Annotated in this window: 228 protein-coding genes and 4 pseudogenes (1 of these 232 cut by a window edge); 210 read left to right on the top strand and 22 right to left on the bottom strand. The window is 44.6% G+C overall.

Features of this window, described 5'->3' with window-relative positions; all coding sequences use genetic code 11:
* The 6 genes in view from AB1L08_RS01160 to pyrE are tightly spaced (at most 14 nt apart) and all read left to right on the top strand, a layout consistent with a single transcriptional unit that may run on beyond the window.
* Positions 1-743, top strand: the 3' portion of a protein-coding gene (locus AB1L08_RS01160; RefSeq protein WP_413062829.1) for an aspartate carbamoyltransferase catalytic subunit. 133 nt of this gene lie to the left of the window's left edge; only the last 743 of its 876 coding nucleotides appear in the window; its start codon lies off the left edge, out of view; its stop codon occupies positions 741-743.
* A gap of 14 nt (positions 744-757) precedes the next feature.
* Complete coding sequence (pyrC, locus tag AB1L08_RS01155; protein WP_413062828.1) at positions 758-2,044, top strand: dihydroorotase; 1,287 nt, start codon at positions 758-760, stop codon at positions 2,042-2,044.
* The gene (locus AB1L08_RS01150) at positions 2,041-3,147 is read left to right on the top strand and encodes a carbamoyl phosphate synthase small subunit (RefSeq protein ID WP_413062827.1); all 1,107 of its coding nucleotides are present in this window, start codon (positions 2,041-2,043) and stop codon (positions 3,145-3,147) included. Before pyrC ends, AB1L08_RS01150 begins: the two co-directional genes overlap by 4 nt.
* Positions 3,125-6,325 carry a carbamoyl-phosphate synthase large subunit gene (carB, locus tag AB1L08_RS01145; RefSeq protein WP_413062826.1) on the top strand — a complete coding sequence of 1,067 codons (3,201 nt, stop codon included), beginning with the start codon at positions 3,125-3,127 and terminating at the stop codon, positions 6,323-6,325. Before AB1L08_RS01150 ends, carB begins: the two co-directional genes overlap by 23 nt.
* Positions 6,325-7,053 carry an orotidine-5'-phosphate decarboxylase gene (gene pyrF / locus AB1L08_RS01140; RefSeq protein ID WP_413062825.1) on the top strand — a complete coding sequence of 243 codons (729 nt, stop codon included), beginning with the start codon at positions 6,325-6,327 and terminating at the stop codon, positions 7,051-7,053. The genes carB and pyrF overlap by 1 nt, the downstream gene beginning before the upstream one ends.
* On the top strand, positions 7,050-7,688 hold the full coding sequence (gene pyrE / locus AB1L08_RS01135; RefSeq protein WP_413062824.1) for an orotate phosphoribosyltransferase: 639 nt from the start codon (positions 7,050-7,052) through the stop codon (positions 7,686-7,688). The genes pyrF and pyrE overlap by 4 nt, the downstream gene beginning before the upstream one ends.
* A 45-nt stretch (positions 7,689-7,733) precedes the next feature.
* Here the strand turns inward: pyrE and AB1L08_RS01130 are convergent, their stop codons facing one another.
* Positions 7,734-9,446: an Rqc2 family fibronectin-binding protein gene (locus AB1L08_RS01130; protein ID WP_413062823.1), complete on the bottom strand. Its 1,713-nt coding sequence runs from the start codon at positions 9,444-9,446 to the stop codon at positions 7,734-7,736.
* A gap of 126 nt (positions 9,447-9,572) precedes the next feature.
* Here AB1L08_RS01130 and AB1L08_RS01125 point away from each other — a divergent pair, with 126 nt between their 5' ends.
* The 15 genes from AB1L08_RS01125 to spoVM all read left to right on the top strand — a co-directional run bounded on the left by AB1L08_RS01125 (position 9,573) and on the right by spoVM (position 25,648).
* Positions 9,573-12,260 (top strand): calcium-translocating P-type ATPase, SERCA-type, encoded by a 2,688-nt coding sequence (locus AB1L08_RS01125; protein WP_413062822.1) that lies wholly within the window; start codon positions 9,573-9,575, stop codon positions 12,258-12,260.
* A gap of 82 nt (positions 12,261-12,342) precedes the next feature.
* Positions 12,343-13,218 carry a YicC/YloC family endoribonuclease gene (locus tag AB1L08_RS01120; protein WP_413062821.1) on the top strand — a complete coding sequence of 292 codons (876 nt, stop codon included), beginning with the start codon at positions 12,343-12,345 and terminating at the stop codon, positions 13,216-13,218.
* Positions 13,219-13,264: 46 nt separating this feature from the next.
* A complete protein-coding gene (remA, locus tag AB1L08_RS01115) occupies positions 13,265-13,522 on the top strand; it encodes an extracellular matrix/biofilm regulator RemA (protein WP_413062820.1) in 258 nt (85 codons plus the stop codon).
* An 11-nt stretch (positions 13,523-13,533) separates the two neighbouring features.
* Complete coding sequence (gene gmk / locus AB1L08_RS01110) at positions 13,534-14,148, top strand: guanylate kinase (RefSeq protein ID WP_413062819.1); 615 nt, start codon at positions 13,534-13,536, stop codon at positions 14,146-14,148.
* A 1-nt stretch (position 14,149) separates the two neighbouring features.
* Positions 14,150-14,362: a DNA-directed RNA polymerase subunit omega gene (gene rpoZ, locus AB1L08_RS01105; protein ID WP_413062818.1), complete on the top strand. Its 213-nt coding sequence runs from the start codon at positions 14,150-14,152 to the stop codon at positions 14,360-14,362.
* A gap of 111 nt (positions 14,363-14,473) precedes the next feature.
* A complete protein-coding gene (coaBC, locus tag AB1L08_RS01100; RefSeq protein WP_413062817.1) occupies positions 14,474-15,679 on the top strand; it encodes a bifunctional phosphopantothenoylcysteine decarboxylase/phosphopantothenate--cysteine ligase CoaBC in 1,206 nt (401 codons plus the stop codon).
* A complete protein-coding gene (gene priA, locus AB1L08_RS01095; RefSeq protein WP_413062816.1) occupies positions 15,676-18,081 on the top strand; it encodes a primosomal protein N' in 2,406 nt (801 codons plus the stop codon). Before coaBC ends, priA begins: the two co-directional genes overlap by 4 nt.
* A 114-nt stretch (positions 18,082-18,195) precedes the next feature.
* Positions 18,196-19,140, top strand: a complete 945-nt coding sequence (fmt, locus tag AB1L08_RS01090; RefSeq protein ID WP_413062815.1) for a methionyl-tRNA formyltransferase — start codon at positions 18,196-18,198, stop codon at positions 19,138-19,140.
* 1 nt (position 19,141) lies between these two features.
* Entirely contained in the window at positions 19,142-20,473 is a 1,332-nt protein-coding gene (gene rsmB / locus AB1L08_RS01085) for a 16S rRNA (cytosine(967)-C(5))-methyltransferase RsmB (RefSeq protein WP_413062814.1), read from the top strand.
* Positions 20,474-20,518: 45 nt separating this feature from the next.
* Complete coding sequence (locus AB1L08_RS01080) at positions 20,519-21,280, top strand: Stp1/IreP family PP2C-type Ser/Thr phosphatase (protein ID WP_413062813.1); 762 nt, start codon at positions 20,519-20,521, stop codon at positions 21,278-21,280.
* Complete coding sequence (gene pknB, locus AB1L08_RS01075; RefSeq protein WP_413062812.1) at positions 21,274-23,229, top strand: Stk1 family PASTA domain-containing Ser/Thr kinase; 1,956 nt, start codon at positions 21,274-21,276, stop codon at positions 23,227-23,229. Before AB1L08_RS01080 ends, pknB begins: the two co-directional genes overlap by 7 nt.
* Before the next feature lie 21 nt (positions 23,230-23,250).
* A complete protein-coding gene (rsgA, locus tag AB1L08_RS01070) occupies positions 23,251-24,132 on the top strand; it encodes a ribosome small subunit-dependent GTPase A (protein ID WP_413062811.1) in 882 nt (293 codons plus the stop codon).
* 3 nt (positions 24,133-24,135) lie between these two features.
* The gene (gene rpe / locus AB1L08_RS01065; protein ID WP_413062810.1) at positions 24,136-24,786 is read left to right on the top strand and encodes a ribulose-phosphate 3-epimerase; all 651 of its coding nucleotides are present in this window, start codon (positions 24,136-24,138) and stop codon (positions 24,784-24,786) included.
* 19 nt (positions 24,787-24,805) lie between these two features.
* Positions 24,806-25,462, top strand: a complete 657-nt coding sequence (locus tag AB1L08_RS01060; protein ID WP_413062809.1) for a thiamine diphosphokinase — start codon at positions 24,806-24,808, stop codon at positions 25,460-25,462.
* Positions 25,463-25,567: 105 nt separating this feature from the next.
* Entirely contained in the window at positions 25,568-25,648 is an 81-nt protein-coding gene (gene spoVM, locus AB1L08_RS01055) for a stage V sporulation protein SpoVM (RefSeq protein ID WP_040341495.1), read from the top strand.
* A gap of 90 nt (positions 25,649-25,738) precedes the next feature.
* On the opposite strand, the gene rpmB is transcribed toward spoVM, so the two are convergent.
* A complete protein-coding gene (gene rpmB / locus AB1L08_RS01050) occupies positions 25,739-25,927 on the bottom strand; it encodes a 50S ribosomal protein L28 (protein WP_413062808.1) in 189 nt (62 codons plus the stop codon).
* A 266-nt stretch (positions 25,928-26,193) separates the two neighbouring features.
* Between rpmB and AB1L08_RS01045 the strand changes: the two genes are divergently transcribed.
* The 90 genes from AB1L08_RS01045 to dapA all read left to right on the top strand — a co-directional run bounded on the left by AB1L08_RS01045 (position 26,194) and on the right by dapA (position 113,983).
* Positions 26,194-26,556 (top strand): Asp23/Gls24 family envelope stress response protein, encoded by a 363-nt coding sequence (locus AB1L08_RS01045; protein ID WP_413062807.1) that lies wholly within the window; start codon positions 26,194-26,196, stop codon positions 26,554-26,556.
* A gap of 16 nt (positions 26,557-26,572) precedes the next feature.
* Positions 26,573-28,246, top strand: a complete 1,674-nt coding sequence (locus AB1L08_RS01040) for a DAK2 domain-containing protein (protein ID WP_413062806.1) — start codon at positions 26,573-26,575, stop codon at positions 28,244-28,246.
* Between the two features lie 43 nt (positions 28,247-28,289).
* Positions 28,290-30,338 (top strand): ATP-dependent DNA helicase RecG, encoded by a 2,049-nt coding sequence (gene recG / locus AB1L08_RS01035; RefSeq protein ID WP_413062874.1) that lies wholly within the window; start codon positions 28,290-28,292, stop codon positions 30,336-30,338.
* Between the two features lie 89 nt (positions 30,339-30,427).
* Positions 30,428-30,991, top strand: coding sequence for a transcription factor FapR (fapR, locus tag AB1L08_RS01030; protein ID WP_413062805.1), 564 nt, complete (start codon positions 30,428-30,430; stop codon positions 30,989-30,991).
* 16 nt (positions 30,992-31,007) lie between these two features.
* Positions 31,008-31,997: a phosphate acyltransferase PlsX gene (gene plsX, locus AB1L08_RS01025; RefSeq protein WP_413062804.1), complete on the top strand. Its 990-nt coding sequence runs from the start codon at positions 31,008-31,010 to the stop codon at positions 31,995-31,997.
* 19 nt (positions 31,998-32,016) lie between these two features.
* Positions 32,017-32,958: an ACP S-malonyltransferase gene (fabD, locus tag AB1L08_RS01020; RefSeq protein WP_413062803.1), complete on the top strand. Its 942-nt coding sequence runs from the start codon at positions 32,017-32,019 to the stop codon at positions 32,956-32,958.
* A 1-nt stretch (position 32,959) separates the two neighbouring features.
* The gene (gene fabG / locus AB1L08_RS01015) at positions 32,960-33,703 is read left to right on the top strand and encodes a 3-oxoacyl-[acyl-carrier-protein] reductase (RefSeq protein WP_413062802.1); all 744 of its coding nucleotides are present in this window, start codon (positions 32,960-32,962) and stop codon (positions 33,701-33,703) included.
* 160 nt (positions 33,704-33,863) lie between these two features.
* Positions 33,864-34,097, top strand: coding sequence for an acyl carrier protein (locus AB1L08_RS01010; RefSeq protein WP_413062801.1), 234 nt, complete (start codon positions 33,864-33,866; stop codon positions 34,095-34,097).
* 75 nt (positions 34,098-34,172) lie between these two features.
* Positions 34,173-34,904, top strand: a complete 732-nt coding sequence (gene rnc, locus AB1L08_RS01005; RefSeq protein WP_413062800.1) for a ribonuclease III — start codon at positions 34,173-34,175, stop codon at positions 34,902-34,904.
* 25 nt (positions 34,905-34,929) lie between these two features.
* Complete coding sequence (gene smc / locus AB1L08_RS01000) at positions 34,930-38,490, top strand: chromosome segregation protein SMC (protein WP_413062799.1); 3,561 nt, start codon at positions 34,930-34,932, stop codon at positions 38,488-38,490.
* 20 nt (positions 38,491-38,510) lie between these two features.
* Positions 38,511-39,500, top strand: a complete 990-nt coding sequence (gene ftsY, locus AB1L08_RS00995) for a signal recognition particle-docking protein FtsY (protein ID WP_413062798.1) — start codon at positions 38,511-38,513, stop codon at positions 39,498-39,500.
* A gap of 84 nt (positions 39,501-39,584) precedes the next feature.
* Positions 39,585-39,917, top strand: coding sequence for a putative DNA-binding protein (locus AB1L08_RS00990; protein WP_413062873.1), 333 nt, complete (start codon positions 39,585-39,587; stop codon positions 39,915-39,917).
* A 12-nt stretch (positions 39,918-39,929) separates the two neighbouring features.
* A complete protein-coding gene (ffh, locus tag AB1L08_RS00985) occupies positions 39,930-41,273 on the top strand; it encodes a signal recognition particle protein (protein WP_413062797.1) in 1,344 nt (447 codons plus the stop codon).
* A gap of 110 nt (positions 41,274-41,383) precedes the next feature.
* Positions 41,384-41,656 (top strand): 30S ribosomal protein S16, encoded by a 273-nt coding sequence (gene rpsP / locus AB1L08_RS00980; protein WP_413062796.1) that lies wholly within the window; start codon positions 41,384-41,386, stop codon positions 41,654-41,656.
* Positions 41,657-41,667: 11 nt separating this feature from the next.
* Positions 41,668-41,901, top strand: a complete 234-nt coding sequence (locus AB1L08_RS00975; RefSeq protein WP_413062795.1) for a KH domain-containing protein — start codon at positions 41,668-41,670, stop codon at positions 41,899-41,901.
* Between the two features lie 63 nt (positions 41,902-41,964).
* The gene (locus AB1L08_RS00970; RefSeq protein WP_413062794.1) at positions 41,965-42,357 is read left to right on the top strand and encodes a YlqD family protein; all 393 of its coding nucleotides are present in this window, start codon (positions 41,965-41,967) and stop codon (positions 42,355-42,357) included.
* A gap of 5 nt (positions 42,358-42,362) precedes the next feature.
* Positions 42,363-42,878, top strand: a complete 516-nt coding sequence (gene rimM / locus AB1L08_RS00965) for a ribosome maturation factor RimM (protein WP_413062793.1) — start codon at positions 42,363-42,365, stop codon at positions 42,876-42,878.
* Positions 42,875-43,600 carry a tRNA (guanosine(37)-N1)-methyltransferase TrmD gene (gene trmD / locus AB1L08_RS00960; RefSeq protein WP_413062792.1) on the top strand — a complete coding sequence of 242 codons (726 nt, stop codon included), beginning with the start codon at positions 42,875-42,877 and terminating at the stop codon, positions 43,598-43,600. The genes rimM and trmD overlap by 4 nt, the downstream gene beginning before the upstream one ends.
* Before the next feature lie 140 nt (positions 43,601-43,740).
* The gene (gene rplS, locus AB1L08_RS00955) at positions 43,741-44,085 is read left to right on the top strand and encodes a 50S ribosomal protein L19 (RefSeq protein ID WP_413062791.1); all 345 of its coding nucleotides are present in this window, start codon (positions 43,741-43,743) and stop codon (positions 44,083-44,085) included.
* A gap of 47 nt (positions 44,086-44,132) precedes the next feature.
* The gene (locus tag AB1L08_RS00950; RefSeq protein ID WP_413062790.1) at positions 44,133-44,405 is read left to right on the top strand and encodes a hypothetical protein; all 273 of its coding nucleotides are present in this window, start codon (positions 44,133-44,135) and stop codon (positions 44,403-44,405) included.
* A gap of 118 nt (positions 44,406-44,523) precedes the next feature.
* Entirely contained in the window at positions 44,524-45,063 is a 540-nt protein-coding gene (lepB, locus tag AB1L08_RS00945; RefSeq protein ID WP_413062789.1) for a signal peptidase I, read from the top strand.
* Between the two features lie 18 nt (positions 45,064-45,081).
* Positions 45,082-45,939 (top strand): ribosome biogenesis GTPase YlqF, encoded by an 858-nt coding sequence (gene ylqF / locus AB1L08_RS00940; RefSeq protein WP_413062788.1) that lies wholly within the window; start codon positions 45,082-45,084, stop codon positions 45,937-45,939.
* Positions 45,940-46,009: 70 nt separating this feature from the next.
* Positions 46,010-46,783, top strand: a complete 774-nt coding sequence (gene rnhB / locus AB1L08_RS00935) for a ribonuclease HII (protein WP_413062787.1) — start codon at positions 46,010-46,012, stop codon at positions 46,781-46,783.
* A 22-nt stretch (positions 46,784-46,805) separates the two neighbouring features.
* Positions 46,806-48,056: a hypothetical protein gene (locus AB1L08_RS00930; RefSeq protein WP_489686516.1), complete on the top strand. Its 1,251-nt coding sequence runs from the start codon at positions 46,806-46,808 to the stop codon at positions 48,054-48,056.
* Positions 48,053-48,337, top strand: coding sequence for an EscU/YscU/HrcU family type III secretion system export apparatus switch protein (locus AB1L08_RS00925; protein WP_413062785.1), 285 nt, complete (start codon positions 48,053-48,055; stop codon positions 48,335-48,337). Before AB1L08_RS00930 ends, AB1L08_RS00925 begins: the two co-directional genes overlap by 4 nt.
* 87 nt (positions 48,338-48,424) lie before the next feature.
* Positions 48,425-49,585 carry an ADP-forming succinate--CoA ligase subunit beta gene (gene sucC / locus AB1L08_RS00920; RefSeq protein WP_413062784.1) on the top strand — a complete coding sequence of 387 codons (1,161 nt, stop codon included), beginning with the start codon at positions 48,425-48,427 and terminating at the stop codon, positions 49,583-49,585.
* 359 nt (positions 49,586-49,944) lie between these two features.
* Complete coding sequence (gene sucD / locus AB1L08_RS00915) at positions 49,945-50,850, top strand: succinate--CoA ligase subunit alpha (RefSeq protein WP_413062783.1); 906 nt, start codon at positions 49,945-49,947, stop codon at positions 50,848-50,850.
* 29 nt (positions 50,851-50,879) lie between these two features.
* Positions 50,880-51,836, top strand: coding sequence for a DNA-processing protein DprA (gene dprA, locus AB1L08_RS00910; RefSeq protein WP_413062782.1), 957 nt, complete (start codon positions 50,880-50,882; stop codon positions 51,834-51,836).
* A 175-nt stretch (positions 51,837-52,011) separates the two neighbouring features.
* Positions 52,012-54,087, top strand: coding sequence for a type I DNA topoisomerase (gene topA / locus AB1L08_RS00905; RefSeq protein WP_413062781.1), 2,076 nt, complete (start codon positions 52,012-52,014; stop codon positions 54,085-54,087).
* 157 nt (positions 54,088-54,244) lie between these two features.
* The gene (trmFO, locus tag AB1L08_RS00900) at positions 54,245-55,558 is read left to right on the top strand and encodes an FADH(2)-oxidizing methylenetetrahydrofolate--tRNA-(uracil(54)-C(5))-methyltransferase TrmFO (RefSeq protein WP_413062780.1); all 1,314 of its coding nucleotides are present in this window, start codon (positions 54,245-54,247) and stop codon (positions 55,556-55,558) included.
* 46 nt (positions 55,559-55,604) lie between these two features.
* A complete protein-coding gene (gene xerC, locus AB1L08_RS00895) occupies positions 55,605-56,495 on the top strand; it encodes a tyrosine recombinase XerC (protein ID WP_413062872.1) in 891 nt (296 codons plus the stop codon).
* Positions 56,496-56,516: 21 nt separating this feature from the next.
* Positions 56,517-57,059, top strand: coding sequence for an ATP-dependent protease subunit HslV (gene hslV, locus AB1L08_RS00890; protein WP_413062779.1), 543 nt, complete (start codon positions 56,517-56,519; stop codon positions 57,057-57,059).
* Positions 57,060-57,106: 47 nt separating this feature from the next.
* The gene (gene hslU / locus AB1L08_RS00885; RefSeq protein WP_413062778.1) at positions 57,107-58,525 is read left to right on the top strand and encodes an ATP-dependent protease ATPase subunit HslU; all 1,419 of its coding nucleotides are present in this window, start codon (positions 57,107-57,109) and stop codon (positions 58,523-58,525) included.
* A gap of 44 nt (positions 58,526-58,569) precedes the next feature.
* Positions 58,570-59,349, top strand: a complete 780-nt coding sequence (gene codY / locus AB1L08_RS00880; protein ID WP_413062777.1) for a GTP-sensing pleiotropic transcriptional regulator CodY — start codon at positions 58,570-58,572, stop codon at positions 59,347-59,349.
* Between the two features lie 808 nt (positions 59,350-60,157).
* Positions 60,158-60,547 carry a flagellar basal body rod protein FlgB gene (gene flgB, locus AB1L08_RS00875; protein WP_413062776.1) on the top strand — a complete coding sequence of 130 codons (390 nt, stop codon included), beginning with the start codon at positions 60,158-60,160 and terminating at the stop codon, positions 60,545-60,547.
* A gap of 3 nt (positions 60,548-60,550) precedes the next feature.
* Entirely contained in the window at positions 60,551-61,003 is a 453-nt protein-coding gene (gene flgC, locus AB1L08_RS00870; RefSeq protein ID WP_413062775.1) for a flagellar basal body rod protein FlgC, read from the top strand.
* 23 nt (positions 61,004-61,026) lie between these two features.
* Complete coding sequence (gene fliE / locus AB1L08_RS00865) at positions 61,027-61,332, top strand: flagellar hook-basal body complex protein FliE (protein WP_413062774.1); 306 nt, start codon at positions 61,027-61,029, stop codon at positions 61,330-61,332.
* Positions 61,333-61,350: 18 nt separating this feature from the next.
* Complete coding sequence (gene fliF / locus AB1L08_RS00860) at positions 61,351-62,952, top strand: flagellar basal-body MS-ring/collar protein FliF (RefSeq protein ID WP_413062773.1); 1,602 nt, start codon at positions 61,351-61,353, stop codon at positions 62,950-62,952.
* Between the two features lie 5 nt (positions 62,953-62,957).
* A complete protein-coding gene (gene fliG, locus AB1L08_RS00855; RefSeq protein ID WP_413062772.1) occupies positions 62,958-63,968 on the top strand; it encodes a flagellar motor switch protein FliG in 1,011 nt (336 codons plus the stop codon).
* Positions 63,961-64,707 (top strand): flagellar assembly protein FliH, encoded by a 747-nt coding sequence (fliH, locus tag AB1L08_RS00850; RefSeq protein ID WP_413062771.1) that lies wholly within the window; start codon positions 63,961-63,963, stop codon positions 64,705-64,707. Before fliG ends, fliH begins: the two co-directional genes overlap by 8 nt.
* Positions 64,704-66,029: a flagellar protein export ATPase FliI gene (fliI, locus tag AB1L08_RS00845; RefSeq protein WP_413062770.1), complete on the top strand. Its 1,326-nt coding sequence runs from the start codon at positions 64,704-64,706 to the stop codon at positions 66,027-66,029. The genes fliH and fliI overlap by 4 nt, the downstream gene beginning before the upstream one ends.
* Positions 66,029-66,475 carry a flagellar export protein FliJ gene (gene fliJ / locus AB1L08_RS00840; RefSeq protein ID WP_413062769.1) on the top strand — a complete coding sequence of 149 codons (447 nt, stop codon included), beginning with the start codon at positions 66,029-66,031 and terminating at the stop codon, positions 66,473-66,475. The genes fliI and fliJ overlap by 1 nt, the downstream gene beginning before the upstream one ends.
* A gap of 8 nt (positions 66,476-66,483) precedes the next feature.
* On the top strand, positions 66,484-67,086 hold the full coding sequence (locus AB1L08_RS00835) for a MotE family protein (RefSeq protein WP_413062768.1): 603 nt from the start codon (positions 66,484-66,486) through the stop codon (positions 67,084-67,086).
* A gap of 5 nt (positions 67,087-67,091) precedes the next feature.
* Entirely contained in the window at positions 67,092-68,519 is a 1,428-nt protein-coding gene (locus AB1L08_RS00830) for a flagellar hook-length control protein FliK (protein ID WP_413062767.1), read from the top strand.
* 8 nt (positions 68,520-68,527) lie between these two features.
* Positions 68,528-69,163, top strand: coding sequence for a flagellar hook assembly protein FlgD (gene flgD, locus AB1L08_RS00825; RefSeq protein WP_413062766.1), 636 nt, complete (start codon positions 68,528-68,530; stop codon positions 69,161-69,163).
* A 16-nt stretch (positions 69,164-69,179) separates the two neighbouring features.
* Positions 69,180-69,572: a TIGR02530 family flagellar biosynthesis protein gene (locus AB1L08_RS00820; RefSeq protein WP_413062765.1), complete on the top strand. Its 393-nt coding sequence runs from the start codon at positions 69,180-69,182 to the stop codon at positions 69,570-69,572.
* 71 nt (positions 69,573-69,643) lie between these two features.
* Entirely contained in the window at positions 69,644-70,441 is a 798-nt protein-coding gene (gene flgG, locus AB1L08_RS00815) for a flagellar basal body rod protein FlgG (protein ID WP_413062764.1), read from the top strand.
* Between the two features lie 46 nt (positions 70,442-70,487).
* Positions 70,488-70,703, top strand: a complete 216-nt coding sequence (locus AB1L08_RS00810; protein ID WP_413062763.1) for a flagellar FlbD family protein — start codon at positions 70,488-70,490, stop codon at positions 70,701-70,703.
* A complete protein-coding gene (fliL, locus tag AB1L08_RS00805; RefSeq protein WP_413062762.1) occupies positions 70,696-71,121 on the top strand; it encodes a flagellar basal body-associated protein FliL in 426 nt (141 codons plus the stop codon). Before AB1L08_RS00810 ends, fliL begins: the two co-directional genes overlap by 8 nt.
* Before the next feature lie 36 nt (positions 71,122-71,157).
* Complete coding sequence (gene fliM, locus AB1L08_RS00800) at positions 71,158-72,156, top strand: flagellar motor switch protein FliM (RefSeq protein WP_413062761.1); 999 nt, start codon at positions 71,158-71,160, stop codon at positions 72,154-72,156.
* A complete protein-coding gene (gene fliY / locus AB1L08_RS00795; RefSeq protein WP_413062760.1) occupies positions 72,149-73,303 on the top strand; it encodes a flagellar motor switch phosphatase FliY in 1,155 nt (384 codons plus the stop codon). The genes fliM and fliY overlap by 8 nt, the downstream gene beginning before the upstream one ends.
* 46 nt (positions 73,304-73,349) lie before the next feature.
* Entirely contained in the window at positions 73,350-74,003 is a 654-nt protein-coding gene (locus AB1L08_RS00790) for a flagellar biosynthetic protein FliO (protein ID WP_413062759.1), read from the top strand.
* A complete protein-coding gene (gene fliP, locus AB1L08_RS00785; RefSeq protein WP_413062758.1) occupies positions 73,996-74,661 on the top strand; it encodes a flagellar type III secretion system pore protein FliP in 666 nt (221 codons plus the stop codon). The genes AB1L08_RS00790 and fliP overlap by 8 nt, the downstream gene beginning before the upstream one ends.
* A 31-nt stretch (positions 74,662-74,692) precedes the next feature.
* Complete coding sequence (fliQ, locus tag AB1L08_RS00780; RefSeq protein ID WP_413062757.1) at positions 74,693-74,962, top strand: flagellar biosynthesis protein FliQ; 270 nt, start codon at positions 74,693-74,695, stop codon at positions 74,960-74,962.
* Positions 74,963-74,966: 4 nt separating this feature from the next.
* Complete coding sequence (gene fliR / locus AB1L08_RS00775; RefSeq protein ID WP_413062756.1) at positions 74,967-75,746, top strand: flagellar biosynthetic protein FliR; 780 nt, start codon at positions 74,967-74,969, stop codon at positions 75,744-75,746.
* Positions 75,743-76,825 (top strand): flagellar biosynthesis protein FlhB, encoded by a 1,083-nt coding sequence (gene flhB / locus AB1L08_RS00770; protein WP_413062755.1) that lies wholly within the window; start codon positions 75,743-75,745, stop codon positions 76,823-76,825. Before fliR ends, flhB begins: the two co-directional genes overlap by 4 nt.
* A gap of 25 nt (positions 76,826-76,850) precedes the next feature.
* On the top strand, positions 76,851-78,881 hold the full coding sequence (gene flhA / locus AB1L08_RS00765; protein WP_413062871.1) for a flagellar biosynthesis protein FlhA: 2,031 nt from the start codon (positions 76,851-76,853) through the stop codon (positions 78,879-78,881).
* Positions 78,881-79,987 carry a flagellar biosynthesis protein FlhF gene (locus AB1L08_RS00760; RefSeq protein WP_413062870.1) on the top strand — a complete coding sequence of 369 codons (1,107 nt, stop codon included), beginning with the start codon at positions 78,881-78,883 and terminating at the stop codon, positions 79,985-79,987. The genes flhA and AB1L08_RS00760 overlap by 1 nt, the downstream gene beginning before the upstream one ends.
* Positions 79,984-80,847, top strand: a complete 864-nt coding sequence (locus AB1L08_RS00755) for a MinD/ParA family protein (RefSeq protein WP_413062754.1) — start codon at positions 79,984-79,986, stop codon at positions 80,845-80,847. Before AB1L08_RS00760 ends, AB1L08_RS00755 begins: the two co-directional genes overlap by 4 nt.
* A gap of 57 nt (positions 80,848-80,904) precedes the next feature.
* Entirely contained in the window at positions 80,905-81,669 is a 765-nt protein-coding gene (locus AB1L08_RS00750) for a FliA/WhiG family RNA polymerase sigma factor (RefSeq protein ID WP_413062753.1), read from the top strand.
* Between the two features lie 12 nt (positions 81,670-81,681).
* A complete protein-coding gene (locus AB1L08_RS00745; protein WP_413062752.1) occupies positions 81,682-82,134 on the top strand; it encodes a DUF6115 domain-containing protein in 453 nt (150 codons plus the stop codon).
* 161 nt (positions 82,135-82,295) lie between these two features.
* Positions 82,296-83,018, top strand: a complete 723-nt coding sequence (gene rpsB / locus AB1L08_RS00740) for a 30S ribosomal protein S2 (protein ID WP_413062751.1) — start codon at positions 82,296-82,298, stop codon at positions 83,016-83,018.
* A gap of 111 nt (positions 83,019-83,129) precedes the next feature.
* Entirely contained in the window at positions 83,130-84,011 is an 882-nt protein-coding gene (gene tsf / locus AB1L08_RS00735) for a translation elongation factor Ts (protein ID WP_413062750.1), read from the top strand.
* A 76-nt stretch (positions 84,012-84,087) separates the two neighbouring features.
* Entirely contained in the window at positions 84,088-84,813 is a 726-nt protein-coding gene (gene pyrH / locus AB1L08_RS00730; RefSeq protein WP_413062749.1) for a UMP kinase, read from the top strand.
* Complete coding sequence (gene frr, locus AB1L08_RS00725; protein ID WP_413062748.1) at positions 84,813-85,370, top strand: ribosome recycling factor; 558 nt, start codon at positions 84,813-84,815, stop codon at positions 85,368-85,370. The genes pyrH and frr overlap by 1 nt, the downstream gene beginning before the upstream one ends.
* Before the next feature lie 203 nt (positions 85,371-85,573).
* Complete coding sequence (uppS, locus tag AB1L08_RS00720) at positions 85,574-86,368, top strand: undecaprenyl pyrophosphate synthase (RefSeq protein ID WP_413062747.1); 795 nt, start codon at positions 85,574-85,576, stop codon at positions 86,366-86,368.
* On the top strand, positions 86,368-87,156 hold the full coding sequence (locus tag AB1L08_RS00715) for a phosphatidate cytidylyltransferase (protein WP_413062746.1): 789 nt from the start codon (positions 86,368-86,370) through the stop codon (positions 87,154-87,156). The genes uppS and AB1L08_RS00715 overlap by 1 nt, the downstream gene beginning before the upstream one ends.
* A 27-nt stretch (positions 87,157-87,183) precedes the next feature.
* A complete protein-coding gene (locus AB1L08_RS00710; RefSeq protein ID WP_413062745.1) occupies positions 87,184-88,326 on the top strand; it encodes a 1-deoxy-D-xylulose-5-phosphate reductoisomerase in 1,143 nt (380 codons plus the stop codon).
* 15 nt (positions 88,327-88,341) lie between these two features.
* Entirely contained in the window at positions 88,342-89,607 is a 1,266-nt protein-coding gene (rseP, locus tag AB1L08_RS00705; RefSeq protein ID WP_413062744.1) for an RIP metalloprotease RseP, read from the top strand.
* A gap of 21 nt (positions 89,608-89,628) precedes the next feature.
* A complete protein-coding gene (locus AB1L08_RS00700) occupies positions 89,629-91,344 on the top strand; it encodes a proline--tRNA ligase (RefSeq protein ID WP_413062743.1) in 1,716 nt (571 codons plus the stop codon).
* Between the two features lie 61 nt (positions 91,345-91,405).
* Positions 91,406-95,737, top strand: a complete 4,332-nt coding sequence (locus tag AB1L08_RS00695; RefSeq protein ID WP_413062742.1) for a PolC-type DNA polymerase III — start codon at positions 91,406-91,408, stop codon at positions 95,735-95,737.
* Between the two features lie 180 nt (positions 95,738-95,917).
* On the top strand, positions 95,918-96,385 hold the full coding sequence (rimP, locus tag AB1L08_RS00690; RefSeq protein ID WP_413062741.1) for a ribosome maturation factor RimP: 468 nt from the start codon (positions 95,918-95,920) through the stop codon (positions 96,383-96,385).
* A 38-nt stretch (positions 96,386-96,423) separates the two neighbouring features.
* Positions 96,424-97,536, top strand: a complete 1,113-nt coding sequence (nusA, locus tag AB1L08_RS00685; RefSeq protein ID WP_413062740.1) for a transcription termination factor NusA — start codon at positions 96,424-96,426, stop codon at positions 97,534-97,536.
* Positions 97,537-97,548: 12 nt separating this feature from the next.
* Positions 97,549-97,824, top strand: a complete 276-nt coding sequence (gene rnpM / locus AB1L08_RS00680; RefSeq protein ID WP_413062739.1) for an RNase P modulator RnpM — start codon at positions 97,549-97,551, stop codon at positions 97,822-97,824.
* The gene (locus AB1L08_RS00675) at positions 97,821-98,126 is read left to right on the top strand and encodes a YlxQ family RNA-binding protein (protein ID WP_413062738.1); all 306 of its coding nucleotides are present in this window, start codon (positions 97,821-97,823) and stop codon (positions 98,124-98,126) included. Before rnpM ends, AB1L08_RS00675 begins: the two co-directional genes overlap by 4 nt.
* A 14-nt stretch (positions 98,127-98,140) precedes the next feature.
* Positions 98,141-100,468 (top strand): translation initiation factor IF-2, encoded by a 2,328-nt coding sequence (gene infB / locus AB1L08_RS00670; RefSeq protein WP_413062737.1) that lies wholly within the window; start codon positions 98,141-98,143, stop codon positions 100,466-100,468.
* Complete coding sequence (locus AB1L08_RS00665; protein ID WP_413062736.1) at positions 100,465-100,743, top strand: DUF503 domain-containing protein; 279 nt, start codon at positions 100,465-100,467, stop codon at positions 100,741-100,743. Before infB ends, AB1L08_RS00665 begins: the two co-directional genes overlap by 4 nt.
* Before the next feature lie 15 nt (positions 100,744-100,758).
* Positions 100,759-101,100 carry a 30S ribosome-binding factor RbfA gene (gene rbfA / locus AB1L08_RS00660; protein ID WP_413062735.1) on the top strand — a complete coding sequence of 114 codons (342 nt, stop codon included), beginning with the start codon at positions 100,759-100,761 and terminating at the stop codon, positions 101,098-101,100.
* A 136-nt stretch (positions 101,101-101,236) separates the two neighbouring features.
* Positions 101,237-102,151, top strand: a complete 915-nt coding sequence (truB, locus tag AB1L08_RS00655) for a tRNA pseudouridine(55) synthase TruB (RefSeq protein ID WP_413062734.1) — start codon at positions 101,237-101,239, stop codon at positions 102,149-102,151.
* A 7-nt stretch (positions 102,152-102,158) separates the two neighbouring features.
* Positions 102,159-103,103, top strand: coding sequence for a bifunctional riboflavin kinase/FAD synthetase (gene ribF, locus AB1L08_RS00650; RefSeq protein ID WP_413062733.1), 945 nt, complete (start codon positions 102,159-102,161; stop codon positions 103,101-103,103).
* Between the two features lie 121 nt (positions 103,104-103,224).
* Complete coding sequence (gene rpsO, locus AB1L08_RS00645) at positions 103,225-103,494, top strand: 30S ribosomal protein S15 (RefSeq protein ID WP_413062732.1); 270 nt, start codon at positions 103,225-103,227, stop codon at positions 103,492-103,494.
* A gap of 271 nt (positions 103,495-103,765) precedes the next feature.
* Positions 103,766-105,883 (top strand): polyribonucleotide nucleotidyltransferase, encoded by a 2,118-nt coding sequence (gene pnp / locus AB1L08_RS00640; RefSeq protein WP_413062731.1) that lies wholly within the window; start codon positions 103,766-103,768, stop codon positions 105,881-105,883.
* Between the two features lie 445 nt (positions 105,884-106,328).
* Positions 106,329-107,294, top strand: coding sequence for a polysaccharide deacetylase family protein (locus AB1L08_RS00635; RefSeq protein ID WP_413062730.1), 966 nt, complete (start codon positions 106,329-106,331; stop codon positions 107,292-107,294).
* A 31-nt stretch (positions 107,295-107,325) separates the two neighbouring features.
* Positions 107,326-108,564: a M16 family metallopeptidase gene (locus AB1L08_RS00630; RefSeq protein ID WP_413062729.1), complete on the top strand. Its 1,239-nt coding sequence runs from the start codon at positions 107,326-107,328 to the stop codon at positions 108,562-108,564.
* A 96-nt stretch (positions 108,565-108,660) separates the two neighbouring features.
* Positions 108,661-108,894: a YlmC/YmxH family sporulation protein gene (locus tag AB1L08_RS00625; protein ID WP_413062728.1), complete on the top strand. Its 234-nt coding sequence runs from the start codon at positions 108,661-108,663 to the stop codon at positions 108,892-108,894.
* Positions 108,895-109,078: 184 nt separating this feature from the next.
* Positions 109,079-109,975 (top strand): dipicolinic acid synthetase subunit A, encoded by an 897-nt coding sequence (gene dpaA / locus AB1L08_RS00620; RefSeq protein ID WP_413062869.1) that lies wholly within the window; start codon positions 109,079-109,081, stop codon positions 109,973-109,975.
* Between the two features lie 2 nt (positions 109,976-109,977).
* On the top strand, positions 109,978-110,577 hold the full coding sequence (gene dpaB / locus AB1L08_RS00615; protein WP_413062727.1) for a dipicolinate synthase subunit B: 600 nt from the start codon (positions 109,978-109,980) through the stop codon (positions 110,575-110,577).
* 186 nt (positions 110,578-110,763) lie between these two features.
* Positions 110,764-111,831 (top strand): aspartate-semialdehyde dehydrogenase, encoded by a 1,068-nt coding sequence (gene asd / locus AB1L08_RS00610; protein ID WP_413062726.1) that lies wholly within the window; start codon positions 110,764-110,766, stop codon positions 111,829-111,831.
* A gap of 13 nt (positions 111,832-111,844) precedes the next feature.
* A complete protein-coding gene (gene dapG / locus AB1L08_RS00605; RefSeq protein ID WP_413062725.1) occupies positions 111,845-113,077 on the top strand; it encodes an aspartate kinase in 1,233 nt (410 codons plus the stop codon).
* 18 nt (positions 113,078-113,095) lie between these two features.
* Entirely contained in the window at positions 113,096-113,983 is an 888-nt protein-coding gene (dapA, locus tag AB1L08_RS00600; RefSeq protein ID WP_413062724.1) for a 4-hydroxy-tetrahydrodipicolinate synthase, read from the top strand.
* A gap of 89 nt (positions 113,984-114,072) precedes the next feature.
* Here dapA and AB1L08_RS00595 read toward each other — a convergent pair whose 3' ends face one another.
* A complete protein-coding gene (locus tag AB1L08_RS00595; RefSeq protein ID WP_413062723.1) occupies positions 114,073-115,539 on the bottom strand; it encodes a PAS domain S-box protein in 1,467 nt (488 codons plus the stop codon).
* Between the two features lie 184 nt (positions 115,540-115,723).
* Between AB1L08_RS00595 and AB1L08_RS00590 the strand changes: the two genes are divergently transcribed.
* The 30 genes from AB1L08_RS00590 (at position 115,724) to spoIIP (ending at position 151,882) form a co-directional block, all read left to right on the top strand.
* A complete protein-coding gene (locus tag AB1L08_RS00590; RefSeq protein WP_413062722.1) occupies positions 115,724-117,394 on the top strand; it encodes a ribonuclease J in 1,671 nt (556 codons plus the stop codon).
* Between the two features lie 198 nt (positions 117,395-117,592).
* Positions 117,593-118,351: a ClpP family protease gene (locus AB1L08_RS00585; RefSeq protein WP_413062721.1), complete on the top strand. Its 759-nt coding sequence runs from the start codon at positions 117,593-117,595 to the stop codon at positions 118,349-118,351.
* Positions 118,348-118,563 carry a YlzJ-like family protein gene (locus AB1L08_RS00580; protein ID WP_413062720.1) on the top strand — a complete coding sequence of 72 codons (216 nt, stop codon included), beginning with the start codon at positions 118,348-118,350 and terminating at the stop codon, positions 118,561-118,563. The genes AB1L08_RS00585 and AB1L08_RS00580 overlap by 4 nt, the downstream gene beginning before the upstream one ends.
* A 139-nt stretch (positions 118,564-118,702) precedes the next feature.
* A complete protein-coding gene (locus AB1L08_RS00575; RefSeq protein ID WP_413062719.1) occupies positions 118,703-121,024 on the top strand; it encodes a DNA translocase FtsK in 2,322 nt (773 codons plus the stop codon).
* 100 nt (positions 121,025-121,124) lie between these two features.
* Positions 121,125-122,405 carry an EF-P 5-aminopentanol modification-associated protein YfmF gene (gene yfmF, locus AB1L08_RS00570; protein ID WP_413062718.1) on the top strand — a complete coding sequence of 427 codons (1,281 nt, stop codon included), beginning with the start codon at positions 121,125-121,127 and terminating at the stop codon, positions 122,403-122,405.
* On the top strand, positions 122,402-123,691 hold the full coding sequence (yfmH, locus tag AB1L08_RS00565; RefSeq protein WP_413062717.1) for an EF-P 5-aminopentanol modification-associated protein YfmH: 1,290 nt from the start codon (positions 122,402-122,404) through the stop codon (positions 123,689-123,691). The genes yfmF and yfmH overlap by 4 nt, the downstream gene beginning before the upstream one ends.
* 49 nt (positions 123,692-123,740) lie before the next feature.
* A complete protein-coding gene (gene ymfI / locus AB1L08_RS00560; RefSeq protein WP_413062716.1) occupies positions 123,741-124,463 on the top strand; it encodes an elongation factor P 5-aminopentanone reductase in 723 nt (240 codons plus the stop codon).
* An 86-nt stretch (positions 124,464-124,549) separates the two neighbouring features.
* Positions 124,550-124,807, top strand: coding sequence for a DUF3243 domain-containing protein (locus tag AB1L08_RS00555; protein ID WP_413062715.1), 258 nt, complete (start codon positions 124,550-124,552; stop codon positions 124,805-124,807).
* 132 nt (positions 124,808-124,939) lie between these two features.
* Positions 124,940-125,740 carry a DUF3388 domain-containing protein gene (locus tag AB1L08_RS00550; RefSeq protein WP_413062714.1) on the top strand — a complete coding sequence of 267 codons (801 nt, stop codon included), beginning with the start codon at positions 124,940-124,942 and terminating at the stop codon, positions 125,738-125,740.
* A 17-nt stretch (positions 125,741-125,757) separates the two neighbouring features.
* Positions 125,758-126,654, top strand: a complete 897-nt coding sequence (locus AB1L08_RS00545; protein WP_413062713.1) for a helix-turn-helix domain-containing protein — start codon at positions 125,758-125,760, stop codon at positions 126,652-126,654.
* Positions 126,655-126,935: 281 nt separating this feature from the next.
* Positions 126,936-127,514 carry a CDP-diacylglycerol--glycerol-3-phosphate 3-phosphatidyltransferase gene (gene pgsA / locus AB1L08_RS00540; RefSeq protein ID WP_413062712.1) on the top strand — a complete coding sequence of 193 codons (579 nt, stop codon included), beginning with the start codon at positions 126,936-126,938 and terminating at the stop codon, positions 127,512-127,514.
* Between the two features lie 18 nt (positions 127,515-127,532).
* Entirely contained in the window at positions 127,533-128,774 is a 1,242-nt protein-coding gene (locus AB1L08_RS00535) for a competence/damage-inducible protein A (protein ID WP_413062711.1), read from the top strand.
* A gap of 241 nt (positions 128,775-129,015) precedes the next feature.
* Complete coding sequence (gene recA, locus AB1L08_RS00530) at positions 129,016-130,053, top strand: recombinase RecA (RefSeq protein WP_413062710.1); 1,038 nt, start codon at positions 129,016-129,018, stop codon at positions 130,051-130,053.
* Between the two features lie 270 nt (positions 130,054-130,323).
* The gene (gene rny / locus AB1L08_RS00525) at positions 130,324-131,886 is read left to right on the top strand and encodes a ribonuclease Y (protein WP_413062709.1); all 1,563 of its coding nucleotides are present in this window, start codon (positions 130,324-130,326) and stop codon (positions 131,884-131,886) included.
* 294 nt (positions 131,887-132,180) lie between these two features.
* Entirely contained in the window at positions 132,181-132,981 is an 801-nt protein-coding gene (locus tag AB1L08_RS00520; RefSeq protein WP_413062708.1) for a TIGR00282 family metallophosphoesterase, read from the top strand.
* A 133-nt stretch (positions 132,982-133,114) separates the two neighbouring features.
* On the top strand, positions 133,115-133,375 hold the full coding sequence (spoVS, locus tag AB1L08_RS00515; RefSeq protein ID WP_077111665.1) for a stage V sporulation protein SpoVS: 261 nt from the start codon (positions 133,115-133,117) through the stop codon (positions 133,373-133,375).
* A 267-nt stretch (positions 133,376-133,642) separates the two neighbouring features.
* A complete protein-coding gene (gene miaB, locus AB1L08_RS00510) occupies positions 133,643-135,184 on the top strand; it encodes a tRNA (N6-isopentenyl adenosine(37)-C2)-methylthiotransferase MiaB (protein ID WP_413062707.1) in 1,542 nt (513 codons plus the stop codon).
* 1 nt (position 135,185) lies between these two features.
* Positions 135,186-135,611 carry a YlbF/YmcA family competence regulator gene (locus tag AB1L08_RS00505; RefSeq protein ID WP_413062706.1) on the top strand — a complete coding sequence of 142 codons (426 nt, stop codon included), beginning with the start codon at positions 135,186-135,188 and terminating at the stop codon, positions 135,609-135,611.
* Positions 135,612-135,967: 356 nt separating this feature from the next.
* Positions 135,968-136,522 (top strand): outer spore coat protein CotE, encoded by a 555-nt coding sequence (cotE, locus tag AB1L08_RS00500; protein WP_413062705.1) that lies wholly within the window; start codon positions 135,968-135,970, stop codon positions 136,520-136,522.
* 109 nt (positions 136,523-136,631) lie between these two features.
* Positions 136,632-139,217, top strand: a complete 2,586-nt coding sequence (gene mutS, locus AB1L08_RS00495; protein ID WP_413062704.1) for a DNA mismatch repair protein MutS — start codon at positions 136,632-136,634, stop codon at positions 139,215-139,217.
* A 25-nt stretch (positions 139,218-139,242) separates the two neighbouring features.
* Positions 139,243-141,090 (top strand): DNA mismatch repair endonuclease MutL, encoded by a 1,848-nt coding sequence (gene mutL / locus AB1L08_RS00490; protein ID WP_413062703.1) that lies wholly within the window; start codon positions 139,243-139,245, stop codon positions 141,088-141,090.
* Between the two features lie 80 nt (positions 141,091-141,170).
* Complete coding sequence (locus AB1L08_RS00485) at positions 141,171-141,428, top strand: hypothetical protein (RefSeq protein ID WP_413062702.1); 258 nt, start codon at positions 141,171-141,173, stop codon at positions 141,426-141,428.
* A 239-nt stretch (positions 141,429-141,667) separates the two neighbouring features.
* Entirely contained in the window at positions 141,668-143,170 is a 1,503-nt protein-coding gene (glpK, locus tag AB1L08_RS00480) for a glycerol kinase GlpK (RefSeq protein ID WP_413062701.1), read from the top strand.
* 93 nt (positions 143,171-143,263) lie between these two features.
* Positions 143,264-144,214 carry a tRNA (adenosine(37)-N6)-dimethylallyltransferase MiaA gene (miaA, locus tag AB1L08_RS00475; RefSeq protein ID WP_413062700.1) on the top strand — a complete coding sequence of 317 codons (951 nt, stop codon included), beginning with the start codon at positions 143,264-143,266 and terminating at the stop codon, positions 144,212-144,214.
* 27 nt (positions 144,215-144,241) lie between these two features.
* The gene (gene hfq, locus AB1L08_RS00470; RefSeq protein ID WP_413062699.1) at positions 144,242-144,472 is read left to right on the top strand and encodes an RNA chaperone Hfq; all 231 of its coding nucleotides are present in this window, start codon (positions 144,242-144,244) and stop codon (positions 144,470-144,472) included.
* A 406-nt stretch (positions 144,473-144,878) separates the two neighbouring features.
* Positions 144,879-145,829, top strand: coding sequence for a stage V sporulation protein K (gene spoVK, locus AB1L08_RS00465; protein WP_413062698.1), 951 nt, complete (start codon positions 144,879-144,881; stop codon positions 145,827-145,829).
* Between the two features lie 97 nt (positions 145,830-145,926).
* Positions 145,927-147,174 carry a GTPase HflX gene (hflX, locus tag AB1L08_RS00460; protein WP_413062697.1) on the top strand — a complete coding sequence of 416 codons (1,248 nt, stop codon included), beginning with the start codon at positions 145,927-145,929 and terminating at the stop codon, positions 147,172-147,174.
* Positions 147,175-147,188: 14 nt separating this feature from the next.
* Positions 147,189-148,460, top strand: a complete 1,272-nt coding sequence (locus tag AB1L08_RS00455) for a methionine gamma-lyase family protein (RefSeq protein ID WP_413062696.1) — start codon at positions 147,189-147,191, stop codon at positions 148,458-148,460.
* A 160-nt stretch (positions 148,461-148,620) separates the two neighbouring features.
* On the top strand, positions 148,621-149,955 hold the full coding sequence (gene glnA, locus AB1L08_RS00450) for a type I glutamate--ammonia ligase (RefSeq protein ID WP_413062695.1): 1,335 nt from the start codon (positions 148,621-148,623) through the stop codon (positions 149,953-149,955).
* A gap of 829 nt (positions 149,956-150,784) precedes the next feature.
* On the top strand, positions 150,785-151,882 hold the full coding sequence (gene spoIIP, locus AB1L08_RS00445; RefSeq protein WP_413062694.1) for a stage II sporulation protein P: 1,098 nt from the start codon (positions 150,785-150,787) through the stop codon (positions 151,880-151,882).
* A 71-nt stretch (positions 151,883-151,953) separates the two neighbouring features.
* Here spoIIP and lexA read toward each other — a convergent pair whose 3' ends face one another.
* Positions 151,954-152,574: a transcriptional repressor LexA gene (gene lexA / locus AB1L08_RS00440; protein ID WP_413062693.1), complete on the bottom strand. Its 621-nt coding sequence runs from the start codon at positions 152,572-152,574 to the stop codon at positions 151,954-151,956.
* Between the two features lie 153 nt (positions 152,575-152,727).
* On the opposite strand from lexA, the gene AB1L08_RS00435 reads away from it, so the two are divergent.
* The 7 genes and pseudogenes from AB1L08_RS00435 to AB1L08_RS00405 all read left to right on the top strand — a co-directional run bounded on the left by AB1L08_RS00435 (position 152,728) and on the right by AB1L08_RS00405 (position 157,794).
* Positions 152,728-152,913, top strand: coding sequence for a hypothetical protein (locus AB1L08_RS00435; protein WP_413062692.1), 186 nt, complete (start codon positions 152,728-152,730; stop codon positions 152,911-152,913).
* A gap of 21 nt (positions 152,914-152,934) precedes the next feature.
* Positions 152,935-153,588 (top strand): YneB family resolvase-like protein, encoded by a 654-nt coding sequence (locus AB1L08_RS00430; protein WP_413062691.1) that lies wholly within the window; start codon positions 152,935-152,937, stop codon positions 153,586-153,588.
* A gap of 135 nt (positions 153,589-153,723) precedes the next feature.
* Positions 153,724-153,957, top strand: a complete 234-nt coding sequence (locus AB1L08_RS00425) for a DUF896 domain-containing protein (RefSeq protein WP_413062690.1) — start codon at positions 153,724-153,726, stop codon at positions 153,955-153,957.
* A 408-nt stretch (positions 153,958-154,365) separates the two neighbouring features.
* The gene (tkt, locus tag AB1L08_RS00420) at positions 154,366-156,384 is read left to right on the top strand and encodes a transketolase (RefSeq protein WP_413062689.1); all 2,019 of its coding nucleotides are present in this window, start codon (positions 154,366-154,368) and stop codon (positions 156,382-156,384) included.
* Positions 156,385-156,418: 34 nt separating this feature from the next.
* Positions 156,419-156,925 (top strand): annotated as a pseudogene (locus AB1L08_RS00415) (transposase); the annotation flags it as partial.
* A gap of 137 nt (positions 156,926-157,062) precedes the next feature.
* Positions 157,063-157,500 carry a sporulation inhibitor of replication protein SirA gene (gene sirA / locus AB1L08_RS00410; protein WP_413062688.1) on the top strand — a complete coding sequence of 146 codons (438 nt, stop codon included), beginning with the start codon at positions 157,063-157,065 and terminating at the stop codon, positions 157,498-157,500.
* 78 nt (positions 157,501-157,578) lie between these two features.
* Entirely contained in the window at positions 157,579-157,794 is a 216-nt protein-coding gene (locus AB1L08_RS00405) for a YneF family protein (RefSeq protein ID WP_413062687.1), read from the top strand.
* A 31-nt stretch (positions 157,795-157,825) separates the two neighbouring features.
* Here the strand turns inward: AB1L08_RS00405 and AB1L08_RS00400 are convergent.
* Positions 157,826-157,960, bottom strand: a pseudogene (locus AB1L08_RS00400) (hypothetical protein); the annotation flags it as partial.
* Positions 157,961-158,403: 443 nt separating this feature from the next.
* Here AB1L08_RS00400 and AB1L08_RS00395 point away from each other — a divergent pair.
* A complete protein-coding gene (locus AB1L08_RS00395) occupies positions 158,404-158,898 on the top strand; it encodes a CcdC family protein (RefSeq protein WP_413062685.1) in 495 nt (164 codons plus the stop codon).
* 394 nt (positions 158,899-159,292) lie between these two features.
* Here the strand turns inward: AB1L08_RS00395 and AB1L08_RS00390 are convergent, their stop codons facing one another.
* From AB1L08_RS00390 to AB1L08_RS00370, 5 genes are all read right to left on the bottom strand, one after another.
* Positions 159,293-159,451 (bottom strand): hypothetical protein, encoded by a 159-nt coding sequence (locus AB1L08_RS00390; RefSeq protein ID WP_413062684.1) that lies wholly within the window; start codon positions 159,449-159,451, stop codon positions 159,293-159,295.
* Positions 159,438-159,662, bottom strand: a complete 225-nt coding sequence (locus tag AB1L08_RS00385) for a YozQ family protein (RefSeq protein ID WP_413062683.1) — start codon at positions 159,660-159,662, stop codon at positions 159,438-159,440. The genes AB1L08_RS00390 and AB1L08_RS00385 overlap by 14 nt, the downstream gene beginning before the upstream one ends.
* Positions 159,663-159,778: 116 nt before the next feature.
* Positions 159,779-160,135 (bottom strand): fluoride efflux transporter CrcB, encoded by a 357-nt coding sequence (gene crcB / locus AB1L08_RS00380; RefSeq protein WP_413062682.1) that lies wholly within the window; start codon positions 160,133-160,135, stop codon positions 159,779-159,781.
* A complete protein-coding gene (crcB, locus tag AB1L08_RS00375) occupies positions 160,135-160,539 on the bottom strand; it encodes a fluoride efflux transporter CrcB (RefSeq protein ID WP_413062681.1) in 405 nt (134 codons plus the stop codon). Before crcB (AB1L08_RS00375) ends, crcB (AB1L08_RS00380) begins: the two co-directional genes overlap by 1 nt.
* A gap of 33 nt (positions 160,540-160,572) precedes the next feature.
* A complete protein-coding gene (locus AB1L08_RS00370) occupies positions 160,573-160,998 on the bottom strand; it encodes a DUF2621 domain-containing protein (protein WP_413062680.1) in 426 nt (141 codons plus the stop codon).
* Between the two features lie 191 nt (positions 160,999-161,189).
* On the opposite strand from AB1L08_RS00370, the gene AB1L08_RS00365 reads away from it, so the two are divergent.
* The 11 genes from AB1L08_RS00365 to AB1L08_RS00315 all read left to right on the top strand — a co-directional run bounded on the left by AB1L08_RS00365 (position 161,190) and on the right by AB1L08_RS00315 (position 171,398).
* Positions 161,190-161,408 (top strand): DUF1659 domain-containing protein, encoded by a 219-nt coding sequence (locus tag AB1L08_RS00365; RefSeq protein ID WP_413062679.1) that lies wholly within the window; start codon positions 161,190-161,192, stop codon positions 161,406-161,408.
* A 23-nt stretch (positions 161,409-161,431) separates the two neighbouring features.
* Positions 161,432-161,650: a DUF2922 domain-containing protein gene (locus tag AB1L08_RS00360; RefSeq protein ID WP_413062678.1), complete on the top strand. Its 219-nt coding sequence runs from the start codon at positions 161,432-161,434 to the stop codon at positions 161,648-161,650.
* A 62-nt stretch (positions 161,651-161,712) separates the two neighbouring features.
* Positions 161,713-161,838: a YvrJ family protein gene (locus AB1L08_RS00355; protein WP_413062868.1), complete on the top strand. Its 126-nt coding sequence runs from the start codon at positions 161,713-161,715 to the stop codon at positions 161,836-161,838.
* 114 nt (positions 161,839-161,952) lie between these two features.
* On the top strand, positions 161,953-163,098 hold the full coding sequence (locus AB1L08_RS00350) for an exonuclease SbcCD subunit D (RefSeq protein WP_413062677.1): 1,146 nt from the start codon (positions 161,953-161,955) through the stop codon (positions 163,096-163,098).
* The gene (locus AB1L08_RS00345; protein ID WP_413062676.1) at positions 163,095-166,226 is read left to right on the top strand and encodes an AAA family ATPase; all 3,132 of its coding nucleotides are present in this window, start codon (positions 163,095-163,097) and stop codon (positions 166,224-166,226) included. The genes AB1L08_RS00350 and AB1L08_RS00345 overlap by 4 nt, the downstream gene beginning before the upstream one ends.
* A 290-nt stretch (positions 166,227-166,516) precedes the next feature.
* The gene (locus AB1L08_RS00340) at positions 166,517-167,227 is read left to right on the top strand and encodes an EcsC family protein (RefSeq protein ID WP_413062675.1); all 711 of its coding nucleotides are present in this window, start codon (positions 166,517-166,519) and stop codon (positions 167,225-167,227) included.
* 293 nt (positions 167,228-167,520) lie between these two features.
* Positions 167,521-168,471 carry an ABC transporter permease gene (locus AB1L08_RS00335; RefSeq protein WP_413062674.1) on the top strand — a complete coding sequence of 317 codons (951 nt, stop codon included), beginning with the start codon at positions 167,521-167,523 and terminating at the stop codon, positions 168,469-168,471.
* On the top strand, positions 168,464-169,414 hold the full coding sequence (locus tag AB1L08_RS00330; RefSeq protein ID WP_413062673.1) for an iron chelate uptake ABC transporter family permease subunit: 951 nt from the start codon (positions 168,464-168,466) through the stop codon (positions 169,412-169,414). Before AB1L08_RS00335 ends, AB1L08_RS00330 begins: the two co-directional genes overlap by 8 nt.
* Entirely contained in the window at positions 169,411-170,172 is a 762-nt protein-coding gene (locus AB1L08_RS00325) for an iron ABC transporter ATP-binding protein (RefSeq protein WP_413062672.1), read from the top strand. Before AB1L08_RS00330 ends, AB1L08_RS00325 begins: the two co-directional genes overlap by 4 nt.
* Positions 170,173-170,191: 19 nt before the next feature.
* Positions 170,192-171,148: a siderophore ABC transporter substrate-binding protein gene (locus tag AB1L08_RS00320; RefSeq protein WP_413062671.1), complete on the top strand. Its 957-nt coding sequence runs from the start codon at positions 170,192-170,194 to the stop codon at positions 171,146-171,148.
* A 64-nt stretch (positions 171,149-171,212) separates the two neighbouring features.
* Positions 171,213-171,398 (top strand): small, acid-soluble spore protein, H family, encoded by a 186-nt coding sequence (locus tag AB1L08_RS00315; RefSeq protein ID WP_413062670.1) that lies wholly within the window; start codon positions 171,213-171,215, stop codon positions 171,396-171,398.
* Between the two features lie 138 nt (positions 171,399-171,536).
* Here the strand turns inward: AB1L08_RS00315 and AB1L08_RS00310 are convergent.
* A pseudogene (locus AB1L08_RS00310) lies at positions 171,537-171,721 on the bottom strand (transposase); the annotation flags it as partial.
* Between the two features lie 39 nt (positions 171,722-171,760).
* Here AB1L08_RS00310 and AB1L08_RS00305 point away from each other — a divergent pair.
* Both AB1L08_RS00305 and AB1L08_RS00300 read left to right on the top strand, forming a co-directional pair.
* The gene (locus AB1L08_RS00305) at positions 171,761-172,048 is read left to right on the top strand and encodes a hypothetical protein (protein ID WP_413062669.1); all 288 of its coding nucleotides are present in this window, start codon (positions 171,761-171,763) and stop codon (positions 172,046-172,048) included.
* 290 nt (positions 172,049-172,338) lie between these two features.
* The gene (locus AB1L08_RS00300; protein ID WP_413062668.1) at positions 172,339-172,698 is read left to right on the top strand and encodes a hypothetical protein; all 360 of its coding nucleotides are present in this window, start codon (positions 172,339-172,341) and stop codon (positions 172,696-172,698) included.
* 468 nt (positions 172,699-173,166) lie between these two features.
* On the opposite strand, the gene AB1L08_RS00295 is transcribed toward AB1L08_RS00300, so the two are convergent.
* Positions 173,167-173,640, bottom strand: a complete 474-nt coding sequence (locus AB1L08_RS00295; protein WP_413062667.1) for an Hsp20/alpha crystallin family protein — start codon at positions 173,638-173,640, stop codon at positions 173,167-173,169.
* Between the two features lie 335 nt (positions 173,641-173,975).
* On the opposite strand from AB1L08_RS00295, the gene AB1L08_RS00290 reads away from it, so the two are divergent.
* Both AB1L08_RS00290 and odhB read left to right on the top strand, forming a co-directional pair.
* The gene (locus AB1L08_RS00290; RefSeq protein ID WP_413062666.1) at positions 173,976-176,819 is read left to right on the top strand and encodes a 2-oxoglutarate dehydrogenase E1 component; all 2,844 of its coding nucleotides are present in this window, start codon (positions 173,976-173,978) and stop codon (positions 176,817-176,819) included.
* A gap of 39 nt (positions 176,820-176,858) precedes the next feature.
* Positions 176,859-178,121, top strand: a complete 1,263-nt coding sequence (gene odhB / locus AB1L08_RS00285) for a 2-oxoglutarate dehydrogenase complex dihydrolipoyllysine-residue succinyltransferase (protein ID WP_413062665.1) — start codon at positions 176,859-176,861, stop codon at positions 178,119-178,121.
* A gap of 235 nt (positions 178,122-178,356) precedes the next feature.
* Here odhB and sda read toward each other — a convergent pair whose 3' ends face one another.
* Together sda and AB1L08_RS00275 are read right to left on the bottom strand one after the other, a co-directional pair.
* A complete protein-coding gene (sda, locus tag AB1L08_RS00280; RefSeq protein WP_413062664.1) occupies positions 178,357-178,479 on the bottom strand; it encodes a sporulation histidine kinase inhibitor Sda in 123 nt (40 codons plus the stop codon).
* A gap of 324 nt (positions 178,480-178,803) precedes the next feature.
* Positions 178,804-180,288 carry an aldehyde dehydrogenase family protein gene (locus tag AB1L08_RS00275; RefSeq protein WP_413062663.1) on the bottom strand — a complete coding sequence of 495 codons (1,485 nt, stop codon included), beginning with the start codon at positions 180,286-180,288 and terminating at the stop codon, positions 178,804-178,806.
* A 246-nt stretch (positions 180,289-180,534) separates the two neighbouring features.
* On the opposite strand from AB1L08_RS00275, the gene AB1L08_RS00270 reads away from it, so the two are divergent.
* The 5 genes from AB1L08_RS00270 (at position 180,535) to yidC (ending at position 185,173) form a co-directional block, all read left to right on the top strand.
* Entirely contained in the window at positions 180,535-181,083 is a 549-nt protein-coding gene (locus AB1L08_RS00270; protein ID WP_413062662.1) for a Rok-like winged helix domain-containing protein, read from the top strand.
* Between the two features lie 103 nt (positions 181,084-181,186).
* A complete protein-coding gene (locus tag AB1L08_RS00265; RefSeq protein WP_413062661.1) occupies positions 181,187-182,056 on the top strand; it encodes an ATP-binding protein in 870 nt (289 codons plus the stop codon).
* Between the two features lie 14 nt (positions 182,057-182,070).
* Entirely contained in the window at positions 182,071-183,990 is a 1,920-nt protein-coding gene (locus AB1L08_RS00260) for a vWA domain-containing protein (protein WP_413062660.1), read from the top strand.
* Positions 183,991-184,112: 122 nt separating this feature from the next.
* A complete protein-coding gene (locus tag AB1L08_RS00255) occupies positions 184,113-184,385 on the top strand; it encodes a hypothetical protein (RefSeq protein ID WP_413062659.1) in 273 nt (90 codons plus the stop codon).
* A 26-nt stretch (positions 184,386-184,411) separates the two neighbouring features.
* The gene (yidC, locus tag AB1L08_RS00250; RefSeq protein WP_413062658.1) at positions 184,412-185,173 is read left to right on the top strand and encodes a membrane protein insertase YidC; all 762 of its coding nucleotides are present in this window, start codon (positions 184,412-184,414) and stop codon (positions 185,171-185,173) included.
* Between the two features lie 108 nt (positions 185,174-185,281).
* Here yidC and AB1L08_RS00245 read toward each other — a convergent pair whose 3' ends face one another.
* Positions 185,282-186,046, bottom strand: coding sequence for a TPM domain-containing protein (locus AB1L08_RS00245; RefSeq protein WP_413062657.1), 765 nt, complete (start codon positions 186,044-186,046; stop codon positions 185,282-185,284).
* Positions 186,043-186,624, bottom strand: a complete 582-nt coding sequence (locus AB1L08_RS00240) for a LemA family protein (RefSeq protein ID WP_413062656.1) — start codon at positions 186,622-186,624, stop codon at positions 186,043-186,045. Before AB1L08_RS00240 ends, AB1L08_RS00245 begins: the two co-directional genes overlap by 4 nt.
* A gap of 126 nt (positions 186,625-186,750) precedes the next feature.
* On the opposite strand from AB1L08_RS00240, the gene moaA reads away from it, so the two are divergent.
* The 3 genes from moaA to mobB are packed head-to-tail and all read left to right on the top strand — an operon-like array spanning position 186,751 to position 189,566.
* The gene (moaA, locus tag AB1L08_RS00235) at positions 186,751-187,767 is read left to right on the top strand and encodes a GTP 3',8-cyclase MoaA (protein WP_413062655.1); all 1,017 of its coding nucleotides are present in this window, start codon (positions 186,751-186,753) and stop codon (positions 187,765-187,767) included.
* Positions 187,768-187,782: 15 nt separating this feature from the next.
* Positions 187,783-189,069: a molybdopterin molybdotransferase MoeA gene (locus AB1L08_RS00230; protein ID WP_413062654.1), complete on the top strand. Its 1,287-nt coding sequence runs from the start codon at positions 187,783-187,785 to the stop codon at positions 189,067-189,069.
* Positions 189,042-189,566: a molybdopterin-guanine dinucleotide biosynthesis protein B gene (mobB, locus tag AB1L08_RS00225; protein ID WP_413062653.1), complete on the top strand. Its 525-nt coding sequence runs from the start codon at positions 189,042-189,044 to the stop codon at positions 189,564-189,566. Before AB1L08_RS00230 ends, mobB begins: the two co-directional genes overlap by 28 nt.
* 36 nt (positions 189,567-189,602) lie before the next feature.
* Here the strand turns inward: mobB and AB1L08_RS00220 are convergent, their stop codons facing one another.
* A complete protein-coding gene (locus AB1L08_RS00220; protein WP_413062652.1) occupies positions 189,603-189,845 on the bottom strand; it encodes a YkuS family protein in 243 nt (80 codons plus the stop codon).
* A gap of 69 nt (positions 189,846-189,914) precedes the next feature.
* Between AB1L08_RS00220 and AB1L08_RS00215 the strand changes: the two genes are divergently transcribed.
* The 8 genes from AB1L08_RS00215 (at position 189,915) to AB1L08_RS00180 (ending at position 197,278) form a co-directional block, all read left to right on the top strand.
* Entirely contained in the window at positions 189,915-190,355 is a 441-nt protein-coding gene (locus AB1L08_RS00215; protein ID WP_413062651.1) for a DUF1033 family protein, read from the top strand.
* Complete coding sequence (locus AB1L08_RS00210) at positions 190,352-191,575, top strand: MFS transporter (RefSeq protein WP_413062650.1); 1,224 nt, start codon at positions 190,352-190,354, stop codon at positions 191,573-191,575. The genes AB1L08_RS00215 and AB1L08_RS00210 overlap by 4 nt, the downstream gene beginning before the upstream one ends.
* A 472-nt stretch (positions 191,576-192,047) precedes the next feature.
* Positions 192,048-193,520, top strand: a complete 1,473-nt coding sequence (locus AB1L08_RS00205; RefSeq protein WP_413062649.1) for an amidase — start codon at positions 192,048-192,050, stop codon at positions 193,518-193,520.
* Between the two features lie 131 nt (positions 193,521-193,651).
* On the top strand, positions 193,652-194,617 hold the full coding sequence (trhO, locus tag AB1L08_RS00200; protein WP_413062648.1) for an oxygen-dependent tRNA uridine(34) hydroxylase TrhO: 966 nt from the start codon (positions 193,652-193,654) through the stop codon (positions 194,615-194,617).
* 132 nt (positions 194,618-194,749) lie between these two features.
* Positions 194,750-195,820, top strand: a complete 1,071-nt coding sequence (locus AB1L08_RS00195) for an AI-2E family transporter (protein WP_413062647.1) — start codon at positions 194,750-194,752, stop codon at positions 195,818-195,820.
* A gap of 108 nt (positions 195,821-195,928) precedes the next feature.
* The gene (locus AB1L08_RS00190) at positions 195,929-196,132 is read left to right on the top strand and encodes a DUF1657 domain-containing protein (protein ID WP_413062646.1); all 204 of its coding nucleotides are present in this window, start codon (positions 195,929-195,931) and stop codon (positions 196,130-196,132) included.
* A 60-nt stretch (positions 196,133-196,192) separates the two neighbouring features.
* Positions 196,193-196,399, top strand: coding sequence for a DUF1657 domain-containing protein (locus AB1L08_RS00185; protein ID WP_413062645.1), 207 nt, complete (start codon positions 196,193-196,195; stop codon positions 196,397-196,399).
* 15 nt (positions 196,400-196,414) lie between these two features.
* On the top strand, positions 196,415-197,278 hold the full coding sequence (locus tag AB1L08_RS00180; protein ID WP_413062644.1) for a DUF421 domain-containing protein: 864 nt from the start codon (positions 196,415-196,417) through the stop codon (positions 197,276-197,278).
* Positions 197,279-197,329: 51 nt separating this feature from the next.
* Here AB1L08_RS00180 and AB1L08_RS00175 read toward each other — a convergent pair whose 3' ends face one another.
* Complete coding sequence (locus tag AB1L08_RS00175) at positions 197,330-198,949, bottom strand: ABC-F family ATP-binding cassette domain-containing protein (protein ID WP_413062643.1); 1,620 nt, start codon at positions 198,947-198,949, stop codon at positions 197,330-197,332.
* A 184-nt stretch (positions 198,950-199,133) separates the two neighbouring features.
* On the opposite strand from AB1L08_RS00175, the gene AB1L08_RS00170 reads away from it, so the two are divergent.
* The 16 genes from AB1L08_RS00170 (at position 199,134) to AB1L08_RS00095 (ending at position 214,529) form a co-directional block, all read left to right on the top strand.
* Positions 199,134-199,832: a response regulator transcription factor gene (locus AB1L08_RS00170; RefSeq protein ID WP_413062642.1), complete on the top strand. Its 699-nt coding sequence runs from the start codon at positions 199,134-199,136 to the stop codon at positions 199,830-199,832.
* Complete coding sequence (locus AB1L08_RS00165) at positions 199,829-201,187, top strand: sensor histidine kinase (protein ID WP_413062641.1); 1,359 nt, start codon at positions 199,829-199,831, stop codon at positions 201,185-201,187. Before AB1L08_RS00170 ends, AB1L08_RS00165 begins: the two co-directional genes overlap by 4 nt.
* A 50-nt stretch (positions 201,188-201,237) precedes the next feature.
* Positions 201,238-201,915, top strand: a complete 678-nt coding sequence (locus AB1L08_RS00160; protein WP_413062640.1) for a PepSY domain-containing protein — start codon at positions 201,238-201,240, stop codon at positions 201,913-201,915.
* Positions 201,916-202,020: 105 nt separating this feature from the next.
* Complete coding sequence (locus AB1L08_RS00155; protein ID WP_413062639.1) at positions 202,021-202,551, top strand: PepSY domain-containing protein; 531 nt, start codon at positions 202,021-202,023, stop codon at positions 202,549-202,551.
* A 250-nt stretch (positions 202,552-202,801) separates the two neighbouring features.
* Entirely contained in the window at positions 202,802-203,014 is a 213-nt protein-coding gene (locus AB1L08_RS00150; RefSeq protein ID WP_413062638.1) for a cold-shock protein, read from the top strand.
* Between the two features lie 147 nt (positions 203,015-203,161).
* Positions 203,162-204,715: an FAD-dependent oxidoreductase gene (locus AB1L08_RS00145; RefSeq protein WP_413062637.1), complete on the top strand. Its 1,554-nt coding sequence runs from the start codon at positions 203,162-203,164 to the stop codon at positions 204,713-204,715.
* Between the two features lie 117 nt (positions 204,716-204,832).
* Positions 204,833-205,063 (top strand): hypothetical protein, encoded by a 231-nt coding sequence (locus AB1L08_RS00140; protein ID WP_413062636.1) that lies wholly within the window; start codon positions 204,833-204,835, stop codon positions 205,061-205,063.
* Positions 205,064-205,206: 143 nt separating this feature from the next.
* Positions 205,207-205,500 carry a DUF485 domain-containing protein gene (locus AB1L08_RS00135; RefSeq protein ID WP_413062635.1) on the top strand — a complete coding sequence of 98 codons (294 nt, stop codon included), beginning with the start codon at positions 205,207-205,209 and terminating at the stop codon, positions 205,498-205,500.
* Positions 205,497-207,047: a solute symporter family protein gene (locus AB1L08_RS00130; RefSeq protein ID WP_413062634.1), complete on the top strand. Its 1,551-nt coding sequence runs from the start codon at positions 205,497-205,499 to the stop codon at positions 207,045-207,047. The genes AB1L08_RS00135 and AB1L08_RS00130 overlap by 4 nt, the downstream gene beginning before the upstream one ends.
* Positions 207,035-208,795, top strand: a complete 1,761-nt coding sequence (locus AB1L08_RS00125; protein ID WP_413062633.1) for a LytS/YhcK type 5TM receptor domain-containing protein — start codon at positions 207,035-207,037, stop codon at positions 208,793-208,795. The genes AB1L08_RS00130 and AB1L08_RS00125 overlap by 13 nt, the downstream gene beginning before the upstream one ends.
* Positions 208,795-209,535, top strand: coding sequence for a LytR/AlgR family response regulator transcription factor (locus AB1L08_RS00120; RefSeq protein WP_413062632.1), 741 nt, complete (start codon positions 208,795-208,797; stop codon positions 209,533-209,535). The genes AB1L08_RS00125 and AB1L08_RS00120 overlap by 1 nt, the downstream gene beginning before the upstream one ends.
* Positions 209,536-209,671: 136 nt before the next feature.
* Positions 209,672-209,980, top strand: coding sequence for a DUF485 domain-containing protein (locus AB1L08_RS00115; RefSeq protein WP_413062631.1), 309 nt, complete (start codon positions 209,672-209,674; stop codon positions 209,978-209,980).
* 2 nt (positions 209,981-209,982) lie between these two features.
* A complete protein-coding gene (locus AB1L08_RS00110) occupies positions 209,983-211,515 on the top strand; it encodes a solute symporter family protein (protein ID WP_413062630.1) in 1,533 nt (510 codons plus the stop codon).
* 267 nt (positions 211,516-211,782) lie between these two features.
* Positions 211,783-212,721, top strand: coding sequence for a homoserine O-acetyltransferase MetA (gene metA / locus AB1L08_RS00105; protein WP_413062629.1), 939 nt, complete (start codon positions 211,783-211,785; stop codon positions 212,719-212,721).
* A 140-nt stretch (positions 212,722-212,861) separates the two neighbouring features.
* Positions 212,862-213,290, top strand: coding sequence for a cell wall hydrolase (locus AB1L08_RS00100; protein WP_413062628.1), 429 nt, complete (start codon positions 212,862-212,864; stop codon positions 213,288-213,290).
* A 216-nt stretch (positions 213,291-213,506) separates the two neighbouring features.
* Entirely contained in the window at positions 213,507-214,529 is a 1,023-nt protein-coding gene (locus AB1L08_RS00095) for a hypothetical protein (RefSeq protein ID WP_413062627.1), read from the top strand.
* 25 nt (positions 214,530-214,554) lie between these two features.
* Here AB1L08_RS00095 and AB1L08_RS00090 read toward each other — a convergent pair whose 3' ends face one another.
* A complete protein-coding gene (locus AB1L08_RS00090) occupies positions 214,555-215,670 on the bottom strand; it encodes an MGDG synthase family glycosyltransferase (protein WP_413062626.1) in 1,116 nt (371 codons plus the stop codon).
* Positions 215,671-215,944: 274 nt separating this feature from the next.
* On the opposite strand from AB1L08_RS00090, the gene AB1L08_RS00085 reads away from it, so the two are divergent.
* Complete coding sequence (locus AB1L08_RS00085; protein WP_413062625.1) at positions 215,945-216,799, top strand: metallophosphoesterase; 855 nt, start codon at positions 215,945-215,947, stop codon at positions 216,797-216,799.
* 492 nt (positions 216,800-217,291) lie between these two features.
* Here the strand turns inward: AB1L08_RS00085 and cydS are convergent, their stop codons facing one another.
* From cydS to AB1L08_RS00070, 3 genes are read right to left on the bottom strand one after another with little or no spacing between them, the layout of a single operon-like run.
* Positions 217,292-217,393, bottom strand: a complete 102-nt coding sequence (gene cydS / locus AB1L08_RS00080) for a cytochrome bd oxidase small subunit CydS family protein (protein ID WP_413062624.1) — start codon at positions 217,391-217,393, stop codon at positions 217,292-217,294.
* Positions 217,394-217,408: 15 nt separating this feature from the next.
* Entirely contained in the window at positions 217,409-218,434 is a 1,026-nt protein-coding gene (locus AB1L08_RS00075; protein WP_413062623.1) for a cytochrome d ubiquinol oxidase subunit II, read from the bottom strand.
* Positions 218,431-219,777 (bottom strand): cytochrome ubiquinol oxidase subunit I, encoded by a 1,347-nt coding sequence (locus AB1L08_RS00070; RefSeq protein ID WP_413062622.1) that lies wholly within the window; start codon positions 219,775-219,777, stop codon positions 218,431-218,433. The genes AB1L08_RS00075 and AB1L08_RS00070 overlap by 4 nt, the downstream gene beginning before the upstream one ends.
* Positions 219,778-220,348: 571 nt before the next feature.
* Here AB1L08_RS00070 and AB1L08_RS00065 point away from each other — a divergent pair.
* The 13 genes and pseudogenes from AB1L08_RS00065 to AB1L08_RS00005 all read left to right on the top strand — a co-directional run.
* Positions 220,349-221,542: an FAD/NAD(P)-binding oxidoreductase gene (locus tag AB1L08_RS00065; protein WP_413062621.1), complete on the top strand. Its 1,194-nt coding sequence runs from the start codon at positions 220,349-220,351 to the stop codon at positions 221,540-221,542.
* Positions 221,543-221,561: 19 nt separating this feature from the next.
* Complete coding sequence (locus AB1L08_RS00060) at positions 221,562-222,125, top strand: hypothetical protein (protein WP_413062620.1); 564 nt, start codon at positions 221,562-221,564, stop codon at positions 222,123-222,125.
* A 5-nt stretch (positions 222,126-222,130) separates the two neighbouring features.
* Entirely contained in the window at positions 222,131-223,537 is a 1,407-nt protein-coding gene (locus tag AB1L08_RS00055) for an MBL fold metallo-hydrolase (RefSeq protein WP_413062619.1), read from the top strand.
* A 164-nt stretch (positions 223,538-223,701) separates the two neighbouring features.
* Positions 223,702-224,352, top strand: coding sequence for an MOSC domain-containing protein (locus tag AB1L08_RS00050; protein WP_413062618.1), 651 nt, complete (start codon positions 223,702-223,704; stop codon positions 224,350-224,352).
* 249 nt (positions 224,353-224,601) lie between these two features.
* Positions 224,602-224,736, top strand: coding sequence for a hypothetical protein (locus AB1L08_RS00045; protein ID WP_413062617.1), 135 nt, complete (start codon positions 224,602-224,604; stop codon positions 224,734-224,736).
* Between the two features lie 93 nt (positions 224,737-224,829).
* Complete coding sequence (proB, locus tag AB1L08_RS00040; protein ID WP_413062616.1) at positions 224,830-225,930, top strand: glutamate 5-kinase; 1,101 nt, start codon at positions 224,830-224,832, stop codon at positions 225,928-225,930.
* Positions 225,931-225,953: 23 nt separating this feature from the next.
* Positions 225,954-227,225 (top strand): glutamate-5-semialdehyde dehydrogenase, encoded by a 1,272-nt coding sequence (locus AB1L08_RS00035; RefSeq protein ID WP_413062615.1) that lies wholly within the window; start codon positions 225,954-225,956, stop codon positions 227,223-227,225.
* 48 nt (positions 227,226-227,273) lie between these two features.
* Positions 227,274-228,347: a branched-chain amino acid aminotransferase gene (locus AB1L08_RS00030; RefSeq protein WP_413062614.1), complete on the top strand. Its 1,074-nt coding sequence runs from the start codon at positions 227,274-227,276 to the stop codon at positions 228,345-228,347.
* Between the two features lie 166 nt (positions 228,348-228,513).
* On the top strand, positions 228,514-229,029 hold the full coding sequence (gene mug / locus AB1L08_RS00025) for a G/U mismatch-specific DNA glycosylase (RefSeq protein ID WP_413062613.1): 516 nt from the start codon (positions 228,514-228,516) through the stop codon (positions 229,027-229,029).
* Between the two features lie 161 nt (positions 229,030-229,190).
* The gene (locus AB1L08_RS00020) at positions 229,191-229,541 is read left to right on the top strand and encodes an ASCH domain-containing protein (protein WP_413062612.1); all 351 of its coding nucleotides are present in this window, start codon (positions 229,191-229,193) and stop codon (positions 229,539-229,541) included.
* 18 nt (positions 229,542-229,559) lie between these two features.
* The gene (locus AB1L08_RS00015; RefSeq protein ID WP_413062611.1) at positions 229,560-229,991 is read left to right on the top strand and encodes a DUF2269 family protein; all 432 of its coding nucleotides are present in this window, start codon (positions 229,560-229,562) and stop codon (positions 229,989-229,991) included.
* Between the two features lie 260 nt (positions 229,992-230,251).
* Entirely contained in the window at positions 230,252-230,386 is a 135-nt protein-coding gene (locus tag AB1L08_RS00010; protein WP_413062610.1) for a hypothetical protein, read from the top strand.
* A 215-nt stretch (positions 230,387-230,601) separates the two neighbouring features.
* A pseudogene (locus tag AB1L08_RS00005) lies at positions 230,602-230,686 on the top strand (IS200/IS605 family transposase); the annotation flags it as partial.

Below are 230,686 nucleotides of genomic sequence, written 5' to 3'. Positions count from 1 at the left end.
AACCAAGCACCCGCACTAGAACGAGCTTTGAAGTGGCGGAAAGAAAACTTGGATTGGATGTCGTCCCGTTTGAAACGGCCCATTCAAGCATCTTAAAAGGGGAAACATTGGAGGATACGATCAAAACCCTTGAAGCGATCGGCGTGGATGTGGTGGTCATCCGCCACAAAGAAGAACGGTATTATGAAGCGCTGAAAGACAGGGTCAACGCAAAGCTGATCAATGCAGGAGACGGCTGCGGACAACATCCGACACAATCATTGCTTGACCTGTATACAATCCGCCAGGAATTTGGGGGTTTTTCGGGGTTAAACATTACAATCATCGGGGATTTAAGCCACTCCAGGGTGGCAAAATCAAACAGTGAAGCTTTATCGGCCCTCGGTGCAAATGTATTTTACTCGGGACCGCGGGAATGGTTTTTCGGAGATGCCGAAAATTACATTGATATAGACCATGCCATGGAAATATCCGATGTTGTCATGCTTCTGAGAATTCAGCATGAGCGGCATGAAAACACGTCCCGCTTGACAGCCGAAGAATATCATGAGCTGTATGGCCTGACGCTTAAAAGGGAAAAGCGGATGAAGAAAGGGAGCATTATTATGCACCCCGGTCCTGTAAACAGGGATGTAGAAATAGCCGGCAGGCTCGTGGAATGCAACAGGTCGAGAATTTTTAGACAGATGCAAAATGGTGTATATACAAGAATGGCCGTATTGCGGAAAATATTGGAAAAATAAAAGGAGGCAGGGACATGAACTGGCTGATTAAACAGGCAAAAAAGCTTGAAGATAACGGAACAATGAAGGATGTGGACATTCGCATTAAGGATGGGGTGATTGCCGAAATGGGACCTCATTTGCCGAGCGGCGGGGAAGAAACGTTTGATGCGAAAGGGCTGCTCGTATCGCCTGGATTTGTGGACCTCCACATCCACCTTCGGGAGCCCGGAGGCGAAGAAAAAGAAACAATCGAAACCGGAACGAAAGCAGCAGCAAAGGGCGGATTTACGACGGTGGCTGCGATGCCCAATACAAACCCTGTTCCTGACAATAAAGAACAAATGAAGCGGCTCATCAAACGCATTGAAGAAAAGGCCTATGTGAACGTTTTGCCGTATGGGGCCATCACGTCCGGCTTAAAGGGAGAGGAGCTGAATGATTTCGAGGCGTTGAAAAATGCAGGCGCTTTTGCCTTTACCGATGACGGCGTAGGGGTGCAATCGGCCGGAATGATGTATGAAGCCATGAAGAAAGCTGCCGCATTGGATATGCCGATTGTTGCCCACTGCGAAGATAATTCACTGATTTACGGAGGTGCTGTCCATGAAGGAACATTTTCAAAGCAGTCAGGCATTCCCGGGATTCCTTCGATCTGTGAATCGGTCCAGATCGCAAGGGATGTGTTGCTTGCTGAAGCGGCAAATTGCCATTACCACGTATGCCATATCAGCACGAAAGAATCCGTCCGTACCGTCCGCGACGCCAAACGGGCGGGCATTAAAGTAACGGCCGAAGTTTCTCCGCACCATTTGCTTTTATGCGATGAAGATATCCCGGATGATGATGCCCAGTTTAAAATGAATCCGCCGCTAAGAGGCAAAGCGGACAAGGAAGCTTTAATAGAAGGCCTGCTTGATGGGACAATCGATTTTATTGCAACGGACCACGCCCCCCATACCGAAACGGAGAAAGCGAAGGGAATGCAGGCTGCGCCATTTGGAATCGTTGGCCTGGAAACAGCGTTTCCACTGCTTTACTCGAACTTTGTCAAAAAAGGCATATTTACATTAAAGCAGCTGATCGATTGGATGACAATTGCCCCATCAAGAACTTTCAAATTGGAAAGCGGTACGCTGGAAACCGGCAAACCGGCCGACATTACGCTTATTGATTTGGAAAAAGAACAAAAAATTGATCCGGACGCATTTGCTTCAAAAGGAAAAAACACTCCTTTTGCAGGCTGGAGCTGCCAAGGGTGGCCTGCCGCAACATTAGTACACGGAAAGCCCGCATGGATGGAAGGACGTGATCGTAAATGAAACGGCAGCTTATTCTGGAAGATGGAACAACATTTATTGGCGAGGCGATCGGAAGCGAAAAAGAGACAACTGGCGAGGTCATATTTCATACGGGGATGACGGGATACCAAGAGATCATGACCGACCCGTCGAACTACGGGCAAATCGTTGCTTTCAGTTACCCTCTTATCGGAAATTATGGAATCAACCGTGACGACTTTGAAACGATACTGCCCGTCGTTAAAGCCGTCATCGTAAAGGAAGCTGCGGAGCAGCCGTCGAACTGGCGCAGTAATATGTCTATCCACGAATTTCTGAAATTGAAAAATATCCCGGGGATTGCCGGAATTGATACGAGAAAACTCATTCGGATCATCCGGGCAAACGGGCCAATGAAAGGCGTGATTTGCGGGTTCGGTGAAAAAGTCGAAACCCGCCTGTCCAGGCTGCAAGCCATGGAAACTTTGGCAGACCAAGTCAAGCAAGTGTCAACGGTTAAACCATATCCTGTCCCGGGACGGGGCTGCAATGTCGTTGTCATGGATCTTGGCCTCAAACACGGGATTCTCCGTGAACTGACAGAGAGGGGCTGCGATGTAACGGTCGTTCCCCATCATACTGAGGCAGATGAAATTCTTTCCATGCAGCCCGATGGGGTATTGCTCTCAAATGGTCCCGGCAATCCGCTTCATATCCAGGATTTAACAGAGACAGTCCGGGCCATCCAAGGAAAGATCCCGATATTTGGCATCGGTTTGGGCCATCAGCTGTTTGCCCTTGCAAACAATTGCCAAACGGAAAAAATGAAAGTCGGCCATCGCGGCTCAAGCTATCCGGTGAAAGAATTGCAAACAGGCAAAATCATCTTCACTTCGCAAAATCACGGGTATGAAGTTGTAAAAAAATCAATCGATGAGAATGTGCTTTCTGTTACCCATGAAGAAATTAACGGCGGGTCTGTAGAAGGATTGGCCCATAAATTGTTCCCGGCTTTTTCCGTTCAATTCGAACCGGAAGCATCACCGGGATCAGAAGATGCCAAATATGTTTTCGATCAATTTTTGGCCATTATGGAAACAAACAAAAGAGAGGTTGATGGGCATGCCAAAAAGAACCGATATTGAAAGCATCTTAGTGATTGGATCAGGCCCGATTGTTATTGGGCAAGCGGCTGAATTTGATTACGCGGGAACCCAGGCTTGTCTGGCTTTGAAGGAAGAGGGCTACAGAGTCATCCTCATTAACTCGAATCCCGCCACGATCATGACGGACACCGAAATTGCCGATGCTGTTTATATTGAGCCGCTGACGGTTGAATTTGTCAGCCGGATCATCAGAAAAGAAAGGCCTGACGCCATTTTGCCGACGCTCGGCGGCCAAACAGGATTAAATATCGCAAAGCAGCTTGCGGAAGCGGGCGTATTGGAAGAATGTGGCGTAGAAATTCTCGGAACAAAACTGTCTGCCATTGAACAGGCTGAAGACAGGGATCTTTTTAGACAATTGATGAATGGCTTAAATGAACCGGTCCCTGAAAGTGATATCGTACACTCTGTTGGGGAAGCGGCAGCATTTACAGAAAAAGTGGGCTTTCCGGTTATCGTCCGTCCGGCCTATACATTGGGAGGGACAGGCGGCGGCATTTGCCACAACGAGGAAGAACTCGTCTCCATCGTTTCCAGCGGCTTAAAAAACAGCCCCGTCCATCAATGTCTTTTGGAGAAGAGTATTGCTGGCTTTAAAGAAATAGAATTTGAAGTAATGCGCGATTCCAATGATAATGCCATTGTTGTTTGCCATATGGAAAATGTTGATCCCGTCGGCATTCATACCGGCGACTCGATTGTGGTTGCCCCTTGTCAGACACTGAGCGATCGAGAAGTCCAGCTTTTAAGAAACACCTCTTTGAAGCTGATCCGCGCATTGGAAATAGAAGGCGGCTGCAACGTCCAGCTTGCGCTCGATCCAAACAGTTACGAGTATTATATTATTGAAGTGAATCCACGAGTCAGCCGTTCCTCGGCGCTGGCCTCAAAAGCAACCGGCTTTCCGATCGCCAAACTTGCGGCTAAAATTGCGGCAGGCTATACGCTCGATGAGCTCATGAACCCGGTGACTGGAAAAACATACGCCTGCTTTGAGCCAGCCATTGATTACATCGTGACGAAAATACCTAGATGGCCGTTTGACAAATTCGAATCGGCAAACAGATTACTCGGTACCCAAATGAAGGCAACCGGTGAAGTCATGGCGATTGGCCGCACATTTGAGGAGTCGTTGCTAAAAGCCGTACGCTCGCTGGAAGTCGGCCTGTACCATCTGGAACACGAGGAGGCGGGCGGCTACAAAGAGGCTGATTTCAAATCAGAAATACAAAACGCCACGGATGAACGGCTGTTTATAATTGCCGAAGCTTTAAGAAGGGGCATTTCCATTGAATCCATCCATGAATGGAGCGGGATTGATTTCTTTTTCCTTCATAAACTGCACAAAATCGTCCAACTGGAAAAAGAATTGGAGAAGGAAGCATTTTCCGTTGAATGGGGAAGACGCGCCAAAGAAATGGGATTTGCGGATTCCACACTTGGAAAATTGTGGGGATGTGACGAAGAAGAAGTTTATAATTGGCGAAAAAACAACGGAATTGTTCCAGTCTATAAAAAAGTGGATACGTGTGCAGGGGAATTTGAATCAGAGACGCCCTATTTTTACGGAACATATGAGGAAGAAAATGAATCCGGCAAAACCGACAGGCAAAGTGTCATTGTCCTTGGATCCGGACCGATCCGCATCGGACAGGGAGTCGAATTTGACTATGCTACGGTACACAGCGTTTGGGCGATTCAGGAAGCCGGATACGAAGCGATTATTATCAACAACAACCCCGAAACAGTTTCAACCGATTTCAGCATTTCCGATAAACTGTATTTTGAACCGTTAACCATTGAAGATGTCATGCACATTATTGACCTGGAGCAGCCAATCGGCGTTGTTGTCCAGTTTGGCGGACAGACCGCCATCAACCTCGCCGCAAAACTGGCTGAGCGCGGTGTGAACATTCTCGGAACATCTCTTGAAAGCCTGGACCGCGCGGAAGACAGGGATAAATTTGAGCAGGCCTTGGCTGAACTCAACATTCCGCAGCCTAAAGGAAAAACGGCGTTTTCCGTTGAGGAAGCCGTCAACATTGCAGCGGAAATCGGCTATCCTGTCCTTGTCCGCCCTTCCTATGTCCTCGGCGGGCGGGCAATGGAAATCGTGTATGAAGAAAATGAACTGCTTCACTATATGGAAAACGCGGTGAAAATCAATCCGGAACATCCCGTGCTTGTTGACAGATATTTAACCGGGAAAGAAATTGAAGTGGATGCCATTTCCGATGGGGAGAATGTGTTTATCCCGGGAATCATGGAGCATATTGAGCGTGCCGGGGTGCACTCGGGGGACTCCATCGCTGTCTATCCGCCGCAAAATATCAGCCGGGAAATGATGGGGAAAATTGTCGATTATACAATTCGATTAGGTAAAGGGCTCGAAATTGTGGGGTTGTTTAACATCCAATATGTCATTTCCAATAACGAACTGTATGTAATCGAAGTAAATCCGCGCTCAAGCCGTACGGTGCCATTTTTGAGCAAAATCACAGGGGTGCCGATGGCGAACATTGCTACCAAAGTGATACTCGGCGAAAGCCTCGCCTCCCTTGGCTATGGAACAGGCCTGTACGGGGAAATGGACGGTGTTTATGTAAAAGTGCCAGTCTTTTCATTCGCCAAGCTGCGCAGGGTGGATATCAATCTTGGACCGGAAATGAAATCAACCGGTGAAGTCATGGGGAAAGATAGAACGATGGAAAAGGCGCTCTATAAAGGTCTCGTCGCTTCCGGCATCCAAATCAAAACCCATGGAACCGTGCTTATTACGGTTGCAGACAAAGATAAAGCGGAAGCGGCGGAGCTGGCAAAAAGATTTGCCTCGATCGGCTATCAAATCATGGCGACGAGCGGAACGGCACAGTTTTTAAACCATGCAGGGATCAAAGTGCAAACCATCAATAAAATCGGTTCCGAAGGGCCGAATTTGCTTGACATGATTCGCCAGGGCAATGCCCAGCTCGTGATCAATACAATGACAAGAGGAAAACAGCCGCGCCGCGACGGCTTCAGGATCCGCAGGGAATCTGTTGAAAACGGCATTCCATGCCTTACATCCCTGGATACGGCAAGAGCGATCCTCGGTGTATTGGAATCGATGGTTTTATCATCAGAGCCCATGTCCGGCGGGAAAAAGGCGGTCGGCTAATGGCAAACATGCTTGAAGAAAAAAGGCCGATCATCGCTCTTGATTTTCCCGGACAGGAAGAGGCGGCTGCATTTTTAAGGCATTTCCCGGAGGAAAAGCTTTTCGTCAAAGTGGGCATGGAACTTTTTTATCAAGCGGGGGCAGATTTTATCAGACAATTAAAAGATGCCGGCCATTCCGTTTTTCTCGATTTAAAGCTGCATGATATTCCCAATACGGTTTATCGTGCCATGAAAGTACTGGCCAAACTTGAAGTTGACATGGTCAATGTCCACGCTGCCGGCGGCAGCGAAATGATGGAGGCCGCTTTGCAGGGGCTTGAGGAAGGAAGGGGCGCCGGACGGATTCGTCCGGCCATCATTGCGGTTACCCAATTAACAAGCACGAGTGAAAAACAAATGAAAAGTGAGCAATTAATTGACCGGTCTTTAAATGAATCAGTATTGCATTATGCAATGCTTTCAAAAAAAGCGGGGCTTGACGGGGTTGTTTGTTCGGCCCGCGAAGCAGGCATGATTGCAAAAGAAGCGGGGGAACAATTTTTGCGGGTTACACCGGGGATCCGCTCCGCGGGAAATGCAGCGGACGATCAAACAAGGATTGTTGCCCCCGGAGAGGCCAAGAAGGCCGGTTCTTCCTTAATTGTGGTAGGCAGGCCGATTACCCGTGCAAAGGAGCCCGATCTGGTCTACCAAAAAATATTGAGAGAATGGGAGATGGGACGATGAGCAGTTCAATAGCCGAGCATTTGTTGAATATTGGAGCCGTTTTTTTACGCCCCAATGATCCGTTTACGTGGTCATCGGGTATGAAATCACCGATTTACTGCGATAACCGTCTGACAATGTCATATCCGGAGGTAAGAAAAGAAATAGCAAAAGGATTGGCAGAGCTGATCCGGACTCACTTCCCCGAAGCGGAGATGATTGCGGGAACAGCAACCGCAGGGATACCGCACGCTGCATGGGTGAGCGACCTCCTCGATCTGCCAATGTGCTACGTGCGCTCCAAAGCAAAGGCTCACGGAAAAGGCAATCAAATTGAAGGAAAAGCGGAAAAGGGACAAAAGGTTGTTGTAGTAGAGGATCTCATCTCAACAGGCGGAAGCGTCCTGACTGCTGTAGAGGCATTGCGCGAAGCAGGATGCCATGTTCTCGGGGCGGTAAGCATTTTTTCGTACGAACTGGATAAGGGAAAAAGGCAATTAGAAGAAGCGGATGTAAAAGTAGTGTCGCTTGCCGGTTATTCAGATTTGATTCAAACCGCATTTGAACGAAACAAAATTTCGGAAGAAGATTTGAATGCCTTGAAAAAATGGCGGGAAAATCCCGAGGAATGGGCAAACCGCTTTTTGCAGATCTAAAAGTAATCTGGAGAAGCTGGAATTGTCCAGCTTCATCCAGACAGTTCATTGCTTTCTCATCGCTTTGATCTTTTCTTCATCGGGAGTCACATATACGGTTTCCTGATGATCATAAATGACAAAACCGGGTTTTGCCCCCTTAGGCTTATGAACATGCCGGACTTTTGTATAGTCGACCGGTACGGAGGATGAGTTTTTTGCTTTGCTGAAATAGGCTGCCAGCATGGCCGCTTCAAGAAGCGTCTGGTCAGAAGGCTTGTTGTTTCTGATGACCACGTGTGAACCCGGAATGTCTTTCGTATGGAGCCATATGTCGTCCCGCCGGGCCAGTCTATTCGTTAAATAATCGTTTTGCCTGTTGTTCTTTCCAACAAGAATTTCGGTTTGATCGCCGGCTGCATATTTCTCAATGATTGGTTGATCATTGCCTTTTTTCTTGAAACCGCGTTTGATTCGGCGTCTGATATAACCGCCTTCAATGAGCTCTTCCCTTATTTCTTCGATATCTTTAACAGAAGCTGACTCCAATTGCTGAAGCAGGACATCAAAATACTGCACTTCTTCTTTTGCCTGCCGAATTTGTGATTTGACAATCTGTATGGAGTTTTTCGCTTTCTGATATTTTTTGAAATAGTCTTGGGCGTTTTCAGCAGGGCTTTTTCGGGGATCCAATGGAATGGTGATCTTTCCTCCGTTTTCATCGTAATAATTGACCACTTCAACCTCTCTCATCCCTTTTTTGGCCACGTGCATATTTGCCGTCAGCAATTCTCCCAACAGTTGAAGCTCAGCCGCTTTCTCCGCTTTTTCCAAAGTGGCCTCCAGCTTGCTTATTTTCTTCTCATTTTTTTCCCTCTCATTTTTCATCAACCGTTCCAGATCGAGTGTCTGCTGGCGGACGCGCTCCCGTTCCGCTTTCCCGAAGTAAAAGGTGTCAAGCATTTCGCTTAAGCTGGAAAAATGCTTGTATTCACCCCCCATATGTTTGAGGGGAAACAAATAAAATTCGCTTCTATTTTCGGTTGCGGTTAAGGTATATTCGTATTGATGATGGTTCAGTTTTTGCATGATGTCCATGAAGACAGGGGGAAGTGTTTTGGGGTTAACCAGTCCCGTCCGAAACACAATCTCCTTGGCAGCCGAAGGTGAAATGCCCTTAAACTGCTGTACGATTTGCTTGTCGATTTTGCCGGTGTTGAAGTCTATATTTTTCAATATATCCAATTTGTCTGCTTTCAAAGGATCTTCTTTTTGCTGCGGCGGCGGAAAAATGTATGTTCCGCCAGGCAATATTGTTCGATAGCTGTTCAACGATGAAGGGATATGTTTGATACTGTCAATGATTTTTTGATAATCTTTGTTTACAAGAATGATATTGCTGTGCCTGCCCATAATCTCGATGATTAGCTGCTTGATGGACTCGTCTCCCAGGTCATCTCTCCCTTTCAGCTCCATGACGATGATCCGCTCAAGCTTCGGCTGGTAAACGCTCTGGACAATTGCCCGTTCCAAATGCTTTCTGAGCATCATGCAAAACATAGGGGGGTCATCCGGATTGACCGTCGTTTCTTCCGTTAATTGTACCCGGGCATCATTCGGGTGTGCCGAAAGGAGCAACTTTACATTTTTCCCTTTATTTCTGACAGTCATAATGATTTCGTGTTTATGCGGTTGATAAATCTTATGGATTCTTCCGCCTGTAACCGCCTCATCCAGTTCCCTTGCCATCGCTCGTGTAAATAATCCGTCAAAAGCCATATAAAACATCCTTTGCTTAAAATGAAAAACCTGTAGGAAAAATTATATCATGAAAGCCCATATTTCTGAATAAGCATGGAGTGATAAGGACAACTACCTCTTGTGAAGGGAAGGCGGTGTTGCTTGTTGAAATTCCACCAAATGAATCAGGAAGAAGTGGAAAAAACACTTCATACGAATATAACCACTGGATTAACTCGCAAAGATGTTCATAAAAAAAGGGAGAAGTTCGGCTGGAATGAATTATCCGAAGGGGAGAGGCAGTCGGCCATCCTTCTCTTTTTTAGCCAATTCAAAGATTTTATGGTGCTCGTTCTCTTGGCAGCAACGCTTATTTCCGGACTGCTTGGCGAATACCTGGATGCCGTGGCCATTATGGTCATTGTATTGATTAACGGTTTTTTGGGATTTATCCAGGAAAACAAAGCAGAAAAGTCCCTGCAGGCGTTAAAAAACTTATCGGCGCCGCAAGTTACTGTATTGCGGGATGGGGATTGGCAAAAAATCAATTCGAAAGAGGTTGTTCCCGGCGATATTATCCGAATTACAAGCGGCGACCGGGTCGGCGCCGACATGCGCATTGTTGCCGCAAACAATTTGGAGATTGAGGAATCAGCTTTGACCGGGGAATCCATCCCTGCCCCCAAATTTACAGAGCCAATCACCGAAACCAATCCGCCGTTGGGGGATTTGGCGAATATGGCGTTTAAGGGAACACTGGTTACCCGCGGGAATGGAGTGGGGATTGTAACAGCCACGGGAATGGCGACCGTGATGGGCAGTATAGCCGGAATGATCCAGACAGCCGATTCGGTTATGACTCCGCTGCAAAGGCGGCTGGATCAGCTCGGAAAAATATTGATTACCGTAGCACTCGTATTAACGCTGCTTGTTGTCATGACGGGAATCATCCATGGCCACGATGTGTATACGATGTTTTTGGCGGGAGTATCGCTTGCTGTGGCGGCCATTCCCGAGGGTCTGCCGGCCATCGTGACAATCGCTTTATCTCTCGGCGTGCAGCGGATGATTCGAAAAAATGCCCTCGTTCGCAAGCTGCCTGCAGTCGAAACGCTCGGATGCGCCTCTGTCATTTGTTCGGACAAGACCGGAACGATGACTCAAAATAAAATGACCGTGACAAAGATTTGGAGCGGCGGAAAAAGCTGGGATGTCACAGGAACCGGATATGTTCTCAAAGGCGATTTTTTTGAACATGATCACAAAGTGGACGTTTTACAGGAAAAAACCCTTCAGCAGCTGCTCACATTCGGGGCATTATGCAATAACGCCGCCGTTTCTGTTACAGGGAATGAAGTCCAATTGGATGGGGATCCGACTGAAGGGGCGCTGTTAATTGCTGCTTTGAAAGCCGGTTATAAGAAGGATGCACTATTGAAGGAATTTTCGATTGAAAAAGAATATCCGTTTGATTCTGACCGAAAAATGATGAGCGTGCTTGTCAAGGATGGCTCCGGCCGCCGTTTTATTGTTTCCAAAGGGGCACCGGATGTATTGGTTAAGAAATGTCAAATGGCATTGTGGAATGGGGAGCAAAGGCCGATTAATGAAACGATGCAAAAAGAAGTGGATGAGGCTGTCGAGGGGCTTGCTGCCCAGGCATTGAGGACAATTGCCATCGGCTGCAAAGAGCTGCATGCTGCAAAAATGCCGGAAACGGCGCAAGAAGCCGAAAGCAGACTGACGTTTATCGGGCTGTTCGGAATGATCGATCCGCCGCGGCCGGAAGTAAAAACGGCCGTCGAAGAGTGCCGCCAGGCCGGGATTAAAACAATCATGATCACAGGCGATCACGTCATTACTGCCCGGGCCATTGCCAGGCAATTGGGGATACTGGAAACAGGCAAGGGAAGCGAAAAAGTGATGGACGGGCAAATGCTGAACGACATGTCGGTTCCGGAACTGGAAGCGGTCGTTGAAGATGTAGCCGTTTTTGCCCGAGTGTCTCCCGAACACAAATTGAAGATTGTAAAGGCGTTGCAAAACAGGGGGCATGTTGTCGCCATGACTGGGGACGGGGTAAACGATGCCCCTGCGATCAAAGCGGCCGATATCGGAATCGCCATGGGGATTACGGGAACGGATGTATCGAAAGAGGCATCCTCATTAATTTTACTTGATGATAATTTTGCCACCATCAAGGCCGCGATCAAAGAGGGGCGAAACATATATGAAAACATCCGTAAATTTATCCGCTATTTGCTTGCTTCAAATGTCGGGGAAATACTTGTCATGCTGTTCGCCATGCTTTTGTATTTGCCGCTGCCATTGGTGCCCATCCAAATTTTGTGGGTGAATCTTGTGACGGACGGATTGCCGGCCATGGCCCTTGGGTTGGACCAGCCTGAAGAAAATGTGATGCAAAGAAAACCGCGGCATCCAAAGGAAGGCGTATTTGCCCGCAAGTTGGGCTGGAAAATCATTTCCCGCGGATTTTTAATCGGAGTCGTGACATTAATGGCGTTCATCATCGTGTACAGGCGCGACCCTGCTGATCTTGCCTATGCCCAGACGATTGCCTTTACCACACTTGTACTGGCCCAGCTTATCCATGTTTTTGATTGCAGAAGTGAAATATCCGTTTTTTCAAGAAACCCGTTTGAAAACAAATACCTTGTATGGGCTGTTATTTCTTCGGCCCTGCTGACGGTTGCCGTTATTTATGTCCCGGTACTCCAGCCGATTTTTCATACAGTTCCCATTTTGCCTGCAGACTGGCTGCTCGTATTGGGCCTGAGCTGTATTCCGACTTTCTTATTGGGAGGATCATTTTTTTCGAGAAAAAACAAATAATGTTATGATATAATCGATGAAGGTAATAGGGTAAAGCTATTACCTTTCTTATTGTTAAGCAAGCGACCGGGAGTGACCGATAATGGCAGCAAGCATGACAGGATTTGGGCGAAGCATCAAACAAACCGAAAACGTGACGGTTCAAGTGGAAATAAAAACAGTCAACCACCGTTTTATTGAATATAACATGAAATTGCCCCAACCATTTTCGCACATCGATATTGAAATTAGAAAACGGCTGGGCAAATACATAAAGCGGGGCAGGGTAGAGGTCAACGCGACGCTTTCCGGCTCATGGCATGCGCCCAAGGAATTGCATATTGACTGGAACCTTTTAGACAGTTATTATCAGTTTATACAGCAGGCGGGTGAAAGGTATCAACTGTCTTCAGGCCTGTCGGTTTCGGATTTATTACATATAGATGAAGCAGTGGTTGTCATCGAAGGAAGCGAGGAAGTCGGCAATCTGGCGGGTGTACTGATGGAGGCCGTTGAAGATGCCGCAGCCAAACTTCTGGAAATGCGGTTAAGGGAAGGAGAAAATCTTCGCTCCGATCTGGAAAACCATATTGCTTCTTTACATCTCCTCGTAGAAAAGGCAAAGAAACAGGCTTCCAAAGCAGAAATCGTCTACAGGGAAAAACTTGAAAAGAAATTGAAAGAACTGGCTGGCGACATGATTGATGATACAAGAATTGCAATGGAGGCAGCCATTATTGCCGACAAAACGGACATCAGCGAAGAATTGGCCAGGCTGGCAAGCCATATTGGGCAATTTGCAGAAACATTGCGCTCCAATGGACCCGTCGGAAGAAAGCTCGATTTCATCATCCAGGAAATGAACAGGGAAGCGAATACGATCGGTTCCAAAGGAAGCGATTCAGACATATCGTCACTCGTAGTGGAAATGAAGGTGATGATCGAAAAGCTGCGGGAGCAGGTGCAAAATTTGGAGTAAATAACGGTTGCAAATGCAAACAACCGTCAATACTGGGAGGGGCAGCATGCCGGTACAGCTTTTAAACATAGGGTTTGGAAATATTGTATCCGCCAATCGAATTATTTCTATCGTCAGCCCTGAATCCGCCCCCATCAAAAGGATGATTCAGGATGCACGGGATCGTGCCGCGCTCATTGATGCCACTTATGGGAGAAGAACGCGGGCCGTCATTATTATGGACAGTGATCATATCATTCTTTCGGCGGTGCAGCCTGAAACGGTTGCCCAACGGTTAGTATCGAATGGCCAGGAAGAGGGGTAGTAAACGAACATATGAAAGAGAAAGGCATACTTATTGTATTATCGGGCCCGTCCGGCGTCGGAAAAGGAACGGTGAGAAAGGCCGTATTTTCCCGTCCGGATGCGAAATTTGAATATTCGATTTCCATGACGACACGCAAACCGCGTGAAGGGGAAGTTGACGGGGTGGATTATTTTTTTAAGACACGGGAAGAGTTTGAACAGTTGATAAGGGAAGGAAAGCTTCTTGAGTATGCCGAATACGTCGGCAATTATTACGGAACACCGATTGACTATGTGAAAGAAACGCTGGCATCCGGAAAAGACGTTTTTTTGGAAATTGAAGTCCAGGGGGCGAAACAGGTTCGGGAAAAATTCCCGGACGGCCTCTTCATTTTTCTGATGCCGCCAAGCCTTGGTGAACTGAAAAAAAGAATTATCAGCCGGGGAACCGAATCGGTAGAACTCATTCATAACCGGATGGAAGCAGCCAAAAGAGAGATTGAATTAACAAGCATGTACGATTATATTGTAGAAAATGACGATGTCGAGCGGGCCGTTGATAAAATCAATGCGATCGTGCAAGCGGAACATTGCCGGAGCGAACGTGTCATCGACAAATATATCCAAATGCTGGAGGTGGAGTAACATGCTATATCCCTCTATCGATAAATTAATGGAAGTGATTGACTCGAAATATTCACTTGTTTCCATTGCCGCAAAAAGGGCCCGTGATCTGAAGGATCACGACAAGCCGCTTCTGGAAAAATATACTTCCCATAAATATGTTGGCAAGGCATTGGAAGAAATATACGAAGGCGCCCTTAAAGTAAAGGGTGAAGACAAAGAACTTGCCGAATAGGCGATAAAGATCAACCTGTCTGCCAGATAGGTTGTTTTTTCTTTTCTATGACGCGATGTTCATTCATAATAGAGGTTAATAAAAAAGTGTAAAATAAAGGAGATATTCGCCGTGAATGAAAAAAACATCTTGCTCTGTGTTTCGGGGGGGATCGCAGTATATAAGGCAGCTGATTTAACGAGCAAACTCGTTCAATCAGGTTTTTCGGTAAAAGTGATCATGAGCAGCTCTGCCGTGAAATTTGTCGCACCGCTGACGTTTCAGGCGCTTTCGAGAAATGAAGTCCATACAGATACCTTTACCGAAAACGACCCGTCTGTCATTGCCCACATTGACCTGGCTGATTGGGCAGATCTTGTGTTGGTCGTTCCGGCTACGGCCAATATGATCGGGAAATTGGCAAACGGCATTGCGGATGACATGATCTCCACTACCCTGTTGGCAACGACTGCACCCGTATGGATTGCTCCCGCCATGAATGTCCATATGTACAACCATCCTGCCGTACAGAAAAATATCCAAACTCTTTTGGAATTTGGAGTCCGCATGATTGAACCGGGCTCCGGATATTTGGCGTGCGGCTACACGGGAAAGGGCAGGTTGGAAGAACCCGCTGTCATTTTGGAAAAAGTAAAGGCGTTTTTTTCACCCGGGAATTCTGTTCTAAAAAACCGGACAGTGCTCATCACAGCCGGTCCCACAAAAGAAAGGCTAGATCCAGTGCGCTATTTTACAAACAGGTCGAGCGGAAAAATGGGCTATGCGCTGGCGGAGCAGGCGGCCTTGATGGGGGCAAACGTGATCCTGATATCGGGTACAGACATTCTTCCCGACCCGAAAAACGTCACATGCATCCATGTTGAAAGTGCAGAGGACATGTATCAAGAAGTAATGAAGCATGCCGATGCAGCAGACATCATCATAAAGAGCGCCGCTGTTGCCGACTATCGCCCGAAACAGGTTCTTGATTCCAAAATGAAAAAATCAGCGGACCAGATCATTGTGGAATTGGAAAAAACAACGGATATCCTTTTTGAGTTGGGGAAAAGAAAGAAACATCAATTCATTATCGGATTTGCAGCCGAAACAAATCACGTGGACGAGTATGCCAAAGAAAAACTGAAAAGGAAAAACGCGGATATGATCGTTGCCAACAATGTCACCCTGAAAGGGGCGGGTTTTGAAGGAGATACAAACATCGTGACAATTTATCATAAAGATGGGACAGCGAAAGAACTGCCGCTTATGAGCAAAACGGATACTGCGAAAGAAATATTAAGGGAGGCAGCTTTAAAATTGGGAGAAAGGAAAACATGACGATTGCACGCGTGATCGTTGACGTTCCGTCGATCGGAACCGACAAAGAGTTTGATTATTTCATACCGGAAAAATGGCAGGATATGGTCCAGCCGGGAATGCGTGTTGCCGTCCCGTTTGGACCACGGACCATTCAGGGGTTTGTGATCGGACTGAAAGAAAAGACGGATGTACAACAATTGAAAACGATCAGCAGGCTGTTGGACATAACGCCTGTATTAAACAGCGAGCTTTTAAGATTGGGAGAATGGATTGCCGAACAAACGCTGTCTTTTAAGGTTTCCGTGTTTCACGCCATGCTTCCGGCTGCGATGAAAGCAAAATATGATAAAGTCATCAGGAAAACGAATCGATCGGCCCAGCTTTCTTTGGACGGCTTATTTAACGGAAAAGATGAAATTCATTGGAAGGATGCAGAAAAAAGCAATTTGCTTCCCGCTTTGCATAAAGAAATAAGCGAAGGAAATGTAGAAGTTGTTTATATCGTAAAAGACCGGGCCCAAACGAAAAAAATGAAAAAAGTGGAACCGGCTGTTTCCAAAGATGGGCTCCTATCGGCAGCAGAAGATCTTCCAAAAAATGCGGTCAATCAAAAAAGGCTTCTTCACTATATTCATGATGCCCAAGAGAAATCATTTGAATCCAAAGACTTGTCGCTGCGCGCAAAGGTGCCCCGGCAAACGATTTCGGCACTTGTGAAAAAGGGGATTTTATCCGAGAAAAATGAGGAGGTCTATCGGGATCCATATAAACACAAATCTTTTAAACGGACGAACCCGCTGCCGCTCACTGAGGAACAGCAAAGAGCAATGGATCCCATTCTCGAGTCCATCAAAACGAATTCCCATAAAACGTACATGTTATATGGCGTAACAGGCAGCGGCAAGACGGAAATCTATCTACAATCCATCCATGAAGTCATCAAAAAGGGAAAAGAAGCGATTGTGCTCGTACCGGAAATCGCACTCACTCCGCAAATGGTGGAAAGATTCAAAGGGAGATTTGGAAGCGATGTGGCCGTCTTGCACAGCCGGCTTTCCATTGGCGAACAGTACGATGAGTGGCGGAAAATACAAAAAAAAGAAGTCAAGGTCGTTGTCGGAGCGCGTTCAGCCGTGTTTGCCCCTTTTGAAAACCTGGGAATCATTATTATAGATGAAGAACACGAAACGAGTTATAAGCAGGAAGAAATACCGCGATATCATGCCCGGGATGTAGCCGTTGAACGGGCAAAATTCCATCAGTGTCCGGTCGTGCTTGGCAGTGCCACCCCCTCGCTCGAGTCATTCGCCAGGGCCCAAAAAGGAATTTACCAACTGTTGACCTTGTCCAAAAGAATGAATGAAAAAAGTTTGCCTGACGTTTCGATTGTGGATATGCGGGAAGAAATGAGAAGCGGCAACCGTTCGATGTTTTCAAAAGAGCTTTTTGAAAAGCTTAAGAACAGGCTTGCAAAACGGGAACAAACGGTTTTATTTTTAAATCGTCGCGGTCATTCGACTTTTTTAATGTGCCGGGACTGCGGGTTTGTCATGCAATGCCCGCATTGTGACATTACGCTGACATTCCACCGCTATTCAAATGAGATGAAGTGCCATTATTGCGGCTTTCATACGGAAGTCCCGCAAATCTGTCCGGAATGTGGCAGCTCACATATTCGTTATTTCGGAACCGGGACGCAAAAAGTGGAAGAAGAGCTTTCCAAACTTCTGCCCGAAGCAAGGGTTGTCAGAATGGACGTGGACACAACAGGACGAAAAGGTGCCCATGAACGGCTTCTTGACCACTTTCAATCGGGAAAAGCGGACATTTTGCTCGGCACACAAATGATTGCCAAAGGTTTGGATTTCCCCAATATTACACTTGTTGGCGTATTAAGCGCTGATACGATGCTTCATTTGCCGGATTTTCGGGCTGCCGAAAAAACGTTCCAGCTCCTGACCCAGGTTAGCGGGAGGGCAGGCAGGCATGAATTATCAGGGGAAGTTGTCATTCAAACGTATTCACCCGAGCACTACAGCATCCAGCTTGCCGGCAAGCAGGACTACGATCGTTTTTACAGGCGGGAAATGGCCATGAGAAAGCTCGGCTCCTATCCTCCTTTTTACTATTTGGCTTTAATCACAGTCCAACACGCAGATTTAATGAAAGTTGTTGCTGTCACAGAAAAGATATCTGCTTATATTCAATCAAAAATATCCGATGCGGCGATTTTATTGGGCCCGGTTGCTTCTCCCATACCCAGGATCAATGATAGATATCGCTATCAATGTTTGATAAAATACAAGCGGGAACCCAGCCTCTTCCCGGCATTAAATAAAGTGCTTGAACATTATCAAGGCAAACTTTCAAGAAACGGGTTATCCATCTCGATCGATGTGAATCCTTACATGATGATATAACTAACCGAAATGCATTTTATCGTATGCCGTCCAAGCGAGTCAGTTTGGACCGGGCAGTGACCGATATGTATAGAAATGAATCCCAATTGGCGAAATTGGAAGGGAGCGACCTGAATGACGAAAGTGATATTTATGGGAACGCCGGATTTTGCTGTCCCCATTTTAAAAAGGCTGATGAGGGACGGGTATGAAGTGGCTGCGGTTGTGACCCAGCCGGACCGGCCGGTCGGCAGAAAAAAAATATTGACGCCGCCGCCTGTTAAAAAAGAGGCGGAAAGATGGAATATACCTGTTTACCAGCCTGAAAAAATCAGCGAAGCCCGGGAAACCAACCAAATATTGGAGCTTTCTCCGGATTTGATCGTGACGGCCGCCTTTGGGCAGCTGCTGCCGAAAAAAATTCTTGATGCCCCGAAGTACGGATGCATCAATGTTCACGCCTCCCTTCTGCCCGAACTCAGAGGCGGAGCGCCGATCCATCATGCCATCTTGCGGGGATTTACGAAAACAGGCATTACGATTATGTACATGGTTGAAAAGCTGGATGCCGGAGACATCATCAGCCAGGTGGAAGTTCCCATTACCGAGCAGGATGACGTCGGTTCCTTGCATGAAAAGCTGAGTGCAGCAGGTGCAGACCTGTTATCGGCCACACTGCCGAAGCTGCTTGCCGGTGAAATAAAACCCCGCCAGCAAGAAGAAGAAAAAGCGACATATGCCTTAAACATTACCCGTAAAGAAGAGAAAATTGACTGGTCCGTGCCCGGGGAGGAAATCTACAATCAAATTCGCGGCTTGTGCCCGTGGCCTGTCGCCTATACAACATATGAAAGTGAAATTTTAAAAATTTGGAAAGCCGAAAAAAGGCATTTGGCCGAAAAACAGAAGCCGGGTATGATCGTAAAAGTTGAAAAAGACGGCTTTATAGTAGCAACCGGAAACGATACAGGAATAAAAATAATGGAACTTCAGCCCGCAGGGAAGAAAAAAATGTCATCTTTCCAATATTTAAAAGGAGCAGGGGCTTCCATAAAACCAGGCATTGCTTTAGGAGAATAAAATGAAAAATCCGCAGAAAAACGTTCGTGAAGCTGCCCTTGACATATTGGAAGCTGTTGATCAGCAAAGATCATACAGCAACCTTCTTCTGAACAGCTTCATTGAAAAAAATCATATAAAAGGGCCTGATACTGCCTTGCTGACCGAGATGGTTTACGGAACGATCCAAAGAAAAATGACCCTTGATTATTATTTGGCTCCGTTTATTAAAAAGAAATTGGACCACTGGGTTCGCAACTTGCTGAGGCTGTCGCTTTATCAATTGGTTTATTTGGACAGAATTCCGGATCGGGCGGTTATCCACGAAGCAGTTGAAATTGCCAAGAGACGGGGCCACCAGGGCATTGCCGGACTAGTCAACGGGGTGTTAAGATCCATTCAGAGAAAAGGCATCCCATCACTTGAATCCATCCCAGATCCTGCGGAACGGCTGGCGATTGAAACGAGCCACCCAATATGGCTTGTCAAGCGTTGGATCAGCCAATTCGGGTTTGAAAAAACAAAGGAAATGTGTAAGACGAACTTGCAGGCACCGGTCCAAACAGCGAGGGTAAACGAGTTGAAGATTTCAAGGGAACAATTGCTCGATTTGCTGGAAAAAGAAGGGCTCATTGCAAACCCGAGCCCGATCATTCCCATTTCGGTCCGGGCCGTGAAGGGCAACTTGGCTCGTTCGGAATATTATAAAAGAGGATATTTTACCATTCAGGACGAAAGCTCCATGCTGGCAGCCTATGCCCTGGATGTTTCTCCGCAGCAAAAGGTGCTCGATGCGTGTGCCGCTCCGGGAGGCAAAACGGCCCATATTGCCGAAAGACTTGAAAATACGGGGGAAGTCATTGCGCTTGATCTGCATGAACATAAAGTGAAATTGATTAAAGAACAGGCGAACCGGCTTGGGCTTCAAAATATAACGGTTCAAGTACTTGACAGCCGCCAGGCAAACAAGTTTTTTCCCGAGCAATCCTTTGACAGGGTGCTGGTGGATGCGCCTTGTTCGGGTCTGGGCGTTTTGCGCCGCAAACCCGACATAAAGTATGCAAAAACGGTGGAAGACATTTATTCCCTTAAAAAAGTCCAAATCAACATTTTGCATGCAACCGCAAAGCTCGTTAAAAAAGGCGGGGTGCTTGTTTACAGCACATGCACGGTTGATCGGGAAGAAAATGTGGATTCCGCTGAAAAATTTCTTGAAGATCATCCTGACTTTGAACCGTATCCTTTAAAATTGCCAAGGCCCATCTCCGCTTTGGCAAATGGATATTACGTGCAAATCATGCCCCAGGATTTTGGGAGTGACGGCTTTTTCATCTCCTCATTTAAAAAAAGATGAAATAAAAGTTGTGTCAAATTAGCTTACGGGATGAGGTGGATCGCATTGAAAGCAATATTTAAAACAGATACGGGAAAAGTCCGGAGCCATAATGAAGATAACGGCGGTGTCTTTGTAAATAACAGCGGCGAATTTCTTGCCATCGTTGCAGATGGAATGGGCGGCCATAAAGCAGGTGAAGTCGCAAGCCAATGTGCCGTAAGCCACCTGAAAGAACAGTGGCAGCAAGTGGAGCGCATGCTGACCCCTGCCCAGGCAGAAACATGGTTTCGTACGAATATATCGGCAGTCAACAAGCAAATTTTGAAATATTCCCGGGAAAACCAAGCGTTAGAGGGCATGGGGACGACGATTGTTGCAGTCATTGTCACGGATAAATTTGCAACGGTAGCCAATATCGGGGACAGCCGCTGCTATGTCATGAATGACCAAGGATACAAACAATTAACGGAAGACCATTCATTTGTCAACGAACTGGTGAAAACAGGGCAAATTACCCCTGAAGATGCTGCCCATCATCCGCGTAAAAACATCGTGTTAAAAGCAGTCGGAACAGAACCGGAAATTGAAATGGATACGAAAACGATCACATTTGAAAAAGGGGATAAAATATTGCTCTGTTCCGACGGTTTGTCGGACAAAGTAACGAAGGATGAGATGGAATCCATTCTAAAAGAACAGGGAAATGTAGAAGAAAAAGCCGGCAAATTGATACAAATGGCCAACCAATACGGCGGTGAGGACAATATTTCCCTTGCCATTATTGAATATGAAGCCCGCGGTGAAAGCAGGTGTACTGAATGCTGATCGGAAAAAGGATAAGCGGGCGCTATAAAATCTTGAAAGTAATTGGCGGAGGCGGAATGGCCAACGTTTACCTGGCCCACGACATGATTTTGGACCGGGATGTAGCCGTAAAAATATTAAGGCTCGATTTCGCCGATGAGGATGAATTTATCCGCCGTTTTCAAAGAGAAGCCCAGTCCGCCACAAGCCTGGCCCATCCCAACATCGTCAACATCTATGATGTGGGAGAGGAAGGAAATATATACTATATCGTGATGGAATATGTGGATGGTATGACGTTAAAGCAATACATACAGCAAAATCATCCCATATCGGTGGAAAAAACGCTTAATATTATGCAGCAGCTTACTTCGGCTCTTTCCCATGCGCATTACAATCATATTATCCACCGCGACATAAAGCCGCAAAATATACTGATTGACCATGAAGGAACCGTTAAAATAACGGATTTCGGCATCGCCATGGCTTTAAGCGCAACCTCGATTACCCAGACCAATGCCGTTTTAGGTTCCGTACATTATTTGTCTCCCGAACAGGCGCGCGGTGGCATGGCTACTAAAAAATCCGATATATATTCACTTGGAATTGTCATGTTTGAGCTGCTTACGGGACGGCTTCCGTTTTCGGGAGAATCGGCTGTATCCATTGCCATAAAACATTTGCAGTCGGAAACCCCTTCCCCAAAACGGTGGAATCCGGACATTCCCCAAAGCGTGGAAAATATCGTCTTGAAAGCAACGGCAAAAGATCCCTTTTTGCGCTACAATAACGTTGAAGAAATGGAAAAAGACCTGGAAACGGCCCTTGACCCGGAAAGGCTGCAAGAGCCGAAATTTGTCATTCCCGAAGATCAAGATGCGACCAAGGCGATTCCGGTTATTACGGATCATGACATCCAATCATCCGGGGACGAAACCGTTATTCATCATAACGGACATGATCATAAGCCGAAAAAAAAGAAGAAAAAGAAGAAAAATCCGGGCAAAAAGCGGTCTTGGATCATCGGTTCGATCATTGCCCTTGCCCTTTTGTTGGTTTTGCTGTTCACAGTCATTTTGTCCGGGGTTCTTGGTGCAAAAGTTGTACAAGTGCCTGATGTAAGCGGGGAAGCATATGATGATGCAGTTTCGGCACTCGTTGATAAAGGACTGAAAGTCGGAGAAAAAATAGAAACCCCGGACGAAGAGTTTCAAGAAGGCGAAGTCATCAAAACGAGCCCAAAAGCGGGAAGGGAAGTAAAAAAGGGCAGCGTTGTCGATATTTACTTAAGCACGGGAGAAGAACCATTTGTAATGTCCGATTACAGGGGACGGCCGTATGAGGATATCATTATAATGCTGGAAGATGAAGGATTTAAGAATATCAAAAAAGAAGAAAGAAATTCAGATGAGGAGCCAGGTATAATCATTGACCAGGATCCGGCCCCTGATTCGGAAGTCGTTCCCTCCAAAACGACGATTACCTTCATCGTCAGCCAGGGAGCGGAAACGGTCACGTTAAAAGATCTGACAGGATACAATCAAAAAGGTTTGGAAAGCTACAGGGAATCTTCCGGTTTAACGATTGATTCCACCGCGGAAGAATATTCGGATGAAGTAGATGAGGGTCTTGTCATATCTCAGGAACCTGCTGCAGGATCTGTTTTAAAAAAGGGCGATGCTGTCAAAGTGGTCATTTCCAAAGGGGCGAAAGAAATCCCCCCCAAAACCGTTACGAAAGAAATTACGATTCCATATGAACCCGAAGAAGAAGGGAAATCCCAGGAAGTGAGAATCTTTATAGAGGATTTAAATCACAGCATGACGGTTCCTGCAGAAATTTTTTCAATCAACTCAACCACTAAAAGGGAAATCCAATTCAAGATCGAAAAGGGCAAAAAAGCCGGTTATAAAGTGATTAGGGACAATTCGGTCTTACTGGAAGAAGAAGTGCCTTATCCGGATGAATAATAATATGAAAGGAAGGATGCCATGTCCAAAGGGAAAATTATTAAAGCGCTAAGCGGTTTTTACTATGTGTTGGCGGGAAATCAAATCATCCAATGCAGGGGAAGAGGCGTGTTCCGCAAAAAGAATATCAGTCCGCTCGTTGGCGATTATGTCACATTTCAGGCAGAGAATGAACAGGAAGGATACATTATGGCTATTGAGCCGAGAAAAAATGAATTGACCCGTCCGCCGATAGCAAATATTGACCAGGCTGTCTTAGTCTTTTCCGCCATCGAACCGGACTTCAGCACGCTTCTCCTGGATCGTTTTCTTTCCATCGTGGAACTAAACAGCATTCACCCAATTATTTGCATCACAAAGATTGATTTGCTTTCGCAGAAGGATAGAAAACAGCTCGACACTTATGCGAAAGACTATCGAACGGTTGGATATGAAGTTCTTTTAATGTCTTCTTTGACCGGGGAAGGGATGGAACAGCTTCTGCCGTATCTTCATTCAAAAGTGAGTGTCTTGGCCGGACAGTCCGGGGTCGGGAAATCCTCTCTTTTAAATGCGTTGAAACCGGATCTTGATATAAAAACTGGACATATCTCAGCGCATCTTGGCAGAGGAAAGCATACAACCCGCCATGTCGAATTGCTCCAAATTGGCGGCGGGCTTGTTGCCGATACGCCGGGGTTCAGTTCTCTGGAATTTCCCAATATGGAGGAGGCAGACTTGGGCCAAGCGTTTCCGGAAATTTCCGCAGCTGGTGCAGGCTGCAAGTTTCGCCGCTGCCTGCATGTGAATGAACCGGGCTGTGCCGTCATAAAAGCAGTGGAACAAGGCCAAATTTGTTCCTACAGGTACGAACATTACAAGCAGTTCTTGGAAGAAATCAAAGAAAGAAAGCCGAGGTATTAGCTCATGAAAATAGCGCCATCCATTTTGGCAGCCGATTTTACAAAACTGGGGGAGGAAATTAAAGAAGTGGAAGCGGCGGGAGCGGATCTTATCCATGTGGACGTCATGGACGGACACTTTGTCCCCAACATAACAATGGGGCCCGCTGTTGTAAAAGCGATCAGGTCCATTACAAAGCTTCCGCTTGATGTTCATTTAATGATTGAAAATCCCGACCAATATATAGAGGCATTCGCCGAAGCGGGAGCGGACTATATTACCGTTCATGCCGAAGCTTCGCCGCATCTTCACCGGACCTTGGATGAGATCAGAAAACAAGGGGTGAAATCAGGTGTGGTTCTGAACCCGGCTACGCCGGCAGATTCGATAAAATATGTGCTGGACAACATTGATATGGTCCTGTTGATGACGGTCAACCCCGGTTTTGGGGGACAATCCTTTATACACTCCGTCCTTCCCAAAATCACCGAGGTCAGAAATATGGGACTGGAAAATGGCGTTCAATTTGAAATTGAAGTGGATGGCGGGATCAATCCCGAAACAGCAAGGCTTTGCAAAGAAGCCGGTGCAACGGTTTTTGTGGCCGGTTCCTCCATTTTTAATCAAAAAGACAGGAAAAAAGCCCTGCTGGACATTCGTGAAGAAATCGTTTAGAAAGGAATAAACGATCGAAATGAAAAAACCAATCATCCACATTGTTGCCGGAGGCCCCGGGCATTTAATCCCCGATCTGTCTTTGTTTGCCGACCATCCCGCCCTGTGGGCAGGGGTGGATCTCGGGGTCCGCACGATCATCCTGGCAGGCATTGCCCCCCATATTGCAGTGGGAGATTTTGATTCTGTCAGTGAAGAGGAGTGGCAGCAAATTGAGAAGAAAGTACCTGCCATTCATAAATTCCGCCCGGAAAAAGATGAAACGGACATGGAACTTGCTCTCATGTGGGCAGCCAGCCAGGAACCGGATAAAATTGTTATATTTGGGGGGACCGGGGGCAGGCTGGACCATTTTTTGGCCAATGCTTTCATGATGGCGGGTTATAAACAGAAATACCCTGCTATCACGTTTGAATTAATCGATAAAAATAATGTACTATCTGTTGTGCTGCCCGGCAGCTACTCACTCGAACGGGATCCGCTGAAAAAATATGTATCTTTTATTCCGGTTTTCAATAAAGTTACCGGCCTTACATTAACTGGTTTTAAATATCCATTAAACGATCATACGGTTCCGCCCGGCTCTTCGCTATGTATCAGCAACGAACTTATTGAGAAAACCGGTCATTTTTCATTTGAAAAAGGCATATTAATGGTGATAAGGAGCATCGATTAAATTTTACTCCCATGTTTGTTTGCTTCGTGTACTTATGAATACATGTTGAATAAGATAAGAGTGGAAACGGCTATTTCTCTTTAGAGCGACGAGGAGGGGACCTGTATGAAGTTTTACACCATCAAGCTTCCAAGGTTTTTGGGCGGCATCGTAAGAGCGATGCTTGGTACATTTAAAAAAGGCTGAATGATCATGCAAAGAGGCACCTATATCAATAGGCGCCCCTTTTTTATAGGCAAGGTTTACTCCCGTGCGAAGAGCAAAACTTCCATCATATTATACTTTTTGAACTTTTCCGGATTTGAGTGCACGTGCGGATACCCACACCCGTTTTGGTTTCCCGTTCACTAAAATCCGCACTTTTTGCAAGTTGGCACCCCATGTGCGTCTGCTTGCATTCATCGCATGAGAACGTTTATTACCCGTAGCAGTTTTACGGCCGGTAATGACGCATTGCTTTGCCATAAAGATTCCCTCCAATCATGTAAATCCCCATAAATCAATTGCTGATGGTTTCCATCATTTTTTTTCGTAAAAGATACTATAATAATTTATCACAAAACGGACGGGATTGCAATCAATCCTTCTCTCTTCTGTTAAGGTTTTTTTCTTTACAGTGTAGTCGAATGAAAGTGATCCGGCTTTAAAAATAACCTTTGTTATAGTAAGATAAGCATAGCCATAAACGTGAAATCATCCAACCTTTTGGAAAAAGAATAGGAGGGAGCAACATGTCCATTGAAATGAAAACGAAGTACGGCCAAATCGACATCACTAACGATACAATCGCAACGATTGCCGGCGGTGCTGCGATTGATTGCTACGGCATAGTCGGTATGGCTTCCAAAAATCAAATCAGGGACGGGCTGACTGAAATATTGCGCAGGGATAATTTTGCGCGTGGAGTGGTCATCCGCCAGGAAGAAGGCGCTTTCCATATCGATATGTACATTATCGTCAGCTACGGGACGAAAATTTCGGAAGTGGCTTACAACGTACAATCAATGGTGAAATATACATTGAAAAAAACAATCGGGCTGTCAGCCGATACAGTCAATATATATGTTCATGGAGTTCGGGTTACGAACCCGTAATGAGGAGGAAAAGTTCGTGTCGATCACAACATTGGATGGAAATCGCTTCGCCGAGATGATCACTCACGGAGCCGATTACTTATCAGCCAATGCAGAATTGGTTGATGCCTTAAATGTTTTCCCCGTACCGGACGGCGATACGGGTACAAATATGAAATTATCAATGAATTCCGGATCAAAAGAGGTTCAAAAAAATGGGCAGGATCACATTGGCAAGGTAGGAGCAGCTTTTTCCAAAGGGTTGCTGATGGGGGCCCGGGGAAATTCCGGTGTCATTTTGTCCCAGCTTTTTCGCGGATTTTCCAAAGAAATCGAAGCCAAATCCGCTTTGTCCAGTACCGAGTTTGCCCGCGCATTGGAAGCGGGCGTTCAAACGGCTTATAAAGCGGTCATGAAACCTGTGGAAGGAACGATTTTGACTGTTGCCAAAGATGCCGCCAAACAGGCAATGGAAACTGCAAAAACGACGGCTGATATAACTGAAGTAATGGAGCGGACCCTGGCTGCGGCAAAAAAATCGCTTTCCAAGACTCCGGACTTGCTTCCTGTCTTAAAGGAAGTGGGTGTTGTGGACAGCGGCGGCCAGGGGCTCGTATTCGTATATGAGGCCTTTTTGGCAGTATTAAAAGGACAGGTGCTCCCGCGCGTTTCGCGAACTGACGTTCGTCCGATGGAAGAACTCGTCAATGCCCAGCATCACCAGAACATCCACGGTTTTATCGATACGGAAGAAATTGAATTCGGATATTGCACGGAATTCATGGTCCGCTTTGAAAAGGATCAAAAAACCTTTCATGAAGATATTTTCCGGAAGGACTTGAGTAAATACGGTGATTCCCTGCTTGTCATTGCCGATGAAGAAGTGGCAAAAGTCCATATTCATTCCGAGTTCCCCGGAGAGGTTTTATCATACGGACAGCAGTACGGTCCGCTCATTCATATAAAAATTGAAAATATGCGGGAGCAGCATCGTGCACTTGTAAACGACAGGCCGGCACCCGTTGCCGCCCGGACTGTCGGGAAGAATAAACCGGAGAAATATGCATTGATCGCCGTGGCCGCCGGGGAGGGCATGGCCAAATTGTTAAAAAGCATCGGGGCTTCGGCGATCATTCAAGGCGGACAAACGATGAACCCCAGCACGGAAGACCTCGTGAATGCCCTAAATGAAGTAAATGCCGAAAACACGATTATACTTCCGAATAATAAAAATATCATTATGGCTGCGGAACAGGCTGCCGAAGTAACCGAAGGAAATGTCCTTGTCGTTCCCTCCAGGACAATCCCCGAGGGAATCGCCGCCATCCTGGCCTTTCATCCGGACCGGGACCTTGAAAGCAATGGACAGGCCATGAAAGAAGCAATGAAGTGGGTAAAAACAGGCCAAATTACATACGCTGTCAGGGATACGATCATTGATGGACTTGAAATAAAAAAAGATGACTTTATGGGCATTGCCAACGGGAAAATCGTAACAGCAAACGAAAATTTATTGGATGCGGCCAAAAACTTATTAACAAACATGATTGACGACGATTCGGAAATTCTGACGATCATTTACGGGGAAGGGACCGAACCTTCGTTTTCGGAGCAACTGGCCCGGTTTGCCGAGGAGCGGTTTCCGGATATAGAGGTTGAAATCCATGAAGGAGGACAGCCTGTTTATCAGTTTATTTTTTCGGTTGAGTGAAAACGATTTTGTTGATATACAGAAGGAGGAAGGCTGGCAACTCATGATCCATTTACAAAATGCAGACGTCACAACAGTAAAAGGAATCGGGAAGGAAACGGCCGTCCAGCTTGCCGATATGGGGATCCGCTCCATTCAAGATTTGCTTTACTATCTGCCTTACCGTTACGATGACATGAGATTGCGTGATTTGGCCGAAGTTCACCACGACGAGCGGGTGACGATTGAAGGGAAGGTTCATAGTGAACCTTCTCTTGTATTTTATGGCAAGAACAAGAACCGGTTGACGATCCGTCTTTTGGTTGATCAATATTTAATTAGGGCGGTATTTTTCAATCGTTCGTATTTAAAGGGCAAATTGGCGCCGAATGATGTTATTACGGTTTCCGGAAAATGGGACAAGCATCGCCAAACCATTACATGCAGCGACATTATTTTGGGACCGCACAGACATGTCACGCAATTCCTTCCTGTCTATCCGGCTAAAGGGCAAATAACCGTTAAAGCGCTCCGGCGCTATATAAAAGAGGCCCTTGAAAAATATGGCAGCGGCGTTGAAGAAATTCTTCCAAAAGCGGTAAGGGACCGATACAAATTGGTTCCGATTCGGGATGCTTTGCAATTCATCCACTTTCCGGAATCGGAGGAGGAAATGAAGCAGGCCCGCAGACGGTTTGTCTACGAGGAATTTTTATTGTTTCAATTAAAAATGCAAGTATTGAGGAAATTAAGAAGGGAAAAGCTGCAGGGAATCGGCCAAAACTACAATCTTAAGCAATTGAAACAGTTTATTTCGACGCTTCCATTTTCTTTGACAAACGCACAAAAAAAAGCAGTCAATGAAATATGCGCAGATCTAAAATCACCGTACAGAATGAACAGATTGCTTCAGGGGGATGTCGGGTCGGGAAAGACGGTGGTAGCGGCAATAGCATTGTACGCCAGTTATACGGCAGGATTCCAGGGGGCATTAATGGTGCCAACGGAAATATTGGCTGAGCAGCACATGGAATCCTTACATCAATTGTTTGCGGGTGCGGATCTTTCTTTGGAATTGTTGACAAGTTCGGTGAAAGGGAAGGCCCGGCAGGAAATATTGGAAAGGCTGCAAAGCGGAGAAATTGATATTTTGGTTGGAACACATGCCTTGATTCAGGATGAGGTGAATTTTTCCAATCTGGGGCTTGTCATTACGGACGAGCAGCATCGATTCGGTGTGGAACAACGGAGAGTTTTAAAAGAAAAGGGGGAAAACCCGGACGTCTTATTCATGACGGCGACCCCGATTCCCCGCACTTTGGCCATTACAGTTTTTGGCGAGATGGATGTTTCTGTCATTGACGAGATGCCTGCAGGCAGAAAGCCTGTTGAAACGTATTGGGCAAAGCATGAAATGCTGGACCGGGTGCTTTCGCTGATGGAAAAAGAATTGAAAAAAGGCAGGCAGGCGTATGTCATTTGCCCCCTGATCGAAGAATCGGAAAAATTGGATGTCCAAAATGCGATAGATGTATACAACCTGCTTGCCAATCATTTTCAAGGACGATTCCGGACGGGATTGATGCATGGGCGCCTGCCGCCTTCGGAAAAAGAGGAAGTCATGAAAGCATTCAGCGAAAATAAAATTGAAGTGCTTGTATCTACTACCGTCGTCGAGGTGGGGGTGAATGTTCCGAATGCGACATTTATGCTCATATACGATGCAGAAAGGTTCGGGCTTTCCCAATTGCACCAGCTCCGCGGGCGGGTTGGGCGCGGATCCGGGCAATCGTATTGCATTTTGCTTGCGGATCCGAAAAATGAAGTCGGGAAAGAGCGGATGAAAATCATGACAGAGACGAACGACGGGTTCGTGTTGAGCGAACGTGATCTTGAACTGCGGGGCCCCGGGGATTTCTTCGGCAAGAAGCAGAGCGGCCTGCCCGAGTTTCGGGTTGCCGACATGGTTCATGATTACAAAGTTTTGGAAATTGCCCGGATGGATGCAATGCATTTCATTGAAATGGATGAATTTTGGCATGATGAGGAATATGCACCGCTCAGACGTTATCTTGAAGAGTCGGGAGCCATGTCCGGAGAGAAATTAGATTAAGATCTTCCATTACTGTTGCATGATCCTGCACCTTTTTATATACTACTATTAATACCAAGTCTTAATAACGAGAATGGTGTGATGCATGCATGAAGCCAGTGAAAAAAGACCGCCAGCAGCTTCTCGTTCAAACGATTGGCGCGAACCCGTTCGTCACGGATGAAGAATTGGCTGAACAGTTTTCGGTCAGTGTGCAAACCATCAGGCTTGACCGGATGGAACTCGGCATTCCGGAGTTGCGTGAACGCATTAAGCATGTGGCAGAACAACATGTCGACAATGAAGTAAAATCATTGCCGGTCGATGATGTGATCGGTGATATCATAGATATCCAGCTTGACAAAAGTGCGATATCCATTTTTGATGTAAAAAGTGAGCATACGTTTACAAGAAACTCCATAGTGCGCGGACACCATCTGTTTGCGCAGGCGAATTCATTGGCTGTTGCAGTCATTGATGATGAGGTTGCCCTGACGGTCAAAGCAGACATTCATTTTACAAGGCCGGTTAAAGCAGGCGAAAGAGTTGTCGCCAAAGCGAAAGTCCGCGAGCGTGCAAAAGGTGATAAAAGAACATTTGTTGAGGTTGAAAGTTTCGCAGCCGGCGAAATATGCTTTAGAGGAATTTTTGAAATGTATCGTTCCAGCCATTGAAAAAGGGAGACTGAAGATGAAAATTGCAATCGATGCGATGGGCGGCGATCATGCACCAAGGGAAATTGTCCGAGGCGTGGAAAAAGCAGCCCGGGATTTTACTGATGCAGCGTTTGTTTTATTTGGCAACGAAAAAGAAATTATGAAACATTTAAACAAGCAAGAACGGATTGAAATTGTCCATGCAACGGAAGTAATCGGCGCAGAAGATGAACCGGTCAAGGCAGTGCGCCGCAAAAAAGACGCTTCCATGGTGAAAATGGCCCGGGCTGTAGCCGATGGACAGGCTGATGCATGCATATCTGCCGGCAATACCGGGGCTTTAATGGCTTCGGGATTATTTATCGTCGGCAGAATAAAAGGAGTGGAAAGGCCCGCTCTGGCCCCGACACTTCCGACGATTGACGGAAAAGGGTTTGTCATGCTTGATTTGGGGGCCAACGCGGATGCCAAGCCCGAGCATTTGCTTCAATATGCCTGCATGGGAAAAATATACGCGGAAAATGTCAGAAAGATAGAAAACCCGAGAGTGGCATTATTGAATATTGGCGCTGAACAGAATAAAGGAAACGAACTGACCAAAAAAACGTACGGCTTACTGAAAAATGCCAACATGAATTTCACCGGAAACATCGAGGCCCGGGAATTGCTTGAAGGCCATGCGGATGTCGTTGTAACGGATGGATTTACGGGAAATGTGGTTTTAAAAGCGATTGAAGGTACAGCCGCATCGCTCTTTTCCATGCTGAAAACGGCGATGACCAAAAGCCTGAAAAATAAATTGGCGGCCGGGATGATCAAGGGGGATCTTCTCGAACTGAAAGAGCAAATGGATTATACGGAGTATGGCGGCGCCTGTCTTTTCGGATTGGAGTCACCGGTCATCAAGGCTCACGGCTCTTCCAATGCGAATGCCATCTACCATGCCATTCGCCAAGCGCTTGACATCATCCGAAATGATGTGACCGGAACCATTAAAGCCAATATTACCGAACAAAATGGTTAACATAAAGGGAGTGAAGCAAATGGAGAAAATTGCCTTCGTTTTTCCGGGCCAGGGCTCTCAAACCGTAGGCATGGGCCAGGCAATGGCCATGCAAAATGAACGGGCAAAGCGGATATTTGAAAAGGCGGATGAAACATTGGGATTTTCCCTGTCTCAGGTTATTTTTGAGGGACCGCAGGAAACGCTGACGCTTACAACTAACGCCCAGCCGGCCCTTTTGACAACGAGCATCGCTTTGCTGAAAGGGCTGGAAGAAGCCGGAATCCGCCCGGATTATACGGCCGGCCACAGTTTAGGAGAATACTCTGCATTGGTGGCAAGCGGCTCGCTCGATTTTCAGGATGCGGTATATGCAGTCAGGAAGCGGGGGGAATATATGGAAGAAGCTGTTCCAAGCGGGGAAGGGACAATGGCGGCCATATTGGGAATGGACCGGAATGCCCTTCATGTTATTTGTCAAAAAGTGACAGAGGCAGGAGATTCCGTTCAATTGGCCAACATGAATTGTCCGGGTCAGATCGTGATTTCCGGCACCGTTGCCGGCGTGCACAAGGCCGCCGATATGGCTAAAGAAGCCGGAGCCAAACGTGTCCTTCCATTGCAGGTGAGCGGCCCCTTTCATTCTGTCCTTATGAAGCCCGCCGCCGAAAAGTTTAAAACCGTATTGGATGGCATTCAAGTAAAAGATGCTGAAATCCCGGTCGTTGTCAATGTAACGGCAGCTCCTGCGGCCGATTCCGCCACGATCCGGGAAAAGTTGATTGAACAATTATATTCGCCGGTCCTTTGGGAAGATACCGTTGAAAAGCTCATCACACTTGGTGTGGGAACTTTCGTGGAAATCGGGCCGGGAAAAGTTTTATCCGGACTCATCAGAAAAGTGGACCGAAACGTCAAGACATTGCCGGTCCAAGATCCGGAGAGTTTACACGCTGCTGTAGCAGCCTTAAGGGGGAAGTGATGTGCGTTTGGAAGGAAAAACGGCAATCGTGACAGGAGCCTCGAGGGGAATAGGCCGGGAAATAGCACTGGTGCTCGCCAAAGAGGGAGCCAATGTCGTCGTCAATTATTCCGGCAGTAAAGAAAAAGCGGAAGAAGTCGCGCGCCAGATCACCGACATGGGCCGGGAAGCTGTTGCTTATCAATGCAACGTATCAAACGCCGATGCTGTACAACTTATGGTGAAAGATGCCATCGCTCGTTTTGGGCGCATTGATATTCTTGTGAACAATGCCGGCATTACGAGGGATAACCTGCTTATGAGAATGAAAGAAGATGAATGGGATGATGTCATCGATATAAACTTAAAAGGAGTATTCCTTTGCACGAAAGCTGTCACAAGGCAAATGATGAAGCAAAGATCAGGAAGAATTATTAATATTGCTTCCGTCGTCGGCGTAATTGGAAACCCCGGTCAGGCGAATTACGTTGCGGCAAAAGCCGGAGTCATCGGACTCACCAAATCTGCGGCAAGAGAGCTTGCCTCGCGCAACATTACCGTCAATGCCATTGCCCCGGGATTCATCACAACGGATATGACAGACGAATTGCCCGAGGATATGAAAGAAGCAATGTTAAAACAAATACCGCTTGCCAAATTCGGTGAAGCGAAGCATATAGCGAAAACGGCTCTGTTTTTGGCTTCCGATGACGCCGAATACATAACAGGGCAAACGATTCGTGTAGATGGCGGGATGGCGATGTAATGCGCCTCAGTGGCAGTGAACTCCCACCTCAAACGTATGGCAAATCGAAAAGATCAGGTGGGAACAATCAGTGGGCAGTGAAAAAGAATCCCTGCTGATTGAAGTTTCGCTTTATTTTTCATTGATATCCATTATAATGACTTGAGGGGAGGTGAATCGGATGGCAGATGTTGTAGAACGAGTGACGAAAATCATCGTTGACCGTCTTGGGGTAGAAGAGTCCAAAGTGACGCTTGAAGCTTCGTTCAGAGATGATCTTGGAGCGGATTCCCTTGATGTAGTTGAACTGGTCATGGAACTTGAAGATGAGTTTGATATGGAAATTTCCGATGAGGATGCAGAAAAAATCTCAACAGTCGGTGATGCGGTCAATTACATAAAAAGCAATAGTTAATCGTTGGAAAGAATGTCCCGTTGATTGCCGACGGGGCTTTTTCTACTGATAAATTCCGATAAGGTGGATGAAATGATGCGCAAACCAAGAAAAGGACAACAAGCGGCGGAATTGAAACATGCCAAATTCAGGCAGCTTCAGGAAAAGATCGGGATTCAATTTTCCGATGAAGCGCTTCTGATCAAAGCTTTTACACATTCATCCTATGTGAATGAGCATCGTAAAAAGCCCCATGAAGATAATGAGCGCCTCGAGTTTTTGGGGGATGCGGTACTGGAACTGACTGTTTCCCATTACCTTTATGAAAAATATCCGATGATGAGCGAAGGCGAACTGACCAAGCTCCGTGCCGCCATCGTGTGTGAACCGTCACTCGTTGTTTTTGCCAATGAATTGAATTTCGGTGAAGTTGTACTGCTTGGCAAAGGGGAAGAATTGACTGGCGGAAGAAGGCGGCCCGCATTGCTCGCGGATGCTTTTGAAGCATTTATCGGAGCTTTATATCTTGATCGGGGTATGGAAACAACGAAATCTTTTCTCGAACAGATCGTTTTTCCAAAGGTGGACAAAGGTGCTTTTTCTCATGTGATGGATTTTAAAAGCCAGCTCCAGGAATGCGTCCAAAGAGACGGTTCCGGATCGATTGAATATAGAATATTGAAAGAACACGGTCCTGCCCATAATCGGTCGTTTGAAGCGCAAGTAGTCCTCAATGGCCAAGTGCTCGGAGAAGGCGTTGGCCGTTCCAAAAAGGAAGCGGAGCAGCATGCCGCTCAAATGGCTTTAGGGAAACTGAACGAGCTGTAACTCAAAATTGAAGGGAAGAAAAATATTGTTCTTGAAACAATTAACCATATTCGGTTTTAAATCTTTCGCCGAGAAGGTATCGATTGACTTTGTACCCGGAGTAACAGCGGTTGTCGGGCCGAATGGAAGCGGCAAGAGCAATATTACGGACGCTCTTCGCTGGGTGCTTGGTGAACAATCCGCCAAGAGCTTGCGAGGAGGAACGATGGAAGATGTCATTTTTGCCGGGAGCGACTCGAGAAAGCCGCTTAATATAGCGGAAGTGTCCATCCTCCTCGATAATGAATCGGGGCTGCTTCCCATTCATTATAATGAGGTAAGCGTGAAAAGATGCGTATACCGGACGGGAGAAAGCGAATTTTTTATCAATGGCACTCGGTGCAGACTGAGGGACATTGTCGATCTGTTTACCGATTCGGGTCTTGGAAGAGAGGCCTTTTCCATTATCAGCCAGGGGAAAGTGGATCAAATCTTAAACAGTAAACCGGAAGAAAGGCGGACCATTTTTGAGGAGGCAGCCGGTGTCCTGAAATATAAGCAGCGCAAATTGAAAGCGGAAGGAAAACTGGCAGAAACGGAGGACAATTTAAACCGTGTGAATGACATTCTCCATGAATTGGATGGGCAATTGGAGACATTAAAAGCACAGGCTGAAAAGGCCCAAATGTATCTCGATAAAAAGAGATTGAAAGAAAAGAGTGAAATAGCTTTAACGGTTTGCCAAATTGAAACTCTTTATCAAGAATGGGAGCTGGCCAACAGCGAGTGGGAAGAGCGCACCGAAAGTGAAAAGTCAGCGGCAAATGCCGTTCAACAAGCGGAAGCAGCGCTTGCTGCCCAGCGGGAAAACCAGGATGGCCTTGACGAAGCAATCAGCTCGCTCCAAAATGTTCTTCTTGAAGTATCCGGACAGCTTGAAAAACTCGAGGGAACGAGCCAGGTTCTGCAGGAAAGAAAGAAAAATACGAACGAACAGATCGGCCAGCTTCAAGTTTCGATTCAAGAGGCGGGCAGTAAAATGCAATCGTTGAAGGAAGAACTCGAGACTACGAAAAAAGTCATCCAGAAAAAGGATCAGGAAATGAAGCATATCCAGGATGAACTTCTAAAAAAGAAAGAAGAGCTGGACTGTTTTGATGACCAAATAGAGGCAACGATTGATTCGTTAAAAAGTGATTACGTCGAGATTTTAAACGAGCGGGCGTCTGAGAAAAACAGGCTCCAATATTTGGAAAACCAACTAAGCCAGCAGGAAATAAAGCTTAAAAAGGCAAATGAAAATTACGACAAATATACGGAAGGTTACCAAGAAATAAAAACCAGCCTTTCAGGGAAAAAGGCAAAGCTCGCTCACTTGCTTCAGGCCTTGGAAGACATCACACAGCAAGAAAAAGATCTCGTTGAACAAATGGATGGTCTGAAAATGAAAATGGATCAACAGCAATCCATCCTGATGGAATCATACAGAATAGCCGATAAACTGAAAGCCCAAAAAGAAAGCCTTGAATCATTGGCCGAAGATTATGCCGGCTATTTTCAAGGTGTCCGTGAAGTGCTGAGAGCCAAAAAATCCGTCTTGCCTGGTATTGAAGGAGCCGTTGCCGAATTGGTTGATGTTCCCAAAGAGCTCGAAACCGCCATTGAAATTGCGCTTGGCAGTGCCGTTCAACACGTCATTGTCCAATCAGAGGAAGATGCCAGGAAAGCGATCGAATTTTTAAAGATAAACAAATTGGGGCGGGCGACCTTTTTACCGCTTAATATTGTCAAGCCGAAAAAGCTGCAAACCGAGCAAATATTATTCCTTCAGCGACACAGCCCCTTTGTCGGCCTTGCTTCGCAGCTCATCCGTTTTGACAAAAAATACGAACCCGCAATCGAAAACTTGCTGGGAAATGTCATCATAGCCAAGGATCTGCAAGGAGCAACACAATTGGCAAAACTTCTTCAATACCGTTTTCGCATCGTAACCATTGACGGGGAAGTCATCAATCCCGGCGGTTCCATGACGGGTGGAAAATCAAAACAGAAACGAAATTCTCTTGTTGGGCGCAAAAATGAGATTGCCCGGTATAAAAAAGAGCTTCGCGCTGTTGAGACAACCATTTCAAATCAAAAGCTTGAAACAGACAGATTGAAGGAGCAGCTCGAAAAACACCATCGCCTGCTGGGTGAAGCAGGCAAAATAAAGAAAAAGCGGCTGCAAGAACGCCAGGAACTGGAAAAACAAATCTCCCAACTTGAAATCAACCAAAAAAATGCGCAAGATTATATGGCTCTTTTTGCGATGGAAAAAAAGGAAATGACGGGCGAATGCAGCGCGATCCAAGAGCAAATGAAACAAGTCGCATCAGCATTGGAAAACAGCCAACGGAACATTGCCAGGCTTGACAAGAAGATTGAAGAGCTGACAAAAAAGCGCAATGAACAACGCCAAAATAAAGAATTGCTTGCCGGGGACATCAGCGAATTAAATACCCGTTACGCGGCTTTACATGAACAGAAACTTGCAGAAGAGACAAACCGCGCCAGGCTTATTCAAACGTTGAAAGAATTGAAAAATCAACTGGAGGATGCAAAAAAAAGATTGTCCAGCCTTCAGGAGGAAAGTGAAAAACTCGAGCAAAACATCGTTGATAACGACCAACAAATCAACGTCATGCAGCGGAAAAAGGAAGAAACCATCCGGGAGGCGGCCCACAGGCGTGAGGAAAGGAACGCGATACAGCAATCGATCTTATCCATAGAAAAAGAGATGCGGGAAATAAAAAGAAAACACCGGCAAATGATGAATCTGGCAAAAGAAAGTGAATTAAAGAAAAACCGGCTCGAAATGGAATTGGAAAACTATGCCCACATTTTAAAAAATGAATATGCGCTGTCCTATGAGCAGGCAAAAGCGGAATATCCGCTCGAGGAAACTCCTGAAGAAGCAAAGGGCAGGCTGGAACGGTTAAAGAGTGAAATCCGGGAAATGGGTTCCGTTAACATCGGGGCGATTGATGAATATGAACGGGTAAACAGCCGGTATGAATTTTTAACAGAACAGCAGCGTGACTTGTTGAAAGCAAAGGGTACGCTCGAGCAAATTATGGACGAAATGGACGGAGAAATGGTAAAAAGATTTGGCCAGACATTTGCCTCCATCCAACAATCGTTTGAAGATGTCTTTCGCTCCCTGTTTGGCGGGGGACGGGCGAAGCTGGAATTGACAGCGCCAGATGATTTATTAAACACCGGGGTCGAAATTGTCGCCCAGCCGCCCGGGAAAAAACTGCAAAATTTAAGCCTTTTATCGGGCGGAGAACGATCGATGACGGCCATCGCCCTATTATTTTCCATCTTGAAAGTAAGGCCTGTCCCATTTTGTGTCCTGGACGAAGTCGAAGCGGCGCTGGATGAAGCGAACGTCCATCGTTTCAGCAATTATTTAAAAGAATTCAGCCAAAATACCCAATTCATCGTGATTACACACAGACAGGGAACGATGGCCGGGGCAGACGTATTGTACGGCGTAACGATGCAGGAGTCGGGCGTGTCCAAGCTTGTCTCCGTAAAATTGGAAGAGGCCAAAGTGCTGGCCTAATAACATGGAGGTGAAGCATGATGAGTTTTTTTAAAAAATTAAAGGAAAAATTGACAACGTCAACTGATTCCATCCCTGTAAAATTTAAGGACGGCCTTGTCAAAACGCGTGAGCAATTTTCCAGCAAAATCAATGACCTCGTTGCCCGTTACCGGACCGTGGACGAAGACTTTTTTGAAGAGCTTGAAAACATATTGATTCAGGCCGATGTCGGATTTGAAACGGTCATGGAACTTGTCGATGAATTAAAAACGGAAGTAAAAAGAAGGAACATGAAAGATCCTGCGGACATTCAACCCGTTATATCAGAAAAGCTGATCGAGATTTACGAGTCCGGGGAAGAAAACCTAAGTTCCCTGAACATCCAGGAGGATGGCCTGACAGTTATTTTGTTCGTCGGGGTAAACGGAGTGGGAAAAACGACGACCATTGGAAAATTGGCCCATCAATTTAGGGAAGAAGGGAAAAAAATCCTTCTTGCTGCCGGAGATACATTTCGGGCCGGGGCTATAGAACAACTTGAAGCGTGGGGTGAGCGCGTCGGTGTGGATGTCATAAAACAAGCAGCAGGATCGGATCCGGCTGCTGTCATGTATGATGCCCTGCAGGCCGCAAAGGCGAGAAAAGCGGATATTTTGTTATGTGATACTGCCGGGCGCCTTCAGAACAAAGTAAATTTGATGAAAGAGCTCGGCAAGATCAAGCGTGTCATTGAACGGGAAATCCCCGGGGCACCGCACGAAGTATTGCTCGTTCTCGACGCAACGACGGGACAAAATGCCCTTATCCAGGCAAAGACTTTTAAAGAAGCCACTGATGTGAGCGGCATCGTTTTGTCCAAACTGGACGGGACAGCCAAAGGAGGGATCGTTTTGGCGATTCGCAAAGAACTGAATATCCCGGTGAAATTCGTCGGGCTGGGTGAAAAAATCGATGATTTGCAGCCGTTTGACCCTGAAAAATATATTTATGGCTTATTTTCTGACGCAATTGAAAAAGCGCAAGAATAGCGGACGGCTTGACGCATCTACGGGAATGGTGTAAGATTTATGGTGTGTAAAGGCTTTTGACTTAACAAGGTGGAGATTCGGATGATGCTTGAGAAGACAACGCGCATGAATAATTTGTATGATTTTTATCAATCGTTGTTGACTCCAAAGCAGCGCAATTATATGTCCCTTTACTACCGGGATGATCTTTCACTTGGAGAAATTGCCGAAAACCATGGAGTTAGCCGGCAGGCTGTATACGATAATTTGAAGCGGACCGAAGCATTGCTGGAGGAATATGAAAGCAGGCTATTGCTGCTGGAAAAATTCCAAAAGCGAAAACAACTGATCCGTATGATGAGGGAGCGGTTTAGCGACTTCCCAGACTTGAAAGCTAACATATCCAAATATCTGGATAAATTAGAGGAATTGGATTAGGGGGCGGCAATAATGGCATTTGAAGGATTGGCCGACCGGCTGCAATCGACAATTCAAAAAATCCGCGGCAAGGGAAAAGTAACGGAAGCTGACGTAAAAGAGATGATGCGTGAAGTCCGTATTGCCTTGCTGGAGGCGGACGTCAACTTTCGGGTTGTCAAGCAGTTTATTCAAAAAGTGAGCGAAAGAGCGGTTGGCCAGGAAGTGATGAAAAGCCTCACTCCGGGACAGCAGGTCATTAAAGTGGTGAAAGAAGAGCTTGCCGATCTGATGGGCGGTGAGCAGAGCAAGATTGCAACTGCGAAACGGCCGCCGACCGTGATCATGATGTCCGGCCTGCAAGGGGCCGGTAAAACGACAACGACTGGCAAGCTTGCCAATTTGCTGCGGAAAAGCTACAACCGAAAGCCTTTGCTTATCGCTGCCGACATATACAGGCCGGCAGCCATTAAACAGCTCGAAACGATCGGAAAGCAGCTTGATATACCTGTATTTTCGCTGGGCGACCAAGTGAGCCCCGTGGAAATCGTCCGCAAGGGAATCGAGCAGGCAAAGGAAGAAAATTGTGATTACGTCTTGATCGATACGGCCGGAAGACTGCACATTGACGAAGAGTTAATGGAGGAATTAAGGCAAATTAAGGAAGCGGCCAGTCCGGATGAAATATTCCTTGTCGTGGACGCCATGACGGGACAGGATGCTGTCAATGTGGCGCAAAGCTTTAACGAACAGCTTGACATAACAGGCGTTATTTTAACAAAGCTGGATGGGGATACCCGCGGAGGTGCTGCATTATCGATTCGATCCGTTGCCCAAAAGCCGATTAAATTTGTCGGGATGGGAGAAAAAATGGATGCACTCGAACCATTTCACCCCGAGCGGATGGCTTCCAGGATCCTGGGCATGGGTGATGTACTTACCTTGATTGAGAAAGCCCAGGCATCTGTCGATGAAGAAAAAGCGAAGGAAATGGAACATAAATTCCGAACAGCCACCTTTACATTTGACGATTTTCTCGAACAGCTTGGTCAAGTCCGGAACATGGGACCGCTCGATGAATTGATCAAAATGATGCCAGGCGCCAACAAAATGAAAGGGCTCAACAATCTGCAGTTGGACGAAAAACAGATTGGACATGTGGAGGCCATCATCCGGTCGATGACAAAAGCCGAGAAAGAACGCCCTGAAATCTTGAATGCGAGCAGAAGAAAAAGAATCGCCAAAGGGAGCGGGCGATCCGTTCAAGAGGTGAACAGGCTTTTGAAACAGTTTGAGGAAATGAAAAAAATGATCAAGCAAATGTCGGGCATGCAGCAAAAAGGGAGAAAAAAAGGCATCAAATTCCCGTTTATGTAATAAGAAAAGCGCAAGCGCTGATTAGCATGTTAAGAAAAAACACTTTACAAACAAAACACACACTGATATGATACTATCTTGTGTAAAAATATTCGGAGGTGCTTTAAAGCATGGCAGTTAAAATTCGTTTGAAACGTATGGGAGCAAAGAAAACTCCTTTTTATCGGATCGTTGTTGCCGACTCGCGTTCACCGCGTGATGGCCGCATTATCGAGGAGGTTGGCACATATAACCCCGTTGCCGAGCCCGCACAAATTACCATTCATGAAGAAAGTGCATTAAAGTGGCTGCAGAATGGGGCAAAACCATCTGATACCGTTCGCAACCTGTTCTCTAAACAAGGGATTATGGAGAAATACCATAACGCGAAGAATAACAAATAAACGTGATAGCGATGCAGGAATTAATTTTGTCGATCGTAAAGCCGATTGTTGATCATCCTGACAATGTTCATGTGCGAGTGAACGAAGATGACAAACGAATCGTTTATCACCTTGCGGTTCACGAAAAGGATATCGGGAAAGTGATTGGAAAGCACGGCCGCGTGGCCAAAGCGATCAGAACGGTCGTGTATGCCGCAGCAGGATCCAAACAACATAAGAAGGTATACATGGAAATCGACGAATAGGGAGGCATAAACCTCCCTTTTTTTACGATGTAAACGAAATAATGAAAGACGGAGGATGATCGTGTGAAAATTATCCAAACTGTCACCGTCAAACAAATTTTAACCGAAAAAAGCCGTGAAAAGCTTTCCGCCAAATATAACAAGCAAAAACAGCAGCTTCAAAAAGAATGTGATCAATTATTATTTGAAATGAAAAAATTGGAAAGAACGAGAAAATTTTCAGCCGCCGGCCTAAAGGCCCAGTTTGATAAGGAAATTGAATTGAGAAGGGAAAAAATAAAATTAATTGACTTTCAGATTGAGCAGCTTGGAATGCTTCCGTACGGGAGCGAGCTGAAGGATCAAGATGTTCAGGCAGTTGTTGATATTGAAATTGGCGATAATTGGGAAGAAATAATGAAAGGAAAAACCGTCATTATTAAAGACGGGATCATTTCGGAAATTCGGGAGAGGTGACTGTCATGGGCCGTTGGTTTAATGTTGGAAAAATCGTCAATACCCATGGAATACGCGGAGAAGTCCGAGTGATTTCTGTAACCGATTTTCCGGAAGAACGCTACGCCCCGGGCAATACTCTGCATCTTTTCCTCAAACAAGGAGCCCCTGTTCCACTTGTAGTCAAAACGCATCGCAAACATAAACAATTTGATTTGCTTACATTTGAAGGATATGACAGCGTGAATGAAGTTGAACAATGGAAAAATGGGATGTTAAAAGTTTCTGAAGCAGAATTGGCGGAACTTCCGGAAGGGGAATATTATTTTCACCAAATCATTGGATGCAAAGTGGTTACTGTTGATGGGGAAGAGCTGGGCGTTGTAAAAGAAATTTTGACCCCCGGGGCCAACGATGTTTGGGTCGTACAAAGGGAGAACGGAAAAGATGTGCTCATTCCCTATATTGCCGAGGTAGTCCTAAAAGTTTCCGTTTATCAAAAAGAAATTGTCATTGATCCGCTGGAGGGGTTATTATCGTGAGGATTGACGTTTTGACTTTGTTTCCTGAAATGTTTACGGGGGTTCTCGGTTCCTCCATTTTAAAAAAAGCCGCCGAAAAAAATGCCGTAACGTACCATGTGGCAAATTTCCGCGATTTCTCCGATGACAAGCACCGGACGGTTGATGACTATCCTTATGGCGGCGGGGCGGGAATGGTATTAAAGCCGCAGCCGATTTTTGATGCGGTCGAACACGTAAAAAAGGAAAATGTATCGCCGCGCGTGGTGCTTTTATGCCCGCAGGGAGAGGCGTTTACCCAAAAGAAAGCAGAACAGCTGTCAAAAGAAGAGCAGCTTATTTTGATTTGCGGACATTATGAAGGATATGATGAGCGGATCAGAAATATCGCGACAGACGAAATTTCCATTGGGGATTACATTTTAACAGGCGGAGAACTGGCTGCCATGGTCGTGATTGATTCGGTTGTCCGCCTATTGCCGGGAGTTCTCGGCAATGAAGCATCACCTGTTTTTGATTCTTATTCAACCGGATTGCTGGAGCATCCTCATTATACAAGGCCGGCCGATTTTCGGGGAATGAAAGTGCCTGACGTACTCCTTTCCGGGAATCACAAAAAGATAGAAGAGTGGCGTCTAACGCAGGCTTTGAAAAGAACCAAAATTCGCCGTCCCGACCTTCTTGAAAACTATCCGTTAACGGAAGAGCAAAAAAGATGGCTCGAAGAGGAAAATCTGTCCTGATTCTAATTGTAAATGCCGGCCGTGTATGATAATATTACTTTTGTGGCTGGAGTGAGTTAAATCGTTTCCAGCCGGGACTACGGTGTTCCGCTGCAAGGTTGCATGTTTGCATGAGCATCGGTTGGAAGGAGATGAATATGATGCACAAATTGATAGAAGAAATTACGAAAGAACAGCTTCGTACTGACCTGCCGGCTTTCCGCCCCGGGGATACAGTCCGGGTTCATGTAAAAGTAGTGGAAGGAACACGTGAGCGGATCCAGGTGTTTGAAGGAGTCGTGATCCGCCGCCGGGGTGCCGGAATCAGCGAGACATTCACGGTCCGCAAAATTTCCTACGGTGTTGGCGTAGAAAGAACATTCCCGGTTCATACCCCGCGGATCGCGAAAATTGATGTCGTGCGCCGCGGCAAGGTTCGCCGTGCGAAACTTTACTATTTGCGCAAATTGCGCGGTAAAGCGGCCCGCATTAAAGAAATTCGCTAGGCGTGCTTGGTCCAAAGAAGGACATAAGAGAAACTTGGAAAAGGAGCTTGAATTCAAGCTCCTTTTACTTTGCGGTTTATCCCGGATTAACTGGCAGCAAGACTCCCACCTTAACCCCAGTGAATCGAAGAGATTGGGCGGGAGCTCAAGTGCCGGTAAACGGGTCGACAGGATGGCTGATCACAAAGGCGCTGCGGCGTTTGGGATGTACCAGTGCAAGCGAGCACAGGAAGCCGCTGCTTATCCTGCCAACAGGAAGCAGCGTTCTGGGCCTTTATTCCACGTCTTATCAGCGGGGGGATGGGAGCCTTGCTGATTGAAGTTTCGCTTTATCCTAAAACAGCAGTTTCCTTGAGTTTTAAACTCATGTAGAATGGTGTATACATATGAAAGAAAAAAATTGTGCAATCTTACCAGTAACGATTGGATGGTGACAAAATGGCGAAAGAAAAAAATGAGCTTTGGGAGTGGACAAAAGCTCTGCTTATTGCCGTAGGGCTGGCCGCTGTTATCCGCTATTTCCTTTTTGCTCCGATTGTGGTCGATGGTTTTTCGATGATGCCTACACTGCATAACGGGGACAGAATGATCGTAAACAAATTAAGCAAACCGGACCGTTTCGATATCATCGTCTTTCATGCACCCGAGCAGAAGGATTATATAAAACGCGTTATCGGATTGCCGGGCGATACCGTTGAGTATGTAAACGATACGCTTTATGTGAATGGAAAGGCCTATGAAGAACCGTATTTGGAAGCGTATAAAAAACAAAATCCCGAAGGACCTTTAACGGAGGACTTTACATTGGAGGAAATTACCGGCCAAAAAACCGTTCCGGAAGGTGAACTGTTTGTGATGGGGGACAACCGCCGCTCAAGCAAGGACAGCCGCCATATAGGAACGATACCGCTGGAAAAAGTGATTGGCGATACAAAATTTGTCTATTGGCCTTTAAACGATATTAGAATTGTAAAGTAATTGAATGGAGGAACATTGATGGCAATTCAATGGTTTCCCGGCCATATGGCAAAAGCTCGCCGGGAAGTGACAGAAAAATTGAAAGTCGTAGACATTGTGTTTGAACTTGTTGACGCCCGGATCCCCACCTCATCCGCAAACCCCATGCTTGATGAAATCATTCAGCAAAAAAAACGCCTCGTTCTTTTGAATAAGGCTGATATGGCAGATCCCGAATATACAAAGCAATGGATACAGTATTACACCGAAAAGGGCCATAGAGCCCTTGCAATCAACTCCCGGGAAGGGAAGGGCTTAAAAGAAATCATAAAAGCATCAGAGGAACTCCTCAAGGAGCAGCGCGAACGGCGTGAAAGAAAAGGGTTAAAACCAAGAGCCATACGGGCCATGATTATCGGCATACCGAATGTCGGGAAATCAACGCTGATCAATCGGCTTGCAAAACGCAATATCGCCAAAACCGCCAATACGCCGGGGGTTACGCGCGGACAAGCATGGATCAAGGTCGGCAAAGAACTGGAACTGCTCGATACACCGGGAATATTGTGGCCGAAGTTTGAAGACAAGGACATTGGATACAAGCTCGCATTGACGGGAGCCATTAAAGATTCCTTATTAAATATGCAAGATATCGCCGTCTATGCTCTCGGCTTCCTGAAAAGCCGTTATCCGGAACGTTTGCAGGAAAGGTATCAAATGGAGGATGTACCGAAAGAAATGGTTGATTTGTTCGATCATATCGGAAAACTTCGCGGATGTTTCATGTCAGGAGGGGAAATCGATTATGACAAAACGGCTGAAACGGTCGTCATCGATGTACGTACACAAAAACTCGGCACATTGACGTTCGATTTTCCGGATGACCAGCCCGATTAATTTTTTATGCCTCTACATAACTTCCAAATATGGCCGATAAAAATAACAGAGAGATAAAGAGGGACATTTGATGAATAAGTTGACGATCGAACAAGTGAAACATTTGCTTCCCAATATAAAGGACGAGCAGGATCCGCTTTTTCAGAAGCTGTCAGCCGACAGCCGGAAAGGCGTTCAAGCCCTTGTTGCCAATTGGAGGCGCAATAAACAAAAAGCACTGGATGAGTTAAAGAGATACAGGGAAATGACAATTTTTGAAAATGAAGCAAGGGCCATGGGCTATGAGCTCATCGCGGGCGTCGATGAAGCGGGCCGCGGGCCGTTGGCCGGGCCGGTTGTTTCAGCCGCTGTCATACTGCCTGCCGATTGTTTTATAGAAGGATTAAATGATTCAAAACAACTTTCCGAAAAAAAACGCCTTGCAATAAATGAACAAATTATGGAAAAGGCAATCGCTGTCGGGGTCGGCATTGTTTCGGCACAGGAAATAGATCTATTGAATATACATAATGCCGTCAAAAAATCGATGCTAACGGCCATTAACGAATTAAGCGCCCTGCCGGATTTTATATTGATCGATGCCCTGGAACTTGACGTTCCTTTCTCTAGCAAACCGATTGTAAAAGGCGACGCAGCAAGTGTTTCGATAGCGGCTGCATCGATCGTTGCCAAAGTGGCCCGCGACCGGCTTATGCATCAGTACGATGAGCAGTTTCCCCAATATGGTTTCCGAATCCATAAAGGCTATGGGACCGCAGGCCACCTGTCTGCATTGAAACTTTATGGGCCTTGCCCGATTCACCGAAAATCTTTTGGCCCGTTAAAAGAGCTTGCCGGCCAGTGAGAAGGACGTGGGTATATTGGATATGCATGCGATTTCAAGACAGATGCTTTTTGGCGAAAAAATGCAGGCTGACCAACCGCTCGTACTGCGTGACGGCCAGGTCGTCTTTGCAAGGGCGCTCCGCTTTTTCCCCAATGAGCTGGCGGAAATTCAAATTGGATCCAACCGGTTGATTGCCAAGCTGGACATTCCGTTGGAAAGCGGAAAGGGGTATTGGTTCCAGGCAGCATTTCAACATGGTGAACTTTTTCTAAAACTGCTTTCCAGGGAATCATTCGGCACTCCCCGCTCCATATCGATTGATCCTTCGCCTTTCCCAAATCAAAAGGGGCTGCAGGAGCTCTCAAGCCTTTTAATGAAGGATCCTGTCCCGCTGACGAAAGAGCAGTTGCTGATTGCCGGGAGATGGCTGAAAACAGTCAATGATCACGGCCTGGCCATGGATGTCATTCACTTCATGAGCAGACGGAATTTGCCATTTACTGACTCCGTGTTTCAATCTCTCTTTGCGACAGCGAACAAAACATCCTTCACCGTTTTAATGTCCTCATTATATGAATCACTCCGGCGGGAACAAAACAATGCCCCTCTCGTTCAACAAATTCTTCAGCACCTTGAGGAGCTGCTCCATCAACAAGGCAGTAATCAAGAAAAGCCCTACACACCAATCGGCAGGGACATCCTCCACCATTTAATGAGAACGGTGAAGCAAACAGGCATCTTTTATGAGTTTAATGGAAAGCAAGAGACAGAGTCGGCCTTAAAGCCCCTTCTTGCCCAATATGCCGGGCTTGCTGAAGCAGGAAACGCTTCACGCAAATACGCGGAACAAATTATTTTGAAGATGAACGGACAGCAGTTGCTTTCAGCCAATAACGCATCTGTTCAGCAAATCGTTTTCACTATCCCTTTAACGCTCTTTCAGCAATACACGGAATTAACGATGCAGTGGACGGCAAAACGGAAGCCGGACGGTAAAATAGATTCTGATTATTGCCGGATTTTATTTTACCTTGACCTGCAGCATTTAAAAGAAACGGTTGTGGACATGCAAATCCAAAACCGGATTGTCACGGTTACACTCTTTAATGGGTCAAAGCAAATAAAATCACTGGCACAAACACTCATGCCCTTCCTGAAAAAAGAATTAAGAAAGTTGGATTACACATTATCGTCGGTGCATGTTCAACAGCCGCCAAAAGAAGATCCTGAAGCCAAACCGTTGTCAAATTTTAGGGGACAGCATTACACAGGGGTTGATATTCGGATATGAATGAAAAAATGGACCCAAAGCGGAAGAAAGCCATTGCCTTGAAGCAAGCCGCAAATGACCGGCCGCCGATTGTATTGGCAAAAGGAACGGGGAAAGTGGCCGAGCAAATTTTGGAAAAGGCAGAAGAAAATACTATCCCCGTAGTAAGTGACCCAACCCTTGCGGAACTGCTGGGGCAGCTCAACTTAAACGACGCCATTCCCGAAGAATTATACGGCGCGGTTGCCGAGGTTTTGGCTTTCATTTATCAAATCGACAAGAAAGCCGGAGCATTTAAATGAAAAGACTTTAAAAGTGGACTTCCATTCGCCATTTTAATACAATAAACACGGTAATCTATTTTTTTACAGTCTGAGGGAGGACGGAAAATGAATATCCATGAGTATCAAGGTAAAGAGATCCTGAGAAAATACGGCGTATCTGTACCGAATGGCAAAGTGGCATTTACCGTTGATGAAGCGGTGGTGGCAGCAAAAGAACTGGGTACGGAAGTATGTGTCGTAAAAGCTCAAATCCATGCCGGAGGGCGCGGTAAAGCCGGTGGTGTTAAAGTTGCGAAAAATCTGGATGAAGTTCGTACATATGCTGACGAAATACTTGGAAAAACCCTCGTTACTCATCAAACCGGACCGGAAGGAAAAGAGGTAAAACGGTTATTGATTGAGGAAGGCTGCGATATTAAGAAGGAATATTATGTCGGCCTGGTTGTAGACCGTGCCACTGACCGTGTCGTGTTAATGGCATCCGAAGAAGGCGGAACGGAAATCGAGGAAGTGGCAGCCAAAACCCCGGAAAAAATATTCAAAGAGGTAGTCGATCCGGTTGTTGGGTTGACCGGCTACCAGGCAAGAAGAATTGCATTCAACATCAACATTCCAAAAGAACTTGTCGGAAAAGCCGCCAAGTTTATGATCAGCCTCTACAATGCATTTGTTGATAATGATTGCTCCGTTGCGGAAATCAACCCGCTGGTCGTGACAGGCGACGGCAATGTGCTTGCACTTGATGCCAAGCTGAATTTTGACGATAATGCCTTGTTTAGGCACAAAGATATTTTGGAGTACCGCGATTTGGATGAAGAGGATTCAAAAGAGATTGAAGCTTCCAAATATGATCTGAGCTATATTTCCCTAGACGGAAACATCGGCTGCATGGTCAACGGAGCAGGCCTGGCGATGGCCACAATGGACATTATCAAATATTATGGCGGAGATCCCGCGAACTTCCTGGATGTCGGGGGCGGCGCAACTGCAGAAAAAGTAACAGAGGCATTTAAAATTATTCTCTCCGATGAGCATGTAAAAGGCATTTTTGTCAACATTTTCGGAGGCATTATGAAATGCGACGTCATTGCAACCGGTGTCGTTGAAGCGGCAAAACAAGTCGGTTTAAGTGTCCCTCTCGTTGTAAGGCTTGAAGGTACAAATGTTGATTTGGGCAAAAAAATATTAAATGAATCGGGACTCAATATTATCGCTGCAGAATCGATGTCCGACGGGGCCCAAAAGATTGTAGAGCTTGTCAGCTAAGACAAAAGCGTAAGCGCCTGGTCATCGACGTACAGACTGGAGCGCCTTCGACGAGATAAAGGAAACACGGCGACGAAGGCAGGCTCAAGCAGCGACGTCCTGTCGCTTTGCCTGCACTAGCACATCCTGTGCGTCGGAGCCGATGTTGACTTATCGCAGGAAAGCAGCTTCTTTGAATTGGCATCCTGCAGCTTTGCGACGAGCTGAACAAAGCTTCATCGAATATGCTATGGCGCAGGAGCACCCTTTGAGGCGTGAAGTCAGCTAGTCGATAGGCGCTGAAGCTAGACGTGAAAAACAATGTAAATCACTAGTTTTTCTTTTCGGCTGTATAAATCTGAAAGGAAGGTTAAAAAATCATGAGTGTTTATATAAATAAAGATACAAAAGTGATCGTACAGGGAATTACAGGTTCAACTGCACTATTTCATACAAAACAAATGCTTGAATATGGAACAAAAATTGTCGGGGGAGTAACTCCCGGAAAAGGCGGTACCGAGGTCGAAGGCGTTCCGGTCTTCAACACGGTCGCAGAAGCCGTCAAAGCCACCGGCGCCAATGCGTCAGTGATCTATGTCCCGGCTCCATTTGCAGCGGATGCCATTTTGGAGGCCGTTGATGCAGAACTTGACTTGGTTATCTGCATTACAGAACATATACCGGTTCTTGACATGGTGAAAGTAAAAAGATACATGGAAGGCAAGGAAACACGCCTTGTTGGCCCGAACTGCCCGGGCGTCATTACGCCGGAAGAATGCAAAATCGGCATTATGCCCGGCTACATTCATAAAAAAGGCCATGTCGGCGTCGTCTCCCGCTCCGGGACGTTGACATATGAAGCTGTACATCAGCTCTCGCAAGCCGGAGTCGGCCAGTCCACCGCGGTGGGAATCGGGGGAGACCCGGTAAATGGCACCGATTTTATCGATGTTTTGAAAGCATTCAATGAAGATCCCGAAACGGAAGCGGTCATCATGATTGGAGAAATCGGCGGAACAGCTGAAGAAGACGCAGCCCGCTGGGTGAAAGAAAACATGACGAAGCCGGTTGTCGGATTCATTGGCGGCCGTACGGCACCTCCTGGAAAACGGATGGGACATGCAGGCGCCATCATTTCCGGAGGGAAAGGAACGGCTGATGAAAAAATCCGCGTCATGAATGAATGCGGCATCAAAGTGGCGGAAACACCTGCTGTCATTGGTGAGACATTGATCAGCGTCCTGAAGGAAAAAGGGTTATACGAAAAATGCAAAACACATGCCTGAGCAAATGTTTTGGATGACTTCCATGCTAAATGGGAACGCAGCCTGCGGGTGCAACTCATTTTAAAAAAATTCCCAGACAGGCCCCTCTTTTTGAGGGGCTGTTTATAAAAGGAGATGGTACTATTTTTAAAGAAAGGTTATTGCATTTGATCCATTGTCAATTGACGAACCATTCCATCAGACATTTGCTGGCCTCAGACCCTGATCTATCCCGGCTTTATTCCATTCCCTTCTCCGCACTGCAATCTTCTCTCCGTTTGAACCATTCTTCCATGAAGCAATTTTCCGAGCTATTTTACACAATCGATACGCAAAAACTTCTTTCTTTATACCATTCCGGAAACATTGCCGTGATAACTTACCGTGACCCGGAATATCCTGAACAGCTTAAGGAAATTTATGATCCGCCGCTCGTGCTGTTTGCCATGGGAGATATCACTCTTTTGAAAAGGCCTTCATTGGCTGTTGTGGGAGCCCGGAAGGCAGACGATTATGCCAGGCGCTCGATCCTTTTGCTGCTTCCTCCCCTCCTTGAAAAAGGAATTGCCATCATCAGCGGATTGGCAAAGGGAACAGACAGCATTGCCCATCGGCAGACGATCATGATGGGGGGGAAAACGATCGGGGTGTTGGGCGGCGGCTTTTATCATCTTTACCCGCCCGAAAACAAAGCTCTCGCAGAAGAAATGAAAAAAAATCATTTGCTTCTGTCCGAATATCCTCCCATCTGGAAGCCGAAAAAATGGTTTTTTCCGATGCGCAACAGAATCATCAGCGGTCTGGCCAAAGGAACGGTCATTATTCAAGCGAAAATAAAAAGCGGTTCCTTGATCACTGCCGATTTGGCTCTAGAGGAAGGCAGGGAAGTTTTTGCAGTTCCCGGGCCAATCGACAATCCCTTGTCAGAAGGGGCCAACAGACTGATTAAACAGGGGGCCAAACTTGTTTCATCCGGGGAGGATATTTTGGAGGAACTGCTCCTTTGACCATTGGCCAAAAGATAAAACTTGCATTTTTCCCAAAAGTGGGATAGATTCATCAACAGAAGCTTTGAACAGGCTGCACCTACCGCCTGTTCTATTTATTTCATTGACAAACCTATGATACATGTATAAGATTTATTCTGATTTAAGTTACTACACCTCCGGGGAGGATTTTTGTATGTCCGATTACTTGGTTATTGTGGAATCGCCTGCAAAGGCGAAAACCATTGAACGATATTTGGGAAAAAAATACAAAGTGAAAGCATCCATGGGGCATGTCCGTGATTTGCCAAAGAGCCAAATGGGTGTAGACGTTGACCATAATTACGAACCAAAGTATATTACGATCAGGGGAAAAGGCCCCGTTTTAAAAGAATTAAGAAATGCGGCGAAAAAGGCAAAAAAGGTTTACCTGGCGGCCGACCCCGACAGGGAGGGCGAAGCGATTGCCTGGCATCTCGCCCACAGCCTGGATGTCGACATTCATTCCAACTGCCGGGTTATTTTTAATGAAATTACAAAAGATGCCATTAAAGAGTCATTTAAACATCCGCGCCCCATCAACATGGATCTTGTGGACGCACAGCAGGCAAGACGGGTTTTGGACAGACTTGTCGGATATAATATCAGCCCCCTTCTTTGGAAAAAAGTAAAAAAGGGATTGAGCGCCGGAAGGGTGCAATCGGTGGCAGTCAGACTGATCATCGACAGGGAAAATGAAATTAAAAACTTCACACCGGAAGAATATTGGTCCATTGAGGGCAGCTTTAAAAAAGGCAAGGATCCATTTCAGGCGGCTTTTTACGGTGTAGGCGGAAAAAAAGTGAAATTGGAGTCCGAACAAGACGTAAAAGAAGTATTGGAAAAAATAAAGGGCAACCAGTTTGTCGTCGACACCGTCACCAAAAAAGAGAGAAGACGAAATCCGGCAAAACCTTTTACAACCTCCTCCCTCCAGCAGGAAGCTGCAAGAAAACTGAACTTCCGCGCCAAAAAGACGATGATGCTGGCCCAGCAGCTTTATGAAGGAATTGACTTGGGAAAGGAAGGCACAGTTGGGCTCATTACGTACATGAGAACCGATTCCACGAGAATTTCGGATATAGCCAAAAACGAAGCGGCGGAATATATTACGGCCAGCTTCGGGCAGGAATATACAGGAAGCGGCGGACGCAAGGAGAAAAAGGCGGGGAAGACCCAGGATGCCCATGAAGCGATCAGGCCAACGAGCACAATGAGGGAACCGAATTCGGTAAAGGCTTATTTGAGCCGGGACCAGCTCAGATTGTATAAACTGATTTGGGAAAGGTTTGTAGCGAGCCAAATGGCTCCCGCTGTCATGGACACGATGACAGTCGACTTAAAAAATGGAGAAGTCATATTTCGTGCAACCGGCTCCCAGATCAAATTTCCGGGTTTCATGAAGGTTTATGTGGAAGGCACTGATGACCAGCATGAGGAAAAAGAAAATGTTTTGCCGGCTTTTTCGGAAGGCGAGCACGTGAAAGCCGATAAACTCGACCCGAAACAGCACTTTACGCAGCCGCCTCCACGCTACACGGAAGCAAGGCTTGTCAAAGCACTTGAGGAGCTTGGCATCGGAAGGCCGTCCACGTACGCCCCGACATTGGACACGATCCAAAAACGCGGTTACGTCGCACTTGACAACCGCCGATTTGTACCGACAGAGCTTGGGGAGATTATTCACGAACTGATGATGGAGTTTTTCCCTGAAATTCTGGACGTCGAGTTTACGGCAAAAATGGAATCCAATCTGGATGAAATTGAAGAAGGGCAAATAGCCTGGGTAAAACTGATTGACGAGTTTTACAAAGGTTTTGAAATAAACCTGAAAAAAGCAGAAGAAGAAATGAAGGAAGTAGAAATCAAAGATGAATACGCAGGCGAGGATTGCGAGAAATGCGGCAATCCGATGGTGATTAAAATGGGCCGGTTTGGAAAGTTTATGGCCTGCAGCAATTTTCCGGATTGCAGAAACACCAAACCGATCGTAAAACATATCGGGGTCCAATGTCCGAAATGCGGCAAAGGCAGTGTTGTAGAACGAAAAAGCAAGAAAAAGAGAATATTTTATGGGTGTGACCGCTATCCTGAATGTGATTTCTTATCTTGGGACAAACCGCTTGAAAGACCTTGTCCTAAATGTGATGGTTTGCTCGTAGAGAAAAAAATGAAAAAAGGAAAGCAGGTGCAATGCTCCAATTGCACCTATAAGGAACAACCCCAGGAGTAAAAAAGGGAGGCGAGCGCATGCTCGCCTTTCTCCATGCATAAAAAATACCGGGAATAAGCTCATTATTTTTATTTCGCAACCGTTTAGGGTAAAATGCAATAGGGATATGGAAATAGCAGTATTTGTGAATGATTGATCATTTATGGGAGGTAAAAAAATGCCGCAATCGGTTAATATAATCGGGGCAGGGCTCGCCGGCAGCGAAGCAGCCTGGCAGGTTGCGAAAAGGGGCATCCGGGTTCATTTATATGAGATGCGGCCTGTAAAGCAAACGCCTGCGCACCATACGGATAAATTTGCCGAATTGGTCTGTTCCAATTCATTGAGGGCCAATTCCTTGACGAATGCAGTCGGCGTTCTGAAAGAAGAGATGAGGATCCTTGACTCGCTGATCATTGAAGCGGCGGATCAGGCTTCCGTACCGGCCGGAGGGGCTTTGGCCGTTGACCGCCATGATTTTGCCGGTTATGTGACAGAAAAAATTCGCAATCACCCGCTCATAACCGTTTACAACGAAGAAATAACAGAAATCCCATCAGGCATCACCATCATTGCAACCGGTCCATTAACGAGCCCGGGACTTTCCGAAAAGTTAAAACAACTGACCGGCGAGGATTATTTATATTTTTATGATGCCGCTGCGCCCATTGTGGAAAAAGACAGCATTGATATGGACAAAGTGTACTTAAAATCACGGTACGACAAGGGTGAAGCGGCATACTTGAATTGCCCGATGAACGAGGAGGAATTTGACCGGTTTTATGAAGCGCTGATAGAAGCGGAAACCGTTCCATTGAAAGAATTTGAAAAAGAAATTTTCTTCGAAGGCTGCATGCCCATTGAAGTCATGGCCAAAAGGGGCAAAAAGACCATGCTGTTCGGCCCTTTAAAGCCGGTGGGGCTGGAAGATCCCCGCACAGGCAAAACGCCATATGCCGTTGTCCAGCTAAGACAGGATGATGCGGCAGGAACACTTTACAATATGGTCGGATTTCAAACGCATATGAAATGGGGCCCCCAGAAGGAAGTGATACAACTTATTCCAGGATTGGAAAATGTTGAAATTATCCGCTACGGTGTAATGCATCGGAATACATTTATTAATTCGCCCAAGGTACTCAAAAACACCTATCAGTTTAAGAAGAGAGAAACATTATTATTTGCAGGGCAAATGACGGGAGTCGAGGGCTATGTTGAATCGGCCGCAAGCGGGCTCGTCGCGGGAATCAATGCGGCCATGATCTCCAAAGGAAAAGCCCCCCTTGTCTTTCCGAAGGAAACGGCCATCGGAAGTTTGGCCAACTATATTACAACGACAGGAGCGAAAAGCTTTCAGCCGATGAACATTAACTTTGGACTTTTTCCCGAACTTTCGCAAAAAGTAAAGAACAAAAAGCAGCGAATTGAGCAATATGCGAAAAGGGCGTTATCAACAATTCAAAACTTTGCAGAAAGTTGCAACGATAAATGAATTGTGATAATATTTAGAAGGCTCTGGCGAAAGAGGGATTTGTATGATGTTGGAAGCAGTTCAATCATTTTTGGAATATATGCAAATTGAAAAAAACTATTCCTCTTACACAATTCAATTTTATAAACAAGATATATATGATTTTATCCATTTTATGAATGAGCAGGGGATCGGATCGTTTAAGGATGTAGAGTATTTGGATACACGCCTGTATGTGACCTCTTTATATGAAAAAAAATATGCCAGAACGAGCGCAGCCAGGAAAATTTCGAGTTTGCGGAGTTTTTTTAAATATCTCATGAGGGAAAAACTGGTGGCTGAAAATCCCTTTCTTTTAGTGGTTCAACCAAAACTTGGGGTAAAACTTCCGAGCTTTCTCTATGAGGAAGAAATGGAACAGTTGTTTTACGCCTGTGATGTTTCCAGCCCATTGGGGAAGAGAAATCGCGCGTTGCTGGAACTATTGTATGCAACGGGCATCCGGGTAAGCGAATGTGCGGAAATTGAATGCAAAGACATTGATTTCGACTTTTCCACCGTGCTCGTCAGGGGAAAGGGAAACAAAGAGCGGTACATTCCTTTCGGAGATTTTGCCAGAGAAGCATTATTGACATACATCGATCATGCAAGAAGCAAACTGGTAAAGCCGTCTTCCAGCCACAATAAACTGTTTGTGAATGCAAAAGGCGGCCCCCTGACTCCAAGAGGGATCCGCTATATTTTGACGGAATTGATGCAAAAGGCAACCTTAAACGGAAAATTGCATCCGCATATGATCCGCCATAGCTTTGCGACACATTTGCTGAATAACGGTGCCGATATGCGGACGGTACAGGAGCTTTTGGGACACTCCCATTTATCGTCCACCCAAGTGTATACACATGTAACGAAAGAACATTTGCGAAAAACGTATATGAATTTTCATCCGAGAGCGTAGCGGGTTGAAGGAGGGATTCCAATGGATCAATTTCATGCAACGACTATTTTTGCCGTTCATCACAACGGAAAGTGTGCAATGGCGGGCGATGGGCAGGTAACTTTCGGGAACGCCGTCGTCATGAAGCATACTGCCCGAAAAGTGCGTAAATTATTTCATGGGAAAGTTCTTGCGGGATTTGCAGGATCAGTCGCAGATGCATTTACACTTTTTGAAAAATTTGAAGGAAAGCTGGAAGAATTCAATGGAAACCTGCAGCGGGCTGCAGTAGAGCTTGCCAAAGAATGGCGCAGTGATAAAATTTTGCGCAAGCTCGAAGCGATGTTAATTGTAATGGACCAGAAAAATTTGCTGCTTATATCCGGAACCGGGGAAGTCATTGAACCGGATGACGGAGTCCTTGCCATTGGTTCCGGAGGGAATTATGCACTTGCGGCAGGCAGGGCGCTTAAAAATTTTGCTGGTGAACATCTGGCAGCCAAAGAAATGGCCAAAGCCGCACTTGAAATAGCGGCAGATATTTGTGTTTACACTAATCGACAAATAATTGTCGAAGAATTGTAACACATGTAGGCTGATTAATGCGGTAGTGTATGTAAGGAGGGACAAATGTGCCAGTTTTAAATAAAGGGAATGACTTGACCCCGAGACAGATTGTTGAACGGCTGGATCAATATATTATTGGGCAAAAAGAAGCGAAGCGGGCGGTTGCCGTAGCACTAAGAAATCGTTATCGGCGCGGGCTATTGCATGAAGACATACGGGATGAAATTGTTCCGAAAAACATATTGATGATCGGCCCGACCGGGGTCGGTAAAACCGAGATTGCCCGAAGGTTGGCCAAAATGACAGGAGCGCCTTTTGTAAAAGTGGAAGCGACCAAATTTACAGAAGTAGGCTATGTCGGCAGGGATGTTGAATCGATGATCCGTGACCTCGTTGAAACATCCATTCGGTTAGTAAAAGAAGAAAAGATGCTGGATGTGAGGGAGCGTGCCGAAGAACAGGCAAACAAGCGGCTCGTAAAACTTCTCGTTCCCAGCAAGAAAAAAACGGAGAGCTTTAAAAATCCTTTCGAAATGATTTTTGGCGGAACACAGCAAGGAGAAACCTCCAACGCTGCTGATGACCAGGAAGAATTGAGCCTCCGGGAGAAACGGAGAATCATTGCCGAAAAACTGGCCAACGGAGAGCTTGAAAATGAAATTGTCCAAGTGGAAGTAGAGGAACAGCAGCCGTCCATGTTTGATCTATTCCAAGGCTCGGGCATGGAGCAAATGGGAATGAATATGCAGGACGCGTTAAGCAGCCTCATGCCCAAACGAATGAAAAAAAGAAAACTCCCCGTCAAAGATGCCCGAATTGTTTTAACAAACGATGAAGCCCAAAAATTGATTGATATGGATGAGGTAACGCAAACGGCCATTCAAAGAACAGAACAAACAGGCATCATCTTTATTGATGAAATTGACAAAATTGCCAGCAAAGGAAATCAATCCTCATCTGCAGACGTATCAAGGGAAGGGGTTCAGCGGGATATTTTGCCGATTGTGGAAGGCTCCACGGTCATGACAAAGTACGGGCCTGTTAAAACAGATTATATTCTGTTTATCGCCGCAGGGGCATTTCATATGGCGAAGCCGTCGGACTTGATTCCGGAACTTCAGGGGCGTTTTCCGATCAGGGTGGAACTTGAAAAATTGACTGTCGATGATTTCGTCAAAATTTTAACCGAGCCGGATAATGCACTCATTAAACAATATACAGCATTGTTGGAAACGGAAGGTATACAAATAGAATTTTCAGACGATGCTATTAACAGGCTTGCGGAAATTGCTTTTGAAGTGAATCAAAATACGGACAATATTGGTGCCAGACGCCTCCATACAATCATGGAAAAATTATTGGAAGACTTATCGTTTGAAGCACCGGATATTACGCTTGAAAAAGTGGAAATCACACCCCAATATGTTGACCAGAAACTGGCAGCAATCTCGAAAGACAAAGATTTGAGCCAATTTATTCTTTAAAAATATGCTGAAATGAGTTTAATGAATCGTTAGGAGGAGAAACAATGGAACTATTAACAAGAACAAGAACAATTAACGCAATGCTTCAAAAAGCAGCCGGCAAACCGGTCAATTTTCGGGAAATGGCGGAAACTTTATGTGATGTGATTGATGCAAATATTTACGTATTAAGCCGCCGGGGGAAATTGCTCGGTTATGCCATCCGCCAACAAATTGAAAATGACAGAATGAAAAAAATGCTCGAGGATCGCCAGTTCCCGGAAGATTACACGAAAAGCCTGTTTAACATTACTGAGACTTCTTCAAATCTTGACGTAAACAGCGAATACACGGCATTTCCTGTAGAAAGCAAAGATTTATTTGCCACCGGCTTAACAACAATTGTGCCAATCAATGGGGGCGGCGAGCGTTTAGGCACGCTCATATTGGCAAGATTGGAGCAGGAGTTTGACAACGATGATCTTATATTGGCGGAATACGGTGCAACGGTTGTCGGCATGGAGATTCTTCGTGAAAAATCGGAGGAAATCGAAGAAGAGGCCCGCAGCAAAGCGGTAGTCCAAATGGCCATCAGCTCCCTTTCCTACAGCGAATTGGAAGCCATTGAACACATTTTCGAGGAACTCAATGGTACGGAAGGATTGCTTGTAGCATCCAAAATCGCGGATCGTGTCGGAATTACCCGGTCTGTTATTGTAAATGCCCTGAGAAAACTGGAAAGTGCTGGAGTTATTGAGTCACGCTCGCTTGGAATGAAAGGAACATACATTAAAGTATTGAATCCGAAATTCCTCGTAGAATTGGAAAAATTAAAATCAAGCTAATGTCCATGATCGGCGCCGGGAAATCTCCCGGCGTTTATTTTTTGTTCAAGAAAAAATAAACTTCAATTTTCTGAACAAGTAAAGCATAACCTGGCAAGAAAATTTTTCATCAAAAAAAATCTTTCTGTGTTTAGCTCCGACGCACAGGATGTGCTAGTGCAGGCGAAGCGACAGGACAAGGAAAGCTGCGACAGCGTCGTCATCGCACGAAGAAAAAGCGTAAGCTTTTTCGAGGACGTCGCCGCCTGAGCCTGCCGACGCACAGGATGTGCTAGTGCAGGCGAAGCGACAGGACAAGAAAAGCTGCGACAGCGTCATCATCGCACGAAGAAAAAGCGTAAGCTTTTTTCGAGAACGTCGCCGCTTGAGCCTGCGTTTCCTTTATCTCGCCAGAGGCACTCCACGTCGATCGGCAAGACGCTTGCGCCTTATCATCATTGTAATATGTCCAGCTCCAGGCGCCATAGGCAGGAGGTCATGAGCCGAATTGCTGTGTTGGCTAAAAAAGCTGTCTCTTCGCATTTTGGCTGTAATTGCCGAGGAAAGACGGGCTTTTTGCGGCATTTCTTGCAAAAACGATTATCATCCCACCCGATTTTACGCGGGTGGTTTTGATGATATTTTTAATACATTTTTGTTACAAAATATCATCAAACAAGCTCATTTTCATAGAACTAAAGTACCATTTTTCATGTTTTTGCCACAAAAAACGGCAAAAAAGCCTCGACATCTATAGACGTAATATGACATTCAGATTACAATAGTAGTAAGTTTAGGGGATACATGAAAAAAATGGATGGTGTTTAGTATGAAATTGTTCTCCGGAATTTTTCCTACCCTTGAGGCTTCATTAAAATATTCTTCCATTAAACAAGAATTATCGGCACAGAATATTGCAAATGCAGATACACCGAACTATAAGGGAAAACGAGCAAGCTTTAAAAAGGTATTCGATCACACTGTATCGAACATGGAAACCCATGTAACAAACCCGCGCCATTTTAAAATAAAACCCGGGCTGTATCCGTCCACCGGCATTGAAAATGTGCGTGTGCAGTATCGCCATGACGGGAACGGCGTGGATATAGACAAAGAAATGTCAGACATGGCTGCAAACCAAATATATTTTCATGCCATTTCGGACAGATTGAACGGGAAATTTTCCACACTGAAAGATGTCATTAAGGGAGGAAAATAAAAAATGGCCATGTTTCATTCTTTGAACATTTCTTCCTCGGCACTTACTGCCCAGCGTCTAAGGATGGACGTCATTTCATCCAATATGGCGAATGTAGATACAACGCGCGGGAAATTGGTGAATGGCCAATGGGAGCCATATAAACGCAAAATGGTTGTAATGCAGCCGCAGGAGACATCATTTGCTTCAATTCTCGACAAAACCGTCAAATCCAACGGGAAGATGCCCGGCGGCGTGAAGGTGACGCGGATCATTGAAGATCAAACACCCTACCGTGCCATTTTCGATCCGGATCACCCGGATGCAGACGAAAATGGGTATGTATACTATCCAAACGTTGACCCCCTGCGGGAAATGGCGGATTTGATCAGTACTACCCGATCTTATGAAGCAAATGTGACGGTCCTTAACGCGACAAAAGGAATGTTAATGAAGGCCCTTGAGATTGGAAAATAGGATAAAAGGGGGAAATAGACAGGATGGAAGTTCATGTACCTAATTCCAAATTCATAGATTCATTCACAGCTGACAAAACAAACAAACCGCACCATGATGGCGACCGCCAAAACGGTTTTGGCACTTACCTGAAAGACGCTTTGAATGAAGTCAATAAACTTCAATTGGAATCGGATTTAGCGACTAAAAAGCTGGCTTTGGGAGAACAGATACAATTACATGAAGTCATGATTGCAGGACAGAAGGCATCCATTTCCATACAGGCTGCATTGGAGATACGTAACAAGGCAGTGGAAGCATACCAGGAAATCATGAGGATGCAAGTGTAATCTTTAAGGGGATTTTCGATGAGGGACAAACTGGAAAAGCAACTTAAATACATTAAAGATTTTTGGGTGGAACGGCCAAAAAAGCAGAAAATATTGCTCGTTTCACTCCTTATTATTGGCCTTTGTTTTTGCGTGGTCCTGGCTTATATCTTTAACCGGCCTGCGATGGTTCCCCTGTATACAAATTTAAAGCCGGCTGAAACGGGTTCGATCAAGGAAAATCTGGACTCAAGAGGAGTTAAATCAGAGATCACGGACAATGGAACAACAATAAAAGTGCCAAAAGAACAGGCGGAGACATTGCTGGTTGATTTGGCGGCCGAGGGGATCCCCAATTCGGGAAATATCGATTATTCGTTTTTTAGCAACAATGCAAGCTTCGGGATGACAGACAATGAATTTAATGTCATTAAACTGGATGCAATGCAAAACGAGCTGTCGGAAATGATCACAAGCATCGAGGGCGTTGAAGATGCAAAAGTAATGATCAATATTCCCGAAAAAAGCGTATTTGTAAAGGAAGAGGATGAAAAAGCATCTGCTTCCGTCATTCTTCAAACCAAACCGGGTTACGAGTTTAATGAAAAGCAAATACGCTCCTTATACCATCTTGTCTCAAAAAGTGTGCCCAATCTTCCGGCAGAGAATATCGTCATAAGAAACCAATATTTGGAGTATTTTGATTTGGAAGAAAGCGGGATTGCCGACAACAGATTAGATCAGCAAATGAAAATCAAAGAAAAAATCGAAAAGAATATTCAAAGACAAGTTCAACAAATGCTTGGCACATTAATGGGATTCGATAAAGTGATCACGCTTGTAACGGCAGATATTGATTTTTCCCAAGAAAACAGAGAGGAAAATTTGGTTACGCCTGTTGACGAGGAAAATATGCGGGGAATCGCCATAAGCGCCCAAAGGATTACCGAGACATTCTCGGGTGAAGGCGGCCAGGCGGGAGGAGTCCCCCAGGCAGGTGATCCGGCAGACAGCGGCGCCAATCAGTACGTTGAAGGTGCCGGGAATAATGGCGAGTCTGAAAAATCCGAAGAGACAATGAACTATGAAGTCAATAAAATCCGCAAGGAAATAGTCGAAAGTCCCTACAAAATCCGCGATTTAGGGATACAAGTGATGGTTGAACCCCCAAATCCGGAAGCAGCGGGATCTTTCCCGGAAGAACGGATCGATGATATTCGTGATATTCTATCCACTATTGTAAGGACTTCAATCGATAAAGAATCAGGTGCGGACATAACGGATGAAGATATTGAAGACAAGGTAGTCGTATCCGTTCAGCCGTTTAATGGAAAGACGGTTATGGATGAGAAAGAAGAAAGCGGCTTGTTGCCTTGGTGGGCATATGTCGTATTGGGAGTCCTCGTGGCCATCATAGCGGCGTTGATATTTTTATGGATCCGGTCTGCCAAATCAAGGGAACAAGAAGAGGAAATGGAATTTTTGGAGCATCTTTCGGAAGAGGCTGACACAGATATGAATTTAAAAGGCGAGCATGATCCGTTTGAGCACCGCAAACAACTGGAATTATTTGCAAAAGAAAAACCCGACAAATTTGCCGAGTTGCTTCGCACATGGCTGGCTGATAACGAGGAGGCATGACATATATGAGGAAAGGGCAAGAATTAACAGCCAGGCAAAAAGCTGCCGTGCTTCTTATTTCCCTGGGACCCGAAAGTGCCTCATCGGTTTACAAGCATTTGTCGGAAGAGGAAATTGAAGCATTAACGATGGAGATTACCAGTGTCAGGAATGTTGGCTCGGAGCAAATTGACAAAGTCATAGAAGAGTTTCACGAAATTGCAACTGAACAAAAATACATATCCCAAGGCGGTGCCGGCTTTGCGAAGGCGGTGTTGGAAAAAGCAGTCGGAGCGGAGGAGGCCAGTCAAATCATGGAGCGGTTGCAATCCACCATGCAAGTTCGTCCTTTTGATTTTGCAAGAAAAGCGGATCCCAGCCAAATTTTAAATTTTATTCAAAATGAGCACCCACAAACAATCGCCTTGGTCCTGTCCTATTTGGATCCGGAGAAGGCAGGCCAGATACTTTCGGAATTGCCCAATGATACGCAGGCCGATATCGCCAGAAGGATCGCGGTCATGGACAGGACATCTCCGGATGTCATCAAGGAAGTCGAAGCGATACTGGAAAGAAAGCTTTCTGCCACCGTAACGAATGATTATTCCCAAAGCGGCGGGATTAATACTGTGGTAGAGGTGCTTCAAGGCGTTGGACGGGCAGCAGAGAAAACCATTCTCGACGCGCTGGGAGTCCAGGATCCAAAATTGGCGGAAGAAATTAAAAAGCGAATGTTTGTGTTTGAAGATATCGTTACGCTCGACGACCGCTCCATTCAAAGGGTTATAAGAGAATGTGAAAATGAAGATTTGATGCTGGCGCTTAAGGCGGCAAGCGATGAAGTGAAAGAAATGGTCTATAAAAACATGTCAACGCGGATGGCCACGACGCTTCAGGAAGAGATGGAGCTGATGGGACCGGTCAGGTTAAGTGATGTTGAAGAAGCACAATCAACGATTGTTTCAATTATCCGCCGTCTGGAGGAAACCGGAGAAATCGTGCTTGCACGCGGAGGAGGAGACGATATTCTTGTCTAAAGTCATCAAATTAAATGCCGGGCACCTTTCATCAGCAACGAAAAATATCAAGCCCAGATTAATAGAAAAGGTACATCCTTACGACGCCGAAAACAAAACGGTTGAATTCATTGTCCAAGCCGAATCAAAAGCCAAAAAAATTGTGGCTGATGCTTATGAGTTTGCCGACGAGCTAAAAATGAACATTCAAGAAGAACGCCGATTGTGGAATGACGAAAAAAAGCAATTGCAGGAAGAAGCATGGAACGAAGCATATGAAAAAGGGCAGAAAGCGGGAAGAGAAGCAGGTAAAAACGAGTATAAACAATTGATACGGCAAGCCCGGGACGTCATTGAACTTTCAAAAAAACAATTTCGGGCATACGTGGAAAAGGCAGAATACACGATTCTTGAACTTGCCATCGAAAGTGCACAAGCCATTTTGCACTCGGAAGTTTCAAACAATCCGGAACAATATATGGAAATCGTAAAAAAAGTATTAAAAGAGTTCAGGAATGAACGGGAAATCTCTATATATGTTCATCCTTCCCAATATGAACTATTGGTCGAGGCGAATGGTGAGCTTGCAGCGGTGAATTCCGGCGAAACGAAGATTTTCATATACCCATCCGAGCAATTGAATGAATATGGATGCGTGATAGAATCGGAAAATATGAGAATTGAAGCAGGCATCGACAGCCAGCTTTCACAGTTAAAAGAAAAACTTGCGGAAATTCTTTCTGCTGATGGAAACAAATGAAGGCAAAAGACTTAATCCCCCATATCCGAAAGATTAATACGTTCAAGCGATATGGAAAAGTGACAAAAGTGGTCGGGTTAATGATCGAATCACAAGGGCCGGAAAGTTCAATTGGTGATGTTTGCCATATTCACGTAGCCGGCAAAAATGGCAAAATTCGCACTGTAATGGCAGAAGTCGTTGGTTTTCAAGGGCAAAAATTAATTTTAATGCCATATTCAAACTTAATGGAGGTAGCGCCGGGCAGTCTTGTTGAATCAACGAATAAGCCTCTCGAAATACAGGCGGGAAATGAATTGGTGGGAAAAGTTGTCGACTCCTTGGGGATTCCGATGGATGGCTCAATGGTACCCCAGGGAATGACTTCGGTCCCGATAGACAGGAATCCGCCCCCTCCATTGGCAAGGCCTTCCATATCCAGTCAATTGGAAACTGGTATCAGGGTGATTGACAGCCTGCTTACAGTTGGCCATGGTCAGCGTCTCGGCATTTTTGCGGGAAGCGGCGTTGGGAAGAGCACCCTTCTTGGCATGATTGCCCGAAATATGAATGCGGATGTAAACGTCATTGCGCTAATTGGTGAACGTGGAAGAGAAGTGAAAGAATTTATTGAACGGGATTTGGGCCCGGAGGGGTTAAAAAAATCGATCATTGTTGCCGCAACTTCCGATCAGCCTGCATTAATGAGGATTAGGGGAGCTTTTACGGCAACAGCCATTGCTGAATATTTTCGGGATCAAGGCTGCAATGTAACCTTATTAATGGATTCGGTGACAAGAGTGGCCATGAGCCAAAGAGAAATTGGGTTGGCAGTGGGTGAACCCCCCACAACAAAAGGTTACACACCTTCCGTTTTTGCATTGCTCCCCAGGCTCATGGAACGGGCAGGAACAAGCGAAAAAGGTTCCATAACCGCTTTTTATACAGTTCTTGTCGATGGAGACGATTTGAATGAACCGGTCGCTGATACGGTTAGGGGTATTTTGGATGGCCATATTGTGCTGGACAGGTCCATGGCCCAAAAAGGACATTACCCGGCCATCAATGTATTGAAAAGCATCAGCCGGCTCATGAATCACCTGGTAACACCCGAACACAAAAAAGCGGCAGAAAAAATCCGGAAAATATTGGGTACTTATATGAAAAACGAAGACCTAATCAACATAGGGGCATATAAACAAGGAAGCTCCGCAGAAATAGATGAAGCCATACAATATTATCCGTTTATCATGGAATTTTTTCAGCAGGAAACAAATGAGCGGATATCCAGTGAGGATTGTATCAGATCATTGATTCATTTAGCAGAAACAGGTGAATTTTAATGAAGTTTGCATATAGTTTTGAAAATCTGTTGGAGTTAAAAGAAAGAGAAAAAGATGAAGCATATGTGTCCTATCAAAATGCCGTCCATCAATTTGAAAAAGCCGCCACCAAATTATATGAATCCTTAAAGAAAAAAGAGCAGCTTGAAAAGCTCCAGTCCAATCAACTGAAAAAAGGATTTACAATCAATCACCTCAGACAGTACCAGCAATATTTGCAAAGTACGATTGAAACGATTGATTATTGGCAATTGGAGGTCATTCAAGCGAGAGAACAGATGGAATCTTTGAAAGAAACTCTTTTTGCAAGAAATATTGAATGCAAGAAATATGAACGTTTAAAGGAAAAGAATAAAGAAGCTTTTTTACAAGTCATTCAGCATCATGAAAACATCCAAATGGATGAATTGGCAGCCATCCAATACAGTCATCGAAAGGGAAATTAGGTGGTGAAGTGGATAAAGCCTTGAAAAATAAAGAACAAAACAAATCAAAGGGAGCAGTTCAGCGATTGGTATTATGGGTGGCAGTTCCGCTTTTGATCATGCTGCTCTTGATCCTTGTAATCGGATCAATCGCCGGCATAAACGTATTGGAAAAGACAAAACAAGCCATCGGGAATGTACCCATTTTTTCAGCTTTTTCAGATAATAGCAAATTAAGCATTGAAGAGTATCAAAAAAGAATTGTGGATCTGGAAGGAGAAATACAAGAGAAAAACACCCAGCTTGAACAGCTCCAAAAAAAATTGGAAGAAAAAGAAGCCGAAGCAGATCAGCTGCTTATGGAAAAGAAAAGACTTGAGAACTCAACGGAAGAGCAAATTGAAAACAAAAATGAAAACAAGCCCGATATGAAAGAGATAAAAGCAGTCTATGAAACAATGGCCCCCAAAAAGGCCGCACTGATTATCCTGGAAATGAAGGAAGAAGATGCGCTGAACATCCTTTCCGGTTTAACACCCGATTCATTGGCCAGAGTTTTGGAGAAAATGCCGCCGGATAAAGCGGCCGCTCTAACACAGAAACTGGCCAGAGCGGGCGATGAAAGGAGGTGAGTGCAGTGCGGATAAACCTGTTTGAGAGGATGCCCGATATGATAACAGCCGAAACGGGACAGACAAATGTTGACCCGGACAGTTTATTTAACAAGGTGTTTGAAGAGCGAATGGAAAATTGGAATGCGGATGATCCGCCATTGCTTTCGGAAGAAGATGGGTCGCTGGTTCAAGAGCTGGGCAAGGATGTTGAATCCCCGGATTCTTTGCTTTCGGAAGAGGATGGGCCGCTGGCGCAAAAGCTGGGCAAGGATATTGACCCACCGGATTCTTTGCTTTTGGAAGAAGATGGGTTGCTGGCCCAAAAGTTGGGCAAAAATGTTGAACCCCCGGCTTCTTTGTTTTTGGAAGATGACGATTCGGTGATCAAAAAATTGATAGAGGACATTCAACACTTAGTTTCCTTGCTTACGGCTGAAATAAAACAGGAGTTGGAACCTATAGATCCGCAACGATTGGAAAATATGAAACAATCTTTGTCGGAACTGGAAAGCACTGAAATGTCCGATCCGCTGCATTTTTTGCAAAAGCTGGATGAGTTCATTTCTTTTGTTGCTGAATCGCCAATGGATCATGGGCACAGCATTTCCATTCAACAGCTAAATCAGTTAGCCGAACGCTTAAAATCAATCGCGGACAACCCTGAAGGCCGAAAGTTTATACCATTTACCGGCTTTCTTCGGACTTTCCCCGAGTGGAATAACATTGTTGGGATGGTTCAAACGGAAAATGAAATGCCGGAATCGCTGACTTTACCAGACAAACAGAAAGATTCCCCTTTCGAACCATTTACAAGGCCGGTCGTGTTGCCTCCTGCAAACAATCAAAGCAGAGGGGAGCAGCAATTGAACTTTGGGTTTGTGTCCGGGCGCCAAGCTTATCAGGAACAAGCAGGATCAAGAATTTCTCTTGACCGCGACATTGCTTTAAACACGGGTTTGACTGAAATTCATACAAAACAATACTTGTCCCGCTTGCTTGACGACGGTGTCCGGGAACAAGAGGGAAGAGTGCTTGTAAGGAAATTGGTCTCCATTTTGCGGAACGCTCATTTTTCCAATGCCCATCAAACAAAACAGTTGACGATTCGTCTTTATCCTGAGAATCTCGGTTTTTTGAGAGTTGAGTTGTTCCAAAAAGAAGGGGAGATGGTTGCTCGTATTATAGCATCCACGCAAATGGCAAAAAAAATGCTCGATGCCAATTTGCAACACTTGAAGCAAGGCTTGGCAAACCAAAATCTTCAAATTGAAAAAGTGGATGTGACACATTATCAGCCGGCAGAAAGGCATCCGTTTTCTGACAACAGACAAGGGCACAATGATCCACAAGGCGAGCAAAATCGTGATCAGGCGCAAAAAGAAAATAAAGAAAACAATGAACAGCATTTTACAATTTTATTAAATGATGCATTATTTGAAACGAAAGTGTAGGTGAGATTGTGACAAACGCGGTCAACAACGATTATGGTGTGCCGGAAAATCCGAATCAAAAGAAGAATGAGGGTCAAAACACTTTGGGGCAGGATGCATTTTTAAAGATTTTACTAACACAGCTTCAAAATCAGGATCCTCTGAATCCGATGGAAGATAAAGATTTTATTGCCCAAATGGCTACTTTTTCATCACTGGAGCAGTTGACAAATATCAATAAGACCCTGGAAGTGTGGAAAGAGGGTTTTTCGCAGTCAAATCTGCTTGCCTTTACCGATTTTGTCGGGAAAGAGGTGACTTGGCATAAGATTGAAGGCGAAGAAAGTGAAACCGGCCAGCCTATCATCAAAGAAGGCAAGGGGGTTGTTGCGTCTGTCCAGTATCTCGGGGATACGGTACGCATCATTCTTGAAGACGGCACAGAACTGGCACCAGCGAACATTTCCGAACTGAAGGCAGCCTCCGGTGGAAATCCGTTGCTTGAGGCCAGCCATTTAATCGGAAGAACAGTCTCATGGATGGATAATGAACAAAATGAACGATCGGGAACTGTACATTCCGTAACCATGAAAAACGGAGTCCTTTCACTGCTGCTTGAAGATCAGACTGCCTTAAATATCGATCAGATCACGAAAATTTTATAAAAAGGATACACGATCCATGAATAATCATTATATTCATCCGTACAGCAAAAATGTGAATGTCATCCGCCAACCGGCAAGCGAACCGAAAGACGTATCCGCGCCAAATAAACACTCATTTGCCCAGCAGCTAAATGAAACGATCCAACGATCGAAAAAGTTGACATTAAGCAAGCATGCCAAATTGAGGATGGAACAAAGGAATATTCATATAAGTCCAAACAGATGGAGCCAAATTGAAGAAAAAATCAATGAGGCCAGAACAAAAGGCGTCAACGAACCGCTTGTGCTGCTAAAAGAGGCGGCCCTCCTCGTCAGTGCGAAAAATAATACCGTTATAACATTGATGGAGCGCAAGGAAGCGGGGAGCCACATTTTCACAAACATTGATGGAACCATTATTATGGAATGACGGCTGGACCTGTTATAGGAGGCCGTAACCGCCGAATGACTGAAGCGGTTGATTAAAGGAGGAAAAGGAATATGCTGCGTTCAATGTATTCAGGAATAAGCGGAATGAAAAACTTTCAAACAAAACTGGATGTAATCGGAAATAACATTGCGAATGTCAATACATTCGGATTTAAAAAAGGGCGTATCACCTTTCAGGACATGGTGAGCCAAACGATTTCCGGTGCAAGTGCCGGCGGAAATAACCGCGGGGGAGTCAATCCGAAGCAGGTCGGGCTTGGCTCACAGCTTTCCGCGATTGAAACGGTCGATACAACGGGAAGCATGCAAACGACCAACAGAGTGCTGGATGTTGCCATTCAGGGAGACGGATATTTTATTGTCCGCGATGGAAATGAGACTAAATATACGCGGGTAGGAAACCTCGGGTTTGATCACACCGGAACCCTTGTTACATCTACAGGCGCGCAAGTTTTACAAAATGATGGCCAAACCCCAATAAACATTCCAAATATTAACCAAGTGTCGAACATAAGCATCGCCGAAGATGGAACAATCACATTTTCGCGCAACGGCACACCGGGCACTGCCGGCATCATCGGGGTAGCCAGGTTCGCTAATAACGGAGGGCTTGAAAAATCAGGAGAAAACTATTACATTCCGACAGCCGCGTCCGGGCCACCCGCATATGGCCAGCCTTTGCAAAACGGTGCAGGAAAGCTTGTTTCCGGATCATTGGAAATGTCCAATGTTGACCTTTCCGAAGAATTTACAGAAATGATCGTCGCACAGCGCGGCTTCCAGGCCAACTCGAGAATCATTACGACATCTGATGAAATTCTTCAGGAGCTTGTAAACTTAAAAAGATAATTAAGGGAGGGACAGGACCGGCTGCGCTCCGGTCCTGGATGATTCATTGATCCAGGTCACAAAATTAAACGGAAAGTCTTTTTATTTGAACGCATTATACATAGAAACAATTGAATCTTTTCCTGATACGACGATTACCTTGACGAATGGCCATAAATATGTTGTATCCGAATCGGAAATATTGATTAGGGAGAGAATTCTTGATTTTTATCAATCAATTCAATTTTTTGGCCATAAACAGGAGGGCCATGGTGATGGGTAAACGTATCATCCGTATTCTGCTTATATTATTGATCGTATTGCTCCTTGGCGGAACAGCCTTTTTGCTGATAAATGACAAGATCAATGGAAAGTCGAAAGAAAAAGAACCATCAATTGATGAGATTCTGGAAGCATCGGTTCATGTCAATGACATTACGACCAACTTGCTGGATGACCGCTATATAAAGTTGTCTTTGACAATTGAAACGAACGGTGCAGAAGCAAAGGAAGAACTGGAAAAACGTGATTTTCAAATTCGGAACATCATTCTGTCTGAGCTTGCAGACATGGAGTCCGGGGATTTGCAGGGAAAAGAAGGAAAAAGGAAGTTGGAAGATATGATAAAAGGCAAAATGAATGAAATGTTACAAAATGGTGAAATAAAAAAAGTATATATCACCTCCTATATTGTTTCATAATGAAGTATCCAAATAGTACCTTTGGAGGTGGCTGTCATGTCTGATGAAATACTATCTCAGAGTGAGATTGATGATTTATTGTCAGGACTTTCCGAGGGAGAAATTACTTTTGAAGAAAAAGAATTACATAATAATAAAAAAAATGTAAAAGTCTATGATTTCAAAAGGGCATTGCGATTTTCCAAGGATCAGATCAGAAGCTTGACAAGAATTTATGACAATTTTTCGCGGCTATTGACAACTCTCTATTCTGCCCACTTAAGAACATATACAAATTTTTCGGTCGCTTCGGCCGATCAAATACCATATGACGAATACATACGTTCCATTCCAAGCATGACATTTTTGAATATCCTTGAAATACCGCCGCTCAAAGGCAGAATGATCATGGAAGTTCACCCCAATATCGCTTACGCAATGCTTGACCGGATATTGGGCGGCAAGGGTTCCGGGGTTAACAAAATCAACCATTTAACGGATATAGAAACGAAGCTGCTGAATAATCTCTTTCAGCGGACGTTGGAACCGTTGCAAGAAGCATGGACGAGTATCGTACAAATTGAACCCATTTTAACCGAAATTGAAGTCAATCCGCAGTTTTTGCAAATGGTTTCCCCAAATGAAACGGTCGTCGTGATTACAATGCAGGCAACTGTAGGGGAAACGAGCGGAATGATCAATATATGCATTCCCCATGTCGTATTGGAGCCCATCATTCCGAAGCTTTCGGCACAATACTGGATGGAATCGGGCGCCAAAGAGAGAAAGCCGGAAACAATTACAGCTTTGGACAGAAATATTCGGGAAACCGATATTGAAGTAACGGTTGAGCTGGGCTCGGCGGACCTGACGATAAAAGATTTCCTTTCGCTCAATGAGGGGGATATTTTCCAGCTCAATACAAGCATCGATGACCCCTTGACCGTCAAAATAGCCGGCATCCCCAAATATTTGGGCCAGCCGGGCAAAAGGCACAATTATCTTGCTGTACAAATTTTATCGATGATAAACGAGGGAGATGAAGACAATGAATAACGAGAAGCTCTCTCCGGAAGAGATTGAAATGCTGCTTTCTAAAGGATTCATTGAACAAGAGAACGGAAATAACAGTGACATTGATGACTTAAATGACATGGAACGTGACGCTTTGGGCGAGGTTGGCAACATTTCCGTCGGAAGGGCGGCAACTACCCTGTCTACACTGCTAAATCAAAAAGTGGAAATCACAACGCCAACGGTTTCTATGTTAGACCGGGATACCTCGGATGAGCCGCTTCCTTCAGGCGTCGCGGTCCGTGTCACTTATACAACGGGATTCTCGGGGATAAACGTATTAATTCTAAAAAAAAGCGATGTAGCTGCCATTGCAGATATGATGCTGGGCGGGGATGGAACTTCTCCGGCTGAAGAAATGGATGAAATCCATTTAAGTGCTGTCGAGGAAGCCATGAATCAAATGATTGGTTCAGCAGCCTCGTCGATGTCTACATTTTTTAATAAAAGGGTTGATATTTCCCCTCCCACCATCCATTGGCCTGAAGACTCCTTTGATGAAGTCCTGGAAGAGTTATCAAACCAAACCAAATTTGCCCGCGTTTCTTTCCAGTTAAAAGTCGGTGACATCATTGACTCAACGATGACACAGCTGATTCCAATCGATTTCGCAAAAGATTTGGTAAAGGAGCTTTTATCCAAGTTTGATGAAGGGGAGGACGATCAGCCGGAGTTGGAAGAAGCCGAAGAGCAACATGTTGAAAAAAAGAATGAGACGATTCACCCTAAGGTAACAGATGAACATCCATCCCGCCATACACAAGGAAATACGGGTCGATCCGATCCACATACGGAAGCGGAAAACATGCCAAACGTTCAAAGAGTCCATTTTTCCGATTTTGATGACGAAAGCGTTGATGGTTTTGAAGCAAACAACCTGGATGTTTTATTTGATATACCTTTGCAGGTGACTGTTGAGCTCGGAAGAACAAGCCGTTCGGTTAAGGAAATACTCGAACTTGGTGCCGGCTCCATTATCGAGCTTGATAAATTGGCCGGAGAACCGGTGGACATTTTGATTAACAACCGTCTCATTGCAAAAGGAGAAGTGGTTGTCATTGATGAAAACTTTGGTGTAAGGGTTACGAACATTTTAAACAAGCGGAATCGCCTGGAACGTTTAAGATAACATGGAGATGAAACCATCTATTTTAATAGAGTTAGGAAATCGAACAATGATTGACAAAAGTAAATTTTTATGGACCGTTCTCATTTTTTTCATCCTGATAAACCCGCCTTTTGTCCAGGCCGGCAAAACCGATTACTCTGTCGGCGAGTGTCTGGAAAATCCGGATAAATGCAAGGAGGATACAGGGCAGGCAGATGTTGCACCCAAGGAAAATCAATCCTTTTCAATCGGTGTGGCGGATGTTTTTAAAATGCTTTTTGCCCTCATTTTTGTCATTGCACTTTTATATTATTTGTTAAAGTTTATCAATAAGCGAAGCCAGTCATATCAACAAACAAGCCTGATCCAAAATCTCGGGGGGACGGCTTTGGGCGGCAACCGCTCGCTCCAAATGGTAAGGGTCGGCAAGCGCCTTTTTGTTTTGGGTGTTGGTGAAGATATTCGCTTGATTAAAGAGATATCGGATGAAAAAGAGATTGAGGAATATTTTCACCAGTATAACGAGCAGTTGGAAAAAAGCTTTCAGCCAACAAAATTGACCAAGTGGTTTAATAGCTTAAGAGAATCTGCCAGGCAGGGAAACGGAATGGAAAGCAACAAAGACTTTCAGCAGCAGCTGATGGAAGAAATGGATGGGATCAAAAAAGAAAGAACGAAGGCGCTGGACAGTTTGCGGAAGGGGAATGACACACATGAGTGAACTCACGGATTTTTTTAACAGTTCGCCGGAAACGGTGTCCACTTCCGTTAAATTGTTTCTCCTTTTAACAGTATTGTCGCTCGCTCCGGGCATTTTAATGGTCATGACATCATTTACGCGCATTGTGATCGTTCTTTCATTCGTCAGAACATCGCTGGCTACCCAGCAAATGCCTCCCAACCAGGTCATTATCGGATTATCGCTGTTTTTAACTTTTTTCATTATGGCGCCCACATTCAACGAGGTGAATAAAGAAGCACTGACGCCTTTGTTTCAGGATGAAATTTCGCTGGAAGAGGCATACAACAAAGCCGCTGTTCCTTTTAAAGAGTTTATGAGCAAACATACGAGACAAAAAGATTTGGAACTCTTTCTAACGTATTCCGGGGCTGAACGACCCGAAACAGTTCAGGACATTCCGTTGCAGGCACTTGTCCCGGCCTTTGCACTCAGCGAAATGAAGACCGCTTTTCAAATTGGCTTTATGATCTTTATCCCCTTTTTAGTAATTGACATGGTTGTGGCCAGTGTATTGATGTCCATGGGGATGATGATGCTGCCCCCGATGATGATTTCGCTCCCGTTTAAAATTTTGCTCTTTGTACTTGTTGACGGGTGGTACTTGGTGATCAAGTCATTGCTTGAAAGTTTTTCGTAAGAAGTTCTATACATTTAAAGAAGGTGATCATTTGAGCGCCGAAACAGTTATTGCGTTGGCGGGAAAGGGCGTCTATACGATATTGATTATTGCCGGCCCGCTTCTGCTGCTTGCCTTGATCATTGGCCTGGCCGTCAGCATTTTTCAGGCGACGACACAAATACAGGAACAGACACTCGCGTTTATTCCGAAAATTATCGCGGTGCTTTTGGGAATTGTTTTTTTCGGCCCGTGGATGTTAAGCCGGATGCTATCTTACACTTCGGATATTTTTCAAAATTTGACCCGGTTTGTAGGTTGATGGAATGGAAGAGTTTATCACGCGGTTTTCGGTTTTTTTGCTTGTGTTTGTCAGGGTATCGGCGTTTTTTGTTACGATGCCGCTTTTCTCATACCGAACGTTGCCGTCCGCATTTCGCATCGGTTTTGCCTTTTTTCTGTCGGTGCTGATGTATACAACGGTTTATCAGGGAACGATTGATATGGATGCGGAATATTTCATGCTGATTTTAAAGGAAGCGGCTGTGGGGCTTTTTATCGGGTTTATTGCTTATATGATATTATCCGCGATTCAAGCTGCCGGCAGTTTGATCGATTTTCAGATGGGATTTGCCATCGCCAATGTCATCGACCCGCAAACAGGCGTTCAAACTCCGTTGGTGGGCCAATATTTATATATGTTTTCTCTTTTATTGCTGCTGGCTGTAGACGGACATCATATGCTGCTGGACGGGATTTTCTACAGCTATCGGTTTATCCCCCTTGATCAGGCAAGTTTCGGATTTGCCGATCCCGATCTGGCCGAGTATGTGGTCAAATCATTTGCGATGCTGTTTCTCATTGCTTTTCAAATGGCAGTACCTGTAGTTGCCGTACTTTTTCTCGTAGACGTGGCACTTGGGATCGTGGCAAGAACCGTACCGCAAATGAACGTGTTTGTCGTTGGTTTTCCCATCAAAATTGCCGTCAGTTTTATTGTTATTTTCATCGTGATCGGCGTCATATTTGGTGTTATCCAACAATTATTTGAAACGATGGGTTACGTGATGAGAGATGTGATGGAAAAGCTGGGGAATCAATCATGAAGCAGCTTCGACTGGACCTTCAATTTTTTGCCGGGGAAAAAACGGAAAAAGCGACACCCAAGAAAAGACAGGATACGAGGAAAAAAGGGCAGGCGGCGAAAAGCCAGGATGTCAATACGGCTATCGGGCTGCTCGTTGTTTTCACTTTTTTGCTGTTTTTTTCACCGAAACTTGGACAAGCCATCTTTCACATTTTCCGACAGGCCTTTACGGAGTATATCCTGCTTGATTTAACGCCGGGAAATTTGCGGGAAATAACCTTTGAAATATTCAAGGGGATGGCAATTCTTCTCGGTCCCGTCATGCTTTTAGGCCTTATGGCAAGTGTAGGGGCGAACTTGCTTCAAGTGGGGTTTATGGCATCCGCCGAGCCGCTTAAGCCAAAGTTTGAGAAAATTGATCCGGTTAAAGGGATGAAAAGGATATTTTCCGTCCGGGCAATCGTTGAATTGCTGAAATCGATTTTGAAAATCGGGTTTGTGGGTTTCGTGGCTTTCTTTGTCCTTTGGCAAAGAATTGACGAAGTTCTTATACTGTCGCATAAAACCGTTCCTGCGGCATTAAAAACGATCGCAAGCCTGACGTTGCAAATGGGAATCAGCGCCTCCATTGCCCTGCTGCTGTTATCCCTCCTGGACTATTTATATCAGCGGTATGACTTTGAAAAAAACATCCGGATGTCCAAGCAGGATATAAAAGACGAGTTTAAAAATACGGAAGGGGATCCGCTGATTAAATCAAAAATAAAACAGCGGCAAAGGGAGATGGCCATGGCCCGCATGATGCAGGAAGTTCCCAATGCAGATGTTGTCATTACAAACCCGACACACTATGCCATCGCTCTAAAATACGATGAAAATCAATCGGATGCTCCGGTTGTCGTGGCAAAGGGACTCGATTTCATGGCGGAACGAATCAAAAAACTTGCCAGGGAACATGGCGTTGTGCTTGTCGAAAACCGCCCGCTGGCACAGGCATTATACAAACAAACCGATATCGGGGATAAAATACCCGAAGACTTTTTCAAGGCAGTTGCCGAAATATTGGCTTATGTGTATCGACTCAAACATAAGATTTGATTGGGCTATAGGGAGCGAACGTATGATGAAAGTAAAAGATATTGCTGTATTACTGTGTGTTATATTAATTATTGCCATGCTGGTTATTCCTTTTCCGCCATGGCTGTTGAGCTTCCTCATCATTACGAACATTTCCCTCGCGCTGCTTGTTTTACTTACATCCATGAACATGCATGAGCCGCTGCAGTTTTCCATTTTTCCATCTTTGTTATTGCTGCTCACTTTGTTCAGGCTGGGACTGAACGTTTCAACAACGAGATCGATTCTTGCCATTGGGGATGCCGGAAATGTGGTAGAAACATTCGGGACATTCGTTGTGGGCGGCAATGTCCTTGTCGGGCTGGTTGTTTTCTTTATACTGGTCATCATTCAATTTGTCGTCATTACAAAAGGAGCGGAACGCGTATCGGAAGTTGCTGCAAGGTTTACGCTTGATGCAATGCCAGGCAAGCAGATGAGCATTGATGCCGATTTAAATGCCGGTATTATTTCAGAGCACGAGGCGAAAGTGCGAAGGGAAAAAGTGGCCCGGGAGTCGGATTTTTACGGGGCGATGGATGGGGCAAGCAAGTTTGTAAAAGGTGATGCAATTGCCGGGATCATTATCGTCCTGATCAATTTATTGTTCGGAATTTTGATCGGGATGCTGCAGCAGGGTCTGCCGATCGGAGAGGCTGCCGTGAAATATTCCATGCTGACGGTGGGGGATGGGATTGTCAGCCAAATCCCCGCCCTTCTCATTTCAACGGCAACAGGCATAGTTGTTACGAGGGCCGCATCAGAGGGAAATCTCAGTTCGGATATCGTCGGACAACTGCTCAGTTACCCGAAATTGCTTTATATCGCGGCCGGCACCATTTTTCTGCTCGGCCTGACAACGCCCATCCATAATATGCTGACAGTGCCGATCGCAGCCGCGCTTGGAGCCGGCGGCTTCTTCCTTACCCGGATACCCGGCCAGGAAGAAGCCGCTGCAGAACAAGCTCCGGAAGATATGGAAGCGGAAGAAATGAAAAAACCGGAAAATATACTTGGATTATTGGATGTCGATCCGATCGAGTTTGAATTTGGATACGGGCTCATCCCGCTTGCCGATGTAAACCAGGGAGGAGATTTACTGGACAGAATCGTCATGATCAGAAGGCAATTGGCGTTGGAGTTGGGGATTGTGATTCCGGTTGTCCGGATTCGTGACAATATCCAGTTGGAGCCCAATGCCTATCAAATTAAAATTAAGGGCCATCATGTTGCTTCCGGCAGTTTATTATTGGATCACTACCTGGCAATGAGCCCGGGAGGAGAGGACGAGATAGAAGGAATCGATACGATCGAACCGTCATTCGGCCTTCCGGCCAAATGGATTACGGAAGAAGTGAAAGAAAAGGCTGAGATCGCCGGTTATACGGTGGTGGATCCTGCCTCCGTCGTATCAACCCATTTGACTGAAGTACTCCGGGCAAATGCCCATGAGCTGCTTGGCAGACAGGAAACGAAAGAATTGATAGACCATCTGAAGGAAACACATCCGATTTTGGTCGAAGAAGTAACGCCCAATCCGCTCACAATCGGAGAAATTCAAAAAGTCCTTGCAAAATTGTTAAAAGAGCATGTTTCCATCAGAAATTTACCCATTATATTCGAAACATTGGCCGACTATGCCAAAATGACCATTGATACCGATTTACTCACGGAATATGTCCGCCAGGCACTTGCACGGCAAATTACAAGGCAATATGCGGGAGATGAGCCGGTCTTAAAAGTCCTGACCATTTCAGGTAAAGTGGAAAAAGTGATCGCCGACAGCATACAGCAAACGGAGAATGGCAATTATCTTGCCATCGATCCAAACGATTCCAAAAAAATATTGGAATCTGCCGCGGCCCATATCGAAAAACTGTTGAAGGTACAGCAAACGCCAATATTACTTTGCTCTCCGGCTGTCAGAATGTATGTCCGCCAATTGACAGAGAGGTATTTTCCTCAAGTGCCGGTTCTTTCCTATAATGAATTGGAAGCGGACGTTGAAGTACAGAGCATCGGGATGGTGAATGTTTGATGAAGGTAGAGAAAATCGTTGCGGCTTCCATGCCGGAGGCCATGAACAGGGTGAAAAAAGAGCTTGGTGAAGATGCGGTCATTTTAAGTTCCAAAGTGTTATGGACAAAGGGCATCATGGGGTTTTTCAAAAAGAAACAATTTGAAGTGATCGCAGCTCTTGACCAAAAAAAGGAAAAATTCGCCGTTGATCCCCGGCATCATACACAAACGCACCTGCCTGCCCAATCTGATGCTGTTTTAAAAGAGCTGGAAACGTTAAAAAAAATCGTAGAAAAAGGGCATTATGGACCTGATCCCAAACTGGAAATTTATCCTCCCGTGATTCAAAAAAATTTATTCACATTGATGAATCAAGAGCTGGATAAAACATTGGTCCTCACCATGGGCGACCGGTTATTGAATATGTGGCGAAAAACGGAAAAGGAACCGGATGAAAAGGAAATGGCCCTTGCAGCCCAATCACTCCTTTGCAGCAAATTAAAAAATCTGGGCTTTTCCGGTTCAGCACTTCAAAAGAAATTCATTGCGTTTGTCGGGCCGACCGGTGTAGGCAAAACAACGACCTTGGCGAAACTTGCTGCCTGTGCGATGCTCGAACAAAAAAAGAAAATCGGCTTTATTACAATGGATACATACCGGATCGCCGCAATAGAACAGCTCAAAACATATGCAAAGCTGCTCGATGTGCCGGTAGAAGTCGTATATGATGCAAATGATTTCCGGGAAGCCGCCGAAAAATTTGATTCCCATGATCATGTATTTATTGATACAGCAGGCCGCAATTACCGTGATGCCAAGTTCGTTTCCGAATTGAACGGGATCCTGTCACAGGAAAGGGATTTGGACATTTTTCTCGTATTGGCCGCTTCCATGAAAGAGAGGGATGTTGACCTGATCATGAATCAATTCCAGCATCTTCGTGTCCAAAAATTTATTTTCACAAAAGTGGATGAAACGGATGTTTACGGTCCCATGATAAACATGATGCTCAAGTATAATTTGGCATCCGCCTATATTACGGACGGGCAGGAAGTGCCTGATGATCTTATTGTTGCTGCTCCGGAATTGTTTGGCAATTATATTTTTGGGGAGCAAAACATATGAAGGACCAAGCTGAAAGCCTGCGATTAAAAATGAGGCAAAAAGCAAAGAACGCGGCAAGAACGTTGGCCGTTGTCAGCGGAAAAGGCGGAGTGGGCAAGTCGAACATTTCCAGCAATATGGCTGTCATCCTTGCCAAAAAAGGCTATAAAGTGCTCGTTTTTGATCTCGATATCGGCATGGGCAACGTTCATTTGCTTTTAGGCGGCTCGGCGCCCAAGACGATGGGCGATTTTATATTTAACGGTGAACCGCTATCGCAAATTGTTCAGGAAGGGCCTTTTGGCGTTTCTTATGTAGCGGGCGGCAACGGACTTTATGATGCAGTTGAAATGGACGGCAATACGGTAAAAATGTTTCTCGCCGGATTTCAAATGTTTCAGGAGACATACGATTATCTTATTTTTGATATGGCTGCAGGAGCGGGTCAATCGCTGCTTTCCATTCTGCTGGCAGCCGATGATTTAATCGTAGTGACAACTCCGGAACCTACTGCGGTCATGGATGCTTACTCGATCATGAAACTGGCACATCTGCAAAATGAAAACACCCGGTTTCTCGTCATGTGCAACCGGACTGATAACGATAAGCAGGGACAGGAAACATTTCTTCGCCTCCAGCAGGCCATGCGCAGGTTTCTTCAGAAGGAAATTGACTTGTTGGGGATTTTGCCGGAAGACAGACATGTGAGAAAAGCCGTCTTGGATTACAGCCCTGTTTATTGTGTATATCCCCGCTCTCCCGTTTCTGTAAAATTGGAACATGCCGTTGACCGGTTGACGGGAAGGAACGGACTTAATGGTGAAATGAAGAGCGATTCATTTATTTCAAGATTGCGCAAGCTGTTTTACGGCAAGTCATGATGCGGATATTTTCACAACCTTTTGCCCCGTTTCCATTTCGATAAGGAGGAGATCCATATGTCACTTTCCCCGCCTCTTGAAGAACGGAGGCATTGGGATCGCTGGAAAAAAACAAGGGATGAACATTCCGGCAATCATTTGGTAAAAAAATATATGCCTCTTGTTTCATACCATGTACAGCGAATTTCCGTCAATTTGCCCAAAAATGTATGCCGGGAAGAGTTAAGAAGCTTTGGACTCATTGGTCTTTTGGATGCATTCGAAAAGTTTGACCATTCCCGGGATTTAAAATTTGAAACGTATGCATCGTTTCGGATCAGAGGCGCCATTTTGGACGGCCTGCGCAAGGAAGATTGGCTGCCGAGAAATACGCGCGACAAAGCAAAGGAAATCGAATCGGTGCAGCAGGAGCTTGAACAGCGATATATGCGCCGTGTAACGGCGGAAGAGATTGCGAATGAGCTTGGCCTTGATGAAGGCGATGTAACGAGAACGATCAATGAATATTATTTTTCCCAAATCATCTCCGTGGATGATTTTCTGACTGGTGATGAAGACCAGGAATATCAAGGGTATACAATTAAAGATGAACAAACTCCCGGTCCCGAGGAACAACTTGTCCATCATGAATGGCTGGAAGAAATGGCTGGGGCAATCGCCAGCCTGACGGAAAATGAACAACTCGTTTTAAGCCTGTTTTATAAAGAGGAATTGACCTTGACAGAAATTGGCCAGATCATGAGCCTGTCGACTTCAAGAATTTCACAAATTCATTCCAAAGCGTTATTCAAGCTAAGAAATGAGCTCATGCAATTAAGATAGTGAGGGATCCATTTGACAGCCATCATGATACTTATTTCATTTTTATTGAACGTCCTTTTAATTTTTGCCATGATCCTGCTTTTCATGCGGCAAAACCGTTTCGTGGAGATTGAAAAAAAGCAGCGCGCCCTGCTTTCCGAATCGGAAGAATTGGTAAATGGGCTGCTGGCGGAGATCCGGGAAGAAAATGACCGGTTTTTGCAGCAAATCATGCATGTCAGGGAAAAAAGGGAGAATCCGCCGCAAAATCTCCCGCTTAACCGGGGAGCCGATGAGCATGCCGATCTTTCCGAAGAAACGTTTGACGGGCCCGAAAAACAGGAAACGTCCCAAGAGGGACCATCTCTCCGCAAACAAGTGGAAGAGATGGCGGCACAGGGGATGACGTTGGCCGAAATTGCCAAAACCCTTGGGAAAGGAAAAACAGAAATTGAGCTTGCCATGAAATTTTATCGGGATGCTTAAAACTTTACTTGAATACCCGTTTTGATTGTGCTATATTATGGGATGGTATGAAAACACACGTTTCATAATTTTGTGGCATGGTGCTGTTTTGGGCTGCTTTCGAAAACAGTCTGCACAAAAAATGATTGAAACGGAGGAAAAAAACCAGGGAGGAAAAATTTATGTCTATCATTTCCATGAAGCAATTGCTTGAAGCCGGTGTACATTTCGGACACCAGACGCGCCGTTGGAATCCCAAAATGAAAAAATACATTTTTACGGAAAGAAACGGTATTTATATCATCGACTTGCAAAAAACGGTGAAAAAAGTTGAGGAAGCCTACAATTTTATGAGGGAGCTTGCCGAAAACGACGGTAAAGTCCTTTTTGTCGGAACGAAAAAGCAGGCCCAGGAATCCGTTAAAGATGAAGCGGAGAGAGCCGGACACTACTACGTGAACCACCGCTGGCTCGGCGGAACTTTAACGAACTTTGAAACAATCCAAAAAAGAATCGAACGCTTAAAAGCGATTGAAAAAATGGAAGAGGACGGAACATTTGACGTTCTTCCGAAAAAAGAAGTTGTCATGCTCAATCGTGAACGGGACCGTCTCGTCAAATTTTTGGGCGGAATCAAAGACATGAATACTCTTCCGGATGCAATGTTCATCATCGATCCAAGAAAAGAGCGCATTGCGGTGGCTGAAGCCCGGAAATTAAATATTCCGATTGTCGGCATCGTTGATACGAACTGTGATCCGGATGAAATTGACTACGTAATTCCTGCCAACGATGACGCAATCCGCGCAGTAAAATTGCTGACAGCTACAATGGCCGACGCCCTGTTGGAGGCAAAGTTCAGCGAAGAGCAGGAAGAAGAAGAGTCTGAAACTGCCAATGCATAACAGCTAAACATAACTGCCATATTTTGGCTGAGCGAAGGTGATAAGAGTGCATACACTTGTCACCTTTTTTCAAACAACTTCGTTCGCATCTCATTCAAGGAGGATAATACTATGGCAATTACTGCACAAATGGTAAAAGAACTGCGTGCCAAAACAGGTGCCGGCATGCTTGACTGCAAAAAAGCATTGACAGAAACAAACGGCAACATGGAAGAAGCCATCGACTTTCTCAGAAAGAAAGGAATGGCATCGGCGGCGAAAAAAGCCGACCGGATCGCAGCGGAAGGAACGACTTATATTGTAAGTGAAGGCAACGAAGCCGTCATCGTGGAAGTGAATGCCGAAACAGACTTCGTAGCAAAAAATGAAAACTTTCAGGAGCTCGTTAAAGAATTGGCTCGGCATTTGCTTGCCAACAAACCTGCATCCTTGGAAGAAGCGCTTGAACAAAAAATGAGCAGCGGTGAAACTGTAACCGAGTATATTAATGCAGCCATTGCCAAAATCGGTGAGAAAATTACGCTCCGCCGTTTTGCGGTCAAAACGAAAACGGATAACGGCGCATTTGGCGAATATCTGCATATGGGGGGGCGCATTGGCGTTTTGACTGTTCTTGAAGGAACGACGGACGCTGATGCGGCCAAGGATGTTGCCATGCATATTGCTGCCATTAAACCTAAATACATTTCCCGCGATCAAGTGTCTGAAGAAGAAATTGAGCGCGAGCGCCAAGTTTTAACGGAACAGGCTTTAAATGAAGGCAAACCGGAAAAGATTGTCCAAAAAATGGTGGAAGGCCGCCTTGGCAAATTTTTTGAGGAAATTTGTCTTCTTGACCAATCCTTCGTAAAAAATCCGGATGAAAAAGTCGGCAAATTTGTCAGCTCAAAAGGAGCGGAAGTCGCGGATTTTGTCCGTTATGAAGTAGGCGAAGGCATGGAAAAACGCCAGGATAACTTTGCTGAAGAAGTCATGAATCAAGCGAAGAAATAAAGATCATCCATCATGGGGAACACTTAGTGTTCCCTCTTTTACAAACATGGAATACATAATTGACTTGGAGGTTCAGATGAGCATCCCGAAATATAACCGAGTTGTACTTAAGTTGAGTGGGGAAGCATTGGCGGGTGACCAGGGCTTTGGCATAAATCCGGCCGTCATCAAATCCATTGCGGAGCAAATAAAGGAAGTCGCAGAACTTGATGTGGAAATTGCCGTAGTTGTTGGGGGAGGAAATATTTGGAGAGGAAAAGTAGGGAGCGAAATGGGAATGGACCGGGCGACGGCAGACTATATGGGCATGCTTGCCACAGTCATGAACTCGCTCGCCCTTCAAGACAGCCTTGAACAATTGGGAATCGAAACACGGGTTCAAACTTCAATAGACATGATTCAAGTAGCCGAGCCTTACATCAGGCGCCGGGCCATTCGCCATCTTGAGAAAAAGCGCGTTGTCATTTTTGCGGCCGGAACGGGAAATCCTTACTTTTCAACCGACACAACCGCTGCCTTAAGGGCTGCCGAAATTGAAGCCGACGTCATTTTAATGGCGAAAAACAATGTTGACGGAGTTTATAATACCGATCCGAAACTGGATAAAGATGCCGTCAAATACGAGCAGCTTTCATATCTTGACGTACTGAAAGAGGGCTTGGCCGTCATGGACTCAACGGCTTCATCACTATGCATGGACAATGATATTCCGCTGATCGTCTTTTCTTTTACCGAAAAAGGAAATATTAAACGTGCCGTTTTGGGAAAACCAATCGGAACGATAGTAAGGGGGAAAGCATAATGCCTAATCAAGTAATCTCGAATGTAAAAGAGAAAATGGAAAAAGCCGTTCAAGTCTACAGCCGGGAATTGGCGAGCATACGGGCCGGACGGGCAAACGCAGCACTTCTGGACAAAATTACCGTTGATTACTATGGTGTACCGACACCGATCAACCAATTGGCCACAATCTCCGTTCCCGAAGCTCGGCTCCTTGTCATTCAACCTTACGATAAAACAGTTTTGGGTGATATGGAAAAAGCGATATTGAAATCCGACCTCGGTTTAACGCCGGCAAACGATGGTTCACTCATCAGAATTTCGATTCCGCAGCTTACGGAAGAACGGCGCAAAGACCTTGTGAAACAAGTAAGAAGAGAAGCAGAAGATGCCAAAGTCGTGATCCGGAACATTCGCCGGGATGGAAACGACGAATTAAAAAAACTTGAGAAAAGCGGAGATATTTCTGAAGATGACTTGCGCTCATATGGAGAAGATATCCAAAAGCTGACGGATGAACATATCAGGCAGATTGATCGGATTACGAAGGAAAAAGAGCAGGAAGTTTTAGCAGTTTAGGCAAATATCAATCGATATTATCCCCTCCTTTCGGAGGGTTTTTTTATGGCGATATCATTCAGATGGAAGTTTTCTTTTTTCACAGTTTTCCGCGCCTCTCAAATTTGTAATAATAAATCGGGGGGAATCATATCGCTTATACCTTTCAATATGCTAAAATATGTTTGATGCCAGATGCCAGCACTTCTGACGGAGGACTAATTATGTTCAATAAAATGAAGTTATGGAAAACTTCAAAAGATAAAGAGCACAGTGAAGACCGAATAGGGCAAATACTCAACCAGCCGATACCGCGCCATATCGCGATTATCATGGACGGAAATGGCCGGTGGGCAAAGAAGAGGGCACTTCCAAGAATTGCGGGCCATCATGAAGGAATGAAGACGGTCAGAAAAATAACAAAAGCCGCAAACCGCCTTGGTGTACAAATATTAACATTGTATGCTTTTTCAACAGAAAATTGGAAAAGGCCAAAATCGGAAGTGGACTATTTAATGAAGCTTCCGGAAGAGTTTCTCGGGAACTTTCTTCCGGAGCTTGTTAAAGAAAATGTAAAAGTGAGTGTAATGGGTGACACAAGCCGCCTTCCCGGGTACACACGGAAGGCCGTCGACCGTGCCATCAACGATACAAGACATAATAACGGGCTTATTTTAAATTTTGCATTAAATTATGGGAGCCGGGCGGAAATCATTCATGCCATCAAACAGATTTCTGCCGATGTCAAGGATGGCCGGTTAAAAGAAAGTGATATTGATGATGAATGTTTTTCAAACTATTTGATGACGAAACAGTTAAATGATCCCGATCTATTAATCAGGACGAGCGGCGAGCTGAGGCTGAGCAATTTCATGCTTTGGCAGCTTGCATACACGGAACTGTTCTTTATTGATGTATTATGGCCGGATTTTTCGGAAAAACATTTACTGGATGCGATCGAATCTTTTCAAAGTCGATCCAGACGGTACGGCGGATTAATCAGCGAGGAGCTGCAGTAATGAAAGAAAGAATCGTAACAGCAATTGTTGCCATGGGAATTTTTTTGCCGCTTGCATGGATTGGCGGACTACCATTTGTGATTTTGACATATATTATGGCGACCATAGGTCTTTTTGAATTGTTAAGGATGAAAAAACAGCCGGCGATGTCCGGGCAAAGCTTGCTTGCTGGATTGATGCTTTGGGTGATACTGCTGCCAGGTGAATATTTTCAAATGCTTGCGGCCGGAAGGATTACAAAAATGGAAATGGTGTATTTGGCCGTTCTGCTCATTTTGTCATATACGGTCATTACAAAAAACCGCTTTACTTTTGACGAAGCAGGCTTTTCCATCCTTTCCGCGCTGTATGTCGGCACAGGTTTTTATTTTTTGATTGAGACCCGTGAAGCAGGGCTTGTATATCTTTTCTATGCGCTTTTCGTGATATGGGGAACGGATTCCGGAGCCTATTTTATTGGCAAGTCCATGGGAAAAAGAAAGCTGTGGCCCGTCATCAGCCCGAATAAAACGATCGGCGGATCCATCGGGGGCATAGCCGTTGCATTAGTCATCGCCCTATTGTTCGCAGTATTAGCGGATATGGGCATTCCAACAATGAAATTGTTGTTTGTAACGGTCTTATTGTCCGTTTTCGGCCAAATGGGGGATCTGGTCCAATCCGCCTTCAAGCGCCATTATGGTGTAAAAGATTCAGGGAATATCCTGCCGGGCCACGGGGGGATTCTCGATAGATGTGACAGCTGGCTATTCGTTTTGCCGCTCTTGCATATTTTGCAAATCATATGAGTGTAGACTATGTTTAGGAGTGAAATAATGAAGTATATTAGTTTGCTGGGCGCAACGGGATCGGTTGGAACGCAGGCGCTGCAAGTCATAAAGCAACATCCGGGACGGTTTCGGCTGTGCGCGATTTCGGCCGGAAGGAATATCGGTCTTGTCCGGAAAATTATTTCCGAGCATCAACCGAAGTTCGTGGCGGTGCTCGAAAAGGCAGACTGTGATCAATTAAAAACCGAATTCCCGTCCGGGACTAAATTTTCTTACGGTATGGAAGGTTTGATCGAGGCTGCCGTATACGCCCAAGCCGATATAGTACTAAATGCCGTCACCGGAAGCATCGGACTTGTCCCGACACTGCATGCGATTGAAGCGGGAAAAACAATTGGGCTCGCCAATAAGGAAACGCTTGTAACGGCCGGCCATATTGTGATGGATGCGGTGAAAAAATACGGGGTGGACATCATTCCGGTCGACAGCGAACATTCTGCCATTTTCCAATGCTTGCAAGGGGAAAACCGCGCAAACGTCTCTAAATTGATCATCACGGCGTCCGGAGGGAGCTTCCGGGATTTGAGCAGGGACCAACTGCAGCACGTTACGCTAAAACAAGCATTAAACCACCCGAATTGGTCAATGGGGTCCAAAATTACGATTGACTCTGCTACAATGATGAACAAAGGGTTGGAAGTCATTGAAGCGCATTGGCTGTTTCACATTCCTTATGAAAAAATTGAAGTTCTGCTCCACAGAGAGAGCATTGTCCATTCACTGGTGGAATATCACGACCGGAGTGTAATCGCCCAACTTGGAACTCCCGATATGCGCATTCCGATTCAATATGCATTTTCCTTTCCGGAAAGACTGAATCTGGAAACAGAGGGGCTCAGTCTCGCGGAGACAGGCATGCTTCATTTTGAAAAAATGGACATGGATCGGTACCGTTGCCTCAGGTTTGCTTATGATGCGGGCATGGCAGGGGGAACGATGCCCGCTGTATTGAATGCAGCGAATGAGGTCGCTGTCGAAGCATTTTTAGAGGAACGAATCCCCTTTTTAAAAATTGAGGAGTTGATTGAAAAAGCGTTGGAAAGGCATAATGTTATTGATCAGCCGGATTTGTCCGCAATTGAGGAAGTTGACCGTGAAACAAGGCAGCATGTTTATACACTCCTTTAAAAGGTGGTTATTTTTTTGAATACAGTCATTGCTTTTATGATCATTTTCGGGGCACTCGTGTTCTTCCATGAACTTGGGCATTTCATATTTGCCAAACGCGCTGGAATCCTCGTAAGGGAATTTGCCATCGGATTTGGGCCCAAAGTTTTTTCTCATACGAAAAATGAGACGACCTATACGATCCGGCTTTTGCCGATCGGCGGATTTGTCCGGATGGCAGGTGAAGATCCCGAAATGATTGAGATCAAACCCGGCCATCGGATCGCGCTTGTGTTCGACAACAACGAACTTGTGGAAAAAATCATTTTACAGGGGAGAGACCGGTTTCCGGATGCCAGGACCATTGAAGTTGAAATGGCCGATTTGGAACACGATCTGATCATTAAAGGGTATGAAGACGGAGAAGATGAGACTTTAAAAACTTTTCATCTTTCCCGAAAAACGGTTATTGTTGAGGACCAAACCGAAACGCTCATCGCACCTTGGGACCGGCAATTTGCCTCCAAAAAGCTCGGTGCCAGAGCAATGACAATTTTTGCCGGTCCGATGATGAATTTTGTACTGGCCATTGTGATCTTTACTTTGCTTGGCTTCATCCAGGGTGTTCAGGTAAATGAGCCGCTCATCGGGAAGCTGCTTCCCGACGGTACCGCCCAGGAAGCGGGGCTGCAGGAAGGTGATACCGTCCTCAGCATTGATGGCGCGGAAATTTCGGATTTCGACGACATTACGGAAATTGTCCGAAGCCATCCGGAAGAAGAGCTGATTTTTACGGTTGAACGAAATGACAAAACGCTGGACATTCCTGTGACACCAAAAAGGGAAATCGCCGATGATCAGGAGATTGGCATGATCGGCGTGCAGGCCCCGATCGACAAGTCCTTCCTGCGGCTGGCAACATTTGGATTTGTAGAGACTTACAATTGGACGGTCAAAATTATCCAATTGCTTGGGACGCTTGTGACGGGCCAATTTTCAATAGACATGCTCGCCGGTCCGGTAGGTATTTATAAAACAACGGAAACAGCAGCTCAGATAGGAGTATTGTTTTTAATGAAATGGGCGGGGCTTTTGAGCATTAACCTTGGCATCATGAACTTGCTGCCGATCCCTGCGCTTGATGGCGGCCGCCTCTTGTTCTTTGGCGTTGAGGCCTTGCGGGGGAAACCGATTGACCGCCAAAAAGAAGGAATGGTCCACTTTATCGGTTTTGCCCTCTTGATGGTCTTGATGATTGTCGTCACATGGAATGATATACAACGGTTTTTTATCATTAAATAATTATAAGCAGAGGTGCAATAGATGAAACAAAGCATGACTTTTATCCCTACCCTGAGGGATGTTCCGTCTGATGCAGAAATAAAGAGCCATCAGCTTCTTCTCAGGGCGGGATTTATCAAACAGGTTGCAAGCGGTGTATATTCCTATCTGCCGCTGGCGAAGAGAACACTGGACAATATCGAAAAAATCATCAGGGAAGAAATGGAAAAGGCGGGAGCTGCAGAACTGCTCCTGCCGGCACTCCAGCCTGCCGAACTATGGGTAGAATCAGGACGCTGGTATACATATGGCGATGAATTGATGCGCCTTCGTGATCGCCACGACAGAAATTTTGCCTTGGGGCCCACCCATGAGGAAGTCATCACAAGTCTTGTGAATGATGCAATCCAATCTTATAAGCGTCTGCCATTAACTTTATTCCAAATTCAAACGAAATATCGGGATGAAAAGCGGCCCCGCTTCGGGTTGCTCCGCGGACGCGAATTTATTATGAAAGACGCCTATTCTTTCCATACATCAGAAGAAAGCCTGGATGAAGTTTATCGGAAAATGCATCAGGCGTATACGAATATTTTCCGCAGATGCGGCCTGAACTTCCGATCCGTATTGGCAGATTCCGGCGCCATTGGCGGCAAAGATACGCAGGAATTCATGGTGCTGTCGGAAATCGGGGAAGATACGATTGCCTTTTCCGATCAATCCGACTATGCGGCGAATGTTGAAATGGCTGACGTTCGCCAAGTATATGAAAAGCCGGATATTGCGGAAAAAGAATTGAAAAAAGTTGCAACCCCAAACCAAAAAACAATAGTGGACGTTTCGGCATTTCTGAATGTAAAGCCTTCAGAAGTCATTAAGTCACTTGTCATGATCGCTGATGAAGAACCCGTCATGGTTCTCGTTCGTGGAAATCACGATGTCAACGATATAAAAGTAAAGAAAGCTTTGAACGCCAAAATCGTAGAGTTTGCCGAGGAAGAGAAAACAAAAGAGCTGTTAAATTGTTCCTTCGGATCGATTGGACCGATTAATATTCCTTCCGAAATGAAAATCATAGCAGACCATGCGGTCGGGGCCATGATCAATGCTGTCTGCGGTGCCAATGAAGATGGACATCATTATATCAATGTCGTACCGGAACGTGATTTTACCGTTTGGCAATACGCTGATCTCAGGTTTATCCAGGAGGGCGATCCTTCACCTGACGGTAAAGGGACAATCAGGTTTGCGCGCGGCATTGAAGTAGGACATATTTTTAAATTGGGAACAAAATACAGTGAGGCGATGTCCGCCGGATTCCTCGATGAAAACGGAAAATCCCATCCTTACATCATGGGATGTTACGGAATCGGTGTTTCAAGAACGCTCACTGCGGTTGCCGAACAGTTCAATGATGAACAAGGGTTGATCTGGCCAGTGAATATTGCGCCATATGATGTGCATCTTATTGCGGTTAACATGAAAGATTCCGAACAAGCCGGTTTTACGGAAGCATTATATAACGAATTAATGAATGAATATGATGTATTGTTTGATGACCGCAACGAACGGCCAGGCGTCAAGTTTAACGACTCGGATTTAATCGGCCTTCCGGTGCGTGTAACGGTCGGCAAGAAAGCTTCCGAAGGAATTGTAGAAGTGAAAATAAGAAAAACCGGTGAAATGATGGAAGTCCATCACCGTGATCTTTTGGCGACATTGAAAAATATTTTCAAAGAATTATCGGCACAAGTGTAAGGTACCTGTTTAGGTGCCTTCCTTTATTTACCGAATATTAATGGATGGGAGAGGATAAACGGTGCAAAAGACGCAAAATCCCGTCAAGAAGAAGGAACGCTTCCAATTGCTGCTCCAACAGATCGGCCTTACGGATGACCCGTACATGGAGCATTTGCAATCCGGTCAAATTGAGAAACTTGTTGTTGATCGAAACAACAGGAAATGGCACTTTTATTTTATTTTTGAGCGGATTTTGCCTTATCAAATATTTGAACATTTCGCCCGGAGGCTGGAGCAGTCATTTCAGCATATTGCCCACGTCCAATTCACGCTTTCGACTTCGCAAAAAACGATACCAGAGAAGCTTGTGGAAGATTATTGGCCGGGATGTTTAAAAGAAATGGACGGAATGTCCCCTTTGCTGCTCGGTCTTTTAAACGGTCAAACACCGAAAGTTGATGGAAATAAAATGATTGTCCAGGTCCGCAATGATATGGAGGCAAGAACACTACAAGAGAAATATGGAAAAATGATCACTGATGTTTACGAACAATTTGGCTTTCCTTCCCTTCTTTTTTCTGCGAAAATCCGCCCCGAAAATGAAGCAAACGAAGAATATGAGAGGTTTGTCGAAGCAAAACGCAAAGAGGATGAAGAGCGGGCAAGGCAGGCTATTTTGGAAATGCAGAAGCTCGAGGATGAAAAACGGACCAATCAGGGTGACCATCCGTCAGGGCCATTCATGCTTGGATATGCCATCAAAAATGATGAAGAGATGAAAAAGCTTGAGGAAATTGTTGACGAAGAACGCCGGGTAACGGTGGAAGGGTATGTTTTTCAGGCGGAGACAAGAGAGCTCAGAAGCGGAAGAACATTGCTTACGTTTAAAATGACGGATTATACCGACTCCATTTCTGTCAAAATGTTCTCAAAAGACAACGATGATGCTTCCCTTATGGGCAGTTTAAAAAAGGGCATGTGGGTAAAGGTCCGCGGAAGCGTTCAAACGGACACATTTGCCCGTGAACTGGTCATTATGGCGCAGGACATTAATGAAGTGAAACCGACATTGCGTGAAGACAAAGCGGAAGGCCAAAAGCGGGTTGAACTCCACCTGCATACCCCAATGAGCCAAATGGATGCTGTCACGTCAGCGGGCAATCTTATTGCCCAGGCGAAAAAATGGGGGCACCCGGCCGTGGCGATTACCGATCACGCCGTCGTTCAATCATTTCCCGAAGCGTTCGGTGCCGGCAGCAAACATGATATAAAGGTCATCTACGGTTTGGAAGCCAATTTGGTAAACGACGGAGTACCGATCGCGTACAACAGTGCCAACAGGCTGCTGGAAGAAGATACTTTTATCGTTTTTGACGTTGAAACAACCGGCCTGTCAGCAATATATGACAAAATTATCGAACTGGCGGCAGTCAAGATTCATCATGGTGAAATCGTTGACAAGTTTGAGAGATTTGCCAATCCCCATCACCCGCTGTCTGCAACAACAATTGAATTGACCGGCATCACGGACGATATGGTGGAAAATGCCCCTGAAATCGAAGAAGTCCTTGAGGATTTTAAAAACTGGACAGGGGACGGCATCCTTGTAGCCCATAACGCTTCGTTCGATATCGGATTTTTAAATGCGGGCTACCAAAAAATCGGATTCGAGAAGGTGGACAATCCGGTCATTGACACGCTTGAACTTGCCAGATTCCTGTATCCGGATTTTAAAAACCACCGTCTAAACACGCTGGCAAAAAGGTTTGACATAGAACTTGTGCAGCACCACAGGGCGATTTATGATGCAGAAACGACCGGCAATATTTTTTTGAAAATGCTTGCCGATGCCAAAGAGAAGGGGATCCTTTATCATGACCAGCTCAATGACAATATGGGCGAAGGGGACACTTATAAACAGGCCCGCCCGTACCATTGCACTTTGCTTGCCCAAAACGAAGCGGGCCTGAAAAATTTATATAAACTCGTCTCTTATTCGCATCTCGACTATTTTTATAGAGTTCCCCGCATTCCGCGTTCCCTGTTGGAAAAACATAGAACGGGAATACTCGTAGGATCCGGATGTGACAAAGGGGAAGTATTCGAGGCGATGATGCAAAAGGGGCGTGCCGAGGCCGAAAAAGCAGCAACCTTTTATGACTACCTGGAAATACATCCAAAACCGGTGTATGCCCCGCTGATCGAGATGGAGCTTGTCAGGGATGAAAAAGACTTGGAGGATATTATCCGGAACATCGTTGACATGGGAGAATCTTTAAACATCCCAGTCGCTGCCACCGGAAATGTCCATTATTTAAACAAAGAAGACAAAATATACCGCGAGATTCTCATCAACTCGCAAGGCGGGGCAAATCCGCTGAACAGGCACAAGCTTCCGGATGTCCATTTCCGGACGACAGATGAAATGCTTTCCGAGTTTTCTTTTCTTGGCAAAGAGAAAGCATATGAGGTTGTTGTGACAAACTCCAACCTCATTAATGACAAGATTGATAACATTAAACCGATCAAGGATGACTTATATACGCCGAAAATCGATGGCGCCGAGGATGAAATCCGGCAAATGAGCTATGAAATGGCAAAATCGATTTACGGCGATCCGCTCCCCGAAATTGTGGAAGCAAGGCTCGAAAAGGAACTGAAAAGCATTATTGGACACGGCTTTGCGGTCATTTATTTGATTTCTCATAAACTCGTAAAAAAATCTCTCGAGGACGGCTACCTGGTAGGATCAAGGGGATCTGTCGGATCTTCTTTTGTGGCTACGATGACGGAAATCACGGAAGTAAACCCGCTTCCTCCGCATTATGTATGCCCCCATTGCAAGCATTCCGAGTTTTTTGATGACGGTTCGGTCGGCTCCGGATTTGACCTGCCGGATAAAGACTGTGTGAAGTGCGGAACAACCTATAAAAAAGACGGCCACGATATTCCGTTTGAAACTTTCCTGGGCTTCAAGGGAGACAAAGTACCGGATATAGACTTGAATTTTTCGGGGGATTACCAGCCGAAAGCCCACCATTACACGAAAGTTTTGTTCGGGGAAGACTATGTTTATCGTGCGGGCACGATCGGAACCGTTGCGGAAAAAACAGCTTACGGGTATGTCAAAGCATATGAGCAGGATCACAATCTCATGCTGCGAAATGCGGAAGTCGAAAGGCTCGTCCAAGGATGTACAGGTGTAAAAAGAACAACCGGCCAGCATCCCGGAGGGATTATCGTTGTTCCGGACAATATGGAAATCTTCGATTTTTCCCCGATTCAGTATCCGGCCGATGCGGTCGGATCCGACTGGAGAACGACGCATTATGATTTCCATTCCATCGACAGCAATTTGCTCAAGCTGGACATCCTCGGCCATGATGACCCGACCGTGATCCGGATGCTTCAGGAGCTGAGCGGAATTGATCCCAAAACCATTCCGATTGATGACCCCGATGTGATGAAAATATTCAGCGGGACCGAATCGATCGGCGTAACAGAGGAACAGATTATGTGTAAAACGGGAACGCTTGGCATTCCCGAATTTGGAACGAAATTCGTCAGGCAAATGCTTGAAGATACAAAGCCGACAACGTTTTCCGAGCTTGTACAAATATCGGGCCTTTCACATGGAACGGATGTATGGCTCGGCAACGCTCAAGAATTGATCCGTTCCGGAATTTGTACGTTGCCGGACGTCATTGGCTGCCGGGACGACATTATGGTCTACCTCATTTATCAAGGCCTGGAACCGTCTCTTGCCTTTAAGATCATGGAATCGGTACGAAAGGGAAAAGGCCTGACTCCCGAATGGGAGGAAGAAATGAGAAAAAATAATGTACCGGATTGGTATATTGATTCATGCAAAAAAATAAAATACATGTTCCCGAAGGCGCATGCTACAGCTTACGTGCTGATGGCCGTAAGGATTGCCTACTTTAAAGTTCATTATCCGCTTTATTACTATGCTGCGTACTTTACAGTACGGGCGGAAGATTTTGATTTGGAAGTGATGATCAGGGGCTCCCAGGCCATCCGCTCCAAAATTGAAGAAATCAATGCCAAAGGCCTGGATGCCACAGCCAAAGAGAAAAACCTCCTTACCGTTTTGGAAATTGCGTTGGAAATGTGCGAGCGCAAATTTACATTCAAGCGCGTTGACTTGTATAAATCGAGCGCGACAGAGTTTATCATCGACGGGGATTCGCTCATTCCGCCTTTCAACGCCATCCCCGGTCTTGGCACGAATGCAGCGCTGAATATTGTAAAAGCGAGGGAAGAGCGGGAATTTCTTTCCAAAGAGGACATGCAAATCCGCGGAAAAGTTTCCAAAACCATTATGGAATACTTGGACAACCATGGCTGTTTGGCATCCCTGCCCGAACAAAATCAATTGTCCCTGTTTTAAAAAGAGGGCTGCTTTGTCCAAGCCAAAACGGCGAGGGTTTGCCTTGTTTGCAAATAAAAATGGGTTATGGTATATTTTTATTGGAAATACTATGAATACTCTCGTTGCAAAAGAGTGGGCGCCCCCCACTCTTTCGCATTGTTTTGGAATAAATGGATACCAGGAGCGTGGGAGGTTTATATGAGTAAAGTAATTGACACTGTAGAAAAACTTGCAGTTCCTATATTGGAAGAAATGAAGCTTGAACTGGTCGATATTGAATATGTGAAAGAAGGAAAAAACTGGTTTCTCCGTCTTTTCATCGATAAACCGAACGGTGTCGATATTGAAGAGTGCGGCATTGTCAGCGAGCGTCTGGGCGAGAAGCTTGATGAAGCGGACCCGATCCCCCACAATTACTTCCTGGAAGTATCCTCGCCCGGAGCAGAGCGTCCTTTAAAGAAAGCAGCCGATTTTGCCAATGCGGTGGGAAAGCAAGTCAATGTGAAAACATATGAGCCGATCGATGGGGAAAAAGAGTTTGAGGGAAAGTTGACCGCATTTAACGGTGAAAACCTGTTTATTGAAATAAAGATAAAAACCCGGACAAAGACGTTTGAAATTCCAGTGAATAAAGTGGCAAAAGCCCGCTTGGCAGTCGTCTTTTAACAGGTAAAGCGAAGAATATTAAAGGGGAGGACATGGTCATGAGCTCAGAATTAATGGATGCTCTAGTCATATTGGAAAAGGAAAAAGGGATTTCCCGGGATGTCTTGATCGAGGCGATCGAAGCTGCTTTAGTTTCGGCATACAAAAGGAATTTTAACCAAGCGCAAAATGTTCGTGTCGATTTAAACTTGGAAACAGGGACGATGAGGGTTTTTGCCAGAAAAGAGGTAGTGGATGAAGTTTTCGATTCCCGGCTTGAAATTTCTTTGGAAGAAGCTCATTCCATCAACCCGGCTTATGAAACGGGGGATATTGTGGAGCTGGAGGTAACGCCGAAGGAGTTTGGCAGAATAGCCGCGCAAACGGCCAAGCAAGTCGTCACCCAGCGGGTGCGGGAAGCGGAAAGAGGGATCATTTATTCCGAATTTGTTGACCGGGAAGATGACATCATGACAGGCATCGTTCAGAGACAGGACCCGCGTTTTATATACGTCAGTCTTGGAAAAATTGAAGCGCTGCTCCCGCAGAGTGAACAAATGCCCGGTGAAACATACAAACCGCATGACAGAATTAAAGTTTACATTACGAAAGTAGAAAAAACGACAAAAGGTCCGCAAATATTTGTATCGAGGACGCATCCCGGTCTATTGAAGCGATTATTTGAAATAGAGGTCCCTGAAATATATGATGGAACCGTTGAAATAAAATCCGTGGCGAGAGAAGCTGGCGACCGCTCCAAAATTTCCGTTGCGACTGACCAGGAAGACGTTGATCCGGTTGGCTCTTGCGTCGGACAGAAAGGATCAAGGGTTCAGGCAATCGTGGACGAATTAAAAGGAGAAAAGATCGATATCGTTGAATGGTCACAAGATCCGGTTGTTTTCGTCGCCAATGCTTTGAGTCCATCCAAAGTTCTCGATGTCATCGTCAATGAGGAAGAAAAAGCGACAACAGTCGTTGTTCCGGATTACCAATTATCGCTTGCCATCGGCAAGCGGGGGCAAAACGCACGGCTCGCGGCTAAATTAACCGGCTGGAAAATAGATATTAAAAGTGAGACAGATGCAAGGGAAGCAGGGATATATCCAAGATTCCCGGAGAAAGACGAGTCGGACGAATCATTCGATTTTATAAATGAAGAAATCGAATAGGGGTGAAGCAAGATGGTAAAAAAGAGAAAAATACCGCTCCGTAAATGTGTGGCAACAGGAGAGATGAAGCCAAAAAAAGACATGATTCGAATTGTCCGCTCCAAAGAAGGCGAGGTATCCGTTGATTTAACGGGTAAAAAATCCGGAAGGGGAGCTTACCTGTCGAAAGACCGGCAAGTCATTTTGGATGCACAAAAGAAAAACATTCTTGCAAATCATTTGGAAGCAGATGTTACTGACGAAATATACGAAGAACTTCTTTCGCTTGTTGAAGGAGATCACAAGTGACACAGGACAAATGGATGTCGTTGCTTGGTCTGGCACATCGGGCCGGAAAAGTGGTTTCGGGGGAAGAGCCGGTCCTTAGGGAAATCCGGAATGGCCAGGCAAAACTGGTCATTTTAGCCAAAGACGCCTCCCGCAATACGGCAAAGAAAATGATGGACAAATGCCAATATTACCGTGTACCTGTTCGGCATGCAGATACAAGAGAAACACTCGGCCATGCCATCGGCAAGGATGCAAGGGTCGTGGCAGCAATATTGGAAGCGGGTTTTGCCGAAAAAATTGCTGCTTTGCTTTATGAATAAACGGGGGTGAACATATGAGTAAAATGCGTATATACGAATATGCAAAAAAACAAGGTATTGCCAGTAAGGATGTCATCGAAAAGCTGAAAGGCATGAATATAGAAGTAGCCAACCATATGTCAACAATAGAGAGTGGAACGGTTACGAAGCTGGATTCCATTTTTAAAAAGAAAGAGCAGCCGCAGGATTCAAAACGAAAAGATAAGCCAAACCATCGGCGGCAGCGAAGTGCGGCGAATGTTAAGCCGCAAGGAAAGGACAACCGGAAAAGCGGATCCAATGTCCAGCAGGCTAGACATAGAAATAACAAAACCCAGCAGGGACACGCAAGCCAAGGAACCCAGGGAAACCAAGGAAGCCAGGGAAACCAAGGTACTCAGGGAAACCAAGGAAGCCAGCAAAATGCAAGGAACGGACGGAACCATAAACAGAATCAACCGAAGAATGAAAATGGCCAAACGAGGCAGAACGGAAAGAATCATTTTAAAGGCGGAAATAAAGGCCCCAACCGGAATAAAAAGCCCAATCAACAACGCCAGCGACAAAAACAGCACCAACGTCAGCCTGCTCCGCCAAAACAAAAAGAGCTTCCGGAAAAAATCACTTTTACGGAATCTCTTTCCGTGGCCGAACTTGCCAAAAAGCTTCATAGAGAACCGTCCGAGATTATTAAAAAGCTCTTTATGCTCGGTGTGATTGCAACGATTAATCAGGAGCTTGACAAAGATGCAATTGAATTGATTTGTGCTGAATATGGGGTGGAAGTGGAAGAAGAGGTTCAAATTGATAAAACGGACCTTGAAGTTTATTTCACTGAAGACAAAGAGGAAGATTTGATCGAAAGGCCGTCCGTCGTAACGATTATGGGACACGTTGACCATGGAAAAACAACATTGCTTGATTCATTGCGAAATACAAAAGTAACCGCTGGGGAAGCCGGCGGCATTACCCAGCACATCGGTGCCTATCAAATTGAAGCGAACGGCAAAAAAATTACGTTTCTTGATACACCCGGGCATGCCGCGTTTACAACCATGCGTGCAAGAGGTGCAAAGGTAACCGACATTACCATATTAGTCGTTGCCGCAGATGACGGTGTCATGCCGCAAACCGTTGAAGCTATTAATCACGCGAAAGCCGCAGAGGTGCCCATCATCGTAGCCGTCAATAAAATTGATAAACCGACTGCCAATCCGGATCGTGTCATGCAGGAATTGACCGAGCATGGGCTTGTTCCGGAAGATTGGGGCGGGGATACCATTTTTGTTCCGATTTCCGCTTTAAAAGGAGAAGGGATCCATACTTTACTTGAGATGATTCTGCTTGTCAGTGAAGTGGAAGAATTGAAAGCCAATCCGGACAGGCGGGCACTTGGCACCGTCATTGAAGCCCAATTGGATAAAGGGCGCGGCCCTGTCGCCACTTTACTCGTACAAAATGGTACATTAAAAGTGGGGGACCCCATCGTTGCCGGTAATACGTTTGGGCGTGTACGGGCCATGATGAACGATATAGGGCGGAGAGTGAAAGAGGCCGGACCTTCAACACCTGTTGAAATCACCGGCTTGAATGATGTACCGCTGGCGGGTGACCGGTTTGTTGTTTTCGAAGACGAAAAAACAGCCCGCCAAGTTGGAGAGGCCCGTTCCCAGCAGGCGCTGCAAGCTTTGAGAAACGAAAGCTCCCGCGTAAGCCTCGATACGCTGTTTGAGCAAATGAAGCAAGGTGAAATGAAAGACCTTCATGTCATCATTAAAGCTGATGTTCAAGGTTCTGCTGAAGCACTTGCCGCTTCATTACAAAAAATTGAAGTAGACGGCGTCAATATCAAAATCATTCATTCCGGCGTCGGGGCCATCAATGAATCCGACATTACCCTGGCCGCAGCTTCCAATGCCATCGTCATTGGCTTTAATGTCCGCCCGGATGTCAATGCCAAACGGGCGGCTGAATCCGAAAATGTCGACATACGCCTGCACCGGATTATCTATAAAGCAATTGAAGAAATAGAAGCGGCCATGAAAGGCATGCTTGATCCCGAATATGAGGAAAAGGTGATTGGCCAGGCAGAGGTAAGGCAAACGTTTAAAGTTTCAAAAATAGGGACGATTGCAGGCTCCTACGTAACGGAAGGAAAAATCACCCGTGACAGCGGAGTTCGCCTGATCCGGGATGGCATCGTTATTTTTGAAGGCGAAATTGACGACTTAAAACGATTTAAAGATAACGTGAAAGAAGTCGCCCAAGGCTATGAGTGCGGCATCACCATTAAGAACTTCAATGACATAAAAGAAGGGGATGTCATCGAGGCCTTTCTGATGGAAGAAGTTGAGCGCGCTTGATCGGCTTTGCCCTGATAGAATTTCGCATTTACAATACCCATTCATTAAAGGATAAAAGATCGGTCATCAAGCGCATACTAACAAGGACCAAACAAAGGTTTAATATTTCGATTGCCGAGGTGAAGCATCAGGATTTATGGCAGCGCACCGAAATTGCGATTGCCACTGTTGCTTCCACCAGGCATAAGGCTGAACATGAATTACAGCATGCCATTGAATTTCTTGATTCTTTCCCGGAATGGGAAAGAATCGGGATTGCGTATGAATGGCTGTAATGAGAGGTGTCGAAAATGAGTCTGCGCGCCCATCGTGTTGCAGAACAAATGAAGAAAGAACTGGGAGAAATTATTTCTCGCAAGATAAAGGATCCGCGGATAGGATTTGTAACCGTCACCGATGTACAGGTGACCGGTGATCTTCAGCAGGCAAAAGTGTTTATATCCGTCCTTGGAAATGACGAAGACAAGGAAAACACGTTAAAGGGACTGGCAAAAGCCACCGGTTTTATCAGATCTGAAATCGGGCAAAGAATCCGGCTGCGCAAGACCCCGGAAATCAGCTTTGAATTTGATGAATCCATTCAATATGGAAACAAAATAGAAAAGCTTTTGAAAGAATTGAATGGAGATTAGGATAGACGGCTCGTCTATCCTTTTTTCAAGAAAATGTGATATGCAGAAGCATCGGGGTTAGGCCCCCAGGGATTTGCGATCATGCCGGTGCATCAGCAGCGCTCCGGCGCATTCGTAAGCAAGGAGGTTGAAGCGGTTGGACGGGATTTTGCCGATCTGGAAGCCAAAGGGCATGACATCCCATGATTGCGTATATAAAATCCGGAAATTGCTGGGGATGAAAAAAGTCGGCCATACCGGCACTCTTGATCCGGACGTCACGGGGGTATTGCCCATTTGCCTTGGAAGGGCGACAAAAATTGCGGAATATATTACGAATGCAGGAAAAGAGTATGAAGCCGAAGTGACACTGGGGTTTTCGACGACAACAGAGGATGCATCCGGTGAAATTGTGGATAAAAGACAAGTAAAAGAGGTTTTTTCCCGGGAGAAAATCGAAGAAGTCCTGCAGTCGTTTAAAGGCAGAATCGAACAAGTTCCCCCGATGTACTCGGCTGTAAAAGTAAAAGGCAAGCGGCTATATGAATATGCCCGTGCAGGCATTGCCGTTGAGCGGCCGGCAAGGACTGTTTATATATACAGCTTGAAGCTCTTGGAGAACTCAATTACACTTCGTGACGGCCTGCTGTCTTTCCGTTTTTCCGTCCGCTGCAGCAAAGGGACCTACATCCGGACGCTTGCAGTCATGATCGGGGAGAAGCTTGGCTATCCGGCGCATATGTCGGACCTCATCAGAACAGCTTCCGCTTCGTTTCAGGCAGCCGATTGCGTTACTTTTGAAGACCTTGGAAGGCTGCTTGAACGCGGAGAAGCAGCCGAAGCGATTTTTCCTCTGGAAAGGGGGATTTCCCATTTGCCGCATCTTGAAATTAATGATACATTAGCGGTAAAAGTGCGAAACGGTGCAATCTTGCCTGCACCCGAACATTGGCTGGAAGAAGAAACCGTTTTTCTGCATCAATCCAAAGCAATCGCCATTTACAAAAATCATCCTGAAAAGCCCGGCCAAATTAAACCGGTCAAAGTTTTAGAAACCAATGAAATTAGGTGAACGCAGAGTGAAAGTGTTAATGGTCCAGCATCCTCATTCCTTTCAGCAGCATGATTTCCCGCCGCTTGTAATGGCCCTTGGATTTTTTGACGGCGTTCATTTGGGGCACAGGAAAGTCATCAAAACAGCCAAAGCAAAAGCTGTTCATAATGGCTGGAAGAGCGCTGTTATGACGTTTGATCCCCATCCGTCGGTCGTCCTGTCGCAGGAAAACCGGCCTGTAGAATATATTACACCTTTAAAGGAAAAAATTGACTTGATATCCAGGCTGGGAATAGATTATTTATTTATCGTCAGGTTCACATCCGCCTTTGCCAACCTTGACCCGGCCCGATTTGTACAGCAGTATTTGATCGACTTGAATGTGAGGCATGTCGTTGCCGGGTTTGATTTTACATATGGCAAATACGGAAAAGGAACAATGGATACGCTTCCCCGCCACGGAATGGGGATGCTGAAGGTAACGGCCGTAGCCAAAATGGAAGAAAACGATGAAAAAATCAGTTCCACATCCATCCGAAAAATGCTTCGGGAAGGGGAAACAGAATCAGTTGTAAGTTTTCTCGGTCGCCATTATGAGACAAAAGGGACCGTCATCCACGGCGAAAAACGCGGAAGACAGCTTGGATTTCCCACGGCAAATATCCAGTTAGATGGAGATTACATGATCCCGAAAGCAGGAGTTTATGCTGTACGCCTCTTTGTTAACGGTCGTTGGGAAAAGGGGGTATGCAACATCGGCTATAAACCGACATTTCATGACACTGGCAAGTCCCATTTATCAATCGAGGTACATCTTTTGAATTTTAATCGGTCCATTTATGGAGAGGAAGTCGTTGTAGAGTGGCGGCATAGAATCAGAGATGAAACAAAGTTTCATAGTCTGGAGGACTTAAAGACTCAAATTGCAAACGACATTGAAAAAGCATCCAATTTTTTGGACCCTATTTAAAACTTGATTTTTCCAAAAGAAAGTTGTATCCTAAAACAGTATCTTAGAACCGTTGCTTGGCAATGCGAGTCACCGACGCTTGCTCGGTAACAGGGGATGAAAAACAGGAGGTGAAGGGCAGATGTCCATTACGCAAGAACGGAAAAATGAAATCATCAGCCAATATCGAATTCATGAAACAGATACCGGTTCTCCGGAAGTCCAAATTGCGGTTTTGACGGAAGAGATCAATAATTTGAACCAGCATCTCCGCATCCACAAAAAAGACCATCATTCAAGACGGGGATTAATGAAAATGGTTGGACGCCGCCGGAATTTATTGACTTATCTGCGCAACAAAGATGTGCAGCGTTATCGGGAATTAATCGACAGACTGGGCCTGCGTCGATAAAATCGTACGGAGTCAGCTTAAAAAGCGGGATAATCTCCCGCTTTTTTGTTAGGATAAAAAAGAGAAGATGATTATACTTGGATGCTGCAAATAACAGATATGCCGTGTAAATCATGTACAGGTTCCGGCATATACAAACTGAACATTGGACATGGATATGACAATGGTCATATTTTTGTCGAATGTTCAGTTATATGCACACCAGGTACGTTCATTCTTTCTCTTCAACAAAAATTTTTACTTATTTTATGAAAGAGAGGCGTTTATAAGTATGGGCCATGAAAAGAAAGTATTTACGATAGATTGGGCCGGCCGAAAACTGACTGTTGAAGTCGGCCAATTGGCCAAACAAGCAAATGGTGCGGTTTTAGTCCGGTATGGGGACACAGCGGTTTTAAGCACCGCCACAGCTTCAAAGGAGGCAAAATCGGTTGATTTTTTTCCTTTGACAGTCAATTATGAAGAGCGGCTGTACGCTGTTGGAAAAATTCCGGGAGGATTCATTAAACGTGAAGGGCGCCCAAGCGAAAAAGCGATTTTGGCGAGCCGCTTGATCGACCGGCCAATACGGCCGCTCTTTCCGGAAGGTTTCCGGAATGAAGTCCAGGTTGTCAGCATCGTCATGAGTGTTGACCAAAACTGCTCATCCGAAATGGCAGCCATGTTTGGGTCATCCCTGGCACTTTCCATATCGGACATCCCGTTTGAAGGACCAATCGCGGGAGTCGTTGTTGGACGGGTCGACGGTAAGTTTGTCATTAATCCAACGGTGGATCAAATGGAGCAAAGTGATATTGACTTGGCCGTCGCCGGAACGAAAGACGCCGTCAATATGGTGGAAGCCAGTGCGGACGAGGTTCCCGAAGAAACGATGCTTGAAGCCATCATGTTTGGCCATGAAGAAATAAAACGCCTGATTGCCTTTCAGGAGAAAGTCGTTCAGGAGGTTGGGAAAGCAAAAAGGGAAATTGAACTTTTTGAAGTGGACCAGGCCTTGGATGCAGAAGTCCGTTCCATGTGCGAACAATCAATGATTGCCGCCATTCAGGTTGGAGAAAAACACGCGCGGGAAGATGCCATCCAGGCCGTAAAGGATGAAGTATTAGCTGATTTTACGCAGCGGGAAACGACTGACGAAGATACATTAAAGCAAGTAAATCAAATTTTGGATCATCTTGTAAAAGAAGAAGTGCGCCGGCTTATTACAGTTGAAAAACTTCGTCCCGACGGAAGAAAGCCGGATGAAATCAGGCCGCTTCAGTCCGAGGTTCGCATTTTGGCAAGAACCCACGGTTCCGGGCTGTTTACGAGGGGCCAAACGCAGGCTTTGAGCATATGTACCCTGGGAGCCCTGGGGGATGTTCAAATATTGGATGGACTTGGAATTGAAGAATCCAAGAGGTTTATGCATCACTACAATTTCCCTCACTTCAGCGTAGGTGAAACCGGGCCGATTCGCGGACCCGGAAGAAGGGAAATTGGCCACGGGGCGCTTGGAGAACGGGCATTGGAGCCAGTCATTCCGAGTGAAGATGAATTTCCATATACGATACGCCTTGTATCGGAGGTTCTCGAGTCCAATGGATCCACTTCCCAGGCTAGCATTTGCGCCAGCACGTTGGCGATGATGGATGCAGGTGTTCCCATCAAGGCGCCTGTTGCCGGTATTGCCATGGGGCTTGTCAAATCCGGAGATCATTATACAATTCTTACCGACATTCAAGGAATGGAAGACCACCTGGGCGATATGGACTTTAAAGTGGCCGGAACGAAAAACGGTGTAACGGCATTGCAAATGGATATTAAAATAGCAGGACTGTCCAGGGAGATTCTGGAAGAAGCCCTGCTGCAGGCGAAATCAGGACGCATGGTCATTCTCGAGTCAATGATGGCAGCGATCTCCGAGCCGCGCAAAGAGTTGTCGCCATATGCACCGAAAATCGCCACACTCCATATTAATCCCGATAAAATCAGGGATGTGATCGGTCCAAGCGGAAAACAAATTAACAAAATCATTGAAGAAACGGGAGTCAAAATTGATATAGAGCAAGACGGAACCGTGTTTATCGCTTCTGCCGACGAGGCCATGAACAAGAAGGCGAAAAAGATCATCGAAGATCTTGTCCGGGAGGTTGCAGTCGGACAAGTGTATTTGGGAAAAGTAAAACGGATTGAAAAATTTGGCGCATTTCTTGAGCTATTCCCGGGAAAAGACGGCCTTGTCCATATTTCCCAGCTCGCGGAAGAAAGGGTCAACAAAGTGGAGGATGTTGTATCCATTGGTGATGAACTGCTTGTAAAAGTGATTGAGATCGATCATCAAGGCCGGATTAATCTGTCACGCAAGGCGATTTTAAAAGAACAAAAAGAAAAACAGCCAAAAGAATAATGTTTTTTCAAGCCAGGTACTTTGCCTGGCTTTTTTTGAGGTTAAAGGTATAAAATTTGCCCAGGTTATCCCCTGGAAAGGACATATCTGTGTCCAGCTCCGACGCACAGGACGTGCTAGTGCAGGCGAAGCGACAGGACGTCGCAGCTTGAGCCTGCCGACGCACAGGACGTGCTAGTGCAGGCGAAGCGACAGGAGGTCACAGCCTGAGCCTGCGTTCCTCGCCGTGCTTCCTTTATCTCATTGCGGAGTGCTCCACTTCGGGCGCTTGCGCTTTTCTTATTTTGTTCCCAAAGGTCGTATGATTTTTCCGAGGTATATGAAAAATCCGTGGTTTCTGATCGTATTTTTACAGAACCAGTCCGTGTTGGTTCCATATCATCCCAACTGGTCTACCTTGTCTCACTTCTTCATAAAATTATGTTGAAGGAGGCAAAATGTCGAGATGAATACAAAAAACTTGCTTGGTTTCGGACTAGTTGCTATTCTAGCAATATTGACCGTATTTAATTCTTATACAACTGCCTATATACATCAATTAAAAAATGAAACGGCCGAAACATCATCCAAGGAAAACCACTTGCTGAAATCAATTGAAGCCGCCGCGAAAAAATATGACATGCCGCCGCAAGACGCACAAATTGACAGGGTGTGGAAGGCGATGCCAGGGTATAACGGAATACAAGTCGATATTGCAGCTTCCCATAAAAAGATGAAAGGGAGTTCTTACGATGAGCGAAAACTCGTTTTTAAACAAATTCCGCCCAAAGTTCATTTGGACGACCTGCCGCCTGCACCGATTTACCGCGGTCACCCCGACAAGCCGATGGTCGCATTTTTAATTAATGTAGCCTGGGGGAACGAATTTTTGCCTTCCATGCTGCAAACTTTGAAGAAGCACAATGTACAAGCAACATTCTTTTTGGAAGGCCGTTGGGTAAAAGAAAATCCCGATCTGGCAAAAATGATTGCTGCAGCCGGCCACGAAATTGGCAACCATTCGTACAGCCATCCCAGGATGGAATCGCTTGGAGTAGCGGAAGCGAGAGATGAAATCGTAAAAGCCAATGAAGTCATTGAAGCCACAACAGGAAAAAAACCGGTTTGGTTCGGTCCGCCAAGCGGAGGATTTCGGGAAGAAACTATTGAAATCGCCCACGGGCTGAACATGAAGACTGTGCTATGGACGGTAGACACCATTGATTGGCAAAAACCGCCCCCTGGTACGATTATGAAGCGGGTTATGTCGAAAATTCATCCTGGTGCAATGGTATTAATGCACCCGACCGATCCAACTGACCAAGCTCTCGAACCATTAATCATTCAAATCAAAAGCAAACATTTAAGGATCGGGACAGTGAGTAAATTAATGGATGAAGAGCATATTATAAAAATTCAAACTTCGCAATAGATTTTTCACACCACGAACAGGAGGAAGTGCAGTGATAACGAAATATACTTGCCAAAATGGAGTAAGGGTTGTACTAGAGAAAATGTCCACTGTTCGCTCCGTAGCTATCGGCATTTGGGTGGGAATCGGTTCCCGTGATGAACGGACGGATAACAATGGAATTTCCCATTTTTTGGAGCACATGTTTTTCAAAGGGACGACTACCCGAAACGCAAAAGAATTAGCCGAAGCATTTGATTCCATTGGCGGCCAGGTAAATGCCTTTACATCCAAAGAATATACTTGCTATTATGCGAAGGTGCTGGACAACCATGCAAAATATGCTTTGGAAACATTATCGGACATGTTTTTCAACTCAACCTTTGCTGAGGATGAACTGAATAAAGAAAAAAACGTTGTCCGGGAAGAAATAAAGATGTATGAAGATACACCTGATGATATCGTCCATGACTTATTGAGCAAAGCTGCTTATGATACACACCCGCTCGGGTTTCCGATTTTGGGAACGGAACAATCGCTCGCTACTTTTACAAGTAATTTGCTCAACTCATACGTCGAAGAGAAATATATTCCCGAAAATATCGTCGTATCCGTGGCGGGAAATGTGGATGAACCATTTATTTATGAAATCGAGCGCTTATTTGGAAACTTTGAAAGGAAAGGGAAAGCGGCCCGTGAAACGAAGCCTGTTTTTCAAACAAACAGAGCTGTCAAGCAAAAAGAAACGGAGCAGGCCCATCTTTGCATCGGGTTTGAAGGTTTGCCCATCGGACATCCGGATATTTACAAGCTGATCGTGATGAACAATATTTTCGGCGGAAGTATGTCTTCCAGGCTTTTTCAGGAAGTTCGGGAAGAAAGAGGGCTTGCCTATTCGGTATTTTCCTACCATTCTTCATTCAAGGACAGCGGACTCGTGACGATTTACGGTGGAACAGGGTCAAATCAGGCGGATGAATTGTTTGAAACCATTCAAAAAACACTCAGTACCATAAAGTCAACAGGCGTTTCGGAAAAAGAGCTGAACAATAGCAAAGAGCAGCTTAAGGGAAACTTAATGCTTGGATTGGAAAGCACGAACAGCCGGATGAGCCGCAACGGAAAAAATGAACTATTATTGAAAAAGCATCGCTCACTTGATGAAATTATTGATGAAATTGATCAAGTGACAGTAAGCTGTGTAAATGAGATGGCTGAAAAAATTTTTACCGACCAATACACTTTGGCGTTGATTAGCCCCGAAAAACAACTGACGCTTGCGGCTAACTAATATCCCCACATTCGTGTAGGAGCCACTTTATAATTCTAAATGAGTGGAACGGGCTATATATTGTAATAACGTTGAGCAATTGGGGGTGGTGGAAAGATGCGGTTAAGCGAACTGGGCGGGAAGGAAATTGTCGACTTTAAAAAAGCGGAACGATTGGGAGTGCTGGGCCAAACTGATCTGGAAATCAACAGCGGCACCGGTGAAATTAATAGCTTAATCATTCCGACGGGAAAATGGATGAGAAAATCGGGGGGCGAAATCAGGGTTCCCTGGAGAAACATACGGACAATCGGAACAGATATGATCATTTTGGAAGTTCCGGAACCTTAACGGATATATATATAGTGCCGGGTCTCTTTCTATTACAGAAGGAGTTCACCGGCATTTTTCTATTGAAGGACATCTTACCCAAATATATAAGCACAGGCGGGATGCCAGGCACTCATGCTCAGGTAAAACATACAATATGGAAGCGGAGGGATTCACCATGGACAGAGAAGATGATGGAAACTTAATGTTGACTGATATGCAAATCGTCATCATGGGGGGAGATGCGCGGCAGCTTGAAATTATCAAAAAACTTACCGAGCTGGACGCTAAAGTGTACCTGGTGGGATTTGAGCAATTGGATCAGCCCTTTACGGGTGCAGTAAAAGAAAAATTGCATGACATTCATTTTTCGGAAATGGATGCCATCGTATTGCCCGTCCCGGGAACAAACCTGGACGGTGAAATCGAAACGATTTTTTCAAACGAAAAAGTTGTCCTCACCGAGCAAGTATTGCGCCATACTCCTTCCCGCTGCACCGTTTATTCGGGGATCAGCAACAATTATTTAAACCAAATTACCAAAAATGCTGACAGAAAGCTTGTCAATTTATTTGAACGGGATGATGTGGCCATCTATAACTCCATTCCAACCGTAGAGGGAACGATTATGATGGCAATCCAAAACACGGAGATTACGATCCATGGCTCTTCGGTGGCCGTGTTGGGACTGGGGAGGGTCGGCATGAGTGTTGCCAGGGCGTTTTCTTTGCTCGGTGCAAAGGTCAAGGTAGGGGCCAGAAAAACAGCCGATCTCGCAAGGGCGACAGAAATGGGATTGGATTCATTCCATTTAAATGAATTAAGGAATGAAGTGAAGAATATTGACATTTGCATTAACACAATCCCCCACCTTGTCGTCAATGCTGCAGTTATTGCGCAAATGCCTTCACACACGCTCATTATTGATTTGGCATCAAAACCCGGAGGCACAGATTTCAGGTATGCGGAAAAACGGGGCATCAAAGCGTTGCTCGCACCCAGCCTCCCCGGGATTGTTGCGCCAAAAACTGCCGGCAATATATTGGCGAATGTTCTTTCGAAATTATTGGCCGAGGACTTAAAAAACCGAAAGGAGACGTGACAATGAGTTTGAAGGGAAAGCGCATTGGTTTTGGATTGACCGGCTCTCACTGTACGTATGATGCGGTACTGCCGCAAATAGAAAAGCTCGTTCAATTGGGCGCGGAAGTCATTCCGGTCATAACATACACGGTTAAAAACACCGATACGAAATTCGGAGAGGGGGAGGACTGGGTTGCCAAAATTGAAAGCCTGGCCGGCCGCAAAGTGATTAACACTATCGTTGATGCGGAACCGCTCGGTCCGAAAATGCCCCTTGACTGCATGGTAATTGCTCCACTGACAGGGAATTCACTGAGCAAATTTGCCAATGCTTTAACCGATTCCCCCGTACTCATGGCCGCCAAAGCAACCCTGCGAAACCGGCGACCGGTTGTATTGGGCATTTCGACCAATGATGCTTTGGGATTAAATGGTGTCAATTTAATGAGGCTGATGGCCGCCAAACACATTTATTTTATACCGTACGGACAAGATAATCCGGAAAAAAAGCCGACATCGATGGTAGCACGCATGGAGATGCTTCCGGAAACCGTGGAAGCGGCGATTGAAGGGCATCAGATTCAGCCGGTCATTATTGAACGTTTTCGTGACGGTGATTAAATGGATAGGGAAAAAGAGATGAAAAACGCCCACTCTCTTTCCCTTATTCGTTCAAGTTCCGTTGCAACTTTTCCATAAAACATTATTAAAAGCTTTTAAAAGTGTGGTAAAATGATAATTATTGAATAAATCCTTGTAAACAAAGTCTTTGAGAAAAGTTGTTGGGATTGGGAGGAGAGTTTTTACATGTCAAATTGTGCAGGCTATCATGTCGCTGTCATGGGTGCGACAGGAGCGGTTGGTCAACAAATTATCCAAACTCTTGAAAAAAGGAACTTTCCTATTCGCAAATTAACTTTGCTTTCCTCGGCGCGTTCGGCAGGCAAGCAAGTTTCATTTAAAGGGGAAACCATCACTGTGGCAGAAGCGGTTCCCGAATCATTTGAAGGGGTGGATATTGCTTTGTTCAGCGCAGGCGGCAGCGTCTCGCAAAAATTTGCCAAAGAAGCCGTAAAACGGGGAGCGGTCGTGATTGACAATACAAGCGCGTTCCGCATGGATCCGGAAGTGCCTCTCGTTGTACCGGAAGTAAACGAAGCAGCATTGAATAACCACCAGGGGATCATTGCAAACCCCAACTGCTCCACGATTCAAATGGTTGCAGCCCTTGAGCCGATCAGAAAAGCGTTTGGCTTAAAGAAAGTGATTGTATCTACGTACCAGGCTGTATCCGGAGCAGGAGCAGCCGCAATCAGGGAATTGAATCAACAATCCAAAGCGATTCTTGATGAAGAGAATTTCAAACCGCAAATTTTGCCGGTTGGGAACGAAGAAAAGCATTATCAAATCGCCTTTAACGTCATCCCGCAAATTGACAGGTTTACAGACAACGGCTATACGTTTGAAGAAATGAAAATGATCAATGAAACGAAAAAAATTATGGGCATGCCCGACTTGAAAGTGGCGGCTACATGTGTCCGTCTTCCTGTTGAAACCGGGCATTCCGAGTCTGTTTATATTGAAGTAGGACAAAATGGTGTAACTGACGATGATATAAAAGCGGTCCTTCAAGATGCTCCGGGGATCACTGTTCAAGATGACCCGAAAGAACAATTATATCCAATGCCGGCGACGGCAGCCGGCAAAGACGATGTCTTCGTCGGAAGAATTCGCCGGGATCTTGATGAAAAAAATGGTTTCCATATGTGGATCGTTTCTGATAATCTACTAAAAGGAGCTGCTCTAAACACGGTGCAGATTGCGGAAAGCCTGGTCAAATTGGGTTTAGTCAACGCTCCACAGCATAGTTTATAATCGGGGTGTTATCATGAAGGTAATTATCCAAAAGTTTGGCGGTACATCTGTCAGAAATAGTGAAACGCGTGAACATGCAAAAAAACATATCATAAACGCCATCAATAATGGATATAAGGTGGTTGTTGTCGTATCCGCAATGGGCCGCAAGGGAGATCCATATGCGACGGATACATTGCTCGACCTGATTGGAGGCAAGAAAACTATGCTGTCCAACAGAGAGCAAGATATGCTCATGTCATGCGGGGAAACCATTTCCAGCGTCGTTTTTACGCATATGCTGAAGAAAAACGGCGTTCGGGCTGCCGCTTTTTCCGGTGCGCAGGCCGGGTTTGTTACAAACCGTGACTATACAAATGCCAAAATAATAAAAATGAAGTGCGATCGCCTGATCGAGGAATTAAAAGCCAATGATGCGGTTGTCGTCGCCGGCTTCCAAGGCGCAGCCGAAAACGGGGATATCACCACGATTGGCCGCGGAGGCAGCGACACGTCTGCCGCAGCCCTTGGGGCAGCGCTTCATGCCGAATACATTGATATCTTTACAGATGTAGAGGGAATGATGACAGCAGATCCGAGGATCGTCAAAACAGCCCGTCCGCTTCCGGTTGTCACTTACAACGAAGTATGCAACATGGCCTACCAAGGGGCGAAAGTCATTCACCCGCGTGCTGTTGAAATTGCCATGCAGGCCAAAATACCTTTGCGGATCCGTTCAACCTATTCGGAGTCTCCAGGCACGCTTGTTACAACGCTAGACCGGAAAAACAACATGCCTGATGTCCGTGAACAGCTCGTGACCGGTATTGCCCATGTCGAAAATATATCCCAGATTAAGGTAATTGCCAAAAAAGGGCAATATCATTTTCAATCTGAAGTTTTCAAAGCAATGGCCAATGAAAATATCAGCGTCGATTTTATTAATATTTCACCGAACGATGTGGTTTACACCGTACCGGAGCATACAATTGACCGTGCCGTGAAAGTGCTGAATCAACATGGATACGAACCATTTGTTGAACGTCATTGTGCCAAAGTTTCGGTTGTTGGAGCAGGAATCACCGGCGTTCCGGGAGTTACGGCAAAAATTGTGACCGCATTGGCTGAGAGAGAAATTCGCATTCTTCAAACTGCTGATAGCCATACGACCATTTGGGTCCTTGTCGAGGGAAAAGATTTGGCGAATGCCGTCAATGCTTTACATGATGTGTTTGAACTGCAAAAAGAAAAAATAGAATATGTGTAAGGTTGAGGTGTAAAAACAATGGCTCGATTTGGCAGAGTTTCAACAGCGATGGTAACCCCATTTGACAACAAAGGCAATATAGATTTCAAGAAAACAATCAAGCTTGTCGACCACCTGATCAACAACGGAACGGACTCCCTGGTTGTAGCGGGGACGACAGGGGAATCCCCGACGCTGACAACGGAAGAAAAGCTCGCCCTTTTTGACCATACTGTACGTGCTGCTGATGGCCGGATCCCTGTCATTGCAGGTACGGGCGGAAATAATACGTATCAGTCAATCGAACTTACGAAGCGTGCGGAAGAAATGGGCGTCGATGCCATCATGCTGGTAGCCCCGTATTATAATAAGCCGAACCAGGCCGGATTATATGAGCATTTTGCCGCGATTGCGAAGGCGACGTCACTGCCTGTCATGTTATACAACATTCCGGGAAGATCAGCCGTCAATATTCATCCCGAAACAATCATTGAATTGTCAAAAATAGACAACATTGTGGCTGTTAAGGAAGCAAGCGGAGATCTGGATGCGATGACAAAAATTATTGCCGAAACGGATGACGACTTTTTACTGTACAGCGGGGACGACGCTTTTACACTGCCTGTGTTATCGATTGGCGGTATTGGCGTTGTATCGGTGGCTGCTCATGTCATCGGGAATGAAATACAGGAAATGGTCCGGTACTTTTTAAATGGGGACCATGCAAATGCCGCACTTCTTCACCAGCGGTTGCTGCCGCTAATGCGGGGCCTGTTTCATGCGCCCAGTCCAACCCCGGTTAAAACCGCTTTGCAGCTATCCGGATTTGATGCGGGGTCCGTCCGTCTTCCGCTCGTCCCGCTTACGGAGGAAGAACGATTGAATTTGCAGGCGCTGTTGAAAGCAGTAAAAGTAAACAAAAGTTAATCCCCCATAAAAGGGGGATTTTTATATAGTTGGGAAAGCCTGAATTGGATCTTTCGCAATTTAGGCCAATTCCGGCTTCCGGCTTCTGATTATTGTTCATCTTTATCCGGTTTAAGAGTCGGGTCCTCCTGATCCAGTTTCTTCTGCGTGATATCTGCTGTAGGAATGATGATGTTGATTGTTGTTCCTTTGTTCAGTTCGCTGTCAATTTTGATCGTTCCGCCATGATTTTTAATGATCCGGTTGCAAATCATCAGGCCAAGGCCTGTTCCTTTTTCCTTTGTACTGTAAAAAGGTTCTCCCAAATTGGGGATTCTTTCCTTCGGAATGCCCACTCCCGTATCTTTCACCCTTGTTAATATTTTATTGTAACTCAAATTTTGTGCCGTAACAAAAATTTTCCCGCCTGTCTTTGGCATTGCCTCGATCGCATTTTTGATAATATTGATATATACTTGCTTCAGTTTATCCGGTTCACCCTGTATCCATGGATTTGAAAGTTCAAAGCTCGGTATGATTTCCACGTTATGGAGGATGGCTTCCGATTTAAACAGATCAATCGTGCTTGAAAGCAGTTGGCTTATATCAAGGTTCTCCAATCGGGAAGGCTGGGGTTTGGCCAAGATGAGCAAATCACTGACGATATCTTCTATCCGCTCTAATTCATCCAAAACAACATCCAGGTAATCGTTATCTTCTTCTTGGCTCAATAATTGAGCAAATCCTTTTATGACGGTAAGCGGATTTCGGATTTCATGGGCTATTCCGGCTGCAAGCTGGCCTACAACCGAAAGTTTTTCAGTCCTCTGCATGATTTCTTCTGCCTTTTTTTGTTCCGTCATGTCACGTATTAAAATTTGATAGGAATGATGTTCCTTAAATTTTGTAGGAATTAATTTGACTTGGACATGTTTCAATTGCTGATCATGGCGGGAGATTTTTATCTCAAACGTATCCCCCGAATCCGTTTTCAGCAATTGTTTTTGAAAAATTGAATACGATTCTTTCGGGAGAAAGTCAAATACGGACTTTCCGATCAGCTCCTCTTTTCCGGTTACACCAAACAATTTTTTCCCTGTATCATTAATGTAAATGATTTGTCCGCGCTTTGTAATAATGCCAACTGTATCTTGAAAATTTTCTACGAGAAGGCGATAAGTTTCTTTATTTTCCTCCAATTGGTCCTTTGCGGCTATTTGACATGTGACATCCCTGGAAATACAAGATATCTGCTTTGGTTTATCCCCATCAAGAAAGGGAATGATCGCTGTTTCCAGCCATATATAATCCCCTTCTTTTTTCCGAAAGCGATAATAAATTTTTTTATGTATATTATTTGCAAAAGAGTTTTCCACTTTGTATTTGTCCGCAGGATGCGTCAATTCAAAAAGCGGAACATTGAATAACTCCTCCTGTTTATAGCCAAGCAGGGAAACGGAGGTCGGTGACACGTATGTAAAAGAGCCATCCAAAGAATGGCGGGAAAACAGGATATCCGAATATTGGATAAAAGAACGGTACATTTCAAGTTCATGGAAAAGAGTGTCCTTGTACATCATGACCCCCCTTAAAAACATTTTAATAAAATTGTATCATAGACTGTCCATATTTGCTTGTTGGAGGACACTGACAAAATGTTCCCCCTTTGATAACGGTTGAAGATGGAAATGCCATTCAAGTATAATAAAACATAACTGATTTTATTTGATCGGGAATTAACATATGGGAGGAAGAAATATATTGACTAAAATAAAAAACGAAAGTATTAAAATTATCCCGCTTGGAGGTGTAGGCGAGATCGGGAAAAACATGTATGTCGTCGAGGTGGATACGGAAATTTTCGTTATCGATGCCGGCCTCATGTTTCCGGAAAACGAAATGCTCGGCATCGATATTGTCATTCCAGAGACGACATGGCTGGAAGAACAAAAAGAGCGGATTAAAGGAATATTTTTAACGCACGGCCATGAAGACGCCATCGGGGCGCTTCCATATATAATCCAAAAAATCAATGTTCCCGTATTTGGAACGAAATTGACGATTGCGCTTGCGAAGGAAAAAATGAGGGAATTCGGCATTAAATCGGGCGCCAGGTTCCATACGATAAAGTCCGGCTCCAGGCTGAAATTTGACCGGGCGGTTATTACATTTTTTCACACGACACACAGCATTCCGGATTCTGTAGGCATTTGCATTCACACATCGGAAGGCAAAATTGTCCATACGGGTGACTTTAAATTTGACCAGGCAGCAACTGGCCTTTACAGATCGGAAATCGGAAAAATGGCCAGTATTGGGGAGTCCGGGGTGTTGTGTCTTTTATCAGACAGCACGGAAGCGGAAAACCCCGGCTTTACGACGTCAGAGGCAGTTACCGAAAGAGAGTTGTCGGCCATTTTCCATTCGGCTGCCGGAAGAATCATTGTCGCTTGTTTCGCATCGAATTTTATCCGGATCCAGCAGGCGCTTGATGCAGCTTTTGAAAATGGACGGAAAGTGGCAATTGTAGGCAAGAGCATTGAACGCAGTTTTGAAATAGCGCTCAAATTAAACTATTTATCCCTTGCCAGCGCTGATTTAATTATTCCGATCAACGATATTGGCAAACATGATGACAATGAAATCGTCATTATATCAACCGGAACGATGGGAGAACCGTTTGAAGCACTTCAAAAAATGGCAAGACAAAATCATAACCATGTAAACATTAAAAAGGGTGACACCGTATTAATTACGGCAACCCCATCGCCTGGACTGGAGACATTTATGTTCAGGACGATCGACCTTCTTTACCGTGCGGGTGCTGTCGTCAATGCGCCATATCGAAAAATACACGTCTCGGGCCATGGCAGCCAGGAAGATTTAAAATTGATGCTCAATTTGATGAAGCCCAAGTATTTTATCCCGATTCAAGGAGAATACCGCATGCTTTTTTCTCATGCGAAGCTCGCGGAAGAAACGGGCTTGCCCAGGGACCACATATTTATACCGGCCAACGGGGAAGTCATTGAATACAAAGACGGGATAATGGGGCCGGGTGGCAGAGTCGCTGCCGGAAATGTGCTCATTGACGGCATTGGCGTAGGGGATGTCGGAAACATTGTGCTTCGCGACCGGAAATTGTTATCCCAGGACGGGATTTTTACGGTCGTTGTCACTTTGGACAAGAAACATAAACGAATAGCATCGGGACCGGAAATTATTTCACGCGGATTCGTATATGTCAGGGAATCTGAAACATTAATCGAAGAATCGACAAAGATCGTGCGAAAAATCGTTGAACAGGCGGTCGCAGAAGGTTCTTTCGACTGGGCGGGCATCAAGCAGGAAATCCGGGACAGGTTAAATCAATATCTGTTTGATCAAACAAAAAGAAGGCCGATGATCCTGCCGATTATAATGGAAATATAGCCATCAAGAAAAAACGCTAAGGCGTTTTTTTGGGAAGTCAGGGGTCGGAAGCGGGATGGATTGTTCTAAATTTGCGAAAGAACAAATTTATGCTCCTTTAAAAGCGTGCAAGAATGTATTCTTGGCGCTTTTCTTTCTGAATGGAAAAGCGTAAGCGGGTAAATAATAACATGGAATTCTTTACTTCAGGAGGGCACCATGAATAATGTCAATCATCCCGATTACGGGTTTGAAGCACCGAATGAAACGCCCGAAAACAAGCCGGCAGGCATCGTAGAAAAAATACAGCAGCTCGGACAAACGAACATTCCGCAAATGCCCCAGGATACGAATATTCATTGCTTGACAATCATCGGCCAAATCGAGGGGCATATGCAGTTGCCTCCCCAAAACAAAACAACAAAATATGAACATATTATCCCCCAACTGGCAGCGATTGAACAAAATCCAAATATTAAAGGATTGCTTGTCGTATTAAATACGGTAGGCGGTGATGTGGAGGCGGGGCTGGCCATATCAGAAATGCTCTCAACATTAACAAAGCCGTCTGTTTCCATTGTGCTCGGAGGCGGACACTCGATTGGCGTGCCCATAGCCGTTTCCTGCTCCTATTCCTTCATTGCCGAGACAGCCACGATGACAATACACCCAATCAGGTTGACAGGGCTTGTCATTGGCGTTCCCCAGTCTTTTGAGTATATGGATAAAATGCAAGAGCGCGTCGTAAAATTTGTCACAAGACATTCCAATATTTCTGAAGAAACATTCAAGGACCTCATGTTTGCGAGAGGTAATTTAACGAGGGATATTGGAACGAATATTATCGGGAATGAAGCTGTCAAATACGGCTTAATTGATGAAGTGGGCGGCATCGGGAAAGCGATGAAAAAATTGAACGAGCTGATCGAATTAAATGAACAGGCCAAAAATGAAGAAGAAGGAGGGATGATCCAATGATCATCCATTCAATCGTTCCGCATGAACTCATTTTCCCCGTCAATGAAGAAGATTTCTCCAGCCAAAAACAGTGTTTGTGGAACGGAATCCCCCTAATTGTCCAACAGGAAGGGGATCAATACAAAGTGGTCCGGATCATGAGCAGCAATTTGGGTGACTTTTTACGTTCGGAAATCCAGCCCGGCTCCTACGTAACAATCGACCGGATGTAATGGAGTTCCGGGAATTTATTTATACCTGCTCAGGATCGGCTTCTTCAGTCATCCAAATCTATGATATAATGGAAAGAAAATGCAGCCTCTGTCCCCTGGCTGCTTTCTCTTTATTTAAAAAGATCGCAAGGTGAATATTATGGCAAAACGAAAAAGAAGAAGTAAAAAAGCGAATAAACTGAAACGAATCCTGCAATTTGAGCTGGCCGGCATCGCCCTGTTTGCGCTAAGCTTCATTTCCATCGTAAAATTGGGGGCGGTTGGGCGCGGAATACACAACTTTTTTTACTTTTTCCTTGGTGAATGGTATATGGCAGGACTGCTTGGCGTACTGTATATGGCCGCCTATTTTGTGGTTAAAAGGGAATGGCCGGTCTTTTTTAGGGGAAGGCTGGTTGGCTTATACTGTATATTGTCAAGCGTGCTTTTGTTTTCCCACATCAGGCTGTTCGGGTTTATGTCCGAAAAAGGGATGCTGGCCAACTCCAGCGTCATTAAAAATACATATTCACTGTTCATGCAAATCATCCAGCATGAAACATCGACAAATGATCTTGGCGGCGGCATGATCGGTGCCGTTTTGTTTTCGGGATGTTATTTGCTGTTTGATACAACCGGCACGAAAATCATCAGTTTCTTTCTTATCTTGGCCGGAATTTTGCTCCTTACGGGCAAATCGATGGGAGAAAGCATCGAAAAAGCGGGCCGGAAGGGAATATCCTTCTTAAAGAAACAATGGGCCGCTTTTAAGACAGACCTAAAAGAATGGAGGGCGGAAAAGGCTGAAAGAAGGGCTGCAAAAGAAGAAAAAAAGCAAAATGAAGCCATGCGGCAAAATGAACATATTGCCAAAAACAGCGAATCGTTATCAGCCGGAGAAGAATCAGAGCCGATTATATCCAGTTTTACTGAACGTGATCCAATGGCGGATGAAACGCTTCCAGCCCAGGATAACGAAAAGGGGACTGAGCCCGGGCAGGACAAGCAAGAGGATGACATATCGCCGCCCCTTGCTTTTACCGAGATGGAAAATAAAGATTACAAGCTTCCGCCGTATTCCCTGCTTGTCAGGCCCAAAGCGGCAGACCAAAGAAGTGAATATCAATTGATCCATTCAAATGCGGCGAAACTTGAGAAAACATTCCAAAGCTTTGGGGTAAAAGCCCGTGTCACACAAGTTCATTTGGGGCCCGCTGTAACCAAGTATGAAGTTCACCCCGATGCAGGGGTAAAAGTGAGCCGGATCGTAAGCCTCAGTGACGATCTTGCGCTTGCACTGGCAGCAAAAGACATCCGGATTGAAGCGCCCATTCCGGGAAAATCGGCCATCGGCATTGAAGTCCCGAATTCGGAAATAGCCGTTGTATCATTGAGAGAAGTGCTGGAATCAAAAAAACATCAAAAACCCGAAGCAAAGCTGCAAATCGGGCTGGGTCGGGACATTACGGGGGAGGCGGTTGTCGCCGAATTGAATAAAATGCCCCATCTCCTTGTCGCAGGAGCAACAGGAAGCGGAAAAAGCGTTTGCATCAACGGGATCATCACGAGCATTTTAATGAGGGCAAAGCCGCATGAAGTTAAAATGATGATGATTGACCCGAAAATGGTAGAATTGAATGTTTATAACGGGATTCCTCATTTGCTTGCTCCGGTTGTTACGGATGCCCGGAAAGCTTCGCAGGCACTGAAAAAAGTGGTCAGCGAAATGGAGAGGCGCTATGAATTGTTTTCCCATACGGGTACAAGAAACATTGAAGGCTATAATGATTTTGTCACCCGCATGAATGTGGAAACTGAAGACAAGCAGCCGCTTTTGCCATACATTGTCGTCATTGTCGACGAATTGGCGGATCTCATGATGGTTGCTTCAAATGATGTGGAAGATTCCATTACAAGACTTGCCCAAATGGCCCGTGCAGCAGGAATCCACTTAATTATTGCTACCCAGCGTCCATCCGTAGACGTTATTACAGGTGTCATTAAGGCCAATATTCCATCACGCATTGCATTTGCAGTCTCCTCCCAAACGGATTCAAGGACGATTTTGGATACAGGAGGGGCCGAAAAGCTGCTTGGCAGGGGGGACATGCTGTTCTTGCCTGTCGGTGCATCCAAGCCCGTTCGTGTCCAGGGTGCTTTTTTATCCGACAACGAGGTCGAGAATATCGTCAATTTTGTCATTTCACAGCAAAAAGCGCAATATCAGGAAGAGATGATTCCGGACGATATCCCCGAAACATCGGCGGAAGTGGAGGACGAGCTGTACGAAGAAGCCGTCCAATTGATTGCAGAGATGCAGACAGCCTCAGTTTCCATGCTCCAGCGCCGATTCCGGATCGGCTATACACGCGCTGCCAGGCTGATTGATGAAATGGAGGCCAGGGGAGTAGTGGGCCCATACGAAGGAAGCAAACCGCGAACAGTATTAATTCCAAAACATGCCGAGGAACAAACGTCTTAAAAGTTCCATACTGTATATACTGCCAGAATCCGGCATACGATATGCAAGAGAGATTATTTCATACACTCCCATTATTGATTGTAAAAAGGAGGCGTGGCGAATGGCGCTGCTCCATGAAGAAACAATAGAAAAAAATGGATATACCTTGCATTTGATTCGAACAGACAAATTTAAAACGAATACATTGATCTGGAAAATGAAAGCCCCTTTGGAGCAAGAAACAGTCACCTTCCGTGCGCTGTTGCCTCAAGTATTGCAAAGCGGGACTAAGAATCATCCAACTACATCCAGCTTGCGCTCCTATATGGATGACTTATACGGGGCAACGCTTCAAGTGGATTTAAGCAAAAAAGGGGAATATCATATTGTCACTTTTACCATTGAAATCGCGAATGAGACTTACTTGCAGGACAGCGAGCCGCTGCTGCAAAAAGCAGTGGAGCTGCTCAAGGAAGTATTATTAAATCCAAATGTAAATCAAAACGCTTTTGATCCGGAAACGATGGAAAAAGAAAAACGGAATTTAAAACAGCGGATCCGTTCCGTATACGACGATAAAATGCGATATGCAAGTGTACGCCTGACCGAGGAAATGTGCAAGGGCGAGCGTTATGCCCTTTTTGTCCAGGGAGAGGCCGATCGTGTAGATGAAATAACGGGAGAATCACTATATCAATACTATAAAAAAGCCCTTGCCGAAGACGAGCTTGATCTTTATGTCATCGGGGACATTGACCGCGGGGAAGCCGAAAAATATTGCGACACGTTAAGCTTTCAAAACCGGGAACCCAAAATCATTGAACCGGAACAGAAACAAACGGACAGAGACTTTAAGACGATTGTGGAAAGGCAGGATTTAAAGCAGGGGAAATTAAACATCGGGTATCGTACAAATATCCGTTATGGAGCCCCGGCCTATTTTCATTTGCAAATGTTCAATGGCATCTTTGGCGGTTTTCCTCATTCCAAACTGTTTATCAATGTCCGGGAAAAAGCAAATTTGGCCTATTATGCAGCAAGCAGGATTGAAAGCCATAAAGGATTGCTGATGGTTATGGCAGGAATAGATGAGAAAAATTACGAACGGGCCACAACGATTATCCATGAACAAATGACAGCCATGAAATCAGGTGATTTTTCCGATCAGGAATTGGAACAGACAAAAGCGGTTATCCAAAACCAATTCCTTGAAGCGATCGACACAGCGAGAGGATTGGTCGAAATCCTTTATCATAACGTTGTCGCCCGGACACATATCAAACCGGAAGACTGGATCGATGAAGTTGTCAAAACGACAAAAGAGGATATCATGGCGGCAGCCGAAAAAGTGGAATTGGACACCATATACTTTTTGACGGGCGGAAAGGGGGATAACCAATGAAGTCAATTGTTTTCAACCAGCTAAAGGAAACCATCCATTATGAAAAACTGGAAAACGGCCTGGATGTATATATATTGCCAAAGCCGGGCTTTAACAAAACGTTTGCCACATTCACGACAAAGTACGGTTCTGTTGACAACACCTTCGTTCCGCTCAACGGCCAAAAACTGCAATCTGTTCCGGACGGAATCGCCCATTTTTTGGAACACAAGATGTTTGAAAAACAAGACGGAGATGTCTTCCAATTGTTTAGCAAGCAGGGAGCATCCGCCAATGCATTTACGTCATTTACACGGACAGCGTATTTATTTTCCAGCACTTCAAATGTGAAACAAAACCTTGAAACACTTATCCATATGGTGCAGGAACCTTATTTTACAGAAAAAACGGTTGAAAAAGAAAAAGGCATCATCGGCCAGGAAATCACGATGTATGATGACAACCCCGATTGGCGTGTATATTTTGGCGTCATTGAAAACATGTACCGCAATCACCCTGTAAAAATCGATATTGCCGGCACGATCGAATCGATTGCCGACATTACGGCTGATCTTTTATACCTTTGTTACAATACGTTTTACCATCCGAGCAATATGCTGCTATTTATTACAGGGCCGGTTGATCCGGGGGAAGTCATGGATTTTGTCCGGGAGGACCAGGCCAAAAAACAATTTGAGAAAGCAAGCGGCATCACCCGCCATTTTGAAGATGAACCGGAGGCTGTTGCCAAAGAGAAACAGGTCTTGCAAATGGATGTCCAAACAGCTAAATGTCTTGTGGGCGTTAAAGCTGTTAAACCGGAAGAAACGGGCAAATCCATGCTGAAAAATGAAATCATTGTCAACCTAATACTGGATACGTTATTCAGCAAAAGTTCGAATCATTATGAGTCCCTTTATAAAGAAGGCCTCATAGATGAAACATTTCAATATGATTTTACACAGGAAGAAGGCTTTGGATTTGCGATCATTGGCGGGGATACAAGGGATCCGGACCGCCTGGCCGGGCGGCTGAAGGAAATGATGCTCCGCGATCCTTCCGGCTATTTGACGGAAGAGATGCTTGAAAGGGCCAAGAAGAAAAGGATCGGGGGATTTTTAAGATCTTTGAATTCACCGGAGTTTATTGCCAATCAGTTTACCCGATATGCTTTTAACGATATGAATTTATTTGATGTTCTTCCTGTCATTGAAAATCTTACTTATCAGGAGATGCAAACAACTGCGGAACAATTTTTTTCGGAAGACCGCATAACTGTTTGCCAAGTTGTACCAAAAGGAAGATAAGCCTGGCTTAAATCGCCAGGTTCTTTTATTGAAAGGGAAGATATTTATAATGTGTAAATATGTGTTGATTACCGGGGCAAGCGGAGGGATTGGAGCAGCAGCCGCAAAAATAATGGCCAAAGAAGGCTGGAATTTATATTTGCATTATCACCGCAATGAAGAAAAGATAATGGCCCTTATGGAGGAACTGTCCGATGATCGAGTTGAAGCCATACCCGTTCAAGCAAATCTGGAGGAGGCCGCCGGATGCCAAAAGCTGATTGACAATATTTTCCATATCAACGCCATCGTATATGCAAGCGGCAATGCACCTTTTGGTCTATTTACCGAATTGGATGACGATACGCTGGAGCGGGCCATCCAACTTCATGTAAAAAGTCCGATCATATTAATCAGAACCTTACTCCCAAAGTTAATGAAAAATGCTGCCTCGCATATCGTATTGATCAGCTCCATTTGGGGTCAGACAGGTGCCGCTTGCGAAGTTCTTTATTCAACTGTCAAAGGGGCACAAATTTCGTTTGTAAAGGCTTTGAGCAAGGAAGTGGCCGGAAGCGGCTTAAACGTAAATTGTATTGCACCCGGGGCTGTCAAAACCGATATGTTAAAGCGTTTTACCAATGACGAGCTGCAACAGCTTGAAGATGACATCCCGATGAGAAGGCTAGGCAGGCCGGAGGAGGTTGCAGATGCTGTATCTTTTTTATTATCAAGCAGCGCTTCATATATTACCGGGCAGGTCATTGCGGTAAATGGGGGCTGGTATACTTGATTTCTCCCGGTGATGAATGGGTGAATATTTTAAGAAAAGAGAGAAATAATAACAGCGTACGAATTTAGTGAAGGAGGCATTTGATCATGTCAGTACTTGAAAACTGGGAACAATGGAAAAATTTTCTCGGTGACCGTCTGGATCAAGCGCAGCAGCAAGGCATGTCGGACGAAGTCATTCACCAAATGGCCCACCAGGTTGGGGACTATTTGGCGCAACAGGTTGACCCTAAAAACGAACAGGAAAGAGTATTGGCCGATTTATGGTCTGTTGCATCTGAAGAAGAGCAGCAAGCCCTTGCACGAGTAATGGTTAAACTTGTAGATAATAACAGCACTCACTAATGAAGCGTAGAGAGGACATTTTCCTCTCTATTTTTTTCGTCATTTTTTTCTTTTATCTTTAATAAAAATCAGATATGATATAAGCTAGAATAAATGGTTGGCGCATTTTTCGTTTTAAGGAGCTGCAAACAGATGAACCGAAAAGATTGGTACTTGGAATATGAGATTACAATTGACCGGCCTGGCCTGTTGGGAGATATTTCATCACTTTTGGGGATGTTATCCATCAATATTATCAGCATTAACGGGATAGACAGCGCCCGGCGCGGGTTGCTGATCCGGGCGCAAAGCGAAGATCAAATTATCCGCCTTCAGTCCATATTGGAAACCGTCGAAACGATTAAAGTAAGAAAAATGAGGGAACCTAAGTTAAGAGATAAATTGGCTGTCCGGCACGGACGTTATATTCAAAGGGACCACGATGACAAGAAAACATTCCGTTTTGTCAGGGATGAGCTGGGGATTCTTGTTGATTTTATGGCCGAATTATTCAAAGAGGAAGGGCATAAATTAATTGGGATACGGGGGATGCCCAGAGTCGGTAAAACGGAATCTGTTGTGGCTGCCAGCGTTTGCGCAAACAAAAAGTGGCTTTTCGTATCATCCACGCTGTTAAAGCAGACGATCCGCAAAGAATTAATCAAAGATGAATATAATGCCGACAACATCTTTATCATTGACGGGATCGTTTCCAGAAGAAGGGCCGATGAGCGGCATTGGCAGCTTGTCAGGGAACTCATGCGCCTGCCTGCAGTCAAAGTGATCGAGCATCCGGATATTTTTGTGGAACATTCCGAGTATTCCATTGAAGATTTTGACTATATCATCGAGCTTCGCAACAACCCGGAAGAAGAGATTACATATGAAGCCGTGGATAAGCACAACTTATTTCATGGTCAAGGATTGGATGGGTTTGGCGGATTTGATTTTTAGGATTGGTGGTGTTTGCTTTGACTGAATTAGGGAGCCGTTTGAGAGCGGCTCGCGAGGAAAAGGGAATCAGTTTGGAACAACTTCAATCGATGACGAAAATCCAAAAAAAATATTTAATTGGGATTGAAGAAGGCAATTATGATTTGATGCCCGGAAAATTTTATGCAAGGGCATTTATTAAACAATATGCGGAAGCGGTTGGTTTATCTCCGGAAGAACTGTTTGAAGAATATCGATCCGAAATTCCGGCTGCATACGAAGAGGATTTAACGGAGCAGCTTTCACGGGTGCAGTCCAGAAGGGCCATGCCGGCAGGTACCAACAAATTATTTGAGTTTTTGCCCAAGATCATAGCAACAGTCGTTGTCATCGCTGCGCTGTTTTTTATTTGGAATTTTATTACAAAATCCATTAATACGGCTGACCAGCATGAAGGAAACAAAGAAGAACAAGCAGTGGATATAAAAGAGTCGGATGAAATTAAACCCCCGGATGAGTCCAAGTCCAAAAATGACAGCGAAAAATCGGGCGAAAAGGATAAAGATGACAGACCAAATAACGAAGCTGCCGACAGCTCCGGCACTCAAAGCATAACGGCCGAAGGTGTATCGGGCATCGTTACAACCTATAAGTTGTCCAAGGCCAAAAAGTTCGAATTGAAGGTGAGTGCGGCTGCCACCGGCGAAACATGGATAAGTGTCAGTGATGGCAGCAATCAAACATTGTTTCAGGGGACTCTCAAGAACGGGGAAAGCCAAAGTTTTGATTTGACGGACCAGAACGAAGCATATATTATTGCGGGGCGTACGGTTGATACGGACATTTATGTGAATGGGGAAAAGCTGGAATATGAAATTTCTCCCGATCAATATGTAAGACAGGATATTCGGATTCAATTCGAGAAGGAGGAGTGAAGCTGTAGCCGAAAAACGGCCGCTTAAAAGCGGCTATTTTTTGAAGGTAAGTAAACTTGCTCAGAAAATTTTTCTTCATAAAGAAGCTTTTTTTATGTCTGGCCCGGACGGACAGGACGTCCTGGTGCCACCGACGCCACAGGACGCGGCAATCTAAGGCGGCCAGCGCCCCCTTGAGGTCATAAGCCAAACACTCCGGAGGCGGGTGCCTCCTGCGTGTTTTTCCTTATTTTCCGTGCTGGGCAAGGCGCTTGCGCTTTTCTTATAGGAGGACATTATAAATGAATTTACCGAACAAAATTACCGTGGCAAGAATTTTATTAATACCCGTCTTCCTTCTATTGATGCTTGTCCCGTTTGAATGGGGAAGCTGGCATATATTAGGGTCGGAAATAAAAACGGCCCATGCAGCCGGCGCTTTTATATTTATTATCGCTTCCATCACCGACTGGATTGACGGCTATTATGCACGAAAGTTAAAACTCGTTACGAACCTCGGGAAATTTCTCGATCCGCTTGCAGACAAACTGCTCGTTTCCGCTGCTTTCATCGTACTCGTTGAAATGCACCTGGCTCCATCCTGGGTTGTGATTGCGATTATAAGCCGCGAGTTTGCCGTCACCGGGTTGCGGTTGATTATGGCGGGGTCTGGGGAAGTGGTCGCCGCCAATATGCTTGGGAAAATAAAAACGTGGACGCAAATTGTCGCCATCAGTGCTCTGCTGCTTCAAAACATACCATTTTCGGCGATCAACTTCCCGTTTGCGGATATAATGTTGTATATTTCCCTCATATTTACCGTTTGGTCAGGGTATGAGTATTTTTACATCAATCGAGATGTATTTAAACATTCCAAATAACAGGAAGTGATCCATGAAATGAATGCGGAAATCATCGCCGTTGGCACGGAACTGCTGCTGGGACAGATTGCCAATACAAACGCTCAATATTTATCACAACAATTGGCGGAAATGGGCGTCAATGTATATTTTCATACAGTTGTCGGAGATAATCCCGACCGGCTTGTCCAGGCCATCGAACAAGCCGAAACAAGAGCGGAGCTCCTCATTTTTACAGGCGGGCTTGGCCCGACTCAAGATGATTTGACAAAAGAAATTGTAGCCAAGCACCTTGGCAAGCAACTGATAACTGATGAATATGCATGGAAAAAAATCAAAGAATACTTTGAGCGGACTGAAAGGAAGATGACGCCGAACAACAAAAAGCAAGCAGATGTTATAGAGGGCGGGAAAGTTCTTCCGAATGAACACGGCATGGCCCCCGGGATATTCATCCAAACCGGTTCAACATACTACATGCTATTGCCGGGCCCCCCGCACGAAATGAAGCCGATGTTCAGAAAATACGGCCGCGAAGCCATTTTGGACCAGCTCGAACAGCATGAGCGCATTGAATCCCGCGTCCTGCGTTTCTTTCATATAGGTGAAGCGCAAATAGCCGATGAGCTTTCGGATTTGATAGAATCACAATCTAATCCGACTGTTGCCCCGCTTGCCGGCGAAGGCGAAGTGACGATTAGAATTACGGCCAGGCATGAAAACGAAGAAAAAGCGGTTTCGATGCTGGATCATATTGAAAAACAAATATTGGAGAGAGTCGGGGAATATTTTTACGGATATGATGATACCTCCCTAATGGCCGAGCTGCTGAAATTGCTTGAAGAGCGCAAGCTGACGATTGCTGCAGCGGAAAGCCTGACCGGCGGATTGTTCCAATCCGAAATGACATCAGTCGTGGGTGTAAGTACAATGCTGCTTGGCGGGATTGTTTGTTATTCCAATGAAGCAAAAATGAAGCTTTGCAATGTTAAACCGGAAACCCTTGAAAAGCATGGCGCGGTCAGTGAGCAATGTGCCATGGAGTTGGCCTCAAATGTCCGCGAAGCCCTTGATGCGGATATCGGGATCAGCTTTACCGGCGTTGCGGGCCCTGATTCACTGGAAGGCCATCCGGCGGGAACGGTTTGGATCGGCATCGCTTTTAAGGGCCGGCCTGCCAAGGCGCTGCTTACAAAAATGGCGGGTACCCGCAATGGAAACCGAAAGCGTTCAGTCAAGATGGGCTGTTATTATTTATTGAAAGAATTGAGGAAAAAATAGAGCGGCAGGCTCTATTTTTTTATGCGAAAAATGATTGATAATTTCCATTTCGCTGTTTTAAGGCCGATAAAAACCAATTTTTCTTTACTCAATGATCAATTTTGCGGATGAAACACAAAGAAAAACAACAGAATAAATGTTCGCTTTTTCCTTGGCAATGTTTTAAAAAAAAGGTATAATAAGTTCAGTTGGATTTGGTATAACACATGATTGATAATGATATATACGAGGAGGAACATGTGTGAGTGATCGACAAGCTGCACTTGATATGGCTTTAAAGCAAATAGAAAAGCAATTTGGCAAAGGTTCCATCATGAAGCTGGGAGAGCAGACGGACCGTAAAATATCAACGATTTCCAGCGGTTCATTGGCTTTGGACATCGCGCTTGGCGTTGGCGGATACCCGAGAGGAAGGGTTATTGAAATTTACGGGCCTGAAAGCTCCGGCAAAACAACCGTGGCGCTTCACGCGATTGCGGAAGCCCAGGCCCGCGGCGGCCAGGCAGCCTTTATAGATGCCGAGCATGCGCTTGATCCGGTTTATGCCCAAAAGCTGGGCGTCAATATTGATGAGCTGCTTTTATCCCAGCCGGATACAGGTGAACAGGCACTGGAAATAGCAGAGGCTCTTGTTCGGAGCGGAGCCATTGAAATGATCGTCATTGACTCGGTTGCCGCCCTCGTTCCAAAAGCGGAAATTGAAGGTGAAATGGGGGATTCCCATGTTGGTTTGCAGGCGCGCCTCATGTCCCAGGCACTCAGAAAGCTTTCGGGGGCAATCAATAAATCCAAGACGATTGCGATTTTTATTAATCAAATAAGGGAAAAAGTCGGAGTCATGTTCGGCAACCCCGAAACAACACCCGGCGGACGGGCCTTGAAATTCTATTCTTCGGTGCGGCTTGAAGTCCGTCGTGCTGAACAGCTTAAGCAAGGACAGGAAGTAGTCGGAACGAAAACGAAGATAAAAATCGTCAAAAACAAAGTGGCGCCTCCTTTCCGTGTAGCCGAAGTGGATATTATGTATGGAGAAGGCATTTCCCGTGAAGGGGAAATTATTGACATGGCATCCGAGCTCGATATTATCCAAAAGAGCGGAGCGTGGTATTCATACAATAATGAGCGCCTCGGACAAGGACGCGAAAATGCCAAGCAATTTCTGGCAGAAAATCCGGGTGTGCGTGACGAAATCATGCTGAAAGTCCGAAACCACCATGGTTTGGACGAAGTAAAACCAGATAATGAAGAAGAGCAGGAAGAATTCACGCTTTTGGATTGATCCTTTAAACAGCAGAGCGCCGGGCTTTGCTGTTTTTATTTTCCCCAAAAGGCGGCAATCCGAAAAAGTGAAGCCGGTTTCGTCTTTTACTGGCGCAACCAGGAGTCATCCCTTGACAATAGTTGTCCACACCTTTAAAATTAACTTGTATATTTTACAAATTTTTTTACGTAAAAATTTGAGCTTGGCTCTGTATATTGAAAGCTTTGTAACAATGTACCAGCCGACAGTTAGAAGTGATAAAAGTTTATAGCAAGAGGGGGTGAAATCATGGATCCAACCATATTCATCATCTCCATTTTGCTTACCCTTATCGTCGGTGTAGTTGTTGCCTACTTCATCTTTAAATCATTTGCTCAAGCAAAGATAACAGGAGCTCAAGGTTCTGCCGAACAAATTTTGGAAGATGCAAAACGTGAAGCGGAATCACTGAAAAAGGAAGCCCTGTTGGAAGCGAAGGATGAAAATCACAAACTTCGTATTGAAACTGAACGGGAACTTCGTGAAAGACGAGCTGAATTGCAAAAACAGGAAAATCGCTTATTGCAAAAGGAGGAGAACCTCGACAGAAAAGATGATACTCTTACCAAGCGTGAAGAACAGCTTGAAAAGAAAGAGGACTCTCTTAATGAAAGACAACAACATATTGAAGAGATGGAAAGCAAAGTGGATGAAATGATCCGCCAGCAAAAAGCGGAATTAGAACGCATTTCGAGATTGACACGCGAGGAAGCAAAATCACTTCTTTTAGAAAGTGTTAAAAAAGAGTTGGCCCATGACACTGCTTTAATGATAAAAGAAAGTGAAACACGCGCCAAGGAAGAAGCAGACAAAAAGGCGAAAAACATCCTTTCTCTCGCAATCCAGCGTTGTGCAGCCGAGCATGTTGCCGAAACGACTGTGTCGGTGGTCAACTTGCCAAACGATGAAATGAAGGGACGGATTATCGGCCGAGAAGGCAGAAACATCCGAACTCTTGAAACATTAACCGGCATAGACCTGATTATCGATGACACACCAGAAGCGGTCATACTGTCAGGCTTTGATCCAATCAGGCGGGAAACTGCCAGAATTGCACTCGAAAAGCTTGTACAAGACGGACGCATCCACCCAGCCCGAATCGAAGAAATGGTTGAAAAGGCAAGGCGCGAGGTCGATGAACATATTCGGGAAGTAGGGGAACAAACCACTTTTGAAGTCGGTGTCCACGGTCTGCATCCCGACTTGATCAAAATTCTCGGCCGCTTAAAATACCGGACGAGCTACGGGCAGAATGTTTTAAAACATTCCATCGAAGTCGCCCACTTATCCGGATTGCTTGCTGCAGAGCTTGGTCAGGATGAAGCGCTGGCCCGCCGTGCGGGACTTCTGCATGATATCGGGAAAGCCATCGACCATGAAGTGGAGGGCAGCCACGTCGAAATCGGGATTGAACTGGCTTCCAAATATAAGGAACATCCTGTCGTCATTAACAGCATTGCCTCTCACCACGGCGACACCGAACCAACATCCATCATATCTGTATTGGTTGCCGCTGCAGACGCGTTATCTGCCGCAAGGCCGGGAGCCCGCAGTGAGACACTGGAGAGCTATATTAAACGACTTGAGAAGCTGGAAGAGATTTCGGAATCGTATGATGGCGTAGAAAAATCTTTTGCCATTCAGGCTGGAAGAGAAATTCGAATCATTGTCAAGCCGGAACAAATCAACGATTTGGAGGCTCATCGACTTGCACGTGATATACGGAAGAGAATCGAGGAAGACCTTGATTATCCGGGCCACATAAAAGTTACTGTTATTCGGGAAACGAGAGCAGTTGAATATGCAAAATAAAGCGGTGTGATGTCACACCGCTTTTTCTGTGGCCTCCTTCAAGTCACTTCAGGAAAAAGGGGTTCACCAGATTTTAGCGTGGATACCCGTGACTTCAGACGTGGGAGGAAACGCTTTTCACTTCCTTTCTCGGCTCAACTTTCACTAAAAAATGTTATAGTTATTTAGTGAAAGGTGGTGAAATGCATGTCTGCAATGACAGCTTGAACTTTTTGCTGCAAATTCAGGTGAAATGAAAAAATTGCGAAATATAAAATTGGGAGCCGAAAAACTCCCCGTATCAAAGGAGTTCAAATGAATATTTTGTTTGTTGGAGATGTAGTTGGTGCTCTGGGAAGAGAAATGGTAAAAGAGTATTTGCCAAAATTAAAAAATTATTTCCATCCCCATCTTACCGTCGTGAACGGAGAAAACAGTGCGGGGGGCAGGGGAATCACGGAAGATATTTATAAACAACTGCTTGACGCCGGCGCCAATGTGATCACCTTGGGCAACCATGCGTGGGACAATAAAAATATATTTGAGTTTATTGATCGGGCCAAATATATGGCCAGGCCCGCAAATTTTCCGCAAGCTCCCGGGACAGGAATCGTTTATGTCAGGATTAATGACATCGAGGCGGCCGTGATTAATTTACAAGGACGGACATTTATGAATCCTTTGGAATGCCCGTTTCAAAAAGCCGAGGAACTCGTGAAGGAAGCAAAGAACCGGACAGATATTATATTTGTGGACTTTCATGCCGAAGCAACAAGCGAGAAGCAGGCAATGGGATGGTTTCTTGACGGCAAGGTAAGTGCTGTGGTTGGTACGCATACACATGTTCAAACGGCAGATAACCGGGTGTTACCCGCAGGAACGGCATATTTATCTGACGTTGGAATGACTGGCCCGTATGACGGCATTCTTGGCATGGGAAAAGATCCGGTCATTTACCGCTTTCTTACTTCATTGCCTGCACGATTTGAAGTGCCGAAAAATGGGCGAAAACAATTGAGTGCTTGTTTGATACAGATTGATAAAAAAACGGGTAAAGCAAAATCGATTGAAAGAATTTTAATTAACGACGATACGCCTTTTTTTATGGGCCAGTAAGAACTCCCGCCATTGCGGGTTTCGGACAAACCGGAATAGTTCCTTCATTTCCCGAATATAGTATCAGTGGAAAGGTCTACCGCGGTTGCACAGGTGGCAATCGATATGGGGAAATGACAAGGAGGAACAGGAAATGGAGATATTAAAAGTTTCAGCAAAATCCAACCCAAATTCCGTGGCGGGCGCATTGGCGGGTGTTCTTCGCGAAAGAGGCGGTGCGGAGATTCAGGCGATTGGAGCCGGAGCCTTAAACCAGGCAGTAAAAGCAGTTGCGATTGCAAGAGGATTTGTCGCCCCCGCGGGAGTAGATTTAATTTGTATTCCAGCGTTTACAGACATATTAATTGATGGGGAAGAACGGACGGCCATAAAGCTGATTGTGGAGCCGAGATAACGGAAAATCGGCTATATTCATGAACCGTTTGGAGTCGGCTTCAATAAAGGGAGCTGCTCTTTTTTATTGGTCAAAAGGGTTATGTTTTGGATCCCCCGATTCCAAATTTGTCCTTGCTGGCAGCCCCCTGTTGTATTCAGCAAAAAAAGGGATTATACTAATAGAATGTATGGATCTTGGCTAAATACCTTTATAACGTTTTCATACATTTATATATAATAGTCCATTTATATGTCTTGCCTTTTAAATATTGGAAAGGGGATTTTTATGAACGAGAAACAGCGTTTGGAAAGCCAGCAAGTCAAACAAATTGCTTCCTCCGATAAACAGGAGAAGGACTACAGCAAATATTTCCAAACTGTCTATATGCCTCCATCCTTGAAAGATGCGAGAAGAAGGGGAAGAGAAGAGGTCAAATATCATAAAGATTTCAATATTCCCGAGGAATTTCTCGGCATGGGGAAAGGAAGAAAGTTTTATATTCGCACGTACGGATGTCAAATGAACGAACATGATACGGAAGTTATGGCCGGTATTTTTATGGGACTGGGATATGAACATACGGAGTCAGCCGATGATGCGGATGTCATCCTTTTAAACACGTGCGCAATCCGGGAAAATGCGGAAAATAAAGTGTTTGGGGAACTTGGGCATTTAAAGCCGCTGAAACTGGAAAAGCCCGACCTTTTAATCGGGGTATGCGGGTGCATGTCGCAAGAAGAGTCCGTTGTAAACCGGATATTGGAAAAGCATCAATTTGTGGACATGATCTTTGGAACACACAATATTCACCGGTTGCCGCAAATTTTAAATGAGGCATACATGTCCAAGGAAATGGTCGTTGAAGTGTGGTCCAAAGAAGGGGATATTATCGAAAATCTCCCCAAAGTTCGCATGGGCCATATAAAAGCCTGGGTCAACATTATGTATGGATGCGATAAATTCTGCACATATTGCATCGTTCCCTATACACGCGGCAAAGAAAGAAGCAGGCGGCCGGAAGACATCATCCGGGAGGTTCGCCAACTCGCCGCCCAAGGCTATAAAGAAATCACATTACTTGGGCAAAACGTCAATGCGTACGGAAAAGATTTCGATGATATGGAATATGGCCTGGGAGATTTGATGGATGAACTGCGGAAAATTGATATTCCAAGAATCCGCTTTACGACGAGCCATCCGCGTGATTTCGATGACCACCTGATTGAAGTATTGGCAAAAGGCGGGAATTTGGTTGAACACATTCACCTGCCTGTGCAGTCAGGCTCCAGCGACATATTAAAAATTATGGGGCGGGTCTATACACGGGAGCAATTTCTTGAACTCGTAAGAAAAATTAAAGCAGCCATCCCGGATGTCTCTCTATCTACAGATATTATCGTAGGCTTTCCGAACGAAACGGACGAACAATTCGAGGAAACAATGTCACTGTACAGAGAAGTGGGCTTTGAGACAGCCTACACATTTATTTATTCGCCACGTGAAGGCACACCGGCTGCCCGGATGAAAGACAACGTCTCGATGGAAGTAAAGAAAGAGAGACTGCAGCGCTTAAATCAACTCGTAAATGAGTTTTCCGCCAAAGCGATGAAGAAATATGAAGGCCAGGTAGTTGAAGTACTTGTAGAAGGTGAAAGTAAAACAAATCCGGATATTTTATCAGGCTACACCCGAAAAAACAAACTTGTCAACTTTAAAGGTCCAAAGTCAGCAATCGGAAAACTTGTTCATGTCAAAATTGTCGAAGCAAAAACCTGGACGCTGGATGGCGTTATGGTTGAAGAACGAGAAGCAGTTGAGGTGAAGTAGGATGGCTAAATATACTAAAGAGGATATCGTAAAACAAGCCCATGAACTGGCTAAAATGATTGCCGAAACGGAAGAAGTTGATTTTTTCAAACGTGCTGAAGCCCAAATTAACGAAAACCAAAAGGTAAGAGAAATGATTTCCAGCATCAAGAGCCTGCAAAAACAGGCGGTGAATTTCCAGCATTATGGAAAGGACCGGGCCTTGCAGATGGTTGAAGAAAAAATCGAGAAGCTGGAAAAAGAGCTTGATGAAATTCCGATTGTCCAAGAATTTAAGCAATCACAAACAGATGTCAATGATTTGTTACAGATGGTGGCATCCGCCATTTCGAATAAAGTGACAGATGAAATTATTGTTTCAACCGGCGGCGATTTGCTGACAGGAGAAACAGGCTCCAAAATTAAAAACAGCCCTTCAGGCTGCTGAAGTAAAAAGACCGCTATCCTTAAGGATAGCGGTCTTTTTAAAAGGTTAAAGATCGTATAAAATTTGACCAGGCTATTCCTTAGAAAGGGTATGGCTGTGTCCAGCTCCGACGGACAGGATGTCCTCGCTTGCGCTTTTTTAATGTAAAGAAAGATGAATTTGCTCAGTTCGCCAATTTAATCAAATCCGACCTCCCGACTCCAACTTTAAAAAAACACGTCATCCTGTTGGGCGCATATGATATATCCCCGCACAAAACCTGCCCAATTAGGCGGGGGCGAAAAGGCAAAAATAAGCACAGGAGTCTATTCAGATGCATACGATGAAGTGATCATGAATGAGGAGGTTTCGCTCGAATGGCAGATCATAGAGAAATTATAACGAAAGCGGTCGTAGCGAAAGGACAAAAATATACACAGTCCAACCATACGATCTCACCGCCGCACCATCCTTCGAGCATACTGGGCTGTTGGGCTATCAATCATAAATATGAAGCACGAAAGGTCGGAAAACAAGTAGAAATTTTCGGTTCTTTTGATATTAATGTTTGGTATTCCCACCATGACAATACTAAAACGTCTGTGGTCATCGAAAAAGTAGATTATAAAGACATCATCAAGTTAAAATATCGAGACCCGGATTGTTTGGATGATAAAATCGTTTCAGCAAAAGTACTCCAACAGCCTAATTGTGTCGAAGCAGTCATATCAAAGAAAGGCAATAAAATATTGGTCAATGTGGAAAGAGAATTGCTCGTCGAAGTCATAGGTGAAACAAAGGTTTGTGTCGCTGTCTATCCGGATAAGTGCCCATGCGACGATGAAGAAGATGATGATTGGGTTGAGGAATTGAGTGATAAAGAATTTGAAGAAATAGACCCTGATTTTTTGGTAGCCAAGGATGATGAATAATATCCGGGATCGCTTCCCGGATTTTTCTATGTTTTTTTAAGAAAATTAGTCCCCCGGATGTTATGATATAATCATGGATAAGCTTGAAGTGGAAAGGAATCTGGTACATATGCGTCAGTATACACCGATGATACAACAATATTTGCGGGTAAAGGCTGAATATGATGATGCCTTTTTATTTTTTCGCCTTGGAGACTTTTACGAGCTTTTTTTTGAAGATGCCGTAAAAGCTTCACAAGAGCTTGAAATCACTTTAACGAGCAGGGATGGCGGATCCGAGGAAAAAATTCCAATGTGCGGGGTTCCGCATCATTCCGCGGCGGGATATATTGAACAATTAATACAAAAGGGATATAAAGTGGCCATTTGCGAACAAACGGAAGATCCCAAACAAGCAAAAGGCGTCGTCAAACGGGAAGTGGTCCAGTTGATTACTCCCGGTACAATGATGGACGGCAGTAAGCTTGCTGCAAAAGAAAACAATTTTATCGCAGCGATTGACTGTTTCAATGAAGAAACATTCGGCCTGGCCTATACGGATTTGTCAACGGGAGAAAGCAAGGTGACTTTGCTCGAAGGGAACCAGGATATATTGTTCGACGAACTTGCTACAATTGGCGCAAAAGAAGTGATAGCCTCCCAAGGGGTAATAAAGCAGCTTTTAAAAGGAATTGAGGAAAGATGCCAAGCCGTTATTTCATATGAGGATCAATGCCATTTCAGCGACGAGTTTCAATCCGTTCTCGACAATGTCCAAGATGAAAAAATGAATATTCCGGCATTGCGGCTGCTTCATTATTTAAAAAGAACCCAAAAGCGCAGCCTGGATCACTTGCAGCCTTTTTCCATCTATGAAAATAGCCAATTTATGAAAATAGATTTCTTCTCAAAAAGAAACCTGGAATTAACCGAATCGATCCGTGGAAAAGACAAGAGAGGCACGCTCCTTTGGCTGCTGGATGAAACGGCTACCGCCATGGGCGGAAGGCTGTTGAGGCAGTGGCTGGACAGACCGCTCATTCAAAAAAAGGCGATTGAAAAGCGGCTCCATCTCGTGGACATATTCATGAACCACTATTTTGAACGCCTTGATTTATGTGAATTGTTAAAGAGTGTTTATGACTTGGAACGGCTTGCCGGCAGGGTGGCATTCGGAAATGCAAACGCAAGGGATTTAATTCAGCTAAAAAAATCACTCATGCAAATTCCGGCCATTCGGGAACTTCTTGCAAGTATTAAAGATGAGGCTACAAACCGGATATCCGAAAATCTCGATCCGTGTGAGGAACTGACGGACCTGTTGGAAAGATCCATTGTGGACAATCCGCCGATATCGGTTAAAGAAGGCGGGATGATCAAGGATGGCTACCATGAAGAACTCGACAAATACCGGGATGCAAGCCGCAATGGAAAGGATTGGATAGCGGCTTTGGAAAAAGAGGAACGGGAAAAAACAGGGATCAAATCGCTGAAAGTCGGATACAACCGTGTGTTTGGCTATTTTATTGAGGTAACGCGCGCGAATGTGAAATTTCTCGAAGAAGGACGATATGAACGCAAACAGACGCTGGCGAATGCCGAAAGATTCATTACTCCAGAGCTGAAGGAAAAAGAAGCCTTGATCCTTCAGGCAGATGAAAGGTCAATCGAATTGGAGTATGAAATTTTTCTGGAAATCAGAAAAACCGTAAAGACATACATCCCGAGACTTCAAAAGACGGCAAAAATCATTAGTGAAATTGACGTTTATCAAAGCTTTGCAGCAGTGAGTGAAACCCGGCATTATACAAGGCCGTCCATCAGCGCAGATCGGAAATTGACGATCGAGGATGGCAGGCATCCGGTCGTTGAAAAAGTCATCGGTTCCCAGGGTTATGTTCCGAATGATTGTTATATGGATGAAAAGCGTGAAATGCTGCTGATCACTGGACCGAATATGTCGGGAAAAAGCACATATATGCGGCAAATTGCGTTAACGGCCATCATGGCTCAAATCGGATGCTTTGTTCCGGCCGAAAAAGCCGATCTTCCCATTTTTGATCAAATTTTTACAAGAATTGGGGCAGCGGACGACTTGATTTCCGGCCAAAGTACGTTCATGGTAGAGATGCTTGAAGCAAAAAATGCTATTTCGAACGCAACAAAGGATAGTTTAATTTTGTTTGACGAAATCGGCCGGGGGACTTCAACCTATGACGGCATGGCACTTGCGCAAGCAATAATTGAGCATATCCATGAAAAAATCGGGGCCAAAACGTTATTTTCGACCCACTATCACGAACTGACCAGCCTGGAAGAAAAATTACTGCGCTTAAAAAATATTCATGTCAGTGCAGTGGAACAAGAAGGCAAATTGGTTTTTCTGCATAAGGTAAAGAATGGTCCCGCCGACAAAAGCTACGGAATCCATGTTGCGGAGCTTGCAGCGCTTCCAAAGGAATTGATCGAGAGGGCCGAAGAAATTTTGGCGGAACTGGAGAATGGGCAGTTACGGCATGCAGCACCCAAAAAGGAAGAAACAAAAATTACCGGTCATGATCATGAGCAATTGGCTTTTTTTGGAGAGCCGAAAGCGACTTTAGACAGCCGGGAAAAAAAAGTTCTTAAAGAAATTCAAAGCATCAATCTTTTGGAGATGAACCCCCTGCAGGCTTTAAACACTTTATTTTCACTCCAAAAGAAATTGAAGAAATAACACGATAGAAGGGGAGTTTCCGGATATGCGCGAAATTGTTGAATTAAACGAAACCTTATCCAACAAAATTGCAGCGGGTGAAGTTGTCGAAAGGCCTTCCTCCGTCGTCAAAGAGTTGGTGGAGAACTCCCTAGATGCAGGCAGTACCATTATTGAAATAAAAGTGAAGGAAGCGGGGATTGGCGAGATCCGGGTGATTGACAATGGAAAGGGGATTGGAGAAGAAGACGTTGTCACGGCTTTTAAAAGACATGCGACCAGCAAAATAAAAGACGAGCATGATTTGTTCCGGATCAGAACACTCGGATTTCGCGGTGAAGCGCTCCCGAGCATTGCCTCCGTTTCCCGCTTGCAAATTGTAACGGCAAAAGAAGGCGAGGACGGAACGAAAGTGATATTGGATGGGGGCAAACTCGTCAAACATGAAAAGGCAAAAGCAAGAAAGGGTACGGATATAACAGTTTCCGATTTATTTTATAATACTCCGGCCCGCTTGAAATATGTAAAAAGCCTTCATACAGAAATGGGCCATATTACCGATGTGGTCAACCGCCTGGCATTGTCAAATCCAAACGTATCCATCCGGCTGCAGCACCATGAGAGAATTCTTTTACATACAAACGGCAACGGGGATATACGCCAAGTTTTGGCCGCAATCTACGGGAAAAACATTGCCAGGAACATGATTCCCATCAGGGACCGATCACTTGATTTTTCCATTGAAGGGTACATTTCCAGGCCCGAAATCACAAGGGCCTCCAGAAACTACCTTTCTGTGCTCATTAATGGAAGGTTTATCAAAAATTATTCGCTTGCCAAGGCAATTTTGGAAGGATATAAAACACTGCTTCCGATCGGGCGTTTTCCAATCGCCCTTATTGCCGTTGAAATGGATCCGCTGCTCGTTGACGTCAATGTGCATCCGGCAAAATTGGAGGTCCGGCTGAGCAAAGAACAGGAATTGAATGAACTGATCGCCACAACCATTAAGCAGGCATTTAAAAAGGAGCAGTTGATTCCACAAGGATCGGTACCAACTGCACCAAAAAAACAAACCTCATTTCAAACGGAGCTGGAATTGGAACCAAGCAAAGATGCAAAAACAGGGGACAAGCAAACGTACCAGCATCAGGAGCGTTTTACGCGAGAAAAATTATTGCCGGTTCATGAAATGAAAAAGCTCTATGAGCCGGCTGACCAACCTGAAGCGTTTAAAGCCCCTGTTCCTGATGAGGTCAAACTGCCGCAGCCGCCTCCCGTGCATGTGGAAGAAGAGGTTCAGCCGCCAGAAAGAATTCCTGCCCTGTATCCGATCGGGCAAATGCACGGCACATATATTCTGGCCCAAAATGAAAACGGCCTTTATTTGATTGACCAGCACGCTGCACAGGAAAGAATCAAATATGAATATTTCCGTGAAAAGCTTGGCAGAGTGGAAAATGAGTGGCAGCAGCTTCTCGTCCCGATCACCCTGGAATTTTCGGGAGACGAGTTTATAAAAATCATAGAATACAAGGAAGAATTAATGAAAGTCGGTGTATTGCTCGAGGAGTTTGGCATGAACAGTTTCATCATCCGCTCCCATCCGGCATGGTTTCCAAAAGGCCAGGAAAAAATGATCGTGGAACAAATGATCGAGCAGCTTTTGACGATGAAAAAGGTGGACGTGAAAAAGTTACGGGAAGAAGCAGCCATTATGATGAGCTGCAAGGCAGCCATTAAAGCGAACCGGCATTTAAGGGATGATGAAATCCAGGCGCTTCTGGATGAGCTCCGAAGGGCAGAGGATCCGTTTACTTGCCCACACGGCCGTCCGGTTATCGTTCACTTTTCCGTGACAGATCTGGAAAAAATGTTTAAAAGAATCATGTAACATATTATTCATCTTAAGCATAGTACTTTCTTTGGAAAAAGAGCTATAATGGGGATATAGCATCTTTAGGAGTGATATAAGTGACTCTTTATATGATCATTGCGGGGGTTATCGTCAGTATTGCTGCTCTTGTCGGGACATTTCTTGTCGGCAAAGACGTAACCCGGCAAATGAAACAATATGAAGAAGAAGGTGATACCGCCGCCAACGAGCTTGCGAGATCCCTGGAATATGAAAAAACATCTTTAAAAGTGAACATTAAGCGGTTGACATGGATATATGTGGCTTTGATGCTCGTTGTTCTGTTTGTTTCCATTGGCATTGCTTACTACGGCTGAACAAGCATCTTGATGATGCTTGTTTTCCTTTTTTTAAGTAAAATATACCTTGGTAAAAAATTTTTCTTCAAAAGACGTTTTCTGTGTCCAGCTCCGGCGGCCAGGACGTCCTAGTATCGCCGGCGCCACGCCTACTATCGACTGAGAGATTAGCGTCTCGGGTGCTCCTGCGCTTCCTTATAGGTGTTCTATGTTTCCTGTTGTTATAATATATACAATGTTGGAAAGGGGATGGGTTGATGGAACAATATATTTTGGCGATCGACCAGGGAACGACAAGCACAAGAGCCATATTGTTTAATAGAAACGGTGAGGCTGTAAACATTTCCCAGAGAGAATTCACCCAATATTTTCCTTATCCGGGATGGGTGGAACACGATGCCAATGAAATTTTTGGATCTGTATTGGCTGTTATTGCCGCCTGTTTGGCTGAAGTTGGAGTAAGGCCCTCCCGGGTTGCCGGAATCGGCATTACAAACCAGCGGGAAACGACTGTTGTATGGGATAAGGATACAGGACGGCCGATTTATCGTGCGATCGTTTGGCAGTCCCGGCAAACGGAAGGGATTTGCCATGATCTGAAAGAAAAAAACTTGGAAGAAACATTTCGGAAAAAAACCGGCCTGCTAATAGATCCGTATTTTTCAGGAACAAAGGTCAAATGGATCCTTGACAATGTTGAAGGGGCCAGGGAAAAAGCGAAAAACGGCAAGCTCTTATTCGGAACAATCGATACGTGGCTCATTTGGAAGCTGTCTGGCGGAAAAGTGCATGTAACAGATTTTTCCAACGCTTCCCGTACATTAATGTATAATATACATACGCTCCAATGGGATCCGGAATTGCTGGATATTCTCGAAGTTCCCGAAGCTATGCTGCCTGATGTAAGATCGTCGTCGGAAGTATATGCTAAAACGGTTCCGGAACATTTTTTTGACCAGGAAATACCGATTGCCGGTGCAGCAGGAGATCAGCAGGCCGCACTGTTTGGCCATGCATGCTTTGAAGAGGGGATGGCCAAAAATACGTATGGAACCGGCTGTTTCATGCTGATGAATACAGGTGAAAAGCCCGTGGCATCAAAACATGGACTTCTTACAACCATAGCATGGGGGATCGGGGGAAAATTGGAATATGCACTGGAAGGCAGCATTTTCGTTGCCGGCTCGGCAGTCCAATGGCTAAGAGACGGTCTGCGCATCATCAAGAACGCCCCTTCCAGTGAAACATACGCCTTAAAGGTCGATTCGACCGATGGCGTCTATGTTGTTCCCGCATTTGTGGGATTGGGAACGCCTTATTGGGACAGTGATGTGAGGGGAGCTGTATTTGGCTTGACGAGGGGCACGACAAAAGAGCATTTTATCCGGGCGACTCTCGAGTCTCTTGCCTATCAAACGAAGGATGTATTAATGTCCATGGAAGCGGATTCAGGCATTTCGCTTAAAAAGCTGCGTGTAGACGGGGGAGCCGTGGAAAACAACTTTTTAATGCAGTTTCAGAGCGACCTGCTGCGTACGGCTGTTGAAAGACCAAAAATCAATGAAACGACGGCCCTCGGAACGGCCTACCTGGCGGGACTTGCGGTCGGTTTTTGGAAGGATAAAAACGAAATTGGTGAAAGATGGGCTTTGGATCGAAAATTCCAACCGGAAATGCCGGAAAAACAGGCCAACAAGCTGTATGCCGGATGGAAAGCAGCAGTCAAGGCTGCTATGGCATTCAAACTTGGTGATGAATAAATAACTCGTAATGGCGATGTAAAAAAATTTTCTTTTGTATACTTTTTTTGGTAATATAACAGATAAGCAATATCGTGAAAGCAGTGAATCCCTTTGAAGGAGAAAAAAAAGCTCATCGTCATTGTCGGGCCGACGGCTGTTGGAAAAACAGAGACAAGCATTACAGTTGCAAAATGTTTCAACGGAGAAATCATCAGCGGCGATTCCATGCAAGTGTATAAAGGGATGGATATTGGCACGGCCAAAATCCGGCCCGATGAAATGAACGGAATTCCGCATCATTTGTTGGACATCAAGGAACCGGAAGAACCTTTTTCAGTGGCAGATTTCCAATCGGTGGTCAGAGAAAAAATCGATGAAATTACAGCGCGCGGCGCTATTCCCATTATTGTCGGCGGAACAGGACTTTACGTTGCATCGGTTTTATACGATTACAAATTTGCCGCCGAACCGCCTGACACGGCATACCGCCAAGCCTTGGAAAAAAGGGCTTTGGAAGGAAGGACAGCCGAATTATATGAGGAATTGGCCGCCGTGGACCCGGAAACGGCGAGAAACATTCATCCCCATAATGTAAAAAGGCTTATCCGCGCTTTGGAAATTTACCACTTAACCGGAATGAAAAAGAGCGACAAACCGAAGGCAGATGCTGAACCGCTATATGATACAGCTTTAATCGGGCTTACAATGGATCGAAGCAAGCTGTACGAGCGAATCAACAAGCGTGTGGACATCATGATGAACACGGGCCTTCTTAAAGAAGCCAAACATTTTTACGACAAAGGCCTCCGGGGCGTACAATCCGTTCAGGCTATTGGCTATAAGGAACTTTATGAGTACTTTGACGGGAATCTGTCTCTTGAAGAAGCAGTCAATCTGCTGAAAAAAAATACAAGGAGATATGCGAAGCGCCAGCTCACCTGGTTTCGAAATAAAATGGATGTCACATGGTTTGACATGACGAATGAAAGGGAACACTTGAATAGAATTAACGAGATTGTTCAATTTATTGCAGGAAAGCTGCAAATAAAATCGAATACATAAGTATAGAGAAAAAGAGGAGGTCTTCCGATGAAGCAACCGGTTAACATTCAAGATCAATTTCTAAATCAACTGCGCAAAGAAGGAATCCATGTCACTGTGTTCTTATTAAACGGATTTCAACTTCGCGGACAAGTAAGAGGCTTTGATAACTTTACAGTCTTATTTGAATCAGAGGGCAAACAGCAGCTTGTATTTAAACATGCCATTTCTACCTTTTCACCCCAACGCAACGTTCAAATCAATTTTGAAGAAGAGTAAGAACATGAAAGCACGTACACGCCGAGTGTGCGTGTTTTTTTATTCGAAAAATATACTTTTTCCTTATGAAAATGAGCAGAAAAAAATCTGCTTTGTCCAGCTCCAGCGCCCAGCGACTAGCAAACTTCGCCCTCCTTTCCTCGAAAAAGCGTAAGCTTTTTCAAGGACGTCGCTGCTTGAGCCTGCCTTCGCCGCCGTGTTTCCTTTATCTCATTGCGGAGGGCTGTCGCTAAACGGGCGCTTGCGCTTTTCTTTATAAAAAGTTTTCGCCGTTCCCATAAAACATTCCGCGTCTGGTTCATCATGTAATGACGCTGGTCTTACTCGAATATAATCATAAAAACAATATGAGGAACAAAAATATCATATTGGGCGTATACTGTTTCTGAATGCGAGGTGATGGGCTGTGGATGAACCAATCAAGATGAAGAATAATGGCCAGATCAGTATTATGCTCAACATGAACAAAAGGGATAAAAATAAAAATTTGTATGAAAAAGTTTCTTCCCAATCATTGCCCGGCCAACATGCCATCTTGAATGAAATTGAAAGTGAGATGGATTCCCTGGTAGGACTCGATCATATAAAGAAAACGATGAAAGAAATTTACGCCTGGATATATATCAACAAAAAACGTGAAGCGGCAGGATTAAAAACGAGCCCACAAGTATTGCACATGATGTTTAAAGGAAATCCGGGGACCGGAAAAACGACCGTCGCCAGACTGATCGGCAAATTGCTGCATAAAATGGAAGTTCTTCCGAAAGGGCATTTGATTGAAGCGGAAAGGGCCGATCTTGTTGGCGAATATATTGGCCACACAGCACAAAAAACGCGGGATTTGATAAAGAAAGCATCCGGCGGTATATTATTTATTGATGAAGCCTATTCGCTTGGCCGGGGTGGCGAGAAAGATTTCGGTAAGGAAGCGATCGACACGCTTGTAAAACATATGGAGGACAAACTGCATACATTTATTTTAATCCTTGCCGGATATTCGAAAGAAATGGATTATTTTTTAAGTCTAAATCCCGGCCTTCACTCCAGATTTCCGCTTGTTTTTCATTTTCCCGACTATACCATCAATGAATTAATGGAAATTGCCAGACGCATGGTAAGAGAGAAACAATATGAATTTACCCGTGAAGCAGAAGCGAAATTAAAAGAACATCTTATATACGCCAAAGGTATGAACAGATCCATATTTTCCAATGGGCGGTATGTCCGTAATATTATCGAGAGTGCCGTGCGGGCCCAGGCCATGCGGCTCCTTTCAGAAAGCAGATTGAACCGCGATGATTTGATGACGCTTCATACCCGCGATCTGGTCTTTACAAAAAACAGCACATCTACTTAAGGCTTAACCCCGGTTCCTGGCGGGGTTTCTTTTTTTCTTTGCGAACATTTCTGTTATGATGTGATTAGACATTTTAAAGAAAGCAGGAGTGTCAATAATGACCACACATGAAGAGACAGCCATTCTTGTCGGCTGCCAGCTCGGAGAAAGCGACTACCGCTTTCAATATTCAATGGATGAACTCGCTTCGTTGACGGCTACAGCCAAAGGGAAAGTGATTGCAACCATGGAGCAAAAGCGTGATCGTCTTCACCCGTCAACCTATATCGGGAAAGGAAAGTTGGAAGAACTTCAGACGCTGGTGGAAGAGTTGGAGCCTGATTTAATCATTATCAATGATGAATTAACTCCGACACAGCTACGCAATCTTCAGGAACAGTTTTCCGGAAGGGTGCTGGACCGGACCCAGCTCATTCTTGATATTTTTGCACAGCGCGCCAAAACAAGAGAAGGAAAACTGCAAGTGGAACTCGCCCAATTGCAATATTTGCTGCCAAGATTGGCGGGACAGGGAATTGCCCTGTCAAGGCTGGGAGGCGGTATTGGAACAAGGGGTCCGGGGGAAACAAAACTGGAGTCTGACCGCCGGCATATCAGGCGGAGGATCGATGAGATCAAAAGACAATTGGAGACGATTGTCAAACATCGTGAAGGGTACAGATCCCGAAGAAGGCGAAATAATACGTATCAAATTGCCATTGTAGGCTATACAAATGCCGGAAAATCGACATTATTTAATCGTCTGTCAATGGCCGAATCATTTGAAGAAGACAAATTGTTCGCCACGCTTGACCCGCTGACGCGAAGACTTGTCCTGCCAAGCGGGTACTCGGTTTTGATTACGGATACGGTCGGCTTTATCCAGGATTTGCCCACTACGTTAGTTGCAGCCTTCCGTTCAACGCTGGAGGAAGCACGTGAGGCGGATCTGCTGCTGCATGTCGTGGACTGTTCCAATCCGGACTATATCAACCATGAAGAGACGGTTTTAAAGCTGCTGGAAGAACTGGAAATCGAACATTTGCCCCAATTGATCGTTTACAATAAAGCGGATCAAATTGTTTCTGACTTTGTCCCAAGTTCGGGGGATACGATACTGATCAGTGCGTTTAATGAGAATGACCGGAATCTTTTGAAACAAAAAATTGAACATATGGCCGTATCATCCATGCAACACTACCATGTGATCATTCCTTCTCATGAGGGGCGGCTATTATCTGTTTTAAAAAGCGAAACCATTTTAAGGGAATTGACGTTTTTGGAAGCCGAACAAGCTTATAAATGCAAAGGGTTTGTTCTTTCGGATCATCCTGTAACCGGATCATTAAAATTATATGAAATCTGAAGGAGTCAGCAGGAATGTACACATTTTTGACACATAGAGATAAATTGGGCCCTGTCATTGAAGATGTTGAAGAGAAAATTTCGGGGAAACTGAACGAAATAGATCAACGGATTGAAGAAAATCAATACCGTGTATTGTCAAGCTTTCAAAAACATCGTGTCAGCGATACTCATTTTCATCCGTCTACCGGATATGGATACAATGATATGGGGCGGGAAACTTTGGAAAGCATTTATGCCGATGTATTCGGCGGGGAAGCGGGCCTCGTACGCCCGCAAATCGTTTCCGGGACCCATGCCATTGCCATTTCATTATTCGGAGTGCTTCGTCCGGGGAATGAATTGCTATACATTACCGGAAAACCGTATGATACGCTGGAAGAAATTGTCGGGAGCCGCGGCAAATCCAGCGGATCGTTAAAGGAATTTGGGATCGGTTATTCGGCCATACCCTTAACCCCGGAAGGAAAAGTGGATTTTAAGGCGGTTCAAGAGAAAATCAATCCGAAGACAAAAGTAATCGGCATCCAAAGATCGAAGGGCTATGATGACAGGCCTTCCTTTACAATAGAGGAGATCGCCGAAATGATTTCATTTGTAAAAGAAATCAACCCGGAGCTGATTGTTTTTGTCGACAACTGCTATGGCGAATTTGTGGAAACGCGTGAGCCGTGCCATGTAGGAGCTGATTTGATGGCAGGATCGCTTATTAAAAACCCGGGTGGGGGAATTGTAAAAACGGGAGGCTATATAGTCGGCAAAAGGGAATACGTCGAGGACTGCTCTTTTAGAATGACCTCCCCGGGCCTGGGCTCGGAAGCCGGAGCTTCCCTGTACAGCCTGCTTGAAATGTATCAAGGGTTTTTCCTTGCTCCGCACATAACAGGGCAGGCATTGAAAGGAGCTGTCTTTACGTCGGCCTTTCTGGAACAGCTCGGCATGAAAACAGAGCCGAAATGGACTGCTGTACGGACAGATTTAATCCAATCGGTCCAGTTTGGAGATGCCGATTTAATGATTGCGTTTTGCCAGGCCATACAGGCCGCATCTCCGGTTGATTCATACGTTTTGCCGCAACCGGGCGAAATGCCGGGATATAGCGATCCGGTCATTATGGCTGCGGGCGCCTTTATTCAAGGATCAAGCATAGAACTGTCAGCCGACGGGCCAATCCGTCCTCCTTATGCTGCTTATGTGCAGGGCGGACTTACATACGCCCATGTAAAAATTGCCATCACCACTGCAGTCGATCATTTGCTGGAGAAAGGTTTGATCCATGTAAAATAAGTGTATATATATATCGAAGGCAGCAACATATTGCTGTCTTTTTAAAATTTTTTCTTGACAGATGATACCGTGAGATTTATTATTTCGTACATGATATTTTTCTTACTGCATGATTGCTTTGTCATGTTGAATTTGTTACTTTCAGGAGGAATTTTTTTACATGAGCATGTTTACACGAGAAAGTATTACACAGCTTGCGGAAGAGCAAAACGTCAAGTTTATCAGGCTGCAGTTTACAGACATTTTGGGAACGGTAAAAAATGTGGAAATTCCGATCAGCCAATTGGGAAAAGCGCTTGACAATAAAATGATGTTTGACGGATCTTCCATAGAAGGATTTGTAAGAATAGAAGAGTCCGATATGTATTTGGTTCCGGACCTTGATACGTGGGTTATCTTTCCATGGACAGCCGAAAAAGGGAAAGTGGCAAGATTGATCTGTGACGTCTATCATAAATCCGGAGAACCCTTTTTAGGCGACCCGCGAAGTAACTTGAAAAGAGTTTTAAAAGAAATGGAAGAGTATGGCTTTACCGAATTTAACCTTGGTCCGGAACCGGAGTTTTTTCTTTTTAAATTGGACGAAAAGGGAGAACCGACACTTGAATTAAATGATAACGGCGGATATTTTGACCTGGCTCCAACAGACCTTGGGGAGAACTGCCGCCGCGATATTGTGCTGGAACTTGAAGAAATGGGCTTTGAAATTGAAGCTTCCCACCATGAAGAGGCACCCGGCCAGCACGAAATCGACTTTAAATATTCAGATGCCGTCAGTGCATGCGACCATATCCAAACATTCAAGCTTGTTGTCAAAACGATCGCCCGTAAACATGGCCTGCACGCCACGTTCATGCCCAAGCCGCTTTATGGCGTAGCCGGATCCGGCATGCACTTTAATATGTCTTTATTTCGAGATGGAAAAAATGCGTTTTATGATCCAAACGGCGAATTGCAGATGAGTGAAACGGCATTTCACTTCATGGCAGGCATCATTAAACATGCACCAGGCTTTACAGGGATCACAAATCCGACCATTAACTCATATAAACGGCTTGTTCCGGGTTATGAAGCTCCTTGCTATATTGCATGGTCTGCGCAAAACCGCAGTCCGCTTGTCAGAATACCATCATCAAGGGGACAAAGCACAAGGATCGAGCTCAGAAGCGTCGATCCAACCGCAAACCCGTACCTGGCTATGGCGGTCCTTTTAAAAGCCGGATTAAGCGGCATAAAAGAACAATTAACACCTCCGCAACCGGTAGACCGCAACATTTATATCATGAACAAAAATGAGCGGGAGCAGGAAGGCGTTGTAGATTTGCCGCATAATCTCCATGAAGCATTGCAGGAATTAAAGGCTGACGAAACGATGAAAGCCGCATTGGGGCCGCACATTTTTGACAACTTCATTGAAGCAAAAGAGATTGAATGGGAAATGTTCCGCACCCAGGTCCATCCTTGGGAAAGAGAGCAATACATGAAGCTGTACTAAGCTGGATAATGATGAGCGGAATACAGTATTCATCCTTAAACCTTCTGAAAATAAGGATACTGTCCCATGATGGGCAGTATCCTTCCAATTCATTTTCATGCAGGAATAGAATCGGACGTTATTGCATCCTTCCGTGTATTATAATCTTTCTTGTAAATAACAGGAGGGCCATACTAACAGTTATAGTGTAAACTATCTTTTTTTTGATTTTTAAACAGAATATTTACAAAAACTTTAAACATCATTCACATAGGTGTGATAGATTTCATTTAAAGAGGTGAAAAGAGGCCAAAAAATTTGGGGGCCGGATATAAAAATATTCCTTATGGCTAAACAGTTTGATTATGGTATGGCATCTGCATTGAAACTACCTTTAGGAAGGTGACGGAATGGCTGTTAAAGCAGAAGTCCTATTCACGCTTCTCATAGTCCATTTCTATATTTTGTAATTACAACTTGGATTGTTTTCTATGACATCTCTTGCGGGATGTTTTTTATTTTGCCAATTTAAAGGGGTCCCGGGCTTTCCTGCTTTTCTCTTTTTCCATTCGGTCTGTCCACTCTGCAATTGCTCATGTGTGGCCCAAAACGGCTTTGCCCTGATACGTATGTAACCGGCAAAAGCCGCTCATCCTGTACATCAATATATGTGCCGGAGCTTTGTTTTTGCATATTCTCGTCATGATTCATATCGGAAATTAAAACATCGCGGGACCCATAAAGGGTTCCTTTTTTTTATCGCTTAATGAAAGGACAAGTTTTTAATCATAGACTCTATCAAACCTCATATAAATGGTATTAACCAAATTTTTCTTAAAGGATGAACCAGATGGTCAAATTCGCAGCAAAATCTTTTGCAACTGTTGTCGCACTTTTTTGCTTAATTTCGGCGATTGCCTTTTCGAGTGTAAAAATCAGCCTATTGTCCTTCATTGGGGATGACCCATCAAGAACAGAGGCCTTCCTGTATGTCATGTCACTGGAAAACCACGCTTTAAAATCAAGTATTCCCGAAGGATTTGAGCGTTCTTTGGGAAGAGATATACTGGAACTATTTACAAACATCAATTTAAGAAACATGAAGACGTTTTTAATCAGTGAAATTCCGGGCCTGCATGCGGCAACTCCGAAAATTATTATAGCAGGGAAGGGAGCCGATTTTACGAATTTGCCGATCGAATCTCCTCCTCCGGATGATTTGGATGTATGGGAAGAAGGCAATGATGACCCGGTGGAGGAATCATCGCCACCAAAAAAGCAAACAACCACCGGCGAACCCGTCGTTTTCATCTATTCCTCGCATAATACGGAATCATTTCTTCCTCTTCTTCCAAATGTAAAGGACCCAAATCGGGCATGGCACAAAGAGAAAAATGTGACTTTGCTCGGGAAAAGGTTGGGAGAAAAGCTAGGGGAAAAAGGAATTAAAACATTGGTTAATGAGGTTGACATACAGGCGCTCCTAAAAAAAAGAAATATGGAGTATTTTCAATCCTATAGTGTTTCCCGGGAGATTGCTGTCGAAACAATGAAGCGGCATAAACAGATTCAATTTTACTTTGATATACACCGCGATTCATCGCGAAGGAGTGTTACGACCACGACTATCAATGGAAAAACATACGCCAAGCCCTATTTTGTGATCGGGAAGGAGCATCCTAACTATAAAAAAAATCTGGAGTTGGCTTCCCATTTGTTTAATGCCCTCCAGGAAAAATATCCCGGGCTGCCCAGGGGTGTATATGGCAAGACCAAAGCAGACGGAGATGGGGTATATAACCAGGACCTGGCAGAAAATGCACTTTTAATAGAGATTGGCGGCGTGGACAATACATTGGAAGAGCTCAACCGTACCGTTGACGCACTGGCAGAAGTGTTCAGTGAATATTATTGGGGAGAAGCGAAGGAAGCAAGTAAGGAGAAATGACTAAAAAATAAGCGGCTCAATGCAATATCGAAGATTGGGCCGCTCACGCGTTGATGGGCAATAAATTTTTATCAATGGACGAAGCGCCTGTATAAGGCGATAACTTTTCCTAAAATGGTGACATTGGAAACGATGATCGGTTCCATGCTTGAGTTTTCCGGCTGAAGCCGGACATAGCCGTTTTCCTTATAAAACCTTTTGACTGTTGCTTCGTCTTCTTCGGTCATGGCGACGACGATATCTCCGTTGTTGGCTGTGTTTTGCTGGCGGACAATGACAAAATCACCGTCGTGAATGCCGGCTTCTATCATGCTTTCACCAACAATTTCCAGCATAAATACCTGGTCGTCTGCTGGAACGAGGGATTCCGGAAGCGGATAATAATCCTCAATATTCTCAACTGCTGAAATCGGCAGCCCTGCAGTAACCTTACCGACAAGCGGAACATTGACGGTTTTTTGAACAATGGCTGCGTCATCCTGATTCAAAACTTCAATCGCTCTCGGTTTGGTCGGGTCACGCCTGATGAGACCTTTGCTTTCCAGCCTGGCAAGATGCCCGTGAACAGTGGAACTTGAAGCAAGGCCAACCGCTTTTCCAATTTCACGGACGGAGGGAGGATAGCCCTTTTTTTTCACTTCATCTTTTATAAAGTTTAAGATGTCTTCTTGCCGTTTTGTAAGTTTTGTCACCTTTTCACACCCTTTTTCCCATGATAAGCTGATTCCTATTATATCATGCGTCATATTATTAAGCAAACATGGGTTCGTAATTTTGTTGACACAAACAAACGTTCCTATTATAATATTTATAAAAGGCGAACACATTTTCGGGAGGGGAAATGAATGATCACATCCATATGGAAAAATTATTCATTCGTCATCATCTTTTTTATACTGTCATTGATTATGGGATTAGTGATGATTATTAGTTGGGAACAAGAGGATGCTTCCTTACATACTGTCAGTACAAATGTACAGGAAGACCGGCATGAGCATTATGAACTGACGTTGAATAAGCAGAAAAGATAATTTCCGTTCGGAGTTGAAAAGATGAAAGCCATTATTTACTGCAGGGTCAGCACGGATAAGGCCACACAGGAAACTTCATTGGAAAGGCAGCAGGAAGAACTGATAGCTGCAGCCAAAAGGTGGAAATTTGAAATAAGCGATATCATATCCGAAAAAGCAAGCGGCTATGATTTAAACCGTCCCGGCGCACTGGATATGCTTGACAAAATAGAGTCCGGGAAAATTGATGCAGTCCTGATTCAGGATGAAACGAGACTTGGCCGCGGAAATGCCAAAATAGCCCTTATGCATTTTTTACTTAAGCGAGGGGTAACATTGTACAGCCTGTCCCATAACGGAGAGCTGAAAATATCGGAAACGGATTCCATGCTCCTTGATATCGTGGCCATGATCGAAGAACATCAGCGAACATTGCATAACATCAAAATCAAGCGGGGAATGAAAAGGGCGGTCGCCAAAGGATATCAACCGGAAAAAAATTTGAAAAATCGGGGAAACCGAAACGGCAGGGAAAGAACGGAAGTACCGGTTGAGGAAATCTTCCGTCTTAGACAAAACAACATGACCTTTGAAGAAATTGCCGCCACAATGAGAGGGTTCGGTTTTAAAGTGTCCAAAGCAACGGTCCATAGGCGTTACAAAGAATACATGGAGCGGGCGGACAAGCGGGAATAACGAGCGGGCGTCAGCGGCGAGCGTCTTTTTGTTGATGTGAAATTCTGACATATCGAATGATATGTCAGGGGCATTGTTTTCGCGACGACATTTTAGTAAACTGGAGATAACTTAAGGTAAAAAAGGAGTTTGACTATGCTTTCAAAAGAAAAGCTTGCTAGGATCAATGAGCTCGCCAAAAAAGCAAAAGAAAACGGACTGTCCAAAGAAGAAGCGAAAGAGCAGTCAAAACTGCGCGGCGAATATTTGCAATCTTTTCGCGCTTCTATGAGACAGACAATTGAACAGGTCAGGGTGTTTGATTCTACAGGAGAAGAAGTAACACCTGAAAAACTTCGCTCTATCCAGCTAAATAAAAAATTGCATTAAAAGTTCTTTAAAAACATCGAACGCCCTTCGATGTTTTTTTATAGAATAAGAAAGCACGGGTTTTTTTCACAGAGTAAGAAAGTACAAGTTTTTTTCAGCGTAACATTTAGAGCAAAGTCTTTTGTTGTCCAGCTCCAACGGACAGGACGTCCCAGTGCCGCCAGCGCACAGGACGTTGCTGCTTGAGCCTGCCGACGCACAGGACGTGCTAGTGCAGGCGAAGCGACAGGATGTCGCTGCCTGAGCCTGCCTTTCATCGCCGTGTTTTCTTTTTATCTCATTGCGGAGCGCTTCAGTTTGTACGTCGCTAAACGGGAGCTTGCGCTTTTCTTTATACCCAAAAGTTGTGAAAACGCAAAATTAACTTTATGATATGTTATAGATTAATCTGAAAGGAAGAGATTTTACATGGGAAAGCACAGTATCACTGAGATTGATGCGTTAGCTATTAATACAATCAGGACGCTGTCAATCGATGCCATTGAAAAGGCGAATTCGGGCCATCCGGGTTTGCCGATGGGAGCAGCGTCCATGGCCTATGTATTATGGGCGAAATATATGAACCACAATCCGAAAAATCCTGAATGGTTCAATCGAGACCGCTTCATTTTATCGGCAGGACACGGTTCAATGCTTTTATACAGCCTGCTTCATTTGACAGGTTATGACCTTGGGATGGAGGAGATTCAAAATTTCCGGCAATGGAAAAGCAAAACACCGGGACATCCGGAATACCGGTATACACCCGGGGTGGAGGCGACAACCGGGCCGCTTGGCCAAGGAATCGGAATGGCTGTTGGAATGGCCATGGCTGAACGCCATTTGGCGGCTGTTTACAACAAAAAAGACTACAACATTATCGACCACTATACATACACGCTGTGCGGGGACGGGGATTTAATGGAAGGAGTGGCTTCCGAAGCCGCTTCGCTTGCAGGCCACCTCAAACTGGGAAAATTGATCGTATTGTATGATTCCAACGATATCACCCTTGACGGGGATCTTGACAAATCATTTTCCGAAAATGTCGGTGCCAGGTTTGAAGCATACGGTTGGCAATACCTCCGTGTTGAAAATGGAAACGACCTGGAAGAAATTTCTGAAGCCATCGAAACCGCAAAAGCAGATAGTTCCCGGCCGACACTGATAGAAGTAAAAACCATTATCGGTTACGGCGCCCCAAATAAATCCGGGAAATCAGATGCCCACGGCAGCCCGCTAGGCGAAGCGGAAATGAAGCTTGCCAAAGAATATTATAAATGGACTTATGAAGAAGATTTTTACGTTCCCGATGAAGTATACGAACATTTTGAACAGAAGACGATAAAACGCGGAGCTCAAAAAGAAGCAGAGTGGAAAGAACGCTTTGAAAACTATAAAGCTGCTTATCCCGAACTTGCAAAGCAATTGGAAGACGCCATCAAAGGAAAGCTTCCTGAAGGATGGGACAAGGATATTCCGACATATGCCGAAGGTTCCAGCTTGGCCTCGAGAGCATCGGGGAGCGAAGTCATGAACAGCATTGCCAAAAATCTTCCTAATCTGTTTGGCGGAGCTGCCGATCTGGCAAGCTCGAACAAAACAATGATCAAGGGGGAAAAAGACTTTGGCCATGCTTCCTGCGAAGGCAAGAATATTTGGTTTGGTGTCCGTGAATTCGGAATGGGCGCTGCTTTAAATGGAATGGCGCTTCATGGCGGATTAAAAGTTTTCGGCGGTACATTCTTCGTTTTTTCAGACTATCTCCGCCCTGCCATCCGGCTTGCGGCACTGATGGAAATCCCGGTCACTTACGTATTTACGCATGACAGCATTGCGGTCGGCGAAGATGGTCCTACACATGAACCGATCGAGCATCTCGCTTCACTGCGGGCAATGCCCGGCCTGTCGGTCATAAGGCCTGCTGATGCCAATGAAACAGCTGCAGCTTGGCGTCTGGCCATTCAATCAGAAAATACGCCAACGGCACTGGTTCTAACACGCCAAAATCTTCCAACATTGCCGTATACGGCGGAAAGAGCCAAAAACGGTGTTGAAAAAGGGGCCTATATTATTTCACCTGCAAATAAAGAGCAGGCGGATATCCTCTTGATTGCTACAGGCTCTGAAGTAAATTTGGCCATCAATGCCCAAAAAGCCCTCCAAGAAGAAGGCATCCAGGCATCCGTTGTCAGCATGCCGTCATGGGACCGCTTCGAACAGCAATCTGACGAATATAAACAATCTGTTCTCCCTCCAACGGTTAAAAAACGCCTTGCCATCGAGATGGGCTCATCACTCGGCTGGCATAAATATATAGGCGATGAAGGAGATATTTTGGCGATAGACCGTTTTGGCGCATCTGCTCCCGGCGAAAAGGTAATCGAGGAATATGGCTTTACTGTAAACAATGTCATTACAAAAGTAAAAGTGCTGCTTCACAAATAAGAGGGGAATTTCCCCTCTTTTTTGAGGTGCCTGTCACCGCCGGGATCCTCTTTTTCTCTCAACCTCTGATTTCCAGGTGTTTTTTTATATTCTTCAACAGCTCCATGAAAAAATCCCCTTCGAACTCGCTTCATACTGTTTAATGACCAACCATTTTCATCTTCAGCTGCGTTCGCAGGAAGTGTCAATTCCCAAAGTGATGTCCTTGATTAATAAAAGGTATGCCAACTATTACAACGCGAAGTATGGTTTGACAGGCCATGTTTTTGAAAAACGATTTTATTCCGGCTTGATTGTGGATAAAGAGGGAATGTTCAAGCTCAGCCGTTACATCCACCTCAATCCCGTGGAGGCGATAATAGTTAGGAATCCAGAGGAATGCGGATGGAGCAGCTTTCCCTTGTTTCATGACCCGCAGTTAGACTGTCCGGGATATTTGGATACTAGCCGCATACTGAATCATTATGGGGGCAGTGAGGAAACGAGGAGGAGACTGTATGATGAAGAAGTGATGGGAAGCAGGGAAGGTACCTTTCTTTAGAAAAAAGGAAAATAGTATGAATGGAAACCGCCGGGAATCCTATTCGACAAAATTCGGGAGTGACAGTGGTCCGAAATGACAAATTTTTTGCGAATGTTCATTTATAATAGTAAAAAACGGCGGGAGTGATGGAGCAGATGAGAAAATATTCAATTTATTTAATAAAGGATGAGTTTGCAGATTATTTCTATGGCCGTGAAAGTAAATTTTACAGATTATTTGCTGCGCAGGGGCTGAACATGAACAACGAGGACGACATTGTAAAACAGCAAATCAACTATGTAACCCGGCCTTTGCCCTTTTTGGAACTGCACAAGTTATTGTCGGAATCTGTACAGGATAAGAAAATTGTGATTAAAGGAAAAGTATATTGTACGGGAAATGCCAAAGGAAAAAATGGCGCAGAACTGGCAATTGAGGAGAATTCACTGTCCCTGCACGCCTGGGGCGGCTTTGAGTCTGAGTCTGTATTTTTCGAGGTGCTGCGAAAGTTTGAGGGCCATTTTTTTGCCATTGATCGGGAAAATGAGCGTTACGGCTGGGTAAAACCAGTAAAAGAAAGAAAATACATATGACATGGAATATCAAGTATTGTATAATATTCGGGGATTCAGTAAACTGGATGGTAGACAATTTGAAGGAGGAATTGCTGAATGGTTTTGAAATTGGTTCTAACGGGCGTACTGGCCCTTTTGGCCGGTGTTGCATTAGGATTTTTCATTGCCCGTAAATATATGATGGACTATTTAAAGAAAAATCCGCCAATCAATGAACAAATGCTTAAAATGATGATGATGCAAATGGGAATGAAGCCATCGCAGAAAAAAGTCAATCAAATGATGTCAATGATGAAAAAACAGATGAAATAAAAAAACGGACGAGCCCGTCCGTTTTCTTTTATTAATTGGCGGGCTGCTGCTGAAGTTTCGTTATGGCCTTAATATTGTATTGATGGATTAATGAGTCCAGTTCAGTACTGTATTGCAATACAAGTTGGGATGTCAAGCTTGAATGATGTGATATTGCAATTAATTGTTCCCGCTTTTTCGAAGAATTTGACCCATTTACGGGGGAGAAAAATCGGAAGAAATAAAGAAATTCTTTAGAATTGGTGTGTGAATGTGGTGCAGAAGGGAAACCCTTTCAGTGGGCCTTTTAGGCCGAGGCCGGTAAGAGAGGCTTTCAGCCGCAGAGCAAACCACCAGTTCACACTGGTGGTTTTGATTCTCAATTTCTAAACGTAACCTCTCCACCTTGCTTCGTCCCTTCTTGTTATTTTCAATTTGTCTATTTTTTTCAAAGAATAAAATTAAACATATTATATCAAAAATATATCCGTCTTTTCTACTACTTTGGTAAAAATAAATTGAAAAGTTCAACAAAATCCGTGAATTTTTTTTGATAAATGACTTTATGCTTAATATTAGATTGTCAGGCGAAAAAAATATATAATAGATAAATCCAACAAACGAAAAAGGATGGTACAATTGGGTATTTTACTTTCTTCCGTTTTGGCATTATTCATGGGGATCGCAGTTATGTTTTTGCGGATGAAGGCATCTAAAAAACCCGTTTCTGCCAAAAAAATCATACTCCCGCCCATAATGATGAGCACAGGAGCGATCATGTTTTTTCATCCGTATTTTCGTGTAACAGCTCCGGAACTTGTGGAGGCCGTTTCTGTTGGAATGCTTTTTTCCATTCTTTTGATTAAGACTTCAAAATTTGAAATCCGGGAAAATGAAATTTATTTAAAACGGTCAAAAGCATTTGCTTTCATATTGGTTGGACTATTGGCGATCAGGCTTGCCGCTAAATCAATCCTGAGCCAGGCAATCGATGTCGGGGAATTGAGCGGCATGTTCTGGATATTGGCATTTGGCATGATTGTTCCATGGCGGGTCGCCATGTTTTTTCAATATAAAAAATTAATGCTGAAACTGAATGATCATAACATAACTTCCCTTTCCTAAAAAAACATGACCCCGTCCCCTGCGGAGCCATGTTTTTTTAAAAGTAAGAAAGGGATAATTTTTCCTTATGAAAATGAGCCTCCAGCGCCATAGTTTATTCGAAGGAGTCTCGTTCAGCTCGTCGCAAAGCTGCACGAAGCTTATTCAAAAGAAGTAAACTCATAATGCTTTCAAGCAAGCTGCTTGGCTTATAAACCGCCGTGTTGTCCGGCTGCAGGCCACAGGGGGCTCTAGGTCACAAGCCAAGCCCATCGCTTTCGAAGGCAAACAACGCCTTCTGTAGTGCTGGTCTTGGGCTTGTGGCCCCTGCAGCCGCCTTCCGCATTTCCCTTTCTTTATCTTATTGCGGAGGGCGAAAAGGAAGTGCGTCGCCAAACGGGCGCTTGCGCTTTTCTTACAAATCAGTTCTTTTCCCGGGCTCGTCCCCGCTCCCGGTATCATTGCCGGTACTTGCTGTATATCCTACACGGTAGGCCGATTTTCTGCTGTTGCGGAGTGCTTTGGGCATTTGATACTGTTTTAAGCCATTTTGGTATTGTTTATTGTCGGTCAATGCTTTCTCCTCCTTTCTTGGGGGAGAGATCGATATTTTCGCCGTCCACATCATCCATTACTCCATCAATTGTGCCTTCCATGTACACATCACTTATCTGTTCATGGATAATGGCAAGTCCTTTGGAGAGTCTATCTCTTCCTTGGTAATCTTCATTGCGGTATTGTCTTCCTGCCAATCTCAACGAATCATCGGGGTTTTTCTTATCCACTGTTTTCCCTCCTTTTATCGATGTATTATTCTCAATTTTTTTCATTACATTCCTCTGCAGCAGGATTCATGCTTCTATATAATTGGTTGTTTATATTGCCGTATGTAGCTGCCTTGTCATGCAAAATGTGTTCCGAGGAAATAGCCGGAAAATGCAAGGAAAATACCCCCGATATAACTGATGGCTATATATAATGCCACGGATGCCCACTTCTTTTCCATGATTAATTCTGCAATTTCCACTTTAAAGGTCGAAAAGGTCGTAAATGAACCTAATATCCCGGTTCCGATCAACAGGCTTATTTCGGATTCCAATAACGCACCCGTGAGCAGACCGAGCAGAAAAGATCCGGTTAAATTAACAACAAGGGTTGCCGCAGGCAAGCTTCCCATGGGCTTTAATCTGTTTGCAATAAAATATCTGGCGAAAGCCCCGATGAAACCTCCTGCAGCAACAAATAGTATCGATTTCATTATACAGTTTCCTTTCGCAAGGACTTTTCCCCGATGCATACACCAAGAAAGGCAGCGGCCAGACCGAAGATGCCGCTTAATACAACATATAGAAGGGCCAAAAACAATGAAGTATGAAACAGTTCAACCGTTTCCATGCTTAAAGCGGAAAATGTTGTAAATGAGCCGATGAAACCCGTCCCTATTCCTGCGGCTGCAGGAGGTGGAAGCTTTTTGTTGTATTGCCAGCCTGTCAAAAACCCTAATGCAAAACAGCCTGCCATATTTACAATAAATGTTCCGTACGGGAGCCCACTGCTCCATAGTCCGCTTGTATAAAGGCCGACAAGGTAGCGGAGAATGCTTCCCGCGATTCCGCCTATTCCGACTGCGATGTAGTTCAATAGGGCCACCTGCTTTTCCATGAACGAAAAGGCCTCCAATGATGTATGGAAGCCTTAAAAAAAATGTTCATATGGGGTAATGTCAATGTTTAACTCGTTCATTTTTTTTCGGAGAAATTTATGGTCGCGCTTTGGCGTCGCCAAAATATAGCCTTTTATAATGATATCCAAAGTCAACCTGCTGGCATTCTCTTTCAAGGCCACCTCACCAATTTTTCCGGCTATTTTATGGCGGGCCACATCCCGGAACAATTCGGGCACCGGGCTGACAAGTTCATCAAGGAGCGCTCTTTGTTCCTCTGTCCAAAATGATTTTGTCTTTTCGACATAATATTCTTCCCAATCCATATCCGATTTTCCGTCTTCTTTCGGCAGACGCTTTAAAAATTTACGGAACATAAAAAATCCGCCAATGGCAAACAGCGTGATTAAAACGACTACCCAAAAAAGGATAAACACTAAAAACCAACCTTGAAGCATTTCTGAACCTCCCGAAAAAACTTGCCCAAACATATATTCATTATAGCCAAATAAAAAAGAAGCTGACAAGCAAAGGCCTCTTTCTGAATACGGCAGGAAGAAAGGGGTGGTGTTTTTTGTTCATTATTTTTGCCATGGGGTGTCTTTTTTCGTCCTGCGCCTGTATATAAGCGGCGAAAGGGGGTGAAGGCTTGGCAAACGCATTTTTGAAATCATCCAGATTAAGACTGGTTTTTGATCACGGTGTGGATGAGATGAATAATCCGATCTTGAAAAGCAAGACATTCACAAACATCCGCCGTGATTCCAGCGCTGATGAGTTATATGCTGCAGCGCAGGCGATCGGTTCCTTGGCGGCAAACGAAATTTGGGCCATCGAACGCAACGACAGCTATGACATTGACGAGTAATTACAAATGGGAGGTGAAACGGCATGAAAACATTGGAATTGAGCTTTTTGACGGGCGGCGGAAAAACCGCCACGATTGTTATCGATCAACCGAAAGAACCGGTTGATCCGTCTCAAGTAAAAACGGCGATGGAAAACATCATCGGAGCCGGTGTTTTTTTGGATAGCGGGGGCAATTCGTATACAGCGATGAAAAGCGCCCGGCTTGTTGATCGGACAGTCACTGAAATTTCGCTGGATTAACTTGAGGGCTTGGCTTTTGGCCAGGCCTTCAGCACTTTTAGGAGGTGGACCATTTGGATCAAATGCTGCCATTCATCAGCGAAGTTGGATTTCCGGCACTTGTTACCTTTTATTTACTGTATCGGATCGAGACGAAGCTGGATGCTGTTGTCGATTCGATCCAAAGTCTTCCGGAACGTCTCGTTTAGGCGCAAAGCCCGCTTATTGCGGGCTTTATTCGGATCGAATTTCTATTTTGAGAACAGGTCCATTTGCGATTTGCTATAATAGTAGGAAATCAAAATTGGAAACAGGGTGATCAGGTGAAAATTATTCATACAGCTGATTGGCATTTGGGAAAGCTTGTTCATGGGGTTTACATGACGGAACAGCAGCGGATCGTGCTGGAGCAATTTATAAGGCTGGTTGCCGAGGAGCAGCCGGACGCAGTCATTATATCCGGTGATTTATATGACCGCTCTGTGCCGCCCGTAGAAGCGGTGCAGCTGCTGGAAGATGTATTATTCAAAATTAACGTTGAACTGAAAACACCGGTATTGGCGATCGCAGGCAACCATGACAGCCCGGAGCGTCTCGCTTTCGGATCCTTGTGGTACCGGCACAGTCAATTTTTTATTCAAGGGCGTCTTGATCATTGCTTTCAGCCTGTGGACATTAACGGAGTCCATTTTTATCTTGTTCCCTATGCTGAACCCGGCACTGTCCGTGAATGGTTTCAGGATGAAAGCATTCAATCGTTTCAAGATGCTGCCATGCGCATTTTTGGCGAAATAGAGAAAAACATGGATTGTAATGCCATCAATATTTGCGTTGGCCACGCATTTGTAACAGGCGGCAAAACGACTGACTCTGAACGGGTATTGTCGGTCGGCGGTTCCGGCTGCATCGATTCCGACTGTTTTAGCCCTTTTACATATACAGCGCTGGGGCATTTGCACAGCCCCGATGCCATTAAACATGAATCGATTCGCTATTCCGGTTCTCTGTTAAAGTATTCTTTTTCGGAAGTAAACCAAAGAAAAAGCGTTTCTATTATACACATACAGCAAAACGGCAAATTTACCATTGAAGAGAAAACATTGACGCCTGAAAAAGATATGCGTGAATTGGCCGGATTCATGGACGAATTGCTGGACCCAAGCTTTTACAACACTCAAAAAACAGATGATTATTTAAAAATTACACTGTTGGACGAAGGCGCCATTTTGGATCCCATGAATAAGTTACGGACAGTTTACCCAAATGTTTTACATTTGGAAAGGAAAATGGAAGCTATTGATATAAAAAGGCAAGATTTGATCAGTCCCCATCCACATGGAAAGAAAACCGACCTGGAGCTTTTTTCGGAATTTTACAAGGAAATGACAACGAGCGAGTTTACGGATCAAAAAAGAGAACGAATGAAGGAAGTGTTGGCCAGTGTACAAAAGGAGGCGACATTTGCATGAGGCCGTTAAAGTTAATCATGCAGGCATTTGGGCCATATGCAGATAAAGAGATGATCGATTTTGCCAAATTGGAGAACAGGACAATGTTTGTTATTTCCGGGAAAACCGGTGCGGGCAAAACATCCATTTTTGACGGAATCAGCTTTGCCATTTACGGGAAAGCAAGCGGTGAAGACCGGGAAGGAATGGATCTTCGCAGCCATTTTGCCAAGGATGATGTCCCTACGGAAGTCTCCCTTGAATTTTCCCTTAGAAACAAAACGTATTACATATGGCGCTCACCCCAGCAACTCAGAAAGAAAACAAGGGGTGACGGGTATACCGTTGTGAACGCAAGAGCGGAGCTGTACATATTTGATGAAACGGGATCAAAAAAGCTCGTTGCCGCAAATGTTCGTGAAACAGAAGAAAAAATGAAGGAAATCATTCAGCTGGATGCCAATCAGTTCAGGAAAATATTAATGATTCCGCAAGGAGATTTTCGCAAGCTCCTGACTTCAAACAGCAAGGAAAAGGAAGTGATTCTTCAGCGATTATTCCATACGGAAATGTATAAAAAGGTTGAAGAAAAGTTGAAAGATAAAGCGAACGCCTTGAAAAACGAAGTCATCTCCGGAATGGAATTAAGAAGCCAGACCATAAAAGGCGCTTATACATTCGGAGATAACGAGCTGGAAGCAGCCATTTCGGAACCGACGCCAAATAAGGCCGCTGTTCTCCCTTTGCTGGATAAAGTAACGCTCCAAATGGAAGAGGAAGCCCTGCGGCTTACACGTAAAATCGAGCTGAAACAACATGAAAGGGATGAAGCGAAGAGAAAAGTACACGAAGCAGAAAACCTCCTTAAGGAAATGGAAGCTTTTGAAGCCTTAAAAAGAAAAAAAGAAGAGCTGGATCAAATGCAGCCTGTAGTGGAAGCCAAGAAAAGGGACATTAAAATGGGATACAAGGCCAACAACCTTGCTCATCAGGAATCAATATGCCAGCGTATCAATAAAGAATTAAAAGAGCATGAAAGCAAACTAAAAAAGCTTGAAGCAAACATTCAAACCGCTGAAAAGGAAAAAGCCAAAGCCGAAAAAAGGCTTGGGGAGGAAGAAGAAAATACAGAAAAACGGGATCAGTTAAAAGCTGAGCTTGTTCGGTTGGAATCCATTCGAAATGAAGTTTATTCTTATGCAAAACAGAAAAATGATCTTCTTGTCTTGGAGAATCAATTAAAGGGCACCCGTGAAAAATTAGCCGGAAATAAAGAAATGAATCAGTCACTTGAAAAAGAGATTGCTTTTTTGCAAAAAGAAATACAGATGCTGGGCCGGCTGCAAACGGAAACGGCCCAATTGGAACTGGAACAAGTGCGTTTGAACAATACGTCCCAAAAATTGCAGCAGCTGATTGGGGCCATGCAGGAAAAGAATGGCCTGAAACAGCACTTTGATAAGAAATCTCATGAATGGCATCATTTGCACAAAAAATTGGAAGATGCCCGTACGACATTAGGGCATATTGAAAACCAATGGCAATCCGGACAGGCTGCCTTGCTGGCAAAGCAGCTCGTTGACGGATGCCCCTGTCCGGTTTGTGGTGCTCTTGAACACCCGCAACCGGCACCAATAGCCGGGAACTTGTACAATGAAGAAGATATTCGGGCAGCCAAAAGCGACGTTCAAGCCATCGAAAAAGAATATTTTGAATTGGAAAGAACCATGATTGAGCTGAAGACTTCGATCCAATTAGCGGAACAAAACATGGGAAACCTTTTTGCAGAATTAAACATGCTGTTTCCTGACTTCACCCAGGATTGTATAGAGAGAGAACTCAAGCATGCAGAGGAAAGGCTGGACGCACTTTCAAATTTGCTTGCCAAAAACAAGAAGGCAATCCGCAAGCTTCCCGAAACCGAATTGCAGTTGAAAGAAAAAGAAGCTGTATGCAGAAAGCTTCACGAGGAACTGGAGCACTTGATGGAGGCGGAAAGGAACGAATCAAACGAATTTGCGGAACTGTCGGCCCATATACGGACCCTGACAAAAAGCATTCCGGAACAATTGTCCACAAAAGAAACGTATGACCAAAAAGTGGCTTTCCTCAAGAAACAATTGGATGCCATGGAGCAGGCCCGGAAAAAAGCGACTGAAGATTTCAGGCGTTATGACCAGCAGCTTGCAACACTTTACGGGATCCATGAAAACTTGCAGGAAACGATGGATGACCGCAAAAAAAAGCTGAATGTAGAGCGTGAAACATTTTTAAAGCAACTTCAGCAAGAAGGGTTCTCCAATTACCGCCACTATAAAAAGGCAAAAAGAGAGCCTGATATGCTGGAGAAGCTGGAAAAAGAAATACAAGCTCACGGTGAAGCGTACCGTTCCGTAACAGATAGATTAAAAGAATGCGAAAATCGCCTGAAAGGCGTTGTAAAGCCCGATTTGAAACAGCTTGAGGAAGAATGCAGCCAGCTGGAGCGCATTCTGGAAGCAATGAATGAACGGCAAACCAGCCTGATGATGAACGTAAAGAAAAATAAAGAGATCAAAGCGGCCATCCTGCAAATGGATAAACGTATTCAATCACTTGAGGAAGAATATGGGTTAATTGGTCATCTGGCTGATATTGCAAGGGGACAAAATGCTTATAAACTGACGTTTGAACGGTATGTTTTGGCCTCTTTCCTTGATGAAATCCTCATTTCCGCAAATAGCCGCCTGACAAAAATGACAAGCGGGCGTTATCGGCTTTTAAGAAAAAAAGACAAATCAAAAGGCAACGTTCAAAGCGGTTTGGAGCTGCTCATTTTTGATCAATATACGGGACAGGAGCGCCATGTCAAAACATTATCCGGCGGCGAAAGTTTTAAAGCGGCATTGTCTCTTGCTTTGGGAATGGCTGACATCGTTCAGCGCCATGCCGGGGGCGTATCACTCGAAACGATGTTTATTGACGAAGGGTTTGGAACGCTTGATCCCGAGTCGCTTGATCAGGCGATTGAAGCATTAATGGACATCCAGAGCAGTGGAAGGCTGGTCGGCATTATATCCCATGTTCCTGAATTGAAGGAAAGGATTGACGCCAGATTGGAAGTGTCCGCAGGGCAGAGCGGCAGCAGTACCGAATTTGTTTTTACGTAAAGGATGGTGAGCTGATTGGAAAAAACTTTTTTTATCGCGACGCTGACGTTCAATTGGTTTATAGCACTTAGTTTGGCTGTCTTCGCCTTTTTTGCGTTTAAGTTGAATTACATGCTGATTGGAATGTGTCTGGTGTTGATTTGTATTGGGTCTTGCATCGTAAATGTAAAATTTGCAAAAAAGTGGAGAGAAAAAAACAAAGCATAAACGCGGGAAGATCGTCTCATAGAATGAAACTATATACATTCCCATTCGTATATATGAGACAATACATGTTTGGGGTGGGAAGCATGGACGACTATGAGAAAAAAGTGTTGGAAGAAGTGCAGGAATGGAAAACAAATATGTACAAGAAATCGAGCCTTTTACAGCGTTTATCGAAACAGGCACAAACAAGAATGAGTAATTTGATTCCTGAAAAAGCCCACCGGGTGATTTCGGAAAGCATCAAAAATATGGTAAAGGCAACGATTTTGGGATCCAATATTTTAACAACATCAAAACCCAAGAAAAATGGAAGCCTTATGGAACGGGACCGGATACTGAACGAAAAGATTGAGATTTACCGTAAAACAGCTGTTGTCGAAGGAGCAGGGACCGGTGCAGGGGGAATCCTGCTCGGCTTGGCCGATTTTCCTTTGCTGCTCTCCATTGAAATGAAATTTTTGTTTGAAGCAGCCCATACTTACGGTTTTGATACAAAAGATTACAGTGAACGGTTGTTTATTTTGCATATTTTTCAACTTGCTTTTTCCAGTGATGAAACAAGAAGGGAAACCATGTATACGATCGAGAATTGGGAAAAGGAAAAAAACAGGCTTGTTGACATGGATTGGCGTAAGTTCCAACAGGAATATCGGGATTATATAGATTTGGTGAAAATGTTGCAGCTCATCCCCGGACTGGGGGCAGCTTTTGGGGCATATGCGAACTATCAACTGCTCGACCGGCTGGGTGAAACAGCCAGAAATTGCTATCGAATGCGCTTGTTGTCACAGTGAGGAAATGAAAAGTCTCTGTATAAACGGAAAAATAATGCTGGGAGCTAGCAGATGCCAACCGGCCTGCGATTTCCGTAAAAGGCGTTTTTTCCCCAAGGGGGAACGCCTTTTTGTTTTTTTGCAATCTCCATTTTCAACATCTTTTTGAATTTTACTTCCAGATCATCTATAATTGAGAAAGATTTTCAATTAATGATTGACAGCCGTTTTCCCAGTGATATAATGAGTATGAAAGAAGTGATAATGATTATCAATTGCACAATAACTGTACAGAAAATGTTGGTGGGTGATCAGTGAAATTTAAGTATTTGGTTCTATTGCTATTTTTATTATGTATTCTGTCTTTATTCATCGGGGTCAGTAACATATCTCCCCTGGATTTGCTTGATTTTCAGTCGGAAGAGACGGAAGTGTTTTTGATAAGCCGAATTCCGCGGCTTATATCCATCATTTTGGCAGGCGCGGGCATGAGTATTTGCGGCCTGATTATGCAGCAGCTGAGCCGCAACAAGTTCGTTTCGCCTACAACGGCCGGAACGCTGGATGCAACAAGACTGGGAATTCTTGTATCCATGATCTTCTTCGCGAACGCTGCATTACTTGTAAAAATGTCTGTGGCATTTGCATTTGCGCTGGCAGGTTCTTTTTTGTTCATGAACATACTCAATCGAATCAAATTTAAAGATGCCATTTTTATTCCGCTCGTCGGGATCATGTTTGGGAATATATTATCGTCTGTATCAACGTTTTTTGCATACAAGGCCGATGTGATCCAAAACATGTCAGCATGGCTTCAAGGTGACTTTTCAATGATAATGAAAGGCCGCTACGAGTTGCTGTACATAAGCATACCGGTTTTATTTTTGGCCTACTTTTTTGCCCATCGATTTACAGTTGCCGGAATGGGCGAAGACTTTGCAAAAAACCTCGGGCTTTCCTATAAGCAAATCGTAAATATCGGCCTGATTCTCGTCTCACTTGTGACGACCACGGTCGTATTAACGGTAGGAACGATTCCTTTTCTTGGTTTGATTATTCCAAACATCGTTTCTATTTTTATGGGCGACCATATGCAGAAAACCTTGCCTTACACAGCAATGCTCGGGGCCATATTTCTTCTTGTATGTGATATTTTGGGACGCGTTCTGATTTATCCATATGAAATTTCCATTAGTTTAATGGTAGGGGTAATTGGCAGCGGTATTTTCCTATATTTGCTTTTCCGGAGGAAGTCTTATGCGTAATACAATTAAAATGAGCATTCTCTTCCTCGTCGCCGTTGGACTATGCTTGCTGTATTTGTTTCATGATTTGAACGGAAGCTTTGATTATGCGCTTCCTCGTCGAGTCATTAAAGTTTTGGCCATGGTTTTGACCGGTGCGGCCATTTCATATTCTACGGTTGTTTTTCAAACAGTAACAAATAACCGGATATTAACGCCAGGCATTATTGGTCTTGATTCTCTTTATTTGCTGATACAAACTTTTTTTATTTTCTTTCTTGGATCCGAACATATTACAGTAGTAAACAAGCAAATCAATTTCCTTTTATCGGTTGGAGCCATGATTGTTTTTGCTTTGATTTTGTATCGGCTCTTATTTAGAAAAGGGCAACAATCGATATATTTTCTGCTCTTGGTTGGAATTATTACAGGGACATTTTTTCAAAGCATCAGTACGTTTTTGCAAGTGCTGATTGATCCCAACGAATTTCTGATCGTGCAAGACCGCATGTTTGCCAGCTTTAACAATGTCAATGGCGACCTTGTTTGGCTCTCCCTCTTGATCGTCTGTGCCGTTTTTGCCATTGGCTGGCGCTCTATCGGCTTTTTGGATGTCATGTTGCTTGGCCGCGATATCGCGGTCAATCTCGGCATAGCTTATGATAAAATTGCCAGAAAAACGCTTGTCATGACCGCTGTTTTGATTGCTGTTTCTACGGCGTTGGTGGGACCGATCACATTTTTTGGTCTGATTGTGGCAAATTTATCTTACCAATTTTTCTCGACATACAAGCACCGGGTACATATTACTGGGGCTGTCTTTATGAGTATCATCGCTCTTGTGGGAGGGCAATGGGCTGTTGAACGCATCTTTACTTTTTCCACGACGCTCAGTGTGATTATTAATTTTGTCGGGGGAGCATATTTCCTCTATTTACTATTAAAGGAGAGTCGATCATCATGATCATGGTACGGGGTTTATCGAAGTTATATGGAAAAACGAAAGTCGTTGAGGATGTATCGATAGACATTCACCGTGGCCAAATCACTTCTTTCATCGGACCAAACGGGGCCGGAAAATCAACATTGTTATCCATGGTGAGCAGGCTGTTGGACGCAGATACCGGAGAAGTGCTGCTGGACAAGAGAGATATGAAGAAATTCAAATCGGAGGAATTGTCCAAAAAGGTATCAATCCTTAAGCAGTCCAATTATTTAAATGTAAAACTGACCGTTCGGGAACTTGTAGCTTTCGGCCGGTTTCCTTATTCGAAAGGACGCCTGAGCGCCGAGGATCAAATAAAAGTGGATGAAGCGTTAAAATATATGGATTTGCTTCCTATACAGGATACCTATTTGGATGAACTGTCGGGGGGCCAGCGGCAGCGTGCTTTCATCGCCATGGTGATCGCCCAGGATACCGATTATATTTTGCTTGATGAGCCGTTGAACAATCTTGATATGAAACATTCCGTTCAAATTATGAAAATTTTAAGGAGACTGGTGGATGAACTCGGAAAAACAGTCGTGATCGTTTTGCATGATATCAACTTTGCATCCGTATACTCCGACCGTATTATTGCCATGAAAAACGGCAAGGTCGTAAAAGACGGGCCAACCGAGGACATCATACAGTCCGATTCTTTAAAAGAAATATATGACATGGATATCCCGATTAAAAACTTAAATAACTGCAGGATATGCGTTTATTTTAATTCTTGATTAAGAGGAGATGGGAAAAATGAAGAAATGGTTATTTTTCATGATGGCCGGTTTGCTGGCACTAGCATTAAGTGCTTGTGGCGCAAACAATGAAGCTGGTTCAGGCAGCGACGAAACAAATAACAAGGGGAAAAAAGATGAAACGATTACAATAGAGCATGAGTATGGAGAAGCGAAAGTTACCAAAAACCCCAAAAACGTCGTTGTTTTTGACTTTGGCATTCTGGATACGCTGGATGAACTGGGTGTAAAAGTGACTGGAGTTCCCCAAGCAACGATTCCTGCGTATTTGGACAAATATTCCGGTGAAGAGTATACGAATGTCGGCAGCTTAAAAGAACCTGATTTCGAAGCGATCCATGCATTAAAGCCTGATGTCATCTTTATTTCAGGCCGCCAAGCCGAGCTGTATGACCAATTTGCGGAAATAGCCCCGACCGTTTTCGTCGGTTTCGATTATGGAAACTATATGGAATCCTTTAAAAAGAATATGGAAACGGTTGGAAAAATTTTTGATAAAGAATCTGAAGTTCAAGCTGAAATAGATGATGTTGAAAAACAAATTGCCGCCGTCAATGAAAAAGCAACTTCACTGGATCAAAAAGCGCTCGTCGTATTGGCGAACGAAGGAAAAGCAAGTGCATACGGGCCAAGCTCAAGATTTGGCTGGATTCATGACGTGCTCGGTTTTAAGCCGGCAGATGAAAATATTGAGGTATCCACACACGGACAAGGAATTTCATTTGAATATATTTTGGAAAAAAATCCCGACATCCTATTCGTCATTGACCGGAATGCGGCCATTGAAGAAGATGCACCTCCGGCAAAAGAAGCGATTGAAAACGAGCTTGTTAAAAAGACGAATGCGTTCAAAAACGGCAAAATCATTTATTTGGATGCCGATTACTGGTATCTTTCCGGCGGGGGACTGCAATCCATGAAAGAAATGATCGGTGAGGTTGAAAAAGCTTACTGACCGCAGTCTGAATAAAATGCTCACCTCCATCCCAAAGTAATAAAAAAGAATTGGGGTGAGATCATTGGATGCAAACCGCGTCAAGCAAATACTTTCATCTTCTGCGGATATTGAAGTAACATACAACGGTGCTTCCGTTTGGATTGATCAATTGAATGAAAATGGCACGACCGCAACTGTACATTTGCGGGGAGCCGGTTCCATGAAAGAACCATCTACCGTGGACATCTCACAGTTAACCGAAGAATGACGGGCTGCCCCAAGGGCGGTCCGTCAGCTTGTAGAGAAAGTGGGTTTATTTTTCCTACAAGCTTTTTTTGTTTTTGTATTTTCAAGATATTCATTTGTTTTTTCATCCTTTATAAAAGGGAAAAAGACGCCCTTACACCTAGCCACGTCTGTCCAGGTCCAAGGCAATCTTCTCCATGTTCTGGCAGGCCCATGTGAGAAGCACCTGCTCGGATGCCTTTTGTAACCCCCTCACCGGCAATAACGAAGCCCATGCAGTTCTTTTGAATCTGCGAAGCTTCGTTCAACTTTCTCTTTTCTAAATTTGTATAGTAATTTTCCTTTTTATTTGACGGTCCAATCGTTCAGGATAGGGAACAGAGCATGAACATTTCCAGGAGTGACAAAGGCATCCGTGATAATATTAAATTTCATGCCATTCAACAAGGTGCCCTTTTATCAATAGGCCCAATTGGAATGATAGAGTCCCTAGTAGGTTTTTTAAGTCACAAAAAACTTACTCGAGCTGTTGTTAAGCAGGCGATAAAAAAATTCGGGGGTAAAATACCTGGTATAGGCACAATATATTCGCTGATAAACTATGTTTATACTTACGACAAAGCAGTAAAAGCGTTTAATAAAATTCCAGGGAATGCGTATTGGTGGAAATGAATAAAGATAAACATTCGAAAAATTCAAGAAGAACCAAGCTAATTATATGGATATACTTAGTCTTTTTGATACCAATGCTTATTTTTTTTATATATAATATCGTCAACGATTTGTATTATCAACCGATCAACTATACGAGTGCATTGGGGCTAGCTTTAGGCAATGTGGATTTATCAAAAATCAAGTTCAAATCTTCTGCTATCAGGTCATTCAAGCAACTATTTGAAAAAAAGCTTTAATGCCATAACGGGTTACTCGACTTATTGAATTGTGAAGATGTAGCAAGGAGGTTGTTTAGCATCGGTAAGAAAAGGCTTATTTGGATAACATCGATACTATTAATATGTGCTATTATATTTGCAGCATGGAACGTTTTTGCTTATGAAGAGTCTGAGAAATTTAACGGTTTTCCAATACCTAAATATGCAAAAGTAACAAAGAGTCAAAATGACTTTGAGGCATATACAAGAATAAGCACTTCAGAGACAAAGAAAGATGGCCTTCCATTTATCTATCGTTTACAAATTAAGGCACATGGTTGGGAAAAAATATTTCAAGAAGGTGCTTTGACAACTTATAAAAAAGATAATCATAAAATTGATGTTGTTGCTGAAAATGGTTACTTGTCGATAGGTATCAATAAAGAATAGTGCTTTTACGAGTGTCAAATAACCCAAAGAGAGATAGGGATTATTTGACACTAGTTTTGTAAGCGTCAAATAAAACCCACATTCCACTCATAGGTCCATCCATGTGATAATTTCTTTGAAATTATTCGGGAGATTTTGCGATGATCCTGAAAGAAAAAAGAATAGATTGGAAGGCGTGCATCATTATATAAAACAGATAAATTTAGAAAAAAGAAGAAATCAGCACTAGGCAAGCCGGGTTAATTGCAATAAACTTTTTGACATTGAGCAAAAATTCAAGGATACAAGTCATCGTGGAAGTTCCTCCCGAAACCAAAATTCCTTTTGAAGAGTGGATGGCCAAAAGAGTTGCCCGGAAGCCTTTTGCCTTGTTCGTTTGCCGTCACTACACTTCCGGACAGCCAAGTTATTCCCTGGAAGAATCTTTAAAATGAATCAGGCGTATGAAAAAACACGCCTGATTCATGGTTAAAATCTTTCGGACACATCCACTTCAGTCAACTGCGTATCGTCCATCTTGGGAATTTTGATCTCAAGAATGAGATCCTTAACCATTGCTGAAGCCCCTTTTTTCTTTACAAGGCTTGGCAGGACAATTGTATGGCGCTTTCCTGGTTCAGGCATATTTTCAATAATCGCCTGATTGGTCGTATGGAATATTTTTAACTGCTTTCGGGTTTCTTCATCAGGCAATTGAATCCTGATGAATATATGATCAAATGTTTCGAAGACATCTACATGAAATTTTTGCTTTTCCGTTTCGTTCGGCGGGGAGTTGTTCGTTGTTTGGAAGTTGAATGGAGCACCCGAATTTTCCATGTGAGGAGGAACATATTTTTTGATCATTTCAGAGATATATGATTGAATGTCTGCGGGATTCATTTTGTCGGCAATATTTTTCAATTCGTCGTTATTAAACGGAAACATGCCCCATGGAAACATCCTCCTCCCTCCCTTGAAACACCTCGGTACATTATATGTTTATGTAAAAGGTTCGCAACAAGGGAGAAAAAAAGCGTATTTATTTGAATTTTTTTTAAAGAGTAGTAAGATGGTATATGGATTTTAGTAATATAAATGAAAGAAGGATCGTGAACATGATTCGATAAAATATGATGCTTTCCAACGATTGAGATGCCAAGTTGGATAAAAGTTTGTCAAAATGATGACATTAAGCTTTTACTCGTTTCATTTGAGTGATAAAATGGATGTGCATTTATCCAAGCTTCATAAAAAGAGATGAAAATTAGAGGTTTAAATGGTGGAGGTTTAAACAAATGAGCAAACAAGCATCTTACCAAGATTCGCCCTGGCAGCAGTTTTCGGGACCAAATCTTGGGTATGTAATGGATTTGTACGAAATGTACATGAAAGATCCAAACAGTGTGGATCCCGAAATGAAAGAAGTATTTGACAAGTGGGGTGCACCGGCAACGGCAAAAACCGGCGCAACAACGGTCGGCCAGGCTGATGTTTCGTTTCAAATGCCTGCAATCCACAACCAACTGAGCAAAATTGTAGCAGCTGTCAAGTATGCGGATAACATCCGTACATACGGACACCTCATTGCGAATATTAATCCAATCCGCCGGAAAGAAAAAAATACGAGAAGGCTTGAGTTGTCCGAGTATCATTTAACGGAAGAAGATCTGAAGCAGATACCGGCATCATTTATTTCTCCCAATGCTCCATCAAACTTAAAGGACGGCTTTGAAGCCATTGAACATTTGAAGGACGTTTATACAAAACAATTGGCTTTTGAATATCATCATGTTCATGAGCTTGAGGAAAGAAACTGGCTTCAACAAAAGATAGAAGAAGGCGGTTTCTATCCGAAATTAAACAAAGAGGAAAAAAAGGCCTTGTTGACCCGCCTGTCAGAAGTGGAAGGGTTTGAAAAGTTTATTCACCGCACTTTTGTGGGCCAAAAACGATTTTCTATTGAGGGTCTTGAAGCTTTGGTGCCTTTAATGGATAAAGTCATCAGTTTGACGGTTGAAAAAGGTACGAGAACCATCAATATCGGAATGGCCCACAGGGGACGGCTTAACGTGTTGGCACATATCCTTGAAAAGCCTTACGAATTAATCTTTTCAGAGTTCCAGCATGCGCCAAACAAAGAATTGATTCCATCGGAAGGTTCCATCGGAATTACTTATGGATGGACGGGTGATGTCAAATATCACCTTGGCGCAGACAAAAAACTGAAGCATGGCACGACAGCAACAACCCGAATCACTTTGGCCAACAACCCCAGCCATCTTGAGGTGGTCAATCCAATCGTCGACGGTTTTACACGGGCAGCACAGGAAAACCGTCATGTTCCCGGATACCCTGAACAGGATATGGACAGTTGTCTTGCCATTGTCGTTCATGGGGATGCTGCTTTTCCCGGCGAGGGAATTGTGCAGGAAACGCTGAATATGGGCCGTTTGAGAGGGTATAATACCGGCGGTTCCATTCACATCATTGCCAACAATATGATTGGATTTACAACCGAGAGCCTGGACTCGCGTTCGACTTTGTACGCCTCTGACGTTGCTAAGGGATTTGAAGTGCCGATTGTCCATGTAAACGCCGATGATCCGGAAGCTGTTCTGGCAGCAGCAATGCTTGCCCACGAGTACAGGGAAAAATTCCATAAAGACTTTATTATTGATTTAATCGGTTACCGCCGGTTCGGCCATAACGAAATGGATGAGCCCATGGTGACAAACCCGCTCATGTACAACAAGATTAAAAACCATAAAACGATTAAAGAGCTGTATGCGGAACAACTGCTCGAAGAAGGCTATGTAACAAAGGAAGAAATCAGGCAAATTGATGAAGACATTCAGGCTGTTTTGCAAAAAGCTTACGATAAGGTTCCCAAAATAAAAGATAATCCGGATACAAAAATGAATCCTCCGGAGTATATTAACAAGCTGCCAAAAGTACAAACGGCCGTAAAGGAAGAAATCCTCGCAAAAATTAATGAAGAATTATTAAAGTGGCCGGATAATTTTAACGTATTCGGCAGATTGAAGCGGATATTGCAGCGCAGGGAAAACATTTTTAATGAAAAAGGGAAAATAGATTGGGCACATGCAGAAGCGCTTGCCTTTGGATCGATCTTGAAGGATGGAACTCCCATTCGTTTAACAGGGCAAGATTCCCAGCGTGGAACATTCGCACAGCGCAACCTCGTTCTTCACGACGTGGAAACAGGCGAGGAATACATCCCGATGCATCATTTAAGTGATGTAAACTCATCTTTCGTCGTCTATAACAGTCCTTTGACAGAAGCCGCGGTAGTCGGATTTGAATACGGCTATAACGTTTTTGCACCGGAAACACTTGTGCTGTGGGAAGCCCAGTTCGGAGATTTTGCCAATATGGCCCAAGTATATTTTGACCAGTTTATTTCTTCCGGCCGTGCCAAATGGGGGCAAAAATCAGGGCTCGTGATGCTGCTGCCACACGGTTATGAAGGCCAGGGCCCGGAGCATTCAAGCGGAAGGGTGGAAAGGTTCCTGCAAAGTGCTGCTGAAAACAACTGGATCGTAGCCAATTTATCAACTGCAGCGCAATATTTTCATATCTTGAGAAGGCAAGCAGCGATCCTTCAAAGAGATGAAGTCAAACCGCTTGTTCTGATGACACCCAAAAGCTTGCTGCGCCATCCGCTGGCAGCCGCAGATATCGAAGAGTTGACCAATGGCGGCTTCCAACCGATTATTGAGCAAAAAGGATTGGGAGAGAAGACCGAAACGGTTGAACGAATTATTCTTTGCAGCGGAAAAATAGCCATTGACTTGGAAGAGAGCCTTCAAGATGCAATAGATCCGGATTGGCTCCATATTTTAAGGGTGGAAGAATTGTACCCGTTCCCGAAAAAGGAACTAACCAAAATTGTTTCCCGCTATCCCAACCTGAAAGAGCTGGTTTGGGTGCAGGAGGAGCCTAAAAATATGGGCGGCTGGATTCATGCTGCGTCATACCTTTGGGATATCGCCCCTTCGGGTGTGAATATAAAATATGCCGGACGCCGCAGGCGTTCAAGCCCGGCGGAAGGTGATCCGACTGTTCACAGACAGGAACAAAACCGGATTATTAAAGAAGCATTAACGAAAAGCGAATAAGATTGATTTTACCCGTAAATTTTAGAGGAGGATTTCGAAGTGGCCGAAATTAAAGTACCAGAGTTGGCAGAATCGATTATGGAAGGAACCATCGCCCAATGGTTAAAAAAACCTGGAGACTCCGTTGAAAAGGGCGAGTATATCGTTGAACTTGAAACAGACAAAGTAAATGTCGAAATCATATCAGAAGAAGCAGGAGTCATCAAAGAATTAAAAGCAGAAGAAGGAGAAACCGTACAGGTTGGCGATGTGATAGCCATTGTTGAAGCCGGGGCAGCTTCAGGCGGCAGTGACCCGGCCCCGGCTCCGGCAAAAGAAGCCCCCCCCCAGTCTGCGCAAGCTGAACAGCCAAAAGCGGGTGCGCCTCAAGAGTCTAAACAGGAAGAGGACGAAACGGACCGTCCGATCGCTTCCCCTGCGGCGCGCAAATTGGCCAGGGAGAAAGGGATCAACTTGTCAAGTGTACCTACGGTTGATCCTTTAGGAAGGGTTCGCAAGCAGGACGTAGAATCCTATTCAAACCAGCCTGCCCAGCCGCAAACAGCGCCGGCTCCTGCTGCAGCCGCTCCAAAAGAAACTGCACAATCAGAGGAATTGGGCAAGCCGGTGGAAAGAATCCGTTTATCCCGCCGCCGCCAAACGATTGCCAAACGGCTTGTTGAAGTCCAGCAAACCGCTGCCATGCTCACGACCTTTAACGAAATTGACATGACTGCCGTCATGGAGCTTCGCAAAAGGAAAAAAGACAAATTTTACGAAGAGCACGATGTACGTCTTGGCTTTATGTCGTTCTTTACAAAGGCCGTTGTCGCTGCCTTGAAAAAATATCCGGCAGTAAACGCAGAACTTCAGGGTAGCGAGTTGATCCTGAAAAAGTATTATGACATCGGTGTGGCTGTGTCCACAGATGAGGGTCTCGTTGTTCCGGTTATCCGCGATTGTGACCGGAAAAATTTCGCTGAAATTGAATCTGACATTCTCTCGGTTGCCAAACGGGCGCGTGACAATAAACTTTCTTTAAGCGACTTGCAAGGGGGAACGTTCACAATCACAAACGGTGGAGTATTTGGATCATTGTTATCGACACCGATTCTAAACGGAAATCAAGTTGGCATTCTTGGCATGCATACGATTCAAACCCGTCCGGTAGCCATCGATGCAGAACGCATGGAAAATCGTCCAATGATGTACGTAGCCCTTTCATATGATCATCGTGTCATTGATGGAAAAGAGGCTGTTGGATTCCTGGTAACGGTCAAAAAACTGCTTGAAAATCCGGAAGACTTGTTATTGGAAAGCTAATGGGGACCCATAAGCGGCCCGCCAAATTGGCGGGCCGCTTTTTTTGCTGTTAAAGTATAAATTTTTATTAGCCTGTCCAGTCCAGCTTCTACGGACAGGACGTCCTAGTGCAGCCGGCGCCACAGGACGAGCTGTCCGTCGATGAGCAAGAGGATTGCGCTTTTGTTCAAATAAAAGAAGCGTGCAAATCGCACGCTTTATTGTTTATGAAATTGAATATAGATTTCTTTTGTATTTACGGATTCAGGCCGCGTTTCCTTATTTCCATTTTCAATAATCGAATCCAATCTGCACCGTGATTATTCTTCTTCGCGTCTCGGTAGGCTGCAACAAGCTGTTCGTTGCTCAATATTTTCATGCAGGCAAAAACCTCCTCGTGAAAGTTGAATAATTCTTACTTTTCACTTATCATTTTACCTGCTTTTTAAAGAAAAAGAAAGGGTTTTGATCGGTTTTTATCGACAATATTTGCAGTTTTTGATACAAAAATAGAGCCTCCGGACACGAAAGCTCCATTTATCAAATTCATCTTTATCCCGCTTTGACTGTCCGTAAGACTCCCGCCTCAAACTTATAGTAAACCGGAAAGAAAAGCCCGATTGGTTCGGGAGGAGATCGCAGGCTAAGAACGCCGCATCGTGCGGCAACGCCTGCATGCCCCATCCTGCGAGCTTATTTTACTTTATTTTAATGAGATCCAAACGCTCTTGACTTCTGTATAGTTGTTCAGCGCATAAGATCCCATTTCGCGTCCGAGGCCGGATTGTTTAAATCCTCCGAATGGAGACGCCGCATCAAACGCATTGTAGCAGTTCACCCATACTGTGCCCGCACGCAGGCGGTTCGCTACGTAATGGGCTTTTGCCACATCTTGTGTCCATAAGCCGGCCGCCAATCCATATTCGGTTTTGTTGGCACGGTCAATCAGTTCATCGAGATCTTCGAATGGCATGGCGGCAATGACCGGTCCAAAGATTTCTTCTTTTGCGATGGTCATGTCGTCTTTTACGTCGGCAAAAATAGTGGGCTCTACGAAGAATCCTTCTTCATGCGGCTTTTGGCCTCCGGCGAGCAGCTCGGCTCCTTCGTTAATCCCTTTTTCAATATAATTTAGTACCCGGTTCTGCTGTTCGGCAGATACAAGCGGTCCCATTTCAGTATTTTGATCAAGGCCGAATCCCTGCTTAATATTTTTGGCATGGGAAGCCATATCGGAAACAACGTTATCGAAATGTTTCTTTTGAATAAATACGCGTGATCCGGCAGAGCAAACTTGCCCCTGGTTAAACATGACGCCATTCAATGCACCTGGAATGGCTTTCGTCAAATCGGCATCAGGCAAAATAATATTTGGTGATTTTCCGCCAAGTTCAAGCGTAACTCTTTTGATGGTTTTTGCACAGCGCTCCATGATAAGCTTTCCGACTTCAGTGGACCCTGTAAAGGCAATCTTGTCTACTTCCGGATGATCAACCAGAGCTTGTCCGGCAGTTTCTCCGAAGCCCGGAACAATATTGACCACACCTGGCGGGAATCCGGCTTCTTCAATTAATTCTGCCAGGTATAGGGCGGAAAGCGGCGTTTGCTCCGCAGGCTTCAGCACTACAGTACATCCAGTTGCAAGTGCTGCCCCCAATTTCCACATTGCCATCAAAAGCGGGAAGTTCCAAGGGATGATTTGTCCAACTACACCAACGGCCTCATGGCGGGTGTAGTTAAAGAACGGGCCCGCAACGGGAATGGTTTGTCCGGTAATCTTTGTGGACCATCCCGCATAATAACGCATATGCTCAATCGCAAGCGGCAGGTCGGCATTAGTCGTTTCACGAATCGGTTTTCCATTGTCCAATGTTTCAAGTTGGGCCAACGCTTCCTTGTGTTCTTCCATTAGGTCGGCAAGCTTATACATTAATCGGCTTCTTTGTGCAGCGCTCATTTTGGACCATTTGCCTTCATCGAAGGCTTTGCGTGCTGCTTTTACAGCCCGATTGATATCTTCTGCTTCTCCTTCATACAGGGTTGCGAGCGTTTCGCCCGTAGCGGGATTGGGAGTTTCAAATGTTTTACCACTAGCACTCTCCACGAACTCTCCGTTAATATAAAGCTTTTTCGTACCTTGTAAAAACTTTTCCACTCTTTCGTTGACTTCCAATGTTACTTGACTCATTGAACTCCTCCTTAAAAAATTTTTCCAAGGATATCAAAAGCAGAAAACGCTTCCACATAATAGTTTACTACGAATATATGAAATTTACAAATAAAAGATTACGAGTGTTTTGGGCAAATCTTGCCAAGAAACGACAAACAGGATTGCTAGTAAAAAGAATATTTAGTAAACAACATATAATCCTTTACTGTTTTAGCTTAAACAACCTATAATGTTTTTAATAAGTCGTGATGGGAGGAATGCTTCATGTTGGATGAAAGATCCGCGTTAAAACTAAGATTGGAACAAATGAAAGATGTGGAAGAAAGGCTGATCATACGAATTCAAAAGGAAAGAGCGTATATCTTTAATCGACTAAGAGAACTGGATGCCCAAGAGTCAACCGGGAGGGAAGAGGCCGGGCAAGATTTAAAATTTTTGGAAAAAGCACAGCCCTATTTGGAAGCACCCAAGGATGATTCTGACAGAAAAGAAGTGAATGGAGCCAAGGCGAGAAGGGCACGGCCTTCCAGAAGAAGCAAAACGACGAAAATGCGTGACGCCGCAGTTAACATATTAAAAGAGCAAACCACTCCAATCAGGGGCGTTGATTTGGAAAAATTAATAGAAGAGCGCACCGGTTTTCAAATCGCCAATATGACGACCTTTATGAACACCATTATGAAAGCGGATGAAAAGATTTTGAAAGTCGGACGGGGTTTGTATACTTACCAAAAAGATGAATCTGATGAAAACTATGGTCCGATTTTACTTGGAACCGGGGAATACGACAATTCAATCAATGACGAGCATTAAAGCCTGCTGAAAAGCAAGCTTTTTTCTTTGATGCAGGAATTTTGATACAATAGGAGCGTGAAGGTTTAAGCAGTTTGCAAGCCAAGAAAGGATTGTTCGCATATTGTTAAATGAAATTCCCCAAAATATTCAACAAATTATCGAAGAAAGAAACAAGTTATTTTCACACTACAATCAGAAGCAAATTGGAGAAACCGGCTTTTTGGCGGAGGATCCCTCCCTTCTGGCAGATGCGGTCATCGCTTTGTCATTGGGAAAAAATATCTTGTTAAAGGGGCCCACAGGTTCGGGAAAAACAAAACTGGCTGAAGCTTTGTCCCATATTTTCAGGCAGCCGCTGCACAGTGTAAATTGCTCTGTCGACTCAGATTCTGAAGCTCTGCTCGGATTTAAAACAATTAGCGAAAAAGAAGGAAAAAACCGGATTGAGTTTGTTCCCGGTCCCGTCGTGAAAGCGATGGAGATGGGTCATCTATTGTATATCGATGAAATTAACATGGCCAAGCCGGAGACACTGCCCATCTTGAACAGCATTCTGGATTACAGAAGAAAATTTACGAATCCATTTACTGCAGAGGTTGTTCAAGCAAAGGAAACCTTTGGTGTGATTGCCGCAATTAATGAAGGATATATTGGAACCGTTCCTTTAAATGAAGCATTGAAAAACCGGTTTATCGTCATCGATATCCCATATGTCCAGGGAGAAGTATTAAAAAAAGTCATTAAACAGGAAAGTCTGTTAAAGGATGATAGGCTCATTCAACAATTCATTCGCTTATCCGAAGATCTTATCTTCCAGGTGAGAAACGGCCAAATCCCCGAAGAAGCGGCATCCATCAGGGCGTTAATAGACACTTGTGACCTGGCGGTTTTTATGCCGCCGCTTCGCGCTGTTCAAAGAGGAATCGCCGATAAATTGGAAGAGGACAGGGAAAGAGCGGCGGTGATAAACATAGCCGCCACTTTATTTTAAAGGAAGTGGTTTTATTGTTATACCGCTTTATCGATTTCAATGATAAAAAGATTGATTCCTTTCTCTTGCTGGAATTGGAGGACCTGGCGAAAACGCTCGCTAAAACGAATCATTACAAGGTTGATTTTCGAAAATTATCTTATTTAAGCTTTAAAGAGAAAAAAATATATGTCAGCCATTTTTGGGATGACCGCGCGGAAACCATTAAAATGGAAGGAATGAAAAGCGAAATATTTTTAAGAGCATTTGGAAATATCCATTTTACTGATTTTCCGGAGATTGAACATTTTACCAACTTTGCGTCCGGTACGAAAATTCCAAGCTTCGCCCGACAGTTGCTCATGTTGGCGGAAGATATAAGGATTGAGGAAGAGTGTAAACGCAAGCGTGAAGGAATGAATCGGGAATTCCGCACGAGACGAGCCGTTTATATGGATTACTTTGAGTCGCAACTGGCCGTAAATCTTGAAAAAAACTTATTGCCGGACGCTTTTTTTAATTTCGTTTATTTATTTTGGAATACGAATAAACCCATTGTTGGCGTTCCTTCTTTCCGAGCTGAAATGGACATGAAAATGCCGCTGTTTCTGGAGAAACTTGAAAAAGCGTTTGAAGCCAAGTCCACGAAAGATTGTGCCGCCCTTTGTTCAGAAATTGTTGAAATGGCGGAGCCGCTTTTTCCCGGGGATATGATCAATGAATACTTTCACTTGCCGGTATTATCCGGGAATCGCCTGACGGCAGCTCGAACAGATCAAGCGAAAAAAATTTCCCTTGAAAACAGTGATCCGGCAAATAAAAACAAGAACGGAGACATCAATACCTTCCGGGAGGAAATGAAAACGTGGCATCGCGAGACAGAAAAAGAAGGAAAAAACCATTTTCATTTTGACTTGGAACGGGGAACGCCATCAAATGGGCAAAAGGGCCATGCTAGAAAAGGAGATCCGAACCAAACCGAAATAACTATCATTCGGGGAAAAAGCGGAAAGTCCGCTTTCAACACGGAGGCCGATACAGGCCTTGAAGGGGTTGAAGGAATCGAACAAGTGCAGGAAACATACCGCTATGGCGAGGCGAATAAACATGCGAAGGCCCTTTTTATACCTGCCAAAAAACCCGATGCAAACGCTGCTTTACAATACTCTCAACTCCGGGAAGGGGTTTTATTCTATAAAAGAAAGCTAAAAAACATCATCGAACAAACGTTGGAAAGGAAAAAGTCCGGACCGCGCACAAACAGGGAAATGGGACGGCTCGGCAAAAATCTCATTCCGTTTTTTACGGAAGCGTATCCAAAGTTATTTTATAAAAAAGCGGAACCTGCCAAGGAGATTGATGCCGTTTTCAGCCTCTTGGTCGATTGCTCGGCATCGATGGCAGATAAAATGACCGAAACGAAACGGGGAATCATCTTATTTCACGAAGCGTTAAAATCCGTTCATGTGCCGCATGAAGTGACGGGATTTTGGGAAGATGCAAACGAAGCCACAAAGAATGAACAGCCGAATTACTTTGACAAGGTCATTTCATTTTCCCATTCCTTAAACCAGAAGGCAGGACCTGAAATCATGAGGCTTGAAGAAAGAGAAGACAATCGTGATGGTTTTTCCATTCGTATAACGAGTGAAAGCCTTCTCCAAAGGCCGGAAAAACAAAAGTTCCTTCTCATTTTTTCTGATGGGGAACCGTCTGCATATGGCTATCATCAAAACGGGATCATTGACACCCATGAAGCCGTAACAGAAGCAAGAAAAAAAGGAATTAAGGTATTGAACATCCTTCTTTCCACAAACGGAATGGATCCCGGGCAAGAGGAAGTTTTTAAAAACATTTATGGAAACAAAAGCATCATGGCAGAAAAAGCGGATCAACTCCCCGACATCCTGTTTCCGCTGCTGAAAAAATTGCTTCATCAATCAATCAATGAATAGCCTGCGTTTTCATTTTTGCAGGAATCGCTGCAATTAATATTGCAACTTAAGGGAAAAACCTTTTTCATTTTCCGCTGTTTATCGTTATACTGGAATTAGCGAATAGAAATCGGGTGTTGCACATGTTAGATCTTTTTTTACAGGACTCCTTTGCAGAATGGCTCGTACCGCTGACAATTCTTATTATGTGGATGATCAGCTTGGGGATTATTTCCCTTTCCAGTCCTGTAAATACACAAAATCACTATCAAAACATCAAAAAAGATCATATTGTTCTCGAAACCGCAGCTTGTGATGAACCTGCACCGCGCAGGTGCCTCCTGCTCATTAAAACGGTCAGGAGGAAAGTAAGTCCTGATGATGCAGATGGACATGGGCTCCTTCTATTTAAATAAAAATTTAAATAGAAGGGTGGATGCAAGTGCAGAAAAAAATATTTCTTTTAACTATAGTGATCGTGACATCCGTTATGCTGGGCGGTTGTTCGGGTGTTGCAAATGAGACAGGCGTTTTTTATGATTTTTTCGTTCGGCCGTTTGTCTGGCTGATTCACGAGATTGGTACGGTTCTTAACGGAAACTTCGGGTTGGCGCTGATCATTATGACATTGTTGATTCGTTTGGCTTTAATGCCATTTATGCTGAGAACCTACAAGAACCAGCAGTTGATGAAAGTGAAAATGGATAAGATGAAGCCCGAAATGGAAGAGGTTCAAAAGCGCTCCAAAAAGGCAAAAACACCGGAAGAACAGCAAAAAATTCAAATGGAAATGGTGGAGCTCTATAAGAAACATGGAGTAAACCCATTAAATATGGGATGTTTGCCGATACTGATCCAAATGCCGATATTGATGGGCTTGTATTATGCAATCCGCAGTTCCACAGAAATTTCTTCCCATACTTTCTTGTGGTTTAATTTGGGGCAATCGGATATGATTATGACGTTCCTTGCCGGCTTGGTCTATCTTGCTCAAGCGCAGATTTCGCTATCGACAGTGCCGGAAGCCCAGAAAAACCAAATGAGGCTGTTTTCCTACATGTCTCCGGTGATGATCATATTCATCTCATTGAAGGCTCCGGCAGCATTACCGTTATATTGGGCAGTTGGCGGTATATTCCTGATCATCCAGACCTGGATTGGACGGAAATACTATCAGCAGCATCCGGAAAAAGCCAGGGAATAAATATTGATTACGAAAAAATGACCAGGGTTTTTTAACCCGGTCATTTTTTCATTTTGTCGGTGTCCGTGCAGTCCGTACGCCGCTAAACGGGGCATTCCGCTTTTCTCATTACCATCCGCGACTCGCTCCGCCTCCGCCGCTTGAACCGCCTCCGCCCGATCGCGGAGCACCGCCTCCGCCGCGGCCTCCGCCGTTTCGAAGGATGGCTGCGAGCATTCTGAGCAATGACAAAGTAAGGGCTCCGCCAAGAAAACGCAAGTCCAAAAAAACAAGCCCCATAAATATCAAAGTAATTATTAAAACCGTTATGAATGAAGGCCCATCAGCTGTTTCCGTATATTCAAAACCTTTTGCGTTGGCCTCTTTATCCAAATTGTATTCTTTTCCCACTTCATTGAATAATTGTTTATACGTATTGATAATGGCCAGATTAAGTTCATTTTTCTCCAAGTAGGGGAGGGCGTAACTGTCCAAAATTCGTCCGATTTTCCCGTCGGGAAGCGCACCTTCAAGCCCGTAGCCGACTTCGATCCGGATTTTCTGTTCTTGAAGGGCAAGAAGAATCAGCACACCATTGTCATGTTTTGCCCCGCCAATTCCGTATTGCCGGAAAGCCTCCAGGGCGTACTCATCAACCGGCTTATTTTCCAGCGACTGGACGGTTAAAACCGCAATTTGCGCTTCTGTATGATCATCCAAATATTTTCCCAGTTCCACAAGTTCCTGCTTTTCATTGTCCGAAAGCACATTGGCGAAATCCTGTACATAAATGTCCCCGACAGGATTTGGTATATCGGCGGCAAAAGTGTGCTGCCCTTGTATAGAAAAAAGAATGGGCAAAAGGAAGAGGAGGTAAAAAAGGATCCTTTTCATTCCTCCCCATTCCTTTCAAAATGGACGTCCGGCACATTTTGCGCCCCTTCATTGGCCTTAAAATATTCCTTTTTCTCAAAGCCGAATATGGAAGCTGTAATCCGGCCCGGGAACTGCCTTACCTTTTTATTGTAAACTGTTACCTGATCATTGTAATCTTTTCTTGCCACCGCAATCCGGTTTTCTGTGCCGGCAAGCTCGTCCATCAATTGGGTAAATTGCCTGTCGGCTTTTAATTCCGGGTAATTTTCGGAGATGACAAGCAGCCTGCTTAAGGCAGTAGTAAGTGCAGCATCTGCATTTGCCTGTTCTTCCGGCGTTTTTGCCCCGACCAGTCTTGACCTTGCTTCCGCGATCTCAGTGAGAACCTTTTCTTCATGGCCCGCATATCCCTTTACCGTTTCTACCAAATTGGGGATCAGATCAGCCCTTCTCTGGAGCTGGTTTTCGATTTGCGCATGTGTCTTCTCCACCTCTTCCTCAGCATTGACAAATCCGTTGTAACTGCCCAATAAAGGGATCAGAATAATGGCTAGAATCACGACGATCCCGATAATGGCACCAAAGCTTCTTCTCATTTTTTTCACTCCTTGCTAGTATTATATCGAAAAAAGTCAGGTAAAGTTTCATTTTTTTATTCATTAGTCCAAACAACGGAAACATGTTACAATTTTAACATACCGGTGAACGGGTGTTAGGAGGAGATGGAGATGGAAGGAGTACGAGACAAACTAAGGCGTCCTTTGCAGGATTTGCGGATCTCGGTAACAGACAGATGCAATTTCAGGTGCCAATATTGCATGCCTGCCGATATTTTTGGGCCGGATTTTGCATTTTTGCCGAAAGCGGAAATTTTATCATTTGAGGAAATAGAAAGGCTCGCAATTGTGTTCAGCAAATTGGGCGTCAGGAAATTAAGAATAACGGGTGGAGAACCGCTGCTTCGAAAACATATCGCCTCCTTAATATCACGCTTAACCAAAATAGAAGGAATTGATGATATCGGATTGACAACAAACGGAGTCTTGCTGGCGAAGGAAGCGGATAATCTGAAAAAAGCGGGGCTTAAAAGGGTAAATGTCAGTCTTGACGCATTAAATGATGACATATTTAAAAAGATCAATGGCCGCGGTGCGGGCTCAAAGGTCGTTTTAAACGGGATAGAAGCCGCCATTCGTGCAGGCTTGGGGGTAAAAGTGAATATGGTTGTCCAAAAGGAAGTTAATGAAACTGAAATCATTTCAATGGCCGAACACTTTAAGAATATGGGTGTCACGCTCCGTTTCATTGAATTTATGGATGTAGGCAATACGAACGGCTGGAACTTTCAAAAAGTGGTCACGAAAAAAGAAATTTTCGACCGGCTTGCCGGGCATTTTGAATTGGAGCCAGTAGATCCCGACTATTTTGGAGAGGTTGCCAAACGTTACAGATACAAGCATTCAAATACGGAAGTCGGATTCATTACTTCCGTATCGGAATCATTCTGCAGCAGCTGTACAAGAGCACGCATCTCCGCGGACGGAAAATTTTACACATGCCTGTTCGCCTCCAAAGGACATGATTTGCGGGCGATTTTACGAACCCATCAAGACGAGGCGCCGCTCATTGACAAAATACGTTCGGTTTGGGAAGGAAGAACAGATCGTTATTCCGACGAGCGTACGGAAGAAAGTGCAAGATTAAAATCCAAAATTGAAATGTCTTATATAGGCGGTTGAAGTGAGGGGGGAAAGTTGATGGAAAAAAGAAAACCCATTTGGGTGCGGGATGCTGTTGCCGCCATGATGGAATTTAAAAAAAGAGGGGAAAAGGAATACGTATCGCTTGATGAATGCGATGGCCGCTTTTTATCAGAGCCGCTCATTGCAGATCATGATGTCCCGCCCTTCAATCGTTCGCCGTACGATGGATTTGCGTTAAGATCAGCCGATACCGAAAACGCTTCCCGCGACAACCCGAAAAGATTTCAAGTGATTGATGAAATTGGAGCTGGCAAAGTGAGCAGCCAAACAATCGGTCCCATGGAAGCCGTCAGAATCATGACAGGCGCGCAAATTCCCGAAGGAGCGGACTGTGTCATCATGCTGGAGCTTGTAAATGAACTAAATGAAGAAGGGCAAAGCTTTATTGAGATCAAGCGGCAGCTAAAAAAATGGGAAAACATCTCCTTCCGGGGAGAAGATGCGAAAAAAGGAACGCCTCTTATTGAAAAAGGTGTCCGTATTAACCCGGGGATCAAGGCGCTGCTTGCCACGTTTGGCTACAGCAAAGTCCCTGTCGCCAAAAAACCGCTTATCGGGGTCATTGCAACCGGAAGTGAGCTTCTCCGGCCGGAAGATGATTTGGTCCCGGGAAAAATCCGCAACAGCAACGGGGTGATGATCGAATCGCAAATTTTGCGGGTGGGGGCGCAATATAAACGATATGAACAGTGTGCCGATGATTTGGAAAAACTGCATGACACTATTTTGCAAGCGGCTGAAGAGTGTGATGTCGTCATCACTACCGGCGGGGTATCTGTTGGGGACTATGATTACTTGCCGGAAATATATAAACGAATCGGAGCGGCACTTCTCTTTAATAAAATAGCAATGCGGCCCGGAAGTGTAACGAGCTGCGCGGAAAGGAACGGAAAATTGTTATTTGGATTGTCCGGCAATCCTTCAGCCTGTTATGTCGGATTTGAACTGTTTGCCGGACCCTATATAAAATACTGGCTGCACTCGGACAGGCCCTATTTAAGGACGATTCAAAGCACATTAAAAACCGATTTTCCAAAACCGAATCCTTTCAGCCGCTTCGTTCGGAGCCGGGTCTTGCTTGCGGATGGAAAGGTGTATGCCGAGCCGGTTGGCTTGGATAAGTCGGGGGTCGTTACATCCCTTGCATGGGCAGATTGTTTCATTGTCCTTCCCGGAGGAACGAGGGGATTTCAGGCTGGAGACCAAGTTGATATCATGCTTCTTGACGATGCCCAAGGAAGTGACAAGCCGTGGCAGGAACCAAGGTTTTCCAAATAACGGGATATCAAAACAGCGGCAAAACAACAGTGATGGAAAAGTTGATTACAACATGCAAAAACCATGGTCTTACAGTCGGAACGATTAAGCATCACGGACACGGCGGTTGTCCGGAAAGAATATCGATAGAAAAAGATACGGAAAAACACCGCCTGGCCGGTGCAGATATTACCGCGGTGGAAGGCAGTGGTGTATTGCAGATGGAAGCCCGGAAAGATTCGTGGGAACTTGAGGAGATCATCCAATTATATAAAGGTTTTTCACCGGATATTATTTTGGTGGAAGGATATAAGCATCATGCGTATCCGAAAGCAGTCTTGTTAAGGGATGAAAACGATTCGGGTTTGTTGGCAGAGCTGAATCATATTGAGGCAATTATAGGCAAACAGCCACTGAACTTGGACACAAATGCCCCTTTTTTTCTGCTTGATGATTTGGGCCCATTTCTAAGTTGGTTTATGGAGCCATTATTACATAAAGAGAAAGACCGGAATTGACGTTCGGGTCTTTCTCTCACTTTTACATAAAGCTGATCAATGTAATTTGTTTTCCACTTCATTGCATACTTCTTCGGCAGACAAGCCACTCGCTTCAATTACAGGTACTTTTGTTGTGGTCGTTTGCATGCCCATGATGTTGGAATCCATCCCGGTCACAACACAGCAGTTGCAGCCGTCCAAATCAGTCGCATTCGTCAGTGAAACGACATCATAGCCTTTTTGCTGAAGCGCTTCCGTAACGTTCGTCAGTCCTTCCTCCACGCCAATTCTCACCAATCAACACCTCCTTGCTTATCCTATCCATATCCAACTCGTATGAAAAATAAACAGCGGGAGAGCTTTTTGATGGAGTCAAAAACGGGAGAATTGTATAATGAAAGACAAGTTTTTATCGCGTATAATGAAAATTGCGGATTATCGTTTGGGGGATTCAACATGGTTCAAAAATGGGAAATCATAATTATGAAGGGCGAAAGTGAACCGTGGTGGTTTTTTTCCGGGTGGAAGAAGGATATATTGGCCACTTATGTATTTTCAGACAAAAACAGCGCCTTTGCGAAGTACGGGGCTCTATATGGACAATTCATTTCCCGGCTTGATCACGTGAAAATAAAAAATACATCCATGGCGGCATTTTGGCAGGCCGGAGATTATGTATACTGTGATTCTTGTGATGAAGACTTGCAAATCTATTACGGGCTGCTCATTTTTTTGAACGGGGAACCTTATTCTTTTTCCGAAGAAGACGAACAGCTTATTTTTGGTTCAGAAAGAGAGATATTATGAGCGCCTTAACATCAAAACAACAAACACAATTAACAACCGTATACGGCGTCCTTTTTGCCATCAGCGGCAGCCATTTGATCAATGATTCCATTCAGTCTGTTGTACCGGCGATGAACCCGATTTTTGAGCAGCATTTAAACCTGACGTTTGCGCAAATCGGCTGGATCGCTTTCGTATTAAACATGACTTCCTCTGTCATGCAGCCGGTATTTGGCTATTTTGCCGACCGGAAAGCAACGCCGTTCCTGCTCCCGGCAGGCATGTTGATCAGCACGTTCGGTCTTATCGGTTTTGCTCTATCATCCAATTTTTATATGATATTGGCATCTGTCTTTTTCATCGGGATCGGTTCGGCTGTTTTTCATCCGGAAGGGTCGCGTGTAGCCTATATGGCAGCCGGGTCGAAGCGCGGGCTTGCCCAATCCATTTACCAGGTCGGGGGCAATTTCGGCCAGGCGCTTGCGCCTGTATTTACAGCCTTCATTTTCGTTCCGCTTGGCCAAAAGGGCGCTTTGGCTTTTGTAGCCGTGACAACAGTTGGCATTATCATGCTGACGTTTGTATCCAGATGGTATAAGGGACAGCTGCAAACCGCCGCTTTTGCGAGAAAAGAAAAAACTGTTCATAAGAATGGTTCACCGATTCATCCGAAAATTAAAGCAGCGATTGTCCTCCTTGTTTTTCTTGTATTTGCCAGATCATGGTACGTAGCAGGGATCAACAACTTTTATCAATTTTATTTGATCGAAGATTACGGAGTGACGGTCCGGCATGCGCAATTATATGTCTTTATATTCATGTTTGCCGGTGTGCTTGGCACATTTTTTGGCGGGCCGTTGGCGGACCGGTTCGGGAGAAGAAACATTCTTTCCGTGTCGATGATCGGCGCAGCACCATTGACGATTGCCTTGCCGTATGTCCCGCTTCCGCTAATTATCCCGATCTTTTTTCTGATAGGCTTTATTTTGCTTTCCAGCTTCAGCGTTGCTGTTGTATACGCCCAGGAGCTGCTGCCCAAAAAGGTCGGTATGGTATCCGGACTGATTGTCGGCCTCGCTTTTGGCATGGGAGCGGTCGGTGCTGTAGCATTGGGTATGCTTGCCGATATTTATAACATTCGTTTCGTGATGATCCTTTGCAGCCTGCTTCCTTTGGCCGGCATTTTCACATGGCTTCTGCCAAGCGATGACAAAGTAAGGGAACTGACTAAACATGTGTAGCTTTATTACGTAACAGGCGAGTACCTGAAGAGCATACAGGACGGTAGAACTGACTAAACACGTGTACTTTATTACCCCCGTCTGATGCCGGGGTTTTATCTTTGCTGAAAAGTATATATGAATATAGGTAAAAAACGCCGGCTATGTGCGCTTATCTTACACAATTGGGGGTGTTACCACGGTCATTTACAGGTGCGGTATTTTGGGGAACCTACGATCCCGTTTTGCATGCGCTCCGGGAACTTAGAAATACAATCCGGTTTTGCGCAAGCACGATCCGGAACCTCGAAATACGATCGAGTTTGAGGGAAATACGATCCGGAACCTCGAAATACGATCAAATGCTATTTTCGGCCAACCTCCCCCCTCTTCCTTTTAAGAAATGCGCTTGCGCTTTTCTTAAAAATAAAGGGATTGGGGGAATTTTTATCGAATACAAAGGTTAATATACGAAAATCCGGGAGGAGTGCATATGTCAAGAATGGCGGAACCGGCACCTGAAAACACCCTTGGCATTTTGGATATGGATGTTACGGCCCTGATTGACCAATTGCAATCACGCAGCCTGACATCAGTGGAAGCTGTAAAAACGTGCATTAAGCATTTGGAACATGCGAATCCAAAAGTGAATTGTCTTGTGGAAAATCGCTTTGGGGAGGCGTTGGAGGAAGCAAAAGAAGCAGACCGCCTTTTGGAGAGCGGAAAGGCTTCCGGCGCCTTAACCGGCGTCCCGATCAGCATGAAAGAATCTTTTGATGTTTCAGGCATGAAAACAACCGGAGGACTTAAGCACCGAGCGGGGGCCGTTGCCCAAAATGACGCAGAGGTTGTCGCGGCCTTAAAAAAAGAAGGAGCCATTATATTGGGGAAAACGAATACCCCGGCCCTTTGTTTTTGCCAGGAAACAGATAATAAATTGTTTGGAAAAACAAACAACCCCTGGGACTTGAACAAAACCGCCGGAGGTTCATCCGGGGGCGAAGGGGCATTGATTGCCGTTGGGGGTGCGGCTGCAGGAATCGGATCGGATATTGGCGGGTCGATTCGTTTTCCCTCCCATTTCAATGGAGTAGTCGGCTTCAAGTCGGGAAATGGCCAAGTTTCCGATACGGGCAGTTTTCCGGATATCGTCCATCCCATCCAAAAAAGAATGCTCGGGATCGGTCCCATGGCCAAGTCAGTAAGGGATGTGCGGTTGATATACTCACTCATTTCAACACAACAGAAAAGTCCATCAGCCAAACTTTCCGATATCACCATTCATAAGCTTCCTGCAAATACCTATCCGCTGGGAGAATCTTCCGGCCGAATGATCCAAAAGATTGCCGATTATCTAAATCAAACATTTTGGGTAGGGATTGAAATTCCCCCTTATTTTCAAGAAAGTGCAATCATCTGGCAGGAAATCATGTCTGTGGATGGGGGAAGATCAGTTGCGGATACAGCCGGATTTCGGGGGCATGGCGAAGTGGTGAAAGAGTATGTGAAGGAAACGTTATTAAAGCGTTCGGATTACCACTATTACTTAACATGGGCCCTTATTGGCGCCAAAATGTTTAAGCCAAGCCAAAAGCGCATATTGGAAATTGAAAAAGTCATTGAAAAAGGAGATGAAATCATCTCAGATTACTTTGAAAACAAAATTCTTCTCCTCCCTGTATACCATCGTACGGCTCCGCCGCACGGGAAATTGTATTCCGAGCTTTTTTCCGTTAAAAAGACATTTAAAAAATTCATGCCCTATGTTGCTTATGCGAATGTATGGGGATTGCCTTCCCTTACTGTCCCCGCCGGGAAGGATGAGAACGGGATGCCCATTGGCGTACAGCTGGTCAGCAAATCCGGAAACGAAGAACGGCTTTTTGCACTTGGCGAGCTCATTGAAGCCGAATTTGGCGGTTACGTCCGTTGTACGGCCCATGATCAGGAAAAAGACCGCTCTTGATTTTTGAAGGGACAAACTGTAAAATACACATTGTGTAAGAGTAAGTGTATATCTCGGTGCCTTCAGGCACTTGGAAAAACGCCTAAACACATTTATATCTTGCAAATATAAATCGATAGGTGGTATTTGACATGTCCAAAGAATACAGAGTGTTGCTTTATTATCAGTACGTGACGATTGAAAAACCTGAAGAATTTGCCGAACAGCATTTGAAGTTTTGCAAAGAATTGGGGCTGAAAGGCCGCATCCTTGTGGCAAAAGAAGGGATTAATGGAACGGTTTCCGGAACTGTCGGGCAAACAGACAAATACATGGCAACGATGAAACAAGATCCGCGATTTGAAGATATGGCATTCAAAATAGATGAAGCAGACGGGCATGCATTCAAAAAAATGCATGTCCGCCCGCGGAAGGAACTGGTGACGCTGCGGCTTAAAGATGACGTGGATCCCCGTAAAGTAACGGGCGAATATCTCAGCCCGAAAGAATTTTACAAAGCGATGCAGGATGAGAATACCGTTGTGCTTGATGCACGCAATGATTATGAATATGATCTTGGTCATTTCCGGGGCGCAATCCGTCCGGACATCAAAACGTTCAGGGAACTTCCTGACTGGGTGGAAAAACATCGCGATATGCTTGAAGGCAAGAAAATTTTAACGTATTGTACAGGCGGCATACGCTGCGAAAAATTTTCCGGCTGGTTGCTGAAACAAGGGTTTGATGACGTAGCGCAGCTTCATGGCGGGATTGTCACATATGGGAAGGATCCCGAGGTGCAAGGGGAGTTATGGGACGGCAAATGCTATGTGTTTGACGAACGGATTTCGGTTCCTGTCAACCGCAAAGAACATGTCATAGTGGGGCGTGACTATTTTGACGGCGAGCCTTGCGAAAGATATGTGAACTGTGCCAACCCGGAATGCAACAGGCAATTCCTTTGCTCGGAAGAAAATGAGCATAAATATATGAGAAGCTGTTCAGATGAATGCCGCGTCCATCCAAGAAATCTTTATGTAAAAGAACATCAACTGACTGAAGAAGAAGTTCAGGAAAGACTGCAAAAGCTGGAAGAGGAAAAAGCAATGTCTGTTTAATCCATTAAACCCGCCATCTTTTCCCGATGGCGGGTTTTCTAATAGAAGATCATCAAGTACAATATTTGGTATATACATATATATTTATGCGATAATGGGGATATTCGCGGACAGATAAGGAGAGGGAAACAAATGGTACAAGAAAAGTGGTTTAAAGCATTAACAGCCATTATTATGGTTTTCATCATTATTTATCTTGGAACAAAAATCAATTTTATATTCACTCCTCTTGTCATCATATTTCAATCGTTGTTTGCACCAATTGTACTGAGCGGAATTCTTTATTATTTGTTAAGGCCGGTTGTCAATCTCCTCTCCAAAAAAATGCCGCGGACCCTGGCGATCGTCATCGTATTTTTGGGGATTGCAGGCATCATGACAGGGGCAGTGTTTGTCATTGGTCCGGAATTGCAAAGACAATTTAATCTTTTAATTGAAAATATACCTGCTTACTCCGGCCATGTTCAGCAATGGTTTCATACCATGACGCAAAGCGATTGGTTTTTGCGGTTCCAGGATAATGAATATTTCTCCATTGAAAAGATAACCGATTATTTTGAACAAAACGCCAAAGGCATGCTACAAGACGCAGGATCAAAAATTGCAGGTGCTGTCGGTTTCGTTGCCAATGCAGTCATGCTTCTTGTACTCATTCCGTTTGTTTTATTTTTTATGTTGAAAGACGGAAAGCAAGCACCCACTTTCCTATTGAAAATATTGCCCAAAAAACACCATGAAGAAGCAGAAGACATTATAAAAGACATGGATAGCGCATTAAGCGCTTATATCCAAGGACAATTGATTGTCAGCTTCTGTGTGGGTGTGACAGCCTATATCGGTTATTTGATTATCAGATTGGACTATTCGCTTGTATTGGGGTTTGTGGCAATGGTAACAAACGTCATTCCGTTTGTCGGCCCGTGGATCGGAGCTTTTCCCGCTGTTGTAGTGGGGCTTTTGGAATCCCCTTTTAAGGCTCTTTTGGTCATTATTGTAATCGTCGTCGTCCAGCAAATTGACAGCAACATAACTTCTCCTCTCGTCATGGGGAAAAAGCTGAATATCCATCCGTTAACGATCATTTTTGTCCTTTTGATTGCCGGAAAATTTGGCGGTTTGATCGGACTGATTTTTGCTGTTCCAGTCTATGCCTTGTTAAAAGTAATCGTCAGCCATATGTATCGTTACATGAAACTCGATTAAATCCGCCGCAAGGCGGTTTTTTTTATTGTCATTTTTTTCTTTTATAAATACGGGCTGATTATCGCAAAATAGAAACGTTCATGAATACATTCTTAAGGGGGATCAACAATGACAGTAATCACAAACTTGAAGACAACACTGGCCGGTTTGAAAAGCGCACAGGCAAGCCTTGAAGGCTTTGCTTTACAAACAGATAATCAACAGGCAAAACAACTATACAAAACGGCTGCTCAACAAACCCAGTCTGTTATTGACCAATTGGAGCCAAGGATTCAAGACGTGATTCAAGAAGAACCGCAATATGGTGAGTAAATAGTAAAACGGGACAGAGTGGCCAACCATTCTGTTCCTTCCCACAAGAGGTGAAAGAAATTGACAGTCATATCTGACGTAAAAACGACACTTGCCACGCTGGAAGGAATCCAGGCTTCATTCAGCAAACAGGCGCTAACATCTTCCGATTCCGAAGCCAAAAAGATTTTCCATGAATGTATGCTGGAAACAGAGCCGATCATTCGTGATTTGCGATTAAGGATTGAATTTTTGAAGGCTGAAGAACTGCAATATAGAAAATCGTGAACAGGAGGAACGTTATTGGAAATCCCGGAATGGCTGAACATTATTTTGCGCTCAGTATTTTTAGTCATTTTTTTATTTTTACTGACAAAATGGCTTGGAAAAAAGCAGTTGTCCCAACTGTCCTTCTTCGAATACGTTGCGGGAATTACGATGGGCAGCATCGCTGCCGAGTTGTCAACCGGCTTGGAGCAAAACATGCTCCCTGGCATATACAGTTTGCTTGTTTGGACCGGAATCCCGTTTCTTGCGGGACTATTGGCGCTAAAAAGCAAGCGGATAAGAAATTTTATTGAAGGCCAGGAAATTGTAGTCATCAAGAATGGGAAAATTCAGGAAGATAACTTGGCAAAAGAAAAATATACGGTGGAAGAATTACTTCACCTTCTCCGAAAGAAAAACGCTTTTAATATCGCTGACGTTGAATTTGCGGTCCTTGAAGCAAATGGCGATTTAAATGTAATGCTAAAAAAAGAAAAGCAGCCTGTTACTCCCAAAGATTTGCAAATGAATGTTGCACCGGAGAAGGTTCCCGAAACCGTTATCCTCGAGGGAAAAATCATGGATTCAGGTTTGACGGCCAGCGGATTGACAAGGGAATGGCTGGATGTTGAGCTGAAAAAACTAAATGTGGCACTTGATAATGTTTATATTGGACAAGTAGACCCGTTCGGACAATTGGTTGTCGATATTTATGACGATAAGATTCAAATTCCCCAGCCTCAGGACAGACCGATGTTATTAAGCGCATTGAAGAAGTGCTGCGCCGACTTGGAGAAATTTGCTTTAGCAACCGATGATGAAAAGGCCAGGAAAATGTATGATCAAAATGCTAAGAAACTGAAAGAAATGATCCGCAAGTCGGAACATTTACTTCAATAGAAAAAAGGTCACCTGATAGAAGGGACCTTTTTTCATCTTTATTGCCGCCAATTAAGAATACATGGCTTCCACTTGTTTCTGTAACGGTTCGTTTTCCAAATATTCGTTATATGTCATCTGCTTGTCGATGATTCCCTTTGGTGTCAATTCAATCATTCGGTTTGCAATCGTTTCAATAAATTGATGGTCATGTGATGTAAAAAGGATGGATCCTTTAAAATGGATTAATCCATTATTCAATGCTGTTATGGATTCCAGATCCAAATGGTTGGTCGGTTCATCCAATAACAGGACGTTAGCTCCGCTAAGCATCATTTTTGAAAGCATGCAGCGCACCTTTTCGCCTCCGGAGAGGACAGAAGCTTGCTTCAAAACTTCCTCCCCGGAAAAAAGCATCCTGCCCAGAAATCCTCTTAAATAGCTTTCGGTTTCGTCTTGGGGGGAAAATTGTCTCAACCAGTCTACGAGATTTAATTCCACTCCGTCAAAGAAATCGTTATGGTCTTTCGGGAAATAGGCCTGTGAAGTGGTCACTCCCCATTTAAATGACCCTTCATCCGGTTCGGTTTCTCCCGCGAGAATGGCAAGCAATGCCGTTTTGGCCATCTCATTTTTCCCGATCAAGGCAATTTTATCGCCTTTATTCATTGTAAAACTGATATTGTCCAGTACATTTACGCCGTCAATCTTTTTGGAAAGGTTGTCAACAGTCAGCAAATCATTGCCGATTTCCCTGTTTGGCGTAAATGAAATATACGGATAACGCCTGGACGATGGTTTAATATCATCCAAAGTGATTTTTTCAAGCAGTTTTTTTCTTGATGTGGCTTGTTTGGATTTGGATGCGTTGGCACTGAAACGGGCGATAAATGCCTGCAATTCTTTGATTTTTTCTTCTTTCTTTTTGTTTGCTTCCTGTGCCATCCGCTGCGCCAACTGGCTTGATTCATACCAAAAATCATAATTTCCGACATAAATTTGCATGTTGCTGTAGTCAAGATCGGCAATATGGGTGCAAATTTTATTTAAGAAGTGCCGGTCATGCGAAACAACAATCAGTGTATTTTCAAAATGGATGAGGAATTCTTCCAGCCATTGAATGGCCTTGATATCGAGATGGTTGGTCGGTTCATCCAGCAGCAAAATATCCGGTTTGCCAAATAAAGCCTGGGCCAGCAATACTTTTACCTTATCGGCCCCTGATAATTCAGCCATTTTTTTGGAATGCCGTTCCTCGTTCATTCCCAGGCCTTTTAACAAAATGGCTGCTTCAGATTCCGCTTCCCATCCATTCAGCTCTGCAAATTCGCCTTCCAGCTCAGCCGCTCGCATCCCGTCCGCTTCGGAGAAGTCTGCTTTCATATATAAAGCATCTTTTTCCTGCATAATTTCGTACAGGCGTGCATGGCCCATGATGACCACTTGAATGGCCTCCACTTCCTCATATTGGAAGTGGTTCTGTTTCAACACTGCGATCCGTTCATTGGGAGCGATGGTGACAACTCCTGTCTGCGGTTCAATCTCACCGGACAATATTTTAAGAAAAGTAGACTTTCCCGCTCCGTTTGCCCCGATCAAACCGTAGCAGTTTCCAGGTGTAAACTTTACATTTACATTCTCAAACAGCTTACGGTCTCCAAAACGGAGACCTACATTACTTACCGTAATCAATTGTAATCAAATCCTTCGCTTGAAATTCCTACCCATTATAACACTTATAGAGGACGAAATATATGTGTAACATCCTCCTCTTGAAGAGATCTCCCATCACCGCATTTTGTTTTTTGATCCTCTTTATTTATAATAAATTTAACTTTTAAGCGAGACAGTAAATAAATCAAAAAGAGGGTTGAATATGGGAAAGCCTGCAATACTTATTGTCGAAGATGAAGAGAAGATAGCCCGGGTGCTAGAGCTGGAATTGTCTTTTGAAGGCTATGTTGTAGGAAAAGCGTTTAATGGTCACGACGGTTTAATGTTGTTTCGTGAACAAACATGGAATTTGGTCATTCTCGATATTATGCTTCCTGAAATGAGCGGAGTCGAGATATTGAGGCGAATCCGAAGCAGCGACAAGCAAACGCCTGTCATATTGCTTACTGCAAAAAGTTCTGTAGAAGATAAAGTATCCGGGCTGGATTTGGGCGCAAACGATTACGTCACAAAGCCGTTTCAAATGGAAGAGCTGCTTGCCAGAGTGCGTGCTGCCTTGAGGTCAGGCAAACAGCTATCAAATGATGCTGTCAGTGAAGGATGGATACAAGTTGGAGACTTGCGGTTAAACGAATTATCCAGAGAAGTAAAAAGAGGTGAAGAAACGATTCATTTGACACAAAGGGAATTCGATCTGCTCACCTTTTTGATGAAACATCCCCGTCAAGTGTTAAACAGGGAACAGCTGTTAAACGGGGTTTGGGGTTATGATTATTTGGGGGATACAAATATCGTTGACGTGTATATTCGCTATTTAAGAAATAAAGTGGATAAAAAACATCATCAGCCGCTCATCCATACGGTTCGGGGAGTCGGCTATGTATTAAAGGATTCCCAATGAAACTGCATAGTAAAATCAATTTATTTTCTGCTGTCATGTTTCTTGTTTTATTGCTGCTTATCAATGGTGCGATTTATTTTACCTTCAGCCGAATGTTGTATAGCAGTGAATTGGAAAGAATTGCAGGAGAGGCGAAGCAAACGGTCAAAGGGATCAACAGGGTGGAAGGATCCATTCCGGCTGATGATTTGCTAAGGGCTTATTTGCCGGTAAATGGCATGCTCCAAATCATTAAATCGGATGGAGCGCGGATTGCCTCTGTTGCGACGGCCGAACAGACTAAGCTCAGAAACAAAACCGTAAAGTATACGAATCATGAACAAAAGAAAATCACGGAATTTAACGGCAGCCCGTATGCATTTGTTTCCATTCCGATGATTTGGCGTGACGGGGAGGTCGTAGAGCTGCAATTGGCCGAGAGCATGGAAGTTGTTGAACACAACTTAAAAACTTTGCAGGCTGTCTTAATTGCTGTCATGATAATGGCATTCATTCCGGTCTTTTTATCGGCCCGCCTTTTAAGTAATTTTATCACTGCCCCCATTGCCTCCCTTATTCGGACCATGAGGGAGATTCAAGCAAGTGGCCGCTACAAAAAAATCGAACTCCCGAAAAAGTCGAAAGACGAGCTTTATCAAATGGGGGAAACATTCAATTATATGATGGCCCAACTGGAGGTTAATTACAAAAAACAGGAGGAGTTTGTAGAAAATGCCTCCCATGAATTAAAAACACCGCTGACTGTTATAGAAGCATATGCCGATCTTTTGCTCAGGAGGGGCAAGAATACGCCTGAAATTTTTGAGGAATCGGTGGAGGCCATTCATTCGGAAGCCCATAGAATGAAAAATTTGATCGAACAGCTCCTTTTGCTGGCCAAACACGAAGAACAATGGAATGTCGAGATGGAAGACATCGCTTTAAAACCTTTCGCTGAAGAATCAATCAAGTCATTTCAAGAAGGCTTTAAACGGGAAATAGAACTGTTTGTTGAATCGGATGCAACTGTAACAACCGACCCGCAAAAACTAAAACAGTTATTATATATATTTTTGGACAATGCGCAAAAATACAGTGACAAAAAAATCCAAGTTAACGTTAAAGTTCACCGCAATCAGGCGGTCATAGAAGTGATTGACTACGGTATTGGAATTCCCAAAGAGGAACTGTCCAAAGTATTCGATCGGTTTTATCGTGTCGAGCAGTCGAGGGCGCGCAAAACAGGCGGGTTTGGTTTGGGGCTCCCGCTTGCAAAGGAACTGGCTGAAGCAATCCACGCCGTAGTTAAGCTGGATAGCGAGGAAGGAAAGGGAACAACGGCACAAATTTGGCTGGGTGTGTCCGCTTCTCATTAAATTCTCATCATGAACTTGTATAATATATAAAAATGTATGGGGAGGTTCAAATGAAAAAGGTTAAAATGAGAGTATTCCCCATTGTCATTATGGCCGGAATCTTCCTCGGCTCGCTATTATGGCTGTTACTGGATAGGATAAAGCCTGCCGATTCTTTGGCTGTAACAGAAGCTAGAGAAATTGTCCAGGAAATGTATGGCGGAGAAGTTACCGAAGTCAGCGAATCAAAAGAATCATACCTTTTTACCGTTAAAACAGCATCAGGGCTTTATGATATCGGTGTTCAGCGGAAAAATGGGGAAATTTTACAAGTTCATTTGAAAAATCCGGAACGAAACGAACAAATCCTGTCTGAAGACGAAATAAAAAAAATGGTACACGATCAATACGGGGAAGAAATCACCCGGTTAGAAAAAAGACGTGAAGGGAAGCGTTACTTTTACTATGTTGTCCTGAATGATGGCCAGTTTGATCATGCGATAAAGGTGGACGCCCAAACCGGAAGCATCGCAGAGTCAGATCAAAAAATAGGCAACGGAATAACTGAAAAGGAAGCGGCCAGCATTACTTTGAAACAAGTAAAGGGCAAGGTGGATGATATAGATATGAAGGAGTCGGATGGTTTGAAGTATTTTTTAGTAGAGGTAGAGAGTGATCAGGATCAAGAAGCAACTGTTCAAATCCATGCCATTACAGGGAAAATTATATCCATCAGCTGGGATGATTAAAATGTTGTAACCATTTCTCATCGTTTTCTCATTTTAATATCAGCAGATCCTCATCTTTGGATCTTACGATAGGATCAGAGTAAAAAAAGGAGGAGGACTCAGACAATGAGAAAACGAAAAATGTTATTTGCAGGCATTGCCGGATTGGTGTTGTTGGGAGGTGCAATGGGAGTTGGAGCCAAGTCCAATAGCGGGGCCAAACATCCCGGCAATACAGGAAATGTCATTTCCACGGATGAAGCAACAACGATTGCACTAAATGAATCAGGTGGAGAGCTGAAAGACATTAAGCTGGAAAAAGAAGATGGCCGCCTCATCTATGATATTGAATTACTCAATGATGAGAAAGACCGTAACGTTGAAATCGAAATGGATGCAAAAACGGGCAACATTATCAAAATCGATCAAGATGACGATGACGATGAACCCGGCGTATCTGCAACAAACAAAGAAGCCAAAATCTCGCTGGAAGAAGCAAATGCTGCCGCTGTTACAGACACACCCGGAACAGTAGAGGATGTAGAGCTTGATGCTGGAGATGGTTATTATAAGATCGAAGTCGATACAGGCAAAAATGAAGTTGTTATGAAAGTGGATTCAGAAACGGGCAAGATCATTACAAAAGAGACTGACTGATTGTGATTCAATGGCTTTGACATATGAATGCATTACGACGTTTCATCATGAAAATCTCAAGAATAACGAACTCTTAGCGGGTTCGTTTTTTTAATGAAAAAGATTGAATAAAAGATGTTGAATCGGATAAAGCACATCGGAAAAAATTGCCGAACTGCGCAATTTTCAGGTTTTCGGGATATGTCGAGAATCCCCGAAGGAATCCATTTCCCCCTACATTTTTTTCTGGCGCAAATAGGGTATAATAGAAGTGACGAATAAGAAAGGGGATCTAGCGATCATGGCTTATAGAAGAGGGCCTCAGGAGCCGGTACCTGAAGAGGAAACGATTGTTTGGTCGTGTACGAATGAACAATGTTCTTGTTGGATGAGGGATGCCTTTTCTTCAGAAAATAAAACGATTTGCCCGATATGCAAATCGGAAATGGAGCAGGAAACGAGAGTTTTGCCAGTCATTACGTAATTTTTTAGACAATCCGTCCCGCAACTGGGGCGGATTTTTTATGATGATTCATTGAAAAAAAGAACGGCAAATTTGCTTTCAACATACATTTTTTGAGCAAAATGGGGAAACTCTTTAAGGAGAGTGTTGGAAGGAGGAGACTTGATCATGCATCAAGGCACTAGCGGCTTGAACATGCCGAAAGACCCAAAGTCATATTGGATTGATTCAACGAATATTCCTTCATATCCCCCGCTTGAACAGGATATGGAAGTGGAAGTGGCGGTTATTGGCGGGGGAATTACCGGAATTACGACTGCACATTTACTGGCAAAAGAAGGTTTCCAAGTGGCGTTGTTTGAATCTACCCGTCTGATGAATGGTACAACCGGGCACACAACTGCCAAAGTGACTGCCCAGCATGAACTGATTTATGATGAATTAATCAGCCACTTTGGTGAAGATGGGGCAAAACTGTATTACGAGGCCAATATGGAGGCCGCACATTTTATAGAAGATTATATTCAACAGCATCAAATTGACTGTGATTACAGGAAAGAGGACGCATACGTTTTTGCAACAAAAGAGGTAGACCGCCAAAAACTGGAAAAAGAAGCAAAAGCTTATGAGAAACTGGGAATTGAAGGCGGTTTTGTCGATGACATTCCCCTTCACGTTCAGACTGTTGGGGCAATTGTCATGAAAAACCAGGCACAATTCCACCCGCTTCAATATTTGGTCCATCTTGTTCGAAGCATGGAAGAAAAAGGTGTGCAAATTTTTGAAAATACAGTTGCGATGGGAATGGAACAAGGTGATCCTCTGATCATCCGGATGAGAAACAATACGAAGGTGAAAGCCAAATACGTTGTTTCTGCTTCGCACTTTCCATTTCACGATGGAAAAGGGTATTTCGCACGGCTTTTTCCAAACCGCTCTTATGTATTGGCTGTACGTCCCGGGGTGCCGTTTCCCGGGGGCATGTACATTACGGCGGGAAAGCCGGCGCGTTCCTTTCGGAGTGTAAACATTAACGGGGAAGAAATGCTGATGGTGATCGGCGACAATCACAAAACGGGCCAGGGAATTCCCGAAAAAGACCATTATGAAGCATTGGAACAAGAAGCCATCAATACATTTCAGGCCAAAGAAATACTGTACAAATGGTCTGCACAAGATTTAATCACACCGGACAAAGTCCCGTATATCGGGAGAATATCCCAAACCCAGCCCAACATGTTCCTCGCAACCGGGTTTCGCAAATGGGGAATGGCCCATGGCACACTTTCCGGCTTCATCATCAGGGATTTAATGATGGAAAGAGAAAATAAGTATGAAAATCTGTACACCCCATCCAGATTCAAAGCCGATCCCAGCCTGAAAAAAATCATCAAGGAAAACGTCAATGTTGCCGGTCAGTTGATTGGCGGCAAACTGGAACTTCCGGATAAAGAAATCAAGGATATTCAAAATGGCGAAGGTGCTGCTGTTTCGATCAAAGGAAAAAGAGCCGGAGCCTATAAAACACCGGAAGGAAAGCTATACGTTGTCGATACAACGTGTACTCATATGGGATGTGAGGTCAATTGGAACAGCGGAGAAACGACATGGGATTGCCCATGCCACGGTTCGCGATTTTCTTATGACGGACAAGTGATTGAAGGACCTGCAGATGAACCGTTGGCCATGATTGATCATGAAAATATTGATTACACTTCCTAGCAGCATTGGATAATTCATCCATGACTTTAACAGGATAACGATCGGGAATCCATGAAACAATAAAAGTGTTCAAGGCGAAAACTTTGAATGACCATATCCCGGAGGAGCTGGATATCCATGAGAAAAATGTGGGCTTCATTTTTGGCCACATTGGGAATCGGTGCGGCGATCTATGGCATAAGCAAATATCGGAATGGGAAATACTTGCGCCGTATTCAGGATTTGATGAAAGACGCAAGCCCCCAAATATTTAATAATCGAAATGCATTTGTTGAAATATCAGAAGAGCTGATGCCAAAGAAAGTGGCTATCCGGCAAAGAAAAGAAAGGTTGAATAACCCGGGCTAAAGTAAAAAGCACCCTGTTCATTGGACAGGGTGCTTTTTTGTGGATACAAAAAAGAATTGATCATAATTGCTGCAATTATGATCAATTCTTTATATTACTGCCCACTTTTTTGGTAAACTATAATCAAACAAAAAAAGAGTCTGGTGGTGCAGGCTTTGAAAGAGGAGAAAATCTTTCGGGATCTGATAAAGAAAAAAACCCGTTTTATTTTAGCAATTACATTATTTTTCATGTTTTTTTATTTCAGTTTGCCGTTGTTCATTTGGATGTTCCCGCAATTCATCGCAGATGGCGACGAAATTTCATCTCTTCCTTGGTGGTGGATTTTTGCTTTTTTGCAATTTTTGATGACATGGCTGCTTGGATGGTTTTATTGGAAAAGATCGAAAAGATACGATGAAATGATTGAACTGCTGAAACAGGGGAATGGGCAATGAACTTTACTTACTTTTTCTTTTTTCTTTGTATTATTGTATGTACGCTGATCATTACCCATTGGGCAGCAATGCGCGATAAATCAACGTCTCAATTTTATACGGCATCCGGCCATTTGACGGGGGTGCAAAATGGACTGGCAATTGCGGGAGATTACATAAGTGCCGCCTCATTTCTCGGCATCACGGGAACAATTGCCCTTCATGGCTATGACGGCTTTTTATATTCCATCGGATTTCTTGCATCTTATTTGTTTGTTTTATTGATCATTGCCGAGCCTGTTAAAAACCTGGGGAAATATTCGCTGGGAGATGTCATCTGCAGCCGCTTTCCAAGTGATAAAATCAGGCTGATGATGGCGGGAGGCACGTTTTTCGTTTCTTTATTTTATATGATACCGCAACTCGTTGCATCCGGGCTGTTGATTCGCTTGCTCCTTGGCATCGATTATTCGATATCGGTATTAATTATCGGAAGTTTAATGACTGTATATGTCGTTCTCGGCGGAATGGTGGCGACTTCATGGGTGCAAATTATCAAAACGATCCTGCTCATGTCAGGAACATTTCTTGTCTCATTGCTCGTGCTGGCACGTTTTGACTGGCAAGTAGATGAATTGATCCGACAAGTAAAATTGGGAACCCCGCTCGGAAACAGGTTTTTTGTGCCCGGAAATTTATTCAATGACTTTCTGGAAATGTTTTCATTGCAAATGGCGCTCATATTGGGCACGGCGGGTTTGCCACATATTTTGATCCGGTTTTTCACAGTAAAAAATACCGTGGAAGTAAGAAGATCTGTTTTAACAGCGACATGGATCATCGGTTGTTTTTATGTCATGACGCTTATATTGGGGCTCGGCACAGTGGCTTTGATCAATTGGGAACAGCTTGTTGCTTCGGACCCGACCGGGAACCTCGCTGCGCCGTTGCTTGCCAAAGAGCTGGGAGGAGACTTTTTGCTTGCTTTTATTTCTGCTTTGGCATTTACAACGATCGTGGCCGTTGTGACCGGCCTCGTTATTTCTGCAACAATCGCCCTGTCACATGATGTATATCATCATATCATTAAAAAAGGCAATGCAACGGAAAAACAGCAGCTCAGAATGGCAAAAGTGACAGCAGTAGGTATTGGCCTGGCAGCAACCGTTTTTTCCCTTGGCCTGGAAAACATCAACGTCACTTTCCTGGTATCCCTGACCTTTGTCATTGCCGCATCCAGCATATTGCCTGTCATTTTATTTACACTGTACTGGAAGCGCTTTAATGAAACGGGCGCGTTGGCCGGCATGCTTTGCGGGTTAATGACATCCATTATTCTTGTGGCCTTTGGGCCGCATATTATGAATGTCGAAAGCGGATGGATCGGAAGGGAAGCCTTGATACCGCTGGAAAACCCGGGAATTATTGCCATTCCCGCCGGATTTATCGGGGCGGTTGCAGGGACATTTTTATCACGGAAAAAGAAAGACGCACGCCAATTTTCCAGAACTTTCGTGCGCGCTCAGACCGGAATTGATACAAGGGGGCGTGGCTGGTGGGATTCTTGACGATGGTATTGGTACAGCGGCTCGGACTTTTATTAATATCCGCTTTTTTAGTTTCACGGATACCTGGTTTTAGATCCTTGCTGGACCGGGAAATGGATGCCAAAACAACCATATTGCATGCGGTTATTTACGGGTTGTTCGGTATTGTGGGTACTATATCGGGCGTCGTTTTTGAGGATGGAGAAATTGTCTCGAATTTTATCTTTTCCCCTGTTCAAGATGATCAATTGCTTGTCAGCTCAAGTCTCGTTCCCATTGTCATTGCCGGACTTTTGGGAGGGCCGATCGTTGGCATGGGGGCAGGATGGATTGCCGGCATTCATCTGTTTTACCTCGGCGGGATGGGGCATTTGGCAAGCTGTTTCGTCAATATTCTTACCGGGCTTCTGGTTGGAATGACCGCAAGGTTTTTTTCGCAGGAACGGGTCATTTCTCCATTGAAGGCGCTTTTTATCGGCATTTTTCCGCCTATTTTGCAAATGGGCGTTTTGCTCATATTTAACCCCCATTCCGATTTTATTTTAAATGTTGTCGATCAAGTGAGCTTGCCGCTTGTTTTTTCGAACAGTGTTGCCATTGCCATCTTTACGGCAATGATTGCTGCTGCCATCAATGAACAGGAGCGGGAGGCCGCATCGGAAACGAGACGGGCGCTCACCATAGCAGAAGATGCACTGCCATATTTAAAAAAAGAGGCACAAATCGAAATGGCCCAGGGGATTGCGGAATTGTTGTTTAAAAGATTGAAAGTGGCCGCGGTATCGGTGTCTAATTGTGAGAAGGTCTTGGCTTATGTCGGGCTTGGGGACGATCATCACAAGTATGGAGACCCGTTGGAGGGGGATATTGCCAAAGAAGTGATTCGAACGGGGTCAGTGAAAGTTGCCTACACGAAAGAACACATCCATTGCCCGCAGCCCCACTGTCCGCTTCAGGCGGTCATTGTCCTGCCGATAAAAGAAGCAAACGAAACAACGCAATTAATCCATTTATATTTTAGAAAGTCACAGCATATCAGGGCTGTTGAAATTGTGTTGGCCGAAGGTCTCGGCAAGCTATTGTCCAACCAGCTGGCGGTGGCGCGGTCCGAACAATTGCAGATGCTCATCCGTGACGCGGAACTTCGAAATATGGAAGCCCAAATTAATCCTCATTTTCTCTTTAATACACTGCATTTGATAGCCACTCTTTTTCGGACAGATCCCGAAAAAGCAAGGCATTTAACGGTGCAGCTTGGAAGTTTTATGAGATTTAACCTGCGCCTCGCCGCCAATTCTCTTGTTGAGCTGAAAAAGGAATGTGAACATGTGCAATCATATATAGCCATTATTCAGGCACGCTTTTTGGACCGGGTTACAATCAGTTTTTCACCTTATGAAGGAAAAGGGGAGGCCCTGATTCCCCCATCCACCATCCAGCCTTTAGTGGAAAACAGCATTAATCACGGATTAAAAAACGTGGCCAAAGGAGGCATTATACGAATCGATATGAAAGAGATGCATGGGAAACTTCGAATTACCGTGTTTGACAATGGGATCGGGTTTTCGAAAACATTGCTTTCCCGTGCAGGACATGCCCCCATCGAGAGCGAAAGGGGAGGAGGCACCGGCCTTTATAATGTGAATCAGCGGTTACTGGGCATGCTTGGTGCAGATTCGGGGCTTCATATTCGGAATCATCCCAATGGCGGATGCGAAGTGTTTTTTGATATTCCGCTCATCTTTGCAGAAAGGAGGAATCTGGCATAATGATAAGAGTAATGGTTGCTGAGGATGAGCGACTCGCTAGGGAGGAGCTCATTTACATGTTGCAGCAGGAGCAGGGCCTTCTTTTATGTCCCAGCGCAGAAACAGGCGAACAGCTTTTGGAACTATATGAAAAATATAAACCGGATGTTATTTTTTTGGATATCCAAATGCCGAAAATGTCCGGGGTGGATGTGGCAAAAGAAATATTTAATAAGGAAAATAAACCCCCGCTATTCATTTTTACGACTGCTTACGATGATTATGCAGTTGACGCTTTTGAAGTGGAAGCAGTGGATTATTTGCTAAAGCCTTATGATCAGGAACGTTTGAAGCAAGCGATCGAGCGGGTCATGCGAAGGATGAAACAAGAAAAGGAACATAGTCCCCAAAATTCGAAAACGGCATCCAAGCTGCTGATTGATGATGGAGAGCGTGTAGTCGTCCTGCCTCCGGGAACCATTTGCTACGCAACGAGGGTAGACCGTGTCGTGGAAATTCATACGAAGGATGAGATGTTTCACGGCAAAATGACACTTCAGGAACTGGAAAACAGGCTGAAAGGTTATCCTTTTTACCGTCCCCACCGCAGTTATCTGGTTAACCTGGATTTTATCCAGGAAATTAAACCGTGGTTTAACGGCGCCTACAATTTAATTTTAAAGGATGGGAAAGAAACAAGGATACCCGTAAGCCGCCATGCCCAAAAAAAGTTGTTCCAACTGCTTGAACAGCCGATGTAACCGTTTGCAAACGGATTTATGCCATTCGCGCAAAATTTCAGACAAATGACGACCATAATGCCCCTGCACCTCCTTTTTTGTTTATAGTTATATTAATCATATTTTCACAAATTTTTTAATAAGGAGGTGCAATGTAATGGCGAGCTACAGCAAGATTGCCAGGACAGAAGAATTTGCCGAGTTGAAGCGGTCCAAGATGATTTTTATTTGGCCGGTCGTCATTTTGTTTTTCTGTTTGTATCTTTCTTTACCGCTGATGGCTGCGTATGCCAAGCCGTTAATGAGTAAATTCCTCTTCGGCAATATTACTTTCGGCTATTTATACGGGGTGTCCCTCTATTTTGTTGCCTGGATACTTGCTTTTGTTTATTTCTTTAAAGCAAAAGCCTTTGATAAAAAAGCTAAAACACTGGTTGATAAATACAGACATCAAAAGGGGGCATAAAAATGGGGGCGCATTTGTTCGGTATTTTTTTATTTATTGCAATCGTTGGAGCAACAATCGGCATTACTTTCTGGGCGGCAAAGAGAAATAAAAGCACGGCCGACTTTTATACGGCGGGCCGCTCATTGACCGGATGGCAAAATGGTTTGGCCATTTCCGGGGACTACTTGAGTGCCGCATCTTTCCTGGGGATCGCCGGTCTGGTCGCACTGAATGGGTATGACGGCTTTTTGTATGCTGTCGGCTGGATGGTTGGTTATGTCATCGTTTTATACTTGGTGGCAGAACCTCTGAGGAATTCGGGAAAATTTACTGTAGCGGATGTATTGGCCTCACGTCTTAAGGAAAGGCCGATCAGGATGATGACTGCAACGGTTACGTTGGTTGTTACGTTGTTTTATATGGTTGCACAAATGGTCGGTGCCGGTGGAATCATCCAGTTGCTTGTCGGAATACCATATGAAATTTCGGTTGTTTTGATCGGGGCACTAATGATTTTGTATGTCATGATTGGCGGCATGCTGGCAACGAGCTGGGTGCAGATCATTAAAGCCGTCTTGTTGATGTTTGCCACCCTCGTTCTCGTTTTATTTGTAGCCATCCTTTTTAAGTTTAATATTTCAGGCTTATTTGGGGATGTTGTTGCAAAGAATGGGGCAGAATTCTTATCTCCGGGACTACTGTATAAAAATCCGGTCGATCTGTTATCGCTTGGGATGGCGCTTATTTTGGGAACAGCGGGACTCCCGCATATACTAATCCGTTTTTATACGGTTCCTTCCGCGCAGGAAGCAAGAAAGTCCGTTATATGGGCAATGGTTTTAATCGGCATTTTCTATATCATGATTGCACTCGTCGGATTTTCCGCAGCGGTTCTTGTCGGGCCTGATGCCATCCGGGCAGCGGATCAGGGCGGAAACATGGCGGCACCGCTTTTGGCACAGTACATTGGCGGGGGCGAAGGTACGCTCGGCGGAGAGATCTTTATGTCGCTTATTTCAGCCGTTTCGTTTGCGACGATTGTTGCTGTTGTTGCAGGACTCGTTATCGCGGGTTCCGGAGCTTTTGCCCATGACATATACACGAACGTGATCAAACGCGGAAAGGTCGACAGCAAAAAGCAATTTATGGTTGCCAGAAATACAGCTCTTGCCATCGGAGCCATTTCCATCGTACTCGGGATTTTGGCCAAAGGAATGAATGTTGCCTATTTGGTTGTCCTGGCTTTTGCAGTCGGTGCAAGCGCCAATTTGCCGGTCATCATTTTCTCTCTCTATTGGAGAAGATTCAATACAGCCGGGGCTATTGCCGGAATGCTGGCCGGAATGTTGAGTGCCGTAACGCTTGTTTTCATCGGGCCAAGTGTAATGGGAGAGAACGCCATATTCCCGCTCGCCAATCCCGGCATCATCAGCATTCCGTTGGGCTTCTTGACATCCATCGTTGTTACACTCATCACGAAGCCGGAGCCGGCAGCCGAGAAATTTGATGAATTGGATGTAAAATCGAATACCGGCCTGGGGGCTGAAGTCTGACACTCCGAGATCAGTCAAAATCCCTGTTTCCAAGGAAAAATTTCTTTTGGAAACAGGGATTTTTTTGCAGTTTTCCAATGAGAAGCCGGTTATTTTCCATTGACATGATCCAACTGTCTTTCCCGAAAGAATGAAAGATTGTAAAAAACGGCATTCCTTTTATGGTAAGCCATTTTTTCATAAGTGTTTTATTCTTGGCCATTGCTGAAATGTTCATTCACCTTTATAATAGATTTTATTAGCTTTTCGAAGCAGGAGGGATTTTGATTGCCAATTAATATTCCGAAGGAAATGCCGGCCCGGGAAATTCTTGAAAAAGAAAAAATCTTTATCATGGATGAAGAAAGGGCAAGTACACAAGACATTCGTCCTCTTAATATACTCATTTTAAATTTGATGCCCGAAAAAGAAAAAACAGAAGTTCAATTGTTGAGGTTGCTGGGAAATACTCCGCTTCAGGTGAATATCATTTTTTTGCACATGGAAACCCACCAGTCTAAAAACGTAAGCAAATCACATTTGGAACAGTTTTATAAAACATTTTCCGATGTGAACAAATATTATTTCGATGGGATGATTATTACGGGGGCTCCGATCGAACATTTGCCATTTGAAAAAGTCAATTATTGGGAAGAATTAAAGGAAATCATGGAGTGGTCCAAAGAACACGTAACATCTGTAATGCATATTTGCTGGGGAGCGCAGGCCGCACTATATTATCATTACGGAATCGGAAAATTTGAATTGCCGGGCAAGTGTTCCGGCATTTATAAACATACGGTTTCCGATCAAAAAATAAAGCTTGTCAGAGGTTTTGATGATATATTCCTGGCGCCCCATTCGCGGTATACGAGTGTCAGCCGCAAAGAAATTGCTGACCACCCCGAACTGCTTTTGCTGTCGGATGGAGAAGCAGGGCCGTTCATGGTCTTATCAAAGGATGAAAAACACATCATGATTACCGGGCATCTTGAATATGATACCAATACGCTGGCAACAGAGTATGAGCGCGATATAAAAAAAGGATTGGACATTCACATCCCTGAAAATTATTTCCCAAATAACGATGCCAAAGAAGAGCCGGTCAACACGTGGAGATCACATAGCCATTTATTATTTTCAAACTGGTTAAATTATTATGTTTATCAGGAAACGCCTTACGAACAAGATCGAAAAGTCAAAATTGAATTTCCAACTTCTCTTTAATATTTCGGGGGATGCGTCCCTCGTTTTGTTTTTTTATGCTTTACTCCGCTTGCCATTTCATCTATGTTGTACATTCAACAAACCGGGCCAGTGCCAATATACTATTCATGTACCCGCAAAGTGAACTCGGAGGTGATGGCATGGCGGTCGTAAAGGCCAGGGAATCTGATATAGATTTGCTGGCAAGGCTTTTAAGAGCTGAAGCAGAAGGCGAAGGAATCCAAGGCATGCTGCATGTGGGAGCCGTCGGAATTAACAGAATCCGGTCAAATTGCTCTGATTTTGTTGGACTTAGAACCATTCCGCAAATGATCTACCAGCCACATGCATTTGAAGCCGTGATCCATGGCTATTTTTACCAAAGGGCAAGAGAAAGCGAAAGAAGATTGGCAAGAAGAGCTATTCGGGGAGAAAGGCAATGGCCGGCCAAATACAGCTTGTGGTATTTCCGGCCCACGGGGGATTGTCCTGCCCAATGGTATGGCCAGCCGCTTGTTGCCCGGTATAAATCCCATTGTTTTTACGAACCGACGGGTGAAGAATGCCCGAATATTTACACAACATATTAAAAGGTTATAAAACCCGCTGGCATGGCGGGTTTTTTAGAAACATACGACCAATTTTGCGTAAATACGATCCGAAAACCTCGAAATATGATCCAAATTTGATTCTATTCAGTCTTTCACTTTTGATGGGCTCTCTTCTGTCCCATTGTAAGAACGTTATGAAATTTACAGACTTTTTCGTCAGAAAATGATATATTAAAATGGAAAGGAGGAATATTGGTGGCGATCAAGTTTAGAATGGAACGCGAAACATTTTCGTTTTACGACGGCGCAGGAAACAAAATCGAACGCAACACGGAGGTGCGGTTCGATCCGCTGACAGGTGAAACTTCCCGGCTTGTTTTTGACCCCGGCCTAAACATCACCCCTTTGGATTATACAGAGGCAGCAGAACAATCAGGGGGTGCCAAATGTCCTTTTTGCCCGGAAAACATACTGAAAATGACTCCCGTCTTTCCGAAAGAAGTGGCAGAAACCGGCCGGATTGTAAAAGGAGAAGCAACTTTATTTCCCAACCTCTTTCCATACAGCAAACATAATGGCGTTGTCGTATTTTCACGCCAGCATTATGTCCGTTTAAAAGAATTTACACGTAAATTGATAAAAGATGCCTTTATGGCTGCACAAGCGTACATACAAAGGGTTGCGTCCCTGGATCCAAAAGCAAGATACGCTTCCATTAACTGGAACTATCTGCCAACATCCGGCGGCAGCATTATCCATCCGCATCTGCATGTCATTGTTTCTGAAAGCGGAACGAACTACCAAGCGTTGACATATACAAAAGCCGATCAATTTGAAAAAGAGACGGGGAAAGAATATTTTAAAGCCCTTTATGATGCTGAAAAGGCTATGGGGGAAAGATGGATTGGGGAAAAAGGAAACGTTGCCTGGATGCATGCTTTTGCACCGAAAAGCCACCATGATTATGTGGCGATTTTTAAGGGTTCGCATTCTTTTGATGCCATTGCAGAAGATGATTGGGGTCATTTTGCCGCCGGTCTTCAGGCTGTTTTTGTCTCCATGCTGGAACAGGGTTTTTCCAGCTTCAATTTCATTTTATCGGCCGATCCCAAAGGAAAAAGCCCGATCCATGGCAGGCTGATTCCCCGGTTAACGATTGGCGCATTACATACAAGCGATATCAACTTCTTCCAGGCGCTGCATCAGGAACCGCTTGCATATAAAATGCCTGAAGACGTCGCTTTAATGGCAAAATCCCATTTCAAGGAACAAGTATGAAAACGGCAGTCTGGGTCTATGCGGCTCAGGCTTTTTTTGTCTTCTTTAAATGATGGATAATAAAGGAGTGGGGATCGGCAAGTTCGATTTGGCTGCTGTAAAGCGCCGTTTTTAATTGAAGGTTGCTTTTTTTATTTTTTAATAATCTTAAAATATCCTCTTCGGGATTCCCGGCTTTATCCCAATTGCCAAGATGATGCACCAATCCTTCTTTTTTTAAAAACTGCAAATTTTGTTCCTCCTGTCCTGGCAACGCGTCATATACGAATATGGGCAAATTTTTAATCAGGCATTCGCTGATTGTAACACCGCCAGGTTTCGTGATGATCGCGTCTGCATCCTCATACAGCCGATTCATGTCCTCTTTTTTTTCAATGTAGGGCAAAGGTTCGATGTTCGGATGATTAAGTTGTTGAATAAATTGATAAAGAGTTTCATTCATCCCGCATAAAATTTTGTACTGGATATGGCCAGACGGGCGCAGCCTTGCAATAAACCGGCGAATGGAACCGGCCCCCATATTCCCCCCGCTTATTAAAACGACTCGTCTGTCTCCTCGTTTCTTGTTTTGCGTTTGTAAATGAAACACCGGATCAACCGGAATTCCCGTAATAAATATTTGGCGCTGGCTGATGCCCCGGCTGGCCAGGTAATTTTTCATTTGAATGCTTGGCACGAAATGGTAGTCAATCCCTTCTCTGCCCCATATGCTGTTGACAAAATAATCCGTATATACATTGATGGCCACCCCATCCCAAAGCGCCATTTGCTTCAGTCTGGAGAGCAAATAAGACGGAAAAGCGTGTGTACAAACAACGGCATGTGGTTGTACCTCTTGTATTAACCGTTTCATTTTTGTTAAAAATAACAACTCATATGTAACAAATCTCTTTGCTTTTTTGCTGTTTTTAACAGCAGTAAATTTGTATAGAGAGCTGTATAGGTTTGGAAAGTGGTGGATCCAATACAGGTACACGGAAGACACAACACTTTCAACCTTTCCGTAACTGAAAGATAATGGATCCACCTTTTTACATTGAATCCCTGGATCGCTTTTTTCCAATTGTCTTACTAAAACATCGGCAACGTGGTGATGGCCGGAAGGGATATTTAACAAAGGCAAAAACAGGATGCGGAACACATGTATACACTCCCTATCCAAATCAATTTTTCCCCCTTGCCTGTCCAACTATATTTTTTCTTCTTCCGACAAAAATATGCTGCCCGCCATGCCAAAAAAGGGGGTGGGTCATCATGACAGAAGGGTACGGAAAAATATCAGCTTCCATTTCCACTGCCGTCAACATCGGATGTTGATACAGTAAGATATATTTGTCAAAATGAATATCCATATATTACTGGTTAAAACTCCTTTCATTTCCCTTTATAATGGGGTGATGAGAGGAGGTTTGAAAATGATGAATTTTACTGTCATGATGGCCCCATTCATCGGCTATTTTATTTATAAAGGATATCAAAATACTCATTCTGTAGTGATTAACCAAATTCAAATAAATAATGATGCTCCTGCCCAAAAAGAGAATAAACACGAACTGCGAATTTTGCATATTTCCGATTTGCATCTGGAAAATATCTCTGTTTCACCGGAGAAGCTATACGAAAGTGTTAAAGAGCACGCCATTGATCTCATCGCTGTCACTGGCGATTTTTTAGACCGTAAACGGAGTATTCCCAAACTTATACCTTATCTGGAAGTGCTAAACAAATTGAATCCATCCTACGGGTCCTATGCCGTCTTTGGGAACCATGATTATGTATTGCAAGATCGATACTTTGAACAACTTAAGGACGTTCTGAATGCTTATGGATTAAAGACGCTCCAAAATGAAAATGACCAGATTCATATAGGCAATAAACGCATCAATATAATTGGCATCGATGATTTCAGTACGAACCGCAGTAATTTGGCACAGTCATTTGAAGGATTGGATGCGGGGTATAATCTTGTTTTTACCCATGACCCGAATATTGTTCTCTCAATGAAAGATTATCATTTCGATTACTTGCTTTCCGGCCATTTTCACGGAGGACAAATTCACTGGCCGAAGCCATATCATCTTGCAAAGATGGGTAAATTAGTTAAAATGAATATGATTAAAGGGCTTCACCGCTATAAAAATAGGCTGTTTTATATTAATGAAGGGCTGGGTCAAACAGGGGTAAATATCAGGATAGGAAGCCGGCCTGAAATTACAATCCACAATGTCAATTTACCGGAAAATGCTGCTTCTTCCATTAAAGCCGGGTAGATTTCAAATGGTTATCTATCCGGGGTATTGCCACTTTCAAAAAAGAACAGATAAATGATCGAAACAAACTCTATGCTATTGAAATGTTCTTCTTTCAGTCATTCAGATCCCCCCAAGAAAGCCATCAGTTCCCCGATTCCTTCCGAAGTTCACCCGGGACAGCAGTCTTTTGACCTTCAAGATTTTTCCCCCTCATTTTTTGGAAGAAACTTCTTCACCAAAACGCGTCCAAGTGACCGGATTGTCCATTTTAACATTTTTTGGTCACTTAGAACCACTCTATGTGACCCTAATGACGGATTTTGCCCTTTTTCGGTCACTTAGAACCTTTCTGCGTGACCAGAACTAACAAGTTACCCTTTTTAATAGTACGCTCAACAATAAAAAGACCGAAGAGCTGTCTTCGGTCTGTCATGATGGCAATTTACGATCGACTGGCATTCATCCCGGTATTTCAATGCCGGGATGAATGCCAGAAACATAGGAGAGGTTTCAGTTTTTAATGGAGCCATCCTTTGGGGCTAGCCAGAATGCTGCAATTACTGCACCAATCAAAACGATAAAAGGGGCATAAAAGATAAAAAAATTTTGCATGAGAGGACCCTCCGCTTAAGCTTTGTTTTTCGTATTGCCTTTTACATAATTTTTATCAAACAAGAACAGCCGCAATAGCAAATACAAGGATGGGATCAACAAGCCGAGCCCTGCAATAAACGCAATGATGAGTGCAATGGCCATGGCTTCATTTGTAAAACTGTCATAAAGCGTCAAATGCGGATAGAGCAGATACGGATAATGGGAGATGCCATATGCAAAAAATGCAAGGGCAAATTGTCCCACGAGCAGCCAGAACGCCCTGCCGTAATGTCTTCTTTTCCAAACGAGCCATATCGTATTCAGAAACAGCAGAAAAGATAGGGCAAACATCCACCATAAATCGAGCATTCTATCAAAATGTTCCATGTTATGCCCCCGAAGTTCCACGATGATTCCGGAGGCTGTAATGATTAGAGGCAGGGACCAGATGAGCGCATACTTGCGCATCAATTCCGTCGCCTTTTTGTCATTGGCTTTATTCGCGTACCAGGTGAGAAAAACGGCTGATATATATAGAACTGCTGCTACACTTAGGACGACGATGCTCCATGTGAGCGGGCTTTTGAAAAGGGCGACGTAATCGAGCACCGGATGTCCATTTTCAATGGATACGAACCCGCCTTCGGAGATCGTAAGCACAATCGACAGGGACGCCGGGAGGAACAGGCCCGATAGTCCATACATAAATGAGTAGCCTTTATGCCCCCGCGAACCATATGTTTCAAATGCATAGTACGAACCCCGGACAGCCAGCAGCAGTATGGAAATACTGACGGGTATAAGCAGGGTCGTTCCATAATAGTAGGCCGTCTTCGGAAAAAAACCAACGATCCCCACAAAAAAGAAAACGAGAAAAACATTCGTGACTTCCCAAACAGGAGACAAATAACGCTGAATAATATTAGTTAAAATATGCTGCTTTCCTGCAAATAAACTGTATGCGTTGAAAAATCCCGCTCCAAAATCAATGGAAGCTACGATCACATAACCGAACAGAAACGTCCAAAGCACCATGATCCCGAGAATCTCCAGATTCATTGAACGACACCGCCTTTTTCCGCTTTACGGTCCGCCAGCTCACGTTCAACCGGATTGCTTTTGAACATCCGGCTTAAAATGACGACACTGCCGATTCCAAGAACGACGTATAAGCCTGCAAATAATAGGAGCATTAAATCAACCTGGCCGCTCGTAGTGGCTGCTTCAGCCGTACGCATGACACCACGGAGGATCCATGGCTGCCTGCCGACTTCCGCGAGCCACCAGCCAGCCTCGATTCCGAGGATGGATAACGGCCCTCCAAGAACGATCAGCCAGCGAAACCATCTTGCATGAATAAAAGACCAAGCCCGTTTTGACCCGACCCAAAAGATGAAGGACAAAACCATCATCCATACACCGATCGTTACCATGATGTCAAAAAGATAGTGAATATATAATGGAGGGATCTCGTCTTCTGAAAATTGATCCAGGCCGGTCACTTCGGCCGAAGGTGTCCCATGTGCCAAAATGCTGAGTGCTTTTGGAATTTTAAATGCATATTTGACTTCCCCGTTATCGAGTGTTCCATACAGGATAAGCGGAGCTTCCGCTTCTGTTTCAAAATGCCACTCCGCCGCCGCCAACTTCTCCGGCTGATATTCTGCCAGGTATTTTCCCGAGAAGTCGCCTATTACGGCGGTTGCGATCGAAAAAATCAAGCCAAGTTTCATTGTTAAATAAAGAGCTTTTCTATGATAAATATGATCGGAGCCTTTCAGCAATCTGAAACCGGCAATGGATGCCAAAATAAATGCGGATGTCATAAAAGCACTTGCGACAACGTGAGCCGCCTTCGTCGGCATGGCCGGGTTGAACATGGCGAGGATCGGATTGATGTTTACGAGTTCTCCATTCACCATGTCAAACCCTTGCGGCGCATTCATAAACGCGTTCACGATTGTGATAAACACGGCTGAAAAAGAAGCGCCGATGGCAACCGGAATAAGGAGCAATAAATGTTTGCGCTGATTTTCAAATCGGTCCCATGTGTATAAATAGATGCCTAAAAATATGGCTTCGAAAAAGAAGGCGAATGTTTCCATGAATAAAGGCAAAGCAATAACGTTGCCCGCCAGTTCCATAAAGTTTGGCCAAAGCAGCGATAATTGCAAACCAATGGCTGTACCGGTGACAACACCGACCGCAACGGTAATAACGAATCCGCGTGTCCACCTGCGTGCAAGCAAAATATAATGTTCATCGTTCTTTTTGATGCCGACCCACTGGGCAATCATGATCATTAAAGGAACGCCAACACCGATGGTGGCATAAATAATGTGAAAAGACAGTGTCAGTTCGGTCAAAACCCGGCTATAGAACAACGCATCTTCATTTAGCAATCTCATTCACCCTTTCCGTTTATCCAAATATCCGGCCGAGGAGTGATAATAGCATGACGATCGCAGCACCAAACGCAAGTCCGATCAAATAGCGCTCATGTTTTTTATACATAATTCTTCACCTCTAACCTTATAATACCCTCTTTTTATCTATGTAAACGGGCGTTATGTGGCAAATTGATATCTAGTTTATGATAAAAAGATGAAAAACAAAATGTGTTTCAATGAAACGAAAAGAGCCGAAATACAGATAAATTATACTAATATAGTGATATTCAAAACAGCCGCTCCTCGTCTTTTGGAGCGATGACGAGTAATAAATCTCCAGTCATATGATCAAGTAATAAGATCTGTTTCAGCTCCTTATAGTTGGTCATAATACATGTCCAAATCTATTGTGATGCATTGATTTTTTCCCAAACATTACGTCCCGAAGCTTCATACTGAATGAGAACCCTGCCACACAGATTTTACAGGGTTATTGATCCAACGCAGGAGCCGGCATAAATTTCCGATACAGCCACTATATTAGTAAAGGCAGATATCAAAGAACCGTTTAGGGGGTACATGTATGGGCCAGCATTACCGGGTTGTCATTATTGGCGGCGGCACCGCCGGAATCAGTACTGCGGCAAGGCTGTTAAAAGAAGTAAAAAGCCTGTCGGGAGAGATTGCTGTTATTGATCCGGCTGACAGGCATTACTATCAGCCGCTTTGGACTTTGGTCGGCGGCGGGGCTGCCAAAAAGGAAGATACGGTCAGAAATATGGATCAGCTCATTCCGGCTGGGGCAACTTGGATTAAGGAGCCGGCTGTTTCCTTTTATCCGGAAGAGGATGTCATTCAGCTTGCGAATGGCTCCAAGGTTTCCTATGAGTATTTGGTTGTTGCGGCCGGTATTGAGATTGACTGGAACGGAATCAAAGGGTTGAAGGAATCTATTGGTAAAAATGGAGTTTGCAGTAATTATGCTTATGATTACACGGACTATACCTGGGAAGCCATTCGACGTTTCCAAGGGGGAAATGCGGTCTTTACCCATCCGGCAACGCCCATTAAATGCGGTGGTGCACCGCAGAAAATCGCATACTTGGCGGAAGATTATTTTACCCAAACAGGCATCAGGCATAAAACGAATGTCATTTTTGCCTCAGCCAACCCGGCCATCTTTGACGTTGCAAAATACCGGAAAGCGCTGGAAAAAGTATTGGAGCGCAAAAAAATCGATGCCCGGTTCCTGATGAATCTGAAAGAAATACGCCCCGAAAAAAATGAGGCGGTATTTGAACATGTTGAAACAAAAGAAGAAACGGTCATTCACTACGAAATGCTGCATGTCACGCCGCCGATGCGGTCACCATCCTTTATCAAAAACAGTCCCATTTCGGATGAAGCGGGCTGGGTCGACGTTCACCCGCATACCCTCCAACACACAAAATATGAAAACATCTTTTCTCTTGGCGATTGTTCGAACTTGCCAACATCCAAAACAGGCGCTGCCATACGCAAGCAGGCTCCGGTTGTCACTGAAAATATCATTTCAATGATGAAAGGAGGAGTGCCTGCGGCAACATATGACGGATACACTTCCTGTCCGCTTGTAACAGGCTATAATTCTTTAATACTCGCTGAATTTAATTACGATAAAGAGCCGGTTGAGTCATTTCCCGTAGACCAGGCAAAGGAAAGAAGGAGCATGTATATCCTGAAAAAAGACATCTTGCCCATTATGTACTGGAACGGAATGCTGAAAGGAACAATGTAATGCAGAAAGGAGAACGGCAATGGCCGAGACGGTCGTTTCAAACAAAGAGTGGTTTGATCTCAGTGATCCAGGCACCGTGGAAGCGTTGCAAAAAATATTGAATCAGTTGCCCGAAATGGCTGATCGTATTGAAAAAATCAATAAAGCCGCTTCTTTTGCTGAAACATTGGTAAAAGACGAAGAGACGTTACACAAAGTCAACTTGTTTTTGGACCATTCCAATCTGGATATCAAAACCATTGCAGCCGTCATCCGTTTACTTGAAAAATTGCCTTTTCTTGTGGAGCTGGCGGATAAGATTGAGAACCAGGCAAGATTTATCGAAAGTGTCCTGAAGGATGAACAATCGCAGGGCTATTTACAAAGAAATATGGAAGAGTACTTGTCTCATGCCACTGATAAATGGTCAGAAGGGAAGCAGCTTTGGGAACAGGTCAAAAAAGATGCCGAAGGCAACGAAAAGCAAATTACCATTTTTACCATCATGAAATGGATGAAAGAGCCGCAAGTTCAAAGGTTTTTATCTTATGTGCAGGCATTGATCCATGCGTTTCCGTCAAGAGATAACGGAAAGGAAGTGTAAAATCCTTGTTCATGCGATATTTTTTTGATGAATATCTTGCCCATGCCTCATATTTGGTGGGCTGTCAACAAACAGGGGAGGCCGTTGTCATTGATCCGTCAAGGCATATTGAACCGTATGTCAGGGTTGCCAAGCAGCAGCATTTAACATTGACGGCAGTGGCAGAAACGCATATCCATGCCGATTTCGTTTCCGGTGCCCGTGAGCTGGCGGATCAATATAACACAACGCTGTATGTATCGGGTGAAGGCGGAACACATTGGCAATACGGAAATCTCGACCATGTAGACCATCGGCTTGTAAGAGAGGGGGATGTTCTGCAAATAGGGAACCTTGAAATAACAGTCATCCATACCCCGGGGCACACACCCGAAAGCATTTCCTTGATATTGACAGATACATCCGGAGGAAAAGAGAAACCGATTGGTATTTTTACGGGTGATTGGGTTTTTGTCGGAGATGTCGGGCGTCCGGATCTTTTAGAAGCGGCGGCCGGAATTGAAGGAGCGGCCATAGATGGGGCGAAAGCCATGTTCCGTTCACTTGAACGGTTTAAGGCATTGCCGGATTATTTGCAAGTTTGGCCCGCCCACGGTGCCGGAAGTGCTTGCGGAAAGGCTTTAGGTGCCCTCCCGAGCTCAACGGCCGGCTATGAAAAAATGTACAACTGGGCCTTGCAATATGACGCCATTCATACATTTGCCAATGATTTAATCGCAGGCCAGCCGGAACCTCCGCCCTATTTTTCAATCGTAAAACAAGTCAATCAATCAGGCCCCCCATTATTGAAACATCTTTCCGTTCCTGTAAAAGCAAGCGATGCAGGCTCTTTATACCGCTGGCTGAAAAAAGGTATTGTCGTCGACACAAGACCAGCGGGTGATTTTGGCAGCGGGCATGTTCCAGGATCAATCAATATCCCATTCAATCACAGTTTTGCCGCCTGGGCAGGCTGGCTGATCGATTATAATAAACCGTTATTTATTTTGGCCGATAACGGGGATTTTGAAAAAATAAAGCAAGTGCTTGCATCGATCGGCATCGATTCCATTGCAGGATATATGAATGTTCACACTGCATTAAGAAAATATTTGGAATTGGAAGCATATGACGAAATGGAGCCCGAAAATATTCAAAAGAGTTCAGACTTTGAGAAACAAATCTTTCTTGATGTCAGGAGCCAAGAGGAGTGGGAGCATGGACATATTGCCGGTGCGCTTCACATTCCGCTCGGGCAATTGCCCAAACGGCTTAATGAAATTCCGCATGATATTCGAACGGTTGTCTATTGCGCGTCTGGTTCCCGGTCGGCAATTGCTGCAAGCATCTTGCAAGCGGCCGGATTAAAAGAGGTAGTGAATTTGTCTGGCGGCTATCACAAGTGGAAACAGGAGGCAGAAGCTTCCGTTTAAAAAAACGCTTTATGGCCATTACATTATCGTTGGTGTTTTTGCCCGGCTTTTTCTATTTTTTCAAATCCAAACATATTGAGCATCCATTTCGTATCTTTATCCCAAAGAAGGTATAATCAAATAAGTTACGATTTGCGTACGGACAATGCCCGGGAGGTTTGTAAATGGAGATTCGTTCCTTAAATGTGGGCCTGCCCCAGCTGGTCAGTAATCAACAGGGTCAAGTTGTAAAATCAGGCATCCGAAAAAAACCGGTTGAGTCTGCATTTCTTTCGAAAAGCGGATTCCAAGGAGACGAAGTGGCTGATCAAACGAATCATGGCGGAGATGATCGGGCCGTCTGCTTTTACCCGTATGAACATTATGAGCAATGGAACGAGTTGGTCGGCAGGGAGCTTCCCATACCGGCTTTTGGCGAAAATATTACTATCGCACAATGGCCGGAAACCGAAGTGTATGTGGGAGATATTGTAGAAATAGGCGAAGCTGCCGTCCAGATCACTTATGGCCGGATACCCTGCAGCAAAATAGATATTTTCAACCGTGTAAATGGAATGTTTTATAAAGTCATTCAAACGGGAAAAACCGGTTACTTTGCCAGGGTGCTTAAAGAGGGAAACGTCTGGGAGGATAGCCCGGTTATATTGGCTGAACGCTTGGGATCATCGATCACAATAGCGGACTTAAACCATTTATTTTTCTTCGACCGTACAAACAAGCCTGAATTGGAAAGGGTAGCCGCCATCCCGGAACTGGCAGAAGATATGCGCTCGAGGCTGAAGCAGTTGCTTGACAAAGTGAAAACACAAAAGTAATCAAAAAGCAAATGGAAGATCCTTTCCCGTCACTCACTGGGAATAATCAGCCGGTGTTCCTGCTTGCACGCTGCGAGAGGGACCGATGGCTCCGCCTCAAACAGGAGGTTCATTCCCCCGCATTTTACTTTTTATGACCACCTTTGCTTTTCAACGCAAAGTCATTGACCCTTGACTTTTTGCGTGAAATTTTCCATAATATTTTACAAACCATGAACGTTAACGGAGGGCCAGTAAGCGGATTTTTCTGTGCAAGAGAGCGAAATTTATAAGCTGGAAGATTTCGCCACAAGAAAGCCGCCGAACCTGCCTCCCGAGTCCCGTGCAAACACGGGCGCATCCTGGCGTTATCAGGCAAAGTGGAGTGCATTGGCACTCAAATAATGGTGGTACCGCGGAAGAAGGCTCTTTCGTCCTTATTAAAGGATGGAAGGGCTGTTTTCATTTATGGAAGGATCATGCAATAGGAGAAGGATTATGAAAAAGAAAAGAATTGTCGTAAAAATCGGGAGCAGCTCCTTAACGAATGAACAAGGGGAAATAGATCAAACAAAACTTATGGACCATGTATGTGCATTGGCGGTATTGAAAGAGGCCAAGCATGAGGTCATATTGGTTTCTTCCGGTGCGGTGGCAGCGGGTTTTAAAAAACTGGGATATCCGACCCTCCCTGTTACAGTAAAAGGCCGCCAGGCAGCAGCAGCCGTCGGGCAAAGCCTCCTCATCCAATTATATACAGAAAAATTGAACGAGTTTCATATCGTTCCTGCCCAAATCCTTTTAACGAGAAGCGACTTTGCAGACAGATCACGTTTTCGGAATGCATTTGCAACGATCACGGAACTGTTGGAGCGCGGCTTACTGCCGATTATTAACGAAAATGATACGGTTGCGGTGGATGAGCTGACATTCGGAGACAATGATATGCTGTCAAGCCTTGTCAGCGGTTTTATCCATGCGGATATGCTCATCATTTTAACGGACATCAACGGTCTATACGATGCAAATCCGCAGACGGATCCGAATGCAAAAAAGTTTGACCGAATAGAGGAAATTACTGACGAATTGTTAACCTTGGCAGATGGAACGGGCTCCAAAGTGGGGACAGGGGGCATGAAGTCCAAGCTGTTGGCGGCAAAAACGGCCCTGTCCCTGGGGGTTCCTGTTTTTATCGGCAAAGGGGAAGGAAAGGAGAAATTGATCCAGATTTTAAAAGGGGAGGGCAATGGAACTTATATTACGAATAAGTCGCTCGGCTCCATTAATGCGAATCGGCAGTGGATCGCTTTTCATTCCGAGACTTCCGGAAAAATCTACGTCGACGAAGGAGCGGAGGAAGCCATTTTATATAAAGGCAGCAGTTTGCTTCCTGCGGGCGTTTTCCAAGTAAAAGGGACGTTCCAAAAAGGGGATGTCGTGGAGGTGTTCGGCACAAGTGGTTTGATTGGCCGGGGTGAAGTGGCGTATTCATCGGATGAGCTAAGGGAGTTTATTCAAAATAAACGATCAAATCCAAAGAAAAGGACAATGATGCCGGCCACCGAGGTCATCCACAGAAACCGCTGGGTGAGTGTTTAATCAATTTTTGGGGGGATAGAGCAATGAGTACAATCGAACAAGGAACGGCAAGTGAAGTAAGAAGAAAAGGAAAGGCCGCAAAGGCTGCAAGCCTAACGATGGTGAATTTGTCAACGGCAGAGAAAAACAGGGGATTGGCATTCATTGCAGACCAGCTGTTGGCACATAAAAACTTCATTTTGGCGGAAAATGCGAAGGATTTGCAGGATGGAAAACAAAACGGTTTGTCTGACGCCGTGCTTGACCGGATCATGCTGAATGAGAAACGAATCGAGGATATGGTGCACGCTGTCAGGCTTTTGATTGAATTAAAAGATCCGATTGGTGAAACGTTGGAGACGATTCAAAAAGATAACGGTCTGCTGATCAAGAAAAAGCGGGTGCCGATCGGTGTGATCGGCATGGTGTACGAAGCGAGGCCCAATGTGACCATCGATGCGGCCACGCTGTCCCTGAAGACAGGAAATGCCGTGATTTTAAGGGGGAGCTCTTCTGCGAAATATTCCAACATGGCACTTGTCCAAGTCATTCAACAAGCGCTTGAAGAAAGTGGCATTCCAACAGATGCTGTGCAATTGATCGAGGATACGAGCAGGGAAACGGCGAGAGAACTTTTCCGGTTAAACGAATATTTGGATGTTTTGATTCCGCGGGGAGGCAAGAACCTCATTCAAACCGTCGTTCGGGAATCTACCGTGCCGGTCATTGAAACGGGTGCCGGAAATTGCCATGTTTATATTGATGAAGATGCTGACAAGGCCATGGCTGAAAAGATTGTCTTGAACGCAAAATTACAAAGACCTTCTGTATGCAATGCCGCCGAGTCCATATTGATTCATGAACATTGGTTTCAGCAAAACGGAAATGAACTTTTGGAAAAGCTTGCGGAACATCATGTGGAAATCTGCGGGGATGAACAAGTCTGTTCCAGCTTTCCAAAAGCAAATCGGGCCACTGATGAAGACTGGGCAGCCGAATATTTGGGCCTGAAAGTAAGTGTAAAAACCGTTCAATCTGTAGATGAAGCTATTAACCATATTAACGAATACGGAACAAAACACTCGGAAGCAATCGTGACAAACAATGAAAACCATGCCGGGAAATTTTTAAACAGTGTCGACGCTTCATCTGTCTATCACAATGTCTCCACCCGTTTTACGGATGGCTTTGAATTTGGCTACGGCGCCGAAATCGGCATCAGCACACAAAAATTGCATGCCCGGGGCCCCATGGGATTGGAAGCTCTCACTTCAACCAAGTTTTACATTTATGGAGATGGACAAATTCGGGAATAAAATGCTTAAATAGAAGAAAAGAAGATCATGAGAGAAGGAGATTGTGCCTTGAATAATTATCAAATTGACATCGAACTTTGCAACAACCGAAAAGAAAAACCTTCGTTTTCAAACCTCCAGTTTGGAAAAACGTATACGGACCATATGTTTGTCATGGATTACACGCAAGGTCAAGGTTGGCATCACCCCAGGATCATTCCTTACCAGCCGGTCACGCTTGATCCCGCGGCCACCATCTTCCACTACGGACAAACCGTGTTTGAAGGGTTAAAGGCATACTTATCGGAAAATGAAGAGGTCTTTCTTTTTAGGCCTGAAGAAAATATAAAAAGGTTAAACAGATCATGCGAACGTCTGTGCATTCCGCCAGTTGATGAGGAAATTGCCCTGGAGGCTTTAAAGAAGCTCGTAGCGATTGACCGGGACTGGATTCCCAATGTTGAAGGGATGGCCCTCTATATCCGTCCGTTCATCATCTCTACGGAGCCGAATTTGGATGTCAGTCCGTCAAAATCTTATAAATTTATGATTATTCTTTCTCCTGTCGGAGCTTTTTACAAAGAAGGAATGAATCCTGTTAAAATAGCCGTTGAGCAAGAATATGTCCGGGCTGTCCGGGGCGGAACGGGCAATGCCAAAACGGCCGGGAATTATGCCGGAGCCATGCTTGCCCAGGAGAAATCCGGAAAATCCGGCTATTCACAAGTGCTGTGGCTGGACGGAAAAGAAAATAAATATATCGAAGAAGTCGGCAGCATGAACGTATTTTTCAAAGTAAACGGAGAAGTGATTACCCCGGCGCTGAGCGGAAGCATATTGGAAGGCATCACGCGGAAGTCCGTCATTGAATTGCTGAAACATTGGAATGTTCCTGTCTCGGAACGGAAAATATCGATTGATGAAATTTACGATGCCCATCAAAACGGGCAGCTCGAAGAGGCGTTTGGAACCGGTACGGCAGCGGTTATTTCGCCTATTGGCGAGTTGCTTTGGAGAAATGAAAAACTTGTTATCAACAATGGAAAAACGGGACCGTTGGCCCAAAAAATATATGATGCATTAACCGGCATTCAAACAGGCAAAATGGAAGATCCGTTTGGCTGGAGAGTGACAGTGGAATAACGAAATCAGCGGGGGCTTTCTTCAAGCCCCCACTGATTCAAATTTGAAGCAATCAGGCTTTTATTGATAGTTGATCTTTTACCGCCAGTTAATGCAGGAATAAAAAAGGCTCTTACAAGCTGAAAATGGGCTTGGAGGCTTTTTTTCTTTCATGGGAGGGTTTATATTGGAACCGATACCGGACCACTTAAAAGAGGATTTGAACGTACTATTCATTGGTTTTAACCCAAGTATTCGATCCGGTGAAACAGGGCACCATTATGCGAATCCGACAAACCGCTTTTGGACGATCCTGCATCAGTCCGGGTTTACCGAAAGAAAATACTCGGCAGAGGAAGACTACAAACTCCTTGATTTAGGTTATGGTCTGACAAATATTTCAGCAAGGCCAACGAAAAATGCTGCGGAAATTACAAAGGAAGAATATGACACAGGGAGAAAGGAGCTCATTCGAAAAATTCGCATATATAGGCCGAAGATCGCCTGTTTCGTCGGAAAGGGAGTATATGAGCAATTCAGCCGGAAAAAGAATATTCCGTGGGGGATCCAAAAAAGTTCCGTAGTCCCTGGCACGCTTGATTTTGTGGCCCCTTCATCCAGCGGGCTGGTCCGGATGAAAACCGTCGAAATAGCCGCCATCTATCGTGAATTAAAAGAATTGCTTTCGCAAATGGAAAAGTAATTGCCCCATCTGAACAGAAGCCGCAGGCCCATACAACGTAATGGAAAAGACTCCTTCGTACAGCCCCATGTTCAGGCCGCTTGCATTTAACATGCATCAACAGTGCTATACAAAATATGTTAAAATATAACATGAATAATAATAGAAATAAGGTGATTCATGTGGAAACATCAGATAATAATCGGCAGCTTCCTCCCAAAACATGTACAATTGAAAGGCTTGTTACTGTAAAAAGCGATGTCGAAAAAGTCATTAAAGGAATAAAAACCGCAACCCGGAGAAATGGAAGATATGCCGACATTGGTGAAATTATGGATTTGGATGGCCATCAATTTGTCGTTCATCATGTGTATTCCCAAACGCTTGGTGAAATGAATGACGAGCACGCCAAACAAGAAGGCTATGAAAATATGGAAAAGTATAAAGAAAGAATTTTAAAGCTGCATCCGGGCATGCCATGGTCTCCCAAAATGAAGGTTTGGGTCCATGAATTTGCTCCATTGCAAAAATGATGCCCCAAAAAAGCCACAATGGTTTACGAACTGCTGCTTTATATTCATGTTTTCAGCTCAATATTGGCTATAGGTCCGTTTTTCGCATGTTTTTTGATCATCAATAAACTTCAAAGTGCAGATGAAAGACAAGAGTCTGCCTGCATCGGGCTCTTTTCCTCGGTGATCAGAATGGTTAAACACGCAGGCCATGTACTGGTTCTTTCCGGGTTTTTCCTTATGTGGAAAGGCGGTTGGTCATGGAAAGAACCCTGGATTGCATTGACCCTTATCGTGATGTTCAGCTCAATTTTATTCCTGGCCCGTGCTTTTACACCTGTATTAAAGGAATTTAATGATCGGCATCGCGAAAAAAACATACTGATAAAAAAATTACAGCGTACACTGTGGGTGTATATAGGATTATTAATGATCATGTTATGGTTTATGATCACCAAGCCATCATTTTAACCCTCCGGATTTTTCTGGGGGGTTTTATCGAGGCACCGTCACATTCGGAAAATTTGCAGACCAAGCAATATTAACCAATGAACCGGCTTTGTTCCTAAGATTATTGTGACAAACAGGCCTCTCTGCCCGTTTTGCAAAGTAATCTCATCCATGCATGGTTTTTCGCATTGGCATCGGATATGATAGGTTTATTTAGCATTTCGGGTAAATTAAAAAGAATGGGAAATAATAATTCCCATTCCAGGGAAGGAGGTTTTTTTGTGGACCGTAAAAAAGAAAACATGAGACATCAAACTAAAAATGAAAATGGGCCGGCAAACCACGAAAGAAAAAAACGCAAGTCAGTCCAATCCGAAAAGATCCGCTACAAAAACGCCGACGACGTGTACGAATGAGAAAAACACTGGCGCGTCTTTCTGGGAAGTTTAGAGGGAGGTTGGAATTTGATTAAATTGGCGAATTGCCAATTTATTTTAATGGTTTAGAAAACCCCTGGCTATGCCGGGGGTTCCGGAGAGCTTATAGCGTGGTAACAAAAAAACCTCACTTCATGGTAGGATAAAGTTGGTTTCCCGACCACTTCATCTCGCCAAGAAGGAGGTATGCCCTAATGAAGGACATGAACAGTTTAGCACACACAACATGGAATTGTAAGTATCACATAGTCTTTGCCCCAAAATACAGAAGGCAGATTA

Origin of the sequence: Siminovitchia jepli (assembly GCF_047228825.1) — a bacterium.
Taxonomy (GTDB): Bacteria; Bacillota; Bacilli; order Bacillales; family Bacillaceae_C; genus Siminovitchia.
Note: the sequence above shows the minus strand (reverse complement) of the source record. Positions and strands in the feature narration are given on the sequence as shown.

Excerpts from the sequence above, each read along its gene's own strand:
- tsf (WP_413062750.1), top strand. The coding sequence starts at position 83,130 with ATGGCAATTACTGCACAAATGGTAAAAGAACTGCGTGCCAAAACAGGT.
- fmt (WP_413062815.1), top strand. The coding sequence starts at position 18,196 with ATGACGAAAGTGATATTTATGGGAACGCCGGATTTTGCTGTCCCCATT.
- rpe (WP_413062810.1), top strand. The coding sequence starts at position 24,136 with ATGAAAATAGCGCCATCCATTTTGGCAGCCGATTTTACAAAACTGGGG.
- AB1L08_RS00320 (WP_413062671.1), top strand. The coding sequence starts at position 170,192 with ATGAAGAAATGGTTATTTTTCATGATGGCCGGTTTGCTGGCACTAGCA.
- AB1L08_RS00270 (WP_413062662.1), top strand. The coding sequence starts at position 180,535 with ATGTTGGATGAAAGATCCGCGTTAAAACTAAGATTGGAACAAATGAAA.
- plsX (WP_413062804.1), top strand. The coding sequence starts at position 31,008 with ATGAAAATTGCAATCGATGCGATGGGCGGCGATCATGCACCAAGGGAA.
- AB1L08_RS00120 (WP_413062632.1), top strand. The coding sequence starts at position 208,795 with ATGATAAGAGTAATGGTTGCTGAGGATGAGCGACTCGCTAGGGAGGAG.
- glnA (WP_413062695.1), top strand. The coding sequence starts at position 148,621 with ATGAGCATGTTTACACGAGAAAGTATTACACAGCTTGCGGAAGAGCAA.
- rnc (WP_413062800.1), top strand. The coding sequence starts at position 34,173 with ATGCGCAAACCAAGAAAAGGACAACAAGCGGCGGAATTGAAACATGCC.
- AB1L08_RS00195 (WP_413062647.1), top strand. The coding sequence starts at position 194,750 with ATGGTACAAGAAAAGTGGTTTAAAGCATTAACAGCCATTATTATGGTT.
- AB1L08_RS00065 (WP_413062621.1), top strand. The coding sequence starts at position 220,349 with ATGGGCCAGCATTACCGGGTTGTCATTATTGGCGGCGGCACCGCCGGA.
- remA (WP_413062820.1), top strand. The coding sequence starts at position 13,265 with ATGCCGGTACAGCTTTTAAACATAGGGTTTGGAAATATTGTATCCGCC.
- flhA (WP_413062871.1), top strand. The coding sequence starts at position 76,851 with ATGAAAGTAAAAGATATTGCTGTATTACTGTGTGTTATATTAATTATT.
- pnp (WP_413062731.1), top strand. The coding sequence starts at position 103,766 with ATGGGCCATGAAAAGAAAGTATTTACGATAGATTGGGCCGGCCGAAAA.
- spoVS (WP_077111665.1), top strand. The coding sequence starts at position 133,115 with ATGGAGATATTAAAAGTTTCAGCAAAATCCAACCCAAATTCCGTGGCG.
- mutS (WP_413062704.1), top strand. The coding sequence starts at position 136,632 with ATGCGTCAGTATACACCGATGATACAACAATATTTGCGGGTAAAGGCT.
- fliP (WP_413062758.1), top strand. The coding sequence starts at position 73,996 with ATGAGTGAACTCACGGATTTTTTTAACAGTTCGCCGGAAACGGTGTCC.
- sirA (WP_413062688.1), top strand. The coding sequence starts at position 157,063 with ATGAGAAAATATTCAATTTATTTAATAAAGGATGAGTTTGCAGATTAT.
- AB1L08_RS00550 (WP_413062714.1), top strand. The coding sequence starts at position 124,940 with ATGAACCGAAAAGATTGGTACTTGGAATATGAGATTACAATTGACCGG.
- AB1L08_RS00130 (WP_413062634.1), top strand. The coding sequence starts at position 205,497 with ATGAACTTTACTTACTTTTTCTTTTTTCTTTGTATTATTGTATGTACG.
- infB (WP_413062737.1), top strand. The coding sequence starts at position 98,141 with ATGAGTAAAATGCGTATATACGAATATGCAAAAAAACAAGGTATTGCC.
- fliG (WP_413062772.1), top strand. The coding sequence starts at position 62,958 with ATGAGGAAAGGGCAAGAATTAACAGCCAGGCAAAAAGCTGCCGTGCTT.
- AB1L08_RS00115 (WP_413062631.1), top strand. The coding sequence starts at position 209,672 with ATGGCGAGCTACAGCAAGATTGCCAGGACAGAAGAATTTGCCGAGTTG.
- AB1L08_RS00345 (WP_413062676.1), top strand. The coding sequence starts at position 163,095 with ATGAGGCCGTTAAAGTTAATCATGCAGGCATTTGGGCCATATGCAGAT.
- AB1L08_RS00255 (WP_413062659.1), top strand. The coding sequence starts at position 184,113 with ATGTTAGATCTTTTTTTACAGGACTCCTTTGCAGAATGGCTCGTACCG.
- AB1L08_RS00305 (WP_413062669.1), top strand. The coding sequence starts at position 171,761 with ATGAACATTTCCAGGAGTGACAAAGGCATCCGTGATAATATTAAATTT.
- AB1L08_RS00715 (WP_413062746.1), top strand. The coding sequence starts at position 86,368 with ATGAAAGAAAGAATCGTAACAGCAATTGTTGCCATGGGAATTTTTTTG.
- flgC (WP_413062775.1), top strand. The coding sequence starts at position 60,551 with ATGGCCATGTTTCATTCTTTGAACATTTCTTCCTCGGCACTTACTGCC.
- rny (WP_413062709.1), top strand. The coding sequence starts at position 130,324 with ATGGATCCAACCATATTCATCATCTCCATTTTGCTTACCCTTATCGTC.
- AB1L08_RS00555 (WP_413062715.1), top strand. The coding sequence starts at position 124,550 with ATGTCAGTACTTGAAAACTGGGAACAATGGAAAAATTTTCTCGGTGAC.
- AB1L08_RS01045 (WP_413062807.1), top strand. The coding sequence starts at position 26,194 with ATGTCCATTGAAATGAAAACGAAGTACGGCCAAATCGACATCACTAAC.
- AB1L08_RS00370 (WP_413062680.1), bottom strand. The coding sequence starts at position 160,998 with ATGCTTCAAGGTTGGTTTTTAGTGTTTATCCTTTTTTGGGTAGTCGTT.
- uppS (WP_413062747.1), top strand. The coding sequence starts at position 85,574 with ATGTTCAATAAAATGAAGTTATGGAAAACTTCAAAAGATAAAGAGCAC.
- AB1L08_RS00790 (WP_413062759.1), top strand. The coding sequence starts at position 73,350 with ATGATTGACAAAAGTAAATTTTTATGGACCGTTCTCATTTTTTTCATC.
- crcB (WP_413062681.1), bottom strand. The coding sequence starts at position 160,539 with ATGGAAAAGCAGGTGGCCCTATTGAACTACATCGCAGTCGGAATAGGC.
- AB1L08_RS00425 (WP_413062690.1), top strand. The coding sequence starts at position 153,724 with ATGCTTTCAAAAGAAAAGCTTGCTAGGATCAATGAGCTCGCCAAAAAA.
- AB1L08_RS00015 (WP_413062611.1), top strand. The coding sequence starts at position 229,560 with ATGGTTTACGAACTGCTGCTTTATATTCATGTTTTCAGCTCAATATTG.
- AB1L08_RS00085 (WP_413062625.1), top strand. The coding sequence starts at position 215,945 with ATGATGAATTTTACTGTCATGATGGCCCCATTCATCGGCTATTTTATT.
- AB1L08_RS00750 (WP_413062753.1), top strand. The coding sequence starts at position 80,905 with ATGTCACTTTCCCCGCCTCTTGAAGAACGGAGGCATTGGGATCGCTGG.
- AB1L08_RS00395 (WP_413062685.1), top strand. The coding sequence starts at position 158,404 with ATGGTACAATTGGGTATTTTACTTTCTTCCGTTTTGGCATTATTCATG.
- cotE (WP_413062705.1), top strand. The coding sequence starts at position 135,968 with ATGGCAGATCATAGAGAAATTATAACGAAAGCGGTCGTAGCGAAAGGA.
- flhB (WP_413062755.1), top strand. The coding sequence starts at position 75,743 with ATGAAGCAGCTTCGACTGGACCTTCAATTTTTTGCCGGGGAAAAAACG.
- AB1L08_RS00330 (WP_413062673.1), top strand. The coding sequence starts at position 168,464 with ATGCGTAATACAATTAAAATGAGCATTCTCTTCCTCGTCGCCGTTGGA.
- yfmH (WP_413062717.1), top strand. The coding sequence starts at position 122,402 with ATGAAGTCAATTGTTTTCAACCAGCTAAAGGAAACCATCCATTATGAA.
- fliJ (WP_413062769.1), top strand. The coding sequence starts at position 66,029 with ATGAAGTTTGCATATAGTTTTGAAAATCTGTTGGAGTTAAAAGAAAGA.
- AB1L08_RS00760 (WP_413062870.1), top strand. The coding sequence starts at position 78,881 with ATGAAGGTAGAGAAAATCGTTGCGGCTTCCATGCCGGAGGCCATGAAC.
- AB1L08_RS01060 (WP_413062809.1), top strand. The coding sequence starts at position 24,806 with ATGAAAAAACCAATCATCCACATTGTTGCCGGAGGCCCCGGGCATTTA.
- miaB (WP_413062707.1), top strand. The coding sequence starts at position 133,643 with ATGAACGAGAAACAGCGTTTGGAAAGCCAGCAAGTCAAACAAATTGCT.
- AB1L08_RS00240 (WP_413062656.1), bottom strand. The coding sequence starts at position 186,624 with ATGAGAAGAAGCTTTGGTGCCATTATCGGGATCGTCGTGATTCTAGCC.
- AB1L08_RS00595 (WP_413062723.1), bottom strand. The coding sequence starts at position 115,539 with ATGTACAAGGACACTCTTTTCCATGAACTTGAAATGTACCGTTCTTTT.
- fabD (WP_413062803.1), top strand. The coding sequence starts at position 32,017 with ATGGAGAAAATTGCCTTCGTTTTTCCGGGCCAGGGCTCTCAAACCGTA.
- AB1L08_RS00290 (WP_413062666.1), top strand. The coding sequence starts at position 173,976 with ATGAGCAAACAAGCATCTTACCAAGATTCGCCCTGGCAGCAGTTTTCG.
- lepB (WP_413062789.1), top strand. The coding sequence starts at position 44,524 with ATGGCGAAAGAAAAAAATGAGCTTTGGGAGTGGACAAAAGCTCTGCTT.
- topA (WP_413062781.1), top strand. The coding sequence starts at position 52,012 with ATGTCCGATTACTTGGTTATTGTGGAATCGCCTGCAAAGGCGAAAACC.
- AB1L08_RS00075 (WP_413062623.1), bottom strand. The coding sequence starts at position 218,434 with ATGAATCTGGAGATTCTCGGGATCATGGTGCTTTGGACGTTTCTGTTC.
- rimP (WP_413062741.1), top strand. The coding sequence starts at position 95,918 with ATGAGTAAAGTAATTGACACTGTAGAAAAACTTGCAGTTCCTATATTG.
- AB1L08_RS01010 (WP_413062801.1), top strand. The coding sequence starts at position 33,864 with ATGGCAGATGTTGTAGAACGAGTGACGAAAATCATCGTTGACCGTCTT.
- gmk (WP_413062819.1), top strand. The coding sequence starts at position 13,534 with ATGAAAGAGAAAGGCATACTTATTGTATTATCGGGCCCGTCCGGCGTC.
- pgsA (WP_413062712.1), top strand. The coding sequence starts at position 126,936 with ATGAATTTACCGAACAAAATTACCGTGGCAAGAATTTTATTAATACCC.
- AB1L08_RS00155 (WP_413062639.1), top strand. The coding sequence starts at position 202,021 with ATGAGAAAACGAAAAATGTTATTTGCAGGCATTGCCGGATTGGTGTTG.
- fliM (WP_413062761.1), top strand. The coding sequence starts at position 71,158 with ATGTCTGATGAAATACTATCTCAGAGTGAGATTGATGATTTATTGTCA.
- AB1L08_RS00295 (WP_413062667.1), bottom strand. The coding sequence starts at position 173,640 with ATGTTTCCATGGGGCATGTTTCCGTTTAATAACGACGAATTGAAAAAT.
- spoVM (WP_040341495.1), top strand. The coding sequence starts at position 25,568 with ATGAAGTTTTACACCATCAAGCTTCCAAGGTTTTTGGGCGGCATCGTA.
- dprA (WP_413062782.1), top strand. The coding sequence starts at position 50,880 with ATGGGAACGCAGCCTGCGGGTGCAACTCATTTTAAAAAAATTCCCAGA.
- frr (WP_413062748.1), top strand. The coding sequence starts at position 84,813 with ATGCCTAATCAAGTAATCTCGAATGTAAAAGAGAAAATGGAAAAAGCC.
- AB1L08_RS00245 (WP_413062657.1), bottom strand. The coding sequence starts at position 186,046 with ATGAAAAGGATCCTTTTTTACCTCCTCTTCCTTTTGCCCATTCTTTTT.
- fliI (WP_413062770.1), top strand. The coding sequence starts at position 64,704 with ATGAAGGCAAAAGACTTAATCCCCCATATCCGAAAGATTAATACGTTC.
- rsgA (WP_413062811.1), top strand. The coding sequence starts at position 23,251 with ATGTCCAAAGGGAAAATTATTAAAGCGCTAAGCGGTTTTTACTATGTG.
- ffh (WP_413062797.1), top strand. The coding sequence starts at position 39,930 with ATGGCATTTGAAGGATTGGCCGACCGGCTGCAATCGACAATTCAAAAA.
- flgG (WP_413062764.1), top strand. The coding sequence starts at position 69,644 with ATGCTGCGTTCAATGTATTCAGGAATAAGCGGAATGAAAAACTTTCAA.
- AB1L08_RS00210 (WP_413062650.1), top strand. The coding sequence starts at position 190,352 with ATGAGCGCCTTAACATCAAAACAACAAACACAATTAACAACCGTATAC.
- AB1L08_RS00925 (WP_413062785.1), top strand. The coding sequence starts at position 48,053 with ATGAATGAAAAAATGGACCCAAAGCGGAAGAAAGCCATTGCCTTGAAG.
- rpmB (WP_413062808.1), bottom strand. The coding sequence starts at position 25,927 with ATGGCAAAGCAATGCGTCATTACCGGCCGTAAAACTGCTACGGGTAAT.
- pyrC (WP_413062828.1), top strand. The coding sequence starts at position 758 with ATGAACTGGCTGATTAAACAGGCAAAAAAGCTTGAAGATAACGGAACA.
- AB1L08_RS00205 (WP_413062649.1), top strand. The coding sequence starts at position 192,048 with ATGTCAAGAATGGCGGAACCGGCACCTGAAAACACCCTTGGCATTTTG.
- pyrE (WP_413062824.1), top strand. The coding sequence starts at position 7,050 with ATGAGCAGTTCAATAGCCGAGCATTTGTTGAATATTGGAGCCGTTTTT.
- AB1L08_RS00060 (WP_413062620.1), top strand. The coding sequence starts at position 221,562 with ATGGCCGAGACGGTCGTTTCAAACAAAGAGTGGTTTGATCTCAGTGAT.
- crcB (WP_413062682.1), bottom strand. The coding sequence starts at position 160,135 with ATGAAATCGATACTATTTGTTGCTGCAGGAGGTTTCATCGGGGCTTTC.
- dapG (WP_413062725.1), top strand. The coding sequence starts at position 111,845 with ATGAAGGTAATTATCCAAAAGTTTGGCGGTACATCTGTCAGAAATAGT.
- fliE (WP_413062774.1), top strand. The coding sequence starts at position 61,027 with ATGGAAGTTCATGTACCTAATTCCAAATTCATAGATTCATTCACAGCT.
- AB1L08_RS00430 (WP_413062691.1), top strand. The coding sequence starts at position 152,935 with ATGAAAGCCATTATTTACTGCAGGGTCAGCACGGATAAGGCCACACAG.
- AB1L08_RS00140 (WP_413062636.1), top strand. The coding sequence starts at position 204,833 with ATGAGAAAAATGTGGGCTTCATTTTTGGCCACATTGGGAATCGGTGCG.
- rimM (WP_413062793.1), top strand. The coding sequence starts at position 42,363 with ATGGGCCGTTGGTTTAATGTTGGAAAAATCGTCAATACCCATGGAATA.
- AB1L08_RS00625 (WP_413062728.1), top strand. The coding sequence starts at position 108,661 with ATGCGGTTAAGCGAACTGGGCGGGAAGGAAATTGTCGACTTTAAAAAA.
- pyrH (WP_413062749.1), top strand. The coding sequence starts at position 84,088 with ATGAGCATCCCGAAATATAACCGAGTTGTACTTAAGTTGAGTGGGGAA.
- tkt (WP_413062689.1), top strand. The coding sequence starts at position 154,366 with ATGGGAAAGCACAGTATCACTGAGATTGATGCGTTAGCTATTAATACA.
- sda (WP_413062664.1), bottom strand. The coding sequence starts at position 178,479 with ATGAAAATATTGAGCAACGAACAGCTTGTTGCAGCCTACCGAGACGCG.
- AB1L08_RS00975 (WP_413062795.1), top strand. The coding sequence starts at position 41,668 with ATGCAGGAATTAATTTTGTCGATCGTAAAGCCGATTGTTGATCATCCT.
- AB1L08_RS00505 (WP_413062706.1), top strand. The coding sequence starts at position 135,186 with ATGGCTAAATATACTAAAGAGGATATCGTAAAACAAGCCCATGAACTG.
- trmFO (WP_413062780.1), top strand. The coding sequence starts at position 54,245 with ATGCCGCAATCGGTTAATATAATCGGGGCAGGGCTCGCCGGCAGCGAA.
- fliY (WP_413062760.1), top strand. The coding sequence starts at position 72,149 with ATGAATAACGAGAAGCTCTCTCCGGAAGAGATTGAAATGCTGCTTTCT.
- rbfA (WP_413062735.1), top strand. The coding sequence starts at position 100,759 with ATGAGTCTGCGCGCCCATCGTGTTGCAGAACAAATGAAGAAAGAACTG.
- AB1L08_RS00990 (WP_413062873.1), top strand. The coding sequence starts at position 39,585 with ATGCTTGAGAAGACAACGCGCATGAATAATTTGTATGATTTTTATCAA.
- AB1L08_RS00050 (WP_413062618.1), top strand. The coding sequence starts at position 223,702 with ATGGAGATTCGTTCCTTAAATGTGGGCCTGCCCCAGCTGGTCAGTAAT.
- AB1L08_RS01130 (WP_413062823.1), bottom strand. The coding sequence starts at position 9,446 with ATGGCTTTTGACGGATTATTTACACGAGCGATGGCAAGGGAACTGGAT.
- glpK (WP_413062701.1), top strand. The coding sequence starts at position 141,668 with ATGGAACAATATATTTTGGCGATCGACCAGGGAACGACAAGCACAAGA.
- AB1L08_RS00455 (WP_413062696.1), top strand. The coding sequence starts at position 147,189 with ATGTACACATTTTTGACACATAGAGATAAATTGGGCCCTGTCATTGAA.
- sucC (WP_413062784.1), top strand. The coding sequence starts at position 48,425 with ATGAATATCCATGAGTATCAAGGTAAAGAGATCCTGAGAAAATACGGC.
- mutL (WP_413062703.1), top strand. The coding sequence starts at position 139,243 with ATGCGCGAAATTGTTGAATTAAACGAAACCTTATCCAACAAAATTGCA.
- rnhB (WP_413062787.1), top strand. The coding sequence starts at position 46,010 with ATGAATAAGTTGACGATCGAACAAGTGAAACATTTGCTTCCCAATATA.
- carB (WP_413062826.1), top strand. The coding sequence starts at position 3,125 with ATGCCAAAAAGAACCGATATTGAAAGCATCTTAGTGATTGGATCAGGC.
- AB1L08_RS00710 (WP_413062745.1), top strand. The coding sequence starts at position 87,184 with ATGAAGTATATTAGTTTGCTGGGCGCAACGGGATCGGTTGGAACGCAG.
- rpsO (WP_413062732.1), top strand. The coding sequence starts at position 103,225 with ATGTCCATTACGCAAGAACGGAAAAATGAAATCATCAGCCAATATCGA.
- moaA (WP_413062655.1), top strand. The coding sequence starts at position 186,751 with ATGGAGATGGAAGGAGTACGAGACAAACTAAGGCGTCCTTTGCAGGAT.
- rpsB (WP_413062751.1), top strand. The coding sequence starts at position 82,296 with ATGTCTATCATTTCCATGAAGCAATTGCTTGAAGCCGGTGTACATTTC.
- cydS (WP_413062624.1), bottom strand. The coding sequence starts at position 217,393 with ATGCAAAATTTTTTTATCTTTTATGCCCCTTTTATCGTTTTGATTGGT.
- dpaB (WP_413062727.1), top strand. The coding sequence starts at position 109,978 with ATGAGTTTGAAGGGAAAGCGCATTGGTTTTGGATTGACCGGCTCTCAC.
- AB1L08_RS00035 (WP_413062615.1), top strand. The coding sequence starts at position 225,954 with ATGAGTACAATCGAACAAGGAACGGCAAGTGAAGTAAGAAGAAAAGGA.
- rsmB (WP_413062814.1), top strand. The coding sequence starts at position 19,142 with ATGAAAAATCCGCAGAAAAACGTTCGTGAAGCTGCCCTTGACATATTG.
- AB1L08_RS00535 (WP_413062711.1), top strand. The coding sequence starts at position 127,533 with ATGAATGCGGAAATCATCGCCGTTGGCACGGAACTGCTGCTGGGACAG.
- ylqF (WP_413062788.1), top strand. The coding sequence starts at position 45,082 with ATGGCAATTCAATGGTTTCCCGGCCATATGGCAAAAGCTCGCCGGGAA.
- pyrF (WP_413062825.1), top strand. The coding sequence starts at position 6,325 with ATGGCAAACATGCTTGAAGAAAAAAGGCCGATCATCGCTCTTGATTTT.
- AB1L08_RS00585 (WP_413062721.1), top strand. The coding sequence starts at position 117,593 with ATGAATAATGTCAATCATCCCGATTACGGGTTTGAAGCACCGAATGAA.
- yfmF (WP_413062718.1), top strand. The coding sequence starts at position 121,125 with ATGGCGCTGCTCCATGAAGAAACAATAGAAAAAAATGGATATACCTTG.
- AB1L08_RS00700 (WP_413062743.1), top strand. The coding sequence starts at position 89,629 with ATGAAACAAAGCATGACTTTTATCCCTACCCTGAGGGATGTTCCGTCT.
- flgB (WP_413062776.1), top strand. The coding sequence starts at position 60,158 with ATGAAATTGTTCTCCGGAATTTTTCCTACCCTTGAGGCTTCATTAAAA.
- AB1L08_RS00930 (WP_489686516.1), top strand. The coding sequence starts at position 46,806 with ATGCATGCGATTTCAAGACAGATGCTTTTTGGCGAAAAAATGCAGGCT.
- priA (WP_413062816.1), top strand. The coding sequence starts at position 15,676 with ATGACGATTGCACGCGTGATCGTTGACGTTCCGTCGATCGGAACCGAC.
- AB1L08_RS00275 (WP_413062663.1), bottom strand. The coding sequence starts at position 180,288 with ATGAGTCAAGTAACATTGGAAGTCAACGAAAGAGTGGAAAAGTTTTTA.
- ftsY (WP_413062798.1), top strand. The coding sequence starts at position 38,511 with ATGAGTTTTTTTAAAAAATTAAAGGAAAAATTGACAACGTCAACTGAT.
- hslV (WP_413062779.1), top strand. The coding sequence starts at position 56,517 with ATGGATCAATTTCATGCAACGACTATTTTTGCCGTTCATCACAACGGA.
- AB1L08_RS01120 (WP_413062821.1), top strand. The coding sequence starts at position 12,343 with ATGGCAGCAAGCATGACAGGATTTGGGCGAAGCATCAAACAAACCGAA.
- dpaA (WP_413062869.1), top strand. The coding sequence starts at position 109,079 with ATGTTGACTGATATGCAAATCGTCATCATGGGGGGAGATGCGCGGCAG.
- AB1L08_RS00160 (WP_413062640.1), top strand. The coding sequence starts at position 201,238 with ATGAAAAAGGTTAAAATGAGAGTATTCCCCATTGTCATTATGGCCGGA.
- AB1L08_RS00405 (WP_413062687.1), top strand. The coding sequence starts at position 157,579 with ATGGTTTTGAAATTGGTTCTAACGGGCGTACTGGCCCTTTTGGCCGGT.
- rnpM (WP_413062739.1), top strand. The coding sequence starts at position 97,549 with ATGGTAAAAAAGAGAAAAATACCGCTCCGTAAATGTGTGGCAACAGGA.
- AB1L08_RS00520 (WP_413062708.1), top strand. The coding sequence starts at position 132,181 with ATGAATATTTTGTTTGTTGGAGATGTAGTTGGTGCTCTGGGAAGAGAA.
- trhO (WP_413062648.1), top strand. The coding sequence starts at position 193,652 with ATGTCCAAAGAATACAGAGTGTTGCTTTATTATCAGTACGTGACGATT.
- hflX (WP_413062697.1), top strand. The coding sequence starts at position 145,927 with ATGACCACACATGAAGAGACAGCCATTCTTGTCGGCTGCCAGCTCGGA.
- AB1L08_RS00820 (WP_413062765.1), top strand. The coding sequence starts at position 69,180 with ATGAATAATCATTATATTCATCCGTACAGCAAAAATGTGAATGTCATC.
- nusA (WP_413062740.1), top strand. The coding sequence starts at position 96,424 with ATGAGCTCAGAATTAATGGATGCTCTAGTCATATTGGAAAAGGAAAAA.
- AB1L08_RS00635 (WP_413062730.1), top strand. The coding sequence starts at position 106,329 with ATGAATACAAAAAACTTGCTTGGTTTCGGACTAGTTGCTATTCTAGCA.
- codY (WP_413062777.1), top strand. The coding sequence starts at position 58,570 with ATGGAACTATTAACAAGAACAAGAACAATTAACGCAATGCTTCAAAAA.
- recG (WP_413062874.1), top strand. The coding sequence starts at position 28,290 with ATGATCCATTTACAAAATGCAGACGTCACAACAGTAAAAGGAATCGGG.
- rpsP (WP_413062796.1), top strand. The coding sequence starts at position 41,384 with ATGGCAGTTAAAATTCGTTTGAAACGTATGGGAGCAAAGAAAACTCCT.
- asd (WP_413062726.1), top strand. The coding sequence starts at position 110,764 with ATGTCAAATTGTGCAGGCTATCATGTCGCTGTCATGGGTGCGACAGGA.
- AB1L08_RS00165 (WP_413062641.1), top strand. The coding sequence starts at position 199,829 with ATGAAACTGCATAGTAAAATCAATTTATTTTCTGCTGTCATGTTTCTT.
- AB1L08_RS00355 (WP_413062868.1), top strand. The coding sequence starts at position 161,713 with ATGCTGCCATTCATCAGCGAAGTTGGATTTCCGGCACTTGTTACCTTT.
- AB1L08_RS00110 (WP_413062630.1), top strand. The coding sequence starts at position 209,983 with ATGGGGGCGCATTTGTTCGGTATTTTTTTATTTATTGCAATCGTTGGA.
- rpoZ (WP_413062818.1), top strand. The coding sequence starts at position 14,150 with ATGCTATATCCCTCTATCGATAAATTAATGGAAGTGATTGACTCGAAA.
- AB1L08_RS00100 (WP_413062628.1), top strand. The coding sequence starts at position 212,862 with ATGGCGGTCGTAAAGGCCAGGGAATCTGATATAGATTTGCTGGCAAGG.
- fliR (WP_413062756.1), top strand. The coding sequence starts at position 74,967 with ATGGAAGAGTTTATCACGCGGTTTTCGGTTTTTTTGCTTGTGTTTGTC.
- fliL (WP_413062762.1), top strand. The coding sequence starts at position 70,696 with ATGGGTAAACGTATCATCCGTATTCTGCTTATATTATTGATCGTATTG.
- hfq (WP_413062699.1), top strand. The coding sequence starts at position 144,242 with ATGAAGCAACCGGTTAACATTCAAGATCAATTTCTAAATCAACTGCGC.
- pknB (WP_413062812.1), top strand. The coding sequence starts at position 21,274 with ATGCTGATCGGAAAAAGGATAAGCGGGCGCTATAAAATCTTGAAAGTA.
- AB1L08_RS00755 (WP_413062754.1), top strand. The coding sequence starts at position 79,984 with ATGAAGGACCAAGCTGAAAGCCTGCGATTAAAAATGAGGCAAAAAGCA.
- proB (WP_413062616.1), top strand. The coding sequence starts at position 224,830 with ATGAAAAAGAAAAGAATTGTCGTAAAAATCGGGAGCAGCTCCTTAACG.
- sucD (WP_413062783.1), top strand. The coding sequence starts at position 49,945 with ATGAGTGTTTATATAAATAAAGATACAAAAGTGATCGTACAGGGAATT.
- ymfI (WP_413062716.1), top strand. The coding sequence starts at position 123,741 with ATGTGTAAATATGTGTTGATTACCGGGGCAAGCGGAGGGATTGGAGCA.
- AB1L08_RS00145 (WP_413062637.1), top strand. The coding sequence starts at position 203,162 with ATGCATCAAGGCACTAGCGGCTTGAACATGCCGAAAGACCCAAAGTCA.
- dapA (WP_413062724.1), top strand. The coding sequence starts at position 113,096 with ATGGCTCGATTTGGCAGAGTTTCAACAGCGATGGTAACCCCATTTGAC.
- xerC (WP_413062872.1), top strand. The coding sequence starts at position 55,605 with ATGTTGGAAGCAGTTCAATCATTTTTGGAATATATGCAAATTGAAAAA.
- AB1L08_RS00340 (WP_413062675.1), top strand. The coding sequence starts at position 166,517 with ATGGACGACTATGAGAAAAAAGTGTTGGAAGAAGTGCAGGAATGGAAA.
- rplS (WP_413062791.1), top strand. The coding sequence starts at position 43,741 with ATGCACAAATTGATAGAAGAAATTACGAAAGAACAGCTTCGTACTGAC.
- AB1L08_RS01150 (WP_413062827.1), top strand. The coding sequence starts at position 2,041 with ATGAAACGGCAGCTTATTCTGGAAGATGGAACAACATTTATTGGCGAG.
- spoIIP (WP_413062694.1), top strand. The coding sequence starts at position 150,785 with ATGGTCAAATTCGCAGCAAAATCTTTTGCAACTGTTGTCGCACTTTTT.
- fapR (WP_413062805.1), top strand. The coding sequence starts at position 30,428 with ATGAAGCCAGTGAAAAAAGACCGCCAGCAGCTTCTCGTTCAAACGATT.
- AB1L08_RS00575 (WP_413062719.1), top strand. The coding sequence starts at position 118,703 with ATGGCAAAACGAAAAAGAAGAAGTAAAAAAGCGAATAAACTGAAACGA.
- fliF (WP_413062773.1), top strand. The coding sequence starts at position 61,351 with ATGAGGGACAAACTGGAAAAGCAACTTAAATACATTAAAGATTTTTGG.
- AB1L08_RS00215 (WP_413062651.1), top strand. The coding sequence starts at position 189,915 with ATGGAGTCAAAAACGGGAGAATTGTATAATGAAAGACAAGTTTTTATC.
- AB1L08_RS00170 (WP_413062642.1), top strand. The coding sequence starts at position 199,134 with ATGGGAAAGCCTGCAATACTTATTGTCGAAGATGAAGAGAAGATAGCC.
- AB1L08_RS00325 (WP_413062672.1), top strand. The coding sequence starts at position 169,411 with ATGATCATGGTACGGGGTTTATCGAAGTTATATGGAAAAACGAAAGTC.
- AB1L08_RS00435 (WP_413062692.1), top strand. The coding sequence starts at position 152,728 with ATGATCACATCCATATGGAAAAATTATTCATTCGTCATCATCTTTTTT.
- AB1L08_RS00360 (WP_413062678.1), top strand. The coding sequence starts at position 161,432 with ATGAAAACATTGGAATTGAGCTTTTTGACGGGCGGCGGAAAAACCGCC.
- AB1L08_RS00190 (WP_413062646.1), top strand. The coding sequence starts at position 195,929 with ATGACAGTAATCACAAACTTGAAGACAACACTGGCCGGTTTGAAAAGC.
- AB1L08_RS00580 (WP_413062720.1), top strand. The coding sequence starts at position 118,348 with ATGATCATCCATTCAATCGTTCCGCATGAACTCATTTTCCCCGTCAAT.